The following is a 217842-nucleotide window of genomic DNA, read 5'->3' as shown; positions in this document are numbered from 1 at the left end:
GCCTTGAAGTTCGCCCGCAAGCCAGATGCCCAGTATCTTCCGGGATGGGCGGGTCCTCACGACTGACCTGACCGGCAGGAGTCGAATGGTCCAAGTCGCGGCGGGCGGCGTTCCTTAGGAATGACCGACCCGCATCACCTCGTCCTTCTCCTGATCGGTGGAGGCCTCGTCCTGCTGGTCTCTTGGCTGCCGCTGGTCCTCAAGTCGGTGCCCCTATCGGTTCCCATCGTCTGCGTCGCGCTGGGCTATGCCGCCTCGTTCGTCCCGCTGCTGCACGTCAGGCTCGACGCGGCAGCCACCTTGGACGCGGCGGAGAAGATCGGCGAGGCAGTAATGCTTCTCGCGCTGATGGGTGCGGGGCTCAGGATCGACCGTCCCTTCTCCTGGGCGGCATGGGGCACGCCATGGCGTCTCCTGCTCGTCGCGATGCCGATCACGATGGTTCTGGTGTTCGCAAGCGCGCACTGGGGTCTTGGCCTCGGAGCCGCCGCCTCGCTGCTGCTCGCGGCAGCCCTGGCTCCGACCGATCCCGTCCTTGCCGGCGACGTCCAGACGGGACCGCCTGGTGCCGGTGAGGACGGTGAAACCCGCTTCGGCCTGACCGCGGAGGCCGGTTTCAATGACGGTCTCGCCTTCCCGTTCGTGGTTCTCGCCATGGCGCTCAAGACGGGCACGGTCGGTTGGGTCCATTGGGCAGGCGCCACCTTCGCCGCCGAGATCGCGATCGGTGTGGTCATCGGGTTACTGCTCGGCCGGTTGATGGGCTGGCTAATGTTCCGTCTGCCCAGCCTCAAGCTGTCGGATACCGGCGACGGGCTGGTAGCGATCGGCGCCACCTTCGTCTGCTATGCCGCCACCGTCCTGCTGCACGGCAACGGCTTCATCGCGGTCTTCGTGACGGCCCTGACGATCCGGCACGCCTCTCCCCACGACGAATTCCACGAGACGATGGCTGACTCCGCTTCGCAGATCGAACGCATCCTGGTGATGCTGGTGCTCGTGCTGTTCGGCTGGGCCCTCGGTCAAGGTATCCTGTCCGAACTGACGTGGCAGGCCGGGGCTCTGGCGGTGGCCATCCTGCTCGTCTTCCGTCCGATATCGACTGGACTCGCCTTCCTGGGATCAACGGCGCCGAAGAATTCCAAGCGCCTCATCGCCATCTTCGGCATCCGCGGCATCGGCACGATCTACTACCTCCTGTTCGCCACCCACTCCGGACTCTTTCCGGAGCACGAGCGCCTTTGGAGCGTCGCGGCCGCAGCCATCCTCGTATCGATCGTCGTCCATGGCATGTTATCGACGCCCCTGATGGATCACGCCGACCGGCTGAGGAGGAAGCACGGCCACAAGTCGGACCACGCGGAGTTCGAAACGTCGGCGCCTGCCCGTTCGGGCTAGTGAGCCCCATCTAGACTGAGGCGAAGGTTCCGGAAATCGGTGAGGGCCGTCGGATCGGCAGCAACGATGCTGCTGGCCGATCATTGTGGGGCAATGGCAAAACATTCGAAGCCGGAACGGGCGGACGTCAAGGTCGCCCAGAAGCTCGCGCCTGCGCGCAAGTCGCCGGTGGTCCGTGCTCTGGGGACCTTGAGTGAGCTGGCCGACCAGCCCCAGCTCAACACGATCTGCGTGGCCACCCTGGGCGTCGGTTTGATCACTGGGAACCGCCGCATGGCGAAGGCCGGCTTCCGGATGCTGGTCACGCAACTGCTATCCACGCGGTTGAAGGGCCTGATCAAGCATAGTGTCGACCGGACCCGGCCGAAGGCGGTTGCGGAAGGTCGCAACTACGAGCGTCACGCGGGCAGCGACGGCGCCTCTGAGATGAACAGTTTCCCGTCCGGGCATACGGCCGGTGCTGTGGCTGTCGCGCGGGCGTTCGTCCGCGAATATCCAGAGCATAGCCTCGCGGCCTACGCCGGCGCCGCGGCGGTCGGCTTGATCCAGGTTCCGCGCAGCAAGCACTATCCCTCGGATGTCGCGGCGGGGATGGTCGTCGGGCTCCTTGCCGATGGTTTGGTTTCCGGTGCGGTGACCCGGTGGACATCGGCACGAAATTCATCCGGGAGCGGCAGCAACGTGGCTTCGCGTAAGGTGCATCAATCGGCATTGGCTTGACGCAAGACGGCATCCGGAAGAACGGCACCGGTCATGAGCAAGACAAACGGTCGGACAGGCGCACGCGCATGGGCGAATATCCAGCCCCCGCCGACGCCAGCGGAATTGGACGCCGCCAAGCGCGAGGTCGCTCAGATCAAGGGCCGTCTTGCCGATCTCTCCGCAGCCCACCCGTCCGTGAAGACGTGGAAGGCGCGCCTACGCGCCGCCGAAGCCGTGATCGCGCGCGCACCGAAGGCGGAGTAGGCTGTCGGCCCCCGATAGTTCGGGGGCTTGGCGGCTAGGCGTTCGCGGGGGACTCATCGGACCGCCGATTTCAATCGCTTTTCGCAGACCCGGCGTCGCCTCCAGCCGTTCCAGATAGGCCGCTAGGGCCGGATAGGCCTCGAGTTGGCCTGCGTTGCGGAGCGCCGCCACGAGATAGCTCATCTGGATGTCGGCGAGCGTCAGCCGATCGCCCATGATGTAATCGCGGTTTTTCACGCGGTCCGAGATGAAGTTCAGCGCCTTGGTGAGTTCGGGACCGGTGAATCCGGCGAGCCCTGCGGACAGCCCACCCGTCTTCGCGCCCAGCAGCGTGAACATCGCCGGAAGCGCGGCCGAGCTTTCGACGTAATCCAGCCATTCGTCGTGGATGGCGCGGTCGGGTGTGCCGGGCGCCGGAACGAGCCGGCCGTCGGCATACTTGCCCTCGAGGAAGCGCAGAATGGTCGCGGATTCCGCCAGCACCAGCCCGTCATCGACCAGGATCGGCGCCTTGCCGAGCGGATGCACGGTCGAGAGTTCGGGCGGCGCGCGGAAGTTGCGGTCGCGCTCGTAGGTCTTCAGCTCGTAGTCGAGGCCGAGTTCCTCGAGCAGCCAGAGGACGCGCGTCGACCGCGAGAAGTTCAGGTGGTGCAGCGTGATCATGATAAGCCTCTTAGAGATGCCGTTGGTTGGATGTTCGAGGATGTGTCAGGCGCCTGGCGGTCCGCCCTCGTCGCTCACGTCGGGTAGCCGGACGCCGACCTGCTCGCAGATCGATCGGAGCGCGGGCTTGAGACCCTCCTCGAAGGTCGGATGGTAGAAGGGCCGATCGAGCAGATCGTCGGCGGTGCAACCACCCTCGATCGACCAGGCGAGGAGATGACCGAGATGGTCGGCACCTGGGCAGAATAACGTCGCGCCCAGCAGGCGTCCGTCGCCCGGGTCGGCATAGAGCTCAACGAGGCCGGTGGTCTGGTTCTCGACGCGGGCCCGGCCCTGATCCTCGTAACTGGCGCGTCCCGTGACCACGTCGTCGCCAGCCTTGCGCCCCACGACAGCCACAGGAGGGTCGGTGAACATGATCGAGAAAGGCACGTTTCGCCGCGCCTTCACGACCTCCGGCAGCTTGGCCGCGTTCGCTCCCGCGATCGCGCCCTCGCTCGAGGCTTCGTGGAGGACCGGCCGGTCGGCATCTGCGTCCCCGGCCATGAAGATCGGACTGTCCCCGCATCGCATCGTCTCGCGATCGAAGACGGGCGTGCCATGCTCATCGAGTTCGATTCCCGTCGCCTCGAGGTCGAGTTCCTTCAGCGCAGGCGGCCTGCCAGCGGCGACAAGCACGCGTTCGAAGGTCTGATGGCCTTCGGACGCACCCGACCAGACCAGTCTTGCTTTGCCGTCCACCGTGGTCGTCTCGATCTTCACGCCGAGATGGACGTCGAGTTCCTTGGAAAGCGCGATCTCGAGCTTCCCGGCTACGTCACCCTTGAGGCCACCGATCGTATCTCCTTCATCGAACACCATTGTCGCTACGCCCAGACGCGCCATCGCCTGCGCGAGTTCGAGACCGAGCGGCCCCGCGCCGATCACAGCCAGCGTCGCCGGCAGGCTCTCCAATTCGAAGATCGTCTCGTTCGTGAGAACCAAGTCGGAGATCCCGTCAAACGACTTTGGAACAGATGGTCGCGCACCCGTCGCGATGATGATAGCCGTGGCGCGCACCGTCCTGCCGTCATCGAGCGACAGCGCTCTCCCATCCACGAAGCGCGCCGTGGCCTTCACCACGACGCCGTCGGGAAGTTTGGCGATCTCGTCCCGCGTGGCCTTCGCGAAGCGGTCGCGCTCGCGGCGGACGCGACGCATGACGGCGGCACCGTCGACGACGACCTCGGTCCGAATCCCGAAAGCCTCCGATGTCCTGGCAATGTGCGCCGTCCGAGCGGCGGCTATCAGCAGCTTCGACGGCATGCAGCCGACGTTCGCGCAGGTTGTCCCGATGAAGGCGGGATCGATGAGGATCGTCTTGGCTCCGGCCTGGCGCGCGCGCCGCTCGGCGGAAAGGCCGGCGGTTCCCGCGCCGATGACGGCCACGTCGCACTCGATGTCGCTCACGGTTGGATGATGTCCTCGTCTGTTGGCTTCGGTTCTCAACAGACGGGAGCGCCAGGTGGGCCCGGCGGGGTGGCTAGTTGCGAGCGGCCTTCAGCAATTCGACGGCGCGCGCTGCATCGCCGGTGCCAATGACCGAAAAGGTCTTTCCCTTCAGCTCGTTGTAGCTGACGAAGAAGCGGCCGAGGTGATCGACAAAGTTGGCGCCCAAGTCCTCGATGCCCTTCGCGTGGCGGTAGTTGATCGAGAGGGCCGTCCTCGCGATCAGTCGGTCGTTGCGGACGGTGACGCCCTTTTCGGTCTGCTCCGCCTCGATGACGCCGAGCAGCTTCACATGGACGATGCAACCGGGCGCGCTCGGCTCGTCGCCCACGACCAAGACGTCCATCGGGTCTCCGTCCCCGGCCAATGTCGACGGCACGAAGCCGAAATCCAACGGGAAGCTCATTCCCGTCGGCAGCAGGCCGGACAGCTCTAGAGCCTGAAGTTCGGGATCGTAGGTGTACTTCGACCGACTGTCTTTCGGTGTCTCGATGACGACACGGCATGTGAAGCCCACCTCGTCCAGCCGGGGATCGATCCTCGTCAGATCAGCCATGTTGCCCGAGCCTCATCCGACGGTCAGTCCCGCCCGCGTGGCGTCGTCCACTTTGCCCGACAGGCCCGGCACCTCGTCGAGCTGGCGCAGATCCGAGAAGCGCCCGCGCTCCTCGCGGTAGCGCACGATCTCGAAGCCGTGTCCCTTCAACCCCGGCACGTCGTCCAGCGCCTGCTGATCCGCGCTGTTCACGTCGACCTTCATCGGACCGACCCGGTTGGGCACGGCATCGTCACAGGACGGCCGCGACGAGACCGAGGGTCTGCGCCTCGGCGGCTTCGATGTACCAGTTGGAGGGTGCCTTCTCGAGCACCTCGTCCATCGTCACGCTCGACCCGCGGATGAGGTTCTCGAACCCCTCGTTCTGAATCACGATCGAGGCCTCGATCTCGTGGAGCGTCGCCTTGACCGTCGCGATGCAGGTCGTGAGCGGGCCGTCGATCGCCAGCTGCTTGGAGAGCTTGCGCTCATGGACCATCAGACGAGTTCCGCGGGTGAGATAGCGGTTCTCGGGTGCGAAGAAGCTCATAAAGGTTGTGCCCGCCGAATAGATCGCCGCCTTGCCGAGGAAGACGAAGCGGTGCTCCGGCTCCAGCTCGCTGTGGAAGCGCACGTCCTCGCCCATCATCCGCGGGACCTCGGGATCGCCGCCGAGCGTCGAAAGCTCCACCACCACGATGCCCTCGTCGGGCGCATTCGCCAGCTGCGACCGGACGCTCTCGTACATCGCGTAGTCGACCGTGTCGCACAGCATGATCGCTGGGTTGCGGAAGTCGGAGGCGGTCAAGGTCGCGGCAGACATCATCATCCTGTCTATTCTGTCGGCCGGCTTGAACGCGCACGGGCAGAATTCGAGCCGCGCAGCCGCCTGTCATTGGCAATCACGCCCTGATGGAGTGGTGCAAGGGCGATTGCGGGAAGCGTCGCTAGCGCCGCTGCTGCAGCGAGGTTTGCCTCGAACAGCCGCATCCAGTCCGCTGGCCAAAGCAAGCCGCCGCCTACCAGCGCATGGAACGCCTTTGCGTTGGATGTCGCGGCCTCTCGCGCCAGTCCGCCGGCCTTTCCAACGGATTTGCCCGAAGTCCGGAAGGCCGACACCTTCTCGGTCATCATGCGTCCGAGTTCGCGGTGGTCCGCGTTCAACGGATCGGTCAACGCCATCCCTATGACCGGCAGCCGAGCGAAAATTACGCTCTGCGCGCCGACCATCGTCTCCATCATTGCCGTCCCGAGCTTCACCGATTCCAGCGGCCAACCCCACAGAGCCAAAAGATTGCGCGCGACGGTCATATACGATCCTTCATGTTGCAGCGCAGCAAACGCACCGCTGAGCGCGATGGTGACGGGCAGCCGGAAAAATCTTGTTCGATGATTACGCGACGCCGCTAGTCGACGCTTTCGACGTAAGAACCTAAGACCGGCACATGACCTCGCGAAGCATTTCCGCTCTGCATCCCGCCTATCGCGACGATATTGCCGACCTGACGACCCGCCGCCCAGTGCCGGCGCCCGGACTGGAACAAGTCGACCCGTTCCTGTTCCTCAACCATCACGGGCCACAGACATATGCACCCGGCAATGGAGGGCTCCCGTTCGGGCCGCATCCGCATCGCGGCTTCGAGACCGTCACCTTCGTTTTGACGGGCAATCTCGCGCACCACGACACCGGCGGGCACGAAAGCGTCATCGAAGCGGGCGGCATACAATGGATGACTGCAGGCTCCGGGCTCATCCACGCCGAAATCTCGACGCCCTCCTTCAAGCGAACGGGCGGCCCGCTGGAGATCGTGCAGCTCTGGGTCAACCTTCCAGCGCGGTTGAAAATGACGAAACCCGCATACACGGGGTTGCAGGTAGACGAGATCCCCGCACTGCCGATTGCCGACGGCAAGGGAACGCTCAACCTGATTTCCGGCGATTTCGAAGGGCATGTCGGCCCGATCCGGTCGCTTACCGACGTCTTCATGACGACAACGCGGCTCGAGGCCGGCGCACGCCTCGCATTACCCGCGCCCGCCCATCGATCAGTCCTGCTCGCGTCATTTCCGGAAAGATCGCAGTTGCCGGCGAGGTCGTCGACCAATGGCATCTCGTCACTTTCAACGGCGACGGCGACTCGATCGTCTTGGGTGCTTCCACCGACGCGGTGCTGCTTTTTGGCCATGCTGACCCGATCGGAGAGCCCGTGGTTTCGCACGGACCCTTCGTGATGAACACGCGGGAAGAAATCAGCCAAGCGATCGGCGATTATCAGGCTGGCAAGTTCAACGGGACTGGAACGCTGTCGAGTGTGGGAGCATGACACGAGCGGCTGTGAGAACAACGATAGGTCTCTTCGAGAGACGCGCGTGAAGATCGCGACCTACAACGTCAACGGCGTGAATGGTCGGCTGCCGGTGTTGCTGCGCTGGTTGGTCGAGGGCCAGCCAGACATCGTGGTCTTGCAGGAACTGAAGGCTCAGCAGGACAACTTCCCCGAAGCCGCCATCCGCGACCTTGGATACGATGTGATCTGGCATGGGCAGAAGAGTTGGAACGGCGGCGCGATGCTGAGCCGTGTCGGGGAGATCCACGAGACTCGCCGGGGGTTGCCGGGCGATCCCGATGCAAAACAGAGTCGGTACATCGAAGCGGCGGTGAACGGCATCCTGATCGCCGGCCTATATCTGCCCAACGGCAATCCGCGCCCGGGGCCCAAGTTCGACTACAAGCTGGCATGGTTCGAGCGACTGATCGAGCATGCCGCGGACCTGCTTGCGAGCGGCGCGCCCGTCGTATTGCTCGGGGACTTTAACGTAATGCCGACCGAGCGCGACGTCTACAAGCCGGAGCGCTGGCTGGACGACGCGTTGTTCGCGCCGGAAGTCCGCGCCGCCTTTGCTCGCCTGATCGACCAAGGGTGGACCGACGCCCTGCGGACGATCCACCCAGGCGAGACAATTTACACCTTCTTCGACTATTTCCGAAATGCCTATGCGCGGAACGCCGGCCTGCGCATCGATCATATTCTGCTGAGCCCGGATCTGGCGAAACGGCTCGCTGACGCCCAGGTTGACCGGCACGTGCGCGGCTGGGAAAAGACGAGCGATCACGCGCCGGTCTGGATCGAGCTCGCAGACAAGACGGTCGGCAGCCGACGTAAGCCGTGAGCCTTTCGTCGATGAGAAGGGGCTCAGACTCGTCACCGCCGACGACGCCGGATGGCCGATACATCGTCGTGCGCGGTCGACTGTGGCGCGCCGCCAATCCGCACTTGGCGGACGAGCGTCGCGCGGCTCTCGTCCGACAGTTGATGGACGCAAGACGCGCAGTCGGTGCCGCGAGGCGTTCCAACGACCGGCAAGCGGAAGAAATGGCGCACGCCGCTGTCGACAGGAAGATCGCGTTGGGCGAACGCGGTCCGGTATGGTGGACGCATGGAGCACCCGATTTGAACCGGCATATGGCCAGGAACACACCCTACGCTGACTGGTTCGAGTGGCGTCCGAGGTACAGGCGAAACTGCAGCACGCTGCCCATCGTCCGGTACAACAGGACGGCCTAAGCGGACTGAACTCGAGCGTACGCGTCGCGGAAGAGCGCGTCCTTCCGGATGTCGGTTTACGGCTCCTGGGGAAAGAGTCGGCGCGCCGCTCGTTGGCGTTTGCCGGTTGCATTCCCGCTGCCCAAGCGAGCGAGGATCGCAATGCGTTACTTTTTCCATACCGCCGATGGATCGCGTCAGCGTGACACGGAAGGAATTGAGCTTCCGAACCACAGCGCTGCACGGAGGGAAGCAATCCGCTTCATCGGCGAATGCCTGCACGACCAACCCGAACTATTATCAGGGCACACCAACTTCCGCGTCGAGGTAACCGGTCGAGACAATATGATGCTGTTCAAGATCATCGCGCTGGCGGTCAACGCGCCGGCGGCCGGCAATGTGCAGCAGGCATAAGCGGTGCTGCCGCAGCTGGCTTCCTCGGAATATACGAAATCGATCGAGGCAACTTCACGCAGCGCATATTCGGAAGTATCTATTTAAAACTGTCGCCTTCTAAACTATATAAGGAATGGCGTCCCAGACCTTAGCTCAGTATAAATTCGAGCATCTTGGTAATTATACGATAGGCCCGACGCGACTAACTTGCATCAATCTCAGGCGGGCATGCCACCGAGGCGCTCGACTGTAATGATGGAAATAACGCCTATGTGCTGCGTTAACACGCTGTCGACTGCCGGGTTTGGTACGTGCAGCGGCTGGGGAGCCTGTCTGCCATGCGGATCGCGATCATCGCGCATTTGAAATATGCAATCCGAGAGCCATTCGCCGGCGGACTCGAAATGCATACCCATATGCTCGCGAGATCGCTTCGCGACCGCGGTCATGCGGTTACCTTATTCGCCTCGACGGGGTCCGATCCCCAGCTTGGAGTCGAACCGATCTGCGATGAAACGTCGCTGCTAGAGACCGGGATCGCAGAAGCCAATGACGTTGCCTTTTTCCGCGAGCACCACGCCTATCTGAAGCTCATGACCGAACTTAGGGGCCGCAGCTTCGACATCATCCACAACAATTCGCTGCACTACCTGCCGGTCAGTATGGCCGAGACCATCACGACGCCGATGATGACGACCCTGCACACGCCGCCTTTCTGCTGGCTCGAGAGCGGTATCCGGGTCAATCGCGGCAGGATGCGCTATGTGGCGGTTTCCGAGGCTACCGCTGCGATGTGGAGCCACGTGGCCCACGCCGACGATGTCATCCCCAACGGGATCGACTTACATCATTTCCCCTTCCGCAAGAGTGCGAGCGAAGAGCCTTACCTCGTCTGGTACGGTCGGATCGTTCCGGAAAAGGGCCTTGATCACGCCATCGATGCGGCGCGTCTCGCAGGACTGGCGCTGAAGATCGCCGGGCCGATTTCGGACGCGGCTTATTATGAAGAGATGATTGCCCCCCGGTTGGGCGACGACATCGTGCATGTCGGCCATCTCGCGCACCATCAACTGGCTCATCTGGTCGGCGGAGCACGGGCCGCCTTGTGCACGCCGCGTTGGGAGGAACCCTATGGCCTGGTCGTTGCCGAGGCGCTGGCGTGCGGCACACCGGTCGCAGCCTATCGTCGCGGCGGCGTGCCGGCGTTACTCGGCCCGGACTGCGGCGTGCTCGCCGAGCCGGACGACGTCGTCTCGCTCGCGGCAGCGGCTGTTGCGGCGACCCGCTTGAGCCGTTCTGCCTGTCGCGTACACGCCGAGCATCATTGTGATGCTGAACGCATGGTCGATAAGTACGAGGCGGTCTATTACGCGCTTCGCTCGGGGTCGGCGATCGTGAACGATCGGGCGAGCGAGCCCCTCCCCATTCTGGCGAGCGTCGCATGACCGTTGCGCTTTGCGTGTGCATTCCGGCACGCAACGAAGCCGCCCACATCGCCACGCTGTTCGATGCACTGGCGGCGCAGGATGTCGCAGCGCCGTTTGCGGTAGCGTTGTGCGTCAACAACAGCGATGACGGAACGACGCAGATCGCGAGTGATGCGGCCGAACGCGTGGGTAGTATTTTTGCCCTGCACCTCTGCGAGTGCGTCTTCGCACCCGAACGCGCTCATGCCGGCTCCGCGCGTCGCGCGGCGATGGAGCTGGGCGTCGCGGCGCTCGGGGCCGCCGGCGGCCTGTTGATATCGACCGACGCCGATTGCAATCCGCCACGAGACTGGATCTCAGCCAACCTTGCCGCGGCGGCGCCCGACCGTATCATCGGCGGACGGATCGAACTTGACGAAGCCGAAGCCGCACAGGCGCCTGAACTCTTCGCCCTCAGGCAGCGATTTGACGCTTATTGGCGGCAGGTGCGCAAAATAGAGGACTCTATCGATCCTTCGCCCTCCGATCCCGCACCACGGCACGGTGACCATACCGGCGCGAGCCTTGCCCTTTCCGTCGACCTTTATCAGCGTGCCGGCGGCGTGCCGCTCCTACCGGTCGGCGAGGATCGTGCGCTGGTCGATGCTGCGATCGCGGCGGGGGGCACGCTCATCCATCCGCAGTCGGTGTGGACGCGCGCGTCCGCCCGCATCGTCGGTCGCGCCGCCGGCGGTATGGCGGACGACCTCCAACGCTGGCTCGACGTCCATACCCGCGGCGAGACGCCGAGCGTCCCGCATTTCGATCATTGGGATGCGCGCGCGCGATGGCGCCGCGATCAACGGCAGAAACACGGACTTAAAGGCGTGGCCGATGCAGAGCGCCAGCTGCCGCCAATGCCGTGCGACATGGCATTGCCGGCGGCAAGCGGCCGATGACGCGCACGATCGGATATTATGTCCATCACCATGGCGATGGCCACCGGCAGCGTGCCATCGCGATCGGTCATGCGCTGGGGCGAGGCGTCACCCTCCTCGGAACGGGGCTCGCAGGCTGCAGTGACGGGCTTCCGGCGCTCGACCTGCCCGACGACCGCCTCGACGCGAGTTTCGCCGGCCTAGATCGGGCCGAACGTCCGGCATCGCTTCATTACGCGCCGGTCGATCATGAAGGTATCCGCCAGCGAACGGCACGGATCACCCAATGGATCGCGCAGGAACGTCCCCGGCTGCTGGTCGTCGACGTTTCCGTCGAGATCGCCATGCTGGCCCGGCTGGCATCCGTCCCGACCGTCTACGTGCGGCTGTCGGGCAAACGGCTCGATGAGCCGCATCTCGACGCGTTCCGGGGCGCAGCGGCGTTGCTGGCCCCCTTTGACGAAGCACTCGACGATGACGCGGTCCCTGCGTGGATCCGCGCCAAGACATTCTATGCGCCGGCCATTGTCGGCGTCTCCGTCGCAGCTGGATCAATCGAAGCCGATGTGGTGCTCGTCGTCCTTGGCCGGGGCGGCGGCGTGTCGGACGGCGATCGATGGGCGTCGGCGGCCCGAGCGACGCCGCACCGGCGTTGGCGCGTCATCGGCCCCTGCACCGTCCCCGCCGCGTCGCCGCCTAACCTCGAATTGCGCGGATGGGTGGACGATGCGAACGCATTGATCGCTCGTGCAGGGGTTGTCGTGGGCGCCGCGGGCGATGGCGTCGTCAGCGCTGTTCTCGCAAACCGCCGCCCCTTTGTCTGCCTGCCTGAGGCACGGCCGTTCCATGAGCAAGCCTCGAAGGCCGGGCGGCTCGCCGCGCTTGGCGTCGCAGTCGTGTCGCAGGGCTGGCCACGTCCAAGCGCGTGGCCCGACCTCCTAGCACGGGCCGAAAACACGGTGTCAGTCTGGCCTGCCCGACTCGCAGCACCTGGCGGCTCTGGGCGGGTCGCGCAGTGGCTCGACACGCTAGACGGCGATTATTCGCGCGCTCGGAGCCACATCGCATGACGTCGGCCGCCCACTCCATTCCGGTTCAACCGGATGATGTCGCTGAGCGGCTCGCTGCCCTCGGCGCGCGATACGATGCTGCGCCAAACTTTCCGATCGACAGCCTGCGGGTTCTTTACGACGCCGGTTATCATCGCCGCTTCGCGCCCGTTGCCTGCGGCGGCGACGCTTTCGCCAGTCCACAGCTTTTCTGCGCCGACATGGCGCGCACGCTTCGTTTCGTCGGACGCGGAGATCTCAGCATCGGACGGCTCTATGAGGGGCACGTCAACGCGCTGCAGCTGTTCGACTGGTATGCAAGGCCCGAGCAGCGCATATGGCTCGCGCATGCGCTCGACGCGGGCGCCTGGTTTGGGGTTTGGGCGACCGAGCCGCAACCCGGCGTGCGGATCGAGGGGCAAGATCCTATCCACCTGACCGGCGAGAAGATCTTCGCCAGCGGTGCAGGTGGCCTCGACTATGCGCTGGCCACGGCTGCGCTCGAGGGCAGCGAGCGGCAGCTGGTTATCACGCCTGCAAACGACCGCGCGCGCAGCGACGTGTCGGCCTGGCGTGTGCGCGGCATGCGCGCCACCGTTAGCGGGCGCTATTCGCTCGATGATATTGCGATCGACCCCGCCATGCTGCTGGGCGCCCCAGGCGATTATGATCGTGATCCGCGCTTCACCGCCGGCGCCTGGCGTTTTTGCGCGGTCCAACTCGGCGGGATCGAAGCTCTGCTGATCGAGGTGCGCCGGTCGATGCGCGACGTGGCCCGTGGCGATCCCATGCAACGCGCGCGCTTCGCCGAGGCCGTCGTGGCGACGCGCAGCGCCGGGCTGTGGGTCGATGAGGCCGCGCGTCGCTTCGCCCATGGGGACGCGGACGCCGTCGCGATCGCGCGGCTTACCCGCGGGATCGTCGAACAGGCCGGCTTTACGGTCATGGAGGCGGCCGCCCGCCTCCTCGGCACCCGCAGCGCGTTCGATGGCGAACGTGCTGACAAGATCATCCGCGATCTCTCGCTCTACCTACGACAGGCCGGTCCCGATCATGCGCGCGACGAGGCCGCGAAAGCCCTCCTCGATCACGATGTCTGGAACCCGGACGATCGGCTGTGGTGACCGCCGAGCCGCTGACTTCCAGCCGCTGGGCCAAGGCACGCTGGCTGGTGCTGGCGCCGCATCCGGATGACGAGACCCTGGGTGCCGGGGCGCTCATCGCGCATGCGGCGACAGCCGGCCGGCTCGGCGGCGTCGCCTTTTTAACCGACGGCAGCGGGTCGCATCCCGCCGGCACGCCGCGCGTGAGCATGACCCGTCGGGGCGAGGCGCATCGGGCGATCCGACGGCTGGGAGGCGGCGATGTTCCGGTCGAATGGCTTGGATGGCATGACGCGCATCCCCATAAAGCCGATAGCCGTGCGTTCGCGCGCGATGCTGCGTGGCTCGCAGCGCTTCTGCGCCGTCGCCAGATCGATGCCATCGCGGTCGCCGACCGCACCGAGGCGCATTGCGACCACGTAGCGGCTTATCGACTTGCCGACGCGGCTATACGGCTCGCGCGCCGACCCGTCTCGCTGTTCGCCTATCACGTCTGGAGCGCGCTCCCGGCATCCGGCCGTCGCCTCGCGATACCGGCCATGCCGCCGGGCATACGACGCCATGCGCTCCGCGCGCATCGCAGCCAGATGTCGCCCATGCTGGGAGCCGGCTTTCGGCTGCCGCCGGAGAAGCTGCGCATGTCGGCGAACGATATTCTCACCATCAGGAGCGGCAGGACATGAGCGGATCGAGCCTGAATGCCGCTTATTTCGACGGAATCTTCGCGGCCGATGACGACCCCTGGGATCTCGCAAGCAGCGACTATGAAGCTGCCAAGTTTCAGCACACCCATGACGTTCTGGCCGACCGGCGCTACGTTCGGGCCTTCGAGATCGGCTGCGCGCATGGGGTGTTGACGGGCCAGCTCGTCGGCCTGTGCGATACCCTGCTCGCCGTCGATATCAGCAGCAAGGCGCTTGCCAAGGCGCGCCAGCGGGTTGGCGACCGGCCCGGCCTCACCTTGAAGCGCATGGCCTTCCCTAACGATGTGCCCAATGACGCACCCTATGATCTCGTGATCCTGTCGGAAGTGGCTTATTACTGGAGCGTCGCCGATCTCGACCGAGCCTGCGAATGGCTGCGCGCCAGTGTCGAGGCCGGCGGGCGCATCATCCTCGTCCATTATACAGGCGAGACGGATTATCCCCACAGTGGCGATGCGGCGGTCGAAGCGCTTTGGGCGGGGCTCGCCGAAGACTTTTCGGTGGTGATGGCCGAGCGTCGCGATCGATACCGACTTGATCTGTGGGAGAAGCGTTGATGGGCGTATCGGCCCTCACCATCGTCCGCAATCGAAGTGCACATCTTCTTCAGCTCGTCGAGGGTCTGCGCCGGAGCGCGCAACAGCCCGATGAGCTCATTATCGTCGACATGAGTGACGTTCCGGTCGAGGTGGACCCGGCGCTCTTTCCGATCCGCATCGATCGCTTCGAATGCGAAGGTCTGCCGCTCGCTGCCGCGCGTAACCGGGCGGCGTCTCTGGCCCGGTTCGAGAACCTTATCTTCTTCGACGTCGACTGTATCCCGCTCGGGAACTGCATCGGAAATCTCGTTGCGGCGCTGGCACATCATGATGCTCTGCTCTGCGCGGACGTGCGCTATCTGGGCCCAGCTGACGCGCGCGGCCACTGGACCGAAGCCGAGTTGCTCGCGCTCGGATCTCATCACCCTGTTCGCCTCTTTCCTGAGACGGGCATACGCGAAGAGGCCAACCCCGGTCTGTTCTGGTCGCTCGCCTTCGCGATACGTCGCGGTCGCTTCTCGGCACTTGGCGGGTTCGACGAGGAGTTCTCCGGCTACGGCGCCGAGGATACGGATTTTGCCTTTCGGGTATCGCGGGCCGGCTGCAAGCTGCTTTTCGTCGGTGGCGCGATCGCCTGCCATCAATATCACGACAGTTACGATCCGCCCGTTCAGCACGTCATGGATATCGTGCGCAACGCGCGTCATTTTCGAGCGCGGTGGGACCGATGGCCGATGGAAGGTTGGCTGGAGGCCTTCGTAAAGCTAGGCTTGGTGCGTTGGCGAGACGACACACTCGAGCTGCTCCGCCTGCCATCTAACTCCGAAATGGAAGCCGCGCGCGTTGTGCCAAATCGTGCGGAGATCGAGGCTCCGTAGGTGGGAACGCTTCGCCGCTTGAGCCCGGTCGGGTATCGCCGAGCTTCGCCGGTCCGGCCGATCGGGCCCGCGCGACTCAGTCCAAGCCGCCGCGCCCGCTGGCAGTTGGCGACCCGGTAGCATTAGACCCCGCAAGATCCATAAATGAACATTCAGCGTCGTCCCCGCGGTCGCTAATTTTAGACATAGTTCATCTTGGCTTGAGATGCCGCCGGGCCGCAAAAGATTGCGCGTCCGATGACGAAGTGGGCCAGTTCATTGCTGCTATGAGCGTCAGCTCACGCACGAAGCGTCTCTTTGGACTGCAACCGTGCCATCCCAAATTCATTGAAACTGAACGGATAAGCAATCCGTGGCACTGACGATCGCCCTCAATGCATCGATCGCCGCTGAGCCGCGTTACTCTGCTCGGCAAATCAGCGATGCATGGGGATTCCGAGTGCCGACCAATGGAGATAGCAAACCAGCGCAGACGGGCATTTCGGGACTCGACGATATCTTAGGTGGTGGCCTCACCCCCGATCGTTTGTATCTTGTGGAAGGCACTCCTGGGACGGGCAAGACCACGCTCGGACTAGGTTTTCTCCTTGCTGGCGCGAAAGTCGGTGAGACCGGTTTATATATTACACTCGCGGAAACCGAGGTGGAATTGCGGGCGGTGGCAAAGACCCACGGCTGGTCGCTCGACCCGATCAGTCTGTTCGAGATGGTGCCGGCCGAGGGGCTCGCCGAAGACCAAGAACAGACATTGTTACACCCAAGTGAAGTTGAACTCGGAGAAACCCTGCGCGGCATCATGGCGAAGGTAGATGAGGTCCATCCCACGCGGGTTGTGATCGATAGCCTCTCGGAGCTGCGCCTTCTGGCGCAGAGCCCGATCCGTTATCGCCGCCAGATCCTGGCACTCAAGCATTTCTTCACGACGCGCGCCTGCACAGTGCTCGTCCTCGACGACAAGAGCACGTCAGGCAGCGACGTCCAGCTCCACAGCATCGCGCATGGCGTGATCTCATTGGAGCAGATCCTATCCGGCTTCGGTGCGCAAAGGCGGCGCGTCCATATTGTCAAAATGCGCGGCGTCCGCTTTCGCGGTGGCTATCACGACTTCGAGATCGAGCGCGGTGGCCTGCGCGTTTATCCCCGGCTGGTCGCGGCGGACCACGGGACCGAGTACGCCGACGATTTCGTCTCGACTGGCTCAGTCGAGTTCGACGCGCTGCTTGGCGGCGGTCTTGTTCCCGGCACCGCGACCTTGCTTACCGGCCCCGCCGGCGTCGGCAAAACGACCGCCTCGGTACAGTCCATGGTCGCGGCCCTCGAGCGCGGCGATCATGCGGTCTACTTCCTATTTGACGAGCGCCTACCAACCCTGATGAGGCGATCAGCGGCGTTAGGCATGGACCTCCAACCTTATGTCGACAGCGGCCAGCTCTTGTTGCGCGCGATCGACCCAGCGGAGCTGTCGCCCGGCGAGTTCGCAGGCGCGGTTCGCCAAGCGGTGGAAGACCACGACGCCAAGGTCGTCGTGATCGACAGCCTCAATGCGTATCTCCAGTCGATGCCAAACGAGCAGTTTCTCATCCTCCAGATGCATGAACTGCTGACCTATCTCGGCCAGCTCGGTGTCGTCTCGCTTCTGATTCTTGGTCTGCACGGCGTCATGGGCGACATCCGCTCCGACATCGATCTGAGCTATCTCGCCGACACCGTCCTCCAGCTTCGCTATTTCGAAGCCTATGGGGAGGTTCGCCAGGCGATCTCCGTCATCAAAACCCGAACGGCGAAGCACGAGCGCACCATCCGCGAATTCAGGATCGCCGACTCCGGCGTCGCCTTCGGCGCACCGTTGCGCGACTTCCAGGGCGTTTTGACCGGCGTTCCGACCTTCTCGGGAGAGAGCAAGACACTGTTGGCCAGCGATGCCGGCACCGGCGCCGGACACGCCGGCTGATGGACAGGCGCGTCCTCGTCCTCGCGCCGCGTGGGCGAGACGCCGCCATCGCAGCAGATCTCCTGTCCAAAAACGCCATCGATCCCGTTGTCTGCGCGTCGACGATGGACCTGCTGGACGCGTTGCGCGTCGGCGCAGGCGCCGTGCTCATCACCGAGGAGGCATTGGCCAGAGGCGATCAGCATGCGCTGACCGCTTGGACGACTAGTCAGCCCTCCTGGTCGGATCTGCCCTTCATCGTGCTTGCCAATGGCGGCAAGGCGCCCCGCTCGGCCTTGGCCACCAAGAGGCTCACGGATCTCGGCAACGTGGTTTTGTTGGAGCGGCCGCTCCATGCCGAGGCCATGCTGGGCGCCGTCCGCTCTGCTCTGAAAGCGCGGGCTCGGCAATTCGAAGTCCAGGCCGCAGCCGCTACCCTCGAGCGCACAGTGGTCGATCGCACACGAGAATTGGAAGCCGCGCGAAGCAGTCTCGAGATCGCGCTCGAAGCGGCGGGCATGGGAACCTGGGATCTTGATCTGCTGACCGGAGAATCAAGACGCTCGCAACGGCACGACGAGATTTTCGGATATCCGGAACGGCGGCCCATTTGGCGGCTCGAGACTTTCATCGAGCATGTCGTTCGATCACAGCGGGCCGATATCCAGATCGTGTTCGAACGGGCCCTCACGAGTGGCGCGCTCGATTTGGAATGCACGATCGTTCGTGCAGACGGGGCAACCCGCTACATCGTGTCCAAAGGGCGTGTCCGGTATGACAATGGACAACCCGTCGGCATCGCCGGTGTCATATCAGACGTCACCGATCGCAAGGAGGCTGACGCCCAGCTCGCGCAGGCGCACAAGATGGACGCGATCGGCCAGCTAACCGGCGGCGTCGCCCATGACTTTAATAATCTCCTCACGCCTATCGTAGGCAGCCTCGATATGGTCCGGCGGCGGCACAAAGATGACGAACGCACTCAAAAGATGGTCGCCGGCGCCATGCAGGCGGCCGAGCGGGCCGCGACGCTGACGCAGCGTCTCCTGGCCTTCGCGCGCCGCCAAGCCCTGCAACCCAAGGCGGTGGACGTTGCCGCTTTGATCGACGGGATTGTTGATCTGATCCGGCGATCGCTAGGGCCAACGATCGACGTGGTGCTCGATGTCCCGAGCAATCTCCCGTCGGCGCGTATCGACCCTAATCAGCTCGAGTTAGCCCTACTCAACCTCGCCATCAATGCCCGAGATGCGATGCCTGGCGGGGGACGCCTGACCTTGGCGGCCCGGTTTTTCGAAATCGACGGTGTGCACGCTCTGGGGCTGTCTTCAGGGCACTACGTCCGGTTGTCGGCGATCGACACGGGAACGGGGATGGACGCCGCGACGCTTGCCCGCGCTACTGAACCGTTTTTCTCGACCAAGGGCGTCGGCAAGGGAACTGGGCTCGGCCTGTCGATGATCCACGGCTTGGCTGCCCAGTCCGGTGGAACACTCAATCTGACCAGTACGCCCGGCAAGGGAACATCGGTCGAAATGTGGCTGCCGGCCACCCGCGATATAGCCGAAACGGCTTCGTCGGACGTGGTCGAGCCAATCGCAGCCCATAGCGCCGCTACAGTGATGCTCGTCGATGACGAAGAGCTGGTTCGGTCCGCCACGGCGGATATGCTCCGCGATCTCGGATATTCGGTCGTAGAATTCGGATCCGCGAGTCAAGCGATCGCTGCCGTCCAGTCCGGCACCGAGGCAGATGCGCTGGTAAGCGACTATCTGATGCCCGGCATGACAGGCGGAGCGCTCATCTGCGAATTGCGAATCTCGCCCTTTAAGATCCCGTCGTTGCTCGTCACCGGCTATGCCGCTGCGGGCGAAGATGTACCGGCAGATGTCGCACGCTTGGCGAAACCGTTTCGACAGGTAGATCTCGCACGGCGGCTCGACGAGCTGATCCGATCCTCAACCGTACGGAAACCGCATCTGCGCGCAATGTGATGAGGTGAAGGTGCGATTTTAGCGGCGACTAGGATCGATATAAGGTGATCCATTTCTAGACTTAGAGAGGATTGCGTCCCAGCCGGACCTGATCGCGAGCTACCTAGCCCTCCTGCGACGGCAAACAGGTGCAGAAAGCTACGGTAGGCCGGCTTCCGTTCGCCCGGGGAGTTCCGATCTTTCGAGGTAGCCCATGCAGCGAAGGTTGATCGCCGATGCCACCAACTTTGCAGCATGATGGTGGCGGTACTAGGCAGCAAGCAGGCAGTATTTATTATAGCGAACGATAACGAACGGCAGATCTGATTTACGCCCCCTCCCGGACGCCGAGATCGGAACGGTGAACTCGAACGCCGCGATTGCACGCGATATCTCAGCCGCATGTCCCTGCTCTTTTTTCAATGCGTCACCAGACTGGGATTGAAAGGGTGACAAAGCTGCGGCTGCACTGAGTGCAAACGACTACGTGGCGCTATACCAGTCGCATCTCGCGACGATTTTCGGAGTTGTGAGAACAAGCGCGCTCGCCGTGTCCTCGGCGCTCCGTCGATCAGCGATGCCGGCCGTAAAGCTTCATTGGTGACGCACCGACCGGAATGAGCGGGGCGGTCGATGCGGCTAGGCGATGTTTGCAGGGGCGACACCGTAATAGCTAGCGACCCTGTCGGCATACGCCTGATTGAACTCGGGTGGATTGTTGGCCCAGCTAGGCCCTCCCTCAAGCAGACGCCGATCAATCGTCACGACGTAGCGATCCTCCGCGGCATCATAGGTCAGCAGCTCGAAAGGAAGTGGATAGAAGCTCCTGTTCATGCCTAGAAAGCCGCCGACGCTGAGCACCGCATAGGTGCTTCGCCCAGTCCGCTTGTCGACCATGAGGGCATGTACGCTGCCGAGCGAATCGCCGTCCCGCGAGCTGACCTTGAGACTGCCGGTTCGCGCTTGCGCCAGCAGGCTGGTCGTCTCGATCTGCTCCGTCATAGGTCCTCACTATGTTTTCGATGCGTTCCACAGAGCGATGAACGCATAGCTCCGCCCTTTCGCCGCCTGGGTCGACGATCGCTTCAATCACGGCATTGCGCCGCCAGACCTGCGAGGCGAGCACGATCGCGAACGCGAACAGCCGACCAGCAGCACCGCCGCCGCCTGAGCGCCACGATCGACCTGGTGCTCGTCGAGCTTGAAGCCGTTCTATTCGCGCAAATGAGGCGTGCGAACGGCCGATGGATAGGGATCAGGCCCGCCAAAAAGGTGTCGGGGCTCCGCCGTCGGGCAGCCTCGCGCTTACAACTTCAGCCGCGACGCGAGTAGGACACCAGCTGCTATCTGGAGCAAACCATAGGCGCGACGGCGCCCGGGATGGTTGCGAAACGGTGACGTGCTCCCCTGAAACTCCTCCATTTTGAGCTAGAGTCCTTCATTGAGGAGGACGGAGATGAAGCGCAGCAGGTTTAGCGAGGAGCAGATCATAGGGCTCCTGCGTGAGCAGGAAGCTGGATCGTCGACCGCGGACGTGTGCCGCAAACACGGCGTGAGCAGCGCGACCTTCTACAAATGGAAGGCGACCTATGGCGGCATGGACGTGTCGCAGGCGCGCAAGCTGAAGGTGCTGGAGGACGAGAACGCGCGGCTGAAGCGGCTGTTGGCCGATGCGATGCTCGACAATGCGGTGCTGAAGGAGGTTGCCTCAAAAAACTGGTGAGGCCTGCCGCTCGCCGGAGGGCTGTCGAAGATGTTCGGCAGGCCTTCGGTATCAGCGAGCGTCGGGCCTGCGCCATCCTCAGCGTGGATCGGTCGTCGATGCGCTATGCGCATCGGCGTGGTGATGATGGCGACCTGCGGTCGCGTCTTCGCGAGATCGCGCTCGAACGTCGGCGCTTCGGCTACCGGCGGCTGGGGATCATGCTGGCGCGCGAGGGTCTGGTCATGAACCACAAGAAGCTGCTGCGGCTGTATCGCGAGGAGAATCTACGGGTGCGCAGACGGCGTGGTCGCAAGCGAGCGATGGGCACGCGGGCACCGGTGACGCTACCGCAAGGCCCGAACCAGCGATGGAGCCTGGACTTTGTGAGCGACACGCTGGTGTGCAGCCGGCGTATCCGCATCCTCGCCGTCGTCGACGACTTCACGCGCGAGAGCCTCGCGCTGGCGGTTGACACGTCGCTGTCGGGCGCTCGGGTCGCACGGGAGCTGGACGCGATCATCGCGGTGCGCGGCAGGCCGCTAATGATCGTCAGCGATAACGGGACCGAACTGACGAGCCTGGCGATCCTGCGCTGGGCGCAGGACCGGCAGATCGAGTGGCATTACATCGCGCCGGGCAAGCCGCAGCAAAACGGCTACGTCGAGAGCTTTAATGGTCGCTTGCGCGACGAATGTCTGAACGAGACGCTGTTCGCGTCGTTGAGCCACGCCCGCTCGGTGTTGAGCAGCTGGCGCGACGACTACAACCATGTGCGACCGCATAGCGGGATAGGCGGGCTGACGCCCGCCGATGCTGCCAAGCGGGTTGTGCAACCCCGCCCACATGGGCACGATGATGACCCCGGACTCCAGTTATGACTGGAGGAGAAATGGGGAGCACGTCAGTAGGCGTCGGTCGGCCCTGGCATAGCGAGCCAACTTGCCGATCCAATCCGTCCATTCGTGTTGTCGGAAAAGCCATTTTAGGAAGCGCATCCTCTGGTCTAGCGACAGGCTCATATCGGGAACACTGCGAATTCGCGCAAAATAACCTCGAATTGGGCTCATTGCTCGCGTCGCGGCCCTCACCTCCACCGCGTTTATGTCACTCATTCAGCCGAGCAAGCGCTAGGCTGTCCAACTGGGCAGTGTACGCATTCATGTTGATGCCGACCGCCGGTCGGGTCTGCTAGCAAATCCATCAATAGGCAAGCGGTCTATAGTGGGGCAAACCGGCCAGCGCCCGGATGCTCAACACCTCGATCCGCACCCCCTCGATCGATATGCGCACGTACAGGTGGAGCGACAGCAGTCGCGATTAGGCCGCGATGCGATCCCGCCCTAGTTCCTTTGCATCGTACAGAGACTGGTCAGCCCGCTTGAGCGCTGTTTTGAAGTCGCGGTCGCGCGGCTCGATCTGCGACAGTCCCACGCTGATGGTCCACGGCGGCAGTTGGCCAGTTTCGTCAGGCCACTGCCGAAGCCGGATGGCGAATGCACGTGCCTCGCTCAAAGTGTTTTGCGGCAACACCGCGATGAACTCATCTCCACCCATGCGGAAGAGCTTGCCGCCTTGCTGCTCAAGCAGCACGAAAGAGCGGCGTGTCAGCGCGAGCAGCACGTCGTCGCCCGTCGCGTGCCCGTACCGGTCATTGATCGCCTTGAAGTGATCTATGTCGATCGCGACCACGACCGCTCCCGCTCGGGTCAGCGACGGCGTCTGCGCTACTAATGCGGTCCGGTTCCACGCTCCGGTCAGCGGATCGCGTAAAGCAGCTTCTTCCAGCCTACTGCGATCGCGCTCCGCCGGGATGGAAAGCAGACCTAGGTTTAGGATTCCAAGCAGCAGTTGGTCGGAAAGCATCGGGATGAGCGCGAGGTAATTTTGGCCGGGATGGAAGCCCAGGCTTAGGCTTACCGCGATCGCATAGCCGGGGAGATAGCCGAGAAGTGCGAGGCCCACTGTTCGCCGCCCTCGCGATGGCGAAAGACGGCTGCGCTCAAACAGAAGAGCGCAGCCTGCCGCCGCCATTGGTATGGCGACGCCAACAGAGTCCGTCGCGTCGCCGGAGACCTCGATCCCAAGTGCGCGCGGCAGAGCGTGAACGATTGCGGGCGCAGCAACCGCGGCCACATCCACCGCCGGAACGGCTTCTGGCCTTCGAGGCCACGGACACCTGACACGAGTAAGACATCGCTCAGACCCAAGAGCGCGAAGAGAGTGGCACCCCCAACAGGCGCATTAGGATTGAGGATCTGAAACCCGCAGATCGTGGCGGCGTAGACGAACGAGCTCGCGGCCCAATGCAACAAGTGCTTCGCCGAGGGCCGGCCACTCCAAAGGATGACGAAGACAACAGCAAACGCAGCACTCTCAAGGAGGCTGCAGAGCCGAAGCGTCGAGAGATCAATGGCTTGGAACATCGGATAATCCGGCCCGACCGCATATCCCGAAACCGTTAACGGACGGTCTCGACGATCGCACGCTTCCTGAGGCTAAGCGGGAACCGCACATGCATCATCACCGCCAGCCGGATTACCTCTGGCAACGAATTGAAGTAGCGCAACAGGCTCGAAGAGCGAGGCTTGTAGCGGCGCATGCCGCCATCTTAGCGGGCGTTCAAAGCGGGGGGCGATTAGCTCTAACAGCGCCCATTGCGGCCATCATCGATCGGAGACGCGCGAGCTCTTTCCGAAGCGAGGGCCGCGAGTTGGAAGGCCCAACGTACCCAGCCCTCCTTACCAAGCATTGCATTTGGCCTGACAGCACCATGAAAAGTTATATTGGGACGCTGTTCGGCCTTTGCCCCGAAAGAGCCGCAGTGGATCTCCCAGGGTTGCGGAAAGGCCCTTTAAATTCCGATATGCTCTATCGCGCTACTAAAATGACCAGCACGAACGGCTAGTTTTCTGCCACCCAAGAGCCGCGTATGGCCAACCCTCACTGTAGCCTCAGCTGGAAACTGTCACTCAGCACGCATGAAAAGTTGAAAGGGCGGCAACGACGTCCAGCGAGCTAAGCTGTTGCGTTAGACCAGTGGCGCTCTAGGTGCGGTGAGGCATGAAGGCTGGCCGGTAGCGGCATGCTGGGGGGCGGATCGAACACGCCGTTAGCCAAGTACCGGATCGCATTGACGACGCCAGCATGCGAGAAGGGTTTGGCGATGACACCATGCGCGCCGGAAAAGTCGGCCGGTATCTTTGAAACGTTCGCTGTGACGAACACGATCAGCGCATTAGGCCAATGTCCCAGAATGTAGCGGCATACGTCCAGACCGTTTAAAATTATGGGCCAAATGTATATCTACGAACGCAAGCTGGGGGTTCAGATCGGTTGGCAGGGCTTCGACCTCCTGGAGGCTCGCAGCCTCTGCCAAAACACGATGACCGCTGTCCTCGACCATGGCCTCCATATCCATCGCAAGAAGCATCTCGTCCTCGACGATCAGAACCTCCATGATCTTTGTCATGATCCTGCCTCCGTGCGAGGAAAGGTGATCGTCACGCAGGTGCCTGGCTTAGCGTCGCTCATTTAAATTTGCGACATCCTCGAGGCCGCGCTTGCGGAGAGGTGAAAGCACTCCTCGGCCGCGCGGATCAGGCGGCGACCGCCGCCGCGACCAGGCGTCATCACAGCTTACCGCGGTCCGACGGGCCAAATGTGAGCGCCTCCCATGTTGAGCCAGCATGTTCCCCTGTGCCGGGCGTTTCGCCCTACCCGGCCATATTGTCGGCCGTGCCGAGCGCGCGCGGGGAGGCCACCAACAGGATCACAACGTCGCAGAGGCCGCCTTGCGGAAGGTTGATCACCGAGCCAACAGAGCGCTCCGGCCTAACGCTGGAGCGTGGATGGAGCGCGGCGAAACTGGACCGCCGCGCTCCATTCGTCAATCCGCCGTCATTCTTTCACGATCGATGCTGTTAAGCACCTTTTGGTATGGCCCAAAGCGCTTGGTTCGCAGAAGACGGGGGCATGCGCATCTTATGTCGTCTCGCGATCCATAGTTGGAACACAAAGCTCACTGCACGTCGCGGAACTGTCGTTCAGCGGTGCTCAAGGTGCGGGACCAAGAAGGTTTTGCATCTAGGGAGATAGCTGCCCGGAGGATCGCAGCCGTCCTTGCAGCGAGATGCTTGCCGGGAGTGCCGAGCGAAGCTATGATGCGCGTACGTTACTGATCTGGCCGCTGCACAAGCGAGCCATCGGCGCTGTCAGTCTATTGCGAATTCGTCTCTTCACTATGCCATGGTAAGCCTGCCAAACGGCGCGATGAACGCTTGCGATGCGCGCGAGGGTGCCGATCGTATACGGTGGCGCCGATCTAGGTGTTGAGGGTGGCGACCACGTTCTGAGTCTCGGACAGGGCGAACTGCTCGACCGCGCGGCTGGCGGCGTGAAGCGCGGCCAGCTGCAGGGAGCTGGGGAAGCCCACGAAAAGCTTGGACATGATGTTCTCCGATTTAAGGTCGGGCGACGGGCCCAGCGCTGCAGGCCTGACCGGCGGCAGCGACGGGAAGGGATGCCGGCTCGGCGTTGAGCGCCGCCCATGCGGCGGCCAGCCGGGTGTGCGAGAGGAAGGCGCGGACCTGCGCCCAGCCGGTGGCGCCGCAGACCATCAGCGTGCCGACGATCGTCTCGACCATCGTGGCGATGAGACCGTCGACGGCGCCTGGTTGACGATCCCGCGCGTCACCAGCGCGGAGCCGGCGGCGACGAGGGCATGACTGACGAGAGACGCGAGCAAGGCATGCACGGCCGTGGCGGCCGGCGCGGGAAGGTCGGGCATGATCGTCCTTTCAGGCTTCGTTGGTCGAGGCGGGCACGCCGCTGGTCGTCATCAGGATCGGATGGCCGAGCAGCGGCTGATCGGACGGCCGGCGGGCGGCGATGCAGCGCGCTTTCTCGATCCGGGCGTCCACACGCGGTCGCCTGATTGCCACCCAGGACGCGGAAGGCCGCCAGTCCTCGCCTACGGGGCGACCGCCGGGGCGCTGGAACACCAACACCGCGCTGGGCGCGAGCATATCGCGCGCGATCGGCTTGCCCCACGTCGCCCAGCTCGTCGCGCGCACGCCGATCTTCATGCTCGACAGGTGGACGCCCGCCTCGCGAAAGTTCTCGGCGACGAACACGCCGCACCACGGCCCGCTGTCGGCATTGTGGAGGACGCCCAGCACCTTGATCGCGAGCGCTCGCGCCCAGCCGATGATGGTTGGGTTATTGGCGACGCCGGGCGCTTCACGCGTGCCGACGAGCGCCCGCGCGCGGACGAGCCACAGCGGATCTGTGGACATATGTTAGTTCGTCGGTAGTTAAGCGCCACTGCGCGGTCGATGTGTTGACGCGGTGATTGGCGATGGGGACAGCCGGTGCATCAGATTGTTTATTTAAGCGTCGCCGCTTTTGATCTGAAACCCGACGATTGCGCGGAAATTCTGAGCATATCGCAGCGGCGCAATTCAGAGACCGATGTAACAGGCCTTCTTGTTTTCGATGGCAGTCGCTTCATACAAGCTCTTGAGGGGCCTGAGAGTTCCGTCATAGCAACCTTTGACCGGATTAAACGGGATGTCCGTCATCGATACTTGGCGGTGATGCGTACCTGCCCAATCGAACGGCGCGAGTTCGGCGACTGGTCAATGCAGGGGCGATTCGTCACGAGCACCGCGAGTGCATTTGAGCTATCTCAGGAGATCGCTTCGTTGGTGGCAGGCGTCCGAAGCGTCGAAGTCCGTGCCTCGTTCGTCGGATTTGCCGGTTTGGCGAAGATGGCGTTTGATCGCTCTGCTCTGCGGTGACCCCGCGCCAGCGCGCTGGGCGACACCCTCCCATCCGATCATGTTGCAATCCTTTGTATTGCCGTGCAGGCCGAGAGCGTTATGATGCGCCGTTCCCGAGCGCTCCCCCCTGGGCGGCGGGACGCGCCCCGCCGCCTACCCCCCAACGAGGCCGGCGGGGCGCGACGTTCATTCCTGCTGGTCAAGCTTCCGCAGCAGATCGATCCGATCGTCTGGCGGGCGCGATCGAGCCGGACGCCGGTACTGGGAGCGTAGCGCTGAGACGATCGGGCTCTCATCCCGGATCACGTCGATGCGGGCATTGTCAGGTGCGCCGCTGCCGGCCGGCACCTTGACCACGTCGCCCGCGAGGGAAGTGCGCGTGAACTGATCAGGCTGAGCTCAACTGCGTTCGTAAACCGCGAGCGCAGCAGCTTGATCAGGCGGTCAGATCAGACTGCCGCGAGCGCCGAACAGAACGCGCGCACGTCGCCGTACAGGTCGAACTTGCCGGAGATGATGACCGCGAACAGGCCGACCAATCCGAGCAGCAGAGCGTCGCCCAGCATCGCGCGCCAGCTGAGCCGCCGTCCTTCGCCCAGCGCGAGGCCATAACGGGCCGCCGTAGCGATCATGAGACCCGCGCCGATCGCACCATAGCGGCCTGCGGCATTGGCCTGCCAGGTCAACGGAACACCCATGCGGCGGCGACCAAGGCCATGACGATCGCGATATTGACCGCCATGCCGCGATGTACGCCGGCAAGGCCGATCTCACGTTTGAGCGCGCGTATGCCGAGCAGCAGGATGAGGGCGGCGCACATCGTCGCGATTGCCATGATTTCGATGCCATCGCCGATGAGCGGCTGCCACGGCGTGCCGAGCAAGCCCGGCAGGAATGCCGGACCGAACAGCCAGATCCCGAACGCCGTCACCGCGGTCGTGAGGCTGCGGTGGCGATCCAGGGCGCCGTTCTACCGGCCCTGCGGCCCCAGCTCAGCACGACCATGCTGGCGAGCAGGAACAGTGCGAGCCGAAGGCCGATGCGGGCTGCGTCCATCCAGGCAGGCGCGCCCAAGCTCCCGGCTGCCTGCCGGGCGATGGTTCGATCATCATCGTGAGGTCGCCAGCTGGCTTGAAGTGCCGCGAGTGCATAGGTAAAGAGCGCCGCCGGCGCCACTCCCTGGCAATAAGGAGCGGGGGGTGGAGCGCGCTAACGGGCGCCACTGTCGGCGCGCTTCACCTTCGCATATCGTCGGCCCGTCAACCGGGGGGAATGATATGCGGCTTCTTTGCTATTTCGGCCTGCACCGGTGGGCGACGCGGCTTACGGCACGCCCGAAAACATTTGTTCAACGATGCGAGCGGTGTTCACGAAAAAGGGTAAGGCGCGTCAACCGCGCGCTTTGAGGTTACGATCTAGATCAGCGATTGGGGCGGGGTTTGCCGTATATCGAAGCTTCCGGCCGATTCGCTGGGGCAGACGGTGGAGCGCGGCGATACTGGACAGCCGCGCTCCATTTTGTCACGCGGTCAACTTTTGGGTAACCGGGGCAGCTTACAGCTTGATGCGACCAGTCTCCGCGACGGTCGCGCAAATGAGCACGTCGCTGGCTCCGCCCCACCCCCGGCGACGTGCTTCATTTCGTCGGTCGCAGTCAGATCAGCTCACCGTGATCGTGCAGGACAGGTCTACCGTGCCGCCGGAAATGCCATGCACGCAGTGCACGGTGAAGGTGTAGGTGCCTTCGGTAGTCGGCGTCCCGTCAGCATTGCCTGCGTCGCGTTCAATGTCAGGCGGCGGGGTAATATTGCCCGCGGCAATGCTATGAACCTTGGCGGGGAGCGCGGTCGGCGCACCCGGCAGGGAGGCGGCGAACCCACCGCCCGTCGACATGAGCGAGAACAGGAGTGTGAGCCGAAGGTGGCAGTGGCGCCCTGTCCTCCGGCGAGCGTGAGCGAAAGCGGCTAATAGGCGGCCTTGGTGCCCGCCGGATTGTACGTCGCGGTATACCGACTGGCCATAGCTTTCTCTATAGACACTAGCCTTAATGCTGTGTCGGGTGGTTAAGAATGATCAATTATCATAGGCTGCATTTGCCCAGAAGCTATGGCGATGATAATGTTTATTGAATGTTCACCTTCGGAGCATAATTACGCAGAATCCGCAAAATAGCGGAACTGGGTGGGGGTGCGACTTGACCACGTCGACGGTCTGGATATTAGCCGATCTTGCGACGGCGGGTACTCTGCGCTTCGCGCTGGCCGGGCGCGGAGCGCTGACGCTGGAGCAACAATGCTCGTTTTCCACAGAGCTATTCACGACCTTCTCCGACGCGCTGCTCAGTTACGCACGGCAGACTGGCGTAGATTTGCGGAACGCGGGTTGCGTGCTCTCCGTGCCGGGGCCCACCACAGGCAGTGCGATCCGAGTTGCCCGATCAAGCTGGACTCTGTCGCGTGCCGGATTGGGAGGAATGCTTGGAAAGCCCATCATCATTCTTAACGACATGGTCGCGACGGCTTGGTCGCTTCCAACTGGGCCGGCCACGAACATCTTTCCATTGGGGCGTGCCAGCGCGCCGGATTTCGCCCTTCCAGGTCGGTGGACCGCGCTCCTGTTGGACGATGGAGTGGGCGCCGCGACGTTGACGGTTGCCGCCGATGGGCACATCAAGGTTGCAGATACCGAGCTCGGTCACACAGGCTTCTCGCCGGCGAGCGCCGACGAGTTCGCCTTGATGCAGTCTCTGCGTGGCTATCATCGCGCCGTATCCTGGGAACAGATTTTATCGCGAACCTATACGACCGAGGTCTCAGGCGCCGGTGCGTTACGTTGGGCGACGCTTGCCGGCGCTTTTGCCGGCGACGCACTGCTCGCGACGGCAGCATGGAGTGGCATCATTCTTTGTGGGAGCCGCGCCGGTACATTCCGCAACACGGCGGCTTACACCGCATTTGCGGCGCGGGCGGCGGACCGCTCCGTACATGGGCGCTTTATCGAGCAAGCCCAGCTGAGCATTCTCGTCGAGCGTCAGCCACTCAAAGGATGCCTCGCGTATCTGCGATCGATCGAGAATGGGGCGACCAAAGACCAATCGAGCGAACGGCTCTTAAACTCCGCGCCTATGGAAAAAGAATTGCCCAAGCCCGATCGGCATTTTGGCAGTGCGTCGGTGCTAGCGGCCCGGGGCTGGCCGGCGGATAGCGCACCGACCGCGCGTTGGCCTGCTGCCACATGAGAGACCGTCGCTTACTGCAATCGTTAGAGCACGTTGTTACCTGCTTGTAGCCACCCGCTCGTTCTCTTCCAACGGTCGGACGATAATCCGTCCGCGCGGCGCGCGCCTTTCGCGCTCAACGATGGCGCGACGTTCTTCAGCCCCTGTTCCTCGGTCAGGGGAGCGCCCAGCAATTGAGATGCTCGCCAGCCTCCATAACGATCGGCATAGCCTCGCGCGGACCACCCATGGGCGTACAATTGGCGGCTCACCGACCGTCCGGCGCGTTCCTGCCCAGATTGCTGATCCATGGGAAACGTAAGCCGGCTCGCGACACGGTGCGATCGGGCTGCTCGAAGCACGCTTCAAATAAGAACGCAGCCGGCGCGCGACGCGCCGGCTCGAGTCTCGACTATTTCTTGGGCTTGGTATTGTCGTGCGCCAATCCGGCGCGGACTTCGTTCATAGCCGCCTCGACCAGCCCGACCGCCTTCTCGCGGTGGCCTTCGGTGTCGGACGTATCCGTTTGCAGCTGATGACGAGCATCCTGAAGCTCGTTCAAAGCCTGCCTGAGTGCGACCTGATTTTTGGGCGTTTGCGCGAGCGAGGCACCCGCTAACAAAGAGGCTGCGGCGAGTGCAAAGCTGGTCATAGCTAAGGTACGCATGGTCGTTCTCCATCCGCTCTGGGTGAGCGGACGGCTCAGTACGCTTCGCCTTGCCGGTGGAATAGGGCCGCGCTGGCACCATGCCTCTGCATTCGGTGCGTTCGTCGCATCCGTGCCAGCCGCGAATACGAAGCAGGCACGCACGGAACGCCGCTGTGTTGGCGAGACCGATGCTGCACAAGCGAGCATTCACTTCCGATCGTATCGGCGAACCTGACCCAGTCGCAGACACGGAAACGACCCTGGCGGCTGTTCGACTCCGGCCGCTCTTTCATCGTTCGTTGCTGATGCGATTCGCTACCGTTCGAACGCCGATTAACCAGAGCCGATGCGACTTGACTGTGCCGGTCCTACGATCTCGGAGATTTCCGGCTCCGGATCTAAACCGTGACGGAATATGATGGTTCAGTCGCCATTTGCCGACCACGCCTACCTCCGGTCTCGATATCGCCAGGATCAGGCCTGATGTAAGTTCTTGTGCTCTCCAGCTCCAGGAGCTTCTGCAGGCCCTCAGACAGATGTCGTTCGAGTACAAGTGCTTGAGGGAGGAGCTATCAAAGCACGAGCCTATATTCGTAGATTTACGTCCGACTGAAAGCGGCGGAAGGGCCATAACTCCCCTACCCTTATTGGATGAGGCGGCGACCGCCCGAGCGACGGCCGCCTCGGCGCCGGGCACACGACATGTTAGACCGGAAGCACCCGCCCCGCGCGACGTTGGCGCGCCAGAGGCCGCCGCCGGTCAATAACGACAGGGCCGCCTCTGCACGGCCAACCACCGCGAGGCCGAGATCGGGTAGCTAGCGACCGACATGTGGTTAGCCCAACAGCCTCTTAACGCTCCCAAACACGTTTTTTCAACAATTTAAGCTTAGTGGGTCGAGCATCAGGAGGCCGATCGATGTTGCAGTTGACGTATATCAGCACTGCGGCGCGCGATATTTGCGACGCATCTATCGACAATATCCTTCGTGTTTCTCGCTCGAAAAACTCTGCCGCGGGGGTCACGGGGATGCTTTTGTATGATGGGCGGCGTTTCCTCCAGGCGCTGGAAGGCGAGCACGCTACGGTAATGCAGACTTTCCAGCGGATCCAAATCGACCGCAGGCACAAAGCAGTTGTTATGCTGTCCAGTAATGAGGTTGCGATCCGTTCGTTCGGATCATGGGCGATGGCAGCCGAGAGGCTTGCTTCTCAGAACTCGCAAGACATTGGTGCGATGGTCGAGGCCATGACGGAGCAGGTTTCCGATGCAAACATTCGCGCCACGTTCCGAAGCTTCTCTCGGTTGCGTACGCCGAGTTAATCGACATCAAGTTGCTTCGTTGTTTAGAAAAATGCGTCAGGCCAGATGGCCGAGGCAGCCGCGCGGTCGCTTTGGCCGGATTGAGCAATGGGTCCCAATCCTGGGTGGCTGGGTGATGGCCAGGGGCACTGACGTAAATCCCCTCACGGTGCGGGGGACGCAACCATATTCGCACCCTCATAATGATACTTTCGTCGGCCATTGCGTCCCGCGCCGCCTCGCTTCAGTGTGCTGAACCGAGTGCCGACGCAGAGTCAAAGGCGCGCGATGCTCAACTCGCCGCTGACGCTGTGCGGATCGTATGTGTGGACCCTTATCCTCTCACACACGGATGCAACTCGCGCATGATGTAAGCAGCTTCAGCGATCGCATCCCGATCTGCCGTGACCCAACCGGATCGACCGATCAGTTTGATCTCGGGCTAACCAGATCGGTGGGATCTGCCACTCAGCCAGGGCGGCTAAGCGGCGAAGCTTATAGGTCTGGCGATCGACGAGGTGGCGTTCGAGATTGAAGTTGTTGTGGACGTTTGCATGGACCGAGGCGAACTTCTGGAGGCTCGCCATTCGTCGGAACCGCAGCATCGCCCGCTCTCGTCGTCGGAACGGCAGATGGCTGTTCTCCACTCGGTTGTTGGCCCAGCGGCCGACCTCCTGCTTGTCCTCGTTGCCGAGCTCGGTCATCGCGACGCGATAGGAGCGCAGCCCGTCGGTTATGACGGCCTCCGGCGAGCCATGACGCTTCAGCGCCCTCTTCATGAAGCGAAGCGCTGCGCCCTTGTCGCGCCCTTTGGTGACGTAGCTTTCGAGGATCTCGCCCTCGTGATCGACGGAGGTAGACCATCTCACCGTTGAGCTTCACGTACATCTCGTCGAGGTGCCAGCGCCAATGGCGGAAGCCCCGCATGCGAGAAACCCGCTGCCGACGGATATTGCCCGCAAACATCGGACCGAAGCGTTTCCACCAATGTCGCACCGTCTCATGGCAGATGTCGGTCCCGCGCTCGAATAGCAGGTCCTCCACGTTCCGCAGCGACAGCGGGAACCGCACATACATCATCACCACGAGGCGGATCACCTCGGGTGACGAGTTGAAGAAGCGGAATGGGCTCTGTGCTTGCAAGGACGAGGCATCTAGCCCCCCCACCCAGCCCTCCTTACCGAGCGGTGCATTTGGTCTGACAGCGCACCCGGCCGCCTTCCCGGATGCAGCCTTAGCTGCCATCGATAGTTGGTTTTCAGCTTCCCGAAAGCCGTAGCTATCGGGTCGGCCGCATCTCTCAGCTTACTAAGCAGGACTAACAATTATGGGACGCAAGCACTTCACGTTCATGGCCGTAGCTGCACTCATGGCCAGTCCAGCACTTTCGGCCGGATGCCTCAAAGGCGCAGCTGTCGGTGGCGTCGGCGGGCATTTCGTCGGTAAGGGGCACGCTGTGGCCGGCGCAGCCGTAGGATGCGCCGTGGGCCATCACCGCGAAGGTCGCCGCCAAGAAGCAGCTGCGCAGCAGCCGGCGCCCGCGCCGCAGCACGCGCACTAACATTGGTCAGTCCTCGTATTGGCGCAGCAGCTACCGTGCGACCGGGCACTGACCGCATCGCGTCGTGCTACACACGCCACTACAACGACTGAACCTTTTATCTATGCAGACGGACGTGATGCACGACGGCGGCAATGAGCTCGCGCCGACGGACGTGGTCATCGTTGGCGGCGGCCCTGCCGGACTGACCGCAGCCATCTACCTCGCTCGCTTTCACCTCGACGTCGTCGTGATTGATCGCGGCGGTGGTCGCGCGACCCTCATTCCGAAAACCCGAAACCATGCCGGCTTTCCTGACGGGATAGCAGGCTCCGAGCTTGTGGACCGCATGAGGGATCAGGCCCTCCGCTATTGCGCGCGGATCGTCGAGGGAGAAGTTACGGAGATCGTCAGAAGTGAAGACGATTTCATCGTCCGCACAGATCGTTCGGGCTTCAAAGCTCGAGCCGTTCTCCTTGCAACCGGGGTGTCGAACAACCGGCCCGACATGGATGCGACCGTGCACGACGCAGCGCTAAGCCAAGGCCTGCTGCGCTACTGTCCGGTGTGCGACGGATACGAAGTGACCGACCAGCATGTCGCGGTGATAGGTACCGGCGAGCATGGATCACGGGAGGCCATCTTCCTGCGCAGCTTCACGTCCGCAGTCAGTCTGATCGCGCCCGGCGGAAGACATGATCTCGAGGAGCAGGAGCGGCGCAAGCTCGTCGACGCCGGTGTAACACCGATCGATGGACCTCACGGCGAGATCAGCATCGACGGGACCGAGATCGTCATTCCCGTCCGGGAGAAGGTCTTACGCTTTGCGACCGTCTACCCGGCACTCGGATCCCGCATACACTCAGGCCTGGCGAAGCCCCTTGGCGTGGACATGAGCGAGGACGGCTGCATCGTGGTCGATCGGCATCAAAGGACCGACGTACCCGGGCTGTATGCTGCCGGAGACGTCGTCTATGGGCTTGATCAGATCAGTCATGCCATGGGTGAAGGCGGCGTTGCTGCCACCGCGATCCGCAATGACCTTGCCGAGCGGCGGCCGCTTCTGCGTTAGGAAGTCCAGGCAGCCTTTCGGTCAGGCGTTCTGCTGCAGCGCGTACCTGCGACAGTGCTCGAGGTATCCCGCCTCGTGCGAACCAGACAGATCGACCACGGCTTGCCAAAGCCAGGTCGGTGCATCGATCCCCGATCCGCGATGATCCAGAAGCGTGCGACGCCATGACGTGCGCTGCCCAGCGTCCATCTGTCGTGCGTGGGCCTTGCCGACGATAATGGCCAGATACCGAGCGGCCTTCACGGCTTGGCTCTCCGTAAACTGCTCAACCTCGAGCTTCATGTCCTGCGGAGCCAACTCCCGGATGAAGACCGATTTACCGAGCAGGCGAGCCGCGATCGTGCGCTCACCGAGATGCGGCGACAGCGCGCGGGCACCCGTGACGACGCGTTCGGCAGGATCGTTCGGCATCTCAGCCTGAGGGTCGATTGGCGCGGCGGGCGCGATCGCCTCGTTCAGGTCGACCAGCGCGAAGCTCTCGCGGCCCTTCGCCCCCTTTATGGCGATGATGCCGGCGTATCGGAGCAGTCCGAGCGAGCTGCAAGCCCTTCATCCAATAGGCTGCGTCGACCAGCCGGAGTCGCGATCGCGGTCCTTGCGATCCAGCGACAGGATGGCGCGCTTCACTTCCGGATCCGAGAACAGCTCGACAAGCGCCGATCGTTCTGCCGGCTCCAACGGCCAGAATTTCTTGCCGATCGGGATGGTCGGCTCCGTCCCGTTGACCCGCTCATTCGCGAGATGACGCCAACGCCGGCCCAGGGCGCGTCGCTTGACCACGCGGACGACTTCGGGCTCCGGTCCGAGATATCCCTCCTCACGATCGGCGAGAGCATGCTCGTAGCCATCGATCATCTCTTCGACCATTCGAGCAGTCGTCACCCCCGGCAAATCCGAACCCCGTGCTGCGGTCGTCAGCGATAGGCCCAGCCGGATTAGATCGTGTGCCGGATTGCCGATGACCGTCTGATCGAGATCCCAAATCTGGATCTCCACGTTGCCCTCGCCGTCATCTGTATCTCACCGTCGTGCGCGGCGCTGATGGGGTCCATCAGCCGGTTGTGAATCGGCCTGCAATGTTGACCCCGTTCGGGGCTGATCGGCGTGCAAAATTGACCCCCCTGAACTGAGCGGTTCACGCCCGGCGCTTTGCGCAGGAGCGGTCGGGGAGAATGCTGGTCGTGGAGACGGTGGCGCGCATCCGGCGCGAGTTCTACGTCAAGGGTAAGAGCATCAAGGAGATCGTGCGCGACCTGCGGGTGTCGCGGAACACGGTGCGCAAGGTGCTGCGGTCCGGCGAGACGGACTTCTCCTACGAGCGGACGGTGCAGCCGCTGCCGAAGCTTGGGCCATGGTCGGCGGATCTCGAGCGGCTGCTGGAGGCCAACGAGCGCAAGCAGCGGCGCGAGCGCCTGACGCTGGTCCGGGTGTACGAGGAGCTTCAGGGGCTAGGCTACCGTGGCGGCTACGATGCCGTTCGCCGCTATGCCACGGCATGGCAGCGTGAGCGGTCGGCGGTCACGGCGGCGGCCTACGTGCCGCTGAGCTTTGCGCCGGGCGAGGCCTACCAGTTCGACTGGAGCCATGAGGTCGTCGTCATGGCGGGCGTGACGACGACGGTGAAGGTCGCGCACATGCGGCTCTGCCACAGTCGGATGTTCTTCGTGCGGGCCTACCCGCGCGAGAGCCAGGAGATGGTGTTCGACGCCCACGACCGGGCGTTCGCCTTCTTCGGCGGCGCCTGTCAGCGCGGCATCTACGACAACATGAAGACCGCGGTGGACGCCATCTTCGTCGGTCGTGAGCGGCGCTACAACCGGCGCTTCCAGCAGATGTGCGGCCACTACCTGGTCGAGCCGGTGGCATGCACGCCGGCATCGGGCTGGGAGAAGGGGCAGGTCGAGAACCAGGTCGGGCTGGTGCGCGAGCGCTTCTTCACGCCGCGGCTGCGCTTCAGGAGCTACGACGAGCTCAACGCCTGGCTGCTCGACCGCTGCACCGTCCATGCCCAGCGTGCCGCGCATCCCGAGCTCAGGGACTGCACGGTCCAGCAGGTGTTCGAGGCGGCCGACCGGCCTGCGCTCATCGCCTACCGCGGACCCTTTGACGGCTTCCACGCCCTGCCAGCGGCGGTGTCGAAGACGCTGCTGGTCCGCTTCGACTACAATAAATACTCGGTGCACGCGAAGGCGGCGGGGCGCCCGGTCGAGGTGCACGCCTATGCCGAGCGCATCGTCATCCGGCAGGAGGGCGAGGTCGTCGGCGAGCATGCCCGGCGCTTCGGCCGCGACCAGACGGTCTACGACCCGTGGCACTATGTGCCCGTCCTGGCACGCAAGCCCGGCGCGTTGAGGAACGGCGCCCCCTTCAAGGACTGGCCGCTGCCGGTGGCGCTGGAACGCGTCAGGCGGAGGCTGGCGGGCCATGCCGACGGCGACCGCCAGATGGTGGGCATCCTGGCGGCGGTGACGACGGACGGGCTGGATGCCGTTGAGGCGGCCTGTGCCGAGGCGCTCGCCGGCGGCACCGTCAGCCGCGACGTCGTGCTCAACGTGCTCACCCGCCAGCGCCAGACCGCCGCTCCCGCCACCATCGCCACGCCCGAGGCTCTGCGGCTCGGCCGCGAGCCCGTCGCCGACTGCGCCCGCTACGACAGCCTGAGGAGGTCCTATGGAACGTCACGCCATCCTGGAGATGATGGGAACGCTGAAGCTCGTCGGCATGCGCCATGCCTATGACGAGGTCGTCGCCGATGCCGTGAAGCGGCAGCACTCCGCTCAGCGCGTCGTCGGCGACCTGCTCAAGGCCGAGATAGACGAGAAGCAGGCCCGCTCCATCCGCTACCAGATGACGACCGCCAAGCTGCCGCTCGCCAAGGAGCTCGCCGACTTCGACTTCGCCGGCACCGGCATCAACGAAGGCCTGGTCCGCGATCTCGGCACGGGTGCCTTCCTCGAGGCGCAGCGCAACGTCGTGCTGGTCGGCGGCACCGGGACGGGCAAGACGCATCTCGCCATCGCCATGGGGCGTGCCTGCGTCCGGGCCGGAGCGAGGGTCCGCTTCTACAACACCGTCGACCTCGTGAACCAGCTCGAGGCCGAGGCCCGTGCCGGGCGCCCTGGGCGCATCGCCGACCACCTGTCGCGGCTCGACCTCGTCATCCTCGACGAGCTTGGCTACCTGCCCTTCGCGCTCTCGGGCGGCCAGCTGCTCTTCCACCTCGTCAGCAAGCTCTACGAACGGACCTCAGTGGTGGTGACGACCAACCTTGCCTTCGGCGAGTGGCCCACGGTCTTCGGCGACGCCAAGATGACGACCGCGCTCCTCGACCGGCTCACCCACCACTGTGACATCGTCGAGACCGGCAACGAGAGCTGGCGCTTCAAGAACCGCGAAGCCGCCTGAAACCCTTCCCCCGGACCCCCATCCCCCGGGTTGACCCGGTGGGTCCACAGGCACCTCCCACGGCCGTCACCGCCTGCGCTCGTGGCGGCGCGCGGCGCCGGCCGTGGGGCCCTCCTGTGGACTACCGGGACAACCCGGCTGCCCATCAGAAAAGGGGGTCAAAGTTGCACGCCGATACGGGGTCAACTTCCCGAGCCGATTGACAGCCGGTCCCACACGCCTGCCTTTCGCCATCGATTGAAGCGGTTGTAGCAGGTGGTGCGCGGGCCATAGCGCTCGGGCAGGTCACGCCACGGCGCGCCGGATCGAAGCACCCAAAAGATGCCATTCAACACGCGCCGATCATCGACGCGCGGTACACCTCTAGGCTTGTTGGGCAGCAGCGGCTCGACCACGCGCCACTCGAAGTCGGTCAGATCATATCGGCTCATGCCGACGCTGAATCACGTCTGGGCAGGAGGCGAAAGACCATCCGTTCGATCTACGACCGAAAACGAAGGGGCACCGCCGCTCAACACATCCATGCATGTGTCGCCGGTGACAAACTGATAGTGAGCTACTGGCCCAAAAACATCTTTCCATGCTTCCGACTGGAGGCGCGCAAAGCGCGCTCCGTTCAAACGGTAGGCGAAATGTTCGGGCACCAAGCCTTCGTTCGGCGTCTCGTCTTCCTCGGTGCTTAGCGGCATCTCGTCGAGAAGACGCACAATGCAAGGTCGATCGAATGAGACCCGAAGTAATGCTTCATCATCGGGCATCCTGAAGTCGGCGCTTATGCCGTTGATCCGCAACTGGAAGGCAACAGATCGCTGCCGCTCGCCTTGAGCGCGACGCCCGTATTCAGTGGTTCATACCTCGGCATCACACCAAACTGCAGCACCCTACCGCCCGTCGCAACCAGCCCCGCGTCAGCGAGGGCGGCTTTATGGGTTCACAACCTAGTCCGAGCCTAGTCGCCTTCGCGCTCGAAGACTTTCTCGATCTTCCGACGCACTTGGTCGAGCTCAAGGGCTTGGTCAATTTCGCCTTTTTTGAAGACGGTCAGCGAGCTTCGCCTCAACCAGCGCCTTGGCGCGGTTGTCATGCCTGTCGACCAGATCGCAAGCCGCGCCCGCCGCCTGCGGATGTCGTTTAAGCATAACCAAGTGCCTGCAAATGGCAGCTTTTGGGTTTTATGCGGAGGATAAGCGCGGTCTGAACGCAGCTGCCTACGCCGTGTGGCGGGACTGAAGTACATCTTCGGCGATGTCGCCTGTACGGCGCAGCGCCTCGAGCTCCTCCTCCGTCTTGCGCTCAATTCCGGCGATTTCGTCGCGCGCGCCGTTCATGGCGAATACAAGTTCGTCGATCTTCATGTGCAGTGCGCGTTCGCTCAGCCGCTGCTGGTTGAGGACCATCTGCGTAAGGGTGATCGCCAAGACTGACAGAGCGAGCGTCAGCGTGTTTTCGGCGGAGGTGCCACCGATGATGAACCATGCCGCACAGACGACGGCGACGGTAAGGATTGAAAAGGGATGCCCCGCGAGATCGGCGCCCCATGCGGACACCCTGCACCCGAAATTGTAGAGCGTCTTCGCCACGGCCATTTCCTCGCTACTCTACCCGAGTACAAGAGTCCGTCTCACCAACGCTGTGTGGTGGAAAAGTTGTTGCAAGCGGGGGCGCGCGGCAAACACAGCCGCGTGCCCCACTGCCGCCTTGCTACTTGCCGGTCGACACGTTGCCCTTGAAGTCGAGCCCGACCTGGAACGTGTGGCCGTCCTTTTTCGCGGTGCCGCGCCACACCCCATGCTGATCCTTGGCCAGTACCGAAACATCGGTGAAGCCGGACTTAGCGATGTGCTCGCGTGCCTGCTTTTGGGTAAACGAGTTGGCGCCGCGGCGAGAGGAGCCGTCATCGACAGTATGGGCGGTCTTAATCGCGGAATTGTTCTTGGCCGGTGCCGTCTGGGCGAGCGCCGGGGCTGCCAGAATGGCCGTCCCAAGCAGCATTTTTGCTAGGATGCGCATGTTCAGTTCCTCTAACGTCCGTTCAGACGCGGTCGTAGCGAGCGCGCTCGGCGGCGATGTCGCTGTCCGTGTAGACTGGAGCCGCTTCGTCGAAGTTGCTCCAGCCCTGCGTCTCGTAAGCGTTACGGCGCTCGGCGACGTTGACCGTGCGACCGTCACCGAGGATGTTGCGCGCGGTCGGTGTTAGTAGCTCATCGACCTTGGCGGTGACGAGCGTGCCGCCGCGCCGGACGCCTTCGGCGTAGACGTGCGCATCAGTCTCCGGAACGCCGGCATGCGTCAGCGCACCGACCAGACCACCGGTCGCCGCACCGACTAAGCCACCGCCCACGGCACCCGCGGCGGTCGCCGCAAGCCATCCGGCTGCGACGACCGGGCCGATGCCTGGGATTGCAAGCAGGCCTAGCCCGGCGAGCAGCCCGCCGACGCCGCCGACGGTTGCGCCGATTTCGGCACCCTTACCGGCATCTTCCGCAGCAGGATCGGCGACGTCGCCGACGCGGCGGGTCCCGACCTGCTCTTGCTTGTCATGGCCGACAAGGCTGATGTCGCGGTGGGCGACCCCCGCCGCTTCCAGATCCTGCACCGCGCGGCGGGCGTCGTCGTAGTGGTCGAACAAGCCTGTAATGGTCTGTGTCATGGTAGGTCTCTCCAATGCCCGGACAACACTCGCCCGGATCCTGTTATTTTCGACTGCCGAGGTTCAGCGGGCCGTTCCGCGGACCACCAAATGGTAGAGCACAAGCACGACGATCGCGCCGATGACCGCGACGACGAGGCTGTAGATGTTCAGGCCGGTGACGCCTGCGGCGCCGAACTGGTTGAACAGGAAGCCGCCAACGACGGCGCCGACGACGCCGAGCACAATGTCGAGCAGCACGCCCTCACCAGACTTATTGACGATCTTGCTGCCAATAAAGCCGGCGACAAGACCCAGGATGATCCACGCGAGAATGGACATTGAGTTCTCCTTTCGGACCGGGCGAACCCCGGATGATGGAGAATTAGGGCTGCAAGCCGCCGTCCTAAAGATGCGCAGGCACCCGTTCGATAGGTGCATCGACACCAACCGGAGCGATTATTGCGCGGAATCCAGCCCAAGTTGATGTCCGCGATCGCGCGCCCAGATCACCGCTTCGGCCCGGCTGTGGACCCCGATCTTGGCGTAAAGCCTCGCGACATGGTTGCGTACCGTATTGCGCTTAAGGGACAGCGTGTCGGCGATCGCGTCGTCAGTCTTGCCTCTCGTGATCAGGGCCAGCACCTCGCGTTCGCGCGGGGTCAAGTCGACGGGCGGGTCGGAGGCGCCTGGCTTGGGCGCTCCCCCGCGCAGGGCGGCCATCCGGTCCATGATCTTCTGGCTGAGCCAGCTGGAGTCCTGCATCGCGCCTTCTATCGCCGCGATCAGGTCAAGCTCGGTGCGCTTGCGGTCGCTAATGTCCTGGAAGGCGGCGAGGATGCAGAACTGGCCGTTGATCGATACCGTCTCGGCCGAGGCGAGGCAGGTAACGAGCGTGCCGGTGCGCGTCTTCACCTGCAGCTCGTAGCCGCGGAACGAACCGCTCTCCGACACCTTCTTCTCGATCTCGCGCCGAGTCGCTGAACTCTCGAACAGTTCGATCTCGGCCGGTTTGCGGCCCACGACACTGTCATGCCCCCAGTCCGTGAGCGAGAGGAAGGCGTGGTTAACGTTAAGGATGCGATGTCCGTCGAGCGTCGTCAGCAGCATCGGTACCGGTGCGAAGCGAAAGGCGGTGGCGAAGCGCTCTTCGCTCTGGCGTAGCGCCATCTCGGCGCGTCGGCGCGGTTCGAGATCGGCGAAGGTAAAGATCATGCAGGGCTCGTTGTTTGCCATCTCCGCCGGATGCCCGGCGAGCAGCACGAGCTTTCTATCGCCATTCGGTATCGGAAGCTCTGCCTCTGTCTGCGGGATCGGATCGCCTTCCGCCAAGCGCGCCTTCGCTTTGTCCCGCTTGGCGGCCTGCGCAAGGATATCGAGGTCGTAGATCGAGCGTCCGACGATCTGGTCGCGTTCCCAACCAGACAGCTCGAGGAAGCCTTCGTTGACCCGCACATAGCGCAAGTCTAGCAGTCGTAGGATAAGCGCCGGCGCGGGGTTTGCATTAAACATGCTTTCGAAGCGCTCCTCGGCCTCGAATGCCTCAGTCGCGTCGCAGATGATGAGCACCAGGCAATCGGGGGCGCCGTCGCGATCCAGCACGAAACCGCGTTCGCGGTGGACCCAGTCGCGCTGTTCCCGATCGGCTTTGCGTACGGTTAGGACAACGTCCTCGAACGCCTCGCCGCGGCACAGCCGTGCCATTGGATAGGCCGTTTTGGGCAGTGGTTGCCCGTCTCTGAGTCGCAGGTCGAAGCGGTCCTGATAGGCCCCGACCGTGTCGCCAAGATCCGAAGCGTCGCCGCAACCGTGCATGGCGAGCGCCGCAGAATTTGCCCATACGATGCGCCCGTCCGGTTCGATCAGAACAACGCCATCACTCAGACCCTCGACAATGCGGTGAAGCTGAGCGCGATCGGGTTGCTCCTTCGATCGCGCGCCGTCTGTCGGATTCACCATTCTCACGCTCCAGGCACACATTCAGCGCTACCGCGGATAGCGCCGAGACCTATGACACCACAACTCTGAGTAGACGCTCGCGCGGGAGGGTGCTGTCAGACCAAATGCATCGCCCATGTCCAAGCTTTTCGTCGGCTTCCTCAGCTCCGCGCAGTTGACCGCGCTCCACGCCGCCGGTCACGCGGTCGAGCAGTTCGCGCTGTCCGAGACGCAGAAGGTGGTCGCAACCCTCAAGACGACCTCGATCGGCGCCACCGTCACCGCCGACATCAAGGCGCTGGAGGACTCGACCCTCATTGGCGCCGAGAAGTTCGAGCAGGTGGTGGCGAACACCGCGCCGCTCGTCCTGCCCTATGTCACAGGTGGCGGGCTGGCTTCACTCGCGGCCGATGCCGGCGACGTCGCGCGCGAGCTGGTTCAGTCGCTCTACAACGATGCGGCCACGGCGCTGAAGACGGCCGCCGCGTCGGCGGCCGTCGCCGCATGAGCATCCGCCACATTATCGATAGGAGCACCGCAATGACCGTTCGCGCGAAATTCAACTGCTTTGCCGTCCTCAAGTAGGAGGTCGGCGAAGGCCGAGTGGTGAAGTTCCATACCGTCTACTCGGAAGAGGTCCAGTCCGAAGACGGCCGCTTCACCAAGGCCTCTCCATGGAGATCTCTCGAGATGCTCATCGACAATCCCGATGCCGCACTGCAGTTCGAAGTCGGCAAGTCGTACTATCTCGATTTCACGCCGACAACATGATCCGAGCAGCGGAGGGGCGCTATCGCTCCTCCGCCAGCGCGGCGTCGATCATAACAGCCCAGTACAGGGGGCCGCTCGGCCGAATAGGGCTGGGATTTCGGTCCAGCTTCTCGGCGGCGGCAAGCCTCATTCCTTTCGTCGGCTCGCACATAGCCGCGACCTCTGCCCGCGCCTCCGGCACATAGCTAACCCACATAGGCCTGCCGTCCATCCTGATGTTCTCGCCATGCCCGTCGTGCCGGCAGAGCGCGCGCGCCACCCGCTCGATCATGGTCTGCTCGGTCATCACGCGCCTTCTGCCAGCGCAACGTCAATCATGGCACTCCAGATCTGCGTCGCTGAATGACTGCCCGGCTTGTGCCCATTCGGCAAGCCATTCCCCATCAGGTCGGTGGGATGCCGTATGAAAATGGGGACCGAGCGCGCCTAAAGGGCAAAGGAGCGCCAGTCTAAATCGCGACCTGGAGTGATTTCATGCCCTCCTGAATAATTGCCGGCCACCTTGCATAAAATAATACTACCCGCTCGATCATTGTTAGTTCAATCATTTATCTTTCTCGTCGAGCGCAGCATCGATGGATCGGCGCCAAATGTCTTGTTGCGCAGCTGGAATGTCATCATACGAGCGGATCATTTCGCCGGCAGGTTCGCGCATTTCCGTGATCACCATGCGATCCTTATCTTTGTAGGCGATCACTGGGGAAACCCCTCGGGCACGTTGAAGTGAACTGTTCCTAAATCGATGCGGGCACCGACATCCGGGTGCTTGCCGTCTGCCACACATAAAATTTGGGCGACACGCTCGATCATGCTCGGTTCGGTCATAGTCTCACTTTCGACAGCGCGACGTCGACGCTGAATATGGCCCACACCTCGCTCGCGGTCCAGCGAGCCTGCCTTCATCTGCGACCTAATCCCAGCGGCAGCGGGGTCCCTCCGCTCCTCCGCTGCTCTTGATAGGTCACGACGAGATATAACTAACTACTTGTAAAGCTGTCGGTCTATCTTTTAGCGCTGTTCGTCGCCGTCCACGGGGAGCCGGCGATCGAGAGGGCCGTATGACCAGCCCAGCAATAACGCGCTTCAAGCGCTTCGAACTGACGCTCGAGCAAGGTCGACGTGAGGAGACCGTTCTAGGGCTCGAGGTTCGTATCGCCAACGGTGCCTTGCAAGGAGGTTCCCAGATCATCGAGGCGCACCCGGCATCAGGGGAAATCGTAGTCTAGGTTGTCCCCGGGGGGCGACGCGCGCAGTTGCTGTGGAGCTGGGGCCGGAACATGCTCGCGGTCCGCAGCGCGCAACGGTCCAGGAGTTTCTTGGCATTTCGTTTTCGATTTCGAACAAGCCTGCGCTCTCGACTCCTATCGACAGCGAGGTCGTTGCAGAGAGGGCGTGCGAAGTGCGATTGGCCAAAAAGGCCGTTCGAATGATGGTTCCCATGGACTTGCGGGCAGCGGTTTAACTCACGCGTTTTGCTACGATTGCTCCCGCCCCTAGGCCGATCGCAGCGCCGACGCCGATATCGGTTAGATAATGTTTACCGCGAGGAAGCTGAATCAGTCCGATGCCGATCGCGAGCGTCGTCGCAATCGTAAGATGTTCTGGATATTCACTTGTATACGCACGCGCGACCGCAACTGCGCCAGCGGTGTGGCCGGACGGGAAGGAGTTGAGCTCCGTATCGTGGCTCTTGCCCTGCTCAAACCGATAGGGGCCACCATCCACCGGCACATGCGGACGTGTCCGATCGATGTGATGTTTTAGAAAGCTCTTTGCCTTTGTCGCGAGCCACTCAGCCGCCAGCATCCTTATACCGGCACGCATTAGTTTCGCATCGCCTCCGACGATGCCGAGAACGGCGGTTGCAGCACTTAAGGTGTAAAGCTGAGGCTGGTCGGCAAGCTCGCTGACCCTCCCCAACGCTCGAACTACGGGGTGATCCCGCCAGCCCGCCGCGCTGCGTGCGAGCCTGAGATCGGCCTTTTCGACCGAATGCCTTTTTTTGGCTTTGGCCGAGGGGCGAGTGGTCTTTGGCATTAAAAGGCGCACCCCCTCACCACGCTTGTTGGGCCCGGCTTAATTGCGACGTCCATTGTTTTGATACGGCGCACGGTCAAGCAGGCACGGGCCCGCAGCGATTGCGTTGGTAGCTTTGACCCGTGTCCTCTCCTGCCGGGAGTTCGATCATGCCCGCGCTCGCCTGCCCGAATTGTCATTCGCTGCTTCCTTTCGAAGCGACGGCGTGTGCGACTTGCAGTCATCCGGTCGCCTTCGATCCAGACGGTGGCGCGTTCCTGCATTTCCGATCGGCAGCGGGGTGGCTCAGTCTAAGCGGAAAGCGCTTCGCGGGCTTGCCTTGCGGCAATAAGCGGCTGGGCGTGTGCAACTGGTTGGCTGCTGGCGGCGGCAACTCGCTCTGCCGTTCGTGCCGACACAATCGAACCATTCCGCCGCTTTCTGTGCCCGGCGTGCTTGAACGATGGAAGCGGGTCGAGGAGGCCAAGCGTCGGCTTATATATCAATTGAGCAGGCTCGGACTGCCGCTCGACGCGGGGCCATCGCCCGGCGGGCTTGTCTTCGACCTCTTATACGATCCATCCGCTGAAGGCGGTTTCAGCCCAGAAGTGCTGACCGGACACGCGGGCGGCGTGATCACGCTCAATCTCATTGAAGCTGACGACGCCGCGCGGGAGCGTATCCGCGCCGCGATGGGAGAGCCGTATCGGACGTTGCTCGGTCATTTTCGGCACGAGGTAGCACATTATTATTGGCACCGGTTGGTGGAAGCGTCGCCGGATCTGCCGCGGTTTCGCTCGGTGTTCGGCGACGAGCGCACGGACTATGCCACCGCCCTTGCTGCGCATTACCGAAGGCCGCCGGAGAGCTGGTCCGACCGTTATATATCGGCTTATGCTGCTGCGCATCCGTGGGAGGATTTCGCTGAGACCTTCGCCCATTATCTGCACATCGTCGACGTGCTGGCGACGGCCCGCGACCTTCACGTCACGGTCGAGCGGCCCAGTGAGGGTGTGACCCAAATCAGCTTCGATCCGCATGTTGCCGATGCGGCAACGCTGATCGGATGCTGGATACCGTTTGCCTCGTCGCTGAATGCGATCAATCGTAGTATGGGCCTCCCGGATCTCTATCCTTTTTCGCTGACACCAACGATCGCCTTTAAGCTAGATTTCGTCATTCGGCTTGTAGCCTTCACCGCCGGACGTTGGACACCAGGCGACGCAGAGGCCGCCGATTTGAAGGCCATGGCAGCGTCGCTTACCGCCGGGTTGACGGGCTAGGCGCGTACAATCGAAAGGGTGTTGGCGCCCGCCATGATGCCGCTGAACGGCGGCGTTGCCTTTGGCGGCAGCTATCGGCAGGATGCTGTCAGACCAAATGCACCGCTCGGTAAGGAGGGCTAGATGCCTCGTCCTTGCAAGCCACAGAGCCCGTTCCGCTACTTCAATTCGTCACCCGAGGTGATCCGCCTCGTGGTGATGATGTATGTGCGGTTCCCGCTGTCGCTGCGGAACGTCGAGGACCTGCTATTCGAGCGCGGGATCGACATCTGCTACGAGATGGTGCGGCATTGGTGGAACCGCTTCGGTCCGATATTTGCAGGCGATATCCGTCTGCAGCGGGTGTCTCGCATGATGCGCGCGCGCCAGGAGGCAGAAGAGGCTTTGGAAAAGGGCGCGATCGCCGGCGAGAAGCTGATGGCCGCAACGCCTGCTTGATACGGCACAAGCATGCAGCTCCGCGCAGACGTCCCGCCGCACCCTCCCTAAGAACACGGCGGAACGTCACCTCGGTAGATTAACCGCCGTGGGAATCATGCCGTAGCACGCCCGCGATCGATCGGGAATGGCGGCGCACCCCGCCATCTGGGGGAGACGGCTGAGCACTTCCCCTGAGCCTGGGGGAGAACCCAAGGGGCAACCCGAGCTTTGCATCAGCTCCGGCTAAATCACTGATTTGTTTTACAGCCTTCCTTGGATTGCTGCGAAATCCTCTTGCCCGATCGGAGATCTGAATGATCGACTGGAAGGGCATCGCCCAGCCAGCGCTGGCGCGCGCCGGATTCTACGCGGGCGCGATCGACGGAGACGATGGGCGGCAGACCTATACGGCGCTGTTCGCCGATGCTGCCCAGCGGCCGGCCGTAGTTGCAGGAGCGGGAACAAGCCGCCGCCGGGATGGTTAAAGGATCGATCGCGCCACTTGGCGTGATCTATGTTTCACCAGCAGCCCCGGGCCTCCGGACGCGCCCACCGCAAGGGGGAGGTGAGCAAGGCTGTCCGCCGGCTCGAACAGGCGGATGGCTCCATGAACAAGATCAGCGCGGAAATCGGAAAAACGATCGGAGGCAACGGCGGCGAGCTGCATCAGCAGGCTACCAGCACCGAGGATCGGCTGACCACCAACCACGGCGTGCCGGTTTCCGACAACCAGAACTCGCTCAAGGCGGGCCCGCGCGGGCCTTCGCTCCTCGAGGATTTTGTCCTTCGCGAAAAGATCCACCACTTCGATCACGAGCGTATCCCGGAGCGGATTGTCCACGCCCGCGGCTCGGGCGCGCACGGCTACTTCGAGCTGACCAAGTCGCTCGCCGACTACACCACTGCCAAGATCCTGACCGAGGTCGGCGAGAAGACCGAGCTGTTCACGCGCTTCTCCACCGTCGCCGGAGGAGCCGGGTCGGTCGACACCCCGCGCGACGTGCGCGGCTTCGCGGTCAAGATGTACACCAAGGAGGGCAATTGGGACCTGGTAGGCAACCACATCCCGGTGTTCTTCATCCAGGACGCGATCAAGTTTCCCGACCTCATCCACTCGGTTAAGATGGAGGCCGATCGCGGCTATCCGCAGGCCGCAAGCGCCCATGACACGTTCTGGGACTTCATCGGGCTGACGCCTGAGTCCACCCACATGATCATGTGGGCGATGAGCGACCGGGCGATCCCGCGTTCACTCAGGATGATCGAGGGCTTCGGGGTCAACACCTTCCGGCTGGTCAACGCCGATGGCGTAGCGACTTTCGTCAAGTTCCACTGGCGCCCGAAGCTGGGCCTGCAGTCCACCTGCTGGGACGAGGCGGTCAAGATCGCCGGCGCCGATCCCGATTTCCACCGCCGCGATCTCTTCGACGCGATCGACGGAGGCGACTTCCCTGAGTGGGAGTTCGGTGTTCAGCTGCTCACCGAGGACGAGGCGGCGGAGCTGCCGTTCGACATTCTCGATGCGACCAAACTGATCCCAGAAGAGCTGTACCCGGTGCAGATCGTCGGCCGCATGGTGCTGGATCGCAACGCGACCAACTTCTTCGCCGAGACCGAGCAGGTCGCGTTCCTGCCCACGAACGTACCGCCGGGCATCGACTTCTCGGAGGATCCGCTGCTCCAAGGGCGCCTGTTCTCTTATCAGGACACGCAGCTGTCGCGCCTTGGCAGCGTCAACTTCCACCAACTGCCGATCAACCGCGCCAAGGGCTGCCCGGTAATGAACATGCAGCGCGACGGCCACATGCAGATGGAGGTGCCCGCCGGCCGCGCCAACTACGAGCCGAACACGCTCGCGAAGATCGGCGAGGTGAGCGGCCCGCGCGAGAGCCTGACCACCGGCTTCAAGACCTTTCCCGCGCCGGTGTCCGAGACGAAGGTGCGCGTCCGTGCCGAGACCTTCGCCGACCATTACAGTCAGGCACGGCTGTTCTTCCGCTCGCAGACCGCGCCCGAGCAGGCGCATCTTGCAAGCGCGCTCGTGTTCGAGCTGTCCAAGGTGACGTTCGATCACATTCGCGAGCAGGTGATCGGCAACTTGCGTAACGTCGACGAGACGCTGGCCCAGCGCGTCGCGGACGGGCTCGGCCTGGCCCAGGTGCCGGAAAAGACGGCGGCGGCCGCCGAGCCGCAGGACATGGACCTGTCGCCGGCGCTGCGGATCGTCGGCAAATACCCGGAGACGCTGGAGGGACGCACCGTCGGCATTCTCGTTGCCGATGGTAGCGACAGTGCCACGGTGGACGCGATCAAGAACGCGGTGATCGCCGCGGGTGCCAAGCCCAAGGTGATCGCGCCGAAACTCAACGTGAAGCTCGACGAGGGCGATCCAACGCTGATCGACGGACAGCTTGCTGGCTCGCCATCGGTGATGTTCGACGCGATAGCGGTCGTGCTGTCGGACGCAGGGGTCAAGACCCTGCTCAAGGACGGCGCCGCGATCGATTACGTGAAGGATGCGTTCGGTCACCTCAAGGCCATCGGTTTTTCGTCCGATGCCAAACCGCTGCTCGACAAGGCCGGCGTCGAGCCGGATGCGGGGGTGATCGAGCTGACCGGCAAGGAAACGACGGCGTTCATCGAGCAGGCTAAGACCCGCCAGTGGGATCGCGAGCCGAACGTTCGCCTGCTCGCCTAACGACTAACCGACGACGTCACACCCGAAGGAGCATCACCATGGCTGACATCACCACGTTGCAGGAACTCTACGTTGACGAGCTGAAGGACCTCTGGTCGGCCAACGACCAGATGGCGAAGGCGCTCAAGAAGATCGTCAAACAGGCGACGAATGACAAGCTGAAGGACCTGCTTCAGAAGTCTCAGGACGGCATTGCCGCCCACACGGACATTCTGAAGGGCCTTATCGAACGGCAGGACGAGAAGCTCAAGAAGGAGCATTGCAAGGGTATGGAAGGCCTCGTCACGGAGGCGCTCAAGCACACTGTCGAAGAGGCGCCAGCGTCCGGTCCGGTGCTCGATGCCGCGATCATCGCCCAATACCAGCGCATGACCCACTACGGCATAACCGGATTCGGCACTGTGGCGGCTTTCGCCAAGGCGTTGAAGCTGGAGGACGATGCCGGCAAGCTCGAAGCCGCGGTCAAGGACATGCACCGCGGTGACGACGTGATGAGCGAACTTGCCGAGTCCGCGGTCAACGTGGAAGCTGTCGACGCGTGAGCGGGCGGCGCGAGTTGGCCGTCGAGGCCTACTCGCGCCATCCTAGTTCAGTTCCGCGAGCGCGCCATGGCAGAAACAGATAAAGACTGGGTAGACCGATGGCTCGACGCCGTGCGCGATGGGACCGCCACGATGAGCCAGCGTTCCCGAACGTCGATCGACACGCACGGCGGACTGGATGTGGCGATAGCCGCCGCGAAGGCACGAGGCGTCCACCTTGTGCAACTCACCGATGACAAAGGGCGCTTGTTAGTCGCGGCCAGCCTTGAGCCGTTCGAGACGCTTTGCTGACCGGACGATCGAGCGTTCACCCTTTGCCGACATCCTAGGCACCGAACTCCCGGAATGCCAAGCGCACCTCGGCAGCGCGATCGTCAGCCTCGATGTCGACCGACAGGCCGATCAGGGCCGCCAGAGCGGCATCATCCCGATCTTCCGGGCTGGGAGCACCCCGCTGCGGTATCGGAGCCGGCCTGCTTCTCGCCTGCGCTGTTCTCCGCATCTTCGGCGGCGACGAAGATGTCGGTCCGTTCGATGCCATATTCCTGCACGAGCCGGTTGATCGTCATCTCGGCCTCACGGCGGGTCTTGAAGTTGGCCTTCAACGCGGTGCTCATCAGATGTTCTCCTAATCACCAGCCGATGCGCGACGCCCAATTCCGCGCCAATAGCTCGTCAGATATCAAGATGGGGAAGGCCCGGTCTCAGTGGCGAGGCGTCGGGCAGCTTTGGGCTATTAGGCCCCAGACGCAAACAGCCGCCTAGTTGCAACCGTTTAACTCGCCAGGCTTTGATCCTAGAATAGCATTGCCTCACCAATCACCAGACGGATGTCTGGCGACGCGTGGTTCAGACCGGCAATCGCTAGGAGATCGAATTGCAAAGTCTTTGTTGGGCGCCATGCGGTCGAGAAAGCCGCCAGCGCAATGGTCTTGTCCTCAGATGGGTCATCGTCACGTTGAAGCGACAGTGCAGCAAATGTGGATATGTGGTCGGTCAGCTTATATCGAAGCGTACCGATGCCGCTGTAGGTCAGGTGCTGCCCACCCCCAGACTGGTTCGCTGCGGCGTCTGCCCGGCCGGTAAAAGAAACTGCGACTGTTTCGGTGAGATCATATTGTACGGCACAATCATTCCCGCCGACCACGTTCCAGAGCCAACTGGATAACGGCCAGTCGGCGCCGAGACGAAGGTCTGGACGCCAGCGGAAAAGCGCTTGCCCTCTTCGCCCGTTAAATGTTCGCGGATCGCGAACGTAACATCGCCAGTGCCATGCAGCGTATCAACGTCGCCGGTCGTCTTATCGCGCATCCGATCATAGCCGAACGCGGTCCATCCGAGTTGCACCTCTCGGTGTCTTTGCCGATGCCGAGGCGCGTGAGGAAGTCTGCCGCAACGATGCGGTCCTCCCGCTGATCTGCCTCCCGTCGCGCTGCCAGTCGGCGAACGAGTATTCGACGTGCAGCTGACCTGTTTCGGTCGTACAGCTTGATCCCCCAATGCTTGGCCGGGTTGGACAGAAACGGGGGATTGTCGTCGGCCAAGGCGGGCGAAGCCGCCAGAAACGCCGTCGCGAGCGACGTCGCTATCCAAAATTGCGAAGCCATTTCATCCCCCGAGCGGCTTCTGTTCGCTACGCTTGTTCGAGGCCACAGCACTATCGACCGGAACATTCGCGTAGTGTCCGCAGGATATGGAAACGAATAAACGGCGGATTTCAGCGCGTAAATTAAGCCCGGCGCTCCGTCCGAATTTGGCGCGTGAACCGACAGTCCGCTATGGGTCTACAGCCTAGATCGTAGCCCCGAAGCGCGGTCGGAGCGCCTTAACCTTTTTAGCGAACACCGCTCGCCTCGTTGAACGATTGTTTTCGGGCGGGCTGTGAGCCGGGTCGCCCACCGGTGCAGACCGAAATAGCAAAGAAGCCGCATGTCATTCCCCCCGGTTGACCGGCCGACGATATGCGAAAGTGGAGCGCGCTAACAGGAGCACCCGTCAGCGCGCTCCGCCCCCGCTCATTATTGCCAGCGAACGGGTGCCGGCATCCCATCAACGATCTCGCTCGCGACGCCTTTAGCTCGCTGGAGACCATACCATGTCGATTGAACAAGTGCGCGTGGCGGGAGCGTCGCCGCGTGGATAATCTGCATCGCCTGCCCGCTCCCGGCGGTGCTTCGCCTCGTGCGCTTCCGCGGTCGGCATCTCGACGGCTTGTGGGGCACCGTGTGCCTGTTGGCGGTCGACCGACTGACCTTTCTGACCCACATCTCAGTGGAGGCATCGCTGGGCCGCCATCGCCCTCGCCCTGACGATGGCCTATCTCTCGACCAGGTATCAGCGCCATCTCCCTGAAGGCGTCGAGCCCGCGAAACAGACGGTACAGCATGTCGCCACCGGCTTCTCGTGGTCGGCGACGCCGCTGACGGTCCTCAACCTTCTTGTGGGAAGCGCACTGGTGACGTGGCTCAAGCTGCGCCCGAAGATGGCCGAGATTGAACAGACGGCGGATGATCGCTTGCTCCGACGTTGACGACCTGCGTCGAGCAGCTCTAGCGTAAACTCGACGAGGAGCGGCAGATCGCTGCATCCGACCGGCGTTCGCTGGAGCAGAAACTCGAGGCTGAGCGCCAGCGTCACGAGGCGGAAATCGGGCTGCAGCGCCACCGCTCAAATAATTCCGACCAATGCCTCGATGCCATGATTCTATTGTTCAAGAATGCCGATGAGCTGCCAGACAAGGTAAAGCGGGCGATCGCGTCCGTCAAAGAGATGCGCGCGCCAGAAGGCAGAAGAGGCTTTGGGAAAGAGCGCGATCGCCGGCGCGAAGCTGATGACCGCAACGTCTGCTTGATACGGCACAAGCAGGGCTCTGAGCAGACGTCCCGCCGCACCCTCCCTAAGAACACGGCGGGACGTCATCTCGGTAGATTAACGGCCGTGGGAATCACGCCGTAGCACGCCCACGAGCGATCGGGAATGGCGGCGCACCCCGCCATCTGAGGAGACGGCGGGGCACGTCCCCTCGAGCCTGGGGGAGAACCCGAGGGGCGCCCCGAGCTTAGCATCAGCTTCGGCTAAGTCACTGATTTGTTTGGTTGCCTTCCTTAGATTGCCGCGAATCCTTTTACCTGATCGAGATCTGAATGATCGACTGGAAGGGTATCGCCCAGCCAGCGCTTTCGCGCGCCGGCTACGATGCGGGCGCGATCGACGGCGACGATGGCCCGAAGACCTATACGGCGCTGTTTGCCTATGGCGCCCAGCGGCCGGCCGATATCACCATCGCCGGGATCGGCGCGGCGGCGGCGAATGGATCAAGGGCGACCCGATCGCGCGGACGCCGACGCGGCTCGCCGAGTTCGTCGCGCAAACCAGCAACGAAACGGGCGGCTTCACGCGGTTCGAGGGAGGTCTGCGCTACTCGGCATTGACCATGCTGGCGCCGTGGCCGACGCACTTCACCGTTGCGCAGGCGGCGGCCTGCGTCGGGCGTCCCGTCGACATCGCCCGCCGAGCCTACGGCGGCCGCATGGGCAACGCCGTGCTGCCGGCGAAGGACGGGTGGCTCTATCGCGGCCGGGGCATGCTCCAGCTGACCGGTAAGGCCGCATAAGCGAAGGATGTCTTTGCAACGAGCGCCTCCGCATCTGCGTCCGACGTCCCATCGTCCGCAGGACGTCATCAATCGCGATGAACTCACCACGTTTGAGGTTGTCGACGAAGGATCCGTAGTCCCGGAGATTGAGGACACCTGCAAGCGATTCGACGCCGGGAGCGGTCCAGTCCCGATCGACATGCAGTGTCTCGCGTCGTGATCGATGGCGGCATATCCCACCCGACTGCTGCCGAGCGCTCTTCCGAGGACTTTGGCCGCCGCGAAGGCGATATCGGCAGGGGTTTCAAGATCCCTCAGAACCTGCGTCAGTTCGACGAGTGCGTTTCGACGAACCTCGGCGGCTTTACGCACGGTGATGTCTATCGCCGTGTCGGCGACCCGCACACATTTCCCGTCGGCGTCGAACACACCGCGGCCTTTGGCCGCAACCCAGCGCTCGATACCGTCTTCCTTGCCGAGCGCCCTATACTCGACGTCGTAGAGACCTCGAAGAACCGGGTCGGCTGCAGATAGATAGGCTTCCGTCGTCGCCGCTCGATCGTCCGGATGTAGCCCGTTGTAGAAGTCCTCCATGGAAACTTCCACGTCAGCCGAGATGCCGAACATCGCTTTCGTGCGAGGCGGCCAGATCAACCTGTCGTTGACGACGTCGACGTCCCAAAGACCGACGTCCGCGTTGTCCACCGCGAGACGCAACCGCTCTTCGCTGACAGCGAGAGCGGCTTGCTCTTCATTGAGCCGGCGCTCTAGCAGCACGCGATCGGTAGTTTCGGGCGTGATGTTGAGGATTGCCGCGACGCTTCCGTCTTCGTCGCGAAGCGCGGAGAGCGAATAGTTGAACCAGGCGGTTTCGGTACCGCCGCCCTCGAGACGCGCCATCTCGAACGGCGCGTCCTCGAAGTAGACGGGGTTGCCGCCCGCTCGAACTCCGTCGAATTGCGGTTGAAGCTCGTCCCAGATCTCGGCCCACACGACCGATCCGGGCTGGCCGAGCGCCGCCGGGTGCTTGGCGGCAAGTATCCTGGGATAGGGGTCGTTGTAGACCAGTGCAAACTCAGGGCCGGACCAGAGGCATATCGGAAAAGGGGAGTCGAAAATCGAACGTGCCATCGTGCGCAGTGCTGGCGACCAGCCGGTAGTCGGACCAACCGGCGTCGCCGACCAATTGAGGCTGCGTGCCAGCGAGCGGACTTCCCCGGGACCAGCGAAGAGTGCAGCGGCGTCGTCAAAGCCGTCCTTCTCAAAGATCAAAGCGCGCCCTCGTCCTCACCATGCCCGCAATTCGATCCCGCTGTCGCTCAGGTCCCCACTTTCGTCCCATGTCGAATAGCACGCGGCGATCCAGCGAATTTCCGGATTGATTTGTTGGGCATAACCGGCTGGTCACGGCGACCGTTCCCCCGAACATGGATAGCTTGGTCGAGCAGCACGCTGCTGTGCTTTCCAGACGTCACCTATATCGCGAGTTTCGCCCGCTGCTCGTCAGTTAGCACGCCCGTTAATCCCGGCACCTCATCCAGCTGACGCGTTTCCGTGAAGCGGCCACGTTCATCGCGATAGCGGACAATCTCGAAGCCGTGGCCCCGCAGCCCGTCCGCGCTATCGAGCTCTTCCGCGGTCGCCACATTGATGTCGATCGGGGACACGGATCAGGACCTCGCCGGCGGCGACATGGGGGCCCCGATCTCGATGGCCTTCGTGAGGCCCTGCGTCGCTTCGAGACGACCAAGGTATGATTGGATGTCCGGGTAGTCGTCGAGCTGGCCGGCCTTGCGCAGCGCGTCGAGAAGATAGCTCATCTGGATGTCGGCGAGGGTCAGGCGCTCTCCCATGAGGTATGTGCGCCCGCGGACGCCCTCCGCGATGTAGGAGAGGGTCTTCTTCAGTTCTGGTGCGGTGAAGCCGGCGAACCCCTGCGAGAGGCCGCCCGTCATCGTGCCCAGCGAGGTGAGCATCACGGGAAGCGCGGCCGAGCTTTCGACGTAGTCGAGCCATTCGTCGTGTATCGCACGATCAGGCGTCCCAGGCGCGGGAACGAGGCGGCCGTCGCCATACTTCTGTTCAAGGTAGCGTAGGATGGCAGCGGATTCCGCAAGGACGAGGTCGTCGTCGACGAGGATCGGCGCTTTGCCGAGGGGATGGACGTCGGCGAGCGCCGCCGGCGCTCTGAAATTCTCGTCACGGTCGTAGGTTTTGAGGTCGTAGTTGAGGCCGAGTTCCTCCAGTAGCAATAGCACGCGGGTCGAGCGGGAGAAGTTGAGGTGATGAAGCGTCAGCATGTACCTGCCCTAGTCTATCTGGCTGCCCCAACGTCCGGCTGTCCACGTCAGTCCCGGCGATCCCTCTAGGGGCCGCTGGATGGCGCCATGAGCCAGGCTACCCACGCCATCTTTGGCGGCTAACCAGAACCAAGCTAACCGCCTCGAGGATGTGAAAAACTCCGCGCCGATCACCATCTTCAGATTATGCAAACGGACAGGTTCGGAGGTTCGCACACGGACCCCTCTCCATTAATTCTCGCATTCGGCGACAGCCTGACGCCCGGTTATGGATTCGGCGCGAACGAGTCGTTCGCGGCGCAACTGGAGGCGTCGATCCGGAACCGCATGCCATTGGCGCGGGTGCAGAACGCGGGCGTTTCCGGCGACACCTCTGGAAGTGCCCTCGCGCGCCTTCCGAGACTGCTCTCTTCGCTTGTTCGCCGGCCGGATCTGGCGATCGTGGAGTTGGGAGCGAACGATTTTCTGCGTGGCTTCCCGCTCGCGCGGACGCGCGCGAACCTCGACGAGATCATCACCGAATTGAGCCGGTGTGGCATCCCTGTGATGCTGGCCGCGATGGAGGCGCCTCGGTTCCTTGGGGCCTTCGCTGAGCAGTGCGACGCGGTATATCAGGGTCTGGCCCGCAAGCACGCGATCCCGGCCGTCCCGTTCTTTCCCGAGGGGGTCCTTGGCAACGCCGGGCTCACGCTTCCTGACCGCATCCACCCGAACGCGGCTGCGATCCGGCTGATCGTTCGGGCAATGCTTCCGGCGGTATGGGACGCGTTGGTCGCGCACCAGGGGATTGCCGCCTGAAGGCGGATATTGGGGCGCAAAGCTGCGTTATTCAAAGCGAGAGGAGGCCGGCGATGGCTGGTGGTTGGACGCGCGACGGCGCGGTGCAGGATCAGATCGACGACACGATCACCGATGCAGTTCTTAGCGCGCGCGCTCGAATGCCGCTGGGTGAAAGTGCCGACTATTGCGACGATTGCGGAGACGAGATCCCGGAACGCCGTCGGCTTGCGCTGCCAGGAACGCGCACATGCGTAGGATGCCAGTCGATCAGGGATGCTTCCTATCGTCCCGCTGGTTTCAATCGTAGGGGCAGCAAGGACAGCCAGCTGCGCTGTCCGGCTTCGATGGCCGCCGTCATGGATGGCGCCAGTGATGATCGAACCAGAATCTGTGATACGGATAGGGCCGATAGAGCCAATGTCCGCCATACCAGATCCAGGGATCATACCAGGAAGGCGCGACATAGACGACGCTCGGCGGTGGTGATGCTGGGTAGAAGGGCTGCGGCGCAGGTCGCACGAGGTATCCCGGCGGACATCCTGGGCTCGTGTTCCGCGCGATAGTGCTTCCTGCCGCGGCGCCCGCGCCGGCTCCGAGCACAGCCGCTGGTAACTGGTCGTGACCACCGGCCAGACCCGTGCCCGCCAGCGCACCGATCAGACCGCCTATGACCGCTCCTGCGGTGGCGTTGTCCTTCCGCTCCGCGATGCAGTTGGCCGATGCCCATCGCTCGGCTGCAGCGGCATATCCGTCGTCCTCCACGCGATCTCGTTCTGACTGGACGTAGCGGGCGCTCCCAGTTTGGTAGCCGGGCGGGGGCGGCACATTGTATTGCGGCGCTGGCGTCGTTCCGGGCGTTTGACTGACCGCCGGCATGCCCATGCCTAGCGACAGCAGAAGCGGCAGGGCGGAACCGTCGCAAAGACGCTTGAACATTGCTTGCTCCGTTAAGGCGCGGTTTGGCGTCCCTCCGGTCTGGCCCGTCGCGGTATGTGCTCACTGACATAGGTCAGCGTCTGCGTCTGATGGCCATAAGTCCCTGTCGGGAACGCGATCGCGCGGTGCAGGTTGTCGTCGCGATCCTCGAAGAAGGGCTGGTGGAGATTGGCGCAGTCGGCGTTTGGTGATGGATGTCCTAAGGGCTCGAATACTCGCCGTCTCGTACTGCGCTGCGCCTTTACCTTTTCGGTCGTCGCGGCTCCGCTCGGGGGATGCCACCGTGTTCCGCACAACGCACCGGTCAAAGCCTTCGACACGATTGCGGCCACACCGCAGGAGACGGTGATCGCCGTGCCGATCAGCGCTAAGCTCGGGAACCTCGCGCTCGCATTGAACAAGGCGGTTCCGAAGCAGCTGTGGTCGATCGACAAGCCCGACCAGCTCTGCGTGCCTTCCAAGCGGGTGAAGGTGCTGTTCGCACACGTCAAGACGCCAGACCTGAAGTGCCGGATCGTTGGCGAAGTTACCCGCGGCGCGATCGCGATCTCCGGCGCGGGCAAGGACATCGTCGTGTCGATCCCCGTGCACGCGACGGTCAGCGCCAAGGATGTCGGTGGCGTTCTGAAGCAGGAGACGGCGCAGGCCGACGCGCACGTCCGCGCCCGGCTACGCCCCGACCTGTCTGACGACTGGACGCCACGCGCGACGGCCGCGATCGCCTACGATTGGATTGATGCCCCGCACGTCAAGTTCCTCGGCCAGCGCATAGAATTCACCAGCAAGGCGGACGACAAGCTGAAGGGCGTCATCTCGAAGCTCCAGCGGTCACTCCCGGAGGAACTAAGGAAGCTGCGTTTCCGCGACCGCGTCGAGGACGCTTGGCGTGGCGCCTTCACGTCGGTGCAGCTGAACGAGAGCAACCCGCCGGTCTGGATGCAGATCAAGCCGCACGAGCTCGCTTATGGGGGCTACGCGATAAGCGGTGATCGTCTGACCCTGAACCTCGGGATGAGGGCGTCGACCGAGACGTTCGTCGGTCCTCGCCCGGCGGATCCGTCCGCCACGCCTCTACCGCCGCTTCGGCATGTCGCCGAGAAGGCAAGCCGCGTGCTGTTCACGATACCGGTCATAGCCGACTACAGGGAGCTCGAGCCGGTGCTGGCCAAGGCGCTGGCGAAGCGCTCCCAGCGGCCGTTCCAAATACCTGGCCTCGGCCCGGTCAATGCAACGTTCGGAAAGGTGGAGGCCTACGGGACGACCGGCGGCCGTATCGCGGTAGGTCTGACCTTCAGCGCAGCCCGTCCGGGAAGCACGCCCTCCCACGGCACCATCTGGTTGACCGCGCGCCCGGTCAACGAGGTGAACAGCCGCCAGATCGGCTTCGCAGATCTCGAAGTCAGCGGCGTCACCGACTCGACCGGCGCCGGGCTGCTCATCAAGCTGGCGAACACGCCCGGTCTCTCCGGAACGATCGCGAGCGCCCTGATGCAGAACTTCAGCAACGACTACGACAAGCTGCTGTCGAAGGTCGGGCAGGCGGTTTCCGAGAAGCGCGTTGGCGATCTGGTCGTGCGAGCCCACATCACCGACGTCCGCACCGGCCGCATCTTCGCTGCAGGCCAAGGCGTCTACCTACCGGTCTGGGGCAAAGGCACCGCCAGCATCGAGCTCGCCCCGACAGCCGTCTCGAAGTAGCTGTTCGGAGCGAGGGCGGTCGGTCAGTTTTGGCCAGACAGGACCTCGACCAGCTTCTCCACTCTTGCAATTCTTGCTGCCGGGTCCTCGATGCGCTCCGGCAGCAGCAGGCGGCCCTTCTTCTTCTCGATACCCACGGATTCTGCATCGCGATCGAAGTCGTTGCGGGGTGTCAGCGCGACGGCGGCCGGACCTGCGTCTATCCGCGAGATTCGCGCAGCGCGGGCTGCGACGCGGATGCGCGCGATCCTGAGCAGCGTTTCCGCCTCCGGCGGCATCGTTCCGAACCTATCCTCGAGTTCGTCGGCGAATACCTGAAGCCCCTCGCCGTCCTCGATGCGGGCCAACCGACAGTAGAGCGTCACCCGAAGCTCCTCGTCAGGCAGCCAGCTCTCCGGGAATCTACCGACGGCGCCGAGATTGAGCTCAGGGCTCCAGCGCTCGGTGCCCTCGCCGCGCGACGCGCGGATGGAGGCCTCGAGGAGGTGCTGATAGAGATCGATGCCTATCAGCTTCATGTGCCCGGCTTGGGCCTCGCCGAGCAGGTCGCCCGCCCCGCGCATGTCGAGATCCTGCGCGCTGATCGCGAAACCGGCGCCCAGGCGGTCGAACGCCTCAAGCGTGCGCAGCCGCTTGAGGGTGCGTGGGGCGATCTCCGCGGACGGATCGGTGAGCAGCAGAACCTGCCCACGACGGCTGCCCCTCCCGACGCGACCACGAAGTTGATGGAGCTGGGACAACCCGAAGCGGTCCGCGCGCCAGATGACCATCGTGTTAGCGCGAGGGACGTCGAGTCCGGCCTCGATGATGTTGGTTGCCAGGAGAACGTCGCCGTCGCCTCGACCGAACCGGACCATGGCGTCGTCGATCTCCAGCGCGGGCATCTTTCCATGCGCCTGTACCAGTTCGAGCTCCGGGACGATCTTTTCAAGCTGGGCGGCTAGCGCCGCCATGTCCTCGATCCTGGGTACGACGACGAAGCTCTGGCCGCCCCGGCTCTTCTCGCGCAGCAGCGCGGTCCGGACCGTCTCCGGCACGAATGGTCCAACCGAGGTGCGGATGGGTTGCCGTCGCGCGGGAGGCGTGGCGATCACCGATAGTTGCTGAAGGCCGACGAGGGCGGTTTGCAGGGTTCGCGGGATCGGGGTGGCGGAGAGTGTAAGCACGTGCCCCGCGCCAAGCTCGCGCATCCGTGCCTTGTCGGCGGCGCCGAAACGCTGCTCCTCATCGATGATTACGAGCGCGAGATCCTTGTAGGCCACGCCCTTGGCGGCAACGGCGCCCGTTCCGACCACGACACCGATCGAACCGTCAGCGAGACCGACCTTCACCTGCTTCTTCTCGGCAGCTGTCGAGAGGCGGAACAATCCCGCCACGACGATGCCCGTGCCTTCGAACCGCTCGGTGAAGCTCTCGATGTGCTGACGGGCTAGAACGGTCGTCGGAGCGGCGACCGCGACCTGTCGCCCTGCAAGCGCAGCGATGGCCGCGGCGCGCAGTGCGACCTCGGTCTTGCCGTAACCCACGTCCCCAACGACCAGCCGGTCCATCGGTCGGCCGGACGCGAGGTCGTCGCGCACGGCTTCTATCGCCCGAGCCTGATCGATGGTCTCGCTGAACGGGAAACCAGCAGCGAACCGCTCATAGGCGTCGGCTGCCGGTTCCAGCTTCGGAGCCGTTCGTTTGGCGCGTTCCGCAGCGAGCTTCGTCAGTCCACGCGCGCTTTCCGCGATCGCTGCGTCAATGGCACCGCGACGCTTTTCCCAGCTTCCGCCATCGAGTTTGTCCAGCGTGACGGCATCCGCCTCCGCACCATAGCGCCAGATGCGGTCCGCCTTCGCCACGGGCACGAGGCGTATTCCGCCGTCCGCGAAGGTCAGGGCGATGGCATCGCCGGAGTCAGCGCCGTCGACCTCGGGCATCCTCTCGGGACCGGCAACGATCGAGATGCCGTGATCCTCGTGGACGACCACGTCTCCGATCCGGATCTGCCCGAAGGAGAACAGGGTGGTGTCGGCCGTCGCCGTCAGGGCATCCCCACGCTCTGCCCGGCTGCCCAACAGATCCGCAGCGGCAACGACCAGCACGCCCTCGCGGTTGAAGCCGCGCTCGATTGGCATGTTAAGGGCGAGCATCGAACCGGGTTCTGCAGAGGCGATCTCCGCCCAAGACCCCACATGATCAACTGACCGCTTCATCGCCGAGGCTACTCGTCTGGAGATGAACCGCAGGTCGCGGTCGCTGCCGAGGAGCGCGATCTTCAGGCCAGCCTCCGCCGCCGCCGTTGCAGCTTCGGCATAGGCTTGCAGCGGACGTTTGGCCTCAACGAAGCGCGGCGGAGGTTCGCTTGCCGGTTGGAGTTCAGTCACCATCCGACCTGAAAGCGCTTTGCGCCAGAGGGGGTCTGTCGCCACGTCGCGCACCGCGCGTTTTGGACGGCGGCGCGCGGCGTCCTGTGCCAGCGCGATGAACCGCTTTCGACGATCGTCAGCGGCGGGAGGGATTATTACGCTGGCATTGGGCAGATGATCCAGCAACGTCACGGCCGTCTCACCAAGCGGTGGTTCGGCCACGCGACCGAGCTCCCGCCGATCGCATTCCGACGTCGTGCGCTGATCGGCCGGGTCGTAGATGCGGATAGCGGCCACGCGCCCCTCGCTCGCCTCGACACGGAGCGGCGCGTCGGCGTCCGCCGGATAGACGTCGAGGACCTGTCCGCGCAGTCCGATCTCGCCCGGCTCGTCTACACGTTCGTCTGGAATGTAGCCGATTTCTTCCAATTGTTTGAAGAGCTCCCCCAGATCGACTACCTCGCCCACCACGACCCGCGGGAGCACCGTGTCGAAGGCGGCAGGCGCGGAATAGAGGCGGCCGAGAGCCTCGCCCGTTGTGATGCATACGATGCGGGGTCGTTCAGGCTCCGCCAGCAGTTGTCTGATCCGAAGCAGTGTAGAGACCCGTCGGCCGACGTTGGCCGGGGATGCGGGTGCGTCATCACCCGGCAGCGCGTCGCTGCTCGGGCAGAAGAGGACGGCGGCTTCAGGTAGGGCTGCCATCAGCGCCTGCGTGATCGCCATCCCTCGCTGTTCGTCCGCGGCAGCGAAGAGGATGTCCCCTTCTATCGACAGCCTCGCCAGATCGACGGCTGTTTCACCGATGCCAAGCGTCGCCGTCGGCTGCGACGCCGATAGAATGGCATCGGCTCCTGCGGTCATACCTGTCTCCCCAGAAGGGGCATATCTCCCCATGTCGAGGCGCCACGAACGGGCCAGCGATAGGCACGTTCCGCGATACTGATCGACATCAGTCCGTTTTGCCCGAGCGAGGTAATTGTTGCTGGCAGCAACAGTCGAGGAGGAACGCGCGACTTCGCTACGCGCTTGGCAACACTTGGCAAATCAAGTGTTGAAGGACGAGGTTGATGGCAAGCAGTCCGACGTCAATGCGCGGGTCCCGTCGGCTGGCGATCGGAAGGCCATCCTCGAAGCCGCCAAGACGTTGAAGATGGCCCGGTCCACTCACGCCTACGTCCGCGGCAACACCATCAAGTTCTACGAGTGGCTCGCCGCGTCTCCGGCAGCGAAGAGGTTGCCGCAGGGCCCGGCGATTTGGATCTGTGGAGACTGCCATCTCGGCAACCTCGGCCCGCTCAGCGATCGACAGCACTTCCATCCGGGCGCACCAGTAGGCTGCGACGGCAAAAAAGGGGGTCTAGATCATTGTCTCGGTCGCAGCCGAGGCGGGCTCACGACCAAGATCCACGTTGTCGTCGATGCGCAGGGGCTCCCGATCCGGCTCGGTTTCACCGCAGGGCAGACGCACGACGGGCAGATCGTAGACCGCCTGCTCGACCACCTTGGTCCGCGCACCATCATACTGGCGGACAAGGCGTATGACGCCGATCGCATCCGCGAACTGATCCAGGACCAGGACGCCACGCCCAACATCCCGCCGAAGAGCAACCGCAAGTGGAAGCCCTGCTTCAGCAAGCGCCTATATCGCGAGCGCAACCTGATCGAGCGGTTCTTCTCGAAGCTGAAGCACTTCCGCCGCGTCAGCACCCGCTACGACAAGCTCGCCGCCAACTTCCTCGTAATGGTCCAGCTCGCCTCGATGCGTCTGTGGCTTCGCGCTTATGAGTCTACGGCCTAGCCTTTCACCAGCGACGCCTGACGAGCGTGCGATAGGAACGCGCGCGCCTGCGCCCCGAGTCGGCGGCACCGGCGACCATCAGCGTGCCGACGATCGTCTCGACCATCGTGGCGATAAAGCCGTCGACCGAGCCCTGGTCGACAATCCCGCGCGTCACCAGAGCGGAGCCGGCGGCGACGAGGGCGTGGCGGACGAGGGACGCGAGCAGGGCATGCACGGCCGTGGCGGCCGGCGCGTAATGTTCGTTCATGGCTGGGCCTTTCACGGGATGATAAGCAGATTGACCCGGCCCGCTGGCCAGGATGGATGAGGTTCACCGATGAAGTTGCGGGCGATGCTGACACATATCTCTACGATGATAGCCAACTTCGCCGCCCATCCCGCCGTGCAGGTCGCTGTGTTGATCGGCAGCGTTCTCTGGCTCGTGTTAGGTTGGTCAGAGAACTCGCTGGCCTCTGCGATGACGATTGGCGGCTTCATCCTCACTCAGATGGTGCTCAATCAGCAGCGTCGGCGCGAAAACGCGCTTCATCTAAAAATCGATGAGATGCTCATCGCTATGAAGGGCGCGCGCAACGAACTGGCGGGCAGTGAGCAAGCTGCTGAAGAGGAGATCGAACGCCTACGCGAAGGGCACAACGTGCAGGCTGCTGACGACGTGTCATGAGGTTTTGCGCGCTGAAGGCCAGGCTGGGATAACAATCGGCCGCCGATTGTTATCTCAACCCTCTGTCTTGAGTAAACGCAGCATGTCACGCTTCTTGATCAAATTTGATGGCACGGACGAACAGCTTGAGGGCGATTATGCCTCCGTAGACGAGGCGCGCAACGCAGCGATTTCGATCCTCGGCGAGTACCTTCAGAAAACTCCCGAATTTGCCTATCGGCAACATTGGCGGGTTGATGTTCGAGACCACGCTCAACGCTTGGTATTCCATGTGATCGTTGCGACTGTAGCCGCGCCTCCGCCGATCAACTGGGAGTCGTTCGACAAAAAGCCTTCGACATACATCAAAGACGGCCGACCTCTCGGACGCTAACCTGCCAGCACTTTTCGCATCCGCGCGCGGATTGCAGCGACCTTGGCGAGGCCGATCGTTCCGCCGTTGGTGAGCTGGCGGGCCTTGGCGAGGTTGTCGGCGTCGACCGCAGCGTTGACCCCAACGACCCGCCAGAACTCGCGCGCGATGACGAAGCTGTCCTCCGGATCGGCGGCGAGATCGGGTTGCCGAGCAGGTCGAGCCCGACCATCTGGCCGAACCGCGCATAGGCTGCCTTGCCCGTCTGCTGAAGCATGCCCCGGCCGCGATAGAGCCATCCGTCCTTCGCTGGCGGCGCGGCGTTCCCCATGCGGCCGCCATAGGCTCGACACGCGATCTCAACGGGCCGCCCCACGCATGCCGCCGCCTGCGCAGCGGTGAAGTGCGTCGGCCACTGCGCCAGCATGGTCGCTGCCGAATAGCGCAAATCCTCCTCGAACCGCGTGAAGCCCCCGGTCTCGTTGCAGGTCTGCGCCACGAACTCGGCGAGCCGCGCCGGAGTCTGCGCGATCGCATCGCCCCTGATCCACTTCGCCGCCGCCGCGCCGATTGCGGCGATGGTGATGTCGGCCGGCCGCTGGGTTGCATAGGCGAACACCGCCGTATAGGTCTTCGGGCCATCGTCGCCGTCGGTCGCACCCGCGTAATAGCAGGCGCGCGAGGCGCTGGCCGGGCGATGCCCTTCCAGTCGATGATAGCCGTCTACAATGTAAGGGCAGTGTCAGGGCGGTTGCGCACATTCGGGAAGCTTGGCCGCCTTCCTCTTGGGGGCCAGGAAGTGCCCCGCCGCACCCCCGCGCGGCGGGGTGCGACGCTCAGTCTTGCTGATCGAGCGTCCGCAGCAACTCGATCTGATCTCCGGAGGCCGCGATTGAGCCGGGCGCCGATACTGCGAGCGAAGCGCTGAGCCGATCGGGTTCTCGTCAGGGATCACGTCGATGCGCACATTGTCAGGTGCGCCGCTGCCGGCCGGCACCTTGACGACGTCGCCCGCGATGGAAGCGCGCGTGAACTGATCCAGCTGCGCCTCAGCCGCTCTCATGAACCGCGAGCGCAAGAGCTTGATCAGGCGGTCGGATGAGACTGCCGCGAGCGCCGAGCAGAACGCGCGCACGTCGCCGTGCAGGTCGAACTTGTCGGAGATGATGACCGCGAACAGGCCGACCAGCCCGAGCAGCAGAGCGTCGCCGAGCATCGCGCGCCAGCTGAGCCGCCGCCCTTCGCCGAGCGCGAGGCCATAGCGAGCCGCCGTGCCGATCATCAGCCCTGCGCCGATCGCCCCATAGCGGCCCGCAGCGTCCGCCTGCCAGGTCAACGGAACACCCATGCCGCAGCGACCAGCGCCATGACGATCGCTGCGTTGACTGCCATGCCGCGATGCACGCGGGCGAGGCCGATCTCACGTTTGAGCGCGCGTGTGCCGAGCAGCAGGATGAGCGCGGCGCACATGGTCGCGATTGCCATGATCTCGATGCCGTCACCGATGAGCGGCGGCCACGGTGTGCCGAGCAGGCCCGGCAGGAAGGCCGGACCGAACAGCCAGATCCCGACCGCCGTGACCGCGGTCGTGAGGCTGCGATAGCGATCCAGAACCGTGGTCGATCGCCCTTGGGCGCCCCAGCTCAGCACGACCATGCTTGCGAGAAGGAATAGCGCGAGACGCAAACCAATGCGGGTTGCCTCAATCCATGCAGGCGCGCTCACTCTCCCGGCTGCCTGCCGGGAGATGGTTCGATCATCATCGCAGTGTTCTCCAGCCGGCTAAAGGCGCGGCGAGCGAGGTCGTCGATGGGGATGCGCTCCCCGCGCAGATGCCGGTGAGCGCGCCCTCGATCCCAGCTCGGCGCGCTTCATTGCATCCGTTTTGGATGATATCTGCGCGGCAAGGTCGCCCGAGCGTCCCATTCCGACTATTGGTGTCCCACAGCGAGTCGCTGGGGCAAAGGGATGGAGCGCGGCAATACTGGACCGCCGCGCTCCATTTCGCGAGTAAGGCAGCGCGCTCAGGCCGGTCCGGAAGCTCTGAGTGAAGCGCCGTGCCAGCATCCACTGCCCATTGCCGTTGCCGGCCGTTTTGGACGGGTGCACGCCGTCGGACTGGATATCCCAATCGGCATTGCCGTCGCCCTTGAGGTTGCCGACGTTGCCGGTACCGACCACCCACGGGCTCGGATCGGTGTTGATCCGGATGAACATGGAGAGCGGGTCCGTCCAGCTGTCGAACGATGCCTTGATGACATTCTCGCGGTTCGCGAGCGTGGTAGCCAGCTGGCCCGGCGACATCCAGGGCCCGCAAACGACGATCAGGGCCTTCGGATAGGCGGCGCGCACCGTTTGCCAGCAGGTCAGCGCCGCCGCAGCCGTCGGCGCCGAGCTGCCCGCATCGTTGTAGCCGTAAGCCACGACGACGACGTGGGCGCGCCGCGAGCCGATCCGCGCGAACGTCTAAATCGCGGTCGAGCCGTTAACGCCGGTGGTCACGTAGCCGGAGCCGGGCAGCGAGAAGAGCTGCACGTTCTTCCAGCCGAGGAAGTGGCCGACGAGCTGCAAGAAGGCTTCCGGCTTGAACGATCCGCCGCCGCCCGCGACATAGCTGTCGCCAAGGATCAGCGCGTTGACCTGGTTTGCGCTTTGCGGCGCCCACACACCTTCGGTCGGCAGCACCGCCACGCCGTTGAGCGACGGGGTCAACACCGCCGTCTCGATCATGATCGTGCGAACCTTCCGGCTGCCGAAGTCGATCTCGATCTGGTCCGTCGTGCTAGCAGCCTGCAGCGACGCAGCGATGCCGGCCTTGGAGAGTAGCGCCCGTCCCCGGCGCCGGTCCCATCGCCGAACACGAGCACGTGCATCGTCCCGCAACGGGGGCATAGTTCTGGACGATCTGCGAGTAGCCGATGCGGGTACTCTTCATCACCGAGATCTGGATCGTCGCCGGGTCGGTGAAGGCGTCGGCTATCCCCCTCTGGAAGGGGAAGGCGCGGAACTTTCGCCCGTTGTCGAGGCGGGCGTGGATGTCCGACCACTCCGACAGGCCGAGTTTGACCCGTGGTTTCCAGCCAGCGATCCATGAGCGGACGGCCTTGGCGATCTCACCGCCGGCAACCGTAATCGCGCCGTCACTCTTCGCCGGGCTCTTCCTCATCCAAGTCCCCGCCGCCGGCCAGCTCCTCGACACGGGTGGCGCTCAGATCTTGCAGCGCGACGGTGATGGCGGTCTCGATGCGCTGACGCAGACTTTCGTCGCCTTTCGCGACGATCGCCGGCACGCGCATCAGCCGCGCCAGCGACGTTTCGATCACCGTCAGGACTGCCAGCGTCATGTCGGGAAGCGAGGCGAGCTCCTTCCGATCGATCGCGTTCGGCGCCGCGACCTTGTCGGCCTATTCCTTGGTGAGCCGGGTCTTCTCGACCTCGAGGCTGCTGCCGCCCTCGCCGGATCCGCTGAGTTTGCCGACCTTATATTCGAGGAAGGCCTCGACATACTGCTCGGCGGTCTCACCCGGCCGGCGAGACTCGCCGGCCTGCATCCGGTCGCACACCCAGCTGTCCGACCTGCCGAAAAGCCATGCGACGTCGGCGCGGGTAAGGGGGACATTGTTTATACTGGAAATTGCTGCCTCCCTTTATTTGAGAACGGCCGATTTCCGCCAAAAACAATTCTTAGGCGGCGGCACCATGCGAAAACCTGTGGCTAGGTCCTTCCCGGGCCTTTGCCCCCCGCATACGGTCTGTGCGCCGGAAGGACCCAAGGGGGGTGGGGGTCGGCGCGTTAGCCTCCGCCCGAGCGCTGGACGCGGGCGGTGCACGGGCGAATGACCGCCATAGCCTGCCTGGCCAACACACCGTACCGGATGCGCATCCAGATCGACGGCTCGCGGAAGCGTGAGCACCGTGGGGCGTGCGGCATTACCTTACTCCTGCGCTCATCAGCTTGCCGCAGCAAATGGCGGCCCAGACCACCCACGAGAGCGACCAGAGCAGCAGCAGCGACCACACGTCCAGCGCGGTGTCGCCTGTCCAGCTGTCACCGTAGGTCTCAGGGTCGCGCTGCCCATGAGTCGAGACCACTTGCCCAATCAGGACTGCGCCAAAGATGTTGAGCGCGGCACCAAGAACGATGAGCATACTCGCCTCCAGTCATTCGGTCAGCGCTGCCAGCTGTGCCATTTAACGCGCGAGCCGAACCCGTTACGTAAGTCGTGCTGGCGATATTTAATGAGGAAAAACATTGTTGTACTGATGGGTAATCGATGATCTTGCTGGAAATTTTGCACTGCAGCATAGACTAAGTTAAGACACGTAAACCATCAAAGCATTGTCCGAAGACCATTTGATTGAACTTACCTCATATTGGCGCATTCATGACTGCGTTGCCAGGAGAGCATTATGACGTCAGGCTCTGATCCGGTACGAGAAAGTGCCGATGCATACATTGAGCGGTTCGGCGAGCGCTCGTCCGCTCGGATAGCGGACGACATCAGCCGTGCGGTCGGTCAGCATCGCTGGGACGACGTTCACTTCCTCAATAGGGTGCGCTTGCGCGTCCAACGTCTTCAGATGATTGAAAGCGCGCTGGCGGGCATAAAAGCTGCGAAATCGCGGCTAGGCGGTGAGCGGTCGATCAAGCCGATTGAAACTTCAGGCTTGTCGCATAGCTTACGCCGTTCCTCCGCTGGGTTTTAACGACAACTTCGGCCGAACCCATTTATATCGGAGGTGTCTGCTACTTGCACGGCGTGCCGTCGGTGGTCGGGCACGGCGCATTGTCCACCACGTTCGCCGGGTTGGGATCGAAAGTGGATATGGTGGCACAGGCGGCCAGCAGGAGCGCAGCCGACAGGGCAGCGAGACGCAAACCGTCCGACATGGAGTGTTCCTTCGGTTGGACCCAGATTGCTTCGGGTCAGTTTTCGCAAGCGGACGCTCGGAGGCGTCAGGAGTACGACATGACCGAGCCGCATGACTCTAGCAGATCAAGAAAGCGGCTGATGGCGCTGTGCATCGCCATTCTTACGCTGCTTGCTATGACGATCGGAACAATGGTGCAGCTTGCTTTGGACGGCGCTTCGCGGCCAAGATCGCAGAGGCCTGACAAGCAATAGCCTGCATACGAAAAGCCCGCCGAAGGGGCTCTAATCGGGCATGTCTTAGACTTCGCGGAAAGCGACAGCACAAGTCCACACTGACCGTCTGGCCGATCCCGATGGGTTCGGCTCGCCATGAAGTCGGTCCACAGGATGGTGTTGTCAAAGCAATGTGAATTAATGACTCCGGCGCGCAGGTCTCCCCGCTCAGCCTCATTTCTGAAGCCGAACGCCAGGGTGGCCCGGCAACAAGCCAAACGAGTTCGCAGCACTGACAGCGCAATGTGCATAGCGTGCCACATTGGTCTGACAATGCCCCTCGGGCAATTAGCTCTGACAGCGCCCCGCCATCTGGACGGCCAGCCCGCCTCCGAGCAAAGTTTTGTTGCGGCGCGAAATCACAACAATGCGGGCGGATGGCTGCATGGCGTTTCCGGGCCGTCGGATCGACGTTATCGGTACGATCCGAAGGAGTTGAACATGATTGACGAATTGCTCCGGCCGGTCACCGGGCCGGCGGCGTGGCGGGGCGAGGACTTACGGTCCGGCGACGACTGGATCTATCACCTATCAGACGACGAAAGGATCGAGCTCGAGACGGTCGGCGCCCGTTTCCTGGCAGAAGATCCCGACCTGCGCTTCGTCCAGGCCGAGGATTACCCGCTGCCCATAACAGCGGCGGGTCTGCGCGTGTGGGAAGAGGCCATGGAGGATAAACGCGGCTTCATCCTCGTCCGTGGTCTACGCTCGGATCTTTATTCGGATGCGCTTTCGGCGGCGATCTTCTTCATGCTCGGGCTCCATATCGGCGATCCGATGCGCCAAAACGAGCTCGGCGACGCGTTCGATCACGTCCGTGCGACGACCGACAAGACCGTCGACGATCCGACCGCGTTGGGATCGCGCACCACCGATAAGCTCGGCTTCCACTCCGACAGTTCGGACGTGGTGGCGCTGATGTGTCTGCGCGGCAGCAAGTCGGGCGGCGCGTCGATCCTCATCAGTGGTGCCACCATATATAACGAGCTGCTGCGCCGTCGCCCCGATCTCGCGCCTCTGCTGTTCGAGCCCTGGTATTGGGACTGGTACAAGCAGGATCACGATGCGCCGGAAACGACCTATGTGTCGCCGATGGCATGCATGGTCGATGGGGTGTTCAGCATCTACGCCGGCTCGCGGATGATCCGCTCGGCGCAAGACTATCCCGAGGTGCCCCGTCTCACCGCAGCGCAACTGGAGCTGTTGGACGAGCTCGACGCAATCTTCCTGACGCCGGGCCTCCCGATCGAGATGGATTTCCGGCCCGGCGACATGCAGTGGCTGCTCAATTACACCGCGCTGCATTCGCGGACGTCCTATCTCGATTATCAGCAGCCCGAGAAGAAGCGGCATCTGCTTCGGCTCTGGCTGAAGCGCGAGGGCCGGCCGCTGGTGCCGGGGTTCGGCAAGAATGTCGTGAAAGGCCGTGCCGAAGACCGGGACGGTGCGGTGCCGGCCGAGAAAACGCGCTTCCGCATCTCGCAGATCTGCTATCCCCGCTATGATTGGGGCAAGGACGCGGCTTACTGACGTCCGTTAATCCAGCCCGAAATAAGGGGCGCGCCGCGATCGGCGCGCCCCTTTTATTGCGCGGCCACCATTGCCATGGCGACTGTCGGCTCCTGTCGCTGGAGCAGCACGATCGCGCCCGCGCCGCTGGCCATGATAATCAGCATGATTGCCGCCAGAGTGCCGACGCCGTAGCCAGCGCCGATCAGGGCGCCACCAGCCAGCGTGCCGATCCCACCGCCCAACACCCGCGCCAACCCGGTAACCCAGCCCGACGCGGTCGCCCGCAGGTCTGGCGGGAAGGATGAGACGGTCAATGCCTGCGCGCCCGAGAAACTGCCGTCGACGAAAAAGCAGGTGGCGACGATAACCGGCAGGGCGAAAATAGGCGATCCCAACGCGACAGTCAGGCCCAGCAGGCCGAGCGCGCCAAGCGCATAGCCGCAGGCCAGCACCGGCCGAAGCCCGCTTCGATCCATCAACCAGCCCATGATCAGGCTGCCGAAGATACTCGCGATCTTGCCCACCGCGGTCAAGACACCGGCTGCGCGGACGCTGTAGCCTTGGCCCATCAGCAATGTCGGCAACCAGAAACCAAGCATGAATTCGACGCCGTAGACGGCGGTGACCGAAAACCAGACGAGCAGGCTCGTCCGCAGATAGGGCGCGCGCAGCAAGGCCAGCGCGTTTGCGCCCAGCGAAGCACGCGTCCGGGCAGCGGGCCGCGTCGTGCCGAGCGTTTCGAACAGGCGGCGCGTGCGATGCGAATTTGGCTCGGTGCGATGCAGGAATTCGGGGGACTCGGGCAAAGCGAAAAACAGGATGATCGTCCACAGGAACGAGGCCGCCGCCGTGCCCAGCATCAGCACCCGCCAGCCGAACATCGGAACCACCGCTGCCGAGGCGAAGCCGGCCAGAACATAGCCGAGCGCCACGCCAGAGGTCACGAGCATGATGATCAGTGCACGCCGGCGATCCGGCGCGAAATCGGCAGCCAGCGCGAACGTCGTCGGCACCGCCGCTCCGAAGGCGAGGCCCACCACCACGCGCAACGCGATCAGCCCGGGCGCGGTGGTGATGAATGGAATGGCGAGGCTGCAGCAGCTCAGCACGACGCTCGTCGCCAGCAGCAATGGCCGGCGGCCATAGCGATCCGACAGCGGTGCGATTCCCGCGGCACCCGCCAGCGAGGCAAAGATCGTCGCCGAATAGATCGCGCCCAGCATGCGCGCTGACAGGTGGTATTCGTCGCGGATCAGCGGCCCAACATAGCTGATGATGTTCGAATCGAGCCCTTCCATCACCATTAGCAGCGCACACAATATCGGCACGCGGATCAGCAGACCGCGCATCGGCGCATCATTCAAATCGAGCTGCTTCGCCATCGCCTATCCTGTCTTGTTGCGCGGGCTCCGCGCCGCCTGCCGCGCACCGGGCGCCGTACCATCTCGCCATGCGACCATGTTCGCACTGCGATGGCGAGACCGAATCCGTTCATCCGGCCGACGGTCAATTGTTCGGGCGTTTTAGGACATGCCAGTCGCCTTTCGCCTTGCTCTGCCGCCGGTTACCAACCTGGCGACAGTTGGCCAACCGACGGGCGCCCCGCGCGCCGACGCCGCTTTGGGGATAGATCAATGGTGCAGATTCTCGACGATCCTTTCTTCGCCAGCATGGAGAGCTCAATCGGGCCGGTCGATGAGGCCGAGATGCTGCCGCCGTCCTGCTACACCGATCCTGCCTTCTTCGAATTCGAGAAGGATGCGATCTTCGCCAAGGAATGGCTGTGCGTCGGCCGCCAGGAATGGGTCGAGAAGCCCGGCGACTATTTCACCTCGATGCACATGGGCGAGCCAATCGTGGTGGTGAAAGGCCGCGACGGCATAATCCGCTCGATGTCGAGCGTGTGCCAGCACCGTGCGATGCTCGTCGCCGAGGGGCATGGCAACACCCGCTCCTTCCTGTGCCCCTACCATCATTGGGCCTATTCGCTCGACGGCCAGCTGATCGGCGCGCCGGCGATGGAGCGTGCATGCGGCTTCGACAAGAGCAAGATCAAGCTGCCCAATTTCAAGGTCGAGATCTGGCTCGGCTTCATCTTCGTCAACTTCGATCTCGATGCCGCTCCGCTCGCGCCGCGCCTGACCAAGGTGACCGAAGTGCTCGAGAATTACGATCTCGCCAATGCCGACACGTCGATGGAACTGGAGGAGCTGACCTTCCCGTGGAACTGGAAGGTGATGTTTGAAAACAATAACGACGGCTATCACGCCAACCGGCTCCATGCCGGGCCGCTGCACGATATCGCTCCGTCGGAGCTTTGCGTCTTCCCGCAGGATCTGCCCGAGGATACGGCTGGCTATTATCGCTACAACGGCACGATTCACGCCGATGCGAGCTTCAACCCGACGCTCAAGGCGCTGCTGCCGGTATTCCCGAAGTTGACCGACGAGGATCGCAACCGGCTGCTGTTCGCCAACGTGCCGCCGAGCCTGTCGCTGATCATCCGCGCCGATCTGGTCGCTTTCATCATCCTCCACGCCAATTCACACGACACGATCACCGCGAAACGGGGATGGCTGGCAGCCCCCGGCGCAAAAGCTCAGCCGCTGTTCCGCGAGCGGCTTAAGGTCAATCTCGACGCCTCGGCCGAGATCGCCGCTCAGGATGTGCATGTCGATGGACTAATACCGGTGGGGCTGCGCTCGCGTTACGCCGCGCGCGGCCGCTATAGCTGGCAAGAGCAGGCGCAGCGCGAGTTCAACGCCTGGTTGGTCAAGCGCTACAAGGTAGAATGGGCCGTGCGCAAGGCGCCCGCCTCCGCGGCCTGAGCGACCGGCCCCCGTGCACGGCCATGTGCCGCGGCGATCCCGGTTGCCCGCATTGCTGGTTGCGGGCGCACTGTTCATGGAGGCGCTTGACGGGACGATCATCGCCAATGCGCTGCCTGCGATGGCACGCAGCTTCGCGATCGCCCCGCTCGATCTCGGGATCGGGATCACGGCTTATCTCGTCGCCGTGGGCATCGGCATTCCGCTTTCAGGATGGGCGGCCAATCGCATCGGCGGCCGGCGGCTGTTCGCGGGCGCGATGCTGCTGTTTGCCCTCGCCTCGTTCGGCTGCGCCGCCTCACCGGGTCTGGCCAGCTTCACCGCCGCGAGGGTGGTGCAGGGCTTGGCCGCGGCGATGATGACGCCGGTCGGAAGGATCATCGTGCTGCGCGAAACGCCCCGATCCGAGCTCGTCCACACCATGGCGCTGCTCACCTGGCCGGCCCTGCTCGCGCCTGCCGTGGCGCCCCCGCTCGGCGGACTGATCGTCGAGCATCTGTCGTGGCGATGGATCTTCCTGTTCAATCTGCCGATCGGCGCGATCGGTTCTGTGCTCGCGATGCGGCTGCTGCCCGATGGCGAAGACCGGGCACCCGCCGCATTCGATCTTCCCGGCTGGCTGCTGTGGGCGGTGGCGAGTGGCCTACTCGTGCTGCTCGTTGGCAGGGAGCACGCCTGCCGCTGCACTGGATGGTAATCGGTGCGGTCGCGGTCATCGCCGCCGCGATCGTTACCGTCCGCCATCTGTACCGCATGCGAACGGGGTTGTTCGATATGGGGCTGCTCGATCAGCCGAGCTTTGCCCATGCTATGGCGGGAGGATCATTGGTCCGCATGGCTATCCTCGCCAATCCGTTTCTGCTGCCGCTGATGCTGCAAGCGGGGCTCGGCTATTCGCCGACAGGTGCCGGACTGCTTATCCTAATCGGCATGTGCGGCAATATCGCGGTGAAGTTCACCACCACATCGGTGCTGAGGCGCTGGCACTATCGGCAAATCAAGCTCGTCAACGGCATTGCGCTGTCGGTCGGATTTGCAGCTTTCGCGCTGGTTGGTGCCGACGTGTCGACTGCGTGGTTGATCGTGCTGCTGTTGTTCACGGGGGGCGGCCGGTCGATCCATTTTACCGCGCTCAATACGCTCGCGTTTACGGATGTACCCGCGAACAGAATGGCCAGCGCGAGTACGCTTGCAAGCGCGGTGCAGCAGATTAACGGAGCGCTGGGTGTCGCGGTGGCTGCTTTGAGCATCCAGCTGTCCGCAGCGTTGCACGGGCGGGGCAACGCTGCGGTCCTGGCCGATTATCGCACTGGGTTCCTGGCTATCGCGGTGCTGACATTGATCGGCAGCCTCGATGCACGCCGGCTCGATCCTGGCCAACGCGCCATGTTCAACGAAGGAAACACCCCCCGATGATCGCGCCCGCTTTGTTCGTCGGTCATGGATCGCCCCGGGATGCGCTGCGCGAAACCTCGGCCTCGAAACGCTGGGCGGCGATCGCCGCTGCGATCGACCGGCCGCGTGCGGTCCTCTGCATATCGGCGCATTGGGAGAGCAAGGGGGTGCTCGTCACGCGCGGCGAGCGGCCGCGCACGATCCACGATTTCTACCGTTTTCCCGAAGAGTTTTACGCGATCGACTATCCGGCGCCGGGCGATCCTGCGCTGGCGCTAAAAATCGAGACACGACTCCAGGCGTTCAATGCGCGCGCCGATTTGGATAGCTGGGGGCTCGACCATGGCAGCTGGACGGTATTGCGGTGGATGTATCCGGCGGCGGACGTGCCGGTACTCCAGCTCAGCCTCGACGTGCGCCGCACCGCCGGCGGCCATTATGCGATCGGGCAGGCGATCGCAGGCCTGCGCGAGGAAGGCGTGATGATCCTTGGCAGCGGCAACATCGTCCACAACCTGCGCGTGCCGCGTCCGCGTGGCGACGAGGTGTTCCTCTGGGCGGGCCGTTTTGACGCGCGGATCGGTGCGTTGATCGAAGCGGGAGATCATGCCGCGCTGATCGACTATCAGACGCTGCCCGACGCCGCGGACGCCGTTCCCGAAAGCGAGCATTTTTTGCCGCTGCTCTATGTGCTCGGCGCCGCGCGGCCCGGCGAACGGCCGATGCTGTTCAATCGTCAGGTGCTGGCGTCGGTATCGATGACCGGCGTAGGCTTCGGGATTCCGGATTCGGCCGGATGACGCGAGGACGGCGCATTCCTCCTGCGAACCGCCGTCCCCCGTATCGATCGACCCTTAGATGTCGACCGATCCTTTCGCCGGGAAGATATCGCGCGGGATGCGGACGTGGACGCCTTGCGTCCCGTCGACGACCTGCGTGACGGCGAAATCAGAAGCGATGCTCATCAGCGAATAACCATCGTTGCGCGACAGCCCCTGATTCTCGGTCAGCAGGTGCAGCATATCGAGTGAGGCATTCTTCATCGCCTCGTCGAGATCGGCCCCGAAGCCGTGGACGATCCAGTTCTTGGGCGTTTCCAGCAATGGCGACGGGAAAGTGAAGTCCTTGCGCAGTACGATCTGGAGCAAAACGTTGAGCGAGGCTTCGATTGCGGTGCCGCTGATCTCGCCGTCGCCCTGACTAACGTGGGGATCGCCGATCGAAAACAGCCCGCCGTCGACCTGAACCGGATAATACATGGTCGCACCTGCCCCGATGCGCCAATTGTCGATATTGCCGCCGTGCAGACCCGGTGGGATGGTGCTGACGCGACCCTTGACGTCGGGTGCCACGCCCGCGGTGCCGAGATGTGGGCGCACCGGCACGCGCACTCCGTTCAGCGCGCGCTGGCGGTCGCATTCCGGGCAGTTGGTGATCGTGCCTGGCGTCAGATACTTGCCCTCGAAATCGTAAGCGTAAAGCGCAGCAGCGGTATTGGTGTTCGGGTCCATCTCATAGATGGTCACTCTCTCGCGCTCGCCGAATTCCTGATAAAGATGGCCCCAGTTGGCGGCGAGATTGGAGCCGTGGCGGAAGCGCGGTTGCATCGCGAGATAGCGCACTTCCAGCATGTCGCCGGGCTTGGCATCCTCGATATAGATCGGGCCGGTCATGATGTGGACGCCTGGGTTGCGATCGGCCTCGGGCGTCTCGTTGAAGATCCGCCAGATCTTCTCGTCCATCAGCAGCGCGGGATCGTCGCCGGCATGGTGCGTTACTGCCTCGGCCTGGATAAGGTCGCCCGAGCGGACACGGAGGGCGGGCGGGTGCGCGGGGTCGAAATAGCCCCAATGCACCGTGCCTGGGAGCGCCTCGAGCATATGAAGTGCGCCCGGAACGACGGTCGGGCGGACGGCGCCGGGCGCGCAGGTGAAGGCCATGAAGAACTCCTGTGGGTGAAGGATGTCAGGCGGCGAGCGGTGCGGCCAGCGTGACGCTGGTCATGTCGATCGAGCCATATTCGATGAAATCGGGCCAGAAGCTGGGAACGTCGTCCTCGTGCCGCGCGCCGAGTACGTAGAGCAGCGGCCAGAAATGGTCCGGCGTCGGCACCGATCGTGCGGCGTCTGGGCCCAGCGCCTCATAGTCGATAACCATGCGGGGTTCGTCGGATCGGATCGCATCCTTGATCGCCTTGCTGAAGTGTGCGGCATAATCGTGCGGCGGCACCCCGTCGCGACGCACCACCCCACTCAGATTGTGCACGATGTTGCCCGATCCGATCAGGAGCACGCCCTCGTCGCGCAGCGGGCGCAGGCGCCGTCCGATATCGAAATGCTGTTGCGGCGTGCATTCAGCATCGAGGCTGAGCTGGATCACCGGCACGTCCGCATCAGGCAGGATCTTCATCAGCACCGTCCAACAGCCGTGATCGAATCCCCAGCGATCGGTAAGTACCACCGGTGCGGGTGCCAGCAGATCGCGGACCCGCGCGGCAAGGCTGGGGTCGCCCAGCGCGGGATATTGGAATTCGTGCATCTCCCGCGGGAAGCCACCGAAATCGTGGATGGTGGGGGGATAAGGCTGAGCGGTGATGCCGATGCCGCGGGTCACCCAATGCGCCGAGATGCAGAGCACCGCACGCGGGCGCGGGATATTCGCCAAAATCGCCCGCCACGCTGCCGTGGTCGTATTCTCCTTCATTGCGATGATCGGGCTACCATGCCCGAAGAAGATCGTCGGCAAACGTGCCATGGCTTTTCGTCCCTACCCCCCGGGAAGCGTGGAGCTTTGCCATGTCGCCAGGGTGAGGCGATCATAGCCGCGCGATCGCCAGGGCAGTTGTCGTGACGCGACCAATTGCTTGACCGCCAACCAATTGGAACCAGCCAGCATGACTTGCGCGATGGCTCTCTTGCACTGCAGCGCAACCGGGCTCGCGTTGCTTGACGCGGCGCCCCCCATCGCGTCCCGATGCGTCGGCAAGCCATGGGAACCACAATGTCAGCACATCTGATTCCTGTTCGGATCGCAGCTTCCGACGCCATCGCCCGCGGCGTTCGCCGCTATGTGCTGCGGCCGCTCGACGGCGATCCGCCGCTGCCGCTGTTCGAAGCGGGCGCGCATGTGGATCTGCACCTCACGAACGGTGTCATCCGGCAATATTCGCTGCTGAACGGGCCCAACACCGTCGATCGCTACGAGATCGCTGTGCTGCGCGACGCTGCAGGACGGGGCGGCTCCGCATTCGTCCACGACAATCTGGCCGTGGGCGACGTCGTCGAGATTGGCGCGCCGCGCTGCCACTTCCGGCTCGACGAAAGCGCGCGCTACAGCGTGCTCATCGCCGGCGGCATCGGTGTGACGCCGATCTGGTGCATGGCGCAGCGCCTCTCGGCAATCGGCCGCGCGTGGGAGGTGCATTATGCCGCCCGGACGCGCGACCATGCGGCGCTCCTCTACGAGATCGAGGACGGTGCGCGGGCTGCTGGTGGCCTGATCGCGACCTATTTCAACGAGGATGGCGATCCGCTGATGGATTTGCCCGCGATCGTTGCAAGCGCGCCGGAAGGTACGCATTTCTATTGCTGCGGTCCGCTCGGCCTGCTCGACGCGTTCCGCACGGCCTGCGCCGTTCGGCCGGTAGAGAATATCCATTTCGAACAGTTCACCGCAGCGGAGCCGGCTGCGCGCGACGGTGGTTACAGCGTCGAGCTTGCCCGGTCCGGGCAGCAGATCGATGTCGCCCCCGGCCAGTCGATACTCGACGCGCTGGCGGCGGCCGGGCGCCATGTGGCTTATTCGTGCCGGGAAGGTGTCTGCGGATCATGCGAAACGACGGTGCTGGCCGGCACCCCCGATCACCGCGATGCGCTGCTGACAGATGAGGAGCGAGCCGCGGGGCGTACGATGATGATCTGTTGCTCAGGCTCGCTCTCCGCGCGCCTCGTGCTGGATCTCTAGCCGCTTACGCAGACTCGCGCTCGAGGAAGCCGGTAATCTCGGCGCGGATCGGCGAGGCGGCGGCAGCACCCCGGCGGCCGACCGAGATCGCGGCCGCGGCATTGGCCTGCTCGATCGCCGCGGCGATTTCCATGCCCTCGGCCAGTGCGGCTGCGAACACGCCACAGAAGCAATCGCCAGCGCCGATCGTGTCGATCGCCTTCACCTCGTGCGGCATGAAACGCCGATAGCGGTCCGCTTCGACCAGCAGGCAACCCGCCGCGCCGAGCGTCACGACGATCCGCCGTTCGCCCCCATCGATCAACATGCGCGCAGCGGCAACGATATCGGCTTCGGCGGCGGTCGGATGGCCTGCGCAATAGGCTTCCAGCTCGGTCTCGTTCAAAATGACGATATCGGCGAGGGCCAGCGTCGCGCGGCCTTCGGGCAGCGCGGGCGCAGCGTTTAGGATGCGGATGCCGGCCTGCGAGGCGGGAGTGGCGAACAATGCATGGACAGCCGCGACGGGTGCCTCAAACTCCGCAAGATAGACGTGCGCTGTGATCGGCTGGCGGGCGATGTCGGGCGCCGCAATCCCGGCATTGGCCCCGGCGTTGACGACGATGCAATTCTCGCCGTCCTCCGCAAGCGTGATGAAGGCTTGTCCCGACGGTGCCCTCGGATCGACGATCAGGTGGCGATCGTCCACGCCGGCTTGTTGCAGGACGTTGCGCAGCATCGCGCCAGCCGGATCGTCGCCGATCGCACCGAGCAGGCAGACATCGCCGCCGAAGCGCGCGGCGGCGACTGCCTTGTTCAGCCCCTTGCCACCCACCGCTCGATCGATGCCGCGGCTCATTACCGTCTCTCCGGGGCGCGGCAGCGCTTCGACATGGACGACGACATCCTCGTTGATGCCGCCGAGCACGAGCAACGTCACATCGTTCTCCTATCCAACGATCGGGTCATAGATCGCGCCGAACATCGCCTTGCGCACAATCGCGTGGACGCCCCAATTGCCGTCGGCCACCTGCGTGATGCCGAAGTCGACGGCGACGGAGATCAGCGAGATCGCCTCGTCCTCGCTCAGCCCGTAATAACCCATGAAAAAGCGCCGGACCTTTCGGAACGCGTCGCGCATCGCAAAATCGATCGAGGATTTCTTGTAGATTTCGCTCTGCGCATTTTGGCCGAGCTCCTCAAGGTAATTGGGGTGGCTGAAGCCGGAGATCACCCACTCGTCGTCGGTCTCGATCAACGGGTAGGTCAGGTCCGCAAACGCCTGCCCAGCCAGATTGGCCCGCTTGTGCAGGATCAGCTGGAACCGGCCGGTGAGCGAGCACTCGATCGCCGTACCGCAGGCTTCGCCATCGCCTTGGGAGGCGTGGGGATCCCCGATTGAAAGCAGCGCGCCGGGCACCGCCACGGGCAAAAACACCTTAGCGCCCGCGCCGGCTCGCCAGTTGTCGATATTCCCGCCGAATGAGGACGGCGGCACCGAATCGACCAGACCGGCATGATCCGGCGCGACCGCGATCACGCCAAAATGCGGGCGCACCGGGATTTCGATGCCTTTGAGGATGTCGAACTTCTTCTGGATGGTCGCCGGATCCACGGGCACGCCGGGATAATCCATCCGATCGTGGACGACGCCAAAGGGGTCGGTCTGCGGCGTCCAGCGATAGCTGTAGAGCGCACGTGCGAAGTGGCCCCGCACATTGTTGTCCACCTCGTAGATGGTAATGACTTCGCGCTCGCGCGGTTCGGTCAGCATGTGCTTGTGGTGAAAGCCCCACGATGCGGCGGCGTTGCTGCCGAAGGTGCTGCCTTCGTGGATCGGATTGCGGCTGGGACGCGGCTCGGTCGAGAGGATGCGGACCTCAAGCACGTCGCCCGGCTTGGCGCCGGCGATGGCGATCGGTCCTGTAAGGATGTGGACGCCGAAGCCCTCGCCAGCGCCACGCCCGCAGGTCGAGGCGTCCATCGGCCCGGCGCCGCGCCGATCGACAGTCTTCTCCTCGGCGGTCCAGCGGAACACGTCCTCGGCGCCGCGGTCGCCCGCGATCATCCGCTCATGATCGTCATAGGCGTGATGGGTGAGACATTCGATCGTGACGAAATCGCCCGAATTGACCTCGACCACCGGGCGGAGATTGCGGCTGAAATAGCCCCAATGGATCGTCTGGGACGATGCGGGAATATGGTGTTCCTGCTGCCCCGATTGGATCGGCGTGCTGAGGATCGCGAGTGCGCCGCGATCGAGCGGCTCGAACCCGCCCTCGGTCGCCGGCTCGGCACCGTCGGGACGACCGCGCCGGAAGGTCCGGCCCTCGCGATCTTCCGGTTGATGCAGGTGTGGCATCCGGCGGAATTCGCGCGGCGAAACTCCGAACTCCTCGCGGAAGGTGCGGCTGAAATACGCGGGATCGGTAAAACCCCAGCGGTAGCAAATCTCCGAGATTGAAAGCTGCGCCAACAGCGGCGAGGCGAGATCGTCCCGGCAGCGCTCAAGACGCCGGGAACGGACATAGGTGCTGAATGTCTTGTCGAAGGCCTCGAACAATTTCTGCAGGTTGCGCACCGACATTCCGTTTTCGGCCGCAATCTCCGCCAACCCCAGCTCCGGCTCAGCCAGGCGCCGCTCGATCGTCTGGGCGACACGGTGAAGCACACCCGCACGTCGCGCTGCGATGCCGCCCATCATCGCGACGTCGCCGTCGCTCAGAATGCTCGTCGCCAGAAATTCGATGATCGTCGTATCGATCGCGCGGAACTGCTCGCCCGTCAATGTTCCCAGCTTCGAGGATAACGAAGCGAGAAGATCGGCGAAGATCGCGGCGAAGCTGAAATCACCCGACAGAAGCTGCAGGCTATCCGGCATCGGCGCCAGGAGGCGCGGCATCAGAACGCTGCGCGGTAACTTGATCTGCAGCAGACGCACGTCATCGTCGAACGCGGCGATCGACTCGGTACGCGGCGCGCCGAACACGAAGTCGCCCGACATCACGGGAACCGGGGGTCCCTGCCCCAGCATGATCGAGCCGCGGCCTTCGATGATTAGCAGGAGCAGCGCCTCCGTCCGCGACACGCGCGGAATACGGATCTGCTGCGAGCGAGACGAGAAATAGAGATATTCGCTCTGATGCGGCGTCGTGATCGCCGCGGCGATGCCGAAGAAATTCGGTCCCGGCGCGATCTCGATCAGTCCCAGGCCGACGCTGTCCAGCGCGCGCCGCCAGCCTTCCTCGCGATCCTGCTCCACGTAAGCGGCGGTCGAGAAGTTCCAGAAATCCATCACATGGGTCACGCGTCGCTACATCCCACATTAGCATGGGCGCCGAACCTTAGACACAAGCACGTCCGAGCCAAAGCCCGGATCGAGTCCGCCCGCCGCGTACCGCGCGGCGAGCAACGCGCAAATCATCAGCTGGATCTGATGGAACAACATCAGCGGCAGGATGATCGGGCCAACCATCGATGCCGGGAACAGTGCACTTGCAATCGGCACGCCCGATGCGAGGCTCTTCTTCGATCCACAGAAGACGATGACGATCTCGTTTGCCGCGCGAAGCCGAGGAGGCGCGCGCAAGCCCAGGTGATGCACAGCACTGCCACAAGCAGTGAGGCGTCGAGCAACAAGATCGTACCGAGATCGGCGATTCCGACCCGTCGCCACAGTCCCTGCACCACCGCGGCGCTGAAGGCCGTATACACGACCAGCAAGATCGATCCGCGATCGGTCCGGCCGACCAACTGCTTATGCCGGTCGATCACGCTGCCCAGCCACGGGCGCGACAGGTGCCCGGCGACGAATGGCAGCAACAGCTGCAGCGCGATCTGAACGACCATTCCCGCGGAAACACCCCCCGCACCAGCGCCCGCACCCATGAGCGTCGCGACAAGCAGCGGCGTCAGCACCATGCCCGCGAGGTTCGACAGCGAGGCGCTGCAGACCGCCGCCGACACGTTGCCCCCGGCGATCGAGGTGAAGGCGATCGAGGATTGGACGGTTGATGGCAGCAAACAGAAAAAAAGCAGCCCCGCCGTCACTGTCGGATCAACCCACGGGCCCGCGATCGCTCGCATCGACAGGCCGAGCGCCGGAAACACAAGAAAGGTCGACGCCATAACCACGAGATGGATGCGCCATGCCGTCAATCCTTGCGTGATCGCGGCGCCCGAAAGCTTGGCGCCGTGCATGAAAAAGAGGAGCGCGATCGCGGCGTTTGTCAGCCGGCCCGCCCACAGCGCCGCCACGCCATGCACGGGAAGCAAGCTTGCCAGGGCAACCGTTGCCACCAGCAGGAGCAGGAAGGGATCGATCCGCAGCCATTTCCCGCCATTCATTGCCATGTGATCGCTCCGTACGCCGCTGCAGAACTGCCCCAATGAGGTGGCGCTTTTCTACGCGCCGCACCGCCAGCTGGTTTGGACCGCCCTGCCCGAATTGATGGACTGGCGCGGCCGAGCGCAGCTCGAGGCCTTACCGCGCCGCCGTAGCCGATTATGGAGCGGTGGAACCGTATCCTCCCGAGTATCAAGGCCCCTGCAACCTCGCTTTCTTTCCCTCAGAATCAGATGCTTATGATCCACATTCCCTTATCTCATTGAAAGGAGACAGCATGCCCAAAACCGTTATCGTCGAGAAACTCGGCGGCTCCAACGCGATGAAGATCGTCAATCTGGATCCGGGAATGCCCGGGCCAGGCGAGCTACGAATCCGCCAGACAGCAATCGGCGTGAATTTCGCGGACGTTCATTATCGCCGCGGCACCGCTCCAAAGCATTCCATGGCAAAGCTTCCCATTCCATTCACGCCCGGCCTCGAAGGAGTGGGTTTTGTTGACGCAGTCGGGGACGGCGTAACGCAATTCGCGATCGGCGACCGGATCGCCTATGCCTCTGCCTCGCTCACGATCGGCGCTTATGCGGAGGTACGACTGTTCCCGGCCGACCGCTGTTTCATCCTGCCCGGCGACATTAAGGACGTTGACGCGGCAGCGCTGCTCTACCGCGCCATCACCGTGCAGGGCATCATCCGCCAATGCTACCCGGTGAAGGCCGGGGATACGATCTTGCTGCATGCCGCGGCGGGCGGGATCGGATCGATCCTGTCGCAATGGGCGCACCATCTCGGCGCGACCGTGATCGGCACGGTCAGCTCGCAGGACAAGGTTGCGCGGGCGATCGCCAACGGCTGCGCACATGCGATCGTGCATACCGAGGAGGATTTCGTCGCACGCACGCTGAAAATCACTGGCGGCCGCGGAGTCGACGTTTGCTTCGACGGCGTGGGGATCGCGGTGTTCCTGCCTTCGCTCAAGGCAATCCGGCGCTACGGGACGATGGTGTCGTTTGGGCAGGCCTCGGGGCTGGTCGACCCGATCGATCCGATCGAACTGCAGCATGAGGGCCTGTATCTGACCAAGTTCAGCGGGGGCACCTACAACGAGGATGTCGCGGAATACCAGGCGCGTGCAGCCGATGTCGTCCAGGCGATCCAGGCCGGGGTTTTTGCGCTCGGCAACCATCTCGTCTATCCGCTCGACGAGGTCGTGCACGCGCACGACGATCTGGAGAACCGGCGCACCGTCGGGTCGCTCGTCCTCGTCCCCTGAATTTGGCCTGGGTGCCGTGCGAGTTGCAGGGATGCGCCCGCATCCTTGCATCTGAACGCACGACCGCACGGCTCCAAGTACAAGGGCGTCTACGGACAAGTGCTTTCCGGGACTGTCGTCATACCGTCACATCGCCAAAAGGGGGTCATCGGCGGAGATAACAACGCGATGACCGATGGGCTTGGCAGACCGTGCCGGGGAGTTTCAAGCATGTGTAATTTCGGTTCTAAGTTCTTGTGGGGCGCGTCGCTCCTCGTTCTTTCGGGCAGCACCCCGGCCTGGGCAGGCACTGCCGACCCGGATCCACAAACCGCTGCGGCACCCGCCAGCGATGCAGCCTCGGGTGATATTGTCGTCACCGCCGACCGGGTGGGCCTGCTGGAAACCCGACCGACCGATTCAGTCTTCGGCCTGAGCAAGTCGCTCGTCGAAACGCCCCGCGCTGCCAGCGTCGCCAGCGCACTTACGCTAGCGCGTTATGGGATCAAATCGGTGACGGACCTCATCGCGGTTTCGCCGGGCGCTGGCACGGCGAGCTGGTACGGCGTCCCCGGTTCGGTAAATCTGCGCGGCACAATCGCAGACAATTATTTCCGGAATTTCCAGCGGCTGCCAAATTATGGCACCTATGCAACGCCGCTGGGCGGAGCGTCCGAGGTGCAGATCGTGCGCGGGCCGCCATCAGCCATCTACGGGGCCGGCAAGGTTGGCGGGTTCGTCAATTATATTCCTTTCGAGGCCAGCGCAGCCAAAACCGACAAGCTGACCGGCGAACTGACCGGAACCTTTGGCAGCTACGCCAAAAAGAACGTGACCGGAAAACTGAGCGCGCCGGTCGCGATCGGCGGCATAACTGGCGGCCTCTCCGGTTATGTCGAAGCCGATGATTCGCACAGCTACTACCGCGGCGTTCATCCACGCTATCAATTATATCAGATTGCCGCCGATTTCGATCTTGGTAACGGATTTTTCTTCAATGCCGGCGGAATGATCTATCATTCGAAGGGCTATATTCAGACATTCCAGAATCGATTGACGCAGGACCTCGTCGACCACGGCACCTATATCACCGGCCGCGACACCTCGCTGGTCGACACCGATGGCAATGGCCGTCTCACGCCGAACGAGGCCGGCATGAAATCTTTTCACAATCAGTATAATGGAGTCAGCCCAGGGCCCGTGACGGCGCGTTCGACGCTCGATGCCGAGGTTGGCACGACGCATCTTTCGACCCGCGACATCTCGATCAGTGATCGTGATTTTTCGAACACCACCACGCAAACCTACTATGCTGATATCGGCAAGACGTTTGACGATGCCAGCGTCAAGCTGTCCTATTTCCGCGATGCGCTGAAGAGCGATCGCTTTTTCAGCTACGGATTTCCGGCATCCTATAAATCGCACGTGCAGGAGTTCCGCTTCACCTACGATCAGAAGCTCGTCCTTGCGGACTGGCTGAAGCTGAACACGGTTGCGGGCGCCTCTTACCGCTGGTTCGCCGGCCGCAAATATGAATCTTATCTCGGCGGCTTCGTCAGTGTGGATCGTCGCGACATCTCCTACGGTGCGACCCCTACCGACATCTTCGACGATCCGTTCAGCTCCGAACCGGGCAATATTGGCCAGACTTTCGAGACGCAGGTTCACGCCAAGTCGACCGACGCCGGTGCCTTCGCAGTAGCCGATGTCACGTTGTTCGATCGACTAGGGATCCTGCTCAGCGGTCGATATGACGATTTCGGCGTCACCTCGCGCGACGCAGGCACGATTGTCTATACCGTGGTCAAGGGACAGGATTATACGGCCAGCCAAGGCAAGGGCAGCTACAGCGCCAGCATCAATTACAAGACCGGCTTTGGCCTGGTCCCGTATGTTACCCACGCCGATACTTCGGCGCTGGAGACCAATCAGGCCGGAGATATCCAGCCGGGGCAAATTTACAATCGCGATTGGCTCTCCAAGTCCCGGCTTGACGAAGCTGGCGTGAAGTTCGACTTGCTCAGTGGCCATCTGGTCGGTTCGGTTGCCATCTATAAGCAGCGCCGAACACGGAATGATCCGTTGTCAAACACGCAGGTCGCCACGCATAGCAAGGGCCTTGAAGGCGAGGTTCGATATGTTCTCAACCGCAATATCAGCATCACCGCGTCAGGGAACCTCCAGCGGACCTTGGTGCTGGGCGATACGACGACGACCTACATCCCGCCGACTGCAGCGGGCGTCAGCGGCGTCAATGGCTATGGCGTCAATTATCGCGCCGCTTATTCGGTGTTCTACCCTGATCTGCGCTACACCTACACGTTGATCCCGAAAACGATCGACAGCCTCTTCGTCAGCTATACCAGCAACCCAATGAGTTGGGGCACCTTCGGTGGTACGCTCGGAGCAGTCTACACCGGCAATACCTCGACGCTGCTGCCGGCGCCGTACAAAGTCTATTTCCACGATCACACGGTCGCGAACCTCTCGGTGTTCGTGCAGCATGGCCCGTATACAATCACGGGCAACGTCACCAACCTGTTCGACAAGCGATATTATCAGCCAGCGACCGACACGACCGCCAACGTCGTGACAATCCCAGGCCTCGGGCGCGAGTGGAAGGTGACGCTCGGCTTCAAATTCTGATCAGACGGTAGGGCTGTTGGGTTGTGGGGCGGTGGCAGGGTAAGGCCATCACCGCCTCATCTTTAGGACGCGATCATGAGCAAGAATTGGCTGATCACCGGGGTGAGCGGCGGTCTTGGCCGGGCACTGGCGGAAACCGTGGCACAAGCCGGGCACACCGTAGTGGGCACGGTGCGCCGCGAAACCGATCGTCTCGATTTTGAGGAGGCGGTGCCCGGCGCGATCGGCCGGGTGCTCGACGTCACCGATCATGCCGCGGTCGCAACAGCCGTCGAAAGTGTGCTGGCGAGGCTCGGCCGGATCGATGTCCTCGTAAATAATGCAGGCCAAGGCTTCACCGGCGCCATCGAGGAAACCGCGCCCGACCAACTTCGTCAGCTCATGGAGGTCAATCTCGTGGCGCCGCTTGCCTTCATTCAGGCAATACTCCCGGCGATGCGTGACCGCGCCAGTGGCCACATCATCAACATCACCTCGATTTCGGGCTTCAGACCTTGGTCCGGTACCGGCGCTTATTGCGCCAGCAAGTTCGCGCTCGAGGGGTTGGGCCAAACACTGGCCCAAGAGGTACGTCCCTTTGGAATTCGCGTGACCAACGTCATGCCCGGCGGACTGCGGACCCGTTTCAACGGCGCGACAGGACAGGCCGCAGGCCATATCGACGCCTATGCGGAAACCGCCCATCTCGCCAGGGAAGCGCTCAATCGAAGCGATGGTCGGCAGAATGGCGATCCTGCACAGGCCGCGCAGCGGATCTTCGAAATGACCGAGGCGCCGACCGTGCCACTTAACCTGCTGCTGGGCTCCGACGCCGTCTCAATGGCGACCCAGCGCGTCGCCGAATTTCCGGAGGATCTCGGCCGGTGGGGTTCGCTAAGCGAGTCCATCGATTTCAGCAAACCGCGACCCTTCTTACGCCACTAGATGTTGGTCCCGGATTTTGGTGGTGCGGCTTTGATGTGAAGCGGGCAGGCTCGACCCGCAAGGGTGTTGTCAGAGCAATCTAATCTGGGCTTCCAGAAGCGAATTCCTCTGCTACTTTGTCCCGCACCCGAGGCAAAATACGAGTGCGTCTGGAACCAGCCAGACGAGTTCGCAGGCACTGACAGCGGCTCAACTCTAGCGGGGTAATTAGGTCTGACAATACCTGCGTACGGCAGCCTGCTTTGCCAAGGTGCACCGCTGCCGCCTGAACCGCGCTCGACTTCTCCCCGCACCGGAGCGACAGTACAAGTCGACCCGCTGCTGAGCGTGTCGAGTTCCGGGATGGTGATCGCCGGGGCTGTGGCTGGTGGGAGCGCCCTTCGACTAAGCTCAGGACAAGGCGCCGCGCCCGCCGGAGACCTGTCATGCCACGCCTCAGCGACACCCAGACCATCCTGCTCTCCACCGCAGCGCAGCGGGAGGATCGGAGCCTCTTTCCCCTGCCTGGGACGCTGAAGCCCAGCGGCGGGTTGAGCAAGGCGCTCGCGGCCCTCACCGCGGCCAACCTGATCAAAGAACTGGAGACAAGCGTGTCGGCGGCAGTGAGCCGCACCGACGGCGATCTCCGCTTCGGCCTGTTCGCGACCGATGCGGGGCTCGCGGCGATCGGCATCGAGCCTGATGAAGTGGGCCCGCCTGCGCCAGCCCAGCTGCCTGCGTTTGCCCCTCGCCTGCCCGCGCCAACAAGACCGCCGCGGTGCTCGACCTCCTGCGCCGCGACGCAGGTGCCACCTTGACCGAGCTCATCACCGCGACCGCCTGGCTACCGCACAGCACCCGGGCAGCGCTGACCGGCTTGCGCAAGAAGGGGCATGCGATCGAACGGTGCTGTCAGTCTAATGCGAACTCGTCTCCACTGGATGGAGTTCGCTCTATGAGGGCAGCGAGCCTAGCTCGCGAGGATCTGCCACTCGGCCAAGGCGGCTGAGCGGCGAAGCTTGTAGGTCTGGCGGTCGATGAGGTGGCGTTCGAGAGCGAAGTGGTTGTGGATGTTGGCGTGAACCGAGGCGAACTTCTGCAGCGACCGCATCTGTCTGAACCTCAACATCGCGCGCTCTCGTCGTCGGAATGGCAGGTGAGAGTTCTCGACGCGGTTGTTGGCATAGCGGCCAATCTCCTGCTTTGCGCGGTTGCCTAGCTCGTCCATCGAAGCTCCATAGGACCGTAGGCCGTCGGTGGTGATTGCCTCAGGCGAGCCATGGCGCTTCAGCGCCTTCTTCATGAACCTGAGAGCGGCAGCCTTGTCTCTGGTCCTGGTGACGTAGCTCTCGAGCACCTCGCCTTCGTGATCGACCGCACGCCAGAGGTAGTGCGTCTCGCCATTGATCTTCACGTAGACCTCGTCGAGGTGCCAGCGCCAGTGGCGGAAGCCACGCATCGCTGAGGCACGTTGGCGGCGGATGTCGCCTGCGAACAGCGGACCGAACCTGTTCCACCACAGCCGCACCGTCTCATGGCAGATGTCGATCCCGCGCTCGAACAGCAGGTCCTCGCCATTGCGCAACGAGAGCGGAAAGCGCACGTACATCAGCACCACCAGCCGGATCACCTCCGGCGAGGAGTTGAAGCACCGGAACGGGGAGGGCGGCTTCGCTCTGGATTTGCGGCTCATCGCCCTCGCTTAGCGACGGCCCCACAGATCTGACAAAGCCCGGCCACGGCAGTTGTTACCCGCGCAAGTCGGCAGGAACTTTGCCGCCGTTCTCGGCCAGCTTGCCCATCACCGCCTTGTGCAAGGCGATGTTCTCCTCCGCCGTGCCGTCGGCGCCGACATGGATGTTGAGTTCGTTCGCGAGTTCCTTCCGCGCAGCGAGGCTCGCATCCATGTCAAGCAGGGTCAGGAGGTCCACGATCGACGTCTGCCAGTTGGAAGGTCGGCCTTTCGCCGCCGCCATCTGCGTGAGCACGGCAGCAACGTCGACCGGTTGCTGGGGCGCGGGCGCCGCAGCCGCGGGAGCGGCCGGTGCCGCCGCCGGGGCTTGCGGCTGCGCAACCGCCGCGGGCGCGGCAGCAGCCGGTGCCGCCTGACCATGGTGGAAGATCTTGTTCATGATCGTACCGAAGATGCTCATCGTATCTCTCCTTGGTGAGTAAAGTCAGGCGCGGCTGCCGTGCCGAGCAGGCCGCCCAGCATTCCGCCGAGGCCGCCACCCGCACCGCCCTGACGGGAGGCCATGGCGACCGCAGCAATCGAGGCGAGCTGGGGCAGCAGCGACTTGATCATGTCCACGTTCACGCCGGTGCCAGCGCTGGCATCCGCCGCGACCGATCGGCTCGCGTCCTTCGATCCCAGGATCTGGCCGAGGATCGAACGGCCATGCTCATCCGCTTCGGCACTCCCGGGCATCGGTGCGGCATCTCCGGTCGGAACGCCGTCGAAGCCAGCCGTTGCGGCGTGCTCCGCGAGCTTGGGACCGAGCACGGGAGCAAGGTGACCCATGACCTCTTGCATCTGCTGCGGTGAGATGCCCGCGCGGGCTCCAATATGCTGCAACGCTCCGCTTCCGGCGGCCTGCTCGATCATATCCATCAGCGACATAGTTGCTCCGTTCTGCCGGTCGGACCGGCGAACTGGGTTGAAGAAGGGGACGTCTCAGCCGGTGTATCGCCGCACCAGCGCTCGCCGCAGCATGCGATCCTCAAGCGAATAGTAGAGCGCGATCAGGTCGCCCTCCATCACCGTCGAGGCCGCAAAGGCGATGTCGGTCGCCTCGCGCGTGATTGCCGGCGGCGGGACCAGCATCGGCTCAAGCCCACGGCCCGTGACGCGCGTGAAGTCGGGATCGAAGCTGATCCAGCCGATCCGCCAGCGCGCGTCGTGAGTGGCGCCGTTGTAGAACATCACCGGGTCCTGCCCCGGCAGCTGCGTGATCGGACCCGTGGAGAGGTGCCAATTGTCCCAGCTGTCCTCGCGGATGCCGAATGGATCGTCGCCGACGGACCACGGGCCCTTCGGCGTTGGACCGGTCGCCATGCCGATGCGCGAGGCCCCGTTGGCAGCATATTCGTAGAACAGCCGCCAGTCGCCTTTGGAGGTCTGCGCGAGCGTGGCCTCCTTGATGTTGCCCTCGCCCGGCGGCGCCGTCAGCACCACCTCTTCCTTGACGAGCGCGGAGAGGTCGGCACCGGCGGCGAGGATCATCCCACCCTGCAGCCGGGCCGCATCGACGCCGGTATAGTAGATCAGGTACTGCCCATTGTCCGTGAGGACGGTCGGGTCCTCGCAACCGCCGATGTCGGCGGGTCCTGGGCCTGGCGTGATCGCGAGGCCTGCGTCCATGATGAAGGCAAGCCCGTCGCGGCTCGCGCCGCCGGCAATGACCCCGGTCGGATCGTGCGGGCCGCGCGGGTCCGGCACGCCGCGGATCATGACGCGATAGAGCGCGCCTTCCTTCCAGACGAACGGACTCATCAGGTCCATCCCGTCGATCAGCGACTTGGCGGAGATCGTGACGGTGTCGAGCTGCTCCACGACGTAGGCCACCATCGCTCAGGCGCCCTGCGCGACGGTGAGCGAAAGCGCGCCGTCGATCGTGACCGTGGTCCCGGTGATGTAGTCGGCGGCGGGCGACAGCAGAAAGTTGACGAGTGCCGCCACCTCGTCCGGTCGCCCCGCACGCTGCCACGGGATCGCCGCCTCCTTGGTCTTGAGTTCCTGCGGGTTGTCGAGCGCCGACTGGTTCATCGGCGTCAGGATCATGCCCGGCGCGACGCCGTTAACCGCGATCTGCTTCGGTGCGAGCTCCAGCGCCAGCGTAGCGGTGAGTTGCGACAGCCCACCCTTGGCCGAGTCGTAATCGACCCCGCCGGGACGGGGAGCACGCTCGTGGATCGAGGAGATGTTGACGATGCGTCCTTTCATCCCCTTGGCTTCGAGCCCGCGCACCAGCCGGCGACAGGTCAGGAACGGGCCGTACAGATCGGAGCGGATTACGCGGTCGAACTGCGCCAGTTCCATGTCGACCAGATTCACGCCGGTCATGTTGAGCCCGGCCGAGTTGACCAGCAGGCTGACGGTCCCGAACGCCTTCTCAGCCGCCACGAACAACATCTCGACTTCGCCCTCATCGCCGACGTTGGTCTGGATGGCGATCGCCCGGTCCGCGCCACCGATCGCCGCGCACACCGCTTCGGCCGCAGCCTTGTCGCGGAAGTAGGTGATCGCCACCCGCGCGCCGGCTTGTCCCAGCGCCTTTGCACAGGCGGCACCGATACCGGACTCACCGCCGGTGACGATCGCAACTTGATTCTCGAACATCATTTCCCTTTCGGATGCCGTGTGCTCACCGTTTAGGCGGCTTGGGCGGGTTCTTGCACGTCCCGGCCGAGTGCTGACAACGCCGCCTCGACGGCTGCATGCAAAGATCCGGCATAGGTGTCGGCACCGATCGCGCGTTGGATTGTGGTGTCACTCAAAGCGGCTTCGCCCTCCGGCCAAAGGCCAACTAGAATCTTCGCTGCCGGCGCCCGCTGCCGCAGGCGCTTAATGAGATAGCGAAGCTCGGCGGGCGATCCGACCAGCTCGAGGTATGAGATCGCGATCGCGGCAACACTTGAAAGGTCGAGTTGCGCGATCGCTTCTCGCGAGACCTGCGCGTTGCTGATCGTGCGGGATGCAACACCGCGCTGTTTAAGCAGCTGCTGAAGCATCGTCGAAACCGCATCGTCGAACGGTCCGCGGCCCGAAACGCACGCGACCTGCCCAGTACCGTCCGACCTAGCTGATGAGAGCGTAGCGCTACCCTCGTCGACATGGTCGTCGAGATCATCGATCACCGACAGCATCGAGCGCGTCATCTTGGCGGCGCGCGCCTTGTCGATCGTGCCCTTGGCCTGGTCCTCGACCGCGAGCTTGAGCCCCTGCAGGACGACGTCTTCGTAATAGTCAATGAGCGGCCGGTCGGCGAGCAGCAGCTCGGCCTGCGCCAGTGCCTCGTCCGGATTGTCGGCGAGGATGCGCTGATAGAAGCTCTCCACCGGGGTCAGCGCTGGCCGGTCGCCGAGCAGCACGTCGAAGAACTCGAGGCTCTTCACGTGCCTTCCCATGACGACCAGACACAGCGTGAGCGGCGTGGACATGATCAGCCCGATCGGACCCCAGACCCAGGTCCAGAAGATCGCCGACACGATCACCGACACGGGCGAGAGCCCGGTCGAGTGGCCGTAGAGCATGGGCTCAACCACGTAGCCGGTGAACGGCTCGACCACGAAGAACAGCGCCACGACCTCAATCGCCATCGCCCAGCCTGGATCGATCGCCGCGCCCAGTGCTGCGGGTGCGACGGCCGCGATGAGCGAGCCGATATAGGGTACGAACCGCAGCAGTCCGGCCATCAGCCCCCACATCGCGGGTGACGGGATGCCGATCGCCCACAGTCCGAGCCCGATGACGATGCCGAAGCAGGTGTTCACCGCCAGCTGCGAGAGGAAGTATTTGCTGAGCCGCTGGCCGGCATCGTCCATCGCGCGGGTGGTGCGGTGGAGATCGTTCGAGCCAAACAGGCGGATGAAGCGATCGCGCAGATCCTCCTTCTGCATCAGCACGAAGATCGCCACGATCAGCACGAGCACCGTGGTCTCAAGCGGGCTCAGGATCGGTGCCAGTACCGCATGCGCGATCGTGAACGGCGATGCCTGACCCTGGACAACCTCAACCGGAATGGGGCGCCTTGTCGGTGCGGGTGTTCCGAGGCCACCGGCCGCCCCCGTCGATGCCGTCATGTTTGAAGCAGGGGGAGCGGTGGTCGGCGCGACCGCCGCAGGAGGCGCCTTTCTCGGGCTCCCGAGCTGCTGCGTAATCGCGGCGACCTTGGCGACCGCGAAACCGCGCACACCTTCGACCTTGGCCTCGATCGTCTGGGCATATTGCGGGGCGTTGGCGGTCAGCGACGCGGCCTGGCTGCCGATCACGGTGCCGACGAGCCCGAGCAGCGCGAGTGCTGCCAGCACGGTCAGGATCACCGCAGGCGCACGCCACAGCCGAAGCCGCTGCAGGAAGTTGACAACCGGGGAGAGCACGAACGACAGCATCACAGCGAGCGTGATCGGGATCAGCACTTCCTTGCCAAAGTAGAGCGCGGCGATCACCAGCGTGCCGACCGCGATCCCCAGCAGGCTCTTCAACTCTGGTGCCGAAGAACCGGCGATCTGGGCAGCCCCCTCCGCGGGCGCCGGGGCCTCATGGCTGCCGGTCAGGATATCCTCGTAGCCGGCGATGTTGTCTGGGTTCGGCATGTGCGCCTCGTGACAGGATGGCGCAGGACGCCGAAATCGTAGCAGGATGAGGAGACAGCATGCGGGCCGCTGACACTCGGGCGGCCCGCACGGAACGAGACGGGCTAGCTCGCAGGCTGCTCGGCTCCGGTCTTCGCGTCTCCCGCGATGTGGGTCTGCGCAGCCTCCTTGCCGGCCTGGACCGACTCTTGGGCCACCTGCTCGACGTTGCCGAGCAGGTCGCCGCTCTTCACGTCGGCTAGCAGCTCGCCGACCGGCTTGTCGGCGGTGAGGCCGTGGGCTTCGGCGCTGCCCTTGACCGCGTCGAGCGTATCGGTCGCGATGCGGCCGCCACGGTCGACCACGTCCTGCGCGAGGTCGCGACCGGCGGTACGCAGCTTGGTCGCGACCGAGCCGAGCGCGGCCTCCTCCTCGTCGGAGGTGGGCAGCAGCGCCCCCGCCACAATGCCGACCACGGCGGCCAGCGCGCCGAGCGCGAACGGATTGCTGGCGACCGACGCCAAAGTGGAACGACCTTGATGTGTCATCTTGTTCGTACCTTCTTGGATTGAGGCGCCGCGTTCGCCAGCGCTATTGCCTGCCCGTGCGAACGCGTCGCTCGCGCCAGCCTTCAAATCGTGCGACGTCTCGCGCACGCTCTGGGCAGCCGACGCAACGGCGTCCTTGATCCGCCGGGCATAGGAAGCAGCGGTGTCCGATGCGTCGCGTGCAACGCCGACGACCTTCCCGCGAACGTCGTCGAGGCGCGCGGCGTAGCTATCGTCATCGTCATGGTCGAGCCGTTGAACGCCGACCTCGGCATGACGCAGCCGCGCCTCCAGGCTGTCGTCCTGCCGTGGCGGCGATAGCCGTCGATCGGCTATGGCCGGACTGTGGATCGAGGCCATCAGCCAGGCGATGCCTACGCCGACCAGTGCTACGGGCAACGGGTTCGCCCGCGCACGCGTCACCAAGTCCTTGGTGAAATCGGCGCCTTCGCCGCCCCGAAAATAGGCGAACGCGTCGTTGAGCATCTGCTTGGGCGTCAGGTGTTCCTGGAGCTCGTCCAGGCGGCTGTCCATGCGCGCCCGGGTCGCCGCAAGGTCGCGCTCGATGCGATCGGTTTCGGAGATGTCATCCATTACGTATGCTCTTTGATCATGCGCGCGTCCTTCTGGACGCTGGCGATGCTGCGCTCGGGTGTGGCCGCCTTCAGCGACAGCTTGGCGAGCCCGCCACGGCTGATGAGGCCACCGACGAGCACGATCACCGCGCCTACAATCAGCAGGGAGGCCCAGGCAGGCAGCCAGAACGCCAACACCGCGGCGCCGCCTTCAAGCACCACGACAAGCCCGGCGAACGCGACGAGCGCACCGCCGACGATCGAGATCGCGGCGATGATCAGCCCGTGGAGCTTCTGGTCGAACTCGGCGCGGGCGAGCGCCAGCTCCCCTTTGACCAGATCCTGCACGTCGCCGGCGAGCCCGCTGGCGATCTGGCCGAGCGAGTGGGAGCCGCCCGGATCACCGATCGCCATGACCGACCTCCGGGATCTTTGGCAGATCATCGCGCGAGACGTCGGCTGCAACCAGCTTGCCCAGCCGCGCCACCGCAAAGCCAGCAGCAAGCGAGGCACCCACGAACAAGGCGGGCTGGCGACGCGCCAGCGTATTCACCTGCGCAAGCAGGCTTGACAGATCGTTCTCACGGAGCGCGGACGCCAGCGAACCAAGCTCGGTAGCGCCGCGCTCGATGGCAGACGCGATCCAGTCCTGCTGCCCGGCAAACGGCTCGCCGGACTTGTGGACGGCCGCGGCGAGCAGGTCGATCTGGCCGGCGATGCCCTCCTTCTGCTCGTTGGCCGTGGCGAGCGCCTTGTCCTTGACCTGGCCGACCAGCGAGGACGCCTGGCCCTTCACCTCCCCGGCAACGTCGCCGGCAGCATCGCTGGCGGAAGAGGCTGCACTCGCGGCGTGATCGAGCCCGGCTCGTGCTTCGCTCGTGGCGAAGGCATGAGTGCCTCCGGTTTCAGGCCGTTGGCCCGTTTGCGGATCGTTCATCATCATCTCCTTGGATTGTGGAAAGTGTCAGTGGCGAGGAGCTCATCGATGCCGGCAGCGAGGTCATGTCGCGCACTGGGGCCCCGATCGACGTTCTCGAGAAGGCGGTCGAGGCAATAGCGGATGAAATGGTGGCGCGACCGCTCGATCAGGCCCGCGTCCGGCCCGCCGGGATCATACAGGTCGATAGCGCGGGCCGCCGCGTCGACACCGTAGGCCCAGAAGCCGAGGAAGTCCTGCGCGGGATCACCGAGCGCGATGTCGCCGAAATCGATGATGCCCGTGAGTTCGAGCGTGTCCTTGTCAATCAACACATGCTCGTAGACCAGGTCGCCATGCACGACGACGGGCGGCGGCAGCTCAAGCTCGCGATAGCGCGCGTAGAAGGCACCGGCCGCGCGAGCCTGGTCCGGCAGGTCTTCCGCGATCGCCGGCACGAATTCCGTCAAGCCTCGATGAGCGAACTCAGCGGGCGTCCACATCGAAGGCCATTGTCGCACCGGCGCGATCACTTCCGGCGAAAGGCCATGAAGCGCCGACAGAAACACGGCTGCAGCGCGTAGGACGCCGTCTCGGCGATCCTCCGGGAGAACTGCGAAGCAGGCAGGCGTCAGCGCCGATCCGCTGATCAGCGGATAGCCGCCAAATCGACCAGCGGGGTCGACATGACTGTAGGTTGGAGTCGCGACCGCCGACCGCCGACGGAGGTGACGCAACACGTCGATCTCCAGCGCCAGGCCATGTACGCCCGATCGGGGAAAGCGAAAGGCGAAGCTCTCGTCGACGATCAGGAGGTCGTGGTCGCCGCCCGATCGCTCGAGCCGCCGGTCGTCGAGGGAGATGAGCGGAAACACCTGTCCGACCAGCGCGGCAAGCTGGTCGACGCACGCCAGACGCTCGAATACCCCTTCGGATTTGGCCAGCAGCATTCTTGCGAAGCTTCAACAAACTCGTTCTCGAGCGTGCCCGGCGCGCGCGATTGCAGCGCGCGCCGGGCTGCTCACTCAGCGGCGGTACGACGGGTCGGCGGACGTACCATTGTCCTCGTCGATCTCGACCTCGGTGCGACGTACAGTGTCGTCGATTTGCTCGACGCGCTCGCCGGCGGTCTTGGAGACGACAACCTCCTCGACCATCCGGGCGGTCTTGCCGACGACCGCCTCTTCGCCAGTCGCGGTTACGTCGATCGTGCGCTCGCGGAAGGCGTCGTCGGCGTCGGTGAGCGGACGATCGACCGCACGGCGCTGCACGTTGATCTTCTCGTCACGCAGGCGGACCTGCTCGTGCACCGGCGTCTCGGTGATGTAGGATCGCACCCGCGCGCCGTCGCGATCGACTTCGCGCTTGCCGACGACCAGGCTCTCCTCGACGATCGGGATGCTCTGCTCGCCCGCGACGTCAGTGCCGCTAGCCGTCTTCTCCGATCCATAGGCATAGCCGCCGGTGTCCGAGCCAGCTCCTGCCGCCGCCTCGGGTGCATAATCCCAGCCGGACGAGCGCCACTGTTGCGAGCGGTCGTCGATGTCGACGGTGTCGGCCTCCTCCAGCACGCGGACGGCATCGTCGACATGCTCCTCGCCGACGTCGGCGGTCAGCAGGAAGCCGCCGCGACGCACGCCCTCCTCGTAGGTGTGGCGATCCTCGTCGGGCAGGAAAGCGTTCTTGATCGAACCCCAGATGCCCGGCTCCTGCGTCGTCGAGCCACCGGAGGCGTGGAAGTCGGGGCTGGTCTTGTCGTGGATGCGGATATGGCTGGCATGGACATTGGCGGCCTTGAGCCGGTTCTCGGCAGCCTCGGCATCGACCTTCTGGTCGAATAGTGCGGTGACGGTACGGGTCATCGGTCTTCTCCTGAGGCGAGGGTGGTGGGCTTACTTGCTCGTCACGACGAGTTCGGTGCGGCGGTTCTCGAACTGGCCGCCCGCGGTCGCATTGCTCGCAACCGGGTTGCTGTCGCCGCCGCTCGCGGTGGTGATGCGCTTGCCGTCGATCCCGGCGTCGGACAGTGCCTTGGCGACGGCCGCAGCGCGATCGCTGCCGAGCTTGGCGTTGGCCGCGGCGGAGCCGCGCGCATCGGCATAGCCGACCAGGCGCACATTAGCCTTGGGATAGGCGGCGAGGATCTGCCCGAGCGCGCTCAGCGTCGGCTGGTCATCCGCGCGGATGACCGGCTGGTCGGTGTCGAAGTTCAGCTTGTCGAACGTGAAGGTCCGCGGCGCGGCTGCATTCGAGGCGAGGAACGACTGGAGGTCGTAGTTCAGCGTTGCGGGCTGGAGATCGACGACCTTCCCACCCGGCAGCGTGACGTGCTTGACCCCGACCGGCGGCACCGCAGGACCGTTGGCAGGAGTTGGAGCGGCGGCGACCTTCTCATGGCGATTGCAGCGGCTGAGCGCCAGCAGCGCCGCGAGGATGCCGAGCGCGAGCAGGATCCACGCCAGCCAGTTGGTCTTCTTCTTCTCGATACGCACTTCGCGCGGCGGTGCGCCGGGCGTGTTCTTTGGGTCGGCCATTATTCGCTTCCTGCGGGTGAGATTGGGTCGGCGCGCTCGACCGTCGCGCGGGTGACGCGAACCGTCTCGGGGATCGCCACATGTTCGGTGGTCGAGGTCCGGGTGAGCCGAACCTCCTCGACGACAAAGAGGCGCCTTTCGATGACCACCCGCTCTTCGACGATCGACACGATCAACGCATCGCCGTCCTGACGCGGTTCAGGCGCACTGTGGACTGGACGGTCGACGGCGATCCGCTCGACGTGGAGCCCGCCGCGTTCAAGATCGTCTTCGATCAGGACCGAACGCTCTTCGACGCTGGTGCTGACGCGAACGCGGTCCGAGATAACGGCCTTCTTCGTGACCGCCACCTGCTCCTCGTAGAGCGGAATCATCCGATCATTGATGTCATGAGGCATCGAGAAAGCTCCGCCGATCGTATCGGCGAGACCACCGGGCGTGGCTTCCTCGCGGGTTTGGCCTGAGCCTAACGCCGCCCGTGCGGCGCTCCACGATCGTATCGTGTTGAGCAGCCGTTGAACCAGCGGAGGAGGGTCAAGTTGCACGTTCCTCGGTTCGCGCGAAAATAAAGATTGCGCCGGCCAACATAGATCAGTCCAGCCCACCATGAGTTTGGCGCCTGCTAAGACAATCGTCAGGTCGATCCGGATTCAATGGGCCCATACCGATGGCGAGAACGTTCAAGGCCGTCCCTACCTTCGTATCGCGTCGGCAGCGGCTCTTTCCCACAACAAGGTAATGTCAATGTCGACGCCCGAAGATCTGCAAGAAATCTACATCGACGAGCTAAAGGATCTTTGGTCCGCCAACGACCAGATGAATCGCGTCCTCAAGAAGATCAGCTCCAAAGCCACTGATCCGGCGCTCAAGGAGATGCTGACCAAGTGGCACGACGGCATCGCCACGCACACCGAGGTGTTGAAGGAGCTCATCGCTGCCCATGACGAGAAGGTGTCCAAAGAGCATTGCAAGGGCATGGAAGGGCTCGTCGAGGAGGCGACCAAGCACGTGATCGAGGAAGGGCCGAAGAAGGGGCCGCTGCTCGACACGCTGATCATCGCCCAATACCAGCGCATGACCCACTACGGCATCGCCGGGTTCGGCACCGCCGCCGCCTACGCCAAGGCGCTCGGTCTCAAGAATGACGAGAAAAAGCTCAAGGCTGCCACCAAGGAGATCTACGGGGGCGACGAGTATATGACTAAGCTCGCCGAGACCGGGATCAACCTGCACGCCGAAGCCGCCTGACGTTCTGCCCGCTGCCTGATCAGGCGGCGGGGTGCTGTCAGTCTAATTCGAACTCGTTTCCAGCCGATGCATTTGGGTCTTTGACGTTTGCAGCCTAGCTCATGAGGATCTGCCACTCGGCCAGGGCGGCCGAGCGGCGGAGCTTGTAAGTCTGGCGGTCGACGAGGTGACGTTCGAGATTGAAGTGGTTGCTGACGTTGGCGTGGACTGAGGCGAACTTTTGAAGCGTCTTCATCCGCCGAAACCGCAGCATCGCCCGCTCTCGTCGTCGGAATGGCAGATGGCTGTTCTCCACGCGATTATTGGCATGCCGCCCGACCTCCTGTCGCTCGCCGTTACCGAGTTCTCGCATGGCTGCCTGGTAGGATCTTAGACCATCCGTAGTGATCCGCTCAGGCGAGCCGTTCCGCTTCAGCGCCTTCTTCATGAAGGCAAGCGCTGCCTTCTTGTCCCTCGTTTTCGTCACGTAGCTTTCGAGGATCTCGCCCTCGTGATCGACGGCTCGCCAGAGGTAGACCATCTCACCGTTGATCTTCACGAACACCTCATCAAGATGCCAGCGCCATTGGCGGAAGCCACGCATGTAGCTGACCCGCTGCTGGCGCACCTCGCTGGCGAACATCGGGCCAAATCTGTTCCACCAGAAGCGGATCGTCTCGTGGCTCACATCGATACCGCGCTCGAATAGCAGGTCCTCGACGTTCCGCAGAGATAGCGGAAACCGCACGTACATCAGCACTACCAGCCGGATCAACTCAGGCGAGGAGTTGAAGTAGCGAAACGGGCTCGCGGACCGGGGCTTGTAGCGGCGCATTCTGCCGCCTTAGCCGCCGATCAGAGCGTGGGACAATTAGCTCTGACAGCGCCATGTGAAGGCTTGTTTGGCAAAGGTCGGATCGTGTCCGCAGAAGAGTCGCACCGGAGGGTCAGATAAGCAGATGCCAGTATGGAGCATCCGGGTAGAGCAGGAACTGACCTGCGCCGTTCGGGTGGGGGATGTGACAGCTCGCAAGGCTCACCTGAGCTTGCCATCCTCCATCTCGTCTTTGACCTCTATGATAAAGATGGCGTCGGCCGTTCACGGCGCTGCTCACCGCGCGCTCTCCTAACCCGCAGGGCATCCGGTAGCATCTGAGCTTCCCACGCGTTGTGGACGTATCTTCCTGACGATCGTACCTCCGACGCCGGGCAATCGAGCATCTCATCCGCCCATTTGGCCGATGCTCCTATCGGCCAAGCCGGATCGGATTTGACGATGACCAGCACCATAGACAAGCTCGCGGCGGCAGGCGTTGCCGTCTGGCTCGATGATCTGAGCCGACCCAGGGTCACGTCGGGCGATTTGTCGCGGATGGTCGCTGCCGGCGACATCGTCGGGATTACCACCAACCCGACCATCTTCTCTAAGTCGATCAGCGCAGGGTCCGGGTACGAGGACCAACTGCGCGAACTCGCGCTGCGCGGCACGGCCATCGGCGAGACGCTGCGGCTGCTGACGGCATGGGACGTGCGTGCCGCGTGTGACGTTCTGCGCCCGGTCTACGATAGCAGCGATGGCCGGGATGGTTGCGTGTCGATCGAAGTGGACCCTCGCATCTCGGCCGACGCCGATCGTACTGCCGCCGAGGCTCGTGGGCTGTGGTGGCTGGTGGATCGGCCGAACCTGTTCATCAAGATCCCCGCAACCGAGGCAGCGCTGCCGGCGATCACCGCCAGCATCGCCGACGGCATCAGCGTCAACGTCACGCTGATCTTCTCGATCGATCGCTACCGCGCGGTGCTCGATGCGTTCATGACGGGGCTTGAACAGCGTGCAGACAAAGGTGCCGACCTGAAGCGGATCGAGAGCGTCGCGTCCTTCTTCGTTAGCCGGGTCGATACGGAGGTTGACAAGCGTCTCGCCGCCCTCCCCGACGCTGCCGGAGCCGGTGCGAAGACGCGCCTGCACGCGCAGGCTGCGCTTGCGAATGCCCGTCTGGCGTATGAGGTGTATGAGGAAGTTGCCTCCTCGGCCCGGTGGCAGGCGTTAGCCGACAGGGGTGCGTCGCTGCAGCGGCTGCTATGGGCGTCGACCGAGGTCAAGGACAAGGCGTTCGCGCCGACCCGCTACGTCACCGAGCTGGTCGCTCGCGACACGGTCAACACCATGCCCGAGGCCACGTTGAACGCCGTCCGCGAGCTCGACGCGGAGGTGCCTGACACGATCAGCGCCGGCTATGCCGACGCCCGCCGTACCATCGACGAACTCGCAGCGTCTGGCATCGACCTGGCGGACGTCGCCGACGTGCTCGAACGCGAGGGTCTCGCTTCGTTCGTACAGAGCTGGGACAACCTGATCGCGTCTGTAGAGGATCAGCTCAAGAAGGCCGGCGCAGAGGTGATGCCCGCGGGCGCCGTAAAGCCCGCAAGCGGCGATGGCGCTTCATCCACCGCACCTGCCGCAGCTGCGCCATCGGGCACCGACAAGGAAGAGCAGTCATGACCCCGATCGAACAAGCCGTTCATGCCAAGGCGATCGAGCTCGGCAAGCTCGCTATCAAGGCCACGACGTCAGCGGGAAGCGGCCATCCCACTACTGCCTTGTCGCTCGCCCACCTGACGACCGTGCTGATGTACCGGATGATGCGCTGGGACCCACAGCATCCCGATGCGCGCGGATCGGATCGGCTGGTTCTCTCCGAAGGGCACGCCGTTCCGATCGTCTACGCGGCATTTGCTGACCTCGGGGTGACGATCACACCAGGCGGTGAGGGGCGATCGATGACGATGACCGACCTGATGGCGCTGCGTAGCATCGACAGCCCGATCGACGGCCACCCGAACCCGATGCTGGGCTTCCCCTTCTTCGACGCCGCGACTGGATCGCTGGGCCAGGGCCTGTCGGTCGCGGCGGGCCTCGCCGCGGCCGCCAAGGTCGCCGGGCTGGATAAGACCATCTACTGCATCATCGGCGACGGCGAGTCCCGCGAAGGCCAGATCTGGGAAGCGATGGACTTCATCGCCGATCATGGCCTCACCGACGTCGTAGCGATCTTCAACTGCAACACGCTCGGCCAGAGCGACTTCGTCGCCGACGCGCAGCATTGGCAGGAACTCCAGCGCAAGGCCGAAGCGTTCAACTGGATGGCGATCGCCATCGACGGCCATAATCCGGCCGAGATCGAGGACACGCTCCGTCGGCGGGTCGAACTCGGGCGCGGCAAGCCGCTGTGCGTCGTCGCCCGGACGATCAAGGGCTGGGGCGTGTCGACGCTGGCGGGCATGGGTCACCACGGTACGCCGGTCACGCAAGATCATCTCGAAGCGGCCCTCGGCGATCTCGACCAGGAGGCACAGGAGCTTGGCGTTCAAAATGCCGACCCGGCCACCATCGACGACGTCCTTACGATCACGCCACCGCCCGCCGCCGCCGCCATGCCCGGCCGATCGGAACCGAGCGGGTTCGAGGCAGCGGTCGCCGCAGAGCCGAAGGTCGCGTCGACCTTGGCCGACAAGAAGATGATGTCGCCGCGGCGCGCGTTCGGACTGGCGCTGAAGGCGCTGGGTGCAGCCGACCCGAGCGTTGTTGCGCTCGATGCCGACGTAAAGAACTCAACCTACGCACTCGACTTCGCCGAGGCCTATCCAGATCGTTACTTCGAGGCGCGGATCGCGGAGCAGAACATGATCTCGGCCGCCGCGGGAATGTCGAGCGGCGGCATGCTCCCTTTCGCCAGCACCTTCGGGCGCTTCCTGGAGCGCGCCTTCGATCAAATCGATATGGCGATCGTCGGCGGAGCCAACCTCAAGCTCGTCGGCACGCACGTCGGCGTAACTCTAGCGTCCGACGGCCCAAGCCAGATGGCGCTCGCCGATGTCGCATTCATGCGGGCCTTCGCGCACAGTACCGATCATCGCGGTAACCCCGCCATTACGGTACTGACGCCAAGCGATGCGGTCAGCGCCTATGCGATGGTCTTGGCGATGGCCGCATTTCCTAGCGCCTGTTACCTGCGCGCCGTCCGCGCCGATCTACCGCTCCTGTACGAGGCTGACGCCGAGTTCCCGTTCGGCGGACATAAGGTCCTGCGTAACGCCAGTCTTGCGGATCGCCCAATCGTCCTGGTGTCGTGCGGCTATATGGTTCACAGCTGCCTCAAGGCGGCTGAGACCCTTGCGGCCAATGGGATCGATGTCACCGTAGTCGATGCCTACGCCGTGCCGATGGCCGCAGCGCCTGTGCTCGCTCTGGCCGGCCCCGGAGGTACGATCATCGCGGTCGAAGACAGTTATGTGGGCGGTCTCGGCAGCGAACTCGCCGAGGCGGCAGCATCTGAGCGGGATACGCCGATGGTCCAGTCGCTTGCCGTGCACGTCATGCCCAAGAGCGGCCGCACGCCGGACGACGTGTTGGGCTATGTGCACCTTGCCGTCGGCGACATCGTCGCCGCGGTTCGAGCCGCCGCCACCAAATCCTAGCGGTGAGCCCCAGCCTGGGGCATCAACGGGCGAACAGGACCAAACCATGCAGATCAAAGCCATCCTCTTCGACATCGATGGGACGCTCGTCGACAGCAACGACATGCACGTGCTCGCCTGGGAGGACGCGTTTGCCGCATTGGCAAGCGTTTCGACCGGCAGGTGGTGCATGACCAGATCGGCAAGGGCACGGACATGCTCGTCCCTACCCTGCTGCCTGACCTCGACGAGGCCGCGCAGGAGAGGCTCCGCGATGCGCACGGGGCGGTCTTCAAGGCGAAGTTCCTCGAGCAGGCGAAGCCGTTTGCGCGAGGCCGGCCGCACTTAGGCCGCCCGAACTTCCCAGTGGCGCCGGGCTACCTCCCATCAGGGGTGGCGGTCCGGCTGACGGGCTTCGATGCCGAGACGCTCAAGCATTTCATCTTCCTGGAGCGACCGCAGGATGTCCGAGGCGACGACAGCGAGGCGTTCAGCCAAGACGCCTACATCGCGAGCAGGCGCATCTCGGCCTGATGCCGAGCGCACAGGATTACGCACGATCGGCCACCTCTATGAGGCGATCCGCACCAACCTGGTCGCGCTGGATCGCGAACCTCTCAGCCTGCACAGCAGAACGGCAGATCGGGCTCGCGTTAGATCTGCGCAATCGGGACGGACAATGCAGACCGAAAGCTGCTGGCTTCGATGGTTTGCCCAGGTGTAGGCTTATGGCATGACCTTCCCGATCGATGCCGTCCGTCGTCGTTTTCCGCCTTTGCCGTTACCGATGATGCCGGCTTGGTACTGTTCACGCTAATGCTGACAATATTGAGCGCTGGCACTGCGACGGCATTCGCTACTCGAAATTGCGCACGGCATCCTGCTTTGCCGAGGTGCACCGCTGGCCGCCTGAGTCGTGCTCGACTTCTTCCCGCACCGGAGCGACAGCACAAGTCGACTCGCTGCTGAGCGTGTCGAGCTCCGCGAGGGTGATCGCCGGGGCTGTGGCTGGTGGGAGCGGCGCTGTGCCGCGCCCGCCGGAGACCATGTCATGCCACGCCTTAGCGACACCCAGACCATCCTGCTCTCGACCGCAGCGCAGCGCGAGGATCGGAGCCTCTATCCCCTGCCCGGCACCCTGAAGCCCAGCGGCGGGTTGAGCAAGGCGCTTGCGGCTCTTACCGCGGCCAACCTGATCAAAGATTTGGAGATGAGCGTGTCAGCGGCGGTCAGCCGCACCGACGGCGACCTCTGCTTCGGCCTGTTCGCGACCGATGCGGGGCTCGCGGCGATCGGCATCGAGCCTGACGAAGTGGACCCGTCTGCGCCAGCTCAACCGCCTGCCATTGCCCCCTCGCCTGCCCGCGCCAACAAGACAGCCGCGGTGCTCGACCTGCTGCGCCGCGACGCAGGTGCCACCTTGCCCGAGCTCATCACCGCGACCGGTGCTGTCAGTCTAATGCGAACTCGTCTCCACCCGATGCGGTTCGGTCTTTGAGGCTGGCAGCCTAGCTCATGAGGAGCTGCCACTCAGCCAGGGCGGCTAAGCGGCTAAGCTTATAGGTCTGGCGATCGACAAGATGGCGTTCGAGATTGAAGCGGTTGTGGACATTTGCATGGACTGAGGCGAACTTCTGAAGCCTCGCCATTCGTCGGAACCGCAGCATCGCCCGTTCTCGTCGTCGGAACGGGAGATGGCTGTTCTCCACTCGGCTGTTGGCCCAGCGGCCGACCTCCTGCTTGTCCTCGTTGCCGAGCGCGGTCATCGCGGCGCGATAGGAGCGCAGCCCGTCGGTTGTGACGGCCTCCGGCGAGCCATGACGCTTCAGCGCCTTCTTCATGAAGCGAAGCGCTGCGCCCTTGTCGCGTTTTTTGGTGACGTAGCTTTCGAGGATCTCGCCCTCGTGATCGACGGAGGTAGACCATCTCACCGTTGAGCTTCACGTACATCTCGTCGAGGTGCCAACGCCAATGGCGGAAGCCCCGCATGCGAGACACCCGCTGCCGACGGATATTGCCCGCAAACATCGGACCGAAGCGTTTCCACCAATGTCGCACCGTCTCATGGCAGATGTCGATCCCGCGCTCGGATAGCAGGTTCTCGACGTTCCGCAGCGACAGCGGGAACCGCACATACATCATCACCACGAGGCGGATCACCTCGGGTGACGAGTTGAAGAAGCGGAATGGGCTCGAAGACCGGGGCTTTTAACGGCGCGTGCCGCCACCCTAGACGCCGCTCAGAGCCTCGGGCAATTAGCTCCGACGGCCCCCATTGCGGCCATCATCGATCGGCGACGCGCGTGCGCACTTTCCGAAGCGGTGAACGCGAGTTAGACGGCCGAGCATGAACGACGCTGAGATGTGGGCATGTGCAGCTGAATTGAAGGCGCTGTACGGCGACGAGATCGGAGATTTCGTGCTGGATTGCCTGCATAGCCTGCCCGAGGCAGACCATGCGGGTCGTAACGCATGGATGGACCTCGCGGACCGGCTGGAGGAGCTGTACGCGCTGCCCGAGCCGGCGCTGCGGCATTGACCGATCATCGCTAGCAGCTAACCGCGCTCGATCGAGACTGGATCACCAGGAGCGAATATAATCCGGAAAAGGGTATGTTCAGTCTCATCCGTGACCTGCATGGTCCACTCGCTATTGGTCCAGAGCGCGTCCGGCTTTTCACTCAACAAAGCTCCCGCGAACCGAACCGCCTCGCGGCGCGCGGCAAATAGGTCGGGCAATTCCGTTCCCGAAAGATCGATGAAATCTCTACCATCGAGAACATGGAAATAATATCGAGGCATCAGCGGCTCCCGCTATAGGGGGGAGCGCGAAGGCTCTCAGTCGCAGAAGCCCGAGACCGTTTCCTGCGATAGCTGCGTACATACCTCTTTATAGTATGCCTTAACAGGCACTTCGCACACTGCTTGGTGCCGGTTGCTGATTTGCACAGTCGGTTCAACGGCATCCAGCCCTCCTTACTGAGCGGTGCATTAGGTCTGACAGCATTCTGGATCGATGAGCTGGTCAAGGCCGCGCGTGGCGACCGCGGCTTCCCGCGCAACGCCACCGCCGCCGACGTGCACGCTCGGCTGGTCCTGCTCGGCGCAGATCCGGATATGTTCGAGCAGCTCGAGGACGCCCAGCGCGCGTGGTTGGCATGATCGCCTAAGATCAGCCCTGTAAATTCTTGATTTTACGTAATGTTGAGGTTTCGATCATAACGATCACCCCAGTTTGATGGGGTTCTGCCATGCGAAACATGCGCATCGTAAATAAGCTTCTGGTTTCGTTCGGAGTGATCGGCATTGGACTGCTGGCGCTCACCCTGTTCTCGATCAGCCAGCTAGGTTCGATCAATGCGTTGATGAGCAAGGCCGTCCGCGATCGTCTGCCCAAGACGATGCTCTCGCAGCAGATCGATACAGCGACGTCCGACTTCCGTATCGCGGAGGCTCAGCACATCCTGTCATTGGACAGCGCGGCGATGGACGCCGCGGAGGCCAAGATGAACGAGCAGCGTAAGATTGTCGATCAAGGCTATGACATACTCAATGGTAACTTGCGTCATGCTCGCGCGCGACAACTTCTTAACGAATTTCACGAACGCTGGTTGGCGTACAGCACAGAAAACAAGATCCTTCTGGTTCTGTCGCGGCAAAACAAGAATGCGGAAGCTACGGCCCTCATGCGGGATCAATCGCAGCGGCTGTTCGACGCGCTATCCGCCTCGATCGGCGATCTTTCGCAGTTCGAGGGCCAGCTCGCAAAAGCAGCGGCCGATGAAGGCGATGCGGGCTACGACCGTGCGCGCATGCTATCGATCGTGGCGGTCCTCGGCATGTTCGGGTGTCTCGCAGGCGTACTCGTGATTCTCGTGAAGCAGGTCGCCAAGCCGATCGGTGCCGTGACGGAAGCGCTGTCCGAGCTGGGCAACGGCAACATGGACGTTGCCGTCCCGGTAGAAGATCGCGCGGACGAGGTTGGTGCGCTCGCTACTGCCATGAAGCGACTGCGCGACCAACTAGCGGCAGCTGAACGCGCTAAGGCGGAGCAGACAGCGCTGATCGTGGAAAGCGTCGGCGAAGCGTTATCGAAGCTCGCAGGTGGCGATCTAGTCTCGCGCGTTGAGGCCGATCTGACCGGCCCCTTCGCCAAGCTCAAGACTGACTTCAATGCCGCCGCTGCTGCGCTGCAATCAACGCTTGGTCAGGTTGCTCAGGCAGCGACCGGCATAAACGGTGGTGCGGGTGAGATCCGTCAAGCTTCGGACGACCTATCGCATCGTACTGAACAGCAGGCGGCGAGTCTGGAGGAGACCGCCGCTGCCATGCACGAAATCACCGAGACCGTACGGACGACCGCCGAGCGTGCAGGTAGCGCGAACGATGCTGTTCTTCGCGTGCATACCGACGCCGAGCATTCCGGCGAAGTCGTTCGCCAGGCGGTGCAGGCGATGGACGGGATCGAGCGTACCTCGAATGAGATTTCGGAAATCATCTCGGTAATCGACGGAATTGCCTTCCAGACAAACCTTCTCGCGCTCAACGCCGGGGTTGAAGCAGCGCGTGCAGGAGATGCAGGTAGAGGCTTTGCTGTCGTGGCGTCGGAAGTCCGAGCTCTTGCTCAGCGTTCAGCCGAGGCCGCCAAGGACGTAAAGTTGCGTATCAGTGCATCTTCCCACCAGGTGGCAGCGGGCGTGCAACTCGTCAACGAGACCGGCCAGGCGCTTACCCGCATCATCGGCCAAGTTGGAACGGTCAAGACGCTGGTATCCGAGATTGCCGCGGTAACCGAGCAACAGGCCGCTGGTCTGCAGCAAGTGAACACTGCCGTGGCCGAGATGGATGGCGTTACCCAGCAAAATGCCGCGATGGTCGAGCAAGCGACCGCGGCGGCGCGCAGTCTTGCGACCGAAGCCGACGGCCTCAATCGACAGATTGCACGCTTCCAAACAGGCCAGCGCGATGTTCACGCCTCCCCCGTTCACGAGCTGCAGCAGCGAGCTTCGTCCGGTGCGCGTCAGCTGGCAAGGCCGGCACTCCGGAGCGTTGGCAGCGCTAATCCTAAAACCGATGTCGATTGGTCGGCCTTCTAACATCTTGCGCACCTCAATCAAAGAAAAGTCGCTTTGAATTAGTCAGCGTCGTTAAGGATAATATATGTATACGTCCGGTCTCAATGTCGTCAGGATCAGGCCTGATGTAAGTTCTTATGCTCTCCAGCTTCAGGAGCTCCTGCTGGCCCTCCGGCAGATGGCGTCCGAGTACAAGTGCTTGAAGGAAGAGCTATCCAAACACGAGCCTCTATTCGCAGATTTACATCCGACTGAAAGCGGCGGAAGAGCCATAACGCCCCTACCCTTATTGGATGAGGCAGCGACCGCCTGAGCGACGGCCGCCTAAGAGCCGGACACACGACATATTAGAGTATCCGTGATGGTCAAGCGCGCGTTGGAGCCCAGAGGCCGCCGCCGGTCTCGAATACAGGGCCGCCCAACACCGTCAACGATCGCGATGCCGTGATCGAGAAGCTGGCGGCCGACGTGTGGTGAGGTAGGATCGACATCCCCTTGGGATGAAGCCAGGATCATGTGGCAGAAGGCGTCCAGGCAGATGGCCGAGGCGGCGGCCAAGCTATCTTCCTAGTTGCTGTTGCCCAACGATCCGTCGTCGGCGGGCAATGCTGGCACAATTGGACTTGTTTCATCGCTGCGGATCAAGTCAGGAGATCGGATGACACGGGTTTGTTTGCAGTTCGCAATGTCATCGCCGATCTGTTTACAATCAACGCCGCACACGAGTGCTTGCGTGTCGGGGTTTGTTGCGGCGACGAGCAATCCGACACTGCAGCTTTTCAGCGATCCAAAGGATCCTATCAGCCGAGTTTCATTGCGTACGTCCGTGTCGTGCAGGGCGTAACCCTTCCAATCGCTGGTTTGCGACCCGCAAGCCGCAAGAGTGAATATCAAAGGGAAAGGCAGCAACCGCACTGATGCCCACTGGCAGGGTTAAACCGAGAAGGAAAGTGTTTCCGCGGCTTCGGGCAGCGGGGCGGTATCCGGAGGAGTGAAGGAGCCCTTCGTCCGGTTGCGCGTATGCAAACAAAAAGACGGGGACCGTCATCACGATCCCCGACCTCAAATGTCGATTTTAATCCGCCGCGGCGGCCGGCGAAGCCGCTAGATTAGCGGCAGAGAGCTCAAAAGCGGACCCGCTTGAGCCGGCGACGTCGGGCACTGCATCGAGTACTCGCCCGAACAGTATCCGATCTCGATGCGCTCCCGCCGAAAAGCGTCTTGAGGTTCCCATGAAATATCGCTGCCCCGCTTAGGCTCGCACCTCCGATCGTCCATCAAAGTTTTTTTTCCGTGCGTGGGGCGTTGGCGCGGTCCAAGGCTGCGAGGAGTTCCGACTTTCGAGCCGCTCCCAGAAGGAGCTCAAGAAGGATGAGGGTAGACTTTCGGCAACGACGAGAACAGGCTCACGCATCGCTGCTGCCCATGAGTCGTGGGCAACCCCAGATGTAACCAGTAAAAGTTGACGGGCGCCTCGAAGCGTACGCAGCGAAAGGAAATGGCATGACCGCGTTTTTGAAGGGTGATTGGGTCCGATTGAAATCGGGCGGCCCGAAAATGAGGGTTACGAATCCAGACGGCGGCCTGATCCGCAAGAATCAGGTCATGGTCGTATGGCTGGACGATGTTGGCCACAAGCACGAACGTCATTTTTACGAAGGCGAGCTGGAAAGGACCGACCCAGCCATGCCGGTATAGTGGCGAGCACTCGAAGTTATCGATAAGCCGATAATTACTCTTCGCGCTGCTCCGCACTTTCACGAAGGTTTGCACAGGCATTCCAGATTCACCTTGTCGCAAAACGGGGTGAGGTCGCCGCGGGGCAGCTTCCGGTGGTCGGCCACCAACTTCAAGCTATCGCCCTCAATGCGGCCGCAAGAGTTGGCAAGTAAAGGTGTCGCGCGCCAACACGGACTAGCGGGGGACGCCATTAGGCCGTCTTGTAGAGGTAGCGGAGCGGGTTGAACTTCATGCGCTCGCGCTCATTGCCGGCGGCGTCGACAGATCCCGATGTTAAGCGCAAGGGCACAGAGCCGAGACGGGACAGCATAGTGTGGAGGCGGGCCCGCCTCGGCTCGTAGTAATCGCTTCCAGCCGCGTATCTCGCGCATCAGGTCCAGCTTTTCGGCTGAACTGCGCGGAATTGCTGTTGCTTTAGGATAGGCGCGAACGTGGCGAGCTGGGCGGGCGTCACCACGACGCGCCGACGCGCCCGGCGACCGCGGCCAGCCAGGGGTTTAACCGGGCCGCTACCGGGAATTTGGGCCACTGGCAGGGCATGCCGCCGGCGGTCGGACACGGCGCATTGTCCCACAACGTTCGCCGGGTTGCTGCGTTTGCTCTTACCCGATTTTGATCTAAAGCCTTGCCATCGCTGCCGTTCATATGACGGGAGAACAGCATGATTGAGACGCTTCGGCAGCAGCACAGGGATCTGGTCCGCCTCATCGGCGAGCTGGCGGCGGTCACGTCGACCGCCCGACCTCAGATAACTGCCCTCGCAAGCTTACGCCTCAAGCTCGGTCGAGCCAGTCAAGATCGCTCCTCACATCTACACTACGTCATTTATCCGACCGTAGAACGATATTTACCCCAATATACAAAAGCTATAGCGCAGCTCAAGCAGCAAGAGGTTTTAGCGCGATCGGCTTCGACAAAGCATGTCGGCAAGTGGACCCTTGCAGCGATCGAACAAGACTGGTCCGGCTATTGCTTAGCATCAAAGGGTATCAGATCCGGCATGCTTGACCGCATTGACCTCGAGAGGCGAGTCCTCAACCCCATGCTGGAAACCTTGCAAGCACCCGAATCAAGACGGATGGAGTTCTAACGGCCCGCAAAGGTGCTGTCAGTCTGATGCGAGCTCGTGCTCCCACCGGATGCACCTCGGCCTTTGAGAATGGCGACCTAGCTCATGAGGATCTGCCACTCGGCCAGGGCGGCCGAACGGCGGAGCTTGTAAGTCTGGCGGTCGACGAGGTGACGTTCGAGATTGAAGTGGTTGCTGACGTGGGCGTGGACTGAGGCGAACTTTTAAAGCGTCTTCATCCGCCGGAACCGCAGCATTGAGCTGCTGCCGGTTCCGCGGACACCGAGTTAGGCTACATTAGCCTGCTTCTCGAAGTCGATGGGGCTGAGATACCCCAAGGTCGAGTGCCTGCGCGTTGGGTTGTAGAAGCGCTCGATGTAATCGAACACCTCGGCCCGTGCCTGATTTTCGCGTGCGATAGGTTTTGCGGGCGATCCGCTCGGTCTTCAGCGAGGAGAAGAAGCTCTCCATCGCGGCGTTATCCCAGACGTTGCCGGATCGGCTCATAGAACATGTGACCCCGTTGTCGGCCATCAACCGCTGGAACTGCTCGCTCGTATATTGGCTGCCCTGATCCGAGTGATGCAGCAGGGCGTCGGGCTTTCCGCGACGCCAGATTGCCGTCATCAGCGCGTCGGTCACAAGCTGGGCCGTCATCGTGTCGCTCATCGACCAGCCGACCACGCGCCTGGAGAACAGGTCGATGACGGCAGCAACATAAAGCCCGCCTTCCGCTGTCCAGATATAGGTAAAGTCCGCGACCCACTTCCGGTTCGGCGCATTGGCCGTGAACTGGCGATCGAGCACATTGCCGGCGATGACCGAGCGTTCGCCGGCGTCCTTTGGCAGCCCGCGTCGTCGGGGGCGTGCTTTGAGGCCATGCAACTGCATCAGCCGCTCGACCCGGTGCAGGCCGCACGAAAGGCCTTCGGCCAGAAGGTCGTGCCAGACGCGCCGCGCACCATAGGTCCGATAACTTGAGATGAAGCTGGCCCGGATCTTCCCGCCAAGCTCTTCGTCGTTACGCGCACGGGCGCTCGGCTCGCGTACGAGCCAGGCGTGAAAGCCGCTGCGCGAAACACCGAGCGTCTCGCATAACCACGATACCGGCCAGACCCCTCGGTGCTTCGCGATGAACCCGAACTTCATATCGAGTCCCTTGCGAAGTAGGCCGCCGCTTTTTTTAGGATGTCGCGCTCCGCCTTGAGCTTCACTATCTCGCGGCGCAGCCGCTCAATCTCCTGCTGTTCGGGCTTCATCACACCGTGCCCTGGAAAGGCCGATCCCGGACCGGCTTCGTGATCCCGAACCCATTTACGCAGCACGTCCTCGTGAACATCGAGATCCCGCGCCGCCTGTGCCACCGAGACGCCCCGATCTCGTACCAGCTTCACCGCCTCGACCTTGAACTCGCCGCTGAACTTCCGTCGCTGCATTGTCACCCTCCGGTTCCAAAAACACCTTATCTCGGTGTCCACGGAACCGGCAGCAGCTCACTCTGCCCCGATGCTTTGACGGTCGGTCATTACCGCGCTCAGGAAGTATACTCTCCCAAAAAGGTTCGCGCGGACGTTTCATATGGGCTGCGTCCCGCTGATGGTGCCGTTCGGTCCGGGAAGTGCTGGCAGGTCAAGTTGCCTGCTAACGGCGTGAAAACGGTGGATTATTTTTTCAGAAGGAGCTTTGGTTACGCTGCCGATCTGAACTCAAACCGCGTTACGTTGAATGCGGGCTCCGGTACTTTTACCTTCGTGTCGACGCCTGTCTTGGCATCGCGGTACTGACTTAGGATTCATCCGGTTGGCGCCGCTAAGTGGCTTTGCCCTTAGCAAAGCGATTGTGCGCCATCACGTCGTACGGTGGTACGCCGCTGAAACGATCGGGGGCGCCGTTTGAATGGCTGCGTTCCATCCCTCGGCGCTCGACGCCTTTGACATAGACGACAGAGATAGAGCGAGCGTTGCCCCAGCGGAAGGTCCGCGTCGAGACGGTTGACCAGCCAGCGCATCAACAGCCTTATCAGGCATGAATAGAAGCGCTGAGAAGCATCTGCGCCCAGCCCATATCGTTTCAACCGATAAGCGGCGGCTCATCCTCTAACGGGGCGGCACGAGTTGGGCGTTCTAGCCTTCCAAGGTGAAAGCCCAAATGCCAAGCGTCGCGTAGCTCGGTCTCGTCAGTGACGAACGGGCATGCTTCGACCGAAGCCGGATTGTTCAAGCCAGCGGCGTGGCCGGCAGCAAACGCGGCGGTAAGATACTCTTTAAACGACATATTCCACAAATCGCGGACTTTCATGATCTATGTCAAGTTGGCAATGCTTAAGCTTGGGCCATCGCGGCGGGCGCTGTCAGTCTAATGCGAACTCGTCTCCAGACGATGCATTTGGGTCTTTGACGCCGGCAGCCTAGCTCATGAGGATCTGCCACTCGGCCAGGGCGGCCGAGCGTCGGAGCTTGTAGGTCTGGCGGTCGACGAGGTGGCGTTCGATATTGAAGTGGTTGTGGACGCTCGCATGGACCGAGGCGAACTTCTGAAGCGTCTCCATTCGCCGGAACCGCAGCATCGCCCGTTCTCGTCGTCGGAACGGCAGATGGCTGTTCTCAACTCGGTTGTTGGCCCAGCGGCCGACCTCCTGCTTGTCCTCGTTGCCGAGCTCGGTCATCGCGGCGCGATAGGAGCGCAGCCCGTCGGTTATGACGGCCTCCGGCGAGCCATGACGCTTCAGCGCCCTCTTCATGAAGCGAAGCGCTGCGCCCTTGTCGCGCCCTTTGGTGACGTAGCTTTCGAGGATCTCGCCCTCGTGATCGACGGCTCGCCAGAGGTAGACCATCTCACCGTTAAGCTTCACGTACATCTCGTCGAGGTGCCAGCGCCAATGGCGGAAGCCCCGCATGCGAGACACCCGCTGCCGACGGATATCGCCCGCAAACATCGGAGCGAAGCGGTTCCACCAATGCCGCACCGTCTCATGGCAGATGTCGATCCCGCGCTCGAATAGCAAGTCCTCGACGTTCCGCAGCGACAGCGGGAACCTCACATACATCATCACCACGAGGCGGATCACCTCGGGTGACGAGTTGAAGTAGCGGAACGGGCTCTGTGGCTTGCGGGGACGCGGCATCTCGCCCCCTACCTAGCCCTTCTTACGGGACGGTGCATTTGGTTTGACAGCACCCGCTCTCACAACTTCCAGCAATCAGGCGACGTCATTTTATAAGATTAACGATCCTGCCTGAAGCTACCGATGCCTCAGCTTCGGAACAAAATGCCGCCACGGCCACGATGCTGCCTAGCCAACAGTGGGATCGACCGAGGGCGCACCGATGCGAGGGAGCAGCGCGGCGAGCGTTCGGCGAAAGCCGTCGAGCGCCCGCGGACCCCGCTCTACCTTCATCCGGAGCAGCGTCCCCTGCCAGGCGGCAAGTAGGAAGGCGCCGAGGTCGGCAGCCTCATCCTCGTCGTGCACGAGCAGACGGACGACCTCTTCGAAGCGAGTCGATTGCCGGGCCAGCACCGTGCACATCCGCTCACGCACCGCATCGCCATGCGCGGCGACTTCGCCAGCCAGGTCGACCACCAAGCATCCACGCTGCCACTGCGCCTCGGCCGCGGAGTCCGAAATCCTGGCAAAATAACTTTCAAGCCGTGCGGCAGGCGGACGCGTGACATCCCCAAGGGTCGCCTGCATCATTGCATCGATGCGCTCGGCATATTGATCCAGAACCAAGAGCCCGAAAACCTCCTTGGATCGGAAATGGTTGGTAAACGAGCCCGGCGGAACATTCGCGACGGCAGAGATATCACGGACACCGGTTGCGCCTAAGCCCCGCGCGTGGACCACTTTCACGCCTGCGTCGAGCAGTGCCTGCCGCTGGTCCGTTGTCATGGCCTCCTAGTAATGCAAGCGTATTGACCCGTCAATACACGCGTATTACCAGGCGGAATGGATACGGACGTACTGCATCATCGGATTGACGCCGCAGGCATCGGCTTGCATGTCGTCGAACAGGGGACCGGGCCGGCCGTTCTATTCTGCCATGGATTCCCAGCGATCTGGTCTTGCTGGCGTTCGCAAATGGCGGCGGTCGCGGCATCTGGTCGACGTGCGTTCGCGTTCGACATGCGCGGTTATGGCGAAAGCGATGTGCCGCATTTGGCCGATGCCTACACGCCATTCCACTGCGTCGGCGATCTGGTCGCAATCCTCGACCATTTCACCATCGCGTCGGCCGTCTTGGTCGGCCATGATTTCGGCGCCAACGCCGCGTGGAGCGCTGCCATGATGCGGCCCGATCGCTTCACCGCCGTGTTCGGCATCAGCGTGCCGTTCCGAGCGCTAGGCGGCCCCAGCTTCCTGGATCGGCTTCGCGCCAGCGGCGCCGATGACTTCTACATGTTCTCACAGATGCGCACCGAGGCGGAGAGCGCCTGGGCGGATGCGGCGGACACGATACCGGGCGCCTATTACTGGACGTCGGGTGAGGCACCCGCGGACACCCGCTGGGATCCGTTCGACCCGTCGCGCGGGCTGTTGCGCCCCGCCCCGGCACCGATCCGCACGATCGATCTCGCCTATGTCGATGCCGCCGTGGCGAGCTTCTCGCGCACCGGCTTCCGTGGCGCGTTGAGCTATTATCGCGCGATCGATCCGTTCTTCGAGCTTGCCTCACGCGCTTATGCGGGCGCGGTCGTCGCCCAACCGTCCTTCTTCCTGACCGGCGGTCGCGACGGATTGAACCGCGTCACTAGGCCCGACGACGCATCTCTACAGGCTGCCCTGCCCAACCTGCGCGGCTCCATGACGATCGAGGAAGCAGGCCACTGGCCCCAGCTTGAAACCGCGGACGCCGTGAACGCGACTTTGCTGGACTTCCTGGCTTCGACCGCCGGTTCGAACGGCATCTAGGCGCTTGACCAGACCGGATACCCTTCACCTAGCAGAAAGCGATTGCATGCTGACGCTCATCGAATCCGCTTACCAAAACTTTTTGAACGACGACGATGGCCAGTCAGTCGTCATGCTCAACCTGCTTCGCTTCGCGCCGGACGGTGGGCGGGAGCGTTATGCCGATTATCTTGCGGCAGCGGGACCGCTGGTGGCCCGCTACGGGGGAGAGATCGTCTATGTCGGCGATGGGCTGCCCGCGCTTTCAGCGGAGTCGGGACAGGCCTGGGATGCCATGGCGCTGGTCCGCTATCCGAGCCGACGGGCCTTCGACGACATGGTCCAGGATCCAGACTATCGCGATAAGGCCGGCCCGTTGCGCGCGGCGTCTCTGGCTGAGGCCGTCTTGCAACCTATGCGAACCGTGAATTGATTGGCGAAAGCCGGTGACGGAGAAGGATCGTGATCGTACGAATTGCAACGCAGGACGACGTTGCCAGCGTCAATGCCCTGACCGGCCGCTCGATCCGCGCTCTACACAGCGGCGCATATGACGATGCAACCATCGAAACGGCAATCAGGCACGCTTATGGTGTAGACTGGCAGCTCATTATAGACCGAAGCTATTTCGTGGTCGAGATCAACGGTGTCGTCGTCGGTGCCGGAGGCTGGAGCTTTCGCAAAACGATCGCCGGCGCACACGGCCCTGACGACCCCGCCGGCGATCGTCTTGATCCGTCGCGAGATGCCGCCCGGATCCGCGCCTTCTACGTCGATCCGGCGTTTATCCGGAATGGTATCGGCACGCTCCTTCTCAGGACCAGCGAGACGGCGGCCCATGGCATGGGGTTCGCGCGGGTAGAGCTTACGTCCACGCTGCCAGCGGTGCCGTTCTATGCAATCCATGGCTATGATTATGTGCAGCCCTATCGTCATCCATTACCTGACGGGTCGTCGCTCAAGCTCATTCTGATGGCCAAACAGCTTGGAGAGCGTCCCTCGTCGGGCCGCGATCGGACGGCTTAGCGATCCATGTCCCGCAAGACTTATTCGGACCTGCACGCCTTGCGCTGCGTCATCGACAAGGGCAGTTTCGTCGCGGCTGCTCGATCATTGCGCCTTTCGCCCTCCGCCCTCAGCGAGACAATCCGTCGACTGGAAGCGGAGGTTGGTGTTCAGCTGCTCAACCGGACGACGCGCAGCGTCAGTCCCACTCCCGCCGGTGAGCGCCTCGCGGTACGATCCGGCGTCGCGGTCGAGGAGATCGAAGCGGCGCTCCAAGAAGCCGAAGCGGCGGGTGACGAGGCATCCGGCCCGGTGCGCGTGCACGCCCAGCGGTTGGGCTACGAGCTGTTCCTCAAACCACTCCTTGCCGACTTTGCCCACCGCTTTCCCAAAGTCAGCGTCGAGGTACAGATCGACGATGCCGATATCGACATCGTACCGGCGGTTTGATCTCGGGATCCGGCTTGGCGAACTGCTCGATCAGGACGTTACCGCCTTCCCGCTCCAAGCCCCGATCCGGCAGATCGCCTGCGCATCCCCCGGCTATGTGGCGGTGCACGGAATGCCGTCCCATCCGCGCGACCTGCGTGAGCATCGCTGCATCGGCTTCCGCTGGCCAGGGCATGATACGCTTTACGGCTGGGATTTCTGCGAGGAAGGAACCTGGTTTTCCATACCGATCACAGGTCCGCTTACGTTCAACGATCAGCGGGCGGCGCTTGATGCCGCGATCGGCGGCGTAGGTATCGCCTTTTGGGTCGAAAGCGAGATTCGTCGCCATATTGACGAGGGCCGGCTCGTCGCAATGCTGACGGACTATTCAGCACCGTTCCCCGGCTTTGCCTTATATTACCTGCGCCATCGTCAGCGCTCGGCGGCTGTAACGGCGCTGATCGGAATGATCCGGCAGCAAGTGGCGGCGGTTCCCATTATACCTCCGCCGACGAATGCCCCATACTGAGACCCGTTTATTCACAACGACCGACCGGAGTTCCAGATTATCGGCTCAAGGCAAAGGAGCCCGATATGAGCGACGACCGGATTTACAACGACATTGCCGGAAAGGTTGCGATCGTCACCGGCGCGGCAAGTGGCATCGGCCTCGCGACGGTCGACCTTCTCCACGCACGGGGCGCGCTGATCATTGCGCAAGACCGGGACCGGACGGTCCGGGAACTTGCTAAGCCCGGCATCGTGACAATGGTTGCCGATGTTCGGGACGAGGGCGCAGCCCGTTCCGCAGTGGAAACTGCGGTCGCAGAGTTCGGCCGGGTCGATATTCTGGTCAACAATGCGGGGATCATCATCAATAAGCCGGTGGTCGATATGACACTTGCGGAATGGGACAATATCTTCGCAGTCAACATTCGCGGCGTATTCCTGCACTCACGTGAAGCCATGCGTGCGATGATACCCAATGGCAGTGGCGCGAGCGTCAACGTTGGATCCTATGCTTGCTTCCAGACCTTTCCCTCGATTGCCGCTTATGCCTCGTCGAAGGGAGCGCTTGCGCAATTCACGAGGACGCTCGCGGTGGAGGCCATCGAGCACGGTATTCGAGTAAACGCGGTCGGCTCGGGCGACACGGTTACCCATATCCTGGATCACCTGCACGAGGACGGCGGCGCAGCCTTGGCGGCCTACGGCAGGCATGCGCCTATCCGACGCGCTGCTCAGCCACGCGAGATCGCGCAGGTCATCGCCTTTCTCGCTTCGGATCAGGCAAGCTTCATGGTCGGCGCCATCGCTATGGTGGATGGTGGCAAAAGTGTGTTGCTTCAGTCGTGAAGACGGCACGACGACGGATCAATCCGCTACCGGATTCATCACTGCTGGAGTTAACACTGTTGTCCAAGCAGCTTGCAGATACGCGGTGCAGCCAAACGAGATCGGCGGGATGATCTTCCTTGTTTTCGCATCAGGTTAGTTCGCCGGTCACAACGGCTGGCTTGAAAAGGCGTGATCCTGGTCCCAAGGCGTGGGTCAAAATTAGATGCTAGACAGGTGCGAAGCGACTTAACCAATTGGAGTTGACGGCCTGCGCGCCCCTTCACCGTCACGTGTTAGCGTTATTCAATGGCGGTTTCGGATAGCTTCCTTCTTTGCAATGATCCGATATCGACAGTTCGATCTCCGTCATTTAACGGGGTGGGATAGCTGATTGAAGGTGGCGAGTGTTCGACATTCACAGGATTAAGCCCGTTCACGGATGGCGCGAATTTTTTGGCGAGATCGGGATTATTGTTATCGGTGTGTTTATTGCGCTGTCGGCGGAGCAAATGGTCGAGTTAGCACAATGGAAAGAACAGATTGAGGCGGCCCGAATATCTTTGGACGATCAGATTTCGGACAATCTCTTTGCTGCCAAGGAGCGTTTACAGTTTACCGCATGCAGCGAACGGCAACTTAATCGTTTATCTGAAATTGTGGACAAGAGCTGGGAGGCGCCGAAATTACGTCCTACAATGGTTCTCCTTAGAGACTGGGCATCGACAGCATGGGCAGCGGCCGTAGCGTCCGGTGTTGTCGCCCATATGCCGGAACCACTGCGCAAGAACTATGCAGCAATTTTCGGTACCGCCGAGATAATACGATCTCTGAACCAGCAAGAGTTTTTCCTTTGGAGCGACTTGCAGACGCTTCATCGACAAACCGTATTAACGGATGTGTCGAGGGACAGGCTACAAAGTGACATAGCGCGTTTGTCGGCATTGAATAACCTTATTGCCATCGCCTCTCGTCAGATGGTCAATCTGATCGACGCCGCTCATATCGCATCGAAGGTATCCGATCTTAAAATGCTAAACGGCGAGGCGCATCAAAAGTGCCTACTGCCCGATGATGAACATATTATTGGGAGATGATATCTATCGACAGGATTTTCCCTTATAATATTGGATGAAATGTTAGCGACTTAGAAATAGTGTTATCAAATTATACGTGTTTAATCGTGCTGCATGACAGCGCTTTACGTTTGTAAATCAATTAAGATAATTCAAACTCTCGTTTGATTGATCGAAAAGCGATGAGCTCTCCAAATTCTCTTGCAGCAGCGTTCACGCGTTCGGCACGCAAGTCGAGAAAATGAGTGCCGCGGCATCACGATCGAGGTTGGGCCGTAGCTCATTCGAGCGTTGGTCAATCACGCGTTGAACAGCACATCCTCGACGTTCCGCAACGACGGCGGAACCCGCACCTACATCAGCACTACCAGCCGGATCACCTCAGGCGAAGAGTTAAAGTAGCAAAACGGGCTCGCAGACCGGGGCTTATAGCGGGGCATCCTGCCATGTTAGCCGCCGATCAGAGCGGGGGGGGGGCAATTAGCTCTGACCGCGTCGGTGTGCGTCATCCCCCATCGCGGCGGCATAAGTGACAGGCCCAATGCATAAAGCAAGAGCCGCCATCACCGTGCACAACGCGCGTGTGCGCCCGCGTGGTCGCGCGCGGGGCCCGGTTGGCCGGACAAATTAATGGTTCGATTACCCGCCGATGAGCCCATTGGAGATGGCTCAGTCCGCATGAGCCGCAGATGCCTTACGATCCGAATGACCCAGGCGACGCCGCGGAGCGCTCTCGCGAGACGTGCGCCAGCGCCACCGTGGGGTTCCATCATGTTTATCCGCGCACGATCAGCTCGCTGGCGCCGCGAGCGCCTGAGTTGGAGAACTCGCAAGACATGGCGTTCTGGTCGAGTCAATGGCGGAGCAAGTCTCCAGCCCAGACGTTCGCGCCACGTTCCGAAGCTTCTCTCAGTTGCTCGCGACGAGCTAGTCGAGAACACGTGAAGTCTTAATGATGGCGCGGACGAACAGCTCAAGGGCGATTATGCCTCCGTAGACGAGGCGCGCAACGCAGCGATTTCGCTCCTCGGCGAGTACCTTCAGAAAAACCCGAATTTGCCTATTAGCAACATTGGCGGGTTGATGTGCGAGACCACGCACAGCGCTTAGTGTTACATATGATCGTTGTAACTGTTGCCGCGCCACCGCCGATCAACTGGGAGTCATTCGACAGAAGACTTCGACATACATCAAAGATGGTCGCCCTTTCGGACGCTAACCCGTCAGCTCCTTTCGCTCCAGCGCGGATCTCTGTGACATCGGTTAAGCCGATCATGCTACCTGCTGACGGCAGCCCGCGCATTCTCTGAACATTGTGCGCGAAGCGCGTGAACTCGACTAGGGGCTTGGCGGTTGCCGACGCATTACGCGAACCAACCTACCTCCATTATTTAAGTTGGTGCTCCGAGCCGTCGAGCGATCGCAAGTTCAGGCGCCGCGTGATTGCCGCATCCTCTTCATAGGCTGCCCGGAGGGCTTCACCTCGTGATCTTTCGAGCGGGGGAGCGCGTCGCTCCAATTTCTGCGAAGTTTGTTGCCTCGAACGGTGCGAACGAGGAAGTCCCGAGACGATCGACAAGTGGCCAGGTCTTGGCGCCTCAATCGCCACGGCCTCGACATGCGAAGCGGGCGCAACATAGGCTTTTGCAACGCCGGGTTCGGCCACCAGCGCACCGAGCATGACTTGCCGGTGGGAGGCATGAATGACACCAATCCAAATCGCTGTGGAAATAGCGATTCCTAGGATTAGCCAGCGAAGCTTAAATTTTGGTTTGATGGAGACCTTAAAGCCGTCGGACTGCACCCGTCGTGGGATCGCAGGCCTCACTTCGAAATGCGCGAATATACGCTCCATGTCGCGGCAGACTTCGTTATGGTCGAAGATGGGAGGTTCATTCATCGCGATGATCAAACGCTGGGCGGCGCACTTCGGACGCGTTCCGTAGGCGGCGATATCCGTCGGCTTGCCGGGGTGCGTGCAGCGATCGATCGCAGTGCACCTTGAAAGGTGTTTACTTTCTGTTCGAGGTAACCGTTCGGTGCTAAGGCGCGTCGAACCATCGTTTCAGGATGAGCCATGCAGCACGACGTACGGCTAAGGGCCGCCGCGCGGGCGATCTTTGACGCCAACTATCGGTCCGAGAATTGCTGTCGTCTAACGCAAGTCGTCTACAGACGATGCGGCTGAATCTTCGAGGCTGGCAGCCTAGCTCATGAGGATCTGCCACTCAGCCAGGGCGGCTAAGCGGCGAAGCTTATAGGTCTGGCGATCGACAAGATGGCGTTCGAGATTGAAGTGGTTGTGGACATTTGCATGGACTGAGGCGAACTTCTGGAGCCTCGCCATTCGTCGGAACCGCAGAATCGCCCGTTCTCGTCGTCGGAACGGGAGATGGCTGTTCTCAACTCGGTTGTTGGCCCAGCGGCCGACCTCCTGCTTGTCCTCGTTGCCAAGCTCGGTCATCGCGGCGCGATAGGAGCGCAGCCCGTCGGTAGTGACGGCCTCCGGCGCGCCATGACGCTTCAGTGCCTCTTCATGAAGCGAAGCGCTGCGCCCTCGTCGCGTTCTTTGGTAACGTAGCTTTCGAGGATCTCGCCCTCGTGATCCCAGCCCGCCTTGTCCAATGCGCTCGCACGTTTGCGCACCATGCTGCAGGACCAGTTGTTCATTCGAGAGCGCTACGGCCTGCAATCCACTGCCGTAGCCGTGGAGTTGGCACCCGGTATCGCCGAAGCCTTGGCGAAGCTGGACGATTCAATTCTAGGCCAACAGGAGTTCGACCCCCGGAAAGCCGAGCGCACGCTTACCATCGCTCCTAACGGCTATGTTGAGTTCGTGCTCGTGCCCGCGCTTGTTGCAAAGCTCCAGGAAGAGGCTCCGGGCATCAGACTGCGTCTGACCCCTTATGGAAACGATCTTGTGGATACCGGCGTGGTCTCGGGCAGCACAGCGCTTGTGCTAGGCCGCATCGTCGACCCGCCGGACAACTTGGTCGTGCAGCATCTGATGGGCGAGGGGCTGGCGTTCATCGTGCGCGCCGACCATCCCGACATCGGCGATCACCTTACTCGGGAACAGTTCGAAGGTATGAAGCATGTCAACATCGTGCCGCCCGGTCGCATGCGAGCCGGCCTATTTCATGCATTGGCGCAACAACAGGTGAAGCGGGATGTCGCGATTTCCGCCACGAACTTCTTTGCGGTAGCGGAGGTCGTCGCCGTGACAGATTACTGTGCGACACTGCCAAAGTTTATCTGTTGGCAACTGCTGCATGACACGAGGGTGAAGGTGGTGCCTGCGCCAGTCGATCTAGGCTCATTCCCCGTAGATATGGCATGGCACGTCCGTTACCGCCATGACGCGGCACACCGCTGGCTGAGGTCTTTCATCATGGACGTGACGGCACAACTTACAGAATGCGGTCATGCTTTCTAAGCTTTGTTGGCGACCGGGCAGCGCTTGGTTAAATCGTCTTGCCCGCAAACGAACCCGCAATGAGAAAGCCGCGCGCTGATCCCGCTGCCGATCGTTCGCACTGTCTGCTTTCCCGAAATTGCCAGCCAGAGAGGGGTAAACGGGAATGATCGCGCCTAACGAATGACTACTTCCGAACTCGCGGAGCGCGACTTGTCTATTTGACATCGGGTGTTTGCCGGTAGTCAGAGGCGCGAATGGCTGCTTCCCGTAAAAAGCCGTCGGCTTCCTCCGCGCGCGTGGCCATTCTCTTCTCGAAATTGCGCACGGCATCCTGACTTGCCCGAGGAGGCGCCGTCAGGGCCGCGATCGCGCTCGACTTCTCCCCGCACCGGAGCGACAGCACATGTCGACTCGCTGCTGAGCGTGTCGAGCTCCGCGAGGGTGATCGCCGGGGCTGTGGCTGGTGGGAGCGGCGCTGTGCCGCGCCCATTGGAGACCATGTCATGCCACGCCTCAGCGACACCCAGACCATCCTGCTCTCGACCGCAGCGCAGCGGGAGGATCGGAGCCTCTATCCCCTGCCCGGGACGCTGAAGCCCAGCGGCGGGTTGAGCAGGGCGCTCGCGGCCCTCACCACAGCCGGGCTGATCGGAGAGCGCGAGACCAGCATTGCGTATGCAGTGAGCCGCACCGACGGCGACCTCCGCTTCGGCCTGTTCGCGACCGATGCGGGGCTTGCGGCGATCGGCATCGAGCCTGACGAAGTGGACCCGCCTGCGCCAGCCCAGCCGCCTGCCGTTGCCCCCTCGCCTGCCCGCTCCAACAAGACCGCCGCGGTGCTCGACCTGCTGCGCCGCGACGAAGGTGCCACCTTGCCCGAACTCATCGCCGCGACCGGCTGGCTACCGCACAGCACCCGAGCAGCGCTGACCGGCTTGCGTAAGAAGGGGCATGCGATCGAACGGCTCAAGCGGGATGGCCAGACCTGCTACCGCATCGGCGCGGCCGCATGAACGCTGCGGTCGATCGCCAGCTTAGCGTCTTACCTGAGCTCAGCAGTACGGAGCTTCGCGACCTCTGGCGCAGACTTGTCGGCGAGGTCGTGCCGCGGGTGAGCCCGAGCCTGCTGCGGCTGGCACTGGCCTGGGAAATCCAGGCACGCGCCTATGGCGGCGTGCCGCGGACGACGCGCGCCCGCCTCGACCAGCTCGCTCGCGGCGCCACCCGCACCACCACGCCCGCCGCCGGCATGCGGCTGGTGCGTGAATATGGCGGCAAGGTCCATGTGGTGATCGTCGGCGAGGATCGGGCGATCCATTGGGACGATCGGCAATGGAAGAGCCTGAGCGAGGTCGCGCGCGCAATCACCGGCACGCGCTGGTCGGGGCCGGCCTTCTTCGGCCTCAAGCGCAAGGTGGCGGCATGAGCGCGGGGGCTGCCCAGCGGGTTCGCTGCGCGATCTACACGCGCAAAAGCTCGGAGGAAGGGCTCGAACAGGGCTTCAACAGCCTCGATGCGCAGCGCGAGGCATGTGCCGCTTATGTGCTCAGCCAGGCAAGCGAAGGCTGGGCGGCGCTGCCCGACCGTTATGACGATGGCGGCATCTCAGGAGGCACGCTCGAGCGGCCTGCACTCAAGCGGCTGGTGGCCGATGTCGAGGCGGGCAAGATCGACGTGATCGTCGTCTACAAGGTCGATCGGCTCAGCCGCTCGCTGTTCGACTTCGCAAAGCTCGTCGAGGCATTCGAGAAGGCCGGCACCTCGTTCGTGTCGATCACCCAGTCGTTCAACACCACCAGCAGCATGGGGCGGCTCACCCTCAACATGCTGTTGTCGTTCGCCCAGTTCGAGCGCGAGGTCACCGCCGAGCGGATCCGCGACAAGATTGCTGCCTCCAAGGCCAAGGGTATGTGGATGGGCGGCGTGCCGCCGCTCGGCTATGCACCCGATGGGCGGAGCCTTGCCATCATCGAGGAGCAAGCCACGCTCGTGCGGCTGTTGTTCGCCAAGGCGCTGGAACTGGGAACGGTGGGCGCGCTGCAGGAGTGGCTGGACGACAAGCGGATGCGGCTGCCGCGGCGTACGCTCGCCATGGGCCGGGTGATCGGCGGCGGACGGTACGAGCGAGGTCCCCTCTATGCGATGCTGAGGAACCGCCTCTACGTGGGCGAGATCGTCCACCGCGGCGCAACGTTCGCTGGGCAGCACCTGCCGATCGTCGATCGCGAGACGTTCGACAGGGTGCAACTCCTGCTCACTGAAAACCGGCAGGGTCGCACTTATCGACGCGCTGCAAGCCCGGCGCTGCTCGCCGGGCGGATCGTGGACAGGCAAGGCGTGCCGCTCCTCTGCTCGCATGCATCCAAGGGAATGCTGCGCTACCATTATTATGTCAGCCGCGACCGGCAACGCGGCGTGAGCCAATACGGGCTGAGGCTGCCGACCAGCGCGATCGAGCGGCCGGTGGTCGACCGCATCCTCGCACTGTTCGCCGATCCGCTCGCTCTCATGACCGACCTTGGTCTGAAGGTCGACGATCTCGAACTGCTCGGCGACAAATGCGCGCACCTTCGGGCGCTCCCGCGCGCCAGCCAAGCCCAGACGCTGCTCTCCCTGGTTGAGAAGGTGCAGGTCGGCGACGAGCAACTTGTCGTGCAGCTCGACCGTGCCAGGCTCGCCGAGCTGCTCGAGGTGCAGGCGGGTTGTGCTGCGGCGCCGATCACCCTTGCGATCGACGGCCAGTTCCGCAGGGGGAGGACCACCCGGCTCGTCACGCGCGACGGGCATCCGATCGCGCCATCGACCGATCCCTCGCTGACCCGGCTGATCGCCAAAGCGCATGGCTGGTGGGCCGAGCTCAGGAAGGGTGAGATGACGCTTACCGACCTGGCCGGGCGCGAGAGCGTGACCGCCTCCTATGTGACCCGCGTGCTGCGGCTCGCATTCCTATCGCCCCCGATCATCGAGGCGGCACTTGCCGGCAGGCTTCGCGATGGGATCGATGGCACCAGCCTCACGCTGAAGCTCACCATATCGCCCGACTGGCGCGAGCAGGACGCCATGATCAGGGGCCCGGCCTAATGAGCTGGATGGGGGGTGTGCGAACGCTGTCGTATCAAACTGCTGTGTTGCGCCGTGGTTGCGCGCTCATTGGCGCTGGCGCCGGATCAACATGGCTTGCCCCGACACGAATGTGGTACTCGCTGCCCCAGCCCCAGCTACCGCTCGATCGCCCGGCCGTGCCACCTCAACTGGATCGGGAAGAAGCTCAAAGGATAGTACCCGCAATGCGCGAAGTAAGGCTTCATGCTGGGGTTCCAGCAATACAATCTGCTCGAACGTGCTGATTGCCTCTCCCATGCGGGCAAATTGCCAAGCTTCACCGCGCCTGCAATCGGTCTTATTTTTCCTTTGAAAAACGATGCAGTTTTGAGAACGGTAGGACTCTCAGCCCGCGATTAATTCCTTGATGCGGGAAGCCAGTGCCTCCATCGCAAATGGCTTGGTGATCACATGCATGCCAGGATCGAGATGACCGTGGTTGAGCACGGCATTCTCGGCGTATCCCGTAATGAAAAGCACCTTGAGGCTTGGGCGGTTTGCCCGGATGGCGTCGGCTAGCTGACGGCCGTTCATTCCAGGCAGGCCGACGTCGGTCACCAGCAGGTCGATGTGTCGATCCCCGAAAAGCAATTTGAGCGCCATCGGGCCGTCTGCCGCCTCAAGCGCGGTATAACCAAGATCGATCAGCGTCTCGGTGACAAGCATGCGAATCGATTCCTCGTCGTCCACGATCAGGACCGTTTCTCCACCCTCAGCCCGCGGCGCATCGGACAGCGGAATTGGCGCCGCGTCCTCTTCAGCCGTCTGTCCATTGCGTGGCAGGTAGATCACGACCGTCGTGCCTGCACCGGGGCTTGAATGTATCCGCACCTGTCCGCCCGATTGCCGAGCGAACCCGTAGATCATCGACAAACCCAGCCCGGTCCCGCTGCCGATCGGCTTGGTGGTGAAGAACGGCTCAAACGCCTTTGCGATCACCGCGGGCGGCATGCCGGTACCGGTATCGCTCACCGACAGGCACACATAGGCACCCGGTTCGATATCACGCTCGCGGCCCGCGCGCTCATCGACGTAGCGATCTTGCGTTTCGATCATGATCCTTCCGCCATCGGGCATCGCGTCGCGCGCATTGATGCATAGGTTGAGAAGGGCGTTTTCGAGCTGGCTAGGATCGACCAGCGTCGAGCTAAGCCCGATTGCGAGCGATGTTTCCACCTCGACCGAAGGTCCGACCGTGCGGCGGACCAATTCCTCCATGCCGTGGATCAGGCTATTTGCGTCGGTGGGTCGCGGGTCCAAGGTCTGTCGGCGGCTAAATGCAAGCAACCGATGGGTCAGCGCTGCGGCGCGTCGCGCCGCTCCCTGGGCTGCATCCATATATTTGGTGACATCGGCTCCCCTTCCTTGCGCAAAACGAAGCTGGATCATCTCCAGGCTGCCGCTGATACCGGTCAACAAGTTGTTGAAGTCGTGGGCGAGACCTCCGGTCAATTGCCCGACCGCCTCCATCTTCTGCGACTGGCGAAGCGCGTCCTCCGCAGCCACCAGGGCCTCGGTGCGCTCAATGACCTGCTGTTCCAGCGAGGCCGCCAGCTCGGCCAGCTCACGCTCCGCACGTCGACGCTCTGTCGCGGTGTGCGTTCGCTCCGCCACCTCACGCAGGAACGCGATATCTTCATCGGTCCAGTTACGCGGCGCAGCTTCGTTGACAAAGATCAGAGCCGCGAACTCACCATGCTGTGTCAACGGCATGTTGATGAACGATCTCGCGCTGATCCCTTCCAGCATCTCAGATGTGTCAACAGTGCGCGGGTCGAGGCGAGAATCAGCGACAGTTGCCGTATCGCCGCTCTTCAAGTCCTCGATATACGAGCCATATTCGCGGAAGAGCAGCGTCCCGGCGATCGTCGTCACCCCCGGCGCATTCCAATCACGCTCGATGGTGATCGATTCCGTTACCGGATCGACCGTGCCGTAGCCAGCACGGCTGACGCCCAGCGTCTGTCCCAGAATTTCGGCCGCAACATAGGAGATGTCGGCGGTAAGATCGAGGTCGCGGAATAGATCGTTCAACCGTGCCAGCGCATGACGCTTCAGCTCGGCGTGCTTGGCGGCCGTGATGTCCTGAGAGACACCAGCTATCCGGACCGGACGGTCATTGGCGTCGAAGAAGGGCTGTCCTCGCGATGAGAGCCACCGGATGCTGCCATCGGGCCAGACGATCCGGTATTCGTCGTTGAGTTCTCCGCCCTGATCGCCCGCCTGCATCATGCTGCGGTTGGCCCGCTCCCGATCGTCCGGATGGATCGCGGCGATACGATCCTCGTATTTGAAGGGCAGTCCAGGAGGGCGGCCGAAAAGCGCCTTGCATTCGTCTGAGGCGGTCAACGTCTGCGTCGCGAGTTCAAAACTCCATGTACCGAACCCGCCCGCCCTCAGCGCGAGCGCCAATTCACGCTCGCGCTCCTGCTGCGTACGCAGCCGTGACGTGACTTCGGCCATCAGCGCAGCATTGTCGCGCTCCAGTCCTGTCAGGCGCTCCCGCTCCAGCGTCACATCGACCTGGCTGGCGAAGAAGTAGACGAGCTGCCCATCGACATCGAACACGGGGGCCATCAGCAGACGATTCCAGAACGCCTCGCCGTCCTTACGATAATTGCGGATGTCTACCTCGATAGGTTGCACCTGCTTTACCGCATCATGGAGCGCTTGGCGCGTGGCTGGATCAGTTTCCTCTCCCTGAAGGAAACGACAATTGCGACCGACGATCTCGCTGCGTTCATACCCCGATAACCGGCAGAATGAATCATTTGCAAAAACCACCGGATTATCTGGAAGGCGCGGATTGGTAATGATCATAGGCATGCGCGTGGCATGAACCGCTGCCACGAACGGGTCGGTATGGCGCTCGAGCCCCGCCAACTCGTTAGCGATGCGCTCATCATCGGCGACGCTTTGACCTGAGCGGTCGATGGTAGCATTCGGATCGGACAACGTACTTCCTCGACTTCAAACGCGCCGCGCAGGCTTACGGACCGCTATGTAAGGCATACGATGACGCGAAGCATCCTTTTTTGGACAGAACGTGAACATTGCTCCGCTCTGCGTGTGTCATGGTATACGACGCAACTCTGTGATTTTTCTAAACCTTTGGTCTTCCCAGTGGTTGAAGCGCGCAGGGAGATTGGAGCGTGTGCCACGTACTTGTGATTGAGGATGAGCCGCTGATAGCAGACTATCTGGGCGACATAGCTGAGCTGGCCGGCGCTACGTCGATCGCCCTTGCCATCAGTGAGGAGGATGCATTGACGTTGGCCCGATCGATGCCCCCGGTCGTCATCCTGTCCGATGTTGATCTGAAGCATGGTGGTACTGGACCGAATGCCTGCGCCGCAATCCGAAGCGAGTTGGGGCCTATACCCGTCATCTTTATTACGGGAACGCCTGAGCTATGCGACCCGTGCGATTATGCAGCGGCGATCCTCCGCAAGCCAATTAAACATCAACATGTGATCGAGGTATTCCGTAGGGTAGCGCCATAACCGGCGTCGTAGGTTGCCATCCGTTTGGCGAAAGTCGATGCAGAACGGCGACATTTCGGAGTAAAGGACCCAAAGTCAGCCGTTCCGCGCTTCGTGTTCGCTCCCGAGAAGCCGGCGCTCGTTCAATGCCTCTAAGAGTGCTCGGGTCACCCGCCTGGCCCAGGAGCATTAAAATGCTAGCATGCCAGACTATGGATGTGATCATACGGGCGGCCGGTCTCGCGGACGAAGAAGCGGTGGTGGAAATGTGGCGTGCCTGCGGCCTTACAACGACCCATAATGATCCGGTAGCCGATGTCAGGCGTGCTATCGCAGGATCAGCGTCAAGTGTCTTGGTCGCGGAGGAGGCGTCTGAGCTGATCGTCGGAGCGGCGATGCTGGGACACGACGGACACCGCGGCTGGCTCTAATATATAGCTACCGACCCGAGTTATCGCCGCAAGGGCGTTGGCCGAGCGCTAATCAACGCCGGCGAGCGCTGGTTGCGTGACCGCCAGATCCCGAAGGTTCAGCTCATGGTACGCGAGGCAAACGCCGCTGTTGCGCCATTCTACGAGCAGCTCGGCTCGAGAAGACTCCGCGCATCATCATGGCGAAGTGGCTGACACCGCCCGATGGTAGTTGCCAAGCCTGACACTTTCGAACACCCATCGCATGGGTCGAGCGACCGACCCACATCTGGCCGTTCGCGGCTTGTTTCCGGCTCCCCAACTTTTGCCATCCATTCAGGTCTAGACCGAGGGGCGTGCGCCACCGCGCCGATCTGATGAGCCGATGCTGCGGCGTGCCGGCCGGGACGGCGGAGGAGCAAGTCCGCCGGGGGCTGGTTACGCAGAACGAGCCAATCGGCGTGCTGCCCGCCCGTGAGGGGGTGGATGTGCTGGCATGGCGGGAGCTACCGGGAAACGCCGCGACTTGGGCGAAGCTCGACGGCGTTCGCCATCGCCTGAAAACGGAAGCCTGCTATTGCTCCGTTCTCGATGGATGCTGGACAAGCGACCTGACCGCGACGGCTCAACCGCATCATGTCGATCAATGCGAGCCGATCTCCGATGGCTACACCGGGTAACCCACGATCGTTGATCGGAAATTGCTACACTTGACCGCAAGCGCCGTCAGTCGGCCTGCATGACCGCCAATTCTAGACCGTTGGGGTCGAGAAAGTGGAAACGCCGACCTCCGGGGAACCCGAAGATCGGCTTGCTGATTGCTCCCCCTTCGCGCTCCACCGTGGCCTGAGCCGCTTCAAGATCTTCCCCCAGAACAGCGGCTAGGGGCGTAGCAGGCGCTTCGCTCATATCGCCTTGAAGCCCGAGATCGACATTGCCCGACATTGTGCATGAGTAACTAGGACCGAAGTCGGTCAGCTTCCAACCGAACACGGTCGAGTAGAAAGCGCGAGCCGCCCCTAGATTGCGCGCGGGAAGCTCAATGAAGTTGATACGAGCCACGGTCATGACCTCCTATGCTCGATTGCGAACGCGCTTGGCTGGCAAGCCGGAGACGCACCGGATTACCCATGGGTTGAGCTGATCCGCGTCAGTGAGCATCGCCTCGGGAACGAGGACATACGATTTACTGGGTGGCTGGTCCGGGCCGTAGCGAAGCGGCGCGGCACCGGGCAGCGCCAGCATCGCATCGCGCTCGCTACCGGCGAGCTTGAGCCCCAATCCAACGTCCGACAGCGAAGCGAAGGGCTTTCCGTCCGCGTAGGCCATGATCCCGCCGAACATGGGCCGAAAGGCTACGTCCAGTTCGGACGGTACTGCTTCGGTCAATATCGCCTGCAACAGCTTGGGATCGTGCGCCATGCGGGCTCCTTCCGTGCCGCTGGCCTATAGCACGCCTCCTGACAGCGCTTGTCAGCATTATACTGCTCAGCCTCAAGCTGCTGCTGCCAGCGCTGCAACAGCACTGCGCGACGTTCGGGGTAGCAGGCCCCCACATCGGCAGTAGCGATCCGATCCAACCGGAAATGCCGAAACGCATTGCGCAGCTCGCACCAAGCGATCACGAAACGGCCATCTTCCATGAAGGCGACTCCGATCGGCCACAACGTCCGTTCGGAAGGGGCACCGTTGGCATCGCGGTAGGAGACGCGAACCTTCCGGCAACCCCGAACCGCATGTCGGAACAGGCCGGTCCCCACCGTCTCCATGGGCTGGGGTAAATCTGGCCCCACGAAGACACCGGGTGTATCGGCGAACTCGCGCGCCGGTTTTGATAGGACCGCCTCGATCTTCGCCAAGGCGTCCTGCGCGGCGCGGGCCATGCCGGCATCGGCGCGCTTCTCCACCCACTTGAGCCCGAGCAACACGGCGTCCAGCTCGTCGTTGCCGAAGGCGAGTGGCGGCAGGAAATAGCCGGGGTCGAGGACATAGCCGATACCAGGTTCGCCCCGGATCGGCACGCCGCGAGCGATCAGCGTTGCTACGTCGCGATAGAGGGTCCGCATCGAGACGCCGAGTTCGCTCGCCAGTTCGGCCGCCGTCGTTGGCATGCGCCGTCGTCGGAGGCTCTGGACAACATCGAAGAGGCGGCCGGCGCGTGACACGACGGCATCGTGCCTGAACGATCGCGCTTGGTCGATCTGACTTCACGATGAAGGATCGTTGATCAGGAAAGAGCGTCTTGTACGCTCGCTCGGCCGAAGTCATGCTCCTCGCCTCTGCAAAGGGGGTGCGGGTGCCTACGGTAAATTTCCGCGTCGCAACGGCTAACGATGCTTCAGCAATCGGCGCGCTGCACGTCACGTCGTGGCATGAAACCTATACTGGGCTGCTCCCGCAAGCCATGCTCGACAGCCGGTCGGCCGAAAGCAGAGGTGGGCAATGGCTCTCGACCGCCCCGCCGGCTTGGACGGAGAGCGGGTCTATGTCGCGGAGTGTGCAGGCAAGATCGTAGGCTTCGGGGCGTGTGGCGGCCAGCGTGATGCTACGATGCGCGAGTATGGTTTCCCCGGCGAGATCGGTGCGATTTATGTTCTTCGATCGCAGCATGGCACGGGCCTGGGTCGCACCCTTATAACCCTGATGGCCCGCGATCTGGTCGCACGGCCGTTGTCAGGCGCCAGCCTCTGGGTGCTGCGCGAGAATGTAGGCGCGCGTCGCTTCTATGAGCGTTTGGGCGCACGGTTTTCGCCGAAAGGGCGGTTACGGAAGACGATGTGACAATACACGAGGTCGCATACGGCTGGTCGGACCTCTCCGACCCAATCTGATCGAATCGCCTTCCCGGTAGGATCGTTGATCGGGAAAGCGAATGTCTTCCCAAACCCCAACTTTCGGGTGAAGCGGGAATTGAGGACGGCGTTTAGGCCTGATCGAGCTGGTGTTTCCGGGCATGAAGGATCGTGCCGATGGCGATCAGCACCGCACTCACGAGGTTGAGAATCCGCCATCCGCCAGCCTGGAAAAGGGCGGGCGCGGTGAACGAGCCGAGCGCGCCAGCGGACCAGTAGGCGGTCATATATGCGCTGTAGCGTCGGCTGCGCTCGCCGCCTCCGGTGCGAAGGATGTAGCCTTGGGTCGCCGCGTGCGCGCCGAAACAGCCCGCGTCCATCACCAGCGCGCCAACGGCCAGCCCGGCTAGGCTCGTCGGCGACAGGCACAGGATGACGAAGCCGAGCAGGGCACCGCCCAATCCGGCAAACATCACCCGGCGCGCGCCCCATCGGTCGCTTGCCCGGCTGGCGAGCTGCGCGACGAGCGCGCCCGCGATTCCGATCAGGCCAAAGCCCCCGGCGAAGGCGGCCCCCTTGCTCAACGGCGGCAACGACAGGTGAAGGGAAAGCGCCGTCCAAAAGCTGCTGAACGCCGCGAATCAGCAGCATCCGACCAACGTGGCTCGCCGTAATTCGGGATTGGAGGCGTGTGCCTTGGGGACGGCCAATAAGAGGTCGGGCACCCTCATTAGCGTGTCCGACGCCGGCATAGTGGGCACGGCGAGGACGATGCCGAAACCGCCAAGCGCGGTGAGCCCGGCAATCATCGCCAACGGCGCACGCCACCCGAACGACGTAGCAAGCGCGCCCGAAAGCACCCGGCCGGCGAGAATGCCGGCCGAAACACCCATGACGACCGTTCCTACCGCTCGGCCCTGCGCCTCCGGACGGACGCGCCCCGCCAGCGCGATGCAATGCGCCGTCACCCTGGAGGCCATGCCCCCGAGCAGCAGAGCGGCAAGGAACAAGGGCTCGATCGTCGTGACCGCCGCCAGCGCCAGCACCGCCGCGAGCGCGACCGCCTGTACAGCCACCAGCGTCCGAATGGAGAGGCCATCGCCCAAAGGCACGAGCAGAACCAGCCCCAGCATGTAGCCCAGCGGCCCGGCGCCGGCCGCCAGGCTGGTGATCCACGGCGATGCCGGGAAGGATCGCGCAACCTCCGGCAGCACGGGTTGCAGCACATAGTTGCTCGCCATCGCCGTGCCGGCGAGGATCGCCAGCAGCAGCAGGCGCGCCGACGCTGGCTTATCGGCCATGCCGCTCATTCGTTGACAGCGGCTACCATCTCGATCTCCACCAGCATGTCGGGATCGACGAACGGCTTCACATGCACCAGCGACAGCGCGGGGCCATGGCCGGCGAAGGCCTCGCCATGGGCGCGGCCGACTTCCTCCCAACGGGACACGTCGGTGATGTAGACGCGGGTCTGCACCACCCACTCGATCGCCGAGCCAGCCTCGGCCAACACCGCTGCCAGCTTGTCGAAGATCGTCCGCGTCTGCGCGTACACGTCGCCCTTACCGACAAGCGCGCCCGTTGCGTCGGTCGCCGCCGTCGCGGAGATGAACACCAGCCCGCCCGCCACGACGGCGCGCGAGTAACCCATCCTGGCCTCCCACTGGGAGCCTGTCGAAATGCGGTGCATCGTTCCTCCGAGTCTCTACACTACCTCGGTGGTGTATAACGCTTACTCGCGTTGTGGTATAGGCGTCGCATGACCCCCACTGCCCTTTCCGACGATGCCTTGGCGGCGCTCGCACAGCTCGGCTTCGGACAATACGAAGCGCGCGCCTACTGCGCGCTGCTGGCCCGGTCGCCCATGAACGGCCACGAGGTAGCGAAGGCATCGGGGGTGCCCGCGTCCAAGATTTACGACACGCTGGCCCGCCTCACCGAGAAGGGTGCCGCGCTGGTCGAGCGAGGCGAGCCCGTCACCTATGCCGCGCTCGCCTACGAAGCCGTTCTCGAGGCGGCACGCCGCAAGTTCGAGCGCGCGCACGACATGGCCGCATCGACCTTCGCCAGCCTGCCGGCGATGCCGGATGCGGGGCAGGTCTGGTCGCTGCGGGACCGCGATACCGTGTTGTCGGCCGGCGACGCGCTGATCGCGGGCGCGACCCGCACGGTGTTCGCGGCCTTATGGGACGGCGAGTTGTCCGACCTCCGCCCGGCGCTCGAAGCGGCGGCGCGGCGGGGGTGCGCGGTGCATGTGGCGATCTACGGCACCGCCGCGCTGGACGGGCCGGCAACCTACGATCTGACCCTATGCGGCCGAAGCGCCGTCGAACGCCTCCACGGGCGGCGTCTGTCCGTGATCGTCGCCGATCGGGAGCGTGCCCTGGTCGCGGAGTTTCATGCCGGCGGAAGCGTGGAGGCGATCTCCACCGCCAACTCGGTCATCGGTCTGCTCGGCATCGAATATGTGAAGGCCGACGTGCTTGGCCGCCTCCTGATCGATGACATGGGCGAGGCTCGCTTCGAGGCGTTGCGTCACGATCCTGGCGTCGTGGAAGCCCTCCTGCGAGCTTGATCGCCATTCCCTAAAGGATCGTTGATCGGGAATTGCTGATCGCCCGTTCCCATCGGTGAGCATCCGGCTAGGAGGAGCCGATCGCGAGAACAGGTGAACGGCGTGCATCTTCCTGCTGGTTACACGGCGCATCAGCAAACCCCCGAAATCGAGGATTACCGGCGCTTGCGCCGCATCTGCGGCCTTACGCCCCGGAGTGTCGCCACTGCCGAAGCCGGCCTCCCCAACACCGTATTTGCCCATGAAGGTCAGACGATCGGCATGGGTCGCATTGTCGGGGATAAAGCCCTGTTCCTTCACGTCGTGGATATCGCGGTCGATCCTGAGCATCAGGGCACGGGCTCGGGAAGGTGGTTATGGCAACACTCATGGCGCATATCGAGGCGAACGCTCCGGCGGAGGTCCACGTCAGTCTCATGGCAGACGGGGAGGCTCACCGCCTCTATGCACAGTTCGGATTTGAACCCGTCGCGCCCCGTTCCCTTGGCATGGCAGTATGGATCAACAAGCAATGACGACGGCCCTCCTCATCATCGACATGCAACAGGCGATCCTCGCCGGGTTGGCCGATCTGGATCGACAGCCCGATATTGACGCCAAGTTCAGCGAAGTGGCCGGTCGCCTCGGTGAGCTGAAGCGCAAAGCTGAAGCGGCCGGCCTCCCCGTCGTCCTCGTCCAGCACGACGGCGACGCCGGGCATCGCTTGGAAGTCGGGACGGCTGGCTGGCACTTCCGAAGTGAGGTTGAGCCTTCGCCTGACACGGCGATCGTCCACAAGCGGAGCTGCGATGCCTTCCACGACACGGACCTGGGCGAGCGCCTGGAAGCCCTGGGTATAGACCAGCTCGTGATCGGGGGGTGCGTGACGCAATTCTGTGTCGATACCACTACCCGGCGCGCCGTCTCGATGGGGTTCGACGTGACGCTCCCCGAAGACGGCCACACTACTGCCGATCTTGGACCGCTCACCGCTGAACAGATAATCGACCACCACAATCGACTCCTGTCGGGGTTCGATGCGGGATCGAAAGCGGTTCGGGTCGTCCCGTCATCGGCTGTCCGCTGGTGACATAAACGGGCGGCACGCCATTCACGACAACGATGGTCAAACGGGAATGGGATCAGGTGATCCGTTCGCAGCGAGTAAGCTGCGCTGGTCCTACAGGCGAGATGAAGTTGGCCCAAACGGCGTTGTGATGCTCGATGACCTTCTGCGCGGACAGATAGGGACGATCGCCGGTCGTATGACCGTCTTCGGGAACGATCGTCTTATACCCAAGTGCCAACGCGCTTCGGACAGTGGTGTCGACGCAGAAGTCCGTCGCGCACCCCGTCACGATCAACTCGGTGACCTCAGCCTCGGCAAGGGTGTCCGCGAGAGTGGTCCCCAAAAAAGCATCGCAAGAGGCTTTGGTGATAATCGTATCCGACGCCTCCACGGTAAGGGCATGATGGATAGCGTGACCGGGCTGCGAGGGATGAAGGTCATTGTCCTCCGGTCCGCAATGCTGGATGAAGATGATCGGCGTGCCCTTCGCCCGAAGACGGCCGGCCAGTTCATTGAGCCGCTCAAGCAAGCCATCAGCATCATGACGCGGGCCGGCAAAGAGTCCTTGCTGCATGTCCACCACCAACAAAGCCCGCTTACCCATATCGATTACCCCGGCGTCTTGGCCAATCATTGTGAATAGCCGGTCGGCAACAGACGTTCCACGATGTTCAGGGCGGTCCAATCGGCACAAGAAGCCGCCCATTCTGCGATCTCGATCTTCCCCCGCGCACGGGTGGACGCGGCAAGCGCTGCCTGCCGCGTCAGGGCGTATACGGCGATCCGCGACACGCTACATCCCGCATGTCCGTAGCCCGCTGCAAACACACCTAGGCGGCGCACCTGCTCGGCAGGGGCATGATCGTCATTGCCTAGGTCGAGCCAAGTGAAAGCGGAGTACCCCAAATCCCACAGCCTCTCCCCCGGCTGTGCCGTATCGAAGTCGATCATCGCCGCTGGCATATCGCCCACGAAGACGGTGTTGGTCGGAGCCCAGTCGTTATGGCACGCTACCTCGAACCCGCCCGCCCGGACCGCTGGCATGGCGGCCGTGGCATCGTGAAAGCGGCGAAGCAGGTTGGCGGCTGCTGCGAGCTGTTCGTCCGAGTATGGCCCCAGATCAGAGGGCACGACGCCCGGAATGAACGACAGAATTTCGCGCCCAGCATCATCTATGCCCAGGAGCCGAGGCGCATGGTGGAAGCCAGTGCTCTCAAGGTGGAGCAGGCAGGCATGGCCAAACGCTGCGTCGCGCATGATTGTCAATCGGCTCGGGAAGTTGACCCCGTATCGGCGTGCAACTTTGACCCCCTTTTCTGATGGGCAGCCGGGTTGTCCCGGTAGTCCACAGGAGGGCCCCACGGCCGGCGCCGCGCGCCGCCACGAGCGCAGGCGGTGACGGCCGTGGGAGGTGCCTGTGGACCCACCGGGTCAACCCGGGGGATGGGGGTCCGGGGGAAGGGTTTCAGGCGGCTTCGCGGTTCTTGAAGCGCCAGCTCTCGTTGCCGGTCTCGACGATGTCACAGTGGTGGGTGAGCCGGTCGAGGAGCGCGGTCGTCATCTTGGCGTCGCCGAAGACCGTGGGCCACTCGCCGAAGGCAAGGTTGGTCGTCACCACCACTGAGGTCCGTTCGTAGAGCTTGCTGACGAGGTGGAAGAGCAGCTGGCCGCCCGAGAGCGCGAAGGGCAGGTAGCCAAGCTCGTCGAGGATGACGAGGTCGAGCCGCGACAGGTGGTCGGCGATGCGCCCAGGGCGCCCGGCACGGGCCTCGGCCTCGAGCTGGTTCACGAGGTCGACGGTGTTGTAGAAGCGGACCCTCGCTCCGGCCCGGACGCAGGCACGCCCCATGGCGATGGCGAGATGCGTCTTGCCCGTCCCGGTGCCGCCGACCAGCACGACGTTGCGCTGCGCCTCGAGGAAGGCACCCGTGCCGAGATCGCGGACCAGGCCTTCGTTGATGCCGGTGCCGGCGAAGTCGAAGTCGGCGAGCTCCTTGGCGAGCGGCAGCTTGGCGGTCGTCATCTGGTAGCGGATGGAGCGGGCCTGCTTCTCGTCTATCTCGGCCTTGAGCAGGTCGCCGACGACGCGCTGAGCGGAGTGCTGCCGCTTCACGGCATCGGCGACGACCTCGTCATAGGCATGGCGCATGCCGACGAGCTTCAGCGTTCCCATCATCTCCAGGATGGCGTGACGTTCCATAGGACCTCCTCAGGCTGTCGTAGCGGGCGCAGTCGGCGACGGGCTCGCGGCCGAGCCGCAGAGCCTCGGGCGTGGCGATGGTGGCGGGAGCGGCGGTCTGGCGCTGGCGGGTGAGCACGTTGAGCACGACGTCGCGGCTGACGGTGCCGCCGGCGAGCGCCTCGGCACAGGCCGCCTCAACGGCATCCAGCCCGTCCGTCGTCACCGCCGCCAGGATGCCCACCATCTGGCGGTCGCCGTCGGCATGGCCCGCCAGCCTCCGCCTGACGCGTTCCAGCGCCACCGGCAGCGGCCAGTCCTTGAAGGGGGCGCCGTTCCTCAACGCGCCGGGCTTGCGTGCCAGGACGGGCACATAGTGCCACGGGTCGTAGACCGTCTGGTCGCGGCCGAAGCGCCGGGCATGCTCGCCGACGACCTCGCCCTCCTGCCGGATGACGATGCGCTCGGCATAGGCGTGCACCTCGACCGGGCGCCCCGCCGCCTTCGCGTGCACCGAGTATTTATTGTAGTCGAAGCGGACCAGCAGCGTCTTCGACACCGCCGCTGGCAGGGCGTGGAAGCCGTCAAAGGGTCCGCGGTAGGCGATGAGCGCAGGCCGGTCGGCCGCCTCGAACACCTGCTGGACCGTGCAGTCCCTGAGCTCGGGATGCGCGGCACGCTGGGCATGGACGGTGCAGCGGTCGAGCAGCCAGGCGTTGAGCTCGTCGTAGCTCCTGAAGCGCAGCCGCGGCGTGAAGAAGCGCTCGCGCACCAGCCCGACCTGGTTCTCGACCTGCCCCTTCTCCCAGCCCGATGCCGGCGTGCATGCCACCGGCTCGACCAGGTAGTGGCCGCACATCTGCTGGAAGCGCCGGTTGTAGCGCCGCTCACGACCGACGAAGATGGCGTCCACCGCGGTCTTCATGTTGTCGTAGATGCCGCGCTGACAGGCGCCGCCGAAGAAGGCGAACGCCCGGTCGTGGGCGTCGAACACCATCTCCTGGCTCTCGCGCGGGTAGGCCCGCACGAAGAACATCCGACTGTGGCAGAGCCGCATGTGCGCGACCTTCACCGTCGTCGTCACGCCCGCCATGACGACGACCTCATGGCTCCAGTCGAACTGGTAGGCCTCGCCCGGCGCAAAGCTCAGCGGCACGTAGGCCGCCGCCGTGACCGCCGACCGCTCACGCTGCCATGCCGTGGCATAGCGGCGAACGGCATCGTAGCCGCCACGGTAGCCTAGCCCCTGAAGCTCCTCGTACACCCGGACCAGCGTCAGGCGCTCGCGCCGCTGCTTGCGCTCGTTGGCCTCCAGCAGCCGCTCGAGATCCGCCGACCATGGCCCAAGCTTCGGCAGCGGCTGCACCGTCCGCTCGTAGGAGAAGTCCGTCTCGCCGGACCGCAGCACCTTGCGCACCGTGTTCCGCGACACCCGCAGGTCGCGCACGATCTCCTTGATGCTCTTACCCTTGACGTAGAACTCGCGCCGGATGCGCGCCACCGTCTCCACGACCAGCATTCTCCCCGACCGCTCCTGCGCAAAGCGCCGGGCGTGAACCGCTCAGTTCAGGGGGGTCAATTTTGCACGCCGATCAGCCCCGAACGGGGTCAACATTGCAGGCCGATTCACAGCATGATCGGACGGCGCACCGTATCAACGATCCGAACCACGCCGCTCGTGCTGCGACCGCCTGAGAGGGGCAGACCATCCATCCTGCCAACCTATCAAGATCATCACCCTGAGGCTTCCCGTTTGGGAAGGTTTCGCCGAGGAGGCAGGCTCGTTGATCGCACTGGTGGTGCCCTCGAGGAGCCCTTTCCCAAAACCCGTTCCAATTGCTTTGTCCCGAAACTGCGCATCGAGGACGGAGTGGTGGGAATGAGCGACCTCACAGGACGACCGGCCAAAAAGGCCGGCCGGACCCAGAGCCGGCCGTTCGAGCCACCTTACGACTTTCATAGCAGACACTTGTTCATGAAGGCGGCTTCGCTTCCCAACGCCAAGGCGTGAGCGGCTCCACCAATGCAGGCTCGGTCCGACCTCGTCGGGTAATGCGCAGTAACCCACGCTGCTGGAGATGGGCGACCGCGTCTTGCACGGCACGCTTGGAAAGGCCGATCCGTTCGGCAAGCTGCTGATGGCTCACGGTCACTGGCCTTCCCCCTCCGACGCTCAGGATCGCTAAGTAGGCTAGGTAGGCCGAGGGGCGTCGGTCGTGCCCAATGAGGTCACGCATGAGGGTGTCCAGCACGTAAGCATCGATCTGACGATGATCTATCATGCTATAGCAATGATTGCTCTGCTTCGCGGCCGCAAGCCGGACCGGTACGAAGGCGGGAGGAGGTCATCATGATCAAGCATCTCAAGTTCGCCGGTATTGCCACTTCGGACCAGGATCGCGCGCTCGCCTTCTGGACAGAGAAGATGGGCTTCCGCATCAAAACCGATCAGCCGATGGGCGCGCAGCGCTGGATTGAGCTCGGCATCCCCGGCGCGCAGACCGACATTGTCCTGTTCACGCCTGAAGGGCACGAAGATCGCATCGGCACCTTCTTCAACGGATCATTCCACTGCGACGATGTTGACTACACCTATCGGCAGCTCAGTGAGCGAGGGGTGGATATCAGCCCGCCGGAGAAGCATCCTTGGGGCACTTTCGCCCGTTTTCGTGACCCGGACGGCAATGGCTTCATTTTATCAAGCCGCTGACTGTCTTGCGATCGGCCCTGTGTCCGCCGGAGCTACGATCCGTCGGTCTCTTCCTATCGCCGAGCCCACTAATTGCCTATTGCTCAGGTGCTCTACACGTGCAAAACACTGGTGTGTTGGCCGACCATTACGGTGAGGCCGGTTGAGGACTAGCAGCATGCGCTGTTGCCTAAGCCTTGCGGCGTTCGCTGTAGCCGTGCTCGCAACCCAGTCGCCTCTGGCGGCGCAGGAAGCCAAGAGCGGTCAAGCGGCGGTCGATGAGAGCCGCGGCGATGCGCTGACCAACCCCATTTACAAGGGGCCAGAGGTGATAGCCTTCATGGGAGTGCGTCCCGGCTTTCACGTCGCCGAGATCGTCGCCGGTCGGTTCACCCGCGCGCTGAGCCAATCGGTTGGGCCTGCCGGGGTGATTTACGCGATCGAGCCGGCCGAGGTCGTCAAGGTGCATCCGCAGGTTATGGGCATGATGACGGGGTTGTCCGCACAGCCCGGCTACGGCAACATTAAGCTCATGACCGATCCGATTGACGGCGCGACGCTGCCCGGTGGCCTAGACGCGGTCTTCATCCGGCAGAACTACCATGACCTGCATGACCCGTTCATGGGGCCGGCCGACGTCGCAGCGCTGAACCGGAAGATCTATGCAGCCCTCAAGCCTGGCGGCGTCTTCGTCATCCTCGATCACGTCGCAGCAGCGGGTTCGGGCTTGAGCCAGACCGATACGCTTCATCGGATAGATCCTGCCACCGTGAAGGCCGAGGTCACCGCGGCAGGCTTCTTGTTCGATGGACAAAGCACCGTCCTCGCCAACCCGGCCGACCCACACGACAAGAACGTCTTCGACCCCTCAATCCGCGGGCGAACAGATCAATTTCTATACCGATTCCGCAAGCCACAGTAGGGAAGACCCACGTCCGGTCGTCCGTTCACGAAAGACACTGCCGATCTCGGATGCCCGCTTCTAGTTTTTAGCAGGGAAAGCGCTGATCAAAATCGCCGTCACGCGAGTGCCGATCCCTCAAAGGGTTGCAATCGGATCGTCAGTGTGTCGCCCTCCGCGGCTGAGGTATCGCTACTCCATGCGTTTTCATCTCCGAGCCACGCGAAGTGGAGGTCACGAGACGCCAACTCCCTCCACATGTGGTCCAAAGATCAGACCAGACGATCCTCGTTTGGTGACCGCCTTCGGACCAGATTTCCGATCCTTCGGCGATCGCCATCGAACCGAACAAATGGACCCGCAGGATCTCCAGCTTGTCCGTTGCCGTGCCCGGGCCTCTCCTTTCCGCTTCCGCTATCAAGGCCGCGCGGGTCAGAACCTTGCCTCCAGGATCGCGGCGAAATCATCAGAGGTGAAGCGCCTGAGAAACGCCGCCTCACCGCCACGGGCAACGGACGCCGCCCATTCCGCCTCCGCGCTCCGGATGTAAGTCTCTCCCCCGGCTGGTGCGGAAGCGTTGGACGAGCCTGGCGAGCACCTCGCGGTTGCGGGCTTGGAGGTCGTCAGCAGAAAAGCCAGGAGGGCCGAGGACATGCTCATCCCGATAGCTTAACGATCTCGGCTTCACCGCCACAAGGGTCGATTGGTTGGCTTCTGAAAGGCCATAACCAAACGCAAGCCGCCGGTAGGTCTGCCGGTACGAGCCAGTTGCAATCATTCGCGGGTGGTTTTCAGCTCCTCGACTTTGACCGTTCATTCAGCTTGGAATTGGGTGTTCAATATTGGTTTTAAGTCATTGGTCCGGCACTCGCCAGCCTGAGCTTCGGCCGCAAGTACGCTCCTTGAGACCGCCTCCGATCTCCGCTGGCCATAGCCGTGGCCATAGGCGGAAGAGGTGATGGCAACCACGAGGCGGCAGGCCGGAATCACGTAGATCTTGTTCCCGCCGTTCCCCGATGCGAACGACACTGGTATCGCCTTGCCGGCGATCTGCTGGACCTTGCGAGACCAGAAATAGCCGTACTGATCGGCATAAGGGCCATCCGCCCCAATGCTCACGCGCGGCGCCAGCATCGACGCGACCCAACTGGCGCTGACGATCTGGCGCCCCCGGTTCGCCCGTTGTTTCGGACCAGCTCGCCAATCGCGGCGAGATCGCGCGTAGTCAGCAAGAGATTGCCCTGTCCCTTCGTCATCCCGGAAGTGTCGCTCTGCCATTCCCAGCAGGTGATCCCCAGCGGCCGGAATAGCCGCGCGCGGGCGAAGTTGCTCATCTTCTCCCTGGTCGCTTTCGCGACCACCACGCCGGCAGTATAGGCCGTCGCCGAATTGTAGCGATACCGCGTGCCGGGCGCGTCGCCCGATGGCACCTGGCGGACGAAGGCTATGGGATTGCTCGACGCATCCATCCGATCTTCGTTGCCGGGCGAGGCAGGGTCTTCATCGAACGCCGCCAAGCCAGAGCGCATCGATAGCACGTCGCGGAGAGGGACCACGCCGATGGCGCTGCTGGCGGCTTCCCGCCAGTGCCGCGCCACTGGATCATCAACAGACTTGATCTCCCCGTGATCAATGGCGATGCCTACAAGCAGCGCAGTGACGCTCTTGCCGGCCGATCGGATATCGTGAAGTTCGGTCGCGGAAGCACCATTGTAGTATCGCTCCGCAATGCGACGACCGCCGTGTACGATTACGACGCCGCGAAGGGCAGGATGTTCGTCGCCGTCCCAACTCGCGAGCACCGCCTCCAGGTTGGGCGTCTCCGATGGAATGGCGGCGGATGCCAGCCCCACCAACGCAACAAACCCGCAAGCTTCACGCCCCCTCATCGCGTTCCCCAACAATGCCCGCGCGCTGCGCGGTAGCATCGTCCTCCGTCGGTCGTCAGCCCCTTTTCGAACGAACCCGCAGGAAGGCCGCAATATACCGCCTCGACCAAATCGGTACGCGTCGGCGAGCTCGGCCCGTCGTCGGCCACTCAGCGCGGATGGCTGTATCAGACAAGCAGCCGCTCATTTATTTTTTGCCGGAGCGCTCTTTCGCGAGCAGCTTCACCTGCCGCCACCGCGTGGCTTGCAAGGACGAGGCATCTAGCCCCCCCTACCCAGCCCTCCTTACCGAGCGGTGCATTTGGTCTGACAGCATCCGAGCGACTGTTTACAGATAAGGCGAGTGGGGCGAAGGCCGCAGAACGGACTTCGCTAGACGTGACGACCACATGACGGTATAGGAACGGCACCGCCCGCCCAACAGTTGTATCCCGACGCGGCGATTCGCCGCCGATGATGGAGACGATCATGGGCGAGACCACTGACAAGCTGAAGGCTGCCGGCAACAAGCTGGCTGGCGGTGTCAAGGAAGCGGCTGGCAAGGCGACCGGCAACGCCGATCTCGAAGCCAAGGGCGATGCCCAGCAGCTGAAGGGCACGGGTCAGGACGTGAAAGGCAGCGTAAAAGGCGCTCTCGGCGACAAGATCTAAGACGCAATCCTTTCTGACTGAAAAGCGTCGCCTCGGACCTTCCGGGCCGGGGCTTCTGCTATCTGCCGTAGATCGATATGGCCGGGCGGCGCTGCCGCCCGGCTTTTCGCATCAGTAGCGCGCCGTCGGAGCGTAAGGCGCCCGCTCCCGCTCGATTTCCTCAGTAGTGTAGGGCGAGGCGGCCTCGTCAAAGCGTTCCCAGCCGGCTTCACGATATGCGGCATGGCGCGTCGCGACGTCGACCGACTTGTTCCGATCCAGCGTTTCCTCGACATAGGCGACTTGGCCGTCAGGCGCCTTGACGCTAACCAGCGTGCCGCCACGGCGAACACCTTCCGAATAGAAATGAGCTTCCTCGTCGCTATGGCCGGCATTCTTCAGCGCGCCGACGATCGAGCCGGTCGCAGCTCCACCAGCCGCGCCGATACCGGCGCCTGCAGCTGTCGCGGCCAACCACCCAGCGGCGACGATTGGACCCAGACCCGGAATTGCCAGCAGCCCTAAACCGGCCAGCAGGCCGCCCGCGCCGCCCAGGACCGCGCCCGCCGATACGCCACGGGACACATCGCCGTGCTCGTTGACGCCCTCATGGTCCTGCGTGCCATGCTGGCCATGGGCATTGTTGGCCACGAGGCTGATATCGTCGTGCGGGATGCCGAGCGCTTCGACATCTGCCACAGCGTTGGTCGCGTCCGAATAATGATCGAACAGGCGGCTTACGGTCTTCGACATGCTACTCTCCTATGGTCTTAAAGCTCAGCGGGTGATGACGTTGCCGCGATAGTCGAGGCCGATCAGGACGTTCTGTCCGTCCTTGGTCGCCGAGCCCTGCCAAACGCCGTTGGGATTTTTCACGAGCTTGCTGACGTTGGTATAGCCGGCCTTCTCGATCCGGCCTTTGGCCTGGGATTCCGTGAAGGAATTTGCGCCTTTCGCGGCGACCGAGGTCTCACCGACCTTGGGGTCCTTGATCGCCGGATTATGAGATCCGGCTTGCGCAGCTCCGGTAGTGATGGACGCGACGACGGCGGCAATAAGGAATGTCTTCATTGCATGGCTCCCTTCCTAAGGCCGACACAACGCAAAAGCCCAAGGTTCGAGCCATCCGGTCGAATGAGAGCTACCCAACACCCAAAAGTTTCGGAATCAGAACGAGAAGTGGGTCAGCGGTGGCCTGCCCTGCTAGGGTGGTTCGCCTGGTAAGTTAGGGTCCCGGCGAACATGGTCGCCCTGCTGGGGTGATCCGACCGAGCCACTCGCGCACAACATTGGCGGTAAATTCTGCGCCGTTATCGGATCTGATATGCACGGGCGGTCCGTGTCGGGCGAACAGATCGTCTCGTGGCTCACATCCATCCCGCGCTCGAACAGCAGATCCTCGATGTTCCGCAGCGATAGTGGGAACCGCACATACGTCAGGCCCACCAGCCGGATCACCTCAGGCGAGGAGTGAAGTAGCGAAAAGGGCTCGCGGACCGGGGCTTGTAGCAGCGCATTCCGCAAGCTTAGCCCCCGTCTATAGCGAGGGGAATTGGTTCTAACAGCGCCTGATGAGGCGATGCCCGGTTCACGGTGTCTCAGGTCGGAAGCCGCTCCCTTCGGATCGGCAGATCCGCCGAAAGGACATACATGTTGCAGCTTACCTCGCGCACGATGATAGCCGTGTTTCTCACCTTGTCAGCGGCGGGGCCCGCCATCGCTCAGTCGGACGCAGGTTCCACTGACGATCACGCAGGCCCGACTAAAGGGTTCTATGTCGTCGGCCGTGTCGGTGGAACCGTCGCCAACAAAGGCAAGCTCGATATCGATTCATCGGTTCTCAAGAAGGACGCCAAGTACAAGGCCGGGCTGACCGGCGAGATTGGCGGCGGTTATGATTTCGGAATGTTCCGGCTTGAGCAGACGATCGGTTACTCGGATCTCAAGCTCGATCGTAACAAGTCGAGCGGCGACGGCGTCTCTTCCGCCGGACGCGCGAAAGTCTTCAGCGTTCTTCTCTCCGGCTTCGTCGATATCCCCGTAAGCCGTCTCGTTACACCTTATATCGGCGGCGGTGCGGGCATCGCGCGGGTAGAGTCAAACCTGTCGAGCATCGACACCGTCTCCGGCAACTCAAGCAGCTTCAATGGCAAAAAATATGGCCTCCTGCTCCATGCCGATGCGGGCGTTGGCTTGAACGTCGCGCCTCACACCACGCTCGAGGTGGGCGGTCGCTATACGCGGATCAGCGGCATGAAGTTCAAGGGCGAGAACCTGGGCGTCGACACGACCTTCAAGCCCAAGCTTTCGAGCCTCTCCGGTCTGGTCGGCGTACGCTACACGTTCTGAGGAACAGACAGGTTCCGCTACCGCCCCGGCCAAACTCCGGCCGGGGCGGCGAAGATACTCAATCGGTGGCGCGGGTCTTCGCCGTACCAGCCGCAGCGGTGTCTCACAGACAGCGAAAGGCTTCCGACGATGAAATCAACCCAACATTCCTCACAACCATCGATTGTCGCGGCCATCGTATCCGCCGCGACCCGATCGATGAGCAATGGCCTGTCGCCCGGTCTCGTTCTGGTGACCGCCGCATTGCCGCTTCCGCTAGGGGGTTGCGTCGCCTGGGACGTCGCCACGCTCCCGGTAAAGGCAACGTCGAAGGCAATCGACTGGACTACCACCAGCCAGGACGAGGCTGACCGCAACGGCGGTCGCAGGATGCGCAAAGCCGCACAACGCGACAGGCAGATGGGAGACGCTTGCGGGCGGCGCAGCGGCGACTGCCGCGGTGCCGATGGCGTACCGATCTATTTCGAGCGGGTAGACCAGCCCGAGGCTGATCCGCGCGGCCAATAGTCCGCCGCTTGTGCGAAGGGCGTCAAAAGCGCGCGTTGAGGCCGAGCCGGATCGTCCGGGGCTTGAGCGGAGTCATTTGATCACGCTCGCCGACGGTAAAGGGATTGCCGAACGCAAAGCTGTTGGCGCGGATGTTGGCGAGATTATTTAGGTCAAGCGCGACGCCAACCTGCGCGAAGTCGACCCGGACCCCGGCTGCAGTGACGGCGTAACCACCTTGCGGGATGTCGAGATAGGGCCCGACCCCAAGCCGCGATTTGCCGACATACCGGACCGAAAAGCTGCCGCTTAGGTTTGCCCGATCGCTGATCTCGCGTCGCCAGTCTAGACTAATGCGCGCGCCGCCATGCGCTATATTCGGCAGGCTCTGTTCGCCGCTCGTCGCGAATGCCGCCGCGGGCCTGACGAGACGGCTGTCGTTGAGGAATGCCGCCATTCGCAGGGTCAGCCCAGGTGAGAGCTGCCAAGTGAACTGGCCGTCGAGCCCAAACAACCGTCCCCGCCCGACATTGGAGGTATAGGGCAAGCCCGCGCTATCGACGAGATCGGCCTGGATGTCGTTCCAGTCCGCGTAGAATAAGGCCGCACGGAGTGACAAGTGATCGCGAGCCTCGTCTCCCAACCGCAAGCCGAGCTCGTTCATGTTGAGCGCGTCGGTCGTGAAGCGCTGGCTGGCGATCCCTGAACCGGATGGCGCCACCGCGAGCCCACCAGCACGATAACCCTGCTGATAGTGGAAGAACGCGGAAAGTGGGCCGCCGGGATGCCAGTCGAGCGCGAGCGTGCTGGAAAAGCGCAGGGTATCGCGCGACGAATGTTCGCCAAGAGCAGCCTTTTCGTTGATGAGGATGCCGGTGCTGTTCGCGAAAGTGATTCGGCCGCCGATCGTGCCAGTCAGCGTCCGTCCGAGCGGTCGTGACATCTGACCGAACAGTGCGGCCTCCGCCTGAATGTTGACGACGCCGGCGATGCGTTGTTGCTCGGCGAGTGGCCCGAGCGTGCGCGACAGCATGCTGGAACTGAACAACGCAGTGACGCCGCCGACCCACGGTGCCCGGCCGCCGCCGCCCGACAGCCGCGTTTCGTGCGAGATGAGAGTAATGTCGTTGGCTTCCTCGAAGCGCGCGGGTGCGCTGTTGCCGTCCTGGGCGGTCGCGTCGAACACCGTCGTCAGGTCGTGGCGGGCGACCGAGGTGGTCGAGACCAGCTCGCCAGCGCCGACCGGGTGGCGCACTGTGATATAGCCCAGGCGATAGTCGTTATGAAACGGCTGCGCGATCGCCTCCGCACGGGTCAGCGGAGGATCACCCCGCACCACATATTGGCCGTCCTGATCGGTAATGTTCTGCGCGACGAAGCCCAGGTCGATCGTCCAGTCCGCCAAGGCCGCGCGCAGTGAGAATCGCTCTCCGTAAGAAAGCGTATTGTTGATGTTTGCGGGCGCTCGACTGGGGTCGTCGATATAGCCCGCCTGTCGCGTTCCAAACACAACGAAGCGGACGCCAAGCCGACCGTCGAGCAACGGAATGTTGAGCGTACCTGCGCCATCGCGTCCGATGCCGCCGGCCTGGGTGGCCGAGACGCCTGCAGACATTGTGGTGGAAAAGGCGCTCAGGTCGGGGCTGTTGGGCACGAGCCGGATGACACCACCCAGCGATCCGGCGCCATATAGGGTCCCCTGCGGCCCAACGAGCACCTCGACCCGCTTCATGTCGTACAGGTTGAGATCCGGGTCGGGCGCATTGTAGGTGAGGCGGACGTCGCCGAGATACTGACCCACGGTCGACTGCGTCGGCCCATTGAAGCTGCTGTCGGCAATGCCGCGGATAAACAGCTTGTTGCGGCCCGGGCCGAGATTGGTCGAGGCGAGTGTTGGCAGAAGTCTTATGATCGCAGCCGTGCCTTCACCGGCATGACTTGTCGTCCAGCCGGGCGACAATTGGGTGAGGGTGACGGAGCCCGGATAGGTGTCTCGCGTCAGCGCCTGTTTGCTGGCTGTGACGATGATCTCCGGGGAAGGTTCCGGAGCAAGGGCAGGTGCGACCCTGAACGGCGGAGGCGGCGGGGGCCGTCGCGCTACGATCCGAACCGTCCGGCTGTCGTAGAAAACGGCTTCGGCATCGGCGCCGCTCAGCGCCTGCGCGAGTGCTGCGCGCAGTTGGAGAACGACGCGTACGCCCGAGGAATGGCGCGCCGCGACCCCAGGGTCGGGAACGGTGATAGTCGTTCCGGTTTGTGCGCCGAGCGCGGCAACCACGTCGCCCAGTCTTCCCGGCAGAATAGCGGCGTCCCGTGCATAAGCGGCGCCGCTCAGGCTGAGCTGGGCGAAAGCAATCGCTGCGCACGCCGCCCGATCAGCGACCCGCACGAGCAGGTGGCTTCATCGTCCAGCCCTGTGTCCCAACTTCGAGCGCGACGTCCAGCGCCACGGCCAGTCGCTGCCTCTGGTCCGCCGCGGATGCGCGCGGATCAAGGACGATCGCCCCAGAAAAGGGGCGGTCGGCGAGCAAGGAGGACACGACGATGTCGGTGCCGAGAAAGCGCGAGAGATCAGCCGCCACTTGGGAGAGGGACTGCCCTGAATAGATCAGGCGACCCCCTTGCCACCCGCCCACCGCAGCGCGCGAGACCTCGGCAAGCTGGACGACGCCGCCGCGATCAACGATCGCTTGGCCGGCGCCGAGCGGGGTCGACGTCCCTCCCGCCGCATAGCGGACCGAGCCTTCGGCAACCGCGACCCGAGTTTCCCGGCCGTCTCGGATGATGTCGAAGACCGTGCCGACATCTTCGACATGAGCCTCGCCAACCTGGACACGGAAGGGCCGCGCTGGATCGTGCCGCACGCGGAAAAGTGCTTCACCGCGGTCCAGCGCGGCGAAGCGCGGATCCTTGTGATCGAGCGTCATCCGCGTCGCGCCGTTGAGGATGATCCGCGTCGACGCGTCGAGCGCGAACTCCCGCCGTTCGCCTGGGCCGGTCTCGACGCGGTAACGGCTCGATTGGAATTGCGGCGCGACGACGATCGCGGCTGCGATCCCGGCGGCGAGCGCACCGCCCGTGATGCTCCATCGCCGGACCGCGGAGCGGTCGTGCGAAGCCACGCCGTTCTCCCCGAGGTCCTCGGGTTCGCCGGCATCGTTCGCGGCCTCGCGAAACGCGACGTCGGCGAGGAGCGGCTCGATCGCAAGATCGGTGCGCTCGATCTCGTCATAAGCGTGTTGGTGCGCCGAATCTTCGGCCAGCCAAGCCGCGAATGCCTCCCAAGTCGCGTCGTCGCCATGTTGCAATCGAATATGCCATTCGATCGCGCGCAGCCGTAGGCTATCCGTCATCCCGGACTCCATCACAGGCCTCCCTCGTCCTTGAGATGCCGCGGGGCGGTCATGTCCCCATCCAGCTGGACCCTCGTCGCCAAAATTGCCTCATAGGCGCGGGCGAGGTGCTTCTCGACCGCGCTCACGCTGATGCCGATATCGGCTGCGATCTGCCGCTGAGGCTCGCCCTCCACACGAAAACGGCGGAAAATGTGCCGGGTCCGCTCGGGCAGGCCGTCCAGCACACGCTGCAGGATCGCTAGCTGTTGACTCGCCATGAGCCGTGCTTCGGCTGATGGTGCATCGTCAATCTCGGGCGGATCGCCGCTACGCGCATCGACCCAATCCTCCTCGCGGCGCGTCCGACGACACGCTGTGCGCCGGTGCAGCAGGAAATGATTGTTAGTCATGCGATAGAGATAAGCGCGCGGCTGTTCGATCGGTCCCGTCACGTCGCTGGACAGCTTGAGCGAGACGTCCTGAAGAATGTCCTCCGCCTCATCCGGCGATGCGCCGCGCGTCATCAGATAACGCAGCAGCGCCGAGCGTAGATCGAGGAAGGCTCCGAGCAGCCCGCTTGCCATAATCTCCTGCTCTCTTAGCAACGCAGAGAGCTTCGCGCGATCCGCGCATATTGCTCCATCAGTTCGGCATCGGGAATAGGAGCGTGATCGGCGCCTGGTCAATCCTTGCCGGATGCTCATCGCGATATGAGGACGTGTCAGTCCGCCGGTGTCTTAGCAGTATGAGAGTGATCCTAAGACCGGAAGCGGCAGCAGCTCACATCGCCCGCTCTCGTCGTCGGGACGGCAGATGGCTGTTCTCCACGCGGTTGTTGGTATGCCGCCGGACCTCCTGTCGCTTGCCGTCACCGAGTTCTCGCATGGCTGCCTGGTAGGATCTTAGACCATCCGTAGTGATCCGCTCAGGTGAGCCGTTGCGCTTTAGCGCCTTCTTCATGAAGCGAAGCGCTGCGCCCTTGTCGCGCCCTTTGGTGACGTAGCTTTCGAGGGATCTCGCCCTCGTGATCGACGGAGGTAGACCATCTCACCGTTGAGCTTCACGTACATCTCGTCGAGGTGCCAGCGCCAATGGCGGAAGCTCCGCATGCGAGACACCCGCTGCCGACGGATATTGCCCGCAAACATCGGACCGAAGCGTTTCCACCAATGTCGCACCGGCTCATGGCAGATGTCGATCCCGCGCTCGGATAGCAGGTTCTCGACGTTCCGCAGCGACAGCGGGAACCGCACATACATCATCACCACGAGGCGGATCACCTTGGGTGACGAGTTGAAGTAGCGGAACGGCTCTGTGGCTTGCGAGGACGAGGTATCTAGCCCCCCGCCCAGCTCTCCTCACCGAGCGGTGTATTTAATCTGACAGCATCATCGCCGACCATCCCATGTGGAACGGCCGGCGACGTTAAGTTCAGCGAGGCGTCGAGCCGTCGGTCGTCGTTTCGCTGAGCGAGTCCGTGCCCTGCGGCATGCTTCCAGACCTGTGGTTGGCCTTGGAGCCCGTCGACTTCGAGGATTTTTTATGCATGCCGCTGCTGGTTGCGCCCATGCCAGCGCTACCCTTGTTGGCGGTGCCCATACCACCTCCGCCCATGCCGCTTCCGCCCTTGCCGCCAGCGCCGGTTCCGGTCGAGCCCAAGCCGCCTGAGCCCGTGGAGCCCGTCGCGCCGCTTTGAGCGCCGCTCGGGCTCGCTGTTCCCGCAGAACCGGTCTGTGCAACCGCGCCGGCCGCAAAGCTCATGGCGACGAGTGAAATGGAAATATTTCTAATGATCTTCATGACGATCCTTTCTGGTATCAGGGTGTAAGAACGCCCGAAGATGCGATCGGGAGCGATAAGCCTGATTTATATTCCAATAATTTAGATTAGGGATCACTTTCTAGTCGAAACCCCTGCGGAGATGCGGATCAAAAATGCGCCGAACAGACCCAAAAAGTCCGTATCGCTTTCTCAGGAATAACCCACCTGTGGCAAAGTTAATCGCATGTTTGCCTTTCCAGGATTCCATCCCCGCGGCGTCAAGATCGGAGGCAAGCCCTGGTTAGCATTTTAGAGCGCCATCGGGTCATCGGCTTCCTCGGAACAGACCGGCATTTTGCTGCCAACGCATTGCCTCCAAGACGAAGGGGGTTCGGTCAAAATCGTGTAGGAACAGGACCCCCCGCACAATTTGTCATAGCGGCTTTGGATCGATCGCCTTCGGATGGCCCACGAGAAAACTAAAGAGACTGTCAGGCAACGCATGTATCGTTGCGGCGTGGATGATCTGTCAGCAGAGGTCAGGGACCGTTAACTCTATCCCGAACCGCATCGTGTGTGTCCCGTGCCGTGAAGACCTGTACTTCGCGGATGATGCGTTCGATCTGCTGCGATACTGGGCCCTCTCTGAAATATTCAATGATCGCCATCAAATTCGGCAGGTGAGTAGCGACATCGATTAAGTTGACCGACCCTGCGCCTTGGCGAAAATCATCAATTTTAGGCAGAGTTGGCGTAAAACTTGGCTATCCGCTGCAGCGCACCATTAGACCTTGGCGAACCGTTCGTACGGATGATACGGTCGCGGCATGACCGACGATGAAGATCGCTTACAGCGGCCGCTGACGATCAAAGATGCGGCTATCGTCGGGATGGTTGCGGTGGTTTCGCTCGTTGCAATTTTCGCAGCGACAATACGGCTAACTCGGTGGGCGATAGCGTTGACCCGTTAAGTTCGCGGCGTGAGTAAGTTCACGAGAGCCCTTCGCGGAACCCCCGTCAAGTTTTGAAGCGGCTGACTAAGCGCTTCCATTCTCGTTCTGACGCCACGTTAACCGAAGCTCGTTCGTGGGGGGATCGTCACGTACAGCGATCCGAGGGCGCACCTTCTTGATCGTTCGGTTCCAGCAAGTCGCACAGTAGATATGGCGGGGAACACTCGGGAGATCGTTCGCCCACCTGCAAGCTCGAACTTCCACCAAATTGGTATGCTGCTGACAATCACCGCGTGGGGACAGGCGGTGCCGCTATGAGCAGCGATTTTTGATAAATCGCACATAGGCCGAGTGTGCCAACAGACTGGCCAACATGATCGCGGGCGGCGTCAGCCATACGATCACAGCACGAACCCTAACTGACAAGGATCAGGTCGATCGTCTCCATCGAGCTTGGCTAGCATCGTGGCGGCCACAGTATTGGCGGAACGCTCACGTAGGCGAGCATCCTTCACGGCAAGGCCGAGCAATGCCCATGTTGGAGCGTTCAGGAGGGCACTGACAGGATCGATTCGAGACATGCCCTATGAGAACATCAGTGGAACATATCGTCAAGGCATTGTCGCGTCCATATCCTTCGATGAGACCGCATCGGCAGCAGCTAACTCGCTCTCAAAGGTGTCGATCGCGAGTTGCAGATGACACGCGGTGAGCCTCATCGTGCCGGACGCATCGAGTAGATCGATTGCCTCTTTCATTAATACGAGAGCCTTCAAGTCGATCATATGAGCGCTCATCTCCCCCGCAAATTGTATGACACGCCGATAGCAAAAGCAGGCCTGCCGAAACCAACCTATGTTAAAGGGCGTCAGGCCGACCTGTTTTCTGGCTACGAAACTACTGCTTCGAGAAGCAGATGGCTCATGCGGTCTCGGGCGTCAGAACTTAATTCGAGATGCGCGTGAGGCCACCCCGATTCCCGGATAATGAGTTGAGATGTCAGGATATTGAGCCATCGGTCGAGCATCGAAAGGCGCGTGCTGGTTAGTTCGGCAACTTCCTCCTTGCTGACCATGAAGCCTTCGCCAAAGGCGATATAGAGGATCAGCAAGATATCCCATGCGTGCTCGTCGAACAGCGTTGAGTGAAAAACTTCTTTCGAAGCGACCGAGTAACCATGATCTGCTGCAACTTTATGGCGCGCGTCTCCGCCCGTTGCTCTCACTTAAATTAGTTTTGAACGCGCCCCGCGGTCGGGGGACTGCGGGGCGCCGCTTCGGGAGATCCGGGGCCTGCCGGGGATGGTCGTCCATCGCACACACACGGTCATTATGTCACTGACCTGGATAGTAAACTTCCCCGCCGGCGTTGATCCGGGCCGGCGGGGCTAGGCGTTCCGCTACGAGGGGCGGGGTACTCGGTAAGACGCCGAGCGGCAGCTCGCGGCGCCACTTTGGCCCTGTGTCCAGAGGCCAAGAAGCACAATGGGCATACCGGCGGCGTCATCCCCGATCCCTCACTTAGATTATCGGAGATCTGAAACGATCGACTGGAACGGCATAGCCAGCGAGCGCTTTCGCGCGCCGGCTACTATGCGGGTATGATCGATGGAAGATGGCCCGAAGACCTATACGGCGCTGTTCGCCTATGCTGGCAGCGCTCGGCCGACATCACCATCGCCGCGATCGGCGCGGCGGCGGCGAAGTGGATCTGGGGCGACCCGATCACGCGGACGCCGACGCGGCTCGCCGAGTTCGTCGGAAAGCATCAGCTTTCACCGCGTGGTGGCGAGGGCAACCGTCCCCGTCTGTCCCATTAGCTCGCCGGTGCCGATCCCGTCAGCACGTTGAAGGCCACGACATAATCAAAGCCGGCCGGGCGCAGCGCATTGACCAAGGCCAGCGTGTGCTGGCCCGACGTCCGCAAAATGCACCACGTATCCCGCGTGTCGATCATTTTAGCCATCATACTCTTCGGCGGTTGTCCGACCCGCTGTCGGCCCCGAAAGCGCGCGCGGGCCGTTCAAGTAGGCAAGCACGGGAGATTTCAGATGTCGGAAGTTGAAGAAGCAAATTCGAATGAAGGCGGTGGGGATCCGCGCAAAGACATTGAGCTGCAAGTTCAAGGCGTTAAGCCGAGAACATCAACCAGTACGGCAGAGGATGCCGCCAAATACGAAAAGGAGCACGACCAGGACGGCCAAAAATAAATCGCCCCAGGATACCCCAGCTATGACCGACGGTGATCCAGCCAAGAAGCCGCCTATGGCGTCCGTGAAAAAGTCCGGCGGAGTTCCCAACAATGGTTCCAAGGCGGCGGGCAAGAAGCGCTGATATTGCACACGCCGATACCGCGATTGCTTCGTCGAGGTGGGCAACGGCGGTCGCCAACTGAGCAACGCATCCACAGGCCGGCAGGGGCGCGGACAGGGCAAACCTATTAATGCTATTCCTCCCCATGTCGTCGACGAACCATAATTTCGTGCATGGTTTTATTTCGGGCGTTGCGCTCACGGCGCTCGATCGGGATCGGCGGATGCATCGATTGGAGGGGCCTATCCGCGCGAACTGCGCGGCGAGATTGTTGATCAGGCTGCTGTAGTGCCCCGTGATCCTGATGCATTCATTGCATGGTTCAAGGCTCTCAAGCCGACCGGACCGGGTCAAAATGATGCGCTATTTTCATGGCTGGCGGATGTCGCACTCTTGAGGAAATGCGCTGTTTTTCGAGCAGCACGCTGCGGGCAGCCGCGCTCTGGCTCTGGCATGCGCCTGTGCTGTTCGACCGCGCTCTCGCTAACGAGGGATGGCACGCCGTCCAGCATTTGTCCTTTCTGCTAAGCGCGCTCCTCTTCTGGAGCGCGATGATCGGCCATCACGGAGGTCGGCCGAGACAAACCGGCGCGCGTGCGGTCGCGGCGTTGTGTCTGTTCGCGACCTCGATCATCTCGGGCGCGCTTGGCGCCCTGATGGCCTTCTCGCAAAGCCCTTGGTACGCTGGCTACGCGCGGCTTGGGATGGCGCCGTTCGGTTTGACCCCCGCGGAAGATCAGCAGCTTGCGGGGCTCATCATGTGGGTGCCGGGCGGACTGGTTCATGCCGCCGTCGCGCTTGTAATGGTCAAGGCCGTGTTGAGCCCGAACCGGTACGCAGGAGCGACCGCTGATGCCCGCTAACCTGCGCTTCGTGATCATGCTCTTTGCCCTTGCCGCTTTAGCCGCGCCCTTCTCTGTCTATTTCATCGAACGGCAGGATCAGCAAACGGCACGCACGCAGGCCAAAACCATGACTGGCGGGCATGTCGCAGCAGGCGAGATTGCTGTCGACCGGGTAGGCTGCAGCGCGTGCCATCGATTTTCTTCGGTTTGCGGAACCGCCGGCAAGGTTGGTCCCTCGCTCACGGACGTTGCCGTTCGCGCCGAGATCGCGGGGCGCTTGGCAAATACGCCCGACGACATGCTGCTGTGGCTGCGCCACCCCCAGCAGATCGCTCTGGGTAGCGGTATGCCAGATCAGGATCTCGGCGAGCGCGATGCGCGCGATATCGCAGCCTATCTGTACACGCTGCGGCGCTAAAGCCCTGGCAGGCGTGCCGGCGCGCACCACTGCTATCCATGTTCGAATTACTATCACTTGATCCGGCCGTAGGCCGTGCAGGCCACCTGCTCACTAAGTCGCGGATCACCTGTCGGTTGGCTAACCGACATCTTGGCGGGCATACCGCCGGAATGCTCGGGACAGCCGGCTTCATGCGACGCGGACAAATCGACGACCGCGCGCCAGAGTCAGGTCAGCGCGTCGATCCCGGACCCCGATGGTCGAGCAGCGTGCGCCTCCAGAGATGCGCTGCGTCGCGTTCATTCGCCCGGCGTGGGCCTTGCCAACGACAAAGGCGAGGTATCGCGCGGCACGGGTGACTGCGTCTGCGCTCACCCCCCCGCCTTACCGACGGTCGCTTCGATTTTTGCGCGGCTGACACCGAACCTCTTGTCCAGCGTTCTAGTGGAACAGATTTGGTCCGATGTTGGCCAGCGAAGTGCGGCAGCAGAGGGTGAGCTACATGCGTGGCTTCCGGCAGTGGCGCTGGCATCTCGACGAGGTGTTCGTGAAGATCAACGGTGAGACCCACTACCTCTGGCGAGCGGTCGATCACGAGGGAGAGATCCTCGAAAGCTACGTGACGAAAACGAGGGACAAAAAGGCAGCGCTCGCCTTCATGAAGAAGGCGCTGAAGCGCAACGGCTCGCCTGAGCGGATCACCGCGGATGGTTTGAGATCATATCAGGCCGCGATGCGTGAGCTCGGCAACGGCGACCGGCAGGAGATGGGGCGGCATACCAACAACCGCGTGGAGAACAGCCACCTGTCATTCCGACGACGAGAGCGGGCGATGCTGCGGTTCCGGCGGACGAAGACGCTTCAGAAGTTTGCCTCGGTCCACGCCAACGTCAGCAACCACTTCAATCTCGAACGCCACCTCGTCGATCGCCAGACTTACAAGCTCCGCCGCTCGGCCGCCCTGGCCGAGTGGCAGATCCTCGCCAGCTAGGCTGCCAGCCTCAAAGACCCAGGTGCATCGTCTGGAGACGAGTTCGCATTAGACTGACAAAATCCCTTTCAGGTTTATCGCGACGGCAAGGTCGAGGACGCGCTGACGAAGCTCGCACGGGCTCATTTCGACAGCACGGCATGCGACGCGGCCGGCCGGCACAACTTCTGTGGCCTTCAGCTGCAGGCCGCGCGCACGATCGTCATCAGCGGCGCCGTTCTCGCGCGCCGGCGTTGGCGCCGCGCGTCGGATGGGCTGCCTGTCCCCTTCCAGCTGCAGATTTTGGAGCCCGATTACATCAACATGCAGTTCTCGGCGCCACGGCGCCAGCATGGTCAATGCCCAGTAGCGCAGACCTCCCTCGAACCGCGTGGAGCCGCCGTTTCGTTGCTGGTTTGCGCGACGAAGTCTAAGACATGCCCGAATTAGAGCCCGCCCGTTCGGCGGGCTTTGTCGTATCTGCTTTAATGTCCTTCTGGACGCATCCGTAGCGGCGCCGGATCGGAACGTGGCGCGCTCTCGACCAGCGGGCCGAGCGACCCCTGTCGCGTCTCAGGGCTGCCAACGACGAAGTAGGCGCCCAACCCTACGACGACGAACATCAGGAGTGCGCAGAGCGCAAAGCACACCTTGGCTGGGTTGCTGATGCGATCGCGTGGGGGTTTGGTCATAGACCATCCTAGGACATCGCCAAGGTCAGCGACTTAACGTGGGGCAGTGCCTTCACAGACCCGGAGACCGAACGGTTCCCGTACCGAGAGTCGAGCCGCATCGGCTACACACCGTGGGCGGTCCGTCCCCGAGCCGCGGCACATTCCCGATTTAGCTGCTTCCGGGTCATCGGGCCGACTGCTGTTAGGCTGGCTCGCGGATATCCCTCCCGAACCATTTGGTCCGCAAGCGGACCGAACGAATAAACAGAGCCAGAGCGAGCAAGCTCGAAAGCACGCTCCATAAGTGGGGCCTGACCCGGCAGTCTCATCTTCCAACGACCATTCCGAACCGTAGCCGATCAACTCGACGCGCGTCGAGACCGGTTGAAGCATAGCACGCAATCCTGCTGCGTACCGCCGCCGCCCGCAGGCTAGCCCAGTGGGCTGCTTTATCTACCTTCGCGCACGCGGAGCGCCTTGGTCGCGGTCTAGCCGGTACGGCTCACCCCCGTTCCACTCCTCCAATGCCGCCTGCAGCGCATGGAGCATTTCGGCGTCTCCGCCCGAGGTCAACCGGATACGGTCGTAGATGTCGATCGGATCGACCGGAAGGCGTCGGTCGGCCCTGGCATAGCGAGCCAATTTGCCGATCCAATCCGTCCGTTCGTGCTGTCGGAAAAGCCATTTGGAAAGCGCATCGCTTTCCCTCTAGCGTCAGGTTCAAATCGGGAACACTGCGAATTCGCGCAAAATAACCGCGATTTCTACTTATTGCTCGCATCGCGGTCTTCGCCTCCATCGGCGCAAGATCGGAGGGGACGGGAAGCAAGGGCGGTATTCCTCAAGCCTTCTGGTCAATTTGGTTGGAAACGCGCTGGCGACCGAAAAGGCGAAATGATTCGGTCGCGGACGTGTCGCGCGTCAAGGCGCTGAGCCCGGTTGGCATACTCGACGCAAAAGTCCCGACCAGATCTGAACGGACGGTGCTTGCCCTTTCGCTTGATAAAAAAAGAGGGCGCATGACTGAGAAACGTGAAGTTCTGTCTCGACAGATGCCGGATTAACTTCAAGTCCGGCCCGAACAGGCGTCGCACGATCGCACGTTTGGCCATCGGCTTACTCGTCCAGATTCGCCGCATTCCTGTCTGCCCAAGTCTTGCGCTCGCCCCGCCGGGCCGGAACATTCGCTGCGGCCATATCTTTAAGATCCGTGGATCCGAGTAACCATCTTTTGAAAGGCGCCTCCATGGAAGGTCAAGCTTCGCATTGAGCGATTCACGGTCGAGGGACGGGTGTCCCTATCCACTAGTTCTTACGTGATTTTCGCGACGCGTGGCGTATTGGATTGGGCTCGGGCGTATCAAAACACGCTAGAGCGCAGGCTCAGCCAGCACAGACAGAGCCGAGTAGCCGTCTAGCCCATACAACAATTCGCGGCGATGCTTTACCGGATTCGCGCAAAATCCTCCGCAATGCTCGCAAAGCTACCGACGACGCAATCAGTATGCTGCTATCCCGTTCGGCTATCCAATCAACAAGACGCGCTGCCGTAAGAGTATCTCCATAGACCAAGCAACCTCGCTCATCGCATCCTCACACTTAATTTAATCCGGAACTTCCACCCAGGAGAGTGTAATTCGCTCCCCCATCCCTCAAATTTTTTGCGAGGCAATTTCGAACGCATGGAAGCGCACAGCTATCTGCGATGAGAGATGGACAGTTTCGTTCACCGCGCGAGCGGCGATTGATCGAAATCGCGAAGAATGGATGCGACGTCGGCGAACACAGCAATCGCTCCTGCCTCTTTAAGCTGGCTCTCGTCAAATGGTCCGGAGGTGACGCCCACCGTTGCGATGCCAGCCCGCAGTGCCGCGTCTACGTCGTAGATGGTATCGCCCACCACTAACGCATTCGAAGGTTCAACACCGACCTTCCCGATCGCCAGGGCGAAGAGGTCGGGCTCGGGCTTGGACGTTTCGACGTCGTCGATGCTTGTCGTCGCCGCAAGGCAGGCCTCGATGCCCATCAGTCCGACATAATGGTCGAGCTCATCCCGCTTGGCTGACGAGGCTAGCACGACTTTGCGCCCGCTGGCGTGAACCCGCTTGATCAGGGCGGCGGCCCCTTCGAAGGGGCCCACGTTATCGAGATACATGTCCTTGAAGTAATCACCCTGCCGCTCGGAAATGCCCTTGCGGACTGCGTCGTCGACGTCCGGTAGAAGCTCGGGAACGAGCAGGTCGCCGCCCTTGCCGATCTGGGCTCGAATATCGTCAAGCTCCTGGGGATGGCCCGCCTCGCGGAAAGCGAACACCCAAGCGTTCACATGCTGCTCGTTGCTGTCGACGAGCGTGCCATCGATGTCGAAAAGAACCACTTCGATCGTCATTCTGATCCTATCACGAACAAGGAAACGGCGATGACTGCTATTCGGTCGCGATATCCTCGCCGCCATGCTCCTGCAGCGCCGCCCTCACAGCGGCGACATTGCCCTCGTCGGCAAGATCGACCGAGACGTCGAGGCCGCCGGCCAGAGCGGGATCCCCTGCGGGATCGACGCCCGGAGGGCCGCTCTCGGCGTCCGCGCAGTCCTCTTCACTTCCTGCGCTGTTGTCATCGCCGACCGGGGTGACGAAGATTGCGCTTCTGTCGATCCCATGCTCCTGAACGAGCTGTTCGATCGCGAGGTCGGCCTGCCGCCGCGTCGAGAATGTCGCGGTGATCGTGGCGCCTGCGGATGTTGTCATTTCTTCACTCCTCGGGTTCTCGTTCGCGATAACAGCGGCAGACGGGGCGCAGTCAGGATCCGCTCTCGACCGACTGGACCATGTGTTCTGCCATCGCGAGATGCCGTCGGATCATAGGAATGCTGGCGTTCGCGGCCTCCCGGATCGCCGGGCTGTCGCCGTGGTCGGCATATTGCTGCGCCGTCGTGAGCGCGGAGTGATGAGCGAGAGCCTGCTGCCGCCAGTAGGTCTTGTCGAACTCCCGGCCCCGCGCACTCTGGAGCGCCGCGAGGAAGGGCGACTGACCCGCCCCCACCGCGATCGGTGGGGGCTTCAGCCCTGCCCCCTCCGCGGCTTCGCTAAGCTTCCGGCTCGTCTCGCCATGATCATGGATCATATCGCGACCGAAGGCGGTCACCTTCGGATCGGAGCTCTGCGCCAGCGCCGTTTGCGCTTCCATGATCTCAAACGTGTCGGACTCGCCGGCCGCCTGGACGTATTCGCGGGTTTGGCGGGAACCGGCCTCCTGAGCGGTAGCAGACGTCGACGCCAAGGCGGTAACGAGCAGCGCGATCGCGAAGGACTTCGTGATGGACATTCTCACGGCTGACCCTGCCCGCCGCCCGCACCATAAATGTTGCCGGTGGTGTAGCTGCCGTCATCCTCGGCAAGGCGCACGAAGATGCCGGCGAGTTCGGCCGGTTGACCCGGTCGACCAAGGGGCGTCGTAGCGCCGAATGTCACGAGCTTGCCCTGGCTGGCGCCGCCGGAGACCTGCAGCGGCGTCCAGATCGGACCAGGCGCGACACCGTTCACGCGGATGCCCTTGGGTCCGAGCTGCTTGGCGAGCGATTTCACATAGTTCATCGTCGCCGCCTTCGTCTGCGCATAGACGTAGAGGTCCGGATCGGGATTATAGGCCTGCTCGGACGTCGTGCCGATGATCGCCGATCCCGGCTCCAGATGCGGAAGCGCGGCCTTGATGATCCAGAACGGCGCATAGATGTTAGTCTTCATCGTCCGATCGAACTCCTCGGTCGTGAGGTCAAGGATCGACGGGATGGACTGCTGCCGCGCGGCGTTGCTGACCACAATGTCCAGACCATCTAGACCGGAGACCGCCTGCGCCACGAGTTGGCTGCAGAAACTCTCGTTTCGGATGTCACCGGGGATGGCGATCGCCTTCTGGCCAGCCTGGCGGATCAGAGCCACGACCTCGCGTGCATCCGGCTCCTCTTCGGAAAGATAGTTGATGGCGACGTCGGCGCCTTCGCGCGCGAAGGCGATCGCCGCCGCTCGTCCCATGCCGGAGTCGCCGCCGGTAATCAGCGCCTTGCGGGCCCGCAACCGACCTGATCCCACGTAGCTCGTCTCACCATGATCCGGCTTGGGATCCATCCGGCTGGCGAGACCTGGCCAAGGCTGCGACTGCGATTTGAATGGAGGCTTAGGGTATTTGCTGCGTGGATCTTGCTTACCGCCTCGCAACTCGGCGGGGTCGCCCTCCCGGGCAGCTGCCGGGGCCGCCACCGTCGCAGCAGCGGCGCCGAGCGCAGCCGTTGCGATCATCTGGCGTCGTGTTGTGTCACGTGTGTCCATGTGCATTCCTCTCGCTCTATTCGAAAGCGGGAGGGGCCCGATGACGAGCGTTCCAACGATCTCAGCATCAACGTCCCACGCTCGCTATCGGTCCGCCGACCGATCAAACGTCTCTGTAATAAACCCTGGATAACAATCGCTTTTGCGAGATCAGGCACACTTGCGAGCCCACAAGGTCGAGGCTGCATAATCGTCACCGTCGCAACGGCCCGAGATTGAACTCGCGGGAATCTCGTCGGTTCATAGCGCCAGAGGAGACGGTCGATGGCAGACGACAAGACCAACCGCGGCCCGCAGGATGCTTTGCGGATCAACATCCACGAGGACTATGAGGTCGAATACTGGACAAAGAAGTTCGGTGTGAGCCGCGCAGAGCTCGAGGCGGCCGTCGGAAAGGCGGGGGTTATCGCGGACGCAGTCGCCCGTGAACTGGGCAAAGCGCCCGCTTGAAACCACATAAAAACGAAGGGCCGCTCTGATGGGAGCGGCCCTTCCATTGTCAGCCGCTCGACATGCGGCTCAACGACGAAGTCCGGCTCGTTCCAACGAGCCGGCCGTCAGAGGCACCTCAGGCGCCGAACGCTCCGAAGAAGCTGTCGTAACCCTTGATGTGCCGGTCTAGCGGCATGGGACAATGAGACATTCGACCACCTCCTTTCGCGTTGTTGAACTCATGTCGAATATGGGAGCGTTCGATCGAATGAGAAGTGCCTCCGCTCAAATCCTTGCGACGAACCGGTAGCTGCCCTGGCGCAACCCAAGTGCGCGAAGGAAGCCGTTGGCGTTTCTTATCTCGATGTCGCTCATGCCCTCGATGAGACCGACCTTGCGCTTGCCGAACTCCTCGACAACCGCCTTCCCGACACCATCGCGACGGTCATGCTCGTCCACGACAATGACGGATATGCGACCCACGGCACCCGCCAGAACGTCGGCGATTACGGTCCAGGCGAGGATTCCTATGACGTTGCTGCGATCCGCGACGAGTATCGACTCCTTTCGTGCGCTCGCCGAAGCGATCGCCCTTCTCGCGGCAGCCGCGCCACCTTCGAAGCCGCCAGTCGCCAGGAGTTTCGATACCGCCTCCGCATCGGACGCACGTGCTTGCCTGATCGTCAGCTTCGGAACCGGCGGCGGCGCTTCTGGCGCGGTCCGCATGGGCCGACGTTCGAAGCGGGTTGCTTCATCGTCATTGGCTCGAGCCTTTGCCTGGTTCGCGGACGCTTCAGCAACTCCAGCCGGTAGGCGCGACGCAGACGATGCTCCGCCGCGATGCGGCCGCGGTCGGATCGCCGATGACGTTGCCTCTGGAACATCGTCCTTACTGGTCTTCGCTTTGCTGACGGCCTGCGGCGTGATCCGAGCGGACTCGGCCCATGTTGAGACTTCACCCCTGCGAAGATAGTCCTCGATCTCTTCGGCGGATGCGGTCAGGCCGTCGTCGCCAATGCCGAACAGTGATTTGCCGGCGGGGTCGGTGAGGCCGAACTTCCCATAGTCCCCTACCCCGGCATTGCGCTTGCGCGACTTCACGAGTTTCAGCCCACGATGGGTCGCGGCGTCGCGCAGTTCCTCGTCGGTGAGCGCCATCAGCCGAGCCGATCAGGTCGTCTCGAGGGCCTTAAAGACCGCCATGAGATGCCTCGCCGCCGATGCCTTCGCGTGGGGCGACCGGATGGTCGCCTCGTTCGTGTCGTGAAGCATCGTCAGCATCTCGAGCACCTCACCACGCGGCATCCCATGCTCACGCAGATGGGTCGCCATCAGCGTGAGCATATTAGCCCACATCGTAATCGCCCCTTCAGCAAAGGCGATCGCGTCGTCTTCCGCGACGGGCCTACCGGCCGACGCGTCGCGCTCAGGCACGCTTGCGGGCCGGAGCCTTCGCCTCCGGCTTCGCCGCGGCCTTCTTGGGCGCAGCGGGTTTCTTCGCGGCAGGCTTCTTCGCGGGTGCCTTAGCGGTGGCGCTGGTGCTGCCCCCCGTCCCGAGCGACTTCTTCAGCGCGGCCATCAGGTCGACGACGTTCGACCCACGCGGGTCGCTGCCCTTGTCGTCCTCGATCGTGATCGTCTTGCCCTTCTTCTTGCGCTCGATCAGATCCTTCAACGCGTCGACGTATCGATCGTGGAAATCGGCCGCGTCGAACTTGCCGGTTTTCTTGTCGATCAGCGTCTGGGCGAGATCGAGGAGATCCTCGTCAGGCTTGGTGTCGCCGATGTCGCGGAAGTAGCTCGCCGCCTTATGGACCTCGTCGGCGTAGCGCAGCGTCTCCATGATTATGCCGCGGCCGCAGCCCTTGATGCTGACGACATATTCGCGGCCGCGCATCGCCAGCTGGCCGAGGCCGATCTTGTGGCTGCGCTTCAGCGCCTCGCGAAGCACGACGAACGCCTCCTCGGCCAGGTCGTCGGCCGGCACGACATAATAGGGCTTCTCGAAGTAGATCGGATCGATGTCGTGGCTGTCGACGAACTGGGTCAGCTCCAGCGTCTTCTTGCTCTCGAGTTTGACGCCCTCGATCTCCTTCTCGTCGAGCAGGACATATTCGCCCTTCTCATATTCGAAGCCCTTGATGATCTTGTCGACATCAACGGGGCCGATGCCGGGCACCGTCTTCTCATATTTGATCCGCTGCCCCGTCGGCTCGTAGATCTGGTGGAAAGCCACGGCGGCGCCGCTCTTCGTCGCCGAATAGATCTCGACCGGGATCGAGACGAGCGCGAGACGGATCTGTCCGCGCCAATAGGGTCGTGCCGCCATCGTCTCTCTCCAGGGTCAGACGACCATCAATCCGCGGACAACCTCGACGTTCCGGAATGCCATGGTCTTTAGTGTTGAAATGACTCGGAAATCGACTTTCGGAACGAGTCAATGCACGCGGGGATTGATGCAGGTCCTCCCGAGGTATGTACCATGGCCCGACGCTCCTCCGCCGCCGCGTCCGAAACATTCGATGCGCTGGCGACCTACCGGTCCAAGCGCGACTTCACCCGGACGGCCGAGCCATCCGGAGCGACGAAGCCGACTTCGGGGCACGGCTTTCTCGTCCAGAAGCACGAGGCGACGCGCCTGCACTATGACTTTCGGCTCGAGCTCGACGGCGTGCTGAAAAGCTGGGCGGTGACCCGTGGCCCCAGCCTCAATCCCGATGACAAGCGCCTGGCGGTCCGAACCGAGGATCATCCGCTCGACTACGCATCCTTCGAGGGCACCATACCCAAGGGCGAATATGGTGGCGGGACGGTAATGCTGTGGGACACAGGCACGTGGGAGCCGATCGCTGGCAAAGACCCCAGCAAGACGCTTCTCGAAGGCCACCTCCACTTCATCATGCATGGGGCTCGGATGAAGGGCGAATGGATCATGATCCGCCTCAAGCCCCGCGGAAAGGAGAAGGGCGAGAACTGGCTGCTGCGCAAGGTCGCAGATGACCATGCCGCAGGCTCGGACGACCTCGTCTCCACCCACCTGACCGGGGTCACGAGCGGGCTCAGCATGGCCGAGATCGCTGCAGGCACGACCTCGAAGCGAAAGGCCCCCCCCCGCGGCGAAGGCCGCAACCAAATCCAAGGGCGCGGCCTCATCCAGGAAGAGGGAGCCAGCCCAAAGTCCCCCGCCGTTCCGAGCGGTTCAGCTGGCCACGCTGGTCGACAGCGTGCCGGCCGGCGATCGCTGGATCCACGAGATGAAGTATGACGGCTATCGCACGCTGGTCGCCGTCGGTGATGACGAGACGCGCGCCTACACACGCTCTGGCCTCGACTGGTCGGATCGATTCCCGACGATCGTCGGCGAGGCGTCCAAGCTCGACGTGAGAAGCGCCCTGATCGACGGCGAGGCCGTCGTGCTGGACCCGGACGGGTGCTCGAGCTTCCAGGCGCTTCAGGGCGCGCTCAAGACCGCACCCGGCACGATCGACTATTTCGCCTTCGACCTGCTCGAACTGGACGGCGAAGACCTCACCGATCTCCCGTTGCTGGAGCGGAAGGAGAAGCTGAAGGCGATCCTGCCGCCGAACTCGACCGTGTTGCGATATTCGGATCACATCCAGGGAAATGGCGAAAAGCTGCTGCACAACTTTTGCGATGCCGGACTCGAGGGCGTCATCTCGAAGATCGCGTCGGGCAAATATTTCGGGTCGCGCAGCGGCAGCTGGGTGAAGACCAAGTGCATAAAGCGACAGGAGTTTGTCGTCGTCGGATGGACGCCGTCTGACAAGAGCCGCGCATTTCGCTCGCTGATCCTCGGCGTCCACGAGGACGGCAAGCTCAGATACACCGGTAAGGTCGGAACCGGCTTCGACACCGCCGAGCTGCTCAGGCTCATGGGAATCATGGCGCCGCTCGAGCAGAAGACCGCGACGGTCGACGCGCCCAGGGCCGAGGTCCGCGGCGCGCACTGGCTGAAGCCCAAGTTGGTCGCCGAGATCGCCTTCACAGAGATGACCCACGAGGGCACGCTCCGGCATCCGAGCTATCTCGGCCTGCGTGAGGACAAGAAGGCCGAGGCCGTCGTACTCGAGAAGGAGCAGCGGGCCTCAGCCCTTCCCGAGGCCGCGACGAGCAGCGTCAAGGTCAGCAACCGCGAGCGGGTCATTTATCCTGAGACGCACATCACCAAGGGTCAGCTCGCAGACCATTATGCCGCAGTCTCGGAGATCATGCTGCCTTGGGCCGGGAGCCGTCCGATCAGCCTGGTCCGCTGTCCGCAGGGGCGTGCCAAGAAGTGTTTTTTCCAGAAGCACGATGCCGGCAGCTTCGGCGACCATGTCCATCACGTCGGCATCGCCGAGAAGGATGGGCACGAGGAGCCCTATCTCTACGTCGACGACGCGGACGGTCTCGTCACCTGCGTGCAGATGGGGACAGTTGAGTTTCATGGTTGGGGCGCGCGGATCGAGGATGTGGAAAAGGCCGATCGGCTGGTGTTCGATCTCGATCCCGACGAAGGCCTCGACTTCGAAGCCGTCCGTACCGCGGCCTTCCACTTCCGGGACATCCTGCAGCAGATCGGCCTCGCGACCTTTCCGATGATCACCGGCGGCAAAGGCGTGCACGTGATCGCACCGCTCGTGCCCCGCGCCGAATGGCCCGAGGTGAAGGATTTCGCCCATCGGCTCGCACAAGCTGTAGCCCAGAGCGATCCCGAGAACTTCACGGCCGCGCTGCCGAAGGCGCAGCGCAAGGGCCGGATTTTCGTCGACTATCTCCGCAACCAGCGCGGCGCGACGGCGGTCATGCCCTATAGCGCACGCGCCCGACCGGGCGCCCCGGTCGCGGCGCCGATCTCCTGGAAGGAGATGGAGACGATCGAGACCCCTGCCCGCTTCCACATCGGACATGCGGCGGAACTCGTGAAGCGGGCATCCTCCAAGGCGCTCGCAGGCTGGGGGCGGGCCGACCAGTCGCTTCCGGATCTGTGAGATGAAGGATCGAAGCAGGCGATCGCTGGTCGCTACGACATCCGGTCGATCCCGACGATGATCCTGTTCTGCAAGGGACGGCAGGTCGCCCGCCTGATCGGCGCGATGCCGGAGCGCGCGATCGTCGACCGGGCGCGCAGCGCCGCACGATGACAGCCAGCGCCGGCAGCCATCCGGTAACGCCCGACGGTCGCTATTTCGTGGTGCGCGGTCGCCTGTGGCGGATGGCGAACCCGGCATTGGCGCCGGAGGAACGGCACCGTTTGGTGCGCGACCTGATGATCGCGCGCCTGACCGTGCGCGATGCGCGAAACGACCAGGACGAGCCCAGCGAGAAGATCGCGCACACCGCGGTCGACGTTGCCAAACGGGCGCTCGGCGAGCGCGGACCCGCTTGGTGGGGCGACGACGCCCCCGACTATAACCGGCATATGGCGCGCAATACGCCCTACGCCGACTGGTTCGCCGATCTCGGCTGACGGCGCCGCTTAGGGGGTTTGTCCGCCAGTTCGATCCACACCGGGGCGTGGTCGCTGGTCTTTTCCCAGCCTCGCACGTGGCGGTCGACCTGTGCGTCGACGAGCCGATCGGCGAGAGCCGGGCTCAACAGGAAGTGATCGATGCGAAGGCCGGCGTTGCGGGCATATGCGTTCCGGAAATAGTCCCAGAACGTATAGATCGTCTCATCCCGATGGACCGATCTCAAGGCGTCCGTCCATCCCTGCTCAAGGAGCTCGAAAAAGGCGGCCCGGACCTCGGGGGCGAAGAGGGCATCATCCAGCCAGCGCTCCGGCTTGTAGACATCGCGATCGGTCGGCATCACGTTGAAGTCGCCGGCGAGAACCATGGGCGCGCCCGTTTGGAGCAACGTCTTCGCATGCTCGATCAGCTGGCGAAACCAGGCGAGCTTGTAATCGAACTTCGGCCCTGGGCGCGGGTTGCCGTTCGGCAGATAGAACCCGGCGATCAGAACGCCGTTCACCGCGGCCTCGATGTACCGGCTTTGCGAGGGATCCGGATCGTCCGGCAAACCGCGTCGGGTCTCATGGATCTCCCCGATCCGGCTCAACATCGCGACGCCGTTCCAGCTTTTCTGGCCGTGCCAGATGACATCGTATCCAAGCTTGCGCACCGCTTCTTCCGGAAACTTGTCCTGGGGCGCCTTCAGTTCCTGCAGGACGACGACGTCCGGCTGCGCCTCTTCAAGCCAGCGCAAGAGGACTGCCAGTCGGCCGTTGACGCCATTCACATTGTAGGTTGCAATCTTCACATCGAACAGACGCTGCTGCGCGGGCGGCGTTCCGCCCGCCTGAAACAACGCCTATGTCCTCACCACCATTGTAGCGGCGTCGGCGACTTAGTTAGAGAGTCCAATCCTTCCCGACGCCCCAGCACACCTTAGCTTGCCATCCTGTCGCCCATGATGGCATCGGCGCACTACAAATCGCCCAGACACGTAAAGGCAGATCAGAATGCAGATCATCGTCCGCGACAACAATGTCGATCAAGCACTGCGCGTCTTGAAAAAGCGGCTCCAGCGTGAGAGGGTCTACCGCGAGATGAAGCTTCGCCGGCACTATGAAAAGCCGTCAGAGAAGCGCGAGCGCGCTGCGGCTATCAGCCGTGCTCGGAAAGCTGGCCGCAAGCGGGCCGAACGGGACAAGTAATCCTCTGCAGAACGGCCGTTATTTCGATAAACCGTCGTTATTCACTTTGCAGTGAATAAGCGCATGCCTGTGGCTTTCGGGGGATTGAAGCGGCGCGATCCGATCGCGCCGACCCTTGGCAATTTGGAACTTGATCGTGCCGCCTTTGCTTGGACACCGAGGCTTCGGCTGACCACCGCCGATCCTGCCGGCCGCCTTCGCGCCGCGTCCCGAAGTTTCTTTCTAAGGCCCCTGCCATGATCACGGTCCATCATCTCAATTTCTCGCGGTCGACGCGCGTGCTCTGGCTGCTCGAGGAGCTGGGCTTGAAGTACGAGCTGATCGCCTACGAGCGCGATCAGAACTTCCGTGCCCCGCCGGCGCTGGCCACCGTCCACCCGCTGGGCAAGGCGCCTATCCTCGTCGACGATGATCTGGTGCTCGCCGAATCCGGCACGATCCTGCGCTACCTCGAGCAAAAATATGGCGATGGGCGGCTGGTGCCGGCGCCCGGCACGCCCGATCGCGCGGTCCATGATGAGTGGCTGGATTTCGTCGAGAGTTCGGCAGCGCTTCCCGCCATGCTAACGCTCCTTGGCGCGAAAACTGGTGGCCTGTCGGCGGGCCTCGCCGGCTTTACGGCGCCCGAGCTGCAGAAGACCCTCTCCTACATCTCCGATCGGGTGGCGGATCGCACCTATCTCATGGGCGATCGTCTGACCCTAGTCGACATCCAGATGAGCTACCTGCTGGCGACGCTCCGCAACGCCAAGCAGCTGGACGCTTTCCCGGCGGTGGCCGCATATCTCGGCCGGTTGGAGGATACCGCCGGCTTGAAGAAGGCGATCGAGGTCGGCGGTCCGATGTCGCCGGGCGCGCGTGCTTGAACGGCGATCGATGCGGGACACGGCAGCCATGTTAGACGGCCCTCGCCTCCCGCCACTTTCGAGAAGCAAACCGAGCGCATTGGTGGTGCTCGTGCATGGCTACGGCTCTAACGGTGACGATCTGATCTCGCTTGCCGCGATGATCCAACCGACACTTCCGACCGTCGCTTTCGTGGCACCCAACGCCCCGTCGCTGCTGCCACATATGGCCGATGCTCGTCAGTGGTGGCCGATCGAGAGTTTCTCGGCGACGGAGCGTGCGACGGGTGCCGCGGCTGCCGCGCCGGGTCTCGATGCGTTCCTGACGAAGGAGCTGGAAGATGCCGACCTCGGGGCCGATCGCCTCCTGCTGGTCGGGTTCAGCCAGGGCACGATGATGGCGCTGCACGTCGGCTTGCGCCGTGCGAACACCCTGGCAGGGATCATCGGCATCTCGGGCATGCTCGTCGCGCCAGACTCCTTGCACGCCGAGATCCGCAGTCGTCCACCCGTGCTGCTGATCCATGGCACGGCCGACGATGTCGTGCCGTTTCGGTCGCTGGATCTGGCGACCAAGGCATTGACCGCCGCACAGGTGCCCGTCGAGACGCATGTCTCGAAGGGCGTGGGCCATACGGTCGGCCAGGACGGGCTCGCCGCCGCCGCGACGTTCGCGGCACGGGTGCTCGTCTGAAAGACTTTCCGGGAGCGATGGCCGAACCCATATTCGCGTGATGTCCGCCGCGTTCGCAGATCTCTTCGATACCCCGCTCCTCCCGGGCCTGGCGTCATCGGATGCTTTCCTGAGCGAGACCGAAGAACAGGCGCTGATCGCGCAGATCGACGCACAGACGCTGGAGCCTTTCCGGTTTCAGGGCTGGCTCGGCAAGCGCCTCACGACATCGTTCGGCTGGTCTTATGATTTCGATCGCGGCGCGTTCGATCGGGCCGATCCGATCCCCGAGTGGCTGAAGCCCGTCAAAGCGCGCGCGGCTGCGTTCGCCGGCCTTCCCGATGACGACCTCGTCCAGGCGCTCCTCATCCGCTACGATCCGGGCGCCGGCATCGGTTGGCACCGCGACCGCCCGGTCTTCGAGCACATCGTCGGCATCTCGCTGGGCGTGCCCGCGACGATGCGTTTCCGGCGGCACCGCGGTGGCGGGTTCGAGCGCGTCTCCGCGCCGCTTGCGCCCCGGTCGGTCTACCACCTGAGCGGCGAAGCCCGGCACGAGTGGGAGCCTAGTATCGCCGAGATGGAAGTGACGCGCTGATCGATCACGTTCCGAAGCTTTTCGGAGCGCGGGCTGCGCGCGCGCGACAGTTATGAGACGACCATGGCAACGACATCGACCGACGCCCTGATCGTCGCCTGCCCGCATTGCGCGTCGCTCAACCGGGTGCCGCGCGAGAGGATCGGGGCCGGCACCTGCGGGCGCTGCAAGAACGCGCTCTTTGCTGCCAAGCCGGTCACGATCACCGCCGCCAATTCCGACGCCCATGCGTCGCGGTCGGACCTGCCACTGCTGGTCGATTTCTGGGCCTCATGGTGCGGCCCATGTCGTCAGATGGCTCCCGCATTCGAGGCGGCCGCCCAGCAGCTTGAGCCGTGGGTGCGGCTCGGAAATCTCGATACCGAAGCCGAGCAGGCCATCGCAGGTCGCTATGCTATTCGGTCGATCCCGACGATGATCCTGTTTCGCAAAGGGCGTGAAGTAGCGCGGCAGTCCGGCGCGATGCCGCAGCGAGCGATCGTGGATTGGGCGCGCAGCGCGATCTGACCTGCGGGGAAAGCGGATACAGGCCTGTTGGGTGCTGTCAGTCTAATGCGAACCCGTCTCCACCCGATGCGGTTCGGTCTTTGAGGCTGGCAGCCTAGCTCATGAGGAGCTGCCACTCAGCCAGGGCGGCTAAGCGGCGAAGCTTATAGGTCTGGCGATCGACAAGATGGCGTTCGAGATTGAAGTGGTTGTGGACATTTGCATGGACTGAGGCGAACTTCTGGAGCCTCGCCATTCGTCGGAACCGCAGCATCGCCCGTTATCGTCGTCGGAACGGCAGATGGCTGTTCTCAACTCGGTTGTTGGCCCAGCGGCCGACCTCCTGCTTGTCCTCGTTGCCGAGCTCGGTCATCGCGGCGCGATAGGAGCGCAGCCCGTCGGTTATGACGGCCTCCGGCGAGCCATGACGCTTCAGCGCCCTCTTCATGAAGCGAAGCGCTGCGCCCTTGTCGCGCCCTTTGGTGACGTAGCTTTCGAGGATCTCGCCCTCGTGATCGACGGCTCGCCAGAGGTAGACCATCTCACCGTTGAGCTTCACGTACATCTCGTCGAGGTGCCAGCGCCAATGGCGGAAGCCCCGCATGCGAGACACCCGCTGCCGACGGATATCGCCCGCAAACATCGGACCGAAGCGTTTCCACCAATGTCGCACCGTCTCATGGCAGATGTCGATCCCGCGCTCGGATAGCAGGTCCTCGACGTTCCGCAGCGACAGCGGGAACCGCACATACATCATCACCACGAGGCGGATCACCTTGGGTGACGAGTTGGGTAGCGGAACGAGCTCTGTGGCTTGCGAGGACGAGGCATCTAGCCCCCTACCCAGCCCCTCCTTGCCGAGCGGTGCATTTGGTCTGACAGCGCCGTCTACGGTCTAGACACAAAAGCGGCCGTTCGCGGCATGCTTGGCAATTACCAATTCCAAATCGTCTTTCATGCCGACTCTCCGGCGCGCCATTGCAATGGTGGTGACTTGATCGACCTCGATCTAGACCGGAGGGACTTTTGCAACGCCCGTCGGCCCGGCCTCTCGCAGACCGCGCGCATAAGAACCAAAAATTCGGATCAGCGTCTTGATCTCCGGATCGGTCACCGCTCTGAGCGCCTCCTTCACTGTGAACCAGCGGCGTTCGCGCTGATGCATCTCCTGCCACACAGATAGCTCGTCGACGACTTCCAGTGGATAAGCCTGAACGAGGAGACTCTCGCCCAAAGGCGCGCGATTGCCTGCTGGTTGCCGATAGCTCCCAATCGGCTCGTGGCCGATCCGTCCGAGAACACCCGCCTCCTCGAAAGCTTCGCGCTCTGCTGATCGGCTTGGCAGCAATCGAGCGCCTATCTTACCTTTGGGAATGATCCAGCGCCGCCTGGTTCGCGAACGGATGAGCAGCAGAGAAACCCCGCCTGCGTCATCGATCCGATAGGGTATCGCTGCCGATTGAAGCATTACCAAAGAGAGACAATTCCCATCATCTCATCCTCATAGAATATGACACTTTTATGACAACCAGTTTTGTGATGGCGTCTAAGCATATGCCGACACAACGGACGAGCTTTCGGCTTGCTCCGCCCGCTGCGATCAAGCTCGATTGATTATGCCGCAACGGCCCCCGCCAAGACGCCGCGACCTTCAGGACTTAAAGATGGTCATTCAGAACCGCCTTCCGGCTTGCCGTCGAAACCGATGAAAGACCACTGATGGTCGACCTCACCACCGCAGACATCTCCGACAGCGCCGGCGCCCAGAACATCGTTGCTGCGATCCGCAAACGCTGGCCGTGTGTCAAGCATCTCTTCGCCGACGGCGCCTATGATCGTACCCACCTCATGGAAGCAGCGGGTGCTGTCAGTCTAATGCGAACTAGTCTCCACTGGATGCGGTTCGCTCTTGAAGGGCAGCGGCCTAGCTCGCGAGGATCTGCCACTCAGCCAACGCGGCCGAACGGCGAAGCTTATAAGTCTGTCTGTCGACGAGGTGGCGTTCCAGGCTGAAGTGATTGTAGATGTTAGCGTGGATCGAGGCGAACTTCTGGAGCGACCTCATCTGCCTGAACCGGAGCATCGCGCGCTCTCGTCGTCGGAACGGCAGGTACGAGTTCTCGACCCGGTTGTTCGCGTAGCGGCCAATCTCCTGCTTTTCGCGGTTGCCAAGCTCGTCCATCGCCGCTCCATACGAGCGCAAGCCGTCGGTCGTGATCGCCTGCGGTGATCCATGGCGCTTCAGCGCCTTCTTCATGAGCCTGAGCGCGACAGCCTTGTCTCTGGCCTTCGTGACGTAGCTCTCGAGTACCTCACCTTCGTGATCGACCGCGCGCCAGAGATAGTGCGTCTCGCCGTTGATCTTCACGTAGACCTCGTCGAGGTGCCACCTCCAATGGCGGAACCCGCGCATCCGGCTCGCGCGCTGGCGGCGGATGTCGCTGGCGAACAGCGGACCGAACCGGTTCCACCAGTGCCGCACCGTCTCATGGCTGACGCCGATGCCACGCTCGAACAACAGGTCTTCCACGTTCCGCAACGAGAGCGGGAACCGCACATACATCATCACCACTAGCCGGATCACCTCAGGCGAGGAGTTGAAGTGGCGGAATGGGCTCGCAGATCGGGGTTTGTAGCGGCGCATGGCGCACCTTAGCCGTCCCCTTGAGCCTGGGGCAATTTGCTCTGACAGCTCCCTTCGAGGTGCTGCCGCGCCGCTCGGTGGTCGAGCGGACCTTCGCCTGGATCTTCAAGAATCGACGCCTCGTCCGTGACTACGAGCAACTCACCGAGGTTGCCGAGACCCTCATCACCATCGCGGCCTCCGCCACCTTGCTACGCCGTTGGACGTGAGCAGGCACCCTTCTCAAACGCGCTCTAAGACGCTGATACCCGCACGCAACGTTACGCAGTTTGCGCCCCGCCCTGCCTTAGCTTCCGGCGGTGAGCAGCGATTGGCAATTGTCCAGCGCGCGCTCTGTCTCGGCTGTGTAGGAGAAATCGACCTACGCCGAGCATGGCGGAGCAAGCAACTTCAATTGGCCTCGACTATCGCCTTGGCTTTGGCTACCACTTTTTCGAAACTGGTCTGCATGGCTTGCCGCCGCCCAGCGCGCGCCTCATTAGCGAGGCGGGACTGGTCGTAAACCGCGGTGTATGAAATTTGGGAACGATCGGCCGCCAACGGCTGGACCGCCAGCGTCCCGTGAAAATCCAATCCTACGTTGGAACCTGCAATTTGCCCATAGGTGTAGGATTGGGCGGTCTGCGCAAGCATCGGCTCCAAAACCGCCCCGTCGCGGAGGCTACGTACCGTACCCAGGGCGCCGCTCCCGGTGGCGTACGTGCAAGGCATATCGAACAGCTTGGTGAGACCCGCGCAATAGTCGCCGATAGTAGCCCAAGCTCTGACCGCGCTCACGTTAACATCTGCCGTAGCGCGGACGACCGTATAATCGGCCGCCTGCGTTGCCGTGTTGAGGGCCATTGCCGCGATAAATCCAAGCAGTCGCATGCCGGTTCTCCAATCGTAAAAACATTCCTTTCATACCCGCGATCCAACTGCCAAGCAGCACGCATTTGTCGCGGCCTGACAGGGCCCCCGGTTTGCCGGGAAAGGCGGCTGATACGCCGCCGCATTTGCGATCAATACCCAGCCGACATTACGAGAAAACAACGCTGATTAACAGGGTCTGCTAGACCAGTTCAGCTTCTCTGCATCTTCGCCTGTTTATCTCGTCGTATTGCACAAACTAATGATGAGTGTGGTGAATCATGGCGCACCAGTCGATCATGATCGCGGCTTTGGCAACCGTCGCCGCCACTTCGTTCCCCGTCGGCGATCGAAGAATCGCGATCGGAAGCGGCGACGACCGCCAAGGCCACGAGGCCAGCATGGGTGCGGTGATCTCCCAGGCTACCTGGATTGCAGGTATGACCACGATCAAAAAAGGTAATTGCTGCGGCGTCCGCTGCCGCGCCCTTTAACAGGAAGGAAACGCCTATGACCCGCAAGATGTCACTGCTAACCATGCTGGCGGCGTCCGCCGCCGGTACGATTGCCGCGAGCTCGGCTTCTGCCCAGAGCCTTGGCCTCTACCTTGAGCCAAACTACCCGCCGGTCTACTACCCGCCGAGCTACCAATATGGATACGGATACAGCTATGATCGCCGCGCAGCATGGGCGGCGCGTGAGCGTTGGGAGGACCGTCAGCGCTGGGAAGCGCAGGAGGCACGCCGCCGCTATTGGGACGAGCGCCGCGAGCGTCGCTGGCACGAACATGAAGAGCGCGAAGAAGACCGGTAAGGCGCGGCCGCCGCGCTCTCGCAACGTCGGCGGCGTCCTCACCACTTTAAAGGGTGGCGGCGTTTTGCCTATTCCGATTAGCCTAACGCTGGTCAACTTAAAACTTTGACGCGTCAGGCCGATCTGCTGCACCTGCCGTTTGCACTCGCGTACCTATGCGAGCAACACGCAGAGCAACCGTCCGCAGCTGGTCCGTTTCGCTTGATAGCACGCGCTCGGCTTGCTTGACCGGCATAGTGCGACGACGCAAGGCGGTTCTTCAGTAGACCTTCTTGGCGCGGAGTGGAGCTGGCTATTCATCCGAGCGGGATTCACTTGAAACCGTTTGTAATGTTTATACAATATCCATTTGACGCGGGGGGTGCACCGCGTGCCGAATATGACGAGGAGCGTGCATGAACGAAGCAATCCGAGGAGCGTTGTCAGCGTTCCTGCGGCGGCTGCTTCTCAGGTCCGTGCTGTCGATCGAGGAGCGGAGCGCGGTGCTCGGCCTTCCCGGCAACTCCATGCAGCTTCGTTCCCATTACGACGTCGCGTTTCCAGGCCGGAAAAGTGAGTTCGTTTGCTTGGTCGCCGAAGGACTTCTGGCGCGAAGCGATCTGGGGGCCAATGGCGCGCGGCAGATCACGAGCCTCTATATTCCTGGCGATATGTGCGACTTGATCGCCAGCGTCCTGCCCGATGTGAGCTGGACGGTCGCAACGGTCTCTTCATCCACCGTCGTGGAGGTGCCGCGCGCTGCGCTTTTAGCAATCGCGGCGGAATATCCCGCGATCGCGCAAGCACTGTGGCGGGACACAGCAGTCGACGCCGCCGGCCTTGGGAAATGGATCGGCCTACTTGGTCGCAGAGACGCTCGTGAGAGGGTGGCACATCTCTTTTGCGAGATGGGCCGACGCATGGAACAGATCGGCGCAGGTTCGCGATGGTCATTTCAGTTACCGATGACACAGGAGAAACTTGGGGAAGTCGTAGGTCTGACTGCCGTTCATGTAAACCGTATACTGCGGGCCTTTCGTGAGACTGAAATAATGACTTTCAAAGCTGGAAGGGTGAAGGTAACAAATGGCCGTCTTTTAGATGAAATAGCTGAGTTTAGCTCGGAATATTTGATGATTCCCAACTACAACTTATAGTCCTCATATTGATAAGACATCAATATAAAGCCTCAAGACAAGATTTATCCTATGCGCCGCCCACACACCGCATCATGGCGTCGGCGCGCGTCTGGCTTATAGGTATGGCAGTTATCAAGTCCGGTCGGGAGCCAACAAGCCCCCTACGCGGGACGCTGACAAACACGCTCTTATCAAGCGATGTCCGCATCATCTCCCTCAGAGACGATAGCTCATGCCCCGACGCCGGCGTCTGCTCTTTAGGTCGTGAATGCCGTCAAATTTAGGTAGGGCGTGACGTGCTCCCCATTTCTCCTCCAGTCATAACTGGAGTCCGGGGTCATCATCGTGCCCATGTGGGCGGGGTTGCACAACCCGCTTGGCAGCATCGGCGGGCGTCAGCCCGCCTATCCCGCTATGCGGTCGCACATGGTTGTAGTCGTCGCGCCAGCTGCTCAACACCGAGCGGGCGTGGCTCAACGACGCGAACAGCGTCTCGTTCAGACATTCGTCGCGCAAGCGACCATTAAAGCTCTCGACGTAGCCGTTTTGCTGCGGCTTGCCCGGCGCGATGTAATGCCACTCGATCTGCCGGTCCTGCGCCCAGCGCAGGATCGCCAGGCTCGTCAGTTCGGTCCCGTTATCGCTGACGATCATTAGCGGCCTGCCGCGCACCGCGATGATCGCGTCCAGCTCCCGTGCGACCCGAGCGCCCGACAGCGACGTGTCAACCGCCAGCGCGAGGCTCTCGCGCGTGAAGTCGTCGACGACGGCGAGGATGCGGATACGCCGGCTGCACACCAGCGTGTCGCTCACAAAGTCCAGGCTCCATCGCTGGTTCGGGCCTTGCGGTAGCGTCACCGGTGCCCGCGTGCCCATCGCTCGCTTGCGACCACGCCGTCTGCGCACCCGTAGATTCTCCTCGCGATACAGCCGCAGCAGCTTCTTGTGGTTCATGACCAGACCCTCGCGCGCCAGCATGATCCCCAGCCGCCGGTAGCCGAAGCGCCGACGTTCGAGCGCGATCTCGCGAAGACGCGACCGCAGGTCGCCATCATCACCACGCCGATGCGCATAGCGCATCGACGACCGATCCACGCTGAGGATGGCGCAGGCCCGACGCTCGCTGATACCGAAGGCCTGCCGAACATCTTCGACAGCCCTCCGGCGAGCGGCAGGCCTCACCAGTTTTTTGAGGCAACCTCCTTCAGCACCGCATTGTCGAGCATCGCATCGGCCAACAGCCGCTTCAGCCGCGCGTTCTCGTCCTCCAGCACCTTCAGCTTGCGCGCCTGCGACACGTCCATGCCGCCATAGGTCGCCTTCCATTTGTAGAAGGTCGCGCTGCTCACGCCGTGTTTGCGGCACACGTCCGCGGTCGACGATCCAGCTTCCTGCTCACGCAGGAGCCCTATGATCTGCTCCTCGCTAAACCTGCTGCGCTTCATCTCCGTCCTCCTCAATGAAGGACTCTAGCTCAAAATGGAGGAGTTTCAGGGGAGCACGTCAGGATTCGCCGACTTGTTACAAATCGAGGCGGGAGCGGATCACGCAGGATTGATCCGCGAACGCTTTCTTTTCGCGCAAGCATTCAAATCTCACCTCGTGCACGAGCATGCCCAGATCGTGAGCCTGTCAACCACCAACGCGACATTCGTTTATGAAGTAATGCAACGAGGTAAAATAATAAGGGAATTGCAGGGCGACTACAGCGCGCATGTCCGTTATTGGACGCCACAACGCATTAGTACTGAGTGGCCAAGCTATCGCACGGCCGTGCTTGCGCTACAAACGCGCCTTCAACGCTTCATGCTGTGGGAAGAGGAAAATCTACCGATATATATGTGATGGGGCCCGGCACACGTGTCGATCGAACATATATCGTACGTAATTTAGCGATGCGCGATCCCGTCAGATTGTGAGTTAACGAGGCAAAGACAATTTATAATATGCGTCGCCCACCCGCTGAACAGTCCGCCGGGTGACATCCCTTCAAACCAAGCCGGGGAAATCGGCATGACCGAACCATCTGTGACCCGTCTCAATCTGCTGCGCTGCGGTTACCTCCTCTTAATCCTTGGCTTGGGTTCGCAGATGGCGCCTGTGCTCATCGCGCGCGGCCCCGCGCTGGAAGTAATGCACGGCATCGTTCTTTCGATGCTGTGCGCGCTTGGCCTGCTTTCGATCCTGGGCTTGCGATATCCGTTAAAGATGTTGCCACTGCTCTTCTTCGAAATGACGTGGAAGCTGATCTGGCTGGTCCGGATCGCAGTCCCGCTTTGGACGGCGCACCGGATCGACGACGCTGTGGCGAGCACGCTCGTTGCGGTGCTGATGGTCGTGGTGTTCCCATTTATCATCCCCTGGGGCTATGTGGGCCGCACCTACTTCGCTGCGTCGGGGGACCCGTGGCGGTCTCGTCCAGGCGCAGTGACGATCCGCTGATCAGCGGCGGCGAGAGCAGCTATGGAAAAAGCAGACGTTCAGAATTTCCGACGGCTCGTACCCGTGGCCGCGCTTCTGTACGGCTTGGATGCCGTGATCGCGCCGGTGTCGTTCGCCCTCGATCCAGCTAAGCTTGTCGATGGTGTGGGGCCGGCCGGCGCGGTCATGCGCATCGTCGAAGCGGTGCCGATGATTCGGCTGAACATGTTGAGCGAGGCGATCTATCAAACCGTCGAGGTATTTCTCGCGATCCAGATGTATCGCATGTTCCAACCGGTGAACCGCAACCTAGCATGGCAGATGTTCGTGCTGGCGCTCATGCCGATCCCGATCATGTTCCTCAACCTGCTGACAGAGGTAGGCGCGCTATCCTTGGCGATCGATCCCGGCATCGCGAATGCCTTCACCCTGCCCCAGCGTGACGCACTCGCCAGTCTGATGATCCGTCTGCATGGCGACGGCGTGGGAATCGCCGGCATCTTCTGGGGGCTGTGGCTGCTTCCCCTCGGAATGCTGATCATCCGCAGCGGGTTCGTACCAAAGCTGCTCGGCCTGTGCGAACTGGCGGGCGGCTTGGGCTGGCTGCTCGGGTCCGGTGCGATGCTGGTGATGCCGGGGCTGGTGCCAGCAGGGGAAATTGCGAACTATGAAAGGATCGCATCGCTATTACAGATTGGTGAGCTGCCCTTCATTATCTGGCTGCTCGTCACGGCCATGCAGATGGTGGTCCGGCGTCCATTCAAATGTTAGCCGTGCAGCCGGCCCTCTGCCAATTTCGCATTTGAGTAGCCGTCGAGGTGCCTAGCGTGGGGCGCCTGCATGACTGGTGAAGAACTCGCTGGCAATCTTCCAGCTTCCGTTGATCTTAAGGAGTTGCATCGTCTTCCATCCCCAAGAGGTTGATCCCGGGCTGGTATTGACGAACACGAGGCGAACGTCGGCAACATTGCCGTCCTGCGCAATGCTCACGTCGCGAAAGCTTTGGGTGAATGCTTCGCCTTCGAATACCCCCTTTCGGAACGCTTCGTAATCAGCGGTACCCTTTCGCGCGACCGCAGCGCTGTCGTCGGGAACATAGGCGAAGGGCACGTTCTTGTTGAGAAGCAGCGTCTCGAACAATGCTGGTTTCTTGTCGAGACTGCCTTGATATAGGTCGCCAGCAACCCTTCGATAGCGCGACGATCTGCGGACACGGCTACATCCGCTTTCGTCGATTTTTGCATCGAAGCTCCGGACATGCCGGCGGCGGCCAATGCAAGGACTAGCGGTAGCATCATCGTCGTCATTCCCTTCACGGCGCGCATGGTGTTTTACCGTGACGGTTCTGGTCGTCGCGCCTACAACGTGTCCGCAGCACGGTAGGCGACCCCGTAAAGCAATTTCAAGACGCTCAGGCCTTCGGCCGAGGGCAAAACGGACTGATCACGAACGCGGTTGTGCAGGTCTCACTACAAGGCGCGGCAGGATTCGGGCTTTCTTAACCGTCGACATAGCCGGCAAGTTCTTCCGGCATTCCAGTGGGGAAAGATCGTCGCAGGAGCTCAAGGAAGGCGGACACCCTGGCGTTGAGTAGCCGGCGGGTCGGATAGAGCGCCCAAAGCGCGATGTCGGAGCCGGCCACGTCGCCCCGATGCACCAATCTGCCGCTTGCGATATCGCGGCTGACCAGCGACAGCGGCAGGCGCGCCGCGCCTGCGCCGACGCGCACAGCATCGCGGATCATGATCATCGATGACAGACGCAGGATAGGATCGACATGATCTCCACCGGTCCGTCTGGCGCGATCACCTTCCAGCTTCGAGTGGCATCGCCGCCGCGCACCGCGCCGGGCACGGTCGCACCTGTTGCCCACGGCAGGTCGGGCGCAGCCGCCACCACAAGCCGGTCATGGAGGAAGGGGCGTCCTACCAGCGCTTCGTCGGCAGCGGGATCGACCCGGATCACGAGGTCGCAGCCTTCCTCGATCATATCGACGGCACGGTCGTCGGTCGTCACCTCCAGCCGAACGTCAGGATATTGCCGGGCAAAATCAGCGGCCAGCTGCCCCATTGCCACCTGCCCGAACAATAAAGGCACGCTGATCCGCAGCCGGCCCCGCACCCGCTCGCTACCCGACGCGATCGCCGCAGACGTCTCCTCAAGTTCGGTCAGCAGCGCGCCGGCGCGCTCGTACAGCGCCCGTCCTTCCTCGGTCAGCTTGAGGTCGCGGCTACCGCGTTCAAACAGGCGTAGGCCCAGCCTCGCTTCTAGTTCGGCTACGCGCCGGGACAATGTTGCTTTGGGGCGCCGCGCGGCGCGAGCAGCTTTGCCGAAGCCGCCGTGGCGAGCGACGAGCGTAAAGTCGGCAAGGGCAAGCAGACGGCGCCGAGCGGATGCTGGCGGCGATGGACTTCAGCGCGACGATCCTGCGCCCGACCTACTTCATCGACAATGAGGTGATGGTGAAAGACGTCATCCTCCAGCATGGCGTCTATGCGATGCCGATCGGCGGCAAGGGCGTTGCATCGCCGAGGATACCTGCCGCCAGCCCCCGAAGCCGTCTTGCCTCGCCCGGAACCCTAAATTACCAGGTTGACCACCCTAATGGGGCAGGCCAGTTGGCCAAAAAGACATAACGGCCGACCGTGTTCCCGGCAGGAGGGGTGACATGAAGCGATTGATTCGGGGATCGATGGTGGTGGTCGGCATGGCCACGGCCGGGGCGGCATACGCCGAATGTGCCGTATCTGCGGATCAGGGCGCCAGCGTACGGGCAATCAACCCGGCCATCCAGGCGGATGCCGACCTAATCGTCTCTATGAGCGTGATGCCGAAGCTGATGCACCTGGACTACCAGGCAGCGGCCCAGCGGCCATATTGCGACCTCGGAACGATCAGCGGTGATGATGACTATGAGCTTTGGGGCAGCGACACCGCCGGCCGCCAGCGCAAGGCCCTGCCAGTCAAGAAAGGTCAGCCTATTGCAGTGGTCCTGCCGGTTGTGGACATGATGAAGGCGATCGATGCCGCCAAGGCGGGCAAGGCCGCTCCAACCGAGGGGTACATGCTTGCTACAATCGGCAAGTCGGACCTGACCGGCTGGCGTTTCTACACCGCCATGCCCAACGTGACGGTGCTGAAGCATGACATGGCACAAGCATTGGCCGGTGACGGTGCTCCCATATTTCGCAACGGTGCCGATGGGAAAACGGCGTTGTTCGTTCCCAAGGGCTGAGGCAGGCAGCGGCTCGAATGCACACCGTCGAGCCAACAAGTGTGCGACACCTTCATGATACCTACTATTCGCGCACATCCGAAGAACGGCCTGTTAGCGTTTGGATGTCAAATGGCTCGACATGGCATGCATGGCACGAGGTGCTCCCATCGGCATAACCCATATGACTGCGATCAAAAATGCGCGGCGTACGGAGTAGAATATCGCCGTCGCAGGATTGATGACGACACCTAGCAGGAACCAGACGAAAAAAACCGCACGGTCATGTGCCGGTCCTATTCACCGTCGGAGAGCTGATCGCCTAAACCGGCGATCGGCTCCTGAGGCAGTTCATCACTCGGCTACCAGGCCGGCTCCCTTCCCTCAAACGATAATTGATCGGGAAACACCGCCAATGGCGAAATCTTGAAGACGCACAGCATACCTGTATATGCGCACTCCCAACGGAGGTCTCCATGCCGATGCACGATGCGAAAAAGGTGGTTCGCCGGTTCAACGAGGAAGTCATTGCAGGCGGTGATCGTTCCGCCTTCGAGGCGCTGATCGCGCCGGGGTTTATAAACCGATCTGCTCCGCCGGGCGCGTCCGATGGCGCCGAGAGCATGTGGAACACGTTTGAAAACGTCCTCCGCCCGGCGCTGGCCGGATTGAAGGTCACGATCCACGATCAGGTTGAGGAAGGTGACAAGGTGACCACGCGCAAGACCATCTCGGGCGTTCATGCCGGGCCGCTATTCGGGGTTAAGGCTACGGGCAAGCCGGTCAGCATCGACGTCATTGATATCGTGCGGGTCGCAGAAGGTCGCTATATCGAGCATTGGGGTATCAACAGTTCTCTCGACCGTGCTCGCCAGTTTGCAACAGCACTAGCCGATATATGAGCGAGGCGAATGGAGACCGATCGGACGAAGCTCGGTTGGCAAATGATCTCCGGCGAAGCGTCAGCGCCTTTGTGCGCGTCATTCGGCAGGATACAGGTACGGTGCGGTCGGCGCAGTCCGAAGCGCTCGATCTTCTTCACCGGCTCGGCCCGATGAACGTCGCCGGCTTGGCCGAGAAGCGCGGCGTGACCCATCAAACGATGCGGTTGGTGGTGGCGGGGCTAGATACGGACGGACTGGTGCATCAGGGCGCCGATCCTTCTGACCGCCGGAGCCGTCTGGTGAAAATCTCCCCCGCTGGCTGTGCCGCACTTGCGCAGGAGCGCCAAGTGCGCACATCTCGGATCGAGCACGCCATTCAGAGCCAGTTGTCCCCCGGTGAACGAGACATGCTCCGGGCGGCGATCTCGATCCTTGATCGGCTCGCCGAAGCGCAGTTCATCAAGGTGCGAGGAGGGTCGACAGACGATCTGTCACTCCTTCAAGCCGCTCCAGTTTCGGGTACCGGAGGCCCCCGTCATAAACGACGGTGATTTTCCGGCCAGTGTGATCTGTTCCTGCTGTAAGGATCAGCGGCGAACTCGGCGTTTTTGAAACGGCTTGCCGAAGAGCATCGATCGAGAATGGAGATGCCCCGATTGCCAACAGCCGCATACCCGGCGTCAGACCCGCACGGAATGCTGGACCGTCCCAGGCAACACTTTCTACCCGTCCGTCGTCCCCGACCACGGCACCGATGGAATATGTAAGGTCGATACCGCCATTCTCCGCTTCGTCCTGGCGGAAGCTCTCGGTCGGCGCGCTGGTGTAGATCAGTCGCCAACCTGCCCTGGTCAGCCCGGCCATCGCATCGGCATCGTCATGGCTCTGGAGGTGTCGCATGAGGAACGCCGACCAATCGTCATGGGCGACCATGTCCAGCGTGCGGCACACATCCTCGAAGGTATAGGTGCTGACCGTTCCATCGGGTTTCACCGCATGGAAGAACAGCGCCGCGAAGTCGTCCAACCCTCGCCGACCACCACTCAGTTCGCGCAGGCGGGCGTCGACGTCCAGCCAGAGCAGCACGCCTTCGGGATAATAGTCCTCCCGGCGTTGCCAATCGCGCCAGCCGACATGGTGGCCGGCCATGTAGATCGCGTCGTTGGTGCTGTCGGCAAGTGATTTCCAGGCCCGGCCTGGCCGGTTGGCGACGAGAGCGGCGTCGAGCGCCAGCTTGTCCAGTGTCTCCTGCCGGGTTCGCAGGCCGGATCGAGCCGCCAGAACGCGTCCCCAAAACTCGGTTTGCCCTTCGTACACCCATAACAGGCTACCACCGACCGGCTGGTTGAAGGTCGGGGTCCACAGGTCGGCAGGCTGCCGGAATCGGCCGTTCCAGGCATGGACAAGCTCGTGCGCGATCAGGTCGCGGTTGGCGAGCTGCTTGGCGGGATCAAGAAAGTAGTGTGTGGGCAGGATGTTCTCGCCCTCTTCGAGATGCTCGATCCCGCCCGCGCCAGGGCCGTCGTCGAGCGCGACGATCGCGTCGTAATGCCGGAACGGCGCGGGCCCCATCAGTCGACGCGTTTGCGTCATCAGCGCGCGCAGCTTGGCGATCTCCGCGTTGCTGGCGGCAAGCAAAGCGGGGTCTTCGGCAAGGATGTCGAGCCGAACCGGCTGCGGGTCGCCGGGCATAAGGTCGATGGTGCGCGCATGGCGGGCGGCATAGAACGGCGCATCGACGAGTCGCTCGAGCGAGGTCGGGGCGAAGCGCATGAGGCTGCCGTCCGAGTGTGTCTGGTCGAGCGAGGTGACGGTCGTGAGCCCGGTCGGGACGCGCAAGCTGGCGGCGACGCGGATGGTCGCGACGGACCAGCCGGCCGGGTAGAGCAGCACGCGTTGCCATGGCACGCTGAGCATGCCTTCACGCAAAGTACCGCGATCGGCGATATATTGCAGGTCGACTGCCAGCTGCTCGGCGCCCGCCGGCACGGAAATATGGAAGACATGGACGTCGAGGGGATCGCGGCGCCATTCCACCCGGCGGCCATCGATCCTGATCGTCAGGCCCGCGAGCGATGCGACCGGCACGGTGGGAGCATGACTGGCCGTCTCCCATTCCGGGTAGAGCAGGGTCACGTCTCCGGTTCGCTGCACCGGGATCGTCTCATGCGTCTTGACGATGCCATGCACCGTGTCGCTCGCATCCACGTCCAGCTCGATCGTTCCGCGGAACGGCTTCTCCGACCAGGCCGGCAATGCTGTGCGAGCTACCGTCAATGGCGAAGCAGCCTGTGCGGCAAGCGATACCGCCAGGAAGACTGATACCGTCAAGGCGACTGCGGTCTTCAGCCGACACCGAACGGCCCACAACCCGAACATGCGACCCGCTAAAATGGTTTTCATGCCGTCAGCGCGCCAGCAAATAGATGCGCTTCAAGCGATAGTCCCACACGGTCTTGTATTGCCGCAGGAAGCCGTAGCCGATCGTGACGATCGTAGGCTCGTCGATGCCGATGGCCGATGCCGCAGGAAACGGGGTCGTTTGAACATCCATGTGATCCACGCCCGGATAGCGCTTTCCGCCGAACTCGATGCCGGTGAGATCGTAGGAGCCCTCCTTGGAACCCGGTTTCAGCGTGCCGTCGGCCAGCAGTTGACGCCTCGTCGCCTCATCCGTGAAGACCGTCCCCATATTGGCCGGTGTCGAACGCCGCCCTCGCCTCCATGCCGCCGATGCGGACGTGGACCAATGGATGGTTGGGAAGCTTGCTCACCTCGAACGGGATGATCCCAATGACCTTTTCCCCGGCCAGATAAGCCTCGGGCGAACCCTTGTAGAAGGTCGCTTGCGACCGGGCATAATCGACCTTCATCGCGTAGCCCTGCCAGAAGTAATAGCCGAGCCAGCCGACGAAGTCGGGCGTGATGTGCTCCAGCTGCGTGGCGTCCTTGGTTTGCACGTGCGTTACCTTCGGGAATTGCAGATGCGCCACTTGGACATCGGGCACGGACGTGCTTAGGCGCATTGGGAAAGACTGACCGCTGCCGAAATGACCGGTTCCGATCGGCTGCCCTGGCGGCAGGGGAACGCGATGGTCGTTGACGGCCAGCGCCTGGTCTATTCCGGTGTCAAGCATGAGCTTGCCCTTGACGCCGGCGATCCGGCTTTCGATCAACGGGTACTCGCGGACCATACGATAGGCAAAACCACGCGGTCACCCGACAGCCTGAACTCGGGCGCACGCAGGGGCTTGGGGACGACCGGCGCCTGCGCCCCGGCAACAACGGCGCAGGCGATCGCAGCCAACAGCGGCGCTCTCGCGCCCAGAGTGAGCCACCGCGACCGATGCCGCGCGTGAAGCGACTTTGGCTCGTCCCGTACGTTCGAAACAGCCGTCAAACGCTGTTCCTTCCTGGTTCGACCGATGGCCCCATCATGTCCGATAGCCTGATCGGGTGCCGACAGTGGGGCGCCGTTGCGGTCGATGGCCGGCATTATGTTCTCCAGAGGCGGGCTGCCGCAATCGTCTTTGCGGTTCTGCTGTCGTCTCACATGAGCGGTAGTGACCCCGACCGGCATGCACACGCTGTCGGTCAGGTTCATTTTGTCACGCCCGCACCGATCGGACGTAGGCGCGAATAGCTGAGACCAGCATGGCCGCCGTCATGATGCTTACGGCGAACAGCCCCAGTAGCCGCCGAGACGATCACTCCATGCGCCTGAAACAGCACGTTACGGAGGATCGGACCGACGGGCATGCCGCCGGTCGCGATCGATGCTTGGGAGTATCTCATCAGGCGGCCTGCAACACGCGCCCGCGCGCGGGAAGCGCCTTCGCCAGATACGCGTCGACCCGATCGAGGCTGATCCTGTCGAACGTCGCGCCGACATAGCCATCGGGACGAATGAGCAGACCGCCGCCGTTGCTGAGACCCAGCTGGTCGGCGACGTCGCGTATCTCCGCGCCAGGCCCGACCGTCACGACCCGTAAGCCTTCCCTCGCAGCGGTTGGCCGGTAGTCGTGCGCGGCGATCAGCAGCGTCCAGTGCACTCCCGCAAGCAACTCGAACAGGCGGCGGGGTTGGCCCGCAGCGCCCGCCAGGGTTGCGTCCGGCATCCTGTCGCCGGCGAGCGGGGATGCCGTGCGTTTTCCGTTATCATGAGAAAGCGAGGATGCTGGGTATCGGATACCGAGCTGACTGGTGTCCTCGCCGCGGCGCATGGCATCTTGCCGGCTTTCGCCGGCCAGCAAACGGGTCGAAAGCCCAAGAACATCAGCCGCGACGGGGCGTCGTTCCTCCTCGTAGGTCTCGAGCAGATCGTCGGGCGCGCCGGCCAGGACCGCCGCAAGCTTCCATGCCAGATTATAGGCGTCCTGCACGCCGGTGTTGAGGCCCTGCCCGCCCATCGGCGGATGAACGTGGGCGGCGTCGCCGATGAGGAACACGCGGCCAACCCCGTAGCGGTCCGCCAACCGCGCGTTGATCCTGTACGCAGACGCCCAAGACACCGAGCGCAGTTCGATATCGCTCCTGCCGGTCCGTTCGGCGATCATCCGTTCCAGCCCTTCAGCCGAGAGATCGGGATCGCCTTCCAGCGCGATCGGCGCCTGGACCTGGAACAGGTTGGTGCCGGCAAGTGGGCAGATCGCGACAAGCCGCTCCATGTCACCATCGTTGAACTGGTGCCATGCATCGCGGTTGAGCCCGCTCAGCCGAACGTCGGCGACGATCGCGCGCACGCCGAGTGTTTTGCCGGGGAAACCGATCCCAAGCGCGTTCCTGACGAAGCTATGTCCCCCGTCCGCGCCGATGAGGTAGCGCGCATAAATCATCTGCTCACCCTGCGGTGATACGATGTCGGCGCTAACCCCGTCGTCGCCGTGCTTTAATCCGGTCAGCGCGTGTCCGAACTCGACGGCATGGCCAAGCTCGGCAAGCCGCTCGCGCATCACGTCTTCGGTCAGGAACTGCGGGATCATCAGCGAAATAAAGTAGGGCACGTCCGGCGATGTCGGCGGTGCCTGAAAGCCCTGCCGCTCGGTGAAGCTGCCGTCAGCCTCATAGGCGCGCATCGGCGGGTAGACGCCGCCTGCCGCCATGACGCGATCGATGATGCCGAGATCCTCGAACACTTCCTGCGTGCGGGGTTGGATACCCTTTCCCCGCGAGCCCCCGAACGGGCGTTCGGCCTGATCGATGATGCGGAAGGAGATACCCCGCCGTGCCAGGTCGATGGCCAGCGTCAGACCAGCCGCGCCGGCTCCGCAGATCAAAACGTCGATGTCGGTTCGCTCTTCCATACCGGGTTCCTCTGTGTGCATAGTGCACCCATCACCCTCGGCAGCGCCGGTGTCAACAGATAAGTGCATTATGCACGCGAGATAGGTCGAAGGTGGCTCACCCTAGTTGGGCGTGAGCGCCGACCATCTACTTGGCGTCGAATACCGCCATGCGCGGCGCGGAGAATACGCTTGCGTAGCCGATGTACACACGGTGGGTGAGTGGATCGATGCCAAGCGTGTGCGCACCGATGTTGAGGTGGATCGGCGCCAGCACGCGGTAGCGACCAGCTGGGCCTGATTGGATCGTCGACATGATGCCGAACCAGCCGGTGGTGTAGATGCGGTGCAACGCCGCATCGTATCCGACCACGTCCGGTGCCCGGCCGACCGGCAGCGTGGCGACGACGCTATGCCGGTCGAGATCGAACACTGCCAAGCGAGAGTTGCTGTTGCAGGCTATGAACAAACGATGCCGTGCTGCATCGACGGCCATACCGCTGGGTCCTTCGCAGCCTTCCAGAGGCCACTGATTGATGACCTGCCGTCGGGCGAGATCGACGACGGCAAGCGCATTCCTGTCATTGAGATTCTGGTAGATTCGCCGGGTGGTTGGGTCGAAAGCAGCGAACTCCAATTTCCCATCGAACCGAACACGATCGACTATAGTGAGCCTGTCGGGATCGATCAGGGTGGCGTGGCCGGTGTCGCCATGCGCCGCGTACACCAGCCGATCCACCGGATCGAAAACGACCGCATCGACACCGGCATCCACCGATATGCGGCGAATGAGACGCATCCGCGCTGGATCGAACACATCCACGCTGTTCGCGCCGCTGCGCGACACGAAGCCGAGACGTCGCACTGGATCGAATGCCACGCCTTGCCCCCACGGCGGTCCAGCCAGGTTCTTGATCTGCGAACCCGTTGGCAGCGGTCCGGCGCCAAGGGGTACCTTGAAAACGGTTCCCGGCTTGATGCTCGCCGCGTACAGGTAGCCGCCTTCCACAATCATGTAGTCGAACAGAGATAGGAAGCTCGTGCTCGGGGGCAGCGTTATAAAGCCGGTGAATCGCAATGCGCTTGTGGATGAAGGTTTCGCAGGAGCAATAAGCCGGTACAAAGGCGGCACGATCAAGACGCTGCTAGCTATTAAGGCGCCGGCAATTGTCCATCGGATGATCCTGCCCGAAAGTGACCAAGGTCGGCCATTGGATCTTTTCATGGTTGAGGCCTCCGCGAGCGTTCAAAAGCGGTACGACAGTGCGACCCCGCCGAGCAGCTGGCCGCGCGATCCAGCCTTGACGATCGGGCTCTTGGCGGCATCACCGACCAGATAATTATATCCGAACCGCGAGATGACACCCCAGCGGCGGTTGAACTGGTAGCCCGCGGTAAGGCCACCTCCCACGTCGCGGACGCCGCCAGTTGGTGAATAGGGGATCAGGCCCGAGGCCAGCGCGGAGGCGGGCGTAATGCCGAAATACGTGCGTAGCGTCCTGCTGCTCGCATAGGTCAGGTTGGCGTCCGCTCCGAGGCTCCAGCGAAAGCTGCGCAGGAGGATGTACGAAACGTCTCCGTTGACGGTGAAGCCATTGCTCGTGTGGGACACATCCCGGAGCGCGGTGACCTCCAGCTCGAGCTGGCCTTGGCCTCGCTCATTGCCGCCAAAGCGATAGGCGGCGTAGCCGCCAAGATCGATTTCATCGCTGATCTTGGGAAGGTTGCGGGCGACGCCGCCGTCGCTCTGGCTCCGACCAAAGTTGAGGCCGGCGACGGGACCGATGGAGAAAGCGGAATCGCCCAGCAGATTCGCGCGGATATTTGGACCACGCATCGAAATTTCGACGCCCTTGCCCGTGATGTCGGCGGCGATGAACGGAACGGGCGAGTAGCTCTTCGCGCCTGGGTATTTGGGCGCCACGCCGACCCCGACGGCGATGAAGTTCATCGGGCCCTGCGGAGCATCGCTGCCCGCTTGAGCCGCGACATCGGCATGACCGCCTGCCGTCGACGCGTCCTGCGCCCAGGCACAGCTCGGTAACCCTGCAACGAGGAACGATATCGCCAGGAGTGCCGGCAGCCCATTCAAGCGCCGGCGAGAGATGGTCGGCACGGCGGGGCAGTCTTCGCAAATCAAAACGTCGGCCTCGGTTTGCTCTTCCATCTCATGCTCCCTTGTGCATAATGCACATATCTAGGGAGGCGGTCGGGGTGTCAATGAGGAAAGTGCATAATGCACATATTAAGGCGCTGCTGCCCGAGCTGCACCGTTCGCTGATCGATATCGCGGGCGTGATGAACCGTCCCGAACGCGATGCTGAACTGCTCGCCAAGGCGGGCCTGTCGCTCGAGCGCGCGCTGTTCCCGCTGCTCGTGTCTGTCGAGCGACGCGGCCCGATCGGCGTGGGCGATCTCGCCGACGGCATAGGTCGGGATTACACGACGGTCAGCCGCCAGGTGGCACGCCTCGAGGCGCTCGGGTTGGTCGAACGGCGGCCAAGCGCAACTGACAAGCGCGTGAACGAGGCTGTGGTGACACCTTCGGGCAAGACAGCGACAGACGCGCTCGATATAGCCCGCGAGGACATGGCGGTAGCGATGTTCCAGGATTGGGAGCGTCGGGATTTCGACGATCTCGTGCGGCTGATGCGGATGCTGGCCGAGACGATGGAAAGCTAGCCGGTCCTAAGGGCGAAGGCCGAGCATCGGCAGCGTAGCGCAAATGCACATGAGGGACATGACAATGCTGACGATCGGCCTGATCGGCGGAATGAGTTGGGAAAGCTCGGCGGAATATTATCGCATTCTCAACCAGGGTGTCCGGGACCGGCTTGGACCGACAGCTTCCGCTTCCTGCCTGCTGTGGTCGTTCAACTTCGCCGAGATCGAGGAGCTGCAGCATCGCGGTGATTGGGGCGGCCTCACGGCTCGCATGGTGGACGCGGCCCGGCGGCTCGAGGCGGCCGGTGCCGAGATGCTGCTGATCTGCACTAACACCATGCATCGCATGGCGCCCGCCATTCAGGCGGCGGTGAACGTGCCGCTTCTCCATATCGCGGATCCGACCGCAGGGCGCGTTAAGGCGGCGGGTATTCGGAAAGACGGGCTCCTCGGCACGGCCTTCACCATGGAGCACGAATTCTACAAGGGGCGCTTGGCCAAGCAGCATGGGTTGAGTGTCATCGTCCCCACGGACGAGGACCGCGCAACGGTGCATCGAGTGATCTACGAGGAGCTTGTCGTCGGGAAGGTCGTCGCGGCGTCGAGAGACGCCTATCGCGCGATCATCGCGCGGATGGTTGAGGCAGGCGCCGAGGCCGTGATCCTCGGGTGCACCGAATTGATGCTGCTGCTTCGACCGGAGGATAGCCCCGTCCCGATTTTCGATACCACCGCGATCCATGCGACCGTTGCGGTGGAATTGGCTTTGGCCGACACTCAGCCGGCCTCATAGCGACGCGCTAGGCAAGCGAGGAAAGTCGCCATCGATGCGCGGGTCGATGGCGGTTATGCCCCGCAAGCTGGGCGGCAGGAACGCCATCACGTCAAAAGATTTGCTCGATTTTCGACGTGGCCGATCCCGGAAGCGAGGGATCATTTGCGGGGCCGTTGAGCGGCATTGCGAGCCGCCGAACTCGCTCGCGGCCCGTTAGTAACTTCCCGCTCAACCATGGCAGACTGTGCGGCAAGACACCGGCTGATTCGATATGGTCGCTGACCGGCGTATGCTGTTTCATGGCGTACATCGAGGGTCATGCGCGCGAGCAGGCACTCCTGCTGCCGGTATTGGTCGAGGACTATGTCGGTGGAACAGCCCGGTTCGCTTCATCGATGCGTTCGTGGACGATCTCGATCTGAGCGAGACCGGCTTCGTGCGGGCGCAACCGAAAGCAACGGGGCGGCCGACATGCTCAAGCTGTACCTGTACGGCCACCTCAATCGAGGTGCAGTCGAGGCGGAGGCGGCGCGCAATCTCGAACTGATCTGACTCCTGCGCGGAACTGATCTGACTCCTGCGCGGGCTGCGGCCCGACTTCAAGACTATCGCCGGCTCCCGTCGCGACAACCGCTCCGCCTTCAAGGCGGTGTTCCGCGCATTCGTGGTGCTGTGTCGCAAGCGCCTAAGCCACGACGGCAATGCCGAGCTGATTAACCCACCTGCTCGGAGGCATAAGTGTCCCGCTGGACCAAGCATGAGATGGTCAAGTAAACCCAGAGATGGACACTGACGAGCCAATCCGCGTCACCCGGAAGCGGACAACCGTTATCTTGCGTCACCGGACTTCGCCACGGCACGGACAGCCAGCGCTGAAAGGCAAGAAATGGGACTTTGCCGCCATATTCAACGACCGCGGCAAACGAGGGCTTTTGGCAGAAACCGACGCGCAGGTGATCGACGATCCACGTCCCATTTTCAATCATTCGGGCTGCAGCGTTCAGACTACGCTTCGCCCCATGGCGTTCTTGCGCGCTTAGGTTGTTACGCGATTCGTGCATTTACGATTCAGCCGCCCGTTGTCGATCAGCAGAAAATTGCTAGAATACGATAATCATCAGGGATCGATTTCGCGCCCGTCCCAGCCGAAGATCCTACCGTTCGATCTGCTATCGAGACCGGCAATCACATCAAGGAGCTGCCGGGCCGCGCGGTCGGGGCTGAACAGCCGGTCCGGCGGAACGCCCCGCTGGAAGGGCTGGCTCAGACCCGTATCCACCGTTCCCGGGTGTAGCGCGAAACACAGGGCCAGCGGCCGGGACCGCGCGATCTCGATCGCGGCCGACTTCACGATCATGTTGAGCGCGGCCTTCGAGGCGCGGTAGCCATACCAGCCGCCGGTGCGGTTGTCGGAGATGCTGCCGACGCGGGCGGAGAGTGCGGTGATCACGGTACGCCGGTCGCTCGCCAGCAACGGCGCGAAGTGCTTGAAGGCCAGCGCCGGCCCGATCGTGTTGAGCTGGAAGATGCGCGCGAGCGTGCCGCCGTCTAATTCGCCCAGCGCCTTTTCTGGCATAATGCCGTCCTCATGCAGGATGCCGGTCGCGATCACGACCAGATCGACTGGCGGTCCGATGCGCCCGGCGGCGTGGCGGATGCTTGCCTCGTCCGTGACATCGATGACGCCTCCGAAGACTTCACCGTCATCTTCACCCGGGTCGCGCGACAGCGCGTGGACGCGGGCGTAGCGACCGGACGAAGCGAGCGCCTGGATGAGCGCTACGCCGATGCCGCCGCCCGCGCCGATCACGACGGCGACCGCCTCTACCAACCCTGGCTCCCCGGAATGCCCTTGAATGGACCTGCGACCCGGGAGGTGATCCAGCCCCCGTAGAACCCGCCCGGCTGAGGCACGACCTGCTCGCCGTTGACGAAGCAGGCGTCTATGGCAGCCGCGTAGAACGCGACGTGGTCGCGGATGTCCGCGAAGGACGCGGTCGGGTCGGGGTAGGCCCAAGCCGCCCTGGATCTGACCACGTCGCCGGACACGACGTCGAAGTAGACCGCCGATCCCTTCCATTCGCAGAAGCTCGTGCCGCCGACGGGCCGCAGCGCTCCCGGAGCAACGTCGTCCGGTGGGAAGTAGTAGGTTGGCGGATGGTTCGTCTCTATGGTGCGAACGCCGCGCCGCGTCTCGGCGATGGTCCGGCCGTCGAGAACGACCCGCAGGTGCGCCTGGACGGGCTGCGCGATGGATGGACGGGGAAACGTCCAGACGCTCTCCTGCCAGGGCATCGCGAGATCGGGGACGGGCCTGTTCACGCCGCCCGCCGCTCCAGGCGGTGCGCGAGGCGCTGAAGTGACGGCCGAACCGATAGAAACCGTCCGTAGAGCCATTCGAGCCCGGTGAGGACGAAGGGGACTCGCGCCGCCAGACCAAGCGGTCGCAGCATGGGGATCGCTCTCCACATTGCGGCGAACGCCGCCGCGCCGGTGAGCATGCGGCCGTCCTCCACGGCATGGAAGCGGGCGAGCATCTCCGCCCTGTCGAGCGGGCATGCGCTTGCGCCGTCAGTCGCGTCCACGAACGTGATCGCGCGGCGCCGATCCAACCGCCGGATAAGGGAAATCTCCCGGCGGCACAGCGGGCAGCTGCCGTCGTGCCAGACGGTCAGGCTCATCGAGGAGCGCCCGCCGGCCTATTGCGCTGCCACACGCGCGTGGCCAGCACGGTGGCGAAGGCTAGCCACCCCATGAGCGGAACCGCGGTTGCCTGGGCGACGCGATCGACCCTGTGGGTCGTGGCCACGTAGGCGGCCGTCGTCGCCAGCATCGCTCCGGACGCGGCGGCGCTGCTGGCTAGGGCGCGCTCGCGGAAGAAGATCTCGGTCCAGCCGCCGATCATGGCCGTCGTTACCAGCCAAAGCCCGACCGAGGCGTTACGCCGGGCGGACGGTTCGTGCCGCAGGAGGCGGTAGCCGCCGACCGCCATGCCGGTCTCCAAGGCGGGCCACACCGCGCCGAAGACGGCGTCGGGCGGTGTGAAGCCGGGCTTGTCGAGACGTCGATACCAGTTCCGTATCCCGGGGTGCGAGGGATCTGGGGCGTTGCGGCGTCCGATGAGAGCGCTCAGGCCGAGCACGCCGATGACGATGCCACCGGCGACAAGCGGCGAAAGTCCGGCGGACCTGACGACTGGCTCGCGTCGATTCACTGGGCGAGGTAGCGCTCGAGATCGTCGCTGCCGCCGATCCGTTCGCCGTCGATGAAGACCTGCGGCGTCGTCTGGACGCCGTGCTTCTGCTCGAATGCCTCCACCTCGTCGCGGGACTCGAGGATGTGCTCCTCGATGGTGAAGCCGTTGTCCTCGAGCAGTTTCTTGGCGTGGACGCCGAACGGGCAGGTCTCCTCCGGAAGGATCATGCGGTAGAGCGTCGCTGTCTTGTCGTCGGCCATGGCGTTCCTCGCGGGCGGTCCGATCGACCGCGTGATTAAAGCGAAGCGCCGGCGCGGACGTTCCGGCGATCTGGCCGATGCGCCGCTCAAAGGGCGTCGCGATGGATCCCGATCATCGCTCGGACGTCAACCCGAGCCTTCAAACGCGCGCACAGCAGGGCGGTGCCGCTTACCTTGCGCTGGACGAACAGCGTGTCGACCGGCGGGACGTGCCAGGTCGAGCGGTCCTCCGCCATGGCGACGGCCTCCGCGCGCAGCGCGGAGACGAAGGAGCGGTCGCCGAAGTCAAAGGCGCCCGGCCGGTTCAGTTCGCCGAGAATGACGTCCACCATCCGATCGACTGCGGGCTGATGCCGCTTCACCGCCGTCGCGCCGAGGAAGCCCGCGGCGACGGCAGCATCCCGGACCTGGTCGCGGCTGCCGCTCAGTCCCGCCATGAGCAGGCGATGATAGCCGCGCCGGGTTTCCGGTTGCACCTCCCGTGCCGCTCCGAAGTCCAGCAGCACCAGGCGGCCGGTGTCCGCCTGCCAGTGGTAGTTGGCGAAGTTCGGATCGGTCTGCATGTAGCCCCACGCGAACAGCTCGCGCAGGACCAGTGCGACAAGTGCGGTCGCTGCCCTGTCCCGCTCCTCTTGAGCGCGCCCCTCGAGCGCGTCAATGCGTTCGCCAACGATGAACTCCATCGCCAGGACGCAACCAGTGCTCAGCGCAGGCTCGGTGGTCGGCACGACGTAGGCGGGATCGTCGCCGATCAGTGCGCGATAGCGCTCGAGCATGGCGAGCTCGCGCACGTAGTCCGCCTCCTCGTGCAGCTGCCGCTTGGCCACGGCGAGCAGCGGCGCGACATCGATTTCGCGGGGGAGCAGCCCCGACAAGCGCAGCAGGGTGGCGACGTTGTCTACGTCGGCGTCGATGCTGGACGCGACTCCGGGATACTGGACCTTGATCGCGAGCACGCGGCCATCCGGAAGCTCTGCCCGATGGACCTGGCCGATCGAGGCGGCGGCAATTGGGTTCGCCTGAAAGTGGCGGAACCGCCGTCGCCATCCCGCGCCCCACTCGCCAATCAGGACCTTGTCGAGCTGCTGCGGCGGCATGTGATGCGCATGGTCCCGAAGCCGTCCCAGGATGGCCGTGAGCTCGGCCGGCAGTACGTCTCCCGCGTCCATCGAGATCATCTGCCCCAGCTTCATCGCGGCGCCGCGGAGGTGGGACAGCTGGTCGGCGACCCGGGCGGCATTGGCTGGCGTCAGCAGAAGGTCGCTCATCCGTGGACGATCGCCGGAGGCCAGCTTGCGCGCGCCTTCGGCGATCATGCCACCGGCGACACCGCCAGCCAACTTTCCGAAGAGGCCGAACCGCGAAAAGCGACCGCTCGGCACCGCGCGCCCGCGGTCGTCGTCTGCCATCGTCTGTTCCTTGTCGATGCCGGGCTGGCACCGTCCAACGCACGTCGCGTCTCGTCGGCGCAGGCCGTCCAATCGCGGCGGCCCTCCGGAGTGGATCCTGAACTGCGGGTCTCGCGATTGTCGCGGCGACGCGCCTCGAAGGCAGGCGGAACGTCGTCGCGCGCAAGGGGTTGGGAAAGCACGGCCTTCCGGTCCGCCAGATGACGAGATTCACATGAGCGTCGAAGGCAAAGTCAAGGAAGCCGCCGGCTACGTCAAGGAGGAGTTCAACGAGCACGGCAAGTCCCCCGAGAGCCAGCAGAAGGCCCAGGAGGGTCGTGACCTGCGCAACGAGGGACGCGTCGAGGACGGCAAGGCGCCGAAGACGATGGAGCCGGGCACCGGCGCCAAGTAATTCGACGAGACCGCGAACAGGCGCCGTCCGAAAGGGCGGCGCCTTTCGTTTTGGCCGATCTCACCTCAGCGGCGTGTATCTGCAGGTGAACCGCGGCGGACGCCGTTCGGCGTTGGGTGTGAGATGGATGTGGAAGCGGTCGCCGATCATGGTGTCGAGAGCGAACGCCTTCTCGGCTTCGTAGAGGTCATCGCGGTGCGCGTCTGTCCAGCCGGCGATCGATCGCAGCGCCTGGGCCTTCGCGTCGGCAACGGGGGTGGCAACGACGAACATGTTGTTGTGCTGCTCGGCGAAGCCTAGTCCGTCGTATCCGCCGAGATTGACGAAGTAGAGCTTCTTCTTGCCCGACGGCCGCTGCGGCCGCAGCGACACGTCGAAGCCGTCTGCGTGGTCGATCTCCGCCCAACAGTCGACGTGGAGGGTCCCGGGCGTTCCCCACCACTCGGCACGGAGCTGATCGTAGATATCACGGATGGAGGCCGCGACGACGAAGCGCACGTCGTGGATCTCGATGTGTGCTTCGGGGTGCTCTCCGCCCACGTAGATCGCGAACAGCTTCATCGCATACCCTCCAGCGCCACGGCCGGGGGTCTGCTCGGCCACTGCGCGAGCGAGGTCCGAACCGACTATTCCGCCCATCTCGTGCGAGCTCGTAATCCCCTGGATGAAGGGATGCCGTCCGAGGATGAATGGCATGCTGAGGCAATGGATCCTGGCTGCCGCGGGCTCGTCCGAGACCGGATGGAAGCCCTCGTCGACCGCGATCCCCTTCGGCTCCTCGGGATCGTCCTCGGCGGCGTCCGGGACCACGCCCTGCTCAAGCAGCGAACGAAATGGGAACCTGTCCGCCGCGAGGGGGCGCTGGCCGGTCGCATCGATGAACACGGGAAAGTGCCGCCGCTCGCCGTCGATGATCACCGTAGCGCCCGGCTCCGCGCCGTGGCTATCGACCCGATAGTCCTCGCCGAGCGCCGACACGTCGAGGTGGCCGGCGCGATGCAGAGCGAGCAGACGCTCGATGGAGAGATGTGGCACGGTGGCATACTCGTCGACGAAAACGGGTTTGAGGAAGCGGCCGAAGCGGTCGAGCGCATCCGGGTCGAGGTGCGGGACGATGCGCGCGAGAACCTCGTGCATCCGCAGGATCGCGTAGCGCCAAGGAACGGTGACGCCGAGTTCATAGTTCGATCGCGCCTCGGCGAGGTTGGCGTCGGCCCAGACGAACGGATCGACGTCAGCGCGTTCGGCGAAGTAGCGGTCCGCGAAGTCCTCAAGCGCGAGGCCGTCGAGTCCTATCCGCGCGGCGTAGTCCGGATCGGCGTGCGCAAGCCCCCGCTTGAAGAGACGGTAGGAGCTGTCGAGCAGCGTATCGCATTCGGTATCGATGAGGCGGTCGATGGCCTCGGCGGTGCAGATGGCAAGCGGCTCGCAGGGGACCGGGTGATGGAAGTCCGCCTCGGGGAGCATCCCCTTGCGGGACATTATCGTCATGTGCAACAAGTCGCCGCCGGCGTTGGCACGGTATCCTATCTTGTCACCCTGCGTCTCGATGAAAGTCCCGTGCGCGACGTCAAGTGCCACCGCGGCGTCGATCGCCGTCAGCGAGCTGCCGCGGATGCCCACGTTTGTGGCCGGAACGCGCTGCAGCGCCCCGGCCGGCCAGGGACTGAGGAAGTATCCGGGGCGCACTTCCGGCTCCTTCGGCCACTGATGGCCCGTCGCGAGCGCGACCTGATCGAACCGACGCTCGAAGGCGCTGCCCCTCTTCGGTGAGACAAGCACGCGGAGCCCGTCGCCATCGGCGATGATGTCCGTCACTCGGCAGCTGGTGGCGATGTCGATCGCGATCCCCCGCGCCGGCCGCGCGCGATGAGTGCCTGGAACTGGTCTAGGAAGTATTCTCCAAGGGCTAGACGCGGATAGAAGGTGTGCTCGTCGATCAGGTCGGGTCGATGCCCAGTCTGACGAGCCGGGCCCTGGGCTGGCGCCGCAGCCAGTCGATCAGGGTCTCTTCGATCGGCGGGATCTCCACGCTCGCGATGTTGGACAGCATGGCCGGGTCGTTCCAGCCGGGGCGGTAGGGTGTGCCGAGGCCGGCGCGTGGCTGCTCCTCGTAGATGACGACCGCCGCCGGAACGTCCACCTCGTTCAGGAACGCGCAGAGGGTATAGATCGTGGTCGGGCCTGCGCCGACGAACGCGATGGACTTCATGTCGTTGGAATGCCCGCTGGCCCGTTTGTGCCGCGATCGACGCGTCGACGGCGCAGCGATGGTTCAGTCCGCCACAGGACAACGACCCGGCGGGGAAAGAGATAGCCCGACGGCTCCCCTTCATGAAAGGTATTGCGCAGCTTTGCTTCTCCCGCTCGACAAGTTTATGCTGCCCCCGAGAGAGAATGGCGGGTTCCGGCGGGAGCGGCCATTTACGCGCGCCGTGGAACCGCTTGAGTTGGTCGCTAGCCGTTTGGCAGCTCAGACGACCCACAATGCGACATTCAACAGCTCTTAGCTGCTCCCAGAAGCGGACATCGGTTAAGGTCGGTCCTGGGACTGGTGGATCGCGCTCAAGGGCACGATGTGCTAAGCAACTGAGCTTCCGCGCCGCTCAAGGGCGCTGTTGAGCTAGCCAGACAGTTCGACCACCGCAGGTCAAATCTGCAACGACGTGCGCGACGACATCAAAGCGAGCCGCATCAAGCAATGCTCGATACTCATCCGAGTTCAGGCTGCCGTGGTGCAAGGGATCGCCTTCCAAGTCGCCTATCGCAATCCCCTCTTGATTGCCGCTGGTGAACATTAGGGCGGCGCCATGCTCAGCGTGGGCTTGGAACCGCTCGAACATTAGGCGCTGATCGGCGGGCGACAGATGAAAGAAGCTGTCCCAAGCCAGCAGGCCCGAGAACCGCCGGCCCAAGGCGAGCTCGCGCATGTCGATCAGGTGAGCAGGCGTCCCAGGCAGGTTGCGCTGAAACAGCGAGAGCATCGTTGGCGTGCCATCAACCCCTGTCAGGTCGAACCCACGCCGGATCAGCTCACGCCCGATCGGCAAGCCGGAGCCGCAGCCGATATCAAGCACCGTTCCTCTAGCAGGTAGCATAGCGGAGAAGCGGTCAAGCCACGAGCTCTCGACGAGTTCTTTATTTCGTAGCTCGGCCCACGCTTCGCCATGACGTTGATAGACTTCGATGATGGTGGGCTGCGTGCTGTCCGCCATAAGTCCCAGCTCAAATGCATTGTCGTTTGGATGTCGAAGCGGGAGTAAAGGTCGCCCAAGCGGGCGACCAGCTAATTGCGGCCCATCGTGGCGAGGGGTTGGAAGCAGCCTAGGATCAAGCGCCGCGCGTCGAAAGGTGGATCACCAGCCGTATCCATTCTCGGATCGTCATGCATCCTTTCCTCGGCGTTCTGGAAGCTCGCCTTGTCGGTCCAGATCTGCCAGGTCAACACGACCCTCTCACCCTCCCTCGCGGCGACCGCTTTCCGAAAATCAGTCTGCTCACGATGCGGGATGAAATCCTCCCAGCATTCGACGATCTCGAGACAGCCATATTCCTTGAAGAACTTCGCACCGTTCTCCGCCCAGCGACGATAGGCGTCCATGCTACCCTCGGGAACGGGTATGACGAGGCCGCATACGTACATGCATTTCTCCTCTTCTCAGAGCCGCGTTTCGTCGAGGCGCCGGCGAATGTCATGGTAAGCGGCGATGATGAGTTCACTCAGCGCGGCTTCATCCGGCATCCGGCTCGTCCGCAGCTTGATGTGACGCATGCGCTTGCCAGCGCCTTGTAGCAGGCCAGCCGGATCGTCGAGAAAGGCGCCGAAGAAGAAGCCGATGTTGGCATGCTCTGTGTGGGCGTCGACATACGCGAAGGCTGCATCGCCCGCGCACGCGGTCGGGCGCCCATCATGGATGAGTTCGCCCACGTCAGAACCGCAAGCGCGCATTCGCTCGAACCAAATTACGGCCAAGCCTCGCAACGCGTCCCCGTGCGCAAACCAAGCCTCGACTTCGGGATCTCTCCGGGAAGCCGTCGGGAAACGGAAGAGCGCGTCCATGCACTCAGGTTACCGGTCCAAAGGCGTTCCGCCAAATTTTTTGGCCAATGGCGACGCCGCACGATTGAAAGCGCTGGGCAACTCTATTTGGCAGGAGGCGCGCGCTCACTCTAGCGCGGTGCAGCACCGCTTCCGCTCCTCAGACCATGCATGAGTCCGATTGCCGTGCAGATCACCGCGAACGCACCCGTAAGCAGCAAGGTGCCTTGCGCAAACCAAAGGATACGAGGCGTCCGATAGCGAGAGGCATCGCTGCGGCCCCAAAAAGTAAGATCAGCACAAGGACCACGCCGAATAAGAGTATCTCGATCAAATTTCGGGTGGAACGAGCGTTCCTTCCTTCCTGCGGCTGCACGGCGATCAACGCTCCGACTGAGATCCACATGGCGAGCCCCCTTGAAGGGCCGCGTCGTCAACATCTCTTCGATTCACGAGAAAGCCCCCCGCCCCGGCGGGGTCGACTATGATTCCGCCAAGGTTGGGCTCTCGCAACTAACCGCCGCTCTCGCGTTGGAGCTCGCGCCCAAAGGGATCGCGGTCAACGGGGTCGCTCCTGGCATGATCCTGACGCCGATGAACCAATCCGCGCTCGACCATCCGAAGGAGCTGAAAGCAAAGGAGGCCGCAATCCCCTGGGGTCGCGCAGGCCGGCCCGATGAAGTAGCGGCGCTGGTGGCCTTCCTGCTCTCGCCCGCTGCGGATTATATCACCGGCACCACCGTGACGATCGACGGCGCGCTTTCGCTTACCGTCGCGCAGGGTGCTTGAGCGATGAACAAGCGTATCGATTTCAATGTCGAACAGATCGACGCGGTCTCGGTCACTGGCCCTGACGAGGTTGCCGACCGCGATCTGATGAGCCCCTATGTCTGGCGCCGCCCGGACGGCAGGTTTGCGATGTTGGTTCGTGCCGTGCCGCGCGGCGATTATGATCATGGTGCTGCCGCTGATACGGGCACGATCTGGCACGCGCTTTCCGACGATGGCCTCACCTTTGCCGTCGAAGGCGATCCGGTACTCAAGCCCGGCCCCGGCCCTGACGATATCGGCGGCTGCGAGGATCCGACCCCGGTGGTCCAGCCCGATCAGAGTCTCGTCGTCTATTATACCGGTGTCGATCAGACGCGTGCACACGCCGATCTGCTCTATGCCACTGGCCCCTCGCAAGCGCATCTGGAGAAGCGCGGCGTCGCGATGCTCAATTCGACCAGTGAGGGCAACATCAAGGAGGCCACGGTCGATCGCACCAAAGCAGGCGAGTGGCGCATGTTCTACGAGTACGCCCACGCCGAAGCTTCGCTGGTGGGCTTGGCGATCGGCGAGACCGTCGCCGGCCCGTGGGATCACCAGGTGCAGCCCTTCGCACCGCGCCCGGACAGTTGGGATGGCTGGCACCTCTCCACCGGCCCACTCCTAACCGACAACAAGGATTGTCCTGTGATGTTCTACAATGGAGCGACACAGGATGCGCGCTGGCGGATCGGCTGGATTGCCTTCGATCCCGAGTATTCCAGCGTAGTCGATCGCTGCATCGAGCTGTTGATCACTCCACCTCCAGGTCCGGATCGCAGCGCTGCGGACATTGCGTTTGCCGCCTCGGTCGTGATCGTCGATCGCGCGATCTGGCTTTATTATTCGCTCGCCGACGCCCAGCTTCTCCGCGCCCTGATAAAGCGGATCTGACGACAGCAGATGTCGGCTTGCAAAATGGTGCGTTCAAATCCGTAATGGCGACTTTCACGGCGTGAAGCGGTCCTGACGAATTGACCAATGAACACCTGCTTTGCTCGCCGCTCACTTCAGCGAGGGGATAGGAATGAAGCGTCGATTTCCGCCGAATAACGGTTCCACGAGCCTCGTATCAACAAACGTTGCGCTCATAATTAATCGTTAGAACCTTGACTGGCCCGATTAGGAACCGCTCGCTACTCGTTTCCTGATCTTGAACCAACGACGGCTTACGACCCCCACACGCTCAAAGCAGACGGACCGCCATCCACCCAATATGGCGCCAGGGGGGAGCGTGTCTGCAAGCCCGCGGCGGCCACTTGCGGGCGTTGCGCTGGCACGACGCTACAGCCGATCAGGCCCATCTGGCTCGCACCATTCAGTCGGAGTGGCGCCAAGCACCGTCATAGAGTTTTGGACGAGTGCACCTCCGGCGTACCAGACGCCGTCTTTGCTGAGAAACGCGACCACCACCTCATCGTCCTCACATATACGGATCAAGATTGGGCGTTCGACCGGCGGAGGAACGTCTTCAATCTTGCACCAAGCCACGCGACCGCTCCTATTCTGAATGGCACCAGCGCCGCGGCGGCACCAAGGTTCCGCATAGTCGTCGCTGCCACTTGGAGCGATCGAGCATCATTGGGGGCCTCGAGCGAGCCCACCCCACCCCCTCGAAAGCGTCCACCCCGTTCGCGGCCCAGAGCTGTGATGCATGGCTCACACCCGAGCGTCGCGGTTCAGCCCTTCGATGTCAGAGATACCCATGAGGACGGCCGGCGACATTGAGTTTAGCGAGGAGTTGAGCCGTCCGTCGCGGTCCCGCTCATGGCGTCTGTGCAATGCGGCGAGCGTGCTGAGCGACGGCTGGCCTTGGTCGCCCTCGACGAGGAAAGTTTCTCGTTCGAACTGCTACCCGTCCCGCTGATATTATCACCGCCGTTGTTCTGAAAGCCCACGCCAATGCCGTGCATGCCGTCAGATCTTCTGCCGGTCGAGTCCATGCCGACCACACCAGCGCTACCCATCGTGGGCCCGCTTTGTGTCCCCGTTGTACTCGGCGACGCCGCCGTACTGGACTGCGCAAAGGTGCTCGCTGCAAAGCTGATCTCTGCGCGATTCGGATGGAATTAAGGATTCCTTTCGCGGCCTTGACGCGTATCGCCGATTCCAGCACGTGCTGACTGTTATCTGTGATCCGAATTTTATAGGCGCCGCTGTCATAAGCATGATCAAGATGTACAATGCACGCGTACGCTGTGGCAGCATAGTGCGTACCGCGCTGCCCCGGATCGCCTTCCCACTTAGTTTCGTATCTCACTGTTTTAGCACAGGAATTTTCTGTTTATCTCAGATAACTCTCCGATGCACCGCTGATGGTTTGCAACAAGCTCTCTAAATGTATCACTCGAAAAATCTTCGGTCGATTTTTTAAATAGTTGATCGATTTGATGATGTATGAGATTGATCCGTATCCGCAACGAGGACGATTCATTACGATACTGTTCTGGCGACATGGGCATATACTTACGTCCTAAGTGACTGAGCAGGCGCCTTCATTCTCGCTCGGCTGGCCATCGCATCTTCAACTCATTTGTGGACGAAACGTCGCGCATACCGATGCGGAGACGAAATTTTTTGGCTGTCCGGTTCCAGCAAGCAGATCACCAAGGCAGTTCGGGCGCTCGGGAGAGCGTTCGCCTACTCTGCCCTTTAAAACTTCACCACAACGGAATGCTGCTGATCATGACCGTACGCGGGCACGAGGCACAGCTTATCAACAACTGATAGATCGCGCATAACCGTAGGGTTGAGATGGCTTAGCCGATTAATCGGTCAGCGTACAATTAGAGCATCGTGCCCTTGGGCGAGCGGCAGGCTGATCGTCCCCGTCGAGCTTAACCAGCATCGTAGCTGCAACGGTATCGGCCGCACACTCACGAACGCGAACATCCGTTACAGCGACGGCGGGCGATGCCCATGTTGCGGCGCGTAGCAAATGGGGGGCGAGTTAGATTCGATCCATGCTCTAGAAGAGATCATCAACCGTCTCGACCCAGCCCCTGTGCCGGTGCAACGCCCGCTCTGTTAAGGTCATCCATATCGAAGGCATCAAGAGCCATCTGAACGTAGCAGCCGGCGATCGTCGGACCACGCTCGTCAAGAAAAATCAAAACCTCGCGGAGCATCGCGTCTGCGCGCGTCACGTCCATAGCCCTCTCCACCGACCCATGTATCGTATGTCAGACGCATTTCAACAAACTTACAATCACTCGATGCTAAGTAAGACCTGCATCGAACGCCGAGCCTCGGACGTGAACTTAATATGGTGATGATCGTCAGATGGTTCAACGATAATGTTTCTACCAATCAACATCTTAATCCACCGGTTTGGCGTTTCTGTTCGCGCGTGCATTTGATCGGCAATGTCCTGGAGCTAAGGTCGGCGGCCTGGACGCCCGACGCGAAGCCGCTGCGAGCGCTCGAGGAGAACAACGCTCGACCCAACCGGCGGCTGGCGGACACAATGCTCGACAACGCACGTCTGAAGGACCTGCTTTCAAAAAAACAGGTGATGCCTGCTGCGGAGCGGGAAGCGGTTGCGCATATCCAGACGGCGCTCGGAATGAGCGAGCGGCGGGCGTGTGCTGTCGTCGGAGCGGACCGCAAAAGCACGCGGTATCGTTTGCGCTGGTCGGATTATGGCGACCTGCGGTCGCATTTGCGGTGGTTGGCGCAGCGGGGCCTTCCGGTTCAGCTATCGGCGGCTGCACATCCTGCTGCGCCGGGACGGCACAAAGATCGCCGCAAGAAGACCGAACGGATCTACCGTGAGGAAGTCTGACGGTGCGTCGCCGGACGGGACGAAAGCGCGGTCGCGCGCGGGCGACCGCTCCGACGCTAGCGCTGCTGCCGAACCAGCGCTGGAGCCTGGATCTTGAGCCAAAGGCGGTCGTTTCGACACTGAGAAAATCACATTTGAACTTTGGCTCGCAGCAAGAATGTTAGGGGCGGGAAGATCCGCTGAGAAGGGGAAAAGCCAACGCTGCAGAGCTACACGCTGACGCACTGTTAAGAGGCACCTCGCCGGTAGGTCCAGTTTCCGCCGGTGAGGTGCCACCCCGATGCCGAGGCGCCGTTACGTCGCATGGTCGCCACATCTAATAATCAACTTTTGTCAAGAATACGGCGGATGATCAATCAGACAGCATTAACTTAGGCACCGCGATTGACGCTTATCGCTCCCTGACTAGCTTTTGAAAGAGCTTGCGTCAAAGCTTCGGGTCAAAGAAGAAGTAATGCTCGAAGATCTTGCCGTCAGCAACCCGAACCGCGTCGGCCCCGCTGATTGTCACTTCTCCCGGAGGCCCGCCCTGCCACCGCGTCACGGCGAGGCCGTGATGGCCAAGCGTCGGACCGGTCACCTCGAACCGGAATCCCGGCGGAGTCTCGGCAAGCACCTCGGCGACCACCGTAGAAATCTGCCGATGTCCCGTCACCGCTCGGTTGGGTTCGTAGATCGTTGCGGCGGCATGGTAGATCTCTTCGATCGACATCAGCCGCCGCTCATCGTCGCGCTCATTCCAGACGCGCATGATGCTTGCCTCGATTAGCCCTACTTCGGCTGGTTCGGTCATATCTGTTCCCCTTGTTGGTTGAGGTAGTGTGCTACGTCTGATTGACCTGCAAGCGAATGGGATCGGCGATGACGCGCACGCGGCGGGTGCGGCCGGACGAGACCACGCTGCACCTCGCCCAGCTGCCCGATCCACTTCCCCTCTGCGATGGCGGTCTTGCGGGCGGTTTCGTCGATTTCCATCGGCAGGGTTATCACACTGAGCCGAAGGGTGCGCGGTCTGTCGCACAGGAACAGGGCGGGCGGGCCATGCGCGGTCGTCACCGGCTGACCGCCGACGAAACGGTAGCCTGCCGACGCGAGATCTGAGACCACCACAGCGCCCAGACGTGCCGACATCCAGGGCACGAGTTGCTAGGGGTCGCTGAGTTCAGCGCGGCGCAGCGTGTCCGAACCCTACACCGTAGCTCTCTGTCGCCCCCTGTGCGAGCGCGGCAATGCCGGTGTGAGGCGGCGCAGGCATGTCACGAATGCCCCATCCTCCGCCCAAAGCCGATGGCGAGCAGCACTGCCGCGACTACCGCCTGCCCTCAGCCCGTGCCCGCGCTGAGATCGCGCTGATGCGCATGGCGGCCGGTATCGGCTCGGCGGCGATTGGCGCGAAGGTGTGAACGAATTGCCGCCTTTGATCGGTCTTTACGCGAAGGTACCCGGCCTTTGGGATGGCTGGCTAGGTAGCGGTCGACCGCCGCTTGGCGACGGCAGCACCTACCCGTTTGCCGGCACGCTCCAGTTCGCCGACGTGACCGTCGCCCGCGGCAACCGTCCTTCGATCCACGCCATCAGGTGTCCTCGCCGCCTGGCATGGTCACGCGGCCCTCCTTAGCCGGGGCTGCTCGCCGGCCTCCATGATTGTCGCCAGCTGGTCGCGCCCATGTTACAGGCACGACGTCACGGTGCCCATCGGCACCTTCATCACCGCCGCCTCCGCAGTGGACAGATCCTCGACGGAGACGAGCAATAGCACCGAACGCTGATCGTCGGGTAGACCGTTGAGCGCACGTAGGAGATCAGCGGCAAGCAGCCGCGCCCCCTGCGCCGGCGTGACTGCAAGGGAAGCCTCATCGGCTGCCTCGATCGACACGAGACTGCGCTACGCCTTTCGGCGATGTTATTGTCGATCTTCAGCTGTCCGGCGTTGAGGAAGCGGCACAGCGGCGGCCAGCGCTTGCCGCCAAAAGCACTAGCCTTGGCCATGTCGGACTTAGGTAGTCGAACGCATAAACTCCATGGCTCATCCCGGAAAGCTTGGATGATCTTTGAGCGCTTTGATGGCACTTCGGCCAAGACGCCGAGGGCGATCGGCAACCGCGACGAACACGATCGTCATGCCCGCTGCGGGGGGCGAACACAAAACTTCAGCGACCGCGTCAACCAAGGCCATTGCCTCACTGATCTCGTTCCAGCCGATCCTGCCATCGAACGAACTCGGTTGGACAATTTTAACGAGTTCAAACCAGTCGGGCGCCTCGCTCATGTCGATCACCTCGTCTTCGATGTCGCTCACGATGACCAGCGTCGAGCAGCCTGGCAATCCAAAAGCGATTGGTTTTCTTTGCAACCGCTTTTGGGAAACCCGATCACTCTGGCCGGCGGCAGATAGGCTATTCTGCAAAACGCGCTGATGCTCGTGCCGACACCGTGCGATTTGCCTACCGCATGCGGGAAAGGTACACGGTTACTCAACCGTATATCAGCGGGTACCGCTTGTGCACGAGGCTGGCCGCCTGTTGCAGCGCTTCAATTTCAAAAAATGTCCCACTGCAACTAGCAAGGCGCCAACTGAATTCGTCACGCGCACCAGCGCTAATCAATTCAATTTGCAAAATATGCTCCAAAAAATGCTCAGTTTCTTGGTCGGAATGCTGCGCAGCGCACTCTGCAATCAACCAGCGTATCCGTTCCGCGTCTGGCAATCGTATGGGCACTCGCGTTCGTCCCAAGATATCATTCCGCATGATACTATACCCCGCTCCGTCGATAAATGCCGCAGGAAAGCGTTTCGCTCCCGACGTTGCGGCCGGTCGGTAGGCGGACGCGACGAACATTACGGCTGGCTCGTGGGTCACAGAAACGCTGGACGAGCGAAATGCTCAATCTTTGAGCTCTCCGAGGTCGTGCGCGACTATTCGGGATCATCGTTAACAATTTCTGGGAGATGGCGGAATAAAGCCTCCGCGCGTGGCCTGAAGGTTAATGAAAGCCTTCTATTCTGAGAACGCAAAGCCCCCCGGGTGGGCACCTATAATCGCCATCGTCGCGGCCATAATTAGCAAAAGCGCGAAGGTGAATACTAAGTCTTGCCAGAAGAAAAGGCGCATGAGGCCGTCTCTACGGCCGAGCGTGAGGGTACAGACCGCGCACGATCTCGACCGCTTTGACCATCGCGCGCCTGTCGGCCGTCTCTCCAAAGAGGTCGATATCCCAGTTCGACTTAATATGGAGCCAGATAGGTACGAGCAGTACCGGTCCGACCAGTCTGTCCCATCGGTCGTCATCAGTCGCACCTTGCAGGATCTCCACGATCAGCGCGCGCAGCTCGTCGGTGGTGGGGCGGTTCTCGGACATCCGGCCAAAACGCTCGAGCGGGAAAGGGGGCGCCATTAGTCTGGCGCTTGAGACGCTGCCCGATTGGGCCGCCGCGATGGGCACAAAGAGCGCTCGCCCACACTGGCGTCGCCGAAAAGCAGCTCGTGCTCAGTCCGGGTGGCATGCCATGTCCAGCTGGCAACGGTAAAGGCGAATGTGCTCGTCCAACGACAGGTTCTCAACATCCGGCTTGGGCCGTCGCCCCGCGTAGACATGGTGCGACGGGTAAAGCCAATGTGAATCGAACCGGACAGAAGCGGGAGCATGAGACGCGGCCATGATCACAGCGTTCGGTCAACCGGCGTCGGACATCCTGTCGCGGCGCACAACTCTTATCTGACAGCATAAGACGAGACGCCACAGAGCGCTTAGCGCTCCACCTGGAACAGCGGGCTCGACAGCACCGTGAACAGCATTGCTTGGGGGCGAGGACGGCGGCGGTCGAGGCGGTGGTGACCGCTTCGTCCTTGCTGAGCTGCGCATCGCGCACCGTGAGGGCATAGCCATCGCTGGTCATGCCAGCGGCTCGCGCGATCGAGGTGAGCAGCAGCACCGGCTCCTTGACCTTCCCGGCAGTGGTCGCCTGCGTCGTGGCGCGCGACTCGCTGTCTGTCAGGATGCACGTGCGCTTGCCGCTGCCCGACGCCGTGCCGATCGTGTAGGTCACCGGCACCTCCTCGATCTGGATTGGCAGCACCGCCCGGTAGATTGCCGCGCCTACCTTGCCGTGCGCAGCATCGGCGCGATCATGGTCGGCTCGTTTGTGAGCCGTCCCGAACAGCGAGCTCGCGCAGCGTCGCGTAGCGTGACGCAAGGTCGAGGTGGATCCTTGATCGGCGAATCAGCGGTCGCGCTCGCGATGGAGAGCTCCTGTTCGGCCCGGCGCTGATAGTAAGTCTCGTCATTATCCAGTGTCATCGCAGCATCCCCGGTATGAGCCCGTCAGGAAGTACGCCGCTCCGGTGCGGAGCGTTGTCGCTGCCTGCACGCTCGCGGCGACGCCTCAAGGTAGCAGATGCTACGGTCGCCTCTATAACCCGCTATGTTATCGCAGGTTACTGTCGTCGTCTCCCGGAGCCGCGCGCCTGCCTGGATCGCGAGCGTTGCCCGGCTTATCGGCTATGCGCGTCCTCGCCTCGTCATCCAAAAGGTGGGCGGCTTGATCGATGTAGCAAGCGGCCAGTTGGCCGACACGCTCCTGATCGAGCCGTGCCAGCCAGTCTCTCAACGCCTGCGCCGTTACCCGAAGCGTTTCCGTTGGTGTGCCGTGTGCCACAAATCACAGCTTGTCGTTGCTGGAAAGGCCGCATGATATGGCAACGATACGGCCGTGACGATCGGTATCTTATTGATTAAATGCAATGTTACCTGGCAATATCAATTAACATAGCTCGTCAGTAGGCTACCTCTATGGGGAACCGCTTCATTGAAAAGCTCCGCGGATTTGCGGACTTCGATAACTCTGAACTGCGCGCGTTGGAGCGCGTCACCGCGCACCCAAAAGCGTACGGAGCGCGAAAGGATCTAATCCGTGAGGGGGACCCACCAGGCCCGGTGCTGGTCGTGCTGGAAGGCTGGGCCTTCCGCTACAAGGTTCTGCCCAGCGGAACCCGCCAGATCATGGCATTCCTCATGCCGGGCGACGCGTGCGACCTGCACATCGGTATGCTCGCCGAGATGGATCACAGCATCCAAACTGTCACTAGGGCCTCTGTCGCGACGATTGGCCGCACGGCGATGGACGAGATGCTGGCGTCACATCCTCGCATCGCGACTGCCATGTACATCGCGCAGCTCGTCGATGAGGGTACGTTACGTGCCTGGATCGTCAGCCTAGGTCGTCGCTCCAGCATTGAACGGGTCGCCCACCTTATCCTAGAGCTGTTCCTACGTGCCGTCCGGATCGGCCTGAGCGACGGCTCTACTATGGAGCTGCCGCTTCCGCAGGCGGTGCTCGCCGACGCGCTCGGCATGACCTCGGTCCACATCAACCGCATCCTTCAGGAATTGCGGCGTTCCGGCGCGATCGAACTGAGCCGGGGCATGTTGCACATCAAGGACCCGGCTGCCCTGACGTACATATCTGGCTTCGATGCCAATTACCTGCACAAGCGCCTCAAATAAGGCTGGCAACCTTAACTTTCGACATTGTCCCCTGGGCGAACTTCAAGCATATCAGGATCATCGTCGGTTGTAGCTTGAGAGGCGCCGACGGCTGTGGGCCGAAGCGTCTGCGCCTCCGACGAGGCCTGCGCTATGCCCACGCTTTACATTCACGCCATCAATTCCGAATTCCGCTCGCGGGATGGCGGAAGCGAATACGACCGGCCTGAAGATGCGCTCACCGAAGCCATTCAAAGTGCAGCCGCGATGGCGATCGATGAGATACACAAAGGCAAAGCGACCGCCGCGATCGAGGTCAGGGTCGAACAGGCGGACGGTACGCCGTTGCTCCGATCGGTCGTGAGCATGTCGGTTTCGGCTCTCATGCCGCTTATCGAAAGTCGCCTGCCTTCCTTAACAGGAAGTTGAACGGGAAAGCGGGGGCGTGACGGCGCTGTCGTAACCGGTAAAAGAGCCGCTTTCCCGAAGCCTATTCCCGATCGAGTTTTCTCGAAATTGACTCGGACATGGAGGAAATGGGGATCGCGCAGTTGGCTCGAAGCGCCGGTTGCGGAATCATGCACGGGCAGAACGAACGGGGGGGGAGAGCGGGACATCACCCTTTCCTTATGGGATGGACGCGGGCCATATTGACCGTCGTCACAACCGCGCTGTCGCAAGAGAGACTATGACCGGACCGACCATGATCGAGCGGGTGGCGCGGGTCCTCGCAAGTCAAAGCGGGCGGCTTCAAGATGATGCCTGGCGGTCTTATCAGGATGTCGCACGGGTCATCATCGCTGCAATGCGCGAGCCGACCATCGAGATGATCCTGCGCCGATATCCCATGGTCGCAGCAAGACATGTGGCACCGGTCGATCGACGCCGCGCTGGCGGAGGAGCAATAAGCCCCTCCGCCGCATGGGTCAGGCCGCGGCCGCCGGCGCAGCGGCAGGCTTCAGCGCCGACGCCACGTCATTGTAGAGCGACTGCACCAGCTCGCGCGCGACGTCGGCCGCGTCCGAGGCCAGGGAGGCGAGCCCGCCACCTGTGACATAGGACAGGACGAGCGGCGCGGTGTTCGCCACCACCTGCTCGTACTTCTCCGCGCCGGTCAGCGTCGAGTCCTTCAGCGCCGTGATGTCGGCGGTGACGGTCGCGCCGATCGAGGTCGTCTTGAGGGTGGCGACGACCTTCTGCGTCTCGGACAGGGCGAACTGCTCGACCGCGTGGCCGGCGGCGTGGTGCGCGGTCAGCTGCGCGGAACTGAGGAAGCCGACGAAGAGCTTGGACATGGTGTTCTCCGATTGAAGGTCAGGCGACGGGGCCAGCGCTGACGGCCTGACCGGCGGCAGCGGTGGAAAGAGGGAGCGCGGTCGTCAGGTCGACGCCCTGATCGGTGATGAAGCGATCAACCGTCACTGGTCCCACGATAGCGACCGGCGCGGGCTCGCCGTTGAGCGCCGCCCATGCGGCGGCCAGGCGGGTGTGGGAGAGGAAGGCGCGCGCCTGCGCCCAGCCGGTGGCGCCGGCGACCATCAGCGTGCCGACGATCGTCTCGACCATGGTGCCGATGAAGCCGTCGACCGCGCCTTGATCGACGATCCCGCGCGTCACCAGCGCGGAGCCGGCGGCGACGAGGGCGTGACGGACGAATGATGCGAGCAGGGCATGCACGGCAGTGGCGGCCGGCGCGGGAAGGTCGGACATGTTGGGTCTCCCATTGCGAACTAAGTCGCGTTGGCGATTTCGGTTTTCGCAGTTGCAGAAGCGATTGATGCGGCGCACAAAAGGGGTGCCTTTCAGGCATCTCATCCCCTATTTAGGCCAGCGTTTGCGCTGGCCTTTTTTTAGGTGAGGACGCGCAGCAGCCGCGCGCGGATCGCGGCCACATTGGCGAGCCCGATCGTCCCGCCCTTGGTGAGCTGACGGGCCTTGGTGAAGTTGCCGGTATCGACCGCGGCGTTGACCCCAGCCGCCCGCCAGAACTCGCGCGCGATGACGAGGCTGTCGGCTGGATCGGCGGCCAAATCAGGATTGGCGACAAGGTCGAGCCCGACCAACTGGCCGAATTGCGCATAGGCAGCCTTGCCGGTCAGCTGGAGCATGCCCCGACCGCGATAGAGCCACCCGTCCTTCGCCGGCGGCGCTGCGTTGCCCATGCGGCCGCCATAGGCGCGACAGGCGATGTCGACTGGTCGGCCGACGCATGCCACCGCCTGCGCAGCGGTGAAGTGCTTGGGCCACTGCGCCAGCATGGTCGCGGCCGAGTAGCGCAGATCCTCCTCGAACCGCGTGAACCCCCCGGTCTCGTTGCAGGTCTGCGCGACGAACTCGGCCAGCCGCGCCGGCGTCTGCGCGATCGCATCGCCCTTGATCCACTTCGCCGCCGCCGCGCCGATCGCGGCGATGGTGATGTCGGGCGGCCGCTGGGCAGCATAGGCGAACAGCGCCGTATAGGTCTTCGGGCCATCGTCGCCGTCGA

Annotated in this window: 245 protein-coding genes and 22 pseudogenes (1 of these 267 cut by a window edge); 123 read left to right on the top strand and 144 right to left on the bottom strand. The window is 62.9% G+C overall.

Translation table 11 applies throughout. The features are described 5' to 3' along the window. The 3 genes from K8P63_RS06260 to K8P63_RS06250 all read left to right on the top strand — a co-directional run. Nucleotides 1–66: the final stretch of a ParB-like protein gene (locus K8P63_RS06260; RefSeq protein WP_223798958.1), read on the top strand. The gene continues 549 nt to the left of window position 1, outside the view; 66 of the gene's 615 nt are visible here — the last part of the coding sequence; the start codon falls outside the window, past its left edge; its stop codon occupies nucleotides 64–66. Between the two features lie 54 nt (nucleotides 67–120). Beyond that, nucleotides 121–1398 (top strand): cation:proton antiporter, encoded by a 1278-nt coding sequence (locus K8P63_RS06255; RefSeq protein WP_223798957.1) that lies wholly within the window; start codon nucleotides 121–123, stop codon nucleotides 1396–1398. Between the two features lie 66 nt (nucleotides 1399–1464). Beyond that, nucleotides 1465–2118, top strand: coding sequence for a phosphatase PAP2 family protein (locus tag K8P63_RS06250; RefSeq protein ID WP_223798956.1), 654 nt, complete (start codon nucleotides 1465–1467; stop codon nucleotides 2116–2118). Nucleotides 2119–2316: 198 nt separating this feature from the next. On the opposite strand, the gene K8P63_RS06245 is transcribed toward K8P63_RS06250, so the two are convergent. The 6 genes from K8P63_RS06245 to K8P63_RS06220 all read right to left on the bottom strand — a co-directional run bounded on the left by K8P63_RS06245 (nucleotide 2317) and on the right by K8P63_RS06220 (nucleotide 6361). Beyond that, nucleotides 2317–3027 carry a glutathione S-transferase family protein gene (locus tag K8P63_RS06245; RefSeq protein WP_223798955.1) on the bottom strand — a complete coding sequence of 237 codons (711 nt, stop codon included), beginning with the start codon at nucleotides 3025–3027 and terminating at the stop codon, nucleotides 2317–2319. Nucleotides 3028–3072: 45 nt separating this feature from the next. Beyond that, nucleotides 3073–4476: a dihydrolipoyl dehydrogenase gene (locus K8P63_RS06240; protein ID WP_223798954.1), complete on the bottom strand. Its 1404-nt coding sequence runs from the start codon at nucleotides 4474–4476 to the stop codon at nucleotides 3073–3075. Nucleotides 4477–4549: 73 nt separating this feature from the next. After that, complete coding sequence (locus K8P63_RS06235) at nucleotides 4550–5071, bottom strand: inorganic diphosphatase (RefSeq protein WP_223798953.1); 522 nt, start codon at nucleotides 5069–5071, stop codon at nucleotides 4550–4552. A 12-nt stretch (nucleotides 5072–5083) separates the two neighbouring features. After that, complete coding sequence (locus tag K8P63_RS06230; RefSeq protein WP_263282696.1) at nucleotides 5084–5263, bottom strand: ComEA family DNA-binding protein; 180 nt, start codon at nucleotides 5261–5263, stop codon at nucleotides 5084–5086. A 40-nt stretch (nucleotides 5264–5303) separates the two neighbouring features. Then, a complete protein-coding gene (locus tag K8P63_RS06225) occupies nucleotides 5304–5879 on the bottom strand; it encodes a peptidase S14 (RefSeq protein WP_223798951.1) in 576 nt (191 codons plus the stop codon). A gap of 5 nt (nucleotides 5880–5884) precedes the next feature. After that, a complete protein-coding gene (locus K8P63_RS06220) occupies nucleotides 5885–6361 on the bottom strand; it encodes a hypothetical protein (protein WP_223798950.1) in 477 nt (158 codons plus the stop codon). 134 nt (nucleotides 6362–6495) lie between these two features. Here K8P63_RS06220 and K8P63_RS06215 point away from each other — a divergent pair. From K8P63_RS06215 to K8P63_RS06150, 13 genes and pseudogenes are all read left to right on the top strand, one after another. Then, a pseudogene (locus K8P63_RS06215) lies at nucleotides 6496–6813 on the top strand (pirin family protein); the annotation flags it as partial. Continuing rightward, nucleotides 6777–7373: a pirin-like C-terminal cupin domain-containing protein gene (locus K8P63_RS06210; RefSeq protein ID WP_223799757.1), complete on the top strand. Its 597-nt coding sequence runs from the start codon at nucleotides 6777–6779 to the stop codon at nucleotides 7371–7373. The pseudogene K8P63_RS06215 and the gene K8P63_RS06210, both read left to right, overlap by 37 nt. Before the next feature lie 46 nt (nucleotides 7374–7419). Continuing rightward, complete coding sequence (gene xth, locus K8P63_RS06205; RefSeq protein WP_223798949.1) at nucleotides 7420–8220, top strand: exodeoxyribonuclease III; 801 nt, start codon at nucleotides 7420–7422, stop codon at nucleotides 8218–8220. A gap of 536 nt (nucleotides 8221–8756) precedes the next feature. Beyond that, entirely contained in the window at nucleotides 8757–9008 is a 252-nt protein-coding gene (locus tag K8P63_RS06195; RefSeq protein WP_223798948.1) for a DUF6894 family protein, read from the top strand. 320 nt (nucleotides 9009–9328) lie between these two features. Continuing rightward, a complete protein-coding gene (locus K8P63_RS06190; protein WP_223798947.1) occupies nucleotides 9329–10435 on the top strand; it encodes a glycosyltransferase family 4 protein in 1107 nt (368 codons plus the stop codon). After that, on the top strand, nucleotides 10432–11355 hold the full coding sequence (locus K8P63_RS06185; RefSeq protein WP_223798946.1) for a glycosyltransferase: 924 nt from the start codon (nucleotides 10432–10434) through the stop codon (nucleotides 11353–11355). Before K8P63_RS06190 ends, K8P63_RS06185 begins: the two co-directional genes overlap by 4 nt. Further along, nucleotides 11352–12404, top strand: a complete 1053-nt coding sequence (locus K8P63_RS06180; RefSeq protein ID WP_223798945.1) for a glycosyltransferase — start codon at nucleotides 11352–11354, stop codon at nucleotides 12402–12404. The genes K8P63_RS06185 and K8P63_RS06180 overlap by 4 nt, the downstream gene beginning before the upstream one ends. After that, nucleotides 12401–13507 carry an acyl-CoA dehydrogenase family protein gene (locus K8P63_RS06175; protein WP_223798944.1) on the top strand — a complete coding sequence of 369 codons (1107 nt, stop codon included), beginning with the start codon at nucleotides 12401–12403 and terminating at the stop codon, nucleotides 13505–13507. Before K8P63_RS06180 ends, K8P63_RS06175 begins: the two co-directional genes overlap by 4 nt. Then, on the top strand, nucleotides 13504–14169 hold the full coding sequence (locus K8P63_RS06170) for a PIG-L deacetylase family protein (protein ID WP_223798943.1): 666 nt from the start codon (nucleotides 13504–13506) through the stop codon (nucleotides 14167–14169). The genes K8P63_RS06175 and K8P63_RS06170 overlap by 4 nt, the downstream gene beginning before the upstream one ends. Beyond that, the gene (locus K8P63_RS06165; protein ID WP_223798942.1) at nucleotides 14166–14747 is read left to right on the top strand and encodes a class I SAM-dependent DNA methyltransferase; all 582 of its coding nucleotides are present in this window, start codon (nucleotides 14166–14168) and stop codon (nucleotides 14745–14747) included. Before K8P63_RS06170 ends, K8P63_RS06165 begins: the two co-directional genes overlap by 4 nt. Further along, nucleotides 14747–15607 carry a glycosyltransferase family 2 protein gene (locus K8P63_RS06160; RefSeq protein WP_223798941.1) on the top strand — a complete coding sequence of 287 codons (861 nt, stop codon included), beginning with the start codon at nucleotides 14747–14749 and terminating at the stop codon, nucleotides 15605–15607. Before K8P63_RS06165 ends, K8P63_RS06160 begins: the two co-directional genes overlap by 1 nt. Before the next feature lie 478 nt (nucleotides 15608–16085). Then, a complete protein-coding gene (locus K8P63_RS06155; protein ID WP_223799755.1) occupies nucleotides 16086–17558 on the top strand; it encodes an ATPase domain-containing protein in 1473 nt (490 codons plus the stop codon). Continuing rightward, complete coding sequence (locus tag K8P63_RS06150) at nucleotides 17558–19531, top strand: hybrid sensor histidine kinase/response regulator (protein WP_223798940.1); 1974 nt, start codon at nucleotides 17558–17560, stop codon at nucleotides 19529–19531. Before K8P63_RS06155 ends, K8P63_RS06150 begins: the two co-directional genes overlap by 1 nt. 618 nt (nucleotides 19532–20149) lie before the next feature. Here the strand turns inward: K8P63_RS06150 and K8P63_RS06145 are convergent. After that, complete coding sequence (locus K8P63_RS06145) at nucleotides 20150–20512, bottom strand: PRC-barrel domain-containing protein (RefSeq protein WP_223798939.1); 363 nt, start codon at nucleotides 20510–20512, stop codon at nucleotides 20150–20152. A 454-nt stretch (nucleotides 20513–20966) separates the two neighbouring features. On the opposite strand from K8P63_RS06145, the gene K8P63_RS06140 reads away from it, so the two are divergent. After that, a protein-coding gene (locus tag K8P63_RS06140) for an IS3 family transposase (protein WP_223796261.1) occupies nucleotides 20967–22093 on the top strand; the annotation gives its coding sequence in 2 pieces (ribosomal slippage) (nucleotides 20967–21219 and nucleotides 21219–22093; 1128 coding nt in all). A gap of 439 nt (nucleotides 22094–22532) precedes the next feature. On the opposite strand, the gene K8P63_RS06135 is transcribed toward K8P63_RS06140, so the two are convergent. The 5 genes from K8P63_RS06135 to K8P63_RS06120 all read right to left on the bottom strand — a co-directional run bounded on the left by K8P63_RS06135 (nucleotide 22533) and on the right by K8P63_RS06120 (nucleotide 26509). Continuing rightward, nucleotides 22533–23177 (bottom strand): GGDEF domain-containing protein, encoded by a 645-nt coding sequence (locus tag K8P63_RS06135; protein ID WP_223798938.1) that lies wholly within the window; start codon nucleotides 23175–23177, stop codon nucleotides 22533–22535. Nucleotides 23178–24450: 1273 nt separating this feature from the next. Beyond that, complete coding sequence (locus K8P63_RS06130; RefSeq protein ID WP_223798937.1) at nucleotides 24451–24684, bottom strand: hypothetical protein; 234 nt, start codon at nucleotides 24682–24684, stop codon at nucleotides 24451–24453. A gap of 852 nt (nucleotides 24685–25536) precedes the next feature. After that, nucleotides 25537–25662 carry a hypothetical protein gene (locus tag K8P63_RS20760; protein ID WP_263282695.1) on the bottom strand — a complete coding sequence of 42 codons (126 nt, stop codon included), beginning with the start codon at nucleotides 25660–25662 and terminating at the stop codon, nucleotides 25537–25539. Nucleotides 25663–25675: 13 nt separating this feature from the next. Continuing rightward, nucleotides 25676–25858 carry a hypothetical protein gene (locus K8P63_RS06125; protein ID WP_223798936.1) on the bottom strand — a complete coding sequence of 61 codons (183 nt, stop codon included), beginning with the start codon at nucleotides 25856–25858 and terminating at the stop codon, nucleotides 25676–25678. Nucleotides 25859–26011: 153 nt separating this feature from the next. Next, a complete protein-coding gene (locus K8P63_RS06120; protein ID WP_223798935.1) occupies nucleotides 26012–26509 on the bottom strand; it encodes a C40 family peptidase in 498 nt (165 codons plus the stop codon). 75 nt (nucleotides 26510–26584) lie between these two features. Here K8P63_RS06120 and K8P63_RS06115 point away from each other — a divergent pair, with 75 nt between their 5' ends. Beyond that, nucleotides 26585–27013, top strand: a complete 429-nt coding sequence (locus K8P63_RS06115) for a BLUF domain-containing protein (protein ID WP_223798934.1) — start codon at nucleotides 26585–26587, stop codon at nucleotides 27011–27013. Between the two features lie 431 nt (nucleotides 27014–27444). On the opposite strand, the gene K8P63_RS06110 is transcribed toward K8P63_RS06115, so the two are convergent. The 3 genes from K8P63_RS06110 to K8P63_RS06100 all read right to left on the bottom strand — a co-directional run bounded on the left by K8P63_RS06110 (nucleotide 27445) and on the right by K8P63_RS06100 (nucleotide 28888). Then, entirely contained in the window at nucleotides 27445–27681 is a 237-nt protein-coding gene (locus K8P63_RS06110) for a hypothetical protein (RefSeq protein ID WP_223798933.1), read from the bottom strand. Further along, complete coding sequence (locus K8P63_RS06105) at nucleotides 27678–27878, bottom strand: hypothetical protein (protein WP_223798932.1); 201 nt, start codon at nucleotides 27876–27878, stop codon at nucleotides 27678–27680. The genes K8P63_RS06110 and K8P63_RS06105 overlap by 4 nt, the downstream gene beginning before the upstream one ends. Nucleotides 27879–28654: 776 nt before the next feature. Continuing rightward, on the bottom strand, nucleotides 28655–28888 hold the full coding sequence (locus tag K8P63_RS06100; protein WP_223798931.1) for a hypothetical protein: 234 nt from the start codon (nucleotides 28886–28888) through the stop codon (nucleotides 28655–28657). A gap of 301 nt (nucleotides 28889–29189) precedes the next feature. Between K8P63_RS06100 and K8P63_RS06095 the strand changes: the two genes are divergently transcribed. Continuing rightward, complete coding sequence (locus K8P63_RS06095; protein ID WP_223798930.1) at nucleotides 29190–30233, top strand: glucokinase; 1044 nt, start codon at nucleotides 29190–29192, stop codon at nucleotides 30231–30233. A 391-nt stretch (nucleotides 30234–30624) separates the two neighbouring features. On the opposite strand, the gene K8P63_RS06090 is transcribed toward K8P63_RS06095, so the two are convergent. Further along, nucleotides 30625–30879, bottom strand: coding sequence for a hypothetical protein (locus K8P63_RS06090; protein ID WP_223798929.1), 255 nt, complete (start codon nucleotides 30877–30879; stop codon nucleotides 30625–30627). A gap of 901 nt (nucleotides 30880–31780) precedes the next feature. Between K8P63_RS06090 and K8P63_RS06085 the strand changes: the two genes are divergently transcribed. After that, nucleotides 31781–32185: a BLUF domain-containing protein gene (locus tag K8P63_RS06085; protein ID WP_223798928.1), complete on the top strand. Its 405-nt coding sequence runs from the start codon at nucleotides 31781–31783 to the stop codon at nucleotides 32183–32185. A 440-nt stretch (nucleotides 32186–32625) separates the two neighbouring features. Here K8P63_RS06085 and K8P63_RS06080 read toward each other — a convergent pair. Continuing rightward, nucleotides 32626–33244 (bottom strand): annotated as a pseudogene (locus tag K8P63_RS06080) (IS6 family transposase); the annotation flags it as partial. 584 nt (nucleotides 33245–33828) lie between these two features. On the opposite strand from K8P63_RS06080, the gene K8P63_RS06075 reads away from it, so the two are divergent. Next, nucleotides 33829–34776: an NAD(P)/FAD-dependent oxidoreductase gene (locus K8P63_RS06075; protein ID WP_223798927.1), complete on the top strand. Its 948-nt coding sequence runs from the start codon at nucleotides 33829–33831 to the stop codon at nucleotides 34774–34776. 21 nt (nucleotides 34777–34797) lie between these two features. On the opposite strand, the gene K8P63_RS20995 is transcribed toward K8P63_RS06075, so the two are convergent. Next, complete coding sequence (locus K8P63_RS20995; RefSeq protein ID WP_398288855.1) at nucleotides 34798–35277, bottom strand: DUF2252 family protein; 480 nt, start codon at nucleotides 35275–35277, stop codon at nucleotides 34798–34800. A gap of 48 nt (nucleotides 35278–35325) precedes the next feature. After that, nucleotides 35326–35772: a DUF2252 family protein gene (locus K8P63_RS20990; protein WP_223798926.1), complete on the bottom strand. Its 447-nt coding sequence runs from the start codon at nucleotides 35770–35772 to the stop codon at nucleotides 35326–35328. A 176-nt stretch (nucleotides 35773–35948) separates the two neighbouring features. Between K8P63_RS20990 and istA (K8P63_RS06060) the strand changes: the two genes are divergently transcribed. After that, nucleotides 35949–37514, top strand: coding sequence for an IS21 family transposase (gene istA, locus K8P63_RS06060; RefSeq protein ID WP_223796967.1), 1566 nt, complete (start codon nucleotides 35949–35951; stop codon nucleotides 37512–37514). Next, complete coding sequence (istB, locus tag K8P63_RS06055) at nucleotides 37447–38181, top strand: IS21-like element helper ATPase IstB (protein ID WP_223796966.1); 735 nt, start codon at nucleotides 37447–37449, stop codon at nucleotides 38179–38181. Before istA (K8P63_RS06060) ends, istB (K8P63_RS06055) begins: the two co-directional genes overlap by 68 nt. A 203-nt stretch (nucleotides 38182–38384) precedes the next feature. Here the strand turns inward: istB (K8P63_RS06055) and K8P63_RS06050 are convergent. The 7 genes and pseudogenes from K8P63_RS06050 to K8P63_RS06020 form a co-directional block, all read right to left on the bottom strand. After that, nucleotides 38385–38612: pseudogene (locus tag K8P63_RS06050) on the bottom strand (IS5 family transposase); the annotation flags it as partial. Between the two features lie 12 nt (nucleotides 38613–38624). Next, nucleotides 38625–38939 carry a hypothetical protein gene (locus K8P63_RS06045; protein WP_223798925.1) on the bottom strand — a complete coding sequence of 105 codons (315 nt, stop codon included), beginning with the start codon at nucleotides 38937–38939 and terminating at the stop codon, nucleotides 38625–38627. Nucleotides 38940–39389: 450 nt separating this feature from the next. Beyond that, nucleotides 39390–39761, bottom strand: a complete 372-nt coding sequence (locus tag K8P63_RS06040) for a low affinity iron permease family protein (RefSeq protein WP_223798924.1) — start codon at nucleotides 39759–39761, stop codon at nucleotides 39390–39392. A 121-nt stretch (nucleotides 39762–39882) separates the two neighbouring features. Further along, nucleotides 39883–40191, bottom strand: coding sequence for a hypothetical protein (locus K8P63_RS06035; RefSeq protein ID WP_223798923.1), 309 nt, complete (start codon nucleotides 40189–40191; stop codon nucleotides 39883–39885). 22 nt (nucleotides 40192–40213) lie between these two features. Further along, nucleotides 40214–40831, bottom strand: coding sequence for a general stress protein (locus K8P63_RS06030; protein WP_223798922.1), 618 nt, complete (start codon nucleotides 40829–40831; stop codon nucleotides 40214–40216). Between the two features lie 63 nt (nucleotides 40832–40894). Then, entirely contained in the window at nucleotides 40895–41152 is a 258-nt protein-coding gene (locus K8P63_RS06025; protein ID WP_223798921.1) for a GlsB/YeaQ/YmgE family stress response membrane protein, read from the bottom strand. A 117-nt stretch (nucleotides 41153–41269) separates the two neighbouring features. Continuing rightward, entirely contained in the window at nucleotides 41270–42769 is a 1500-nt protein-coding gene (locus K8P63_RS06020; protein WP_223798920.1) for a helix-turn-helix transcriptional regulator, read from the bottom strand. Between the two features lie 115 nt (nucleotides 42770–42884). On the opposite strand from K8P63_RS06020, the gene K8P63_RS06015 reads away from it, so the two are divergent. Both K8P63_RS06015 and K8P63_RS06010 read left to right on the top strand, forming a co-directional pair. Further along, complete coding sequence (locus K8P63_RS06015) at nucleotides 42885–43256, top strand: hypothetical protein (protein ID WP_223798919.1); 372 nt, start codon at nucleotides 42885–42887, stop codon at nucleotides 43254–43256. Between the two features lie 98 nt (nucleotides 43257–43354). Then, nucleotides 43355–43519, top strand: a complete 165-nt coding sequence (locus tag K8P63_RS06010; RefSeq protein WP_223798918.1) for a hypothetical protein — start codon at nucleotides 43355–43357, stop codon at nucleotides 43517–43519. Between the two features lie 19 nt (nucleotides 43520–43538). Here the strand turns inward: K8P63_RS06010 and K8P63_RS06005 are convergent, their stop codons facing one another. From K8P63_RS06005 to K8P63_RS05995, 3 genes are all read right to left on the bottom strand, one after another. Then, entirely contained in the window at nucleotides 43539–43805 is a 267-nt protein-coding gene (locus tag K8P63_RS06005) for a hypothetical protein (RefSeq protein WP_223798917.1), read from the bottom strand. 258 nt (nucleotides 43806–44063) lie between these two features. Continuing rightward, nucleotides 44064–44216 (bottom strand): hypothetical protein, encoded by a 153-nt coding sequence (locus tag K8P63_RS06000; RefSeq protein WP_223798916.1) that lies wholly within the window; start codon nucleotides 44214–44216, stop codon nucleotides 44064–44066. 761 nt (nucleotides 44217–44977) lie between these two features. Continuing rightward, nucleotides 44978–45556: a phosphatase PAP2 family protein gene (locus tag K8P63_RS05995; RefSeq protein ID WP_223798915.1), complete on the bottom strand. Its 579-nt coding sequence runs from the start codon at nucleotides 45554–45556 to the stop codon at nucleotides 44978–44980. A gap of 149 nt (nucleotides 45557–45705) precedes the next feature. Here K8P63_RS05995 and K8P63_RS05990 point away from each other — a divergent pair, with 149 nt between their 5' ends. From K8P63_RS05990 to K8P63_RS05965, 6 genes and pseudogenes are all read left to right on the top strand, one after another. Next, a complete protein-coding gene (locus K8P63_RS05990) occupies nucleotides 45706–46818 on the top strand; it encodes a zinc-binding metallopeptidase family protein (RefSeq protein ID WP_223798914.1) in 1113 nt (370 codons plus the stop codon). A 123-nt stretch (nucleotides 46819–46941) separates the two neighbouring features. After that, nucleotides 46942–47187 (top strand): annotated as a pseudogene (locus tag K8P63_RS05985) (IS6 family transposase); the annotation flags it as partial. A gap of 365 nt (nucleotides 47188–47552) precedes the next feature. Then, entirely contained in the window at nucleotides 47553–47723 is a 171-nt protein-coding gene (locus K8P63_RS05980) for a hypothetical protein (RefSeq protein WP_223798912.1), read from the top strand. Between the two features lie 122 nt (nucleotides 47724–47845). Then, the gene (locus K8P63_RS05975) at nucleotides 47846–49936 is read left to right on the top strand and encodes a catalase (RefSeq protein ID WP_223799753.1); all 2091 of its coding nucleotides are present in this window, start codon (nucleotides 47846–47848) and stop codon (nucleotides 49934–49936) included. Nucleotides 49937–49974: 38 nt separating this feature from the next. Beyond that, entirely contained in the window at nucleotides 49975–50478 is a 504-nt protein-coding gene (locus tag K8P63_RS05970; protein WP_223798911.1) for a YciE/YciF ferroxidase family protein, read from the top strand. A gap of 66 nt (nucleotides 50479–50544) precedes the next feature. After that, complete coding sequence (locus K8P63_RS05965; RefSeq protein WP_223798910.1) at nucleotides 50545–50769, top strand: hypothetical protein; 225 nt, start codon at nucleotides 50545–50547, stop codon at nucleotides 50767–50769. Between the two features lie 131 nt (nucleotides 50770–50900). Here the strand turns inward: K8P63_RS05965 and K8P63_RS05960 are convergent, their stop codons facing one another. Both K8P63_RS05960 and K8P63_RS05955 read right to left on the bottom strand, forming a co-directional pair. Further along, entirely contained in the window at nucleotides 50901–51095 is a 195-nt protein-coding gene (locus tag K8P63_RS05960; RefSeq protein ID WP_223798909.1) for a hypothetical protein, read from the bottom strand. 415 nt (nucleotides 51096–51510) lie between these two features. Continuing rightward, nucleotides 51511–51789, bottom strand: coding sequence for a hypothetical protein (locus K8P63_RS05955; RefSeq protein WP_223798908.1), 279 nt, complete (start codon nucleotides 51787–51789; stop codon nucleotides 51511–51513). 1000 nt (nucleotides 51790–52789) lie between these two features. On the opposite strand from K8P63_RS05955, the gene K8P63_RS05950 reads away from it, so the two are divergent. Beyond that, nucleotides 52790–53008: a hypothetical protein gene (locus K8P63_RS05950; RefSeq protein WP_223798907.1), complete on the top strand. Its 219-nt coding sequence runs from the start codon at nucleotides 52790–52792 to the stop codon at nucleotides 53006–53008. 720 nt (nucleotides 53009–53728) lie between these two features. On the opposite strand, the gene K8P63_RS05945 is transcribed toward K8P63_RS05950, so the two are convergent. From K8P63_RS05945 to K8P63_RS05935, 3 genes are all read right to left on the bottom strand, one after another. Beyond that, complete coding sequence (locus K8P63_RS05945) at nucleotides 53729–55345, bottom strand: PAS domain-containing protein (RefSeq protein ID WP_223798906.1); 1617 nt, start codon at nucleotides 55343–55345, stop codon at nucleotides 53729–53731. Between the two features lie 203 nt (nucleotides 55346–55548). Continuing rightward, complete coding sequence (locus K8P63_RS05940; RefSeq protein ID WP_223798905.1) at nucleotides 55549–55740, bottom strand: helix-hairpin-helix domain-containing protein; 192 nt, start codon at nucleotides 55738–55740, stop codon at nucleotides 55549–55551. A gap of 3 nt (nucleotides 55741–55743) precedes the next feature. Then, nucleotides 55744–56373: a glutathione S-transferase family protein gene (locus K8P63_RS05935; RefSeq protein WP_223798904.1), complete on the bottom strand. Its 630-nt coding sequence runs from the start codon at nucleotides 56371–56373 to the stop codon at nucleotides 55744–55746. 186 nt (nucleotides 56374–56559) lie between these two features. Here K8P63_RS05935 and K8P63_RS05930 point away from each other — a divergent pair, with 186 nt between their 5' ends. Next, nucleotides 56560–57171 carry an arylesterase gene (locus K8P63_RS05930; protein ID WP_223798903.1) on the top strand — a complete coding sequence of 204 codons (612 nt, stop codon included), beginning with the start codon at nucleotides 56560–56562 and terminating at the stop codon, nucleotides 57169–57171. A gap of 53 nt (nucleotides 57172–57224) precedes the next feature. Further along, nucleotides 57225–57485: pseudogene (locus K8P63_RS05925) on the top strand (DksA/TraR family C4-type zinc finger protein); the annotation flags it as partial. A 22-nt stretch (nucleotides 57486–57507) separates the two neighbouring features. Here K8P63_RS05925 and K8P63_RS05920 read toward each other — a convergent pair. Further along, nucleotides 57508–58089, bottom strand: coding sequence for a hypothetical protein (locus K8P63_RS05920; protein WP_223799935.1), 582 nt, complete (start codon nucleotides 58087–58089; stop codon nucleotides 57508–57510). A gap of 168 nt (nucleotides 58090–58257) precedes the next feature. On the opposite strand from K8P63_RS05920, the gene K8P63_RS05915 reads away from it, so the two are divergent. Beyond that, complete coding sequence (locus K8P63_RS05915; protein WP_223798902.1) at nucleotides 58258–59787, top strand: DUF4403 family protein; 1530 nt, start codon at nucleotides 58258–58260, stop codon at nucleotides 59785–59787. A 23-nt stretch (nucleotides 59788–59810) separates the two neighbouring features. Here the strand turns inward: K8P63_RS05915 and K8P63_RS05910 are convergent, their stop codons facing one another. Then, nucleotides 59811–63002 carry a TRCF domain-containing protein gene (locus K8P63_RS05910; RefSeq protein WP_223798901.1) on the bottom strand — a complete coding sequence of 1064 codons (3192 nt, stop codon included), beginning with the start codon at nucleotides 63000–63002 and terminating at the stop codon, nucleotides 59811–59813. A gap of 289 nt (nucleotides 63003–63291) precedes the next feature. Here K8P63_RS05910 and K8P63_RS20750 point away from each other — a divergent pair. Together K8P63_RS20750 and K8P63_RS05900 are read left to right on the top strand one after the other, a co-directional pair. Further along, nucleotides 63292–63384, top strand: a pseudogene (locus K8P63_RS20750) (hypothetical protein); the annotation flags it as partial. A gap of 58 nt (nucleotides 63385–63442) precedes the next feature. Beyond that, nucleotides 63443–63939: pseudogene (locus K8P63_RS05900) on the top strand (IS5 family transposase); the annotation flags it as partial. 4 nt (nucleotides 63940–63943) lie between these two features. Here the strand turns inward: K8P63_RS05900 and K8P63_RS05895 are convergent. Further along, complete coding sequence (locus K8P63_RS05895) at nucleotides 63944–64189, bottom strand: Pam3-gp28 family putative phage holin (RefSeq protein ID WP_223798900.1); 246 nt, start codon at nucleotides 64187–64189, stop codon at nucleotides 63944–63946. A gap of 69 nt (nucleotides 64190–64258) precedes the next feature. On the opposite strand from K8P63_RS05895, the gene K8P63_RS05890 reads away from it, so the two are divergent. Next, a complete protein-coding gene (locus K8P63_RS05890) occupies nucleotides 64259–64606 on the top strand; it encodes a low affinity iron permease family protein (RefSeq protein WP_223798899.1) in 348 nt (115 codons plus the stop codon). Between the two features lie 82 nt (nucleotides 64607–64688). Further along, complete coding sequence (locus K8P63_RS05885) at nucleotides 64689–64979, top strand: DUF6894 family protein (protein WP_223798898.1); 291 nt, start codon at nucleotides 64689–64691, stop codon at nucleotides 64977–64979. Here K8P63_RS05885 and K8P63_RS05880 read toward each other — a convergent pair. From K8P63_RS05880 to K8P63_RS05835, 10 genes are all read right to left on the bottom strand, one after another. Next, nucleotides 64951–65577 carry a hypothetical protein gene (locus K8P63_RS05880; protein WP_223798897.1) on the bottom strand — a complete coding sequence of 209 codons (627 nt, stop codon included), beginning with the start codon at nucleotides 65575–65577 and terminating at the stop codon, nucleotides 64951–64953. The two genes, K8P63_RS05885 and K8P63_RS05880, sit on opposite strands and share 29 nt — an antisense overlap. Before the next feature lie 123 nt (nucleotides 65578–65700). Next, nucleotides 65701–66240, bottom strand: a complete 540-nt coding sequence (locus K8P63_RS05875; RefSeq protein WP_223798896.1) for a phage holin family protein — start codon at nucleotides 66238–66240, stop codon at nucleotides 65701–65703. Nucleotides 66241–66290: 50 nt separating this feature from the next. After that, on the bottom strand, nucleotides 66291–66608 hold the full coding sequence (locus K8P63_RS05870) for a hypothetical protein (protein WP_223798895.1): 318 nt from the start codon (nucleotides 66606–66608) through the stop codon (nucleotides 66291–66293). Nucleotides 66609–66740: 132 nt separating this feature from the next. Further along, nucleotides 66741–67382: a hypothetical protein gene (locus tag K8P63_RS05865; protein ID WP_223798894.1), complete on the bottom strand. Its 642-nt coding sequence runs from the start codon at nucleotides 67380–67382 to the stop codon at nucleotides 66741–66743. A gap of 42 nt (nucleotides 67383–67424) precedes the next feature. Next, on the bottom strand, nucleotides 67425–67688 hold the full coding sequence (locus tag K8P63_RS05860) for a hypothetical protein (protein WP_223798893.1): 264 nt from the start codon (nucleotides 67686–67688) through the stop codon (nucleotides 67425–67427). A 52-nt stretch (nucleotides 67689–67740) separates the two neighbouring features. Then, entirely contained in the window at nucleotides 67741–68124 is a 384-nt protein-coding gene (locus K8P63_RS05855) for a phage terminase large subunit family protein (RefSeq protein ID WP_223798892.1), read from the bottom strand. Then, nucleotides 68099–68302 carry a hypothetical protein gene (locus K8P63_RS05850; RefSeq protein ID WP_223798891.1) on the bottom strand — a complete coding sequence of 68 codons (204 nt, stop codon included), beginning with the start codon at nucleotides 68300–68302 and terminating at the stop codon, nucleotides 68099–68101. The genes K8P63_RS05855 and K8P63_RS05850 overlap by 26 nt, the downstream gene beginning before the upstream one ends. 60 nt (nucleotides 68303–68362) lie before the next feature. Next, entirely contained in the window at nucleotides 68363–68521 is a 159-nt protein-coding gene (locus K8P63_RS05845) for a hypothetical protein (RefSeq protein ID WP_223798890.1), read from the bottom strand. A 367-nt stretch (nucleotides 68522–68888) separates the two neighbouring features. Then, entirely contained in the window at nucleotides 68889–69107 is a 219-nt protein-coding gene (locus K8P63_RS05840; RefSeq protein ID WP_223798889.1) for a hypothetical protein, read from the bottom strand. A gap of 598 nt (nucleotides 69108–69705) precedes the next feature. Next, complete coding sequence (locus tag K8P63_RS05835) at nucleotides 69706–69849, bottom strand: hypothetical protein (protein ID WP_223798888.1); 144 nt, start codon at nucleotides 69847–69849, stop codon at nucleotides 69706–69708. Between the two features lie 397 nt (nucleotides 69850–70246). On the opposite strand from K8P63_RS05835, the gene K8P63_RS05830 reads away from it, so the two are divergent. Then, nucleotides 70247–71635, top strand: coding sequence for a TauD/TfdA family dioxygenase (locus K8P63_RS05830; RefSeq protein WP_223798887.1), 1389 nt, complete (start codon nucleotides 70247–70249; stop codon nucleotides 71633–71635). A gap of 53 nt (nucleotides 71636–71688) precedes the next feature. Here the strand turns inward: K8P63_RS05830 and K8P63_RS05825 are convergent, their stop codons facing one another. After that, nucleotides 71689–72999 (bottom strand): MFS transporter, encoded by a 1311-nt coding sequence (locus tag K8P63_RS05825; protein ID WP_223798886.1) that lies wholly within the window; start codon nucleotides 72997–72999, stop codon nucleotides 71689–71691. Between the two features lie 252 nt (nucleotides 73000–73251). On the opposite strand from K8P63_RS05825, the gene K8P63_RS05820 reads away from it, so the two are divergent. From K8P63_RS05820 to ygiD (K8P63_RS05805), 4 genes are read left to right on the top strand one after another with little or no spacing between them, the layout of a single operon-like run. Continuing rightward, entirely contained in the window at nucleotides 73252–74445 is a 1194-nt protein-coding gene (locus tag K8P63_RS05820) for an aromatic ring-hydroxylating oxygenase subunit alpha (RefSeq protein ID WP_223798885.1), read from the top strand. Nucleotides 74446–74488: 43 nt separating this feature from the next. Beyond that, nucleotides 74489–75142, top strand: coding sequence for an MFS transporter (locus K8P63_RS05815; RefSeq protein WP_223798884.1), 654 nt, complete (start codon nucleotides 74489–74491; stop codon nucleotides 75140–75142). After that, the gene (locus K8P63_RS05810; RefSeq protein ID WP_223798883.1) at nucleotides 75136–75861 is read left to right on the top strand and encodes an MFS transporter; all 726 of its coding nucleotides are present in this window, start codon (nucleotides 75136–75138) and stop codon (nucleotides 75859–75861) included. Before K8P63_RS05815 ends, K8P63_RS05810 begins: the two co-directional genes overlap by 7 nt. Then, nucleotides 75858–76640 (top strand): 4,5-DOPA-extradiol-dioxygenase, encoded by a 783-nt coding sequence (gene ygiD / locus K8P63_RS05805; RefSeq protein ID WP_223798882.1) that lies wholly within the window; start codon nucleotides 75858–75860, stop codon nucleotides 76638–76640. Before K8P63_RS05810 ends, ygiD (K8P63_RS05805) begins: the two co-directional genes overlap by 4 nt. A gap of 54 nt (nucleotides 76641–76694) precedes the next feature. Here ygiD (K8P63_RS05805) and K8P63_RS05800 read toward each other — a convergent pair whose 3' ends face one another. Both K8P63_RS05800 and ygiD (K8P63_RS05795) read right to left on the bottom strand, forming a co-directional pair. Further along, a complete protein-coding gene (locus K8P63_RS05800; RefSeq protein ID WP_223798881.1) occupies nucleotides 76695–77780 on the bottom strand; it encodes an acetamidase/formamidase family protein in 1086 nt (361 codons plus the stop codon). A 25-nt stretch (nucleotides 77781–77805) separates the two neighbouring features. Beyond that, nucleotides 77806–78594 (bottom strand): 4,5-DOPA-extradiol-dioxygenase, encoded by a 789-nt coding sequence (ygiD, locus tag K8P63_RS05795; protein WP_223798880.1) that lies wholly within the window; start codon nucleotides 78592–78594, stop codon nucleotides 77806–77808. A gap of 246 nt (nucleotides 78595–78840) precedes the next feature. Between ygiD (K8P63_RS05795) and K8P63_RS05790 the strand changes: the two genes are divergently transcribed. Then, on the top strand, nucleotides 78841–79803 hold the full coding sequence (locus tag K8P63_RS05790) for a PDR/VanB family oxidoreductase (protein WP_223798879.1): 963 nt from the start codon (nucleotides 78841–78843) through the stop codon (nucleotides 79801–79803). 4 nt (nucleotides 79804–79807) lie between these two features. Here K8P63_RS05790 and K8P63_RS05785 read toward each other — a convergent pair whose 3' ends face one another. The 3 genes and pseudogenes from K8P63_RS05785 to K8P63_RS05775 form a co-directional block, all read right to left on the bottom strand. Continuing rightward, nucleotides 79808–80722: a ribokinase gene (locus tag K8P63_RS05785; protein ID WP_223798878.1), complete on the bottom strand. Its 915-nt coding sequence runs from the start codon at nucleotides 80720–80722 to the stop codon at nucleotides 79808–79810. 9 nt (nucleotides 80723–80731) lie between these two features. Further along, nucleotides 80732–83089, bottom strand: coding sequence for an acetamidase/formamidase family protein (locus K8P63_RS05780; RefSeq protein WP_223798877.1), 2358 nt, complete (start codon nucleotides 83087–83089; stop codon nucleotides 80732–80734). An 18-nt stretch (nucleotides 83090–83107) separates the two neighbouring features. Then, nucleotides 83108–84129: pseudogene (locus K8P63_RS05775) on the bottom strand (bile acid:sodium symporter family protein). A 320-nt stretch (nucleotides 84130–84449) separates the two neighbouring features. Here K8P63_RS05775 and K8P63_RS05770 point away from each other — a divergent pair. From K8P63_RS05770 to K8P63_RS05750, 5 genes are all read left to right on the top strand, one after another. After that, the gene (locus K8P63_RS05770; RefSeq protein ID WP_223798876.1) at nucleotides 84450–85400 is read left to right on the top strand and encodes a quinone oxidoreductase family protein; all 951 of its coding nucleotides are present in this window, start codon (nucleotides 84450–84452) and stop codon (nucleotides 85398–85400) included. 168 nt (nucleotides 85401–85568) lie between these two features. Then, the gene (locus K8P63_RS05765) at nucleotides 85569–88025 is read left to right on the top strand and encodes a TonB-dependent siderophore receptor (protein WP_223798875.1); all 2457 of its coding nucleotides are present in this window, start codon (nucleotides 85569–85571) and stop codon (nucleotides 88023–88025) included. 75 nt (nucleotides 88026–88100) lie between these two features. Beyond that, complete coding sequence (locus K8P63_RS05760; protein WP_223798874.1) at nucleotides 88101–88949, top strand: oxidoreductase; 849 nt, start codon at nucleotides 88101–88103, stop codon at nucleotides 88947–88949. A gap of 425 nt (nucleotides 88950–89374) precedes the next feature. Next, a complete protein-coding gene (locus tag K8P63_RS05755) occupies nucleotides 89375–89746 on the top strand; it encodes a hypothetical protein (RefSeq protein WP_223798873.1) in 372 nt (123 codons plus the stop codon). Then, nucleotides 89707–89937, top strand: a complete 231-nt coding sequence (locus tag K8P63_RS05750) for a DUF3489 domain-containing protein (RefSeq protein WP_223798872.1) — start codon at nucleotides 89707–89709, stop codon at nucleotides 89935–89937. Before K8P63_RS05755 ends, K8P63_RS05750 begins: the two co-directional genes overlap by 40 nt. On the opposite strand, the gene K8P63_RS05745 is transcribed toward K8P63_RS05750, so the two are convergent. The 13 genes from K8P63_RS05745 to K8P63_RS05685 form a co-directional block, all read right to left on the bottom strand. Next, nucleotides 89899–90621, bottom strand: a complete 723-nt coding sequence (locus K8P63_RS05745; RefSeq protein ID WP_223798871.1) for an IS6 family transposase — start codon at nucleotides 90619–90621, stop codon at nucleotides 89899–89901. The genes K8P63_RS05750 and K8P63_RS05745 overlap by 39 nt on opposite strands. Before the next feature lie 55 nt (nucleotides 90622–90676). Then, the gene (locus K8P63_RS05740) at nucleotides 90677–91081 is read right to left on the bottom strand and encodes a DUF3597 domain-containing protein (protein ID WP_223798870.1); all 405 of its coding nucleotides are present in this window, start codon (nucleotides 91079–91081) and stop codon (nucleotides 90677–90679) included. After that, a complete protein-coding gene (locus tag K8P63_RS05735; protein ID WP_223798869.1) occupies nucleotides 91078–91548 on the bottom strand; it encodes a DUF937 domain-containing protein in 471 nt (156 codons plus the stop codon). The genes K8P63_RS05740 and K8P63_RS05735 overlap by 4 nt, the downstream gene beginning before the upstream one ends. 54 nt (nucleotides 91549–91602) lie before the next feature. Beyond that, complete coding sequence (locus K8P63_RS05730; RefSeq protein ID WP_223798868.1) at nucleotides 91603–92496, bottom strand: glycoside hydrolase family protein; 894 nt, start codon at nucleotides 92494–92496, stop codon at nucleotides 91603–91605. A 3-nt stretch (nucleotides 92497–92499) separates the two neighbouring features. After that, nucleotides 92500–93267, bottom strand: coding sequence for an SDR family NAD(P)-dependent oxidoreductase (locus tag K8P63_RS05725; RefSeq protein WP_223798867.1), 768 nt, complete (start codon nucleotides 93265–93267; stop codon nucleotides 92500–92502). Nucleotides 93268–93299: 32 nt separating this feature from the next. After that, nucleotides 93300–95243, bottom strand: coding sequence for an AI-2E family transporter (locus K8P63_RS05720; RefSeq protein ID WP_223798866.1), 1944 nt, complete (start codon nucleotides 95241–95243; stop codon nucleotides 93300–93302). 104 nt (nucleotides 95244–95347) lie between these two features. Then, on the bottom strand, nucleotides 95348–96364 hold the full coding sequence (locus tag K8P63_RS05715) for a DUF3618 domain-containing protein (protein ID WP_223798865.1): 1017 nt from the start codon (nucleotides 96362–96364) through the stop codon (nucleotides 95348–95350). Next, nucleotides 96364–96759, bottom strand: coding sequence for a phage holin family protein (locus tag K8P63_RS05710; protein ID WP_223798864.1), 396 nt, complete (start codon nucleotides 96757–96759; stop codon nucleotides 96364–96366). The genes K8P63_RS05715 and K8P63_RS05710 overlap by 1 nt, the downstream gene beginning before the upstream one ends. Then, a complete protein-coding gene (locus K8P63_RS05705; RefSeq protein WP_223798863.1) occupies nucleotides 96746–97282 on the bottom strand; it encodes a hypothetical protein in 537 nt (178 codons plus the stop codon). Before K8P63_RS05705 ends, K8P63_RS05710 begins: the two co-directional genes overlap by 14 nt. Nucleotides 97283–97284: 2 nt before the next feature. Next, on the bottom strand, nucleotides 97285–98211 hold the full coding sequence (locus K8P63_RS05700) for a phosphotransferase family protein (RefSeq protein WP_223798862.1): 927 nt from the start codon (nucleotides 98209–98211) through the stop codon (nucleotides 97285–97287). 75 nt (nucleotides 98212–98286) lie between these two features. Then, nucleotides 98287–99123 (bottom strand): YsnF/AvaK domain-containing protein, encoded by an 837-nt coding sequence (locus tag K8P63_RS05695; protein ID WP_223798861.1) that lies wholly within the window; start codon nucleotides 99121–99123, stop codon nucleotides 98287–98289. A 30-nt stretch (nucleotides 99124–99153) separates the two neighbouring features. After that, nucleotides 99154–99795, bottom strand: coding sequence for an OmpA family protein (locus K8P63_RS05690; protein ID WP_223798860.1), 642 nt, complete (start codon nucleotides 99793–99795; stop codon nucleotides 99154–99156). Further along, entirely contained in the window at nucleotides 99795–100193 is a 399-nt protein-coding gene (locus K8P63_RS05685) for a YsnF/AvaK domain-containing protein (RefSeq protein WP_223798859.1), read from the bottom strand. Before K8P63_RS05685 ends, K8P63_RS05690 begins: the two co-directional genes overlap by 1 nt. A gap of 346 nt (nucleotides 100194–100539) precedes the next feature. Here K8P63_RS05685 and K8P63_RS05680 point away from each other — a divergent pair, with 346 nt between their 5' ends. After that, nucleotides 100540–101043 (top strand): ferritin-like domain-containing protein, encoded by a 504-nt coding sequence (locus K8P63_RS05680; protein ID WP_223798858.1) that lies wholly within the window; start codon nucleotides 100540–100542, stop codon nucleotides 101041–101043. 94 nt (nucleotides 101044–101137) lie between these two features. Here the strand turns inward: K8P63_RS05680 and K8P63_RS05675 are convergent, their stop codons facing one another. Next, on the bottom strand, nucleotides 101138–101857 hold the full coding sequence (locus tag K8P63_RS05675; protein ID WP_223798857.1) for an IS6 family transposase: 720 nt from the start codon (nucleotides 101855–101857) through the stop codon (nucleotides 101138–101140). 441 nt (nucleotides 101858–102298) lie between these two features. On the opposite strand from K8P63_RS05675, the gene tal reads away from it, so the two are divergent. From tal to K8P63_RS05655, 4 genes are all read left to right on the top strand, one after another. After that, on the top strand, nucleotides 102299–103525 hold the full coding sequence (gene tal, locus K8P63_RS05670) for a transaldolase (RefSeq protein WP_223798856.1): 1227 nt from the start codon (nucleotides 102299–102301) through the stop codon (nucleotides 103523–103525). Further along, nucleotides 103522–105501 (top strand): transketolase, encoded by a 1980-nt coding sequence (locus K8P63_RS05665; protein ID WP_223798855.1) that lies wholly within the window; start codon nucleotides 103522–103524, stop codon nucleotides 105499–105501. The genes tal and K8P63_RS05665 overlap by 4 nt, the downstream gene beginning before the upstream one ends. 165 nt (nucleotides 105502–105666) lie before the next feature. Next, nucleotides 105667–106014, top strand: a complete 348-nt coding sequence (locus K8P63_RS05660; RefSeq protein ID WP_223798854.1) for a hypothetical protein — start codon at nucleotides 105667–105669, stop codon at nucleotides 106012–106014. A gap of 517 nt (nucleotides 106015–106531) precedes the next feature. Next, nucleotides 106532–106978 carry a DUF3489 domain-containing protein gene (locus K8P63_RS05655; RefSeq protein WP_223798853.1) on the top strand — a complete coding sequence of 149 codons (447 nt, stop codon included), beginning with the start codon at nucleotides 106532–106534 and terminating at the stop codon, nucleotides 106976–106978. 10 nt (nucleotides 106979–106988) lie between these two features. On the opposite strand, the pseudogene K8P63_RS21090 reads toward K8P63_RS05655, so the two are convergent. Next, nucleotides 106989–107640, bottom strand: a pseudogene (locus K8P63_RS21090) (IS6 family transposase). A gap of 187 nt (nucleotides 107641–107827) precedes the next feature. Between K8P63_RS21090 and K8P63_RS05645 the strand changes: the two are divergent. Beyond that, complete coding sequence (locus K8P63_RS05645) at nucleotides 107828–108019, top strand: hypothetical protein (protein WP_223798851.1); 192 nt, start codon at nucleotides 107828–107830, stop codon at nucleotides 108017–108019. A 17-nt stretch (nucleotides 108020–108036) separates the two neighbouring features. Here the strand turns inward: K8P63_RS05645 and K8P63_RS05640 are convergent, their stop codons facing one another. Continuing rightward, nucleotides 108037–108282 carry a DUF6894 family protein gene (locus K8P63_RS05640; protein ID WP_223798850.1) on the bottom strand — a complete coding sequence of 82 codons (246 nt, stop codon included), beginning with the start codon at nucleotides 108280–108282 and terminating at the stop codon, nucleotides 108037–108039. 123 nt (nucleotides 108283–108405) lie between these two features. Between K8P63_RS05640 and K8P63_RS05635 the strand changes: the two genes are divergently transcribed. The 4 genes from K8P63_RS05635 (at nucleotide 108406) to K8P63_RS05620 (ending at nucleotide 113385) form a co-directional block, all read left to right on the top strand. Further along, nucleotides 108406–108642, top strand: a complete 237-nt coding sequence (locus tag K8P63_RS05635) for a hypothetical protein (protein WP_223798849.1) — start codon at nucleotides 108406–108408, stop codon at nucleotides 108640–108642. A gap of 89 nt (nucleotides 108643–108731) precedes the next feature. Then, entirely contained in the window at nucleotides 108732–110576 is a 1845-nt protein-coding gene (locus tag K8P63_RS05630; protein WP_223798848.1) for a methyl-accepting chemotaxis protein, read from the top strand. Nucleotides 110577–112058: 1482 nt separating this feature from the next. After that, nucleotides 112059–112253, top strand: a complete 195-nt coding sequence (locus K8P63_RS05625) for a DUF2158 domain-containing protein (RefSeq protein WP_223798847.1) — start codon at nucleotides 112059–112061, stop codon at nucleotides 112251–112253. A 703-nt stretch (nucleotides 112254–112956) separates the two neighbouring features. Continuing rightward, nucleotides 112957–113385: a hypothetical protein gene (locus tag K8P63_RS05620; protein WP_223798846.1), complete on the top strand. Its 429-nt coding sequence runs from the start codon at nucleotides 112957–112959 to the stop codon at nucleotides 113383–113385. Between the two features lie 77 nt (nucleotides 113386–113462). Here K8P63_RS05620 and K8P63_RS21085 read toward each other — a convergent pair. The 4 genes and pseudogenes from K8P63_RS21085 to K8P63_RS05605 form a co-directional block, all read right to left on the bottom strand. Continuing rightward, nucleotides 113463–113624 (bottom strand): annotated as a pseudogene (locus tag K8P63_RS21085) (IS6 family transposase); the annotation flags it as partial. 27 nt (nucleotides 113625–113651) lie between these two features. Next, a pseudogene (locus K8P63_RS05615) lies at nucleotides 113652–114800 on the bottom strand (IS3 family transposase). 971 nt (nucleotides 114801–115771) lie between these two features. Further along, nucleotides 115772–116488 carry an IS6 family transposase gene (locus tag K8P63_RS05610; RefSeq protein WP_223798845.1) on the bottom strand — a complete coding sequence of 239 codons (717 nt, stop codon included), beginning with the start codon at nucleotides 116486–116488 and terminating at the stop codon, nucleotides 115772–115774. Between the two features lie 168 nt (nucleotides 116489–116656). After that, nucleotides 116657–117253 (bottom strand): TetR/AcrR family transcriptional regulator, encoded by a 597-nt coding sequence (locus K8P63_RS05605; protein WP_223798844.1) that lies wholly within the window; start codon nucleotides 117251–117253, stop codon nucleotides 116657–116659. 189 nt (nucleotides 117254–117442) lie between these two features. Between K8P63_RS05605 and K8P63_RS05600 the strand changes: the two genes are divergently transcribed. The 7 genes from K8P63_RS05600 to K8P63_RS05570 all read left to right on the top strand — a co-directional run bounded on the left by K8P63_RS05600 (nucleotide 117443) and on the right by K8P63_RS05570 (nucleotide 122121). After that, complete coding sequence (locus K8P63_RS05600; protein ID WP_263282694.1) at nucleotides 117443–118273, top strand: alpha/beta fold hydrolase; 831 nt, start codon at nucleotides 117443–117445, stop codon at nucleotides 118271–118273. A 46-nt stretch (nucleotides 118274–118319) separates the two neighbouring features. Further along, nucleotides 118320–118685: a DUF1330 domain-containing protein gene (locus K8P63_RS05595; RefSeq protein WP_223798842.1), complete on the top strand. Its 366-nt coding sequence runs from the start codon at nucleotides 118320–118322 to the stop codon at nucleotides 118683–118685. A gap of 29 nt (nucleotides 118686–118714) precedes the next feature. Beyond that, on the top strand, nucleotides 118715–119278 hold the full coding sequence (locus tag K8P63_RS05590) for a GNAT family N-acetyltransferase (RefSeq protein ID WP_223798841.1): 564 nt from the start codon (nucleotides 118715–118717) through the stop codon (nucleotides 119276–119278). A gap of 6 nt (nucleotides 119279–119284) precedes the next feature. Then, nucleotides 119285–119707: a LysR family transcriptional regulator gene (locus K8P63_RS05585; protein WP_223798840.1), complete on the top strand. Its 423-nt coding sequence runs from the start codon at nucleotides 119285–119287 to the stop codon at nucleotides 119705–119707. Continuing rightward, entirely contained in the window at nucleotides 119676–120218 is a 543-nt protein-coding gene (locus K8P63_RS05580) for a LysR substrate-binding domain-containing protein (RefSeq protein ID WP_223798839.1), read from the top strand. Before K8P63_RS05585 ends, K8P63_RS05580 begins: the two co-directional genes overlap by 32 nt. A gap of 65 nt (nucleotides 120219–120283) precedes the next feature. Then, complete coding sequence (locus K8P63_RS05575; RefSeq protein ID WP_223798838.1) at nucleotides 120284–121045, top strand: SDR family NAD(P)-dependent oxidoreductase; 762 nt, start codon at nucleotides 120284–120286, stop codon at nucleotides 121043–121045. A gap of 386 nt (nucleotides 121046–121431) precedes the next feature. Continuing rightward, complete coding sequence (locus tag K8P63_RS05570; protein ID WP_223798837.1) at nucleotides 121432–122121, top strand: hypothetical protein; 690 nt, start codon at nucleotides 121432–121434, stop codon at nucleotides 122119–122121. A 1366-nt stretch (nucleotides 122122–123487) separates the two neighbouring features. On the opposite strand, the gene K8P63_RS05565 is transcribed toward K8P63_RS05570, so the two are convergent. Then, nucleotides 123488–124000 (bottom strand): hypothetical protein, encoded by a 513-nt coding sequence (locus K8P63_RS05565; RefSeq protein ID WP_223798836.1) that lies wholly within the window; start codon nucleotides 123998–124000, stop codon nucleotides 123488–123490. A gap of 306 nt (nucleotides 124001–124306) precedes the next feature. After that, nucleotides 124307–124707 (bottom strand): annotated as a pseudogene (locus K8P63_RS05560) (DDE-type integrase/transposase/recombinase); the annotation flags it as partial. Nucleotides 124708–124717: 10 nt separating this feature from the next. Between K8P63_RS05560 and K8P63_RS05555 the strand changes: the two are divergent. The 4 genes from K8P63_RS05555 to K8P63_RS05540 all read left to right on the top strand — a co-directional run bounded on the left by K8P63_RS05555 (nucleotide 124718) and on the right by K8P63_RS05540 (nucleotide 128599). Then, entirely contained in the window at nucleotides 124718–125536 is an 819-nt protein-coding gene (locus K8P63_RS05555) for a LysR substrate-binding domain-containing protein (RefSeq protein ID WP_223798834.1), read from the top strand. Between the two features lie 485 nt (nucleotides 125537–126021). Further along, entirely contained in the window at nucleotides 126022–126531 is a 510-nt protein-coding gene (locus K8P63_RS05550; protein ID WP_223798833.1) for a DUF3489 domain-containing protein, read from the top strand. Then, a complete protein-coding gene (locus K8P63_RS05545; protein WP_223798832.1) occupies nucleotides 126528–126944 on the top strand; it encodes a DUF2924 domain-containing protein in 417 nt (138 codons plus the stop codon). The genes K8P63_RS05550 and K8P63_RS05545 overlap by 4 nt, the downstream gene beginning before the upstream one ends. Then, nucleotides 126941–128599, top strand: coding sequence for a recombinase family protein (locus tag K8P63_RS05540; protein WP_223798831.1), 1659 nt, complete (start codon nucleotides 126941–126943; stop codon nucleotides 128597–128599). The genes K8P63_RS05545 and K8P63_RS05540 overlap by 4 nt, the downstream gene beginning before the upstream one ends. Before the next feature lie 366 nt (nucleotides 128600–128965). On the opposite strand, the gene K8P63_RS05535 is transcribed toward K8P63_RS05540, so the two are convergent. Beyond that, nucleotides 128966–131575 (bottom strand): PAS domain-containing protein, encoded by a 2610-nt coding sequence (locus K8P63_RS05535; RefSeq protein WP_223798830.1) that lies wholly within the window; start codon nucleotides 131573–131575, stop codon nucleotides 128966–128968. 197 nt (nucleotides 131576–131772) lie between these two features. Here K8P63_RS05535 and K8P63_RS05530 point away from each other — a divergent pair, with 197 nt between their 5' ends. The 3 genes from K8P63_RS05530 (at nucleotide 131773) to K8P63_RS05520 (ending at nucleotide 133192) form a co-directional block, all read left to right on the top strand. Further along, entirely contained in the window at nucleotides 131773–132123 is a 351-nt protein-coding gene (locus tag K8P63_RS05530) for a response regulator (RefSeq protein ID WP_223798829.1), read from the top strand. A gap of 413 nt (nucleotides 132124–132536) precedes the next feature. Then, nucleotides 132537–132728: a GNAT family N-acetyltransferase gene (locus K8P63_RS20985; protein ID WP_223799752.1), complete on the top strand. Its 192-nt coding sequence runs from the start codon at nucleotides 132537–132539 to the stop codon at nucleotides 132726–132728. A gap of 140 nt (nucleotides 132729–132868) precedes the next feature. After that, nucleotides 132869–133192, top strand: a complete 324-nt coding sequence (locus K8P63_RS05520; RefSeq protein ID WP_223798828.1) for a hypothetical protein — start codon at nucleotides 132869–132871, stop codon at nucleotides 133190–133192. Between the two features lie 46 nt (nucleotides 133193–133238). On the opposite strand, the gene K8P63_RS05515 is transcribed toward K8P63_RS05520, so the two are convergent. From K8P63_RS05515 to K8P63_RS05505, 3 genes are read right to left on the bottom strand one after another with little or no spacing between them, the layout of a single operon-like run. Then, nucleotides 133239–133580, bottom strand: a complete 342-nt coding sequence (locus tag K8P63_RS05515) for a VOC family protein (protein ID WP_317629352.1) — start codon at nucleotides 133578–133580, stop codon at nucleotides 133239–133241. A gap of 6 nt (nucleotides 133581–133586) precedes the next feature. Further along, nucleotides 133587–133934 carry a TfoX/Sxy family protein gene (locus K8P63_RS05510; protein ID WP_223798827.1) on the bottom strand — a complete coding sequence of 116 codons (348 nt, stop codon included), beginning with the start codon at nucleotides 133932–133934 and terminating at the stop codon, nucleotides 133587–133589. Further along, nucleotides 133898–134623, bottom strand: coding sequence for a helix-turn-helix transcriptional regulator (locus K8P63_RS05505; RefSeq protein WP_263282693.1), 726 nt, complete (start codon nucleotides 134621–134623; stop codon nucleotides 133898–133900). Before K8P63_RS05505 ends, K8P63_RS05510 begins: the two co-directional genes overlap by 37 nt. Nucleotides 134624–134954: 331 nt before the next feature. Here K8P63_RS05505 and K8P63_RS05500 point away from each other — a divergent pair, with 331 nt between their 5' ends. Then, nucleotides 134955–135293, top strand: coding sequence for a GNAT family N-acetyltransferase (locus tag K8P63_RS05500; protein ID WP_223798825.1), 339 nt, complete (start codon nucleotides 134955–134957; stop codon nucleotides 135291–135293). 142 nt (nucleotides 135294–135435) lie between these two features. Here the strand turns inward: K8P63_RS05500 and K8P63_RS05495 are convergent, their stop codons facing one another. From K8P63_RS05495 to K8P63_RS05485, 3 genes are read right to left on the bottom strand one after another with little or no spacing between them, the layout of a single operon-like run. After that, complete coding sequence (locus tag K8P63_RS05495; RefSeq protein WP_263282692.1) at nucleotides 135436–135888, bottom strand: MFS transporter; 453 nt, start codon at nucleotides 135886–135888, stop codon at nucleotides 135436–135438. 57 nt (nucleotides 135889–135945) lie between these two features. After that, nucleotides 135946–136605: an MFS transporter gene (locus tag K8P63_RS05490; RefSeq protein ID WP_223798824.1), complete on the bottom strand. Its 660-nt coding sequence runs from the start codon at nucleotides 136603–136605 to the stop codon at nucleotides 135946–135948. Between the two features lie 5 nt (nucleotides 136606–136610). Then, on the bottom strand, nucleotides 136611–136955 hold the full coding sequence (locus K8P63_RS05485; RefSeq protein WP_223798823.1) for a Rid family hydrolase: 345 nt from the start codon (nucleotides 136953–136955) through the stop codon (nucleotides 136611–136613). Between the two features lie 138 nt (nucleotides 136956–137093). Here K8P63_RS05485 and K8P63_RS05480 point away from each other — a divergent pair, with 138 nt between their 5' ends. From K8P63_RS05480 to K8P63_RS05470, 3 genes are all read left to right on the top strand, one after another. Further along, entirely contained in the window at nucleotides 137094–137879 is a 786-nt protein-coding gene (locus tag K8P63_RS05480) for a TrmB family transcriptional regulator (protein WP_223798822.1), read from the top strand. A 261-nt stretch (nucleotides 137880–138140) separates the two neighbouring features. Continuing rightward, nucleotides 138141–138473 carry a hypothetical protein gene (locus K8P63_RS20980; protein ID WP_398288852.1) on the top strand — a complete coding sequence of 111 codons (333 nt, stop codon included), beginning with the start codon at nucleotides 138141–138143 and terminating at the stop codon, nucleotides 138471–138473. Further along, nucleotides 138376–138948: a cysteine hydrolase family protein gene (locus tag K8P63_RS05470; protein WP_398288493.1), complete on the top strand. Its 573-nt coding sequence runs from the start codon at nucleotides 138376–138378 to the stop codon at nucleotides 138946–138948. The genes K8P63_RS20980 and K8P63_RS05470 overlap by 98 nt, the downstream gene beginning before the upstream one ends. 52 nt (nucleotides 138949–139000) lie before the next feature. Here K8P63_RS05470 and K8P63_RS05465 read toward each other — a convergent pair whose 3' ends face one another. From K8P63_RS05465 to K8P63_RS20975, 5 genes are all read right to left on the bottom strand, one after another. Then, entirely contained in the window at nucleotides 139001–139561 is a 561-nt protein-coding gene (locus K8P63_RS05465) for a cysteine hydrolase family protein (RefSeq protein ID WP_223798820.1), read from the bottom strand. After that, nucleotides 139558–140184, bottom strand: coding sequence for a phosphotransferase (locus K8P63_RS05460; protein ID WP_223798819.1), 627 nt, complete (start codon nucleotides 140182–140184; stop codon nucleotides 139558–139560). Before K8P63_RS05460 ends, K8P63_RS05465 begins: the two co-directional genes overlap by 4 nt. Before the next feature lie 208 nt (nucleotides 140185–140392). After that, the gene (gene istB, locus K8P63_RS05455) at nucleotides 140393–141127 is read right to left on the bottom strand and encodes an IS21-like element helper ATPase IstB (protein WP_223796966.1); all 735 of its coding nucleotides are present in this window, start codon (nucleotides 141125–141127) and stop codon (nucleotides 140393–140395) included. After that, on the bottom strand, nucleotides 141060–142625 hold the full coding sequence (gene istA / locus K8P63_RS05450) for an IS21 family transposase (RefSeq protein ID WP_223796967.1): 1566 nt from the start codon (nucleotides 142623–142625) through the stop codon (nucleotides 141060–141062). The genes istB (K8P63_RS05455) and istA (K8P63_RS05450) overlap by 68 nt, the downstream gene beginning before the upstream one ends. A gap of 454 nt (nucleotides 142626–143079) precedes the next feature. After that, a complete protein-coding gene (locus K8P63_RS20975; RefSeq protein ID WP_398288849.1) occupies nucleotides 143080–143343 on the bottom strand; it encodes a MarR family transcriptional regulator in 264 nt (87 codons plus the stop codon). 113 nt (nucleotides 143344–143456) lie between these two features. Between K8P63_RS20975 and K8P63_RS05445 the strand changes: the two genes are divergently transcribed. Continuing rightward, on the top strand, nucleotides 143457–143816 hold the full coding sequence (locus K8P63_RS05445; RefSeq protein WP_223798818.1) for a VOC family protein: 360 nt from the start codon (nucleotides 143457–143459) through the stop codon (nucleotides 143814–143816). Nucleotides 143817–144012: 196 nt separating this feature from the next. Continuing rightward, entirely contained in the window at nucleotides 144013–144717 is a 705-nt protein-coding gene (locus K8P63_RS05440) for a class I SAM-dependent methyltransferase (RefSeq protein WP_223798817.1), read from the top strand. Nucleotides 144718–145509: 792 nt separating this feature from the next. Here K8P63_RS05440 and K8P63_RS05435 read toward each other — a convergent pair. Then, nucleotides 145510–145830, bottom strand: coding sequence for a hypothetical protein (locus K8P63_RS05435; protein WP_223798816.1), 321 nt, complete (start codon nucleotides 145828–145830; stop codon nucleotides 145510–145512). Next, on the bottom strand, nucleotides 145812–146585 hold the full coding sequence (locus K8P63_RS05430) for a serine hydrolase domain-containing protein (RefSeq protein WP_223798815.1): 774 nt from the start codon (nucleotides 146583–146585) through the stop codon (nucleotides 145812–145814). Before K8P63_RS05430 ends, K8P63_RS05435 begins: the two co-directional genes overlap by 19 nt. A 468-nt stretch (nucleotides 146586–147053) precedes the next feature. On the opposite strand from K8P63_RS05430, the gene K8P63_RS05425 reads away from it, so the two are divergent. Further along, complete coding sequence (locus tag K8P63_RS05425) at nucleotides 147054–147236, top strand: CsbD family protein (protein ID WP_223798814.1); 183 nt, start codon at nucleotides 147054–147056, stop codon at nucleotides 147234–147236. Nucleotides 147237–147347: 111 nt separating this feature from the next. On the opposite strand, the gene K8P63_RS05420 is transcribed toward K8P63_RS05425, so the two are convergent. The 3 genes and pseudogenes from K8P63_RS05420 to K8P63_RS21080 all read right to left on the bottom strand — a co-directional run. After that, nucleotides 147348–147968, bottom strand: coding sequence for a hypothetical protein (locus tag K8P63_RS05420; RefSeq protein ID WP_223798813.1), 621 nt, complete (start codon nucleotides 147966–147968; stop codon nucleotides 147348–147350). 24 nt (nucleotides 147969–147992) lie between these two features. After that, nucleotides 147993–148286, bottom strand: a complete 294-nt coding sequence (locus K8P63_RS05415) for a hypothetical protein (protein WP_223798812.1) — start codon at nucleotides 148284–148286, stop codon at nucleotides 147993–147995. 282 nt (nucleotides 148287–148568) lie between these two features. Further along, nucleotides 148569–148732: pseudogene (locus K8P63_RS21080) on the bottom strand (IS6 family transposase); the annotation flags it as partial. A gap of 133 nt (nucleotides 148733–148865) precedes the next feature. On the opposite strand from K8P63_RS21080, the gene K8P63_RS05405 reads away from it, so the two are divergent. After that, a complete protein-coding gene (locus tag K8P63_RS05405) occupies nucleotides 148866–149564 on the top strand; it encodes an outer membrane protein (protein WP_223798811.1) in 699 nt (232 codons plus the stop codon). A gap of 129 nt (nucleotides 149565–149693) precedes the next feature. Continuing rightward, nucleotides 149694–150071 (top strand): hypothetical protein, encoded by a 378-nt coding sequence (locus K8P63_RS05400; RefSeq protein WP_317629351.1) that lies wholly within the window; start codon nucleotides 149694–149696, stop codon nucleotides 150069–150071. A 22-nt stretch (nucleotides 150072–150093) separates the two neighbouring features. On the opposite strand, the gene K8P63_RS05395 is transcribed toward K8P63_RS05400, so the two are convergent. The 8 genes and pseudogenes from K8P63_RS05395 to K8P63_RS05360 all read right to left on the bottom strand — a co-directional run bounded on the left by K8P63_RS05395 (nucleotide 150094) and on the right by K8P63_RS05360 (nucleotide 157324). Continuing rightward, nucleotides 150094–152328, bottom strand: coding sequence for a TonB-dependent receptor (locus K8P63_RS05395; protein ID WP_223799747.1), 2235 nt, complete (start codon nucleotides 152326–152328; stop codon nucleotides 150094–150096). 97 nt (nucleotides 152329–152425) lie between these two features. After that, nucleotides 152426–153403 carry a FecR family protein gene (locus K8P63_RS20970; protein ID WP_223798810.1) on the bottom strand — a complete coding sequence of 326 codons (978 nt, stop codon included), beginning with the start codon at nucleotides 153401–153403 and terminating at the stop codon, nucleotides 152426–152428. 11 nt (nucleotides 153404–153414) lie between these two features. After that, the gene (locus tag K8P63_RS05385; protein ID WP_223798809.1) at nucleotides 153415–153969 is read right to left on the bottom strand and encodes an RNA polymerase sigma factor; all 555 of its coding nucleotides are present in this window, start codon (nucleotides 153967–153969) and stop codon (nucleotides 153415–153417) included. 199 nt (nucleotides 153970–154168) lie between these two features. Next, nucleotides 154169–154737 (bottom strand): annotated as a pseudogene (locus K8P63_RS21075) (IS6 family transposase); the annotation flags it as partial. Nucleotides 154738–154816: 79 nt separating this feature from the next. Then, a complete protein-coding gene (locus K8P63_RS05370) occupies nucleotides 154817–155185 on the bottom strand; it encodes a hypothetical protein (protein ID WP_223798807.1) in 369 nt (122 codons plus the stop codon). A gap of 1315 nt (nucleotides 155186–156500) precedes the next feature. Then, complete coding sequence (locus K8P63_RS20965) at nucleotides 156501–156680, bottom strand: DUF6771 family protein (protein WP_398288485.1); 180 nt, start codon at nucleotides 156678–156680, stop codon at nucleotides 156501–156503. Nucleotides 156681–156710: 30 nt separating this feature from the next. After that, nucleotides 156711–156884: a hypothetical protein gene (locus K8P63_RS05365; protein ID WP_223798806.1), complete on the bottom strand. Its 174-nt coding sequence runs from the start codon at nucleotides 156882–156884 to the stop codon at nucleotides 156711–156713. Between the two features lie 104 nt (nucleotides 156885–156988). After that, entirely contained in the window at nucleotides 156989–157324 is a 336-nt protein-coding gene (locus K8P63_RS05360; RefSeq protein ID WP_223798805.1) for a hypothetical protein, read from the bottom strand. A gap of 375 nt (nucleotides 157325–157699) precedes the next feature. Here K8P63_RS05360 and K8P63_RS05355 point away from each other — a divergent pair, with 375 nt between their 5' ends. Further along, nucleotides 157700–157918, top strand: a complete 219-nt coding sequence (locus tag K8P63_RS05355) for a hypothetical protein (protein ID WP_223798804.1) — start codon at nucleotides 157700–157702, stop codon at nucleotides 157916–157918. Here the strand turns inward: K8P63_RS05355 and K8P63_RS05350 are convergent. Then, on the bottom strand, nucleotides 157915–158055 hold the full coding sequence (locus K8P63_RS05350; protein ID WP_223798803.1) for a hypothetical protein: 141 nt from the start codon (nucleotides 158053–158055) through the stop codon (nucleotides 157915–157917). The genes K8P63_RS05355 and K8P63_RS05350 overlap by 4 nt on opposite strands. Nucleotides 158056–158149: 94 nt before the next feature. On the opposite strand from K8P63_RS05350, the gene K8P63_RS05345 reads away from it, so the two are divergent. The 5 genes and pseudogenes from K8P63_RS05345 to K8P63_RS05325 all read left to right on the top strand — a co-directional run bounded on the left by K8P63_RS05345 (nucleotide 158150) and on the right by K8P63_RS05325 (nucleotide 161076). Further along, a complete protein-coding gene (locus K8P63_RS05345; RefSeq protein WP_223798802.1) occupies nucleotides 158150–158308 on the top strand; it encodes a hypothetical protein in 159 nt (52 codons plus the stop codon). Between the two features lie 564 nt (nucleotides 158309–158872). Further along, on the top strand, nucleotides 158873–159274 hold the full coding sequence (locus K8P63_RS05340; protein WP_263282690.1) for a cytochrome c oxidase assembly protein: 402 nt from the start codon (nucleotides 158873–158875) through the stop codon (nucleotides 159272–159274). Next, nucleotides 159264–159674: a c-type cytochrome gene (locus tag K8P63_RS05335; protein WP_223798800.1), complete on the top strand. Its 411-nt coding sequence runs from the start codon at nucleotides 159264–159266 to the stop codon at nucleotides 159672–159674. Before K8P63_RS05340 ends, K8P63_RS05335 begins: the two co-directional genes overlap by 11 nt. 427 nt (nucleotides 159675–160101) lie before the next feature. Beyond that, nucleotides 160102–160647: pseudogene (locus K8P63_RS05330) on the top strand (IS6 family transposase); the annotation flags it as partial. 102 nt (nucleotides 160648–160749) lie between these two features. Next, nucleotides 160750–161076 carry a phage portal protein gene (locus K8P63_RS05325; protein WP_223799745.1) on the top strand — a complete coding sequence of 109 codons (327 nt, stop codon included), beginning with the start codon at nucleotides 160750–160752 and terminating at the stop codon, nucleotides 161074–161076. A gap of 1950 nt (nucleotides 161077–163026) precedes the next feature. Here K8P63_RS05325 and K8P63_RS05320 read toward each other — a convergent pair. The 4 genes from K8P63_RS05320 to K8P63_RS05305 are packed head-to-tail and all read right to left on the bottom strand — an operon-like array spanning nucleotide 163027 to nucleotide 165625. Continuing rightward, nucleotides 163027–163689 carry an HAD family hydrolase gene (locus K8P63_RS05320; RefSeq protein ID WP_223798798.1) on the bottom strand — a complete coding sequence of 221 codons (663 nt, stop codon included), beginning with the start codon at nucleotides 163687–163689 and terminating at the stop codon, nucleotides 163027–163029. 37 nt (nucleotides 163690–163726) lie between these two features. Beyond that, nucleotides 163727–164047: a hypothetical protein gene (locus K8P63_RS05315; RefSeq protein ID WP_223798797.1), complete on the bottom strand. Its 321-nt coding sequence runs from the start codon at nucleotides 164045–164047 to the stop codon at nucleotides 163727–163729. Between the two features lie 52 nt (nucleotides 164048–164099). Continuing rightward, entirely contained in the window at nucleotides 164100–164624 is a 525-nt protein-coding gene (locus K8P63_RS05310; protein ID WP_223798796.1) for a DUF4142 domain-containing protein, read from the bottom strand. Between the two features lie 2 nt (nucleotides 164625–164626). Continuing rightward, complete coding sequence (locus K8P63_RS05305) at nucleotides 164627–165625, bottom strand: SDR family oxidoreductase (protein WP_223798795.1); 999 nt, start codon at nucleotides 165623–165625, stop codon at nucleotides 164627–164629. Nucleotides 165626–165889: 264 nt separating this feature from the next. On the opposite strand from K8P63_RS05305, the gene K8P63_RS05300 reads away from it, so the two are divergent. After that, on the top strand, nucleotides 165890–166075 hold the full coding sequence (locus K8P63_RS05300) for a DUF3606 domain-containing protein (RefSeq protein WP_223798794.1): 186 nt from the start codon (nucleotides 165890–165892) through the stop codon (nucleotides 166073–166075). A 267-nt stretch (nucleotides 166076–166342) separates the two neighbouring features. Here the strand turns inward: K8P63_RS05300 and K8P63_RS05295 are convergent, their stop codons facing one another. Genes K8P63_RS05295 through ku form a run of 3 tightly spaced genes read right to left on the bottom strand, consistent with a single transcriptional unit; the run spans nucleotide 166343 to nucleotide 168386 of the window. Further along, nucleotides 166343–167215, bottom strand: coding sequence for a hypothetical protein (locus tag K8P63_RS05295; protein ID WP_223798793.1), 873 nt, complete (start codon nucleotides 167213–167215; stop codon nucleotides 166343–166345). 12 nt (nucleotides 167216–167227) lie between these two features. Further along, on the bottom strand, nucleotides 167228–167491 hold the full coding sequence (locus tag K8P63_RS05290; protein WP_223798792.1) for a hypothetical protein: 264 nt from the start codon (nucleotides 167489–167491) through the stop codon (nucleotides 167228–167230). Next, nucleotides 167484–168386 carry a non-homologous end joining protein Ku gene (ku, locus tag K8P63_RS05285; protein WP_223798791.1) on the bottom strand — a complete coding sequence of 301 codons (903 nt, stop codon included), beginning with the start codon at nucleotides 168384–168386 and terminating at the stop codon, nucleotides 167484–167486. The genes K8P63_RS05290 and ku overlap by 8 nt, the downstream gene beginning before the upstream one ends. Nucleotides 168387–168539: 153 nt before the next feature. Here ku and ligD point away from each other — a divergent pair. From ligD to K8P63_RS05275, 3 genes and pseudogenes are all read left to right on the top strand, one after another. Beyond that, nucleotides 168540–171048, top strand: a pseudogene (gene ligD, locus K8P63_RS05280) (DNA ligase D). Between the two features lie 57 nt (nucleotides 171049–171105). Then, nucleotides 171106–171201, top strand: coding sequence for a hypothetical protein (locus K8P63_RS20960; protein WP_398288478.1), 96 nt, complete (start codon nucleotides 171106–171108; stop codon nucleotides 171199–171201). Then, nucleotides 171198–171527, top strand: a complete 330-nt coding sequence (locus tag K8P63_RS05275) for a hypothetical protein (protein ID WP_223798790.1) — start codon at nucleotides 171198–171200, stop codon at nucleotides 171525–171527. The genes K8P63_RS20960 and K8P63_RS05275 overlap by 4 nt, the downstream gene beginning before the upstream one ends. Here the strand turns inward: K8P63_RS05275 and xth (K8P63_RS05270) are convergent. After that, nucleotides 171497–172318 carry an exodeoxyribonuclease III gene (xth, locus tag K8P63_RS05270; RefSeq protein WP_223799744.1) on the bottom strand — a complete coding sequence of 274 codons (822 nt, stop codon included), beginning with the start codon at nucleotides 172316–172318 and terminating at the stop codon, nucleotides 171497–171499. The two genes, K8P63_RS05275 and xth (K8P63_RS05270), sit on opposite strands and share 31 nt — an antisense overlap. Before the next feature lie 202 nt (nucleotides 172319–172520). On the opposite strand from xth (K8P63_RS05270), the gene rpsU reads away from it, so the two are divergent. From rpsU to trxC, 5 genes are all read left to right on the top strand, one after another. Beyond that, nucleotides 172521–172715: a 30S ribosomal protein S21 gene (rpsU, locus tag K8P63_RS05265; protein WP_223798789.1), complete on the top strand. Its 195-nt coding sequence runs from the start codon at nucleotides 172521–172523 to the stop codon at nucleotides 172713–172715. Nucleotides 172716–172951: 236 nt separating this feature from the next. Further along, on the top strand, nucleotides 172952–173581 hold the full coding sequence (locus K8P63_RS05260; protein WP_223798788.1) for a glutathione S-transferase family protein: 630 nt from the start codon (nucleotides 172952–172954) through the stop codon (nucleotides 173579–173581). 82 nt (nucleotides 173582–173663) lie between these two features. Beyond that, nucleotides 173664–174254: an alpha/beta hydrolase gene (locus K8P63_RS05255; RefSeq protein WP_263282717.1), complete on the top strand. Its 591-nt coding sequence runs from the start codon at nucleotides 173664–173666 to the stop codon at nucleotides 174252–174254. 40 nt (nucleotides 174255–174294) lie between these two features. Then, on the top strand, nucleotides 174295–174831 hold the full coding sequence (locus K8P63_RS05250; protein ID WP_223798787.1) for an alpha-ketoglutarate-dependent dioxygenase AlkB: 537 nt from the start codon (nucleotides 174295–174297) through the stop codon (nucleotides 174829–174831). 63 nt (nucleotides 174832–174894) lie between these two features. After that, nucleotides 174895–175338, top strand: coding sequence for a thioredoxin TrxC (trxC, locus tag K8P63_RS05245; protein WP_223798786.1), 444 nt, complete (start codon nucleotides 174895–174897; stop codon nucleotides 175336–175338). Nucleotides 175339–175432: 94 nt separating this feature from the next. Here the strand turns inward: trxC and K8P63_RS05240 are convergent. Further along, a pseudogene (locus tag K8P63_RS05240) lies at nucleotides 175433–176148 on the bottom strand (IS6 family transposase). A 178-nt stretch (nucleotides 176149–176326) separates the two neighbouring features. Continuing rightward, nucleotides 176327–176785, bottom strand: coding sequence for an NUDIX hydrolase (locus K8P63_RS05235; protein ID WP_223799742.1), 459 nt, complete (start codon nucleotides 176783–176785; stop codon nucleotides 176327–176329). A gap of 221 nt (nucleotides 176786–177006) precedes the next feature. Between K8P63_RS05235 and K8P63_RS05230 the strand changes: the two are divergent. Next, a pseudogene (locus tag K8P63_RS05230) lies at nucleotides 177007–177177 on the top strand (transposase); the annotation flags it as partial. Between the two features lie 64 nt (nucleotides 177178–177241). On the opposite strand, the gene K8P63_RS05225 reads toward K8P63_RS05230, so the two are convergent. Next, nucleotides 177242–177961, bottom strand: coding sequence for an IS6 family transposase (locus K8P63_RS05225; RefSeq protein WP_223798785.1), 720 nt, complete (start codon nucleotides 177959–177961; stop codon nucleotides 177242–177244). Nucleotides 177962–178014: 53 nt separating this feature from the next. Between K8P63_RS05225 and K8P63_RS21070 the strand changes: the two are divergent. Continuing rightward, nucleotides 178015–178170: pseudogene (locus tag K8P63_RS21070) on the top strand (transposase); the annotation flags it as partial. Nucleotides 178171–178351: 181 nt separating this feature from the next. Here the strand turns inward: K8P63_RS21070 and K8P63_RS05215 are convergent. Further along, nucleotides 178352–178831: an SRPBCC family protein gene (locus K8P63_RS05215; RefSeq protein ID WP_223798784.1), complete on the bottom strand. Its 480-nt coding sequence runs from the start codon at nucleotides 178829–178831 to the stop codon at nucleotides 178352–178354. Between the two features lie 260 nt (nucleotides 178832–179091). Here K8P63_RS05215 and K8P63_RS05210 point away from each other — a divergent pair, with 260 nt between their 5' ends. From K8P63_RS05210 to K8P63_RS05200, 3 genes are all read left to right on the top strand, one after another. Next, on the top strand, nucleotides 179092–179304 hold the full coding sequence (locus K8P63_RS05210) for a hypothetical protein (protein WP_223798783.1): 213 nt from the start codon (nucleotides 179092–179094) through the stop codon (nucleotides 179302–179304). 16 nt (nucleotides 179305–179320) lie between these two features. Continuing rightward, nucleotides 179321–179623 (top strand): hypothetical protein, encoded by a 303-nt coding sequence (locus tag K8P63_RS05205; RefSeq protein WP_223798782.1) that lies wholly within the window; start codon nucleotides 179321–179323, stop codon nucleotides 179621–179623. A gap of 395 nt (nucleotides 179624–180018) precedes the next feature. Next, nucleotides 180019–180759, top strand: a complete 741-nt coding sequence (locus K8P63_RS05200) for a Crp/Fnr family transcriptional regulator (RefSeq protein ID WP_223798781.1) — start codon at nucleotides 180019–180021, stop codon at nucleotides 180757–180759. Between the two features lie 300 nt (nucleotides 180760–181059). On the opposite strand, the gene K8P63_RS05195 is transcribed toward K8P63_RS05200, so the two are convergent. Then, nucleotides 181060–182186, bottom strand: a protein-coding gene (locus K8P63_RS05195) for an IS3 family transposase (RefSeq protein ID WP_223796261.1) whose coding sequence is annotated in 2 segments (ribosomal slippage) — nucleotides 181060–181934 and nucleotides 181934–182186 — 1128 coding nt in all. Because the reading frame shifts where the segments join, the coding sequence is not laid out codon by codon here. A 34-nt stretch (nucleotides 182187–182220) separates the two neighbouring features. Here K8P63_RS05195 and K8P63_RS05190 point away from each other — a divergent pair. The 3 genes from K8P63_RS05190 (at nucleotide 182221) to K8P63_RS05180 (ending at nucleotide 183933) form a co-directional block, all read left to right on the top strand. After that, nucleotides 182221–182586 carry a hypothetical protein gene (locus K8P63_RS05190; protein WP_223798780.1) on the top strand — a complete coding sequence of 122 codons (366 nt, stop codon included), beginning with the start codon at nucleotides 182221–182223 and terminating at the stop codon, nucleotides 182584–182586. A gap of 168 nt (nucleotides 182587–182754) precedes the next feature. Continuing rightward, entirely contained in the window at nucleotides 182755–183183 is a 429-nt protein-coding gene (locus K8P63_RS05185) for a hypothetical protein (protein WP_223798779.1), read from the top strand. Between the two features lie 63 nt (nucleotides 183184–183246). Next, nucleotides 183247–183933 (top strand): DUF4386 domain-containing protein, encoded by a 687-nt coding sequence (locus tag K8P63_RS05180; RefSeq protein WP_223798778.1) that lies wholly within the window; start codon nucleotides 183247–183249, stop codon nucleotides 183931–183933. 51 nt (nucleotides 183934–183984) lie between these two features. Here the strand turns inward: K8P63_RS05180 and K8P63_RS05175 are convergent, their stop codons facing one another. From K8P63_RS05175 to K8P63_RS05170, 3 genes are all read right to left on the bottom strand, one after another. Continuing rightward, nucleotides 183985–184302 carry a hypothetical protein gene (locus tag K8P63_RS05175; protein ID WP_223798777.1) on the bottom strand — a complete coding sequence of 106 codons (318 nt, stop codon included), beginning with the start codon at nucleotides 184300–184302 and terminating at the stop codon, nucleotides 183985–183987. Between the two features lie 358 nt (nucleotides 184303–184660). Then, a complete protein-coding gene (locus K8P63_RS20730; protein WP_263282689.1) occupies nucleotides 184661–184912 on the bottom strand; it encodes a LysR substrate-binding domain-containing protein in 252 nt (83 codons plus the stop codon). Continuing rightward, nucleotides 184909–185541: a LysR family transcriptional regulator gene (locus K8P63_RS05170; RefSeq protein ID WP_263282716.1), complete on the bottom strand. Its 633-nt coding sequence runs from the start codon at nucleotides 185539–185541 to the stop codon at nucleotides 184909–184911. The genes K8P63_RS20730 and K8P63_RS05170 overlap by 4 nt, the downstream gene beginning before the upstream one ends. Before the next feature lie 14 nt (nucleotides 185542–185555). On the opposite strand from K8P63_RS05170, the gene K8P63_RS05165 reads away from it, so the two are divergent. The 4 genes from K8P63_RS05165 to K8P63_RS05150 all read left to right on the top strand — a co-directional run bounded on the left by K8P63_RS05165 (nucleotide 185556) and on the right by K8P63_RS05150 (nucleotide 187811). Continuing rightward, a complete protein-coding gene (locus tag K8P63_RS05165; protein WP_223798776.1) occupies nucleotides 185556–185798 on the top strand; it encodes a hypothetical protein in 243 nt (80 codons plus the stop codon). A 32-nt stretch (nucleotides 185799–185830) separates the two neighbouring features. Then, on the top strand, nucleotides 185831–186397 hold the full coding sequence (locus K8P63_RS05160) for a hypothetical protein (protein ID WP_223798775.1): 567 nt from the start codon (nucleotides 185831–185833) through the stop codon (nucleotides 186395–186397). Nucleotides 186398–186852: 455 nt separating this feature from the next. Further along, nucleotides 186853–187278, top strand: a complete 426-nt coding sequence (locus tag K8P63_RS05155) for an ester cyclase (RefSeq protein ID WP_223798774.1) — start codon at nucleotides 186853–186855, stop codon at nucleotides 187276–187278. Beyond that, nucleotides 187275–187811: a MarR family winged helix-turn-helix transcriptional regulator gene (locus tag K8P63_RS05150; protein WP_223798773.1), complete on the top strand. Its 537-nt coding sequence runs from the start codon at nucleotides 187275–187277 to the stop codon at nucleotides 187809–187811. The genes K8P63_RS05155 and K8P63_RS05150 overlap by 4 nt, the downstream gene beginning before the upstream one ends. Here the strand turns inward: K8P63_RS05150 and K8P63_RS05145 are convergent. From K8P63_RS05145 to K8P63_RS05120, 6 genes are all read right to left on the bottom strand, one after another. Further along, nucleotides 187720–189639 (bottom strand): M61 family metallopeptidase, encoded by a 1920-nt coding sequence (locus tag K8P63_RS05145; protein ID WP_223798772.1) that lies wholly within the window; start codon nucleotides 189637–189639, stop codon nucleotides 187720–187722. The genes K8P63_RS05150 and K8P63_RS05145 overlap by 92 nt on opposite strands. Nucleotides 189640–189667: 28 nt before the next feature. Continuing rightward, nucleotides 189668–189952 carry a hypothetical protein gene (locus tag K8P63_RS05140; protein WP_223798771.1) on the bottom strand — a complete coding sequence of 95 codons (285 nt, stop codon included), beginning with the start codon at nucleotides 189950–189952 and terminating at the stop codon, nucleotides 189668–189670. Beyond that, on the bottom strand, nucleotides 189930–190436 hold the full coding sequence (locus tag K8P63_RS05135) for a hypothetical protein (RefSeq protein ID WP_223798770.1): 507 nt from the start codon (nucleotides 190434–190436) through the stop codon (nucleotides 189930–189932). Before K8P63_RS05135 ends, K8P63_RS05140 begins: the two co-directional genes overlap by 23 nt. A 618-nt stretch (nucleotides 190437–191054) precedes the next feature. Beyond that, entirely contained in the window at nucleotides 191055–192563 is a 1509-nt protein-coding gene (locus tag K8P63_RS05130; RefSeq protein WP_223798769.1) for an FAD-dependent oxidoreductase, read from the bottom strand. A gap of 127 nt (nucleotides 192564–192690) precedes the next feature. Further along, a complete protein-coding gene (locus tag K8P63_RS05125; protein ID WP_223798768.1) occupies nucleotides 192691–193680 on the bottom strand; it encodes a YncE family protein in 990 nt (329 codons plus the stop codon). Between the two features lie 108 nt (nucleotides 193681–193788). Further along, complete coding sequence (locus K8P63_RS05120) at nucleotides 193789–194709, bottom strand: MipA/OmpV family protein (protein WP_223798767.1); 921 nt, start codon at nucleotides 194707–194709, stop codon at nucleotides 193789–193791. Between the two features lie 53 nt (nucleotides 194710–194762). Between K8P63_RS05120 and K8P63_RS05115 the strand changes: the two genes are divergently transcribed. The 3 genes from K8P63_RS05115 to K8P63_RS05105 all read left to right on the top strand — a co-directional run bounded on the left by K8P63_RS05115 (nucleotide 194763) and on the right by K8P63_RS05105 (nucleotide 196403). Further along, nucleotides 194763–195224, top strand: a complete 462-nt coding sequence (locus K8P63_RS05115; RefSeq protein ID WP_223798766.1) for a MarR family winged helix-turn-helix transcriptional regulator — start codon at nucleotides 194763–194765, stop codon at nucleotides 195222–195224. Nucleotides 195225–195288: 64 nt separating this feature from the next. After that, on the top strand, nucleotides 195289–195999 hold the full coding sequence (locus tag K8P63_RS05110; protein ID WP_223798765.1) for an aspartate/glutamate racemase family protein: 711 nt from the start codon (nucleotides 195289–195291) through the stop codon (nucleotides 195997–195999). A gap of 116 nt (nucleotides 196000–196115) precedes the next feature. Further along, nucleotides 196116–196403, top strand: a complete 288-nt coding sequence (locus tag K8P63_RS05105) for a hypothetical protein (RefSeq protein WP_223798764.1) — start codon at nucleotides 196116–196118, stop codon at nucleotides 196401–196403. Nucleotides 196404–197098: 695 nt separating this feature from the next. Here K8P63_RS05105 and K8P63_RS05100 read toward each other — a convergent pair. The 6 genes from K8P63_RS05100 to K8P63_RS05075 form a co-directional block, all read right to left on the bottom strand. Beyond that, on the bottom strand, nucleotides 197099–197812 hold the full coding sequence (locus tag K8P63_RS05100; RefSeq protein ID WP_223798763.1) for an SDR family NAD(P)-dependent oxidoreductase: 714 nt from the start codon (nucleotides 197810–197812) through the stop codon (nucleotides 197099–197101). Next, nucleotides 197806–198303 (bottom strand): DUF427 domain-containing protein, encoded by a 498-nt coding sequence (locus K8P63_RS05095; RefSeq protein ID WP_317629350.1) that lies wholly within the window; start codon nucleotides 198301–198303, stop codon nucleotides 197806–197808. Before K8P63_RS05095 ends, K8P63_RS05100 begins: the two co-directional genes overlap by 7 nt. Beyond that, nucleotides 198300–198662 carry a thiol-disulfide oxidoreductase DCC family protein gene (locus K8P63_RS05090; RefSeq protein ID WP_223798762.1) on the bottom strand — a complete coding sequence of 121 codons (363 nt, stop codon included), beginning with the start codon at nucleotides 198660–198662 and terminating at the stop codon, nucleotides 198300–198302. The genes K8P63_RS05095 and K8P63_RS05090 overlap by 4 nt, the downstream gene beginning before the upstream one ends. Next, nucleotides 198659–199195, bottom strand: a complete 537-nt coding sequence (locus tag K8P63_RS05085; protein ID WP_223798761.1) for a TspO/MBR family protein — start codon at nucleotides 199193–199195, stop codon at nucleotides 198659–198661. Before K8P63_RS05085 ends, K8P63_RS05090 begins: the two co-directional genes overlap by 4 nt. After that, on the bottom strand, nucleotides 199192–199437 hold the full coding sequence (locus K8P63_RS05080) for a glutaredoxin domain-containing protein (RefSeq protein ID WP_223798760.1): 246 nt from the start codon (nucleotides 199435–199437) through the stop codon (nucleotides 199192–199194). The genes K8P63_RS05085 and K8P63_RS05080 overlap by 4 nt, the downstream gene beginning before the upstream one ends. 86 nt (nucleotides 199438–199523) lie before the next feature. Next, nucleotides 199524–200846 (bottom strand): ABC1 kinase family protein, encoded by a 1323-nt coding sequence (locus K8P63_RS05075; RefSeq protein ID WP_223798759.1) that lies wholly within the window; start codon nucleotides 200844–200846, stop codon nucleotides 199524–199526. Nucleotides 200847–201060: 214 nt separating this feature from the next. Between K8P63_RS05075 and K8P63_RS05070 the strand changes: the two genes are divergently transcribed. Continuing rightward, nucleotides 201061–201240: a hypothetical protein gene (locus K8P63_RS05070; RefSeq protein WP_223798758.1), complete on the top strand. Its 180-nt coding sequence runs from the start codon at nucleotides 201061–201063 to the stop codon at nucleotides 201238–201240. Between the two features lie 60 nt (nucleotides 201241–201300). On the opposite strand, the gene K8P63_RS05065 is transcribed toward K8P63_RS05070, so the two are convergent. The 5 genes from K8P63_RS05065 to K8P63_RS05045 all read right to left on the bottom strand — a co-directional run bounded on the left by K8P63_RS05065 (nucleotide 201301) and on the right by K8P63_RS05045 (nucleotide 205168). Beyond that, nucleotides 201301–203058 (bottom strand): DUF1543 domain-containing protein, encoded by a 1758-nt coding sequence (locus K8P63_RS05065; protein ID WP_223798757.1) that lies wholly within the window; start codon nucleotides 203056–203058, stop codon nucleotides 201301–201303. 121 nt (nucleotides 203059–203179) lie between these two features. Further along, entirely contained in the window at nucleotides 203180–203452 is a 273-nt protein-coding gene (locus tag K8P63_RS05060) for an FAD/NAD(P)-binding protein (RefSeq protein ID WP_223798756.1), read from the bottom strand. Between the two features lie 394 nt (nucleotides 203453–203846). Beyond that, on the bottom strand, nucleotides 203847–204455 hold the full coding sequence (locus K8P63_RS05055) for a class I SAM-dependent DNA methyltransferase (protein ID WP_223798755.1): 609 nt from the start codon (nucleotides 204453–204455) through the stop codon (nucleotides 203847–203849). 71 nt (nucleotides 204456–204526) lie between these two features. Next, on the bottom strand, nucleotides 204527–204841 hold the full coding sequence (locus K8P63_RS05050; protein WP_263282688.1) for a DUF1428 domain-containing protein: 315 nt from the start codon (nucleotides 204839–204841) through the stop codon (nucleotides 204527–204529). Nucleotides 204842–204898: 57 nt separating this feature from the next. Then, a complete protein-coding gene (locus tag K8P63_RS05045; protein ID WP_223798753.1) occupies nucleotides 204899–205168 on the bottom strand; it encodes a DUF1801 domain-containing protein in 270 nt (89 codons plus the stop codon). 534 nt (nucleotides 205169–205702) lie between these two features. Here K8P63_RS05045 and K8P63_RS05040 point away from each other — a divergent pair. Then, nucleotides 205703–206068, top strand: a pseudogene (locus K8P63_RS05040) (SDR family oxidoreductase); the annotation flags it as partial. 3 nt (nucleotides 206069–206071) lie between these two features. Continuing rightward, nucleotides 206072–206983, top strand: a complete 912-nt coding sequence (locus K8P63_RS05035; protein ID WP_223798751.1) for a glycoside hydrolase family protein — start codon at nucleotides 206072–206074, stop codon at nucleotides 206981–206983. A gap of 1873 nt (nucleotides 206984–208856) precedes the next feature. Here the strand turns inward: K8P63_RS05035 and K8P63_RS20950 are convergent. Together K8P63_RS20950 and K8P63_RS05030 are read right to left on the bottom strand one after the other, a co-directional pair. Next, on the bottom strand, nucleotides 208857–209027 hold the full coding sequence (locus K8P63_RS20950; RefSeq protein ID WP_398288461.1) for a DUF6771 family protein: 171 nt from the start codon (nucleotides 209025–209027) through the stop codon (nucleotides 208857–208859). Nucleotides 209028–209070: 43 nt separating this feature from the next. Continuing rightward, on the bottom strand, nucleotides 209071–209241 hold the full coding sequence (locus K8P63_RS05030) for a hypothetical protein (protein WP_223798750.1): 171 nt from the start codon (nucleotides 209239–209241) through the stop codon (nucleotides 209071–209073). A gap of 223 nt (nucleotides 209242–209464) precedes the next feature. Here K8P63_RS05030 and K8P63_RS05025 point away from each other — a divergent pair. Continuing rightward, nucleotides 209465–210013 (top strand): annotated as a pseudogene (locus K8P63_RS05025) (IS3 family transposase); the annotation flags it as partial. 287 nt (nucleotides 210014–210300) lie between these two features. On the opposite strand, the gene K8P63_RS05020 reads toward K8P63_RS05025, so the two are convergent. Continuing rightward, nucleotides 210301–210666, bottom strand: coding sequence for a nuclear transport factor 2 family protein (locus K8P63_RS05020; RefSeq protein ID WP_223798749.1), 366 nt, complete (start codon nucleotides 210664–210666; stop codon nucleotides 210301–210303). A 68-nt stretch (nucleotides 210667–210734) separates the two neighbouring features. Between K8P63_RS05020 and K8P63_RS05015 the strand changes: the two genes are divergently transcribed. Both K8P63_RS05015 and K8P63_RS05010 read left to right on the top strand, forming a co-directional pair. Further along, entirely contained in the window at nucleotides 210735–210974 is a 240-nt protein-coding gene (locus K8P63_RS05015) for a hypothetical protein (protein WP_223798748.1), read from the top strand. Between the two features lie 152 nt (nucleotides 210975–211126). Continuing rightward, nucleotides 211127–211276, top strand: coding sequence for a hypothetical protein (locus K8P63_RS05010; RefSeq protein WP_223798747.1), 150 nt, complete (start codon nucleotides 211127–211129; stop codon nucleotides 211274–211276). A gap of 266 nt (nucleotides 211277–211542) precedes the next feature. On the opposite strand, the gene K8P63_RS05005 is transcribed toward K8P63_RS05010, so the two are convergent. The 4 genes and pseudogenes from K8P63_RS05005 to K8P63_RS04990 all read right to left on the bottom strand — a co-directional run bounded on the left by K8P63_RS05005 (nucleotide 211543) and on the right by K8P63_RS04990 (nucleotide 213269). Beyond that, complete coding sequence (locus K8P63_RS05005) at nucleotides 211543–211749, bottom strand: sigma factor-like helix-turn-helix DNA-binding protein (RefSeq protein WP_223798746.1); 207 nt, start codon at nucleotides 211747–211749, stop codon at nucleotides 211543–211545. Between the two features lie 65 nt (nucleotides 211750–211814). Continuing rightward, nucleotides 211815–211862: pseudogene (locus K8P63_RS20945) on the bottom strand (hypothetical protein); the annotation flags it as partial. Between the two features lie 37 nt (nucleotides 211863–211899). Then, nucleotides 211900–212172, bottom strand: a complete 273-nt coding sequence (locus K8P63_RS04995) for a hypothetical protein (RefSeq protein WP_223798745.1) — start codon at nucleotides 212170–212172, stop codon at nucleotides 211900–211902. An 824-nt stretch (nucleotides 212173–212996) separates the two neighbouring features. Further along, on the bottom strand, nucleotides 212997–213269 hold the full coding sequence (locus tag K8P63_RS04990; protein ID WP_223798744.1) for a hypothetical protein: 273 nt from the start codon (nucleotides 213267–213269) through the stop codon (nucleotides 212997–212999). Nucleotides 213270–213769: 500 nt separating this feature from the next. Here K8P63_RS04990 and K8P63_RS04985 point away from each other — a divergent pair, with 500 nt between their 5' ends. The 3 genes from K8P63_RS04985 to K8P63_RS04975 all read left to right on the top strand — a co-directional run bounded on the left by K8P63_RS04985 (nucleotide 213770) and on the right by K8P63_RS04975 (nucleotide 215786). Then, nucleotides 213770–213916, top strand: a complete 147-nt coding sequence (locus tag K8P63_RS04985; RefSeq protein WP_223798743.1) for a hypothetical protein — start codon at nucleotides 213770–213772, stop codon at nucleotides 213914–213916. A 748-nt stretch (nucleotides 213917–214664) separates the two neighbouring features. Then, entirely contained in the window at nucleotides 214665–215378 is a 714-nt protein-coding gene (locus K8P63_RS04980; RefSeq protein WP_223798742.1) for a Crp/Fnr family transcriptional regulator, read from the top strand. Between the two features lie 132 nt (nucleotides 215379–215510). Next, complete coding sequence (locus K8P63_RS04975; RefSeq protein ID WP_223798741.1) at nucleotides 215511–215786, top strand: DUF6894 family protein; 276 nt, start codon at nucleotides 215511–215513, stop codon at nucleotides 215784–215786. A 497-nt stretch (nucleotides 215787–216283) separates the two neighbouring features. On the opposite strand, the gene K8P63_RS04970 is transcribed toward K8P63_RS04975, so the two are convergent. The 3 genes from K8P63_RS04970 to K8P63_RS04960 all read right to left on the bottom strand — a co-directional run bounded on the left by K8P63_RS04970 (nucleotide 216284) and on the right by K8P63_RS04960 (nucleotide 217699). Beyond that, nucleotides 216284–216652 carry a hypothetical protein gene (locus K8P63_RS04970; protein ID WP_223798740.1) on the bottom strand — a complete coding sequence of 123 codons (369 nt, stop codon included), beginning with the start codon at nucleotides 216650–216652 and terminating at the stop codon, nucleotides 216284–216286. A gap of 19 nt (nucleotides 216653–216671) precedes the next feature. Continuing rightward, complete coding sequence (locus tag K8P63_RS04965; protein ID WP_223798739.1) at nucleotides 216672–217067, bottom strand: Pam3-gp28 family putative phage holin; 396 nt, start codon at nucleotides 217065–217067, stop codon at nucleotides 216672–216674. Nucleotides 217068–217207: 140 nt separating this feature from the next. Then, entirely contained in the window at nucleotides 217208–217699 is a 492-nt protein-coding gene (locus K8P63_RS04960; protein ID WP_263282714.1) for a glycoside hydrolase family 19 protein, read from the bottom strand. On the opposite strand from K8P63_RS04960, the gene K8P63_RS04955 reads away from it, so the two are divergent. Continuing rightward, a complete protein-coding gene (locus tag K8P63_RS04955) occupies nucleotides 217653–217799 on the top strand; it encodes a hypothetical protein (protein ID WP_223798738.1) in 147 nt (48 codons plus the stop codon). The two genes, K8P63_RS04960 and K8P63_RS04955, sit on opposite strands and share 47 nt — an antisense overlap. Nucleotides 217800–217842: the final 43 nt, after the last annotated feature.

The sequence above is a fragment of the Sphingomonas nostoxanthinifaciens genome, assembly GCF_019930585.1.
In the GTDB taxonomy this organism is placed as follows: Bacteria; Pseudomonadota; Alphaproteobacteria; order Sphingomonadales; family Sphingomonadaceae; genus Sphingomonas_I; species Sphingomonas_I nostoxanthinifaciens.
Note: the sequence above shows the minus strand (reverse complement) of the source record. Positions and strands in the feature narration are given on the sequence as shown.

Excerpts from the sequence above, each read along its gene's own strand:
- K8P63_RS05415 (WP_223798812.1), bottom strand. The coding sequence starts at position 148,286 with ATGAAGACATTCCTTATTGCCGCCGTCGTCGCGTCCATCACTACCGGA.
- K8P63_RS06125 (WP_223798936.1), bottom strand. The coding sequence starts at position 25,858 with ATGGTCGAGACGATCGTCGGCACGCTGATGGTCTGCGGCGCCACCGGC.
- K8P63_RS06250 (WP_223798956.1), top strand. The coding sequence starts at position 1,465 with ATGCTGCTGGCCGATCATTGTGGGGCAATGGCAAAACATTCGAAGCCG.
- K8P63_RS05540 (WP_223798831.1), top strand. The coding sequence starts at position 126,941 with ATGAGCGCGGGGGCTGCCCAGCGGGTTCGCTGCGCGATCTACACGCGC.
- K8P63_RS06210 (WP_223799757.1), top strand. The coding sequence starts at position 6,777 with ATGGATGACTGCAGGCTCCGGGCTCATCCACGCCGAAATCTCGACGCC.
- K8P63_RS06035 (WP_223798923.1), bottom strand. The coding sequence starts at position 40,191 with ATGCGCATCCTAGCAAAAATGCTGCTTGGGACGGCCATTCTGGCAGCC.
- K8P63_RS06160 (WP_223798941.1), top strand. The coding sequence starts at position 14,747 with ATGGGCGTATCGGCCCTCACCATCGTCCGCAATCGAAGTGCACATCTT.
- K8P63_RS05465 (WP_223798820.1), bottom strand. The coding sequence starts at position 139,561 with ATGATTGGCCAAGACGCCGGGGTAATCGATATGGGTAAGCGGGCTTTG.
- K8P63_RS05665 (WP_223798855.1), top strand. The coding sequence starts at position 103,522 with ATGACCCCGATCGAACAAGCCGTTCATGCCAAGGCGATCGAGCTCGGC.
- ygiD (WP_223798882.1), top strand. The coding sequence starts at position 75,858 with ATGATCGCGCCCGCTTTGTTCGTCGGTCATGGATCGCCCCGGGATGCG.
- K8P63_RS05345 (WP_223798802.1), top strand. The coding sequence starts at position 158,150 with ATGTCGGAAGTTGAAGAAGCAAATTCGAATGAAGGCGGTGGGGATCCG.
- K8P63_RS04970 (WP_223798740.1), bottom strand. The coding sequence starts at position 216,652 with ATGTCCAAGCTCTTCGTCGGCTTCCTCAGTTCCGCGCAGCTGACCGCG.
- K8P63_RS05980 (WP_223798912.1), top strand. The coding sequence starts at position 47,553 with ATGATCGACTGGAAGGGCATCGCCCAGCCAGCGCTGGCGCGCGCCGGA.
- K8P63_RS05070 (WP_223798758.1), top strand. The coding sequence starts at position 201,061 with ATGAGCGTCGAAGGCAAAGTCAAGGAAGCCGCCGGCTACGTCAAGGAG.
- K8P63_RS05405 (WP_223798811.1), top strand. The coding sequence starts at position 148,866 with ATGTTGCAGCTTACCTCGCGCACGATGATAGCCGTGTTTCTCACCTTG.
- K8P63_RS05320 (WP_223798798.1), bottom strand. The coding sequence starts at position 163,689 with ATGACGATCGAAGTGGTTCTTTTCGACATCGATGGCACGCTCGTCGAC.
- K8P63_RS05235 (WP_223799742.1), bottom strand. The coding sequence starts at position 176,785 with ATGCTTCAATCGGCAGCGATACCCTATCGGATCGATGACGCAGGCGGG.
- K8P63_RS05715 (WP_223798865.1), bottom strand. The coding sequence starts at position 96,364 with ATGGATGACATCTCCGAAACCGATCGCATCGAGCGCGACCTTGCGGCG.
- K8P63_RS05035 (WP_223798751.1), top strand. The coding sequence starts at position 206,072 with ATGAACAAGCGTATCGATTTCAATGTCGAACAGATCGACGCGGTCTCG.
- K8P63_RS05625 (WP_223798847.1), top strand. The coding sequence starts at position 112,059 with ATGACCGCGTTTTTGAAGGGTGATTGGGTCCGATTGAAATCGGGCGGC.
- K8P63_RS06130 (WP_223798937.1), bottom strand. The coding sequence starts at position 24,684 with ATGACAAAGATCATGGAGGTTCTGATCGTCGAGGACGAGATGCTTCTT.
- K8P63_RS05890 (WP_223798899.1), top strand. The coding sequence starts at position 64,259 with ATGAAGTTGCGGGCGATGCTGACACATATCTCTACGATGATAGCCAAC.
- K8P63_RS05605 (WP_223798844.1), bottom strand. The coding sequence starts at position 117,253 with ATGACAACGGACCAGCGGCAGGCACTGCTCGACGCAGGCGTGAAAGTG.
- K8P63_RS05215 (WP_223798784.1), bottom strand. The coding sequence starts at position 178,831 with ATGCGACTGCTTGGATTTATCGCGGCAATGGCCCTCAACACGGCAACG.
- ku (WP_223798791.1), bottom strand. The coding sequence starts at position 168,386 with ATGGCGGCACGACCCTATTGGCGCGGACAGATCCGTCTCGCGCTCGTC.
- K8P63_RS05145 (WP_223798772.1), bottom strand. The coding sequence starts at position 189,639 with ATGTTCGGGTTGTGGGCCGTTCGGTGTCGGCTGAAGACCGCAGTCGCC.
- K8P63_RS05425 (WP_223798814.1), top strand. The coding sequence starts at position 147,054 with ATGGGCGAGACCACTGACAAGCTGAAGGCTGCCGGCAACAAGCTGGCT.
- K8P63_RS05840 (WP_223798889.1), bottom strand. The coding sequence starts at position 69,107 with ATGCTCATCGTTCTTGGTGCCGCGCTCAACATCTTTGGCGCAGTCCTG.
- K8P63_RS05385 (WP_223798809.1), bottom strand. The coding sequence starts at position 153,969 with ATGGCAAGCGGGCTGCTCGGAGCCTTCCTCGATCTACGCTCGGCGCTG.
- K8P63_RS05710 (WP_223798864.1), bottom strand. The coding sequence starts at position 96,759 with ATGGCGATCGGTGATCCGGGCGGCTCCCACTCGCTCGGCCAGATCGCC.
- K8P63_RS05730 (WP_223798868.1), bottom strand. The coding sequence starts at position 92,496 with ATGGTGGCCTACGTCGTGGAGCAGCTCGACACCGTCACGATCTCCGCC.
- K8P63_RS05740 (WP_223798870.1), bottom strand. The coding sequence starts at position 91,081 with ATGAGCATCTTCGGTACGATCATGAACAAGATCTTCCACCATGGTCAG.
- K8P63_RS05400 (WP_317629351.1), top strand. The coding sequence starts at position 149,694 with ATGAAATCAACCCAACATTCCTCACAACCATCGATTGTCGCGGCCATC.
- K8P63_RS06025 (WP_223798921.1), bottom strand. The coding sequence starts at position 41,152 with ATGTCCATTCTCGCGTGGATCATCCTGGGTCTTGTCGCCGGCTTTATT.
- K8P63_RS05965 (WP_223798910.1), top strand. The coding sequence starts at position 50,545 with ATGGCAGAAACAGATAAAGACTGGGTAGACCGATGGCTCGACGCCGTG.
- K8P63_RS06245 (WP_223798955.1), bottom strand. The coding sequence starts at position 3,027 with ATGATCACGCTGCACCACCTGAACTTCTCGCGGTCGACGCGCGTCCTC.
- K8P63_RS05975 (WP_223799753.1), top strand. The coding sequence starts at position 47,846 with ATGAACAAGATCAGCGCGGAAATCGGAAAAACGATCGGAGGCAACGGC.
- K8P63_RS06185 (WP_223798946.1), top strand. The coding sequence starts at position 10,432 with ATGACCGTTGCGCTTTGCGTGTGCATTCCGGCACGCAACGAAGCCGCC.
- K8P63_RS05860 (WP_223798893.1), bottom strand. The coding sequence starts at position 67,688 with ATGATCGAGACGGCGGTGTTGACCCCGTCGCTCAACGGCGTGGCGGTG.
- K8P63_RS05645 (WP_223798851.1), top strand. The coding sequence starts at position 107,828 with ATGAACGACGCTGAGATGTGGGCATGTGCAGCTGAATTGAAGGCGCTG.
- K8P63_RS06180 (WP_223798945.1), top strand. The coding sequence starts at position 11,352 with ATGACGCGCACGATCGGATATTATGTCCATCACCATGGCGATGGCCAC.
- K8P63_RS05110 (WP_223798765.1), top strand. The coding sequence starts at position 195,289 with ATGCTGACGATCGGCCTGATCGGCGGAATGAGTTGGGAAAGCTCGGCG.
- K8P63_RS20975 (WP_398288849.1), bottom strand. The coding sequence starts at position 143,343 with ATGCGTGACCTCATTGGGCACGACCGACGCCCCTCGGCCTACCTAGCC.
- K8P63_RS05820 (WP_223798885.1), top strand. The coding sequence starts at position 73,252 with ATGGTGCAGATTCTCGACGATCCTTTCTTCGCCAGCATGGAGAGCTCA.
- K8P63_RS20980 (WP_398288852.1), top strand. The coding sequence starts at position 138,141 with ATGGGTCGCATTGTCGGGGATAAAGCCCTGTTCCTTCACGTCGTGGAT.
- K8P63_RS05800 (WP_223798881.1), bottom strand. The coding sequence starts at position 77,780 with ATGGCCTTCACCTGCGCGCCCGGCGCCGTCCGCCCGACCGTCGTTCCG.
- K8P63_RS04980 (WP_223798742.1), top strand. The coding sequence starts at position 214,665 with ATGGGGAACCGCTTCATTGAAAAGCTCCGCGGATTTGCGGACTTCGAT.
- K8P63_RS05185 (WP_223798779.1), top strand. The coding sequence starts at position 182,755 with ATGACCGAACCATCTGTGACCCGTCTCAATCTGCTGCGCTGCGGTTAC.
- K8P63_RS05995 (WP_223798915.1), bottom strand. The coding sequence starts at position 45,556 with ATGCCAAAGACCACTCGCCCCTCGGCCAAAGCCAAAAAAAGGCATTCG.
- K8P63_RS06020 (WP_223798920.1), bottom strand. The coding sequence starts at position 42,769 with ATGGTGAATCCGACAGACGGCGCGCGATCGAAGGAGCAACCCGATCGC.
- K8P63_RS20965 (WP_398288485.1), bottom strand. The coding sequence starts at position 156,680 with ATGTCTCGAATCGATCCTGTCAGTGCCCTCCTGAACGCTCCAACATGG.
- K8P63_RS05420 (WP_223798813.1), bottom strand. The coding sequence starts at position 147,968 with ATGTCGAAGACCGTAAGCCGCCTGTTCGATCATTATTCGGACGCGACC.
- K8P63_RS05580 (WP_223798839.1), top strand. The coding sequence starts at position 119,676 with ATGCCGATATCGACATCGTACCGGCGGTTTGATCTCGGGATCCGGCTT.
- K8P63_RS05335 (WP_223798800.1), top strand. The coding sequence starts at position 159,264 with ATGCCCGCTAACCTGCGCTTCGTGATCATGCTCTTTGCCCTTGCCGCT.
- K8P63_RS20970 (WP_223798810.1), bottom strand. The coding sequence starts at position 153,403 with ATGACGGATAGCCTACGGCTGCGCGCGATCGAATGGCATATTCGATTG.
- K8P63_RS04985 (WP_223798743.1), top strand. The coding sequence starts at position 213,770 with ATGCCAGCGGCTCGCGCGATCGAGGTGAGCAGCAGCACCGGCTCCTTG.
- K8P63_RS05160 (WP_223798775.1), top strand. The coding sequence starts at position 185,831 with ATGAAGCGATTGATTCGGGGATCGATGGTGGTGGTCGGCATGGCCACG.
- K8P63_RS06165 (WP_223798942.1), top strand. The coding sequence starts at position 14,166 with ATGAGCGGATCGAGCCTGAATGCCGCTTATTTCGACGGAATCTTCGCG.
- K8P63_RS05910 (WP_223798901.1), bottom strand. The coding sequence starts at position 63,002 with ATGACCGCAGGAGCCGATGCCATTCTATCGGCGTCGCAGCCGACGGCG.
- K8P63_RS05630 (WP_223798848.1), top strand. The coding sequence starts at position 108,732 with ATGCGAAACATGCGCATCGTAAATAAGCTTCTGGTTTCGTTCGGAGTG.
- istB (WP_223796966.1), bottom strand. The coding sequence starts at position 141,127 with ATGGAACGTCACGCCATCCTGGAGATGATGGGAACGCTGAAGCTCGTC.
- K8P63_RS05695 (WP_223798861.1), bottom strand. The coding sequence starts at position 99,123 with ATGACCCGTACCGTCACCGCACTATTCGACCAGAAGGTCGATGCCGAG.
- K8P63_RS05970 (WP_223798911.1), top strand. The coding sequence starts at position 49,975 with ATGGCTGACATCACCACGTTGCAGGAACTCTACGTTGACGAGCTGAAG.
- K8P63_RS05990 (WP_223798914.1), top strand. The coding sequence starts at position 45,706 with ATGCCCGCGCTCGCCTGCCCGAATTGTCATTCGCTGCTTCCTTTCGAA.
- K8P63_RS06145 (WP_223798939.1), bottom strand. The coding sequence starts at position 20,512 with ATGACGGAGCAGATCGAGACGACCAGCCTGCTGGCGCAAGCGCGAACC.
- K8P63_RS20730 (WP_263282689.1), bottom strand. The coding sequence starts at position 184,912 with ATGATCATGATCCGCGATGCTGTGCGCGTCGGCGCAGGCGCGGCGCGC.
- K8P63_RS05510 (WP_223798827.1), bottom strand. The coding sequence starts at position 133,934 with ATGGCGCACGATCCCAAGCTGTTGCAGGCGATATTGACCGAAGCAGTA.
- K8P63_RS05275 (WP_223798790.1), top strand. The coding sequence starts at position 171,198 with ATGACAGCCAGCGCCGGCAGCCATCCGGTAACGCCCGACGGTCGCTAT.
- K8P63_RS04965 (WP_223798739.1), bottom strand. The coding sequence starts at position 217,067 with ATGTCCGACCTTCCCGCGCCGGCCGCCACTGCCGTGCATGCCCTGCTC.
- K8P63_RS05640 (WP_223798850.1), bottom strand. The coding sequence starts at position 108,282 with ATGCCTCGATATTATTTCCATGTTCTCGATGGTAGAGATTTCATCGAT.
- K8P63_RS05610 (WP_223798845.1), bottom strand. The coding sequence starts at position 116,488 with ATGCCGCGTCCCCGCAAGCCACAGAGCCCGTTCCGCTACTTCAACTCG.
- K8P63_RS06190 (WP_223798947.1), top strand. The coding sequence starts at position 9,329 with ATGCGGATCGCGATCATCGCGCATTTGAAATATGCAATCCGAGAGCCA.
- K8P63_RS05310 (WP_223798796.1), bottom strand. The coding sequence starts at position 164,624 with ATGTCCATCACGAAGTCCTTCGCGATCGCGCTGCTCGTTACCGCCTTG.
- K8P63_RS05355 (WP_223798804.1), top strand. The coding sequence starts at position 157,700 with ATGATCGATGGAAGATGGCCCGAAGACCTATACGGCGCTGTTCGCCTA.
- K8P63_RS05825 (WP_223798886.1), bottom strand. The coding sequence starts at position 72,999 with ATGGCGAAGCAGCTCGATTTGAATGATGCGCCGATGCGCGGTCTGCTG.
- K8P63_RS06045 (WP_223798925.1), bottom strand. The coding sequence starts at position 38,939 with ATGCCCGATGATGAAGCATTACTTCGGGTCTCATTCGATCGACCTTGC.
- K8P63_RS05680 (WP_223798858.1), top strand. The coding sequence starts at position 100,540 with ATGTCGACGCCCGAAGATCTGCAAGAAATCTACATCGACGAGCTAAAG.
- K8P63_RS05430 (WP_223798815.1), bottom strand. The coding sequence starts at position 146,585 with ATGAGGGGGCGTGAAGCTTGCGGGTTTGTTGCGTTGGTGGGGCTGGCA.
- K8P63_RS05090 (WP_223798762.1), bottom strand. The coding sequence starts at position 198,662 with ATGAGCCTGACCGTCTGGCACGACGGCAGCTGCCCGCTGTGCCGCCGG.
- K8P63_RS05955 (WP_223798908.1), bottom strand. The coding sequence starts at position 51,789 with ATGCGCGATAAGACGACCGGCGACGTTGATACGCTGCATGGCACTGGC.
- K8P63_RS05895 (WP_223798900.1), bottom strand. The coding sequence starts at position 64,189 with ATGAACGAACATTACGCGCCGGCCGCCACGGCCGTGCATGCCCTGCTC.
- K8P63_RS06150 (WP_223798940.1), top strand. The coding sequence starts at position 17,558 with ATGGACAGGCGCGTCCTCGTCCTCGCGCCGCGTGGGCGAGACGCCGCC.
- K8P63_RS05745 (WP_223798871.1), bottom strand. The coding sequence starts at position 90,621 with ATGAGCCGCAAATCCAGAGCGAAGCCGCCCTCCCCGTTCCGGTGCTTC.
- K8P63_RS05010 (WP_223798747.1), top strand. The coding sequence starts at position 211,127 with ATGTCACGAATGCCCCATCCTCCGCCCAAAGCCGATGGCGAGCAGCAC.
- K8P63_RS05935 (WP_223798904.1), bottom strand. The coding sequence starts at position 56,373 with ATGCTGACGCTTCATCACCTCAACTTCTCCCGCTCGACCCGCGTGCTA.
- K8P63_RS05655 (WP_223798853.1), top strand. The coding sequence starts at position 106,532 with ATGCCACGCCTTAGCGACACCCAGACCATCCTGCTCTCGACCGCAGCG.
- trxC (WP_223798786.1), top strand. The coding sequence starts at position 174,895 with ATGGCAACGACATCGACCGACGCCCTGATCGTCGCCTGCCCGCATTGC.
- K8P63_RS05055 (WP_223798755.1), bottom strand. The coding sequence starts at position 204,455 with ATGGCGGACAGCACGCAGCCCACCATCATCGAAGTCTATCAACGTCAT.
- K8P63_RS05855 (WP_223798892.1), bottom strand. The coding sequence starts at position 68,124 with ATGAGGAAGAGCCCGGCGAAGAGTGACGGCGCGATTACGGTTGCCGGC.
- K8P63_RS05260 (WP_223798788.1), top strand. The coding sequence starts at position 172,952 with ATGATCACGGTCCATCATCTCAATTTCTCGCGGTCGACGCGCGTGCTC.
- K8P63_RS05720 (WP_223798866.1), bottom strand. The coding sequence starts at position 95,243 with ATGCCGAACCCAGACAACATCGCCGGCTACGAGGATATCCTGACCGGC.
- K8P63_RS05445 (WP_223798818.1), top strand. The coding sequence starts at position 143,457 with ATGATCAAGCATCTCAAGTTCGCCGGTATTGCCACTTCGGACCAGGAT.
- K8P63_RS05200 (WP_223798781.1), top strand. The coding sequence starts at position 180,019 with ATGAACGAAGCAATCCGAGGAGCGTTGTCAGCGTTCCTGCGGCGGCTG.
- K8P63_RS05505 (WP_263282693.1), bottom strand. The coding sequence starts at position 134,623 with ATGCCAACGACGGCGGCCGAACTGGCGAGCGAACTCGGCGTCTCGATG.
- K8P63_RS05165 (WP_223798776.1), top strand. The coding sequence starts at position 185,556 with ATGCTGGCGGCGATGGACTTCAGCGCGACGATCCTGCGCCCGACCTAC.
- K8P63_RS05675 (WP_223798857.1), bottom strand. The coding sequence starts at position 101,857 with ATGCGCCGCTACAAGCCCCGGTCCGCGAGCCCGTTTCGCTACTTCAAC.
- K8P63_RS06005 (WP_223798917.1), bottom strand. The coding sequence starts at position 43,805 with ATGACCGAGCAGACCATGATCGAGCGGGTGGCGCGCGCGCTCTGCCGG.
- tal (WP_223798856.1), top strand. The coding sequence starts at position 102,299 with ATGACCAGCACCATAGACAAGCTCGCGGCGGCAGGCGTTGCCGTCTGG.
- K8P63_RS05190 (WP_223798780.1), top strand. The coding sequence starts at position 182,221 with ATGGAGGAGTTTCAGGGGAGCACGTCAGGATTCGCCGACTTGTTACAA.
- K8P63_RS05155 (WP_223798774.1), top strand. The coding sequence starts at position 186,853 with ATGCCGATGCACGATGCGAAAAAGGTGGTTCGCCGGTTCAACGAGGAA.
- K8P63_RS05770 (WP_223798876.1), top strand. The coding sequence starts at position 84,450 with ATGAAGATCGTCAATCTGGATCCGGGAATGCCCGGGCCAGGCGAGCTA.
- K8P63_RS06195 (WP_223798948.1), top strand. The coding sequence starts at position 8,757 with ATGCGTTACTTTTTCCATACCGCCGATGGATCGCGTCAGCGTGACACG.
- K8P63_RS05950 (WP_223798907.1), top strand. The coding sequence starts at position 52,790 with ATGGCCTATCTCTCGACCAGGTATCAGCGCCATCTCCCTGAAGGCGTC.
- K8P63_RS05830 (WP_223798887.1), top strand. The coding sequence starts at position 70,247 with ATGACTCCGGCGCGCAGGTCTCCCCGCTCAGCCTCATTTCTGAAGCCG.
- K8P63_RS05205 (WP_223798782.1), top strand. The coding sequence starts at position 179,321 with ATGACCCGCAAGATGTCACTGCTAACCATGCTGGCGGCGTCCGCCGCC.
- K8P63_RS05225 (WP_223798785.1), bottom strand. The coding sequence starts at position 177,961 with ATGCGCCGCTACAAACCCCGATCTGCGAGCCCATTCCGCCACTTCAAC.
- K8P63_RS06090 (WP_223798929.1), bottom strand. The coding sequence starts at position 30,879 with ATGCGTACCTTAGCTATGACCAGCTTTGCACTCGCCGCAGCCTCTTTG.
- rpsU (WP_223798789.1), top strand. The coding sequence starts at position 172,521 with ATGCAGATCATCGTCCGCGACAACAATGTCGATCAAGCACTGCGCGTC.
- K8P63_RS05620 (WP_223798846.1), top strand. The coding sequence starts at position 112,957 with ATGATTGAGACGCTTCGGCAGCAGCACAGGGATCTGGTCCGCCTCATC.
- K8P63_RS05705 (WP_223798863.1), bottom strand. The coding sequence starts at position 97,282 with ATGAACGATCCGCAAACGGGCCAACGGCCTGAAACCGGAGGCACTCAT.
- K8P63_RS05120 (WP_223798767.1), bottom strand. The coding sequence starts at position 194,709 with ATGGAAGAGCAAACCGAGGCCGACGTTTTGATTTGCGAAGACTGCCCC.
- K8P63_RS06120 (WP_223798935.1), bottom strand. The coding sequence starts at position 26,509 with ATGTCCACAGATCCGCTGTGGCTCGTCCGCGCGCGGGCGCTCGTCGGC.
- K8P63_RS05210 (WP_223798783.1), top strand. The coding sequence starts at position 179,092 with ATGGCGCACCAGTCGATCATGATCGCGGCTTTGGCAACCGTCGCCGCC.
- K8P63_RS05030 (WP_223798750.1), bottom strand. The coding sequence starts at position 209,241 with ATGGACGTGACGCGCGCAGACGCGATGCTCCGCGAGGTTTTGATTTTT.
- K8P63_RS05295 (WP_223798793.1), bottom strand. The coding sequence starts at position 167,215 with ATGGCGCTCACCGACGAGGAACTGCGCGACGCCGCGACCCATCGTGGG.
- K8P63_RS05490 (WP_223798824.1), bottom strand. The coding sequence starts at position 136,605 with ATGGCCGATAAGCCAGCGTCGGCGCGCCTGCTGCTGCTGGCGATCCTC.
- K8P63_RS04975 (WP_223798741.1), top strand. The coding sequence starts at position 215,511 with ATGCCCACGCTTTACATTCACGCCATCAATTCCGAATTCCGCTCGCGG.
- K8P63_RS05015 (WP_223798748.1), top strand. The coding sequence starts at position 210,735 with ATGACGCGCACGCGGCGGGTGCGGCCGGACGAGACCACGCTGCACCTC.
- K8P63_RS05585 (WP_223798840.1), top strand. The coding sequence starts at position 119,285 with ATGTCCCGCAAGACTTATTCGGACCTGCACGCCTTGCGCTGCGTCATC.
- K8P63_RS20760 (WP_263282695.1), bottom strand. The coding sequence starts at position 25,662 with ATGTCCAAGCTTTTCGTGGGCTTCCCCAGCTCCCTGCAGCTGGCCGCG.
- K8P63_RS05960 (WP_223798909.1), bottom strand. The coding sequence starts at position 51,095 with ATGAGCACCGCGTTGAAGGCCAACTTCAAGACCCGCCGTGAGGCCGAG.
- K8P63_RS05300 (WP_223798794.1), top strand. The coding sequence starts at position 165,890 with ATGGCAGACGACAAGACCAACCGCGGCCCGCAGGATGCTTTGCGGATC.
- istA (WP_223796967.1), bottom strand. The coding sequence starts at position 142,625 with ATGCTGGTCGTGGAGACGGTGGCGCGCATCCGGCGCGAGTTCTACGTC.
- K8P63_RS05790 (WP_223798879.1), top strand. The coding sequence starts at position 78,841 with ATGTCAGCACATCTGATTCCTGTTCGGATCGCAGCTTCCGACGCCATC.
- K8P63_RS05080 (WP_223798760.1), bottom strand. The coding sequence starts at position 199,437 with ATGGCCGACGACAAGACAGCGACGCTCTACCGCATGATCCTTCCGGAG.
- K8P63_RS05460 (WP_223798819.1), bottom strand. The coding sequence starts at position 140,184 with ATGCGCGACGCAGCGTTTGGCCATGCCTGCCTGCTCCACCTTGAGAGC.
- K8P63_RS05920 (WP_223799935.1), bottom strand. The coding sequence starts at position 58,089 with ATGTTCAAGCGTCTTTGCGACGGTTCCGCCCTGCCGCTTCTGCTGTCG.
- K8P63_RS06225 (WP_223798951.1), bottom strand. The coding sequence starts at position 5,879 with ATGATGATGTCTGCCGCGACCTTGACCGCCTCCGACTTCCGCAACCCA.
- K8P63_RS05760 (WP_223798874.1), top strand. The coding sequence starts at position 88,101 with ATGAGCAAGAATTGGCTGATCACCGGGGTGAGCGGCGGTCTTGGCCGG.
- K8P63_RS05020 (WP_223798749.1), bottom strand. The coding sequence starts at position 210,666 with ATGACCGAACCAGCCGAAGTAGGGCTAATCGAGGCAAGCATCATGCGC.
- K8P63_RS05685 (WP_223798859.1), bottom strand. The coding sequence starts at position 100,193 with ATGCCTCATGACATCAATGATCGGATGATTCCGCTCTACGAGGAGCAG.
- K8P63_RS06030 (WP_223798922.1), bottom strand. The coding sequence starts at position 40,831 with ATGACACAGACCATTACAGGCTTGTTCGACCACTACGACGACGCCCGC.
- K8P63_RS05850 (WP_223798891.1), bottom strand. The coding sequence starts at position 68,302 with ATGACGCTGGCAGTCCTGACGGTGATCGAAACGTCGCTGGCGCGGCTG.
- K8P63_RS06175 (WP_223798944.1), top strand. The coding sequence starts at position 12,401 with ATGACGTCGGCCGCCCACTCCATTCCGGTTCAACCGGATGATGTCGCT.
- K8P63_RS05115 (WP_223798766.1), top strand. The coding sequence starts at position 194,763 with ATGAGGAAAGTGCATAATGCACATATTAAGGCGCTGCTGCCCGAGCTG.
- K8P63_RS05305 (WP_223798795.1), bottom strand. The coding sequence starts at position 165,625 with ATGGACACACGTGACACAACACGACGCCAGATGATCGCAACGGCTGCG.
- K8P63_RS05485 (WP_223798823.1), bottom strand. The coding sequence starts at position 136,955 with ATGGGTTACTCGCGCGCCGTCGTGGCGGGCGGGCTGGTGTTCATCTCC.
- K8P63_RS05470 (WP_398288493.1), top strand. The coding sequence starts at position 138,376 with ATGGATCAACAAGCAATGACGACGGCCCTCCTCATCATCGACATGCAA.
- K8P63_RS05435 (WP_223798816.1), bottom strand. The coding sequence starts at position 145,830 with ATGCTGGCGCCGCGCGTGAGCATTGGGGCGGATGGCCCTTATGCCGAT.
- K8P63_RS05050 (WP_263282688.1), bottom strand. The coding sequence starts at position 204,841 with ATGGACGCCTATCGTCGCTGGGCGGAGAACGGTGCGAAGTTCTTCAAG.
- K8P63_RS20960 (WP_398288478.1), top strand. The coding sequence starts at position 171,106 with ATGATCCTGTTCTGCAAGGGACGGCAGGTCGCCCGCCTGATCGGCGCG.
- K8P63_RS06235 (WP_223798953.1), bottom strand. The coding sequence starts at position 5,071 with ATGGCTGATCTGACGAGGATCGATCCCCGGCTGGACGAGGTGGGCTTC.
- K8P63_RS05690 (WP_223798860.1), bottom strand. The coding sequence starts at position 99,795 with ATGGCCGACCCAAAGAACACGCCCGGCGCACCGCCGCGCGAAGTGCGT.
- K8P63_RS04990 (WP_223798744.1), bottom strand. The coding sequence starts at position 213,269 with ATGGCGCCCCCTTTCCCGCTCGAGCGTTTTGGCCGGATGTCCGAGAAC.
- K8P63_RS05885 (WP_223798898.1), top strand. The coding sequence starts at position 64,689 with ATGTCACGCTTCTTGATCAAATTTGATGGCACGGACGAACAGCTTGAG.
- K8P63_RS05565 (WP_223798836.1), bottom strand. The coding sequence starts at position 124,000 with ATGAATGAACCTCCCATCTTCGACCATAACGAAGTCTGCCGCGACATG.
- K8P63_RS06100 (WP_223798931.1), bottom strand. The coding sequence starts at position 28,888 with ATGTCGACGGGCGGTGGGTTCGCCGCCTCCCTGCCGGGTGCGCCGACC.
- K8P63_RS05075 (WP_223798759.1), bottom strand. The coding sequence starts at position 200,846 with ATGGCAGACGACGACCGCGGGCGCGCGGTGCCGAGCGGTCGCTTTTCG.
- istB (WP_223796966.1), top strand. The coding sequence starts at position 37,447 with ATGGAACGTCACGCCATCCTGGAGATGATGGGAACGCTGAAGCTCGTC.
- K8P63_RS05595 (WP_223798842.1), top strand. The coding sequence starts at position 118,320 with ATGCTGACGCTCATCGAATCCGCTTACCAAAACTTTTTGAACGACGAC.
- K8P63_RS06085 (WP_223798928.1), top strand. The coding sequence starts at position 31,781 with ATGTTGCAGTTGACGTATATCAGCACTGCGGCGCGCGATATTTGCGAC.
- K8P63_RS05600 (WP_263282694.1), top strand. The coding sequence starts at position 117,443 with ATGGCGGCGGTCGCGGCATCTGGTCGACGTGCGTTCGCGTTCGACATG.
- K8P63_RS05875 (WP_223798896.1), bottom strand. The coding sequence starts at position 66,240 with ATGATCGGCACGGCGGCTCGCTATGGCCTCGCGCTCGGCGAAGGGCGG.
- K8P63_RS05140 (WP_223798771.1), bottom strand. The coding sequence starts at position 189,952 with ATGGGGACGGTCTTCACGGATGAGGCGACGAGGCGTCAACTGCTGGCC.
- K8P63_RS05130 (WP_223798769.1), bottom strand. The coding sequence starts at position 192,563 with ATGGAAGAGCGAACCGACATCGACGTTTTGATCTGCGGAGCCGGCGCG.
- K8P63_RS06015 (WP_223798919.1), top strand. The coding sequence starts at position 42,885 with ATGTCCAAGCTTTTCGTCGGCTTCCTCAGCTCCGCGCAGTTGACCGCG.
- K8P63_RS06255 (WP_223798957.1), top strand. The coding sequence starts at position 121 with ATGACCGACCCGCATCACCTCGTCCTTCTCCTGATCGGTGGAGGCCTC.
- K8P63_RS05500 (WP_223798825.1), top strand. The coding sequence starts at position 134,955 with ATGGCTCTCGACCGCCCCGCCGGCTTGGACGGAGAGCGGGTCTATGTC.
- K8P63_RS05545 (WP_223798832.1), top strand. The coding sequence starts at position 126,528 with ATGAACGCTGCGGTCGATCGCCAGCTTAGCGTCTTACCTGAGCTCAGC.
- K8P63_RS05150 (WP_223798773.1), top strand. The coding sequence starts at position 187,275 with ATGAGCGAGGCGAATGGAGACCGATCGGACGAAGCTCGGTTGGCAAAT.
- K8P63_RS05550 (WP_223798833.1), top strand. The coding sequence starts at position 126,022 with ATGCCACGCCTCAGCGACACCCAGACCATCCTGCTCTCGACCGCAGCG.
- K8P63_RS05350 (WP_223798803.1), bottom strand. The coding sequence starts at position 158,055 with ATGATCGACACGCGGGATACGTGGTGCATTTTGCGGACGTCGGGCCAG.
- K8P63_RS05765 (WP_223798875.1), top strand. The coding sequence starts at position 85,569 with ATGACCGATGGGCTTGGCAGACCGTGCCGGGGAGTTTCAAGCATGTGT.
- K8P63_RS05250 (WP_223798787.1), top strand. The coding sequence starts at position 174,295 with ATGTCCGCCGCGTTCGCAGATCTCTTCGATACCCCGCTCCTCCCGGGC.
- K8P63_RS06075 (WP_223798927.1), top strand. The coding sequence starts at position 33,829 with ATGCAGACGGACGTGATGCACGACGGCGGCAATGAGCTCGCGCCGACG.
- K8P63_RS05060 (WP_223798756.1), bottom strand. The coding sequence starts at position 203,452 with ATGAAGTCCATCGCGTTCGTCGGCGCAGGCCCGACCACGATCTATACC.
- K8P63_RS05370 (WP_223798807.1), bottom strand. The coding sequence starts at position 155,185 with ATGAAGATCATTAGAAATATTTCCATTTCACTCGTCGCCATGAGCTTT.
- K8P63_RS06220 (WP_223798950.1), bottom strand. The coding sequence starts at position 6,361 with ATGACCGTCGCGCGCAATCTTTTGGCTCTGTGGGGTTGGCCGCTGGAA.
- K8P63_RS05365 (WP_223798806.1), bottom strand. The coding sequence starts at position 156,884 with ATGATCGACTTGAAGGCTCTCGTATTAATGAAAGAGGCAATCGATCTA.
- K8P63_RS05930 (WP_223798903.1), top strand. The coding sequence starts at position 56,560 with ATGCAAACGGACAGGTTCGGAGGTTCGCACACGGACCCCTCTCCATTA.
- ygiD (WP_223798880.1), bottom strand. The coding sequence starts at position 78,594 with ATGGCACGTTTGCCGACGATCTTCTTCGGGCATGGTAGCCCGATCATC.
- K8P63_RS05700 (WP_223798862.1), bottom strand. The coding sequence starts at position 98,211 with ATGCTGCTGGCCAAATCCGAAGGGGTATTCGAGCGTCTGGCGTGCGTC.
- K8P63_RS05755 (WP_223798873.1), top strand. The coding sequence starts at position 89,375 with ATGCCACGCCTCAGCGACACCCAGACCATCCTGCTCTCCACCGCAGCG.
- K8P63_RS05810 (WP_223798883.1), top strand. The coding sequence starts at position 75,136 with ATGGTAATCGGTGCGGTCGCGGTCATCGCCGCCGCGATCGTTACCGTC.
- K8P63_RS05735 (WP_223798869.1), bottom strand. The coding sequence starts at position 91,548 with ATGTCGCTGATGGATATGATCGAGCAGGCCGCCGGAAGCGGAGCGTTG.
- K8P63_RS05835 (WP_223798888.1), bottom strand. The coding sequence starts at position 69,849 with ATGTCGGACGGTTTGCGTCTCGCTGCCCTGTCGGCTGCGCTCCTGCTG.
- K8P63_RS05315 (WP_223798797.1), bottom strand. The coding sequence starts at position 164,047 with ATGACAACATCCGCAGGCGCCACGATCACCGCGACATTCTCGACGCGG.
- K8P63_RS05725 (WP_223798867.1), bottom strand. The coding sequence starts at position 93,267 with ATGTTCGAGAATCAAGTTGCGATCGTCACCGGCGGTGAGTCCGGTATC.
- K8P63_RS05575 (WP_223798838.1), top strand. The coding sequence starts at position 120,284 with ATGAGCGACGACCGGATTTACAACGACATTGCCGGAAAGGTTGCGATC.
- K8P63_RS05515 (WP_317629352.1), bottom strand. The coding sequence starts at position 133,580 with ATGACCGTGGCTCGTATCAACTTCATTGAGCTTCCCGCGCGCAATCTA.
- istA (WP_223796967.1), top strand. The coding sequence starts at position 35,949 with ATGCTGGTCGTGGAGACGGTGGCGCGCATCCGGCGCGAGTTCTACGTC.